This is a genomic window from Marininema mesophilum, from assembly GCF_900106775.1.
GTDB classification, from domain to species: domain Bacteria; phylum Bacillota; class Bacilli; order Thermoactinomycetales; family DSM-45169; genus Marininema; species Marininema mesophilum.
The window spans coordinates 1-165,129 of the sequence record NZ_FNNQ01000008.1; the positions used below are offsets into that span (position 1 = coordinate 1).

The following is a 165,129-nucleotide window of genomic DNA, read 5'->3' on the forward strand; positions in this document are numbered from 1 at the left end:
TTCAATGAAGTCAGTTGGGCAGAACAGGTTCCATAGGTCAGACCTTTTCCTGTGCTGTCATAGGATTCGTTCCATCTGGCTAGAAAGTGATTAAAAGTGAAGCGACTACAACCGATAGATTTATTGATGAGATTGGTTTGTTCCTTCGTTGGACACAAACGAAATTTAAACGCTTTGTGCATTAGCTCACCTCCCCTATACTTAATTATATACGGGGATAGCCGAACTTGCGAGAGGGAAAAAACTCCCCCTCCCTCGTTCGACGCGCCTTATATCCCATAGGCTGAAGCCAGGGGTTTTACGGGCGCTTTCTATTATTTCACATGAGTGGAAGGCGGATCGTCAACATGCGATCAGTGGGGTCGGCATGGGTTTCCATCCGCGACACTTCCACCTTTCCCGGCAGAAGCATCTCATAGACAAAGGCGGATTCCTCCACTGAATCTGTTGACCCTGTCGTTCCACGAACGATTAGAATCTGCCCTTCGACTCGGACATCGATTTCGTGCCGCTCCCGAAGTCCGGGAATCTCGATCATAACGATCAACATCCCATCCTTCTGGTAGAAATCTCCATGTATCCGATTCTGCTCTAACTCTTGAGAGAGTCGTTGCATCTGAAGAAAAATCTCTCCCACCCAATCCTCGGGACCCTTCGCTAACCACGGCCGCAACATCCCGATCCTCCTTTCCTACTAGGAAATTACCCCGTTGAGGGTTCTCCCACTAGTAATGTTTAATAGTAAGGCCCACCACAGGAGCTCCACCACCAGAAGATTGCAAAGAAGATGAAGAGGATGAAGATTACTGCAAGCGCGATCCAGATGCCTGAAAACCATCCTCCTCCAAAGCCACCAAAATTACCTCCACCCTTAGTATGTGCTTTAGTCATCGACTTCCCACCTCCTCCCCTCCCACACAACGGCTCGGTATAGGGTATGTGCGAAGTACTTTTCTGGTATGGATAGATGCCCGGACTTCACAAAAAAGCGCCCGCAAATTTGCGAGCGCGTTGAGTCCAATGATCATCATGCATTGATCACAGTAGACGAAGAAACTCTTTCATAAACCCAGGCAAATCTGGCCAAGCATGACCTGAAACCAAGTTGCCATCCGTATGTAAAGGCTCCTCTATATACCGGGCACCTGTAGCTTCCACTTCGGGACGGCAGTTAGAAAAGGCGGTAAGGGAACGACCCTTTAGAACATCGGGTACTACATTAAAGACTAACGTAGCATGGCAGATGGCACCTACAGGCTTATTTGTCGTAAAGAAATGGCGTACGATATCCGGTAACTTCCCATGCATTCGGATATGCTCGGGTGCCCGCCCTCCAGGAATGATCAGCCCATCGTAATCTGTCGGATTAATCTCATCAAAGGAAATATGGCTATCTAGCCCATAAGCATGTTTTTCTGTAAAGGTATCTATATGAGGCTCAAAATCGTGCACGACTGTTTGTAGTCTCTTCTTAGTTGGTGCAGCAATGACTGCTTCATGTCCCTCTTCTAGCAGTCGATAATAGGGATAAAACACTTCCAATGCCTCAACAGCATCCCCAGTCAGAATCAAAACCTTCGCCATAATTAAACCCTCCCGTACATTTTTTACTCGCAAGATATATATATTTCCTGTAATTGATTCCGTTAAACCTCCGTTGACTCAAAACATTGTGTTAAAATATGCTTATCTCGTATGAAAGGTAGGAATCATCCAGTGTGATCTCCATTCAATTTTCACTACACGCCTTCTCAGATCAATCACTCACATGGGCAGTATAACTTTCCATGACCACAAACCTTCTAAATAAAAATGGAGATTACCTACTTATGAATAGATTCCCACTATCTTTCCGTGCACTATGGTTAGGACAAGGAGTAGCCAACCTTGCCGATTCCTTTTATATTATCGCAATCGTCACGTTGCTATATAATTTGAGCGGTTCTGCAACAATGGCGGCATCCATTCCCCTTTTACGTGTAGGAGCACAGATGACCAGCGGTTTTATCGCTCCGCTACTTCTGCATCGATTTCCTTTACATCGCATCCTTCTCACATCCCAAACAGGTCAGACTTTTCTGCTCATCATCCTCGCCACGATGATCAGTTGGTTGAAAAGCCCACTTCCAGGGTTAGCCCTAGTCTTTGGTACCTCCTTTCTTGATGGCTGGACAACACCTGCACGGAATGCCTTGGTACCAAGACTTCTACCCACTGATTCCCTCATCCGTGGAAACAGTTGGCTCGCTACCACAGATCAAACCATCATGCTCCTCGGCTGGTCTACCGGCGGACTGCTTGTTGCTTACTTGGGAAGTAGTTCTCTCTTATGGATATCCGTCGGGCTTTTTATTATTTCTTGCCTAGCCCTTACGCCGGTGCGAGATCCTGAGCCAAAAAATGATGGACCTGAAAAACGACCTCCACGCTGGCACATTATGAAAGAAGGTTGGTCCACTATTCTTAACAACCCTACCCTCCGTCGCATTACTTTGATGGATGTTATCGAGACTGCGTCGGGCACGATATGGATCGGTGCGATCATCCTTGTATTCGTAAAAGAAATCTTGCACCGCGGAGAAACTTGGTGGGGATGGATTAATGCTAGTTACTACACAGGTACTGTGTTAGGCGGCTTGCTCATCCTGACGCTTTCTCGTCTGTTCGCTCATCGATTGGTTCTAGGAATGATCATCGGATCTGTGTGCAATAGTGTGTTGACCCTTTTATTCGCGCTGTTACCTGTCCCTATCGTATCTTTGGTTCTTAGTATCCTGATGGGACCCTGCTACCAACTACGCGATATCACCCAACGAACCCTTTTTCAGCAGGCTCTCTCATCTGAAACGACTCCAAAAGTCTTCGCTGCCCATGGAACCTTAATGTACGGTGTATTTGGTTTAGCGGTATTTGTCACGGGTGTTGTGGCAGACTCCTTTGGAGTTCGATCTGTTTACCTAGCAACCGCTGGTTTATTGGCTTGCTCAGTAATGATCGGGACTCCTCTGTTGCGTAGCAATAATAGGAGTTCTTCAGAGTCAACATGCCATTCAAGCAGAGGCTAAACAAAAGCAGGCGAACCATCACGGTTCACCTGCTTTTCTTATCATTATAGGAAAAGAACCTTAATCAAACCAACCCTTACTCTTAAACCACATTGTCAAACTCAAAGCAATTAGAATCATCACTCCTAAGACAATAAAATAACCTTCTTTTGTATGCAACTCTGGCATGTTCGTAAAGTTCATTCCGTAAACACCCGCCAAGAAAGTGAGCGGCATAAAAATCACGGTAATAATAGTAAGCGTCTTCATAATTCGATTCATACGAAAAGAGTTAAGGGAGAGATAACTATCCCGAATATCTGCTGTCATCTCCCGATTAGATTCGATCATGTGAGCAAGTTTTACTAAGTGGTCATGGATATCACTAAAATAAAAGCGACGCTCTTCCGTTCTCATAAATTGCTTGGAGTTGATAATCCGATACAAAAGATCTCTCATGGGCATCACACTATGGCGAAGCCGGATCAAATCACTCCGAATAGTAAACACTTCATCAATCAACTTCGGTGTTGAAGCTTCTTGACGACTATCTAGTTCATCTAAACGATCTTCGATCTTATGTACCACCGGGAACAAAGTATCCACGATTTTATCCATAATCATATGGGTGATCACAGTAGGACCATGATTCGATAAGTCCTGCGCCTTAAAGACACGACGCCGGGTCTCCTCTATCTCGTCTGAACGATGAAGATGGAAGCTGACGATAAAGTTCTCACCAACAAACAAATTGACCTCCTTCGGCTTCAAGGTGTCCGTATTCATATCATGAACTATGAGGAAGACATGATCATTATAATAGTCCATCTTTGGACGTTGGAGACGATGAAGACAATCTTCAATGGCTAATGGATGAAATTCAAAAAAATCTGCTAGTAAATTCGCTTCTTCCTCCGTCGGGGTAGCAAAATCTACCCAATACCATTTAATCCGATCCTCTTTTAATTGAGCTAACTCCAAATCAAGGAGTGCTTCTTCGTCACAGGTAACAGCTAGTGTATGAATCATTCAATCCCTCCGGGTTGGAACACAACTCTATCGAAATGCATCCTTGAATTTTTCTAGTGTAGAAGAGGCTTTCTACATAGAAAGCCGACTTTTTAATTGTTCCCGTAAGGCCCGTTTTAAAAACTTCCCTACTGAGGATTTAGGTAGTTCATCCATGAAGATGACTTCATCAGGTAGCCACCATTTTGCCACAGAAGGCCTCAGAAATTCAAGAATAACTTCGGCTGTGATCTCCTCCCGGTAACCTTCCTTTAGAACCACACAAGCCACTGGGCGTTCCTGCCACTTCTCATGGGGCATAGCGACTACAGCTGCTTCATATACCCCTTCATGGGCCATGATCGCATTTTCAAGATCCACTGAACTGATCCACTCTCCACCACTCTTAATCAGATCTTTGGTGCGGTCAGCAATCTTTATCGTTCCCTCTGTATCAATAGTTACAACATCCCCTGTATGAAACCATCCTTCACGGAAGGAATCAGTTGAACGATCCCCTTTATAGTACCCATCAGCAATCCATGGACCGCGGATAAGCAACTCACCCATCTCTTCCCCATCCCAGGCAATCTCTTTACCATCGGGGCCCAGTGCACGTACTTCCAAACCAGGGGAGACAACCCCTTGCTTCGCCTTAATCGCTAATCTCTCCTCTAGCGGCAAATCCTTTTGATAGCTTTTTAAGTGAGAGACGGTCACAATGGGGCTAGTTTCGGTCATTCCATAGGCATGAACCACTGGAATTCCATGCTTCTCTTCAAAGGCACGGATCATGCTAGGTGGGGCAGATGCTCCGCCAAATAACAACATACGTAGACTGGAGAGATCATAGCTCTTCGTCTCCAATTCCTTTAGAAGAGACATCCAGATGGTAGGCACACCACCTGTCACGGTTACCTTCTCAGACTGGATCAGATTGGCGATCACATCCGCTTTCATCATCGGCCCTGGCATCACTTGTTTAGCGCCAAACCAAGTAGCAGCAAAGGGAAGCCCCCATGCGTTCACATGGAACATCGGCACCACAGATAGGCAAGTGTCCCCCTCGGATAGACCGACCGTGTCAGCTAAACCCGAAATCATACTGTGGAGATAGATACTACGCTGGGTATAAAGAACACCCTTAGGCATCCCCGTTGTCGCCGAGGTATAACACATTCCCGCAGGAGAATTTTCGTCGAGATCCTTAGGGTAAACAAACTCAGGATTTCCTTGGGATAATAATTCTTCATAGGAGTATAGCGGAGATAGATTGGTCTCTGGCAATTCAGACTGATCTGTCATTATAATAAAGGCTTCCACCGTAGTTAGCTCGTCACGGATGGCTTCAATAAGTGGCAATAGGTTATCATCAATAAGCAGTATGCGATCTTCCGCATGGTTGATCACATAAGCTAGATGTTCTGGGGAGAGTCGCAGGTTAATTGTATGCAGAACGGCTCCCATCGATGGAATCGCAAAATATGCTTCGAGATGGCGGTAATGGTTCCAGGCCAATGTGCCGACCCGGTCCCCGTTATTGATTCCGAGCTTTTGCAATGCGTTGGAGAGCCGTCGTGCACGAACACCCATCTCAGCATAGGTCTCACGATGCAATCCCGAAGGAGTACATGAGACAATCTCCTTCTTCGGAAACACGCGCTCAGCACGCTCCAACATAGGGGAGATCAATAGTGGCACGTTCATCATAGCGCTTTCCCGCCTTTCAGATTGGTTGTAGGATTCTTCGTCCATTATACTAGATCCAATCTACATTAAAAACGCTTTCAAAAGGATTGAAAAGAGAATTTGTTTCAATGAACCTGTGTTTAGAAGGAGATCACTTGTGATGATCTCGATATACTCCTATTGAGAATCACCCTTTCTCCATCCCCTTTACCCAGTCGTGCTCCCACCCTAAAAGACGCCGGATACAACGGTGGTTCTCTGACATAGTGGAAAAATGATGAGCAAGGGCTTCCTGAACTAACGGCAAAGGGAAAAGATTCCTCTCTACGACGGCAGCCTCCGCATGCCCTAAGAGTGAGCGATAAAAGGTCACATCTTCACTTGTATCCCCACAAGGACAAGGCACCTTCTCCACATGTGATCCGAGTAGATCCACGCTGCTCGCTAATTCCTGGCGCACTTTTTCAGCTAAGTCCAGATCCCAGTACTCGTGATACAATTCTTCGAGCGCATTGAGAGCGTGGAGGTGAGCAAGCCACCCTTCATTAATCGCCACAGAACATCTTCCTTTCTACTTGTTTTTACATCCGATAACTCGGGTTTATTGGTCATATTATTCCGTCAATTAACCGTTCATAAACCCCTTTTTTCTTAATAATAAAAAACTGCAGATCAGCCTATGCATCATTTTAAACCAGGCTATCCACAGTTTTATATCATTTACATTTTTATAGAGTCATTTGACATCATTGCTTCTACGGGAATAGTAGGATCTGGCTGATATTTCTTAAGAGCTTCAACTACTTTGTCCCCTACCTCCTCGGTAGATAGCGCCAAACTTTCCGTAGACGCCATATCCATCGTCCGTGCTCCAGAGGCGATGACATCGTTAACGGCTCCCTCGATGGCCTTTGCCGCCGCATCATCATGGAAAGAGTAGCGGAACATGAGGGCGACGGAGAGGATGGTAGCGATGGGATTGGCTACTCCTTGTCCCGCGATATCGGGAGCGGAACCATGAACAGGCTCATATAGGCCGCGATGCCCTTCACCTAGGCTAGCAGAAGGTAGTAGCCCGATGGATCCTGTAAGAATAGCCGCTTCATCACTAAGAATATCCCCAAACATATTTTCTGTGACGATAACATCAAAGTCCGCGGGTCGACGAATCATCTGCATCGCACAATTATCAACTAAAAGATGATCCAGCTCCACATCGGGATATTCCTTCGCTACTCGTTCCGCAACCTTGCGCCACAGGCGTGAGCTTTCAAGGACATTGGCTTTATCAACCGAGGTAACCTTCCCCCGTCGTACCTGAGCAATCTCAAAGGCACGACGAACAATGCGCTCCACCTCAACCTCAGTGTATACCAGTGTATCTGTCGCCCGTTCACCAGCAGGGGTTTCCTCAGTAAATTTCTCACCAAAGTAGATCCCCCCTGTCAATTCCCTGACAACCAGAAAATCCACCCCTTGCAATACTTCTGCTTTCAAGGTGGAACTCTCTTCTAAACCAGGAAAGAGAGTAGTAGGCCGAAGATTGGCAAAGAGATCGAGTTCCTTTCGCAGTCCGAGAAGCGCTTTTTCTGGGCGCAATTCTGGGGGATTGCGATCCCAGCTAGGTCCACCCACCGCTCCAAGCAATACTGCATCGGCTTGTTTACACAGGGTAAGCGTCTCTTCGGGTAATGGATTTTTCAATCGATCAATCGCTGAACCTCCGATCCAGCCAAAGTCGATTTGAAAGGTGTAGCCGAACCGTTCTCCGGTGGCTTTCATCACTTTGGCACCTTCATCCGTGATCTCTGGACCAATTCCATCCCCAGGTAGAAAAGCTATTCGCTTCGGGGCTGCCATGATTGCCACTCCTTTCGCTCTTCTCATTCACCTACTGCGGGTGCAATCTCCTTTTGTTTCTTCTGCCGGTTCCGCATTGAAAGTAATCGATTAATTCCATGGATATAGGCCCGGGCACTTGCCTCCAATATATCCGTGGAGACGCCTCGTCCCTGTACCGTTATATCAGAATCATCATCATGCAGTTTCACATACACCTCACCCAAGGAGTCCGTGCCATGGGTAACCGATACAATTTTATAATCTGCAAGATTCCAGGATTCATTGGTGATGCGATCAACTGCCTTAAAGATCGCGTCCACGGACCCATTTCCACATGCTGCTTCCTCCACCTTCAGCCCCATTCGGTTATCCATGAGACGTAGGGAAGCAGTCGGAACGGATTGACTCCCATAAGCCACTTGTACGGTCTCAAAGGTAAACACTTCTTCTTCCTCTTCTCCAATTCGCTCTTCGATGAGGGAAACCAGATCCTCATCTTCGATCACCTTTTTCCGATCCGTCAACTCCTTAAATCGGTGGAATAGCTGATTGATCTGTTCGTCATTAAAAGCATAGCCGAATTGTGATAATTTATCGCGGAAAGCATGACGTCCAGAGTGTTTACCCAGTACCAACAAGGTATTCGATTGACCCACTGTTTCTGGATTCATGATCTCATAGGTTGCAGCATTTTTTAGCATGCCATCTTGATGAATCCCTGACTCATGGGCGAAGGCATTGGTTCCTACGACAGCTTTATTCCCAGGAACAAACATCCCCGTCATTTTGGAAATCAATCGACTTGTGCGAGCAATTTCAGACAATTGAAGATCCGTCTCCATTCCATAATAAGAAGCTCGAGTGTACAAAGCCATCGCAACTTCCTCTAGGGCAACATTTCCGGCTCGCTCACCAATCCCGTTGATCGTTCCTTCCACTTGTTCGGCACCTGCTTCAATTGCCGCCAAGCTATTGGCCGTCGCCATGCCCAAATCATCGTGGCAGTGGGCTGACAACTTTACCTTTTCAATCCCTGGAACATGGGTCTTTATATACCGAAATATATTGCCATATTCCTGGGGTGAAAGATAACCGACAGTATCCGGAATGTTGATCACATCCGCTCCCGCGTCAATCGCTCGCTTGACTACCTCACAGAGAAAATCCAGCTCAGTACGCCCACCATCCTCTGCTGAAAATTCCACATGGGAGAAAAACAGTTTCGCATACCGGACAGCATCTTCTGCCTGATTTAGAACTTCCTCCTTCGTCATGTTTAACTTATACTCCCTATGAATAGGGGAAGTCGCTATGAACACATGGACGCCAGGGTTTACTGCTGTCTTCAAGGCCTCCCAGGCCGCATCAATATCACTACGAACTGCTCGGGCAAGGCTGACTACAGTCGGATTCTGTACCGCCTCTCCTACTTTCCGAACTGCCTCACGATCTCCAGGGGAGGAGGCGGCAAATCCTGCTTCAATCACATGGATGCCCAATTTTTCAAGCTGAAGGGCGATCGCCACCTTCTCTTCTACATTTAGGTTTACTCCTGGGGACTGCTCGCCGTCTCGTAATGTCGTATCAAAAAATTGGACATTTCGGCCCATACCGCATCCTCCTTCTAATTCAGTTCAGGCTTTTACGCTGTTCTTTTGGTTGATCCATGCCATGGTTTCTCGTAGTTTAGCACCTGTCGTCTCTAACGAATGCTGGCTTTCCTCTTCACGCATCCGTAAAAACTCATGACCACCACTCTCATTTTCAGCAATCCATTTTTTAGCGAAGCTACCATCTTGGATCTCCTGCAATACTTCTTTCATTGCCGTCCGGGATGCATCGCCTACGACTCGCTTCCCACTTACATAATCGCCGTACTCCGCTGTATTACTAATCGAGTACCGCATTCCTGCAAGACCTTCTTCATACATCAGATCCACGATCAATTTTAGTTCATGGAAGCACTCAAAGTAGGCAATCTCCGGTTGGTAACCTGCTTCGATCAAGGTTTCATAACCGTTTTTCACCAAGGAACTCACTCCACCAGCGAGAACCGCTTGTTCACCAAACAGGTCCGTCTCCGTCTCTTCTTTAAAAGTCGTTTCAATCACACCTGCTCGGGTCGCCCCAATTCCCTCTGCATAAGCTAGGCCTATTTCCGTTGCTGATCCACTAGCATCTTGCTGAACAGCGATCAATGCAGGAACTCCAAAGCCTTCAGCATAAACTCGTCGTACGAGATGACCAGGCCCCTTTGGAGCAATTAATGCCACATCCACATTGCTTGGAGGCTGGATCTGCTCAAAATGGATGTTAAACCCATGGGAGAAAAAGAGCGCGGAACCTGGCTTCAGATGCGGTTCTACTTCTTCCTTGTAGACACGAGGCATGATTTCATCAGGCATCAAGAGGTTGATCAAATCTGCCTGTTTTACGGCTTCAGCCACTTCCAATACCGTGAAGCCATCCTTTTCTGCTTTCTCCCAGGATTTCCCCTTCCGAAGGCCAACCACTACCTGGACTCCGCTATCTCGTAGATTTTGTGCTTGTGCATGACCTTGGCTTCCATAACCGATAATTGCCACGGTTTTTCCTGCTAGATTCTTGCTGTCTGCGTCCTTCGCGTAATATACCTTTGCCATGAATAAAATCCTCCTAAAGTTTAGTAATGAAGGTTTTTGTAAACGCCCTTGCCAGTCTGTTTTTCAGGATTTGCCGCCTCACCCTTACGGTATTAAGGAGATTGCTCGAACCAGGAGTGACCGCACTCTCACGGCTCATACCGCGCATTCCTTCCGATTTAGTTCAGGCTTTACCCTTCTAATTCAGTTCAGGCTTTTACGCTTTTCTTTTGGTTGATCCATGCCATGGTTTCTCGTAGTTTAGCACCTGTTGTCTCTAACGAATGCTGGCTTTCCTCTTCACGCATCCGTAAAAACTCATGACCACCACTCTCATTTTCAGCAATCCATTTTTTAGCGAAGCTACCATCTTGGATCTCCTGCAAGACTTCTTTCATCGCCGTCCGGGATGCATCGCCTACGACTCGCTTCCCACTTACATAATCGCCGTACTCCGCTGTATTACTAATCGAGTACCGCATTCCTGCAAGACCTTCTTCATACATCAGATCCACGATCAATTTTAGTTCATGGAAGCACTCAAAGTAGGCAATCTCCGGTTGGTAACCTGCTTCGATCAAGGTTTCATAACTGTTTTTCACCAAGGAACTCACTCCACCACAGAGTACCGCTTGTTCACCAAACAGGTCCGTCTCCGTCTCTTCTTTAAAAGTCGTTTCAATCACACCTGCTCGGGTCGCCCCAATTCCCTCTGCATAAGCTAGGCCTACTTCCGTTGCCGATCCACTAGCATCTTGTTGAACAGCGATCAATGCAGGAACTCCAAAACCTTCAGCATAAACTCGTCGTACGAGATGACCAGGCCCCTTTGGAGCAATTAATGCCACATCCACATTGCTTGGAGGCTGGATCTGCTCAAAATGGATGTTAAACCCATGGGAGAAAAAGAGCGCGGAACCTGGCTTCAGATGAGGTTCTACTTCTTCCTTATAGACACGAGGCATGATTTCATCAGGCATCAAGAGGTTAATCAAATCTGCCTGTTTTACGGCTTCAGCCACTTCCAATACCGTGAAGCCATCCTTTTCTGCTTTCTCCCAGGATTTCCCCTTCCGAAGGCCAACCACTACCTGGACTCCGCTATCCCGTAGATTTTGTGCTTGTGCATGACCTTGGCTTCCATAACCGATAATTGCCACGGTTTTTCCTGCTAGATTCTTGCTGTCTGCGTCCTTCGCGTAATATACCTTTGCCATGAATAAAATCCTCCTAAATAGTCTGTTTTATACACTAGCATGAGCCATACTTCGTGAGAGTGCGGTTACTCCTGTTCGAGCAATCTCCTTAATACCGTAAGGACGTAGCAATTCAATCAGTACATCGAGCTTGGCTCGCTCACCAGTTGCCTGCACCATCATACTGTTAGGCCCTACATCGACTACCGATGCCCGAAATGGTTCCACCACACCAGATATCTCCATGCGCGTAGTAGGTCCAGCCCCCACTTTAATCAAGAGAAGTTCCCTCTCCACTGCAGGGTGATCGGACAAATCATTTACTTTGATTACATCGACTAATTTGTAGAGTTGTTTTTGCACTTGTTCCATCGCCCATTCATCTCCATGGGTGACGATCACCATACGAGATAAGCCCTCTACTTCGGATTCCCCTACACTAATGCTCTCGATATTGAAATTACGAGGACCGAGAAGTGTAGTTACTCGGGCGAGTACTCGAGGTTGATCATTAACTAATACAGATAGTACATGTCTCACTCTTCTTCATCTCCCATGATCATTTCATCCAGCCCCTTCCCTGGAGCAACCATCGGAAAGACGTTCTCTTCTGGCGCAACCCAGAAATCGACGATTGCTGGTCCTGGATGGGCCAATGCTTCTGCCCAGGCGTGAATGGCTTCTTCCTTCGTTGTCGCCCGCCACGCTTTTACGCCATAGGCTTCTGTCAGTTTTACGAAATCGGGACTTCCTGAGAGGTCTACGTCGCAATATCGCTTCTTATAAAAAACCTCTTGCCATTGTCGTACCATCCCAAGGTTTTGATTATTAATAATGACGACTTTTACTGGAATATTGGCTGAAGACGCGATAGCCAGTTCCTGATTCGTCATTTGGAATCCACCATCACCTATGACACTGATCACTGTTCGCTCTTGTTTACCCAGTTGTGCACCGAGTGCGGCCGGAAAACCAAAGCCCATTGTGCCAAGTCCTCCCGATGTAATAAGAGAACGCGGTTGTGCAAACTGGAAGTACTGGGCTACCCACATCTGATGTTGCCCTACATCCGTCGTAACAATCGCATCCCCACCCGTTGTCTCATATAGATGACGGATAACCCATTGGGGCTTCAAGATCTCTTCGGAATCCTGGTATTGAAGGGGATATGATTTATACCATCCCTGCACTTTATCAATCCAGTCAGCGCAGTCACTTCGCAGCAGATCGTCATTTACAGCCCCCTGTAGTACCTTTTTTACATCTCCCACAATGGGAATAAAGGTATCCACGTTTTTGCCTATCTCTGCTGGATCGATATCGATATGCACGATTTTTGCCTTCGTTGCAAATATATCGGGGCGGCCCATCGTTACTCGATCATCAAAACGAGCACCGATCCCAATGAGTAGATCTGTTTCTAGCAACGCATGGTTCGCAGCATAGGTGCCATGCATCCCTGGCATCCCCAGCCACAGGGGATGCTTTCCTGGAAAGCCTCCCAGACCCATTAAGGTAGTGATTACCGGAATCTGTGCCTGCTCAGCAAATTCCATGAGCTCTTTTTCAGCACCTGATATCACCACACCACCACCTGCGAGGATGACTGGCTTTTTCGCTTCCGCTATCTCTTTTCTAAGCCGAGCCAACTGCAAGGGGTGTGGGTTCGATGTAGGCTGATATCCTCGAATGGATACCGCCTCAGGATAATGGAATTTGTCCTTTGCATTGGCAACATCCTTCGGGATATCGATCAACACAGGGCCCGGTCGTCCTGTACTCGCTATGTGGAATGCTTCCTTCACAATCCGTGGAAGATCGCGTACATCCGTAACCAGGTAACTGTGTTTAACGATCGGCATCGTAATCCCCATAATGTCTGCTTCCTGGAAGGCATCGGTTCCCATCAATTGTTGGGGTACATTCCCTGTAATGCAAACCATCGGGATCGAATCCATCTTTGCTGTGGCAATCCCAGTCACAAGATTAGTTGCACCTGGACCCGATGTAGCAATCACTACCCCTGGGTTCCCTGTCGCTCTCGCATATCCATCTGCGGCATGAATAGCTCCCTGTTCATGCCGAGCCAGCATGTGTCGTAATTCTCCTTGGTACAAGGAATCATAGATAGGAAGCACCGATCCCCCTGGATAGCCAAACAAGATTTCAACCTGCTCCTCTATCAAACATCGAAGTAAAATTTCCGAACCAGTATACATGGTTTCTGGTGACTCGGCACTTTTCGTATGTCCGCCTAGTACCGTTGCTGTTTGGCCCATCCAAATAACCTCCTAAAATCATTGTGCTATATAAAAACCCTTCGCCCATCAACTAAAGACAATCTACTTCTGTCATAAGTTGATTGGGGCGAAGGGTTCGCGGTACCACCCAATATTACCATCGCCTCACGGCGAACGGACTTAGCGGGTGCTCCTTGTAAAGAAGCATCCTGATCGGGTAACGGTGATCATCCGGTCACGTTCTACTCAGGGAACTCCCCTTTCGACGCGCAGCTCCGAGGTGAGTAATGCCTTGGATCCAATATCCCAGTTTCAGCTAATCTGGGACTCTCTGTGATCTGGAAGTCCAAAGGGTATGGCCTCTTCATCGCATTGATTTAATTGATAGAATATTATATATTTTCTGCTTCAAAAAGCATATAAGAAACCCCTGGAGAAAATCCACACCTCTCTAACTTCAATCGAGGTAGGACCTTCCGCAGAGGCTTCTATCCTCACGGTGTACACCATTCGGTGTTGGTATCACTCGGTCGCAGTCCTCGCTAATCTAGCGAGCGGAACCCTAGATACCCTCCCAACTTAACTCGTAGAGACCATTTCATAAAAGCAACTAGTTGAATTATTTAGGTGCTATTATAGGCATGCCGTTCACCCTTTGTCAACCGGTTCATACAAAAACTTTTTTATCAATCGGTTACAGCTCCTCGAGACGCCGAAGAGACGAGACGGCTGTATTTGTTAAGGACTCCACGGGCAACCGGAAGTGGACGTTCTTTCCAATCAGCTCGACGCGCAGCCAATTCTTCCTCAGAGAGAGCAACCGATAGTTCACGTTTAACTGAATCGATGGTTACCATGTCCCCATCGTGTACTAGAGCGATTGGTCCTCCCACTTGTGCCTCAGGGGCAATGTGCCCGATGACAAACCCGTGGGACCCCCCTGAAAAACGACCATCGGTTAAAAGGGCAACCTTTTCCCCTAAGCCTTTACCGACTAGTATCGCTGTAACGGAAAGCATCTCTGGCATACCAGGTCCACCCTTGGGACCTTCATAACGGATGATCACTACATCTCCTTCACGGATCTGATCGGACAAGATCGCCTCTGTCGCCGCCTCCTCTGAATCAAAGACCCGGGCTGGTCCAGTCAATTGACTCACTTTTAAGCCCGACACCTTGGCTACTGCCCCTTCAGGTGCCAAATTTCCTTCCAAGACTACCAAGGGTCCAGTCTCCCGGAAAGGCTCATCAAAGGAACGAATCACTTCTTGCCCTTCCCGAAGCGGTTCTGCCTCAGCAAGGTTTTCTGCCAATGTTTTCCCTGTCACGGTAATACAGTCCCCGTGAAGTAATCCTTGTTCTAGAAGAACCTTCATCACTGCAGGCACTCCGCCAGCTTCATACAAATCCTGCATCACAAATCGACCCGAAGGCTTCAGATCTGCAATATGGGGAACTCGTTGCCGAATCTGCTCAAAGTCATCCATTGTCAATTCGACATCAATCGAGTGGGCCATAGCCAATAAATGGAGGATAGCATTGGAGGAGCCTCCTAGAGCCATCACAACGGTAATCGCATTCTCAAAAGCTTCTTTGGTCATAATATCCCGCGGATAAATTTCTTTACGCAGTAATTCGACAGCAGCAGCTCCTGCCGCCCGACAATCCTCTAATTTATCCTTTGTTTCTGCGGGATTGGAAGAGCTTCCCGGCAGACTCATCCCTAGTGCTTCAATCGCTGAAGACATGGTATTTGCTGTATACATTCCCCCACAGGACCCTGCTCCAGGACAAGCATGACACTCGATATCATGTAACCCTTCACGATCCAAGGCACCTTTGTTGTACTTACCTACCCCTTCAAAAGCATTGACAATATCAATATCTTTTCCATCTAAATTCCCCGGTCGGATCGTCCCACCGTAGACAAAAACCGCGGGTACATCCGTTCGCCCAATAGCTATCATACAACCAGGCATATTTTTGTCGCAGCCACCAATTGCGACATAGGCATCGAGCCTTTCCGCACCGATCACTGTCTCAATGGAATCAGCAATCACTTCCCGGCTAGGTAAGGAGTAGTGCATTCCCTCATGTCCCATAGAAATTCCATCTGAAACGGTAATTGTGTTAAAGATCATCGGTGCGCCTCCTGCTTCAACCGCACCTCGTTTCGCTTCCTCTGCCAATTCGCGTATATGCATGTTACATGGTGTCACTTCTGACCAAGTGCTCGCAACACCAATCATCGGCTTCTTAAAATCTTCGTCCGTAAATCCGGTTGCCCGGAGCATCGCCCGATTGGGGACCCGATTTGCCCCTTCACTAATCACATGGCTTCGAATACGTAGATCTTTCTTATCATTATCAGATGTGCCCATCTCTCTTACCTCCTTAATATCTGTAAAATTTTTCAGTTCATTATAAAGGAATATGTGGAAGATGCAGTCATTTCTCTTACCTCCTTAACATCTGTAATATTTTGCAGATCAGTATAAAGGATTGCGTAGCGGATGTCACGCATATTTAATAACTCCTTTAAACCAATGATTGACATAAATTAACCCTCTTAGTACAATGCTATCATATACAAAAGTTAACCTTATTAACTATTAGAGAGCCGAGAGGTGGGCTACCCTTGTCAAACAGAACACAATTAACCCAAGATACGATTCAAGCATTTCAATTTGTCATCCGCAAACTTCGCCGCGGTATTCAGCAACAATTAGAGGAGAATTGGGGGATTTCTGATTTTATCTTTCTACATCACTTGCTTACTCATGGACCTACCAAAGGATCAGATCTCTCCACCGAACTGAATGTAACCAATAGCCATGTTACTCAACAAGTGAATCGCATGGTAAAGAAAGGATGGATTAGTCGTCACCGCTCCGACGTCGACAAACGCGTAGTAGAGCTTGAAATTACTCCCTCTGGAAAAGAAATTCATGCCGAAATGGAGGAGCGTCGATTTCAGTATTTTAAACAACAATTCCGCTCTTTAACAGATGAAGAATTAAAAACCCTTCTTAATCTTTTCTACAAACTAACGGACGAGTAGGAGATGACTTCTTTTGGAACACCTTGCAAATAAACAAAAGATTACAATAATGTTAGCCAGCATGGCTTCCATGTTATTTGCTTCACTCAATCAAACCATCGTAGGCACAGCACTTCCACACATCGTGAGCCAGTTGGGTGGAATGAAGTATTTTAATTGGGTCTTTACAATTTTCATGCTCACATCTAGCATCACGGCGATTCTTGTCGGAAAACTATCTGATATGTATGGTCGTAAACCTTTTATCCTTGCTGGATTGGGCACTTTTATTATAGGCTCTTTTTTATGCGGAACTTCAACCGATATGTTCCAACTGATCGCGTATCGTGGACTCCAGGGATTTGGTTGTGGGATGATCATCTCCACCTCCTTTGCAGCTATTGGAGATCTATTTCCCCCTCGGGAACGTGGACGGTGGCAGGGAGCAATGACCGCTACCTATGGCTTGGCAAGTGTAATCGGCCCCACTCTAGGTGGGTATATTGTAGATAATTTTAATTGGGAGTGGGTTTTTTGGATTTTTCTCCCGGTTGGTGCTATCGCCTTCTTTTTCATCTGGCGAATGTTCCCACAAGCCACGCAACGAAATCATACATCGATTGATTATGCAGGCTCCGTATTTCTCACAGTTACGATTGTCCCTCTCCTCCTTGCCTTTAGTTGGGCAGGAAGGGATTACGCCTGGTCATCACTCACCATTCTTGCCCTCTTCGCCATTTCCCTTATATCTCTGGCTCTCTTTATCTGGATTGAGAATCGAGCAGAAAATCCTGTATTACCTCTTCATTTATTTAAAATTTCTTCCTTCAACCTAGCTAATATCATCGTATTTTTAATCGGTATGGGTATGTTTGTAGTCATCATGTACATGCCTTTTTATATACAAGGTGTTATGGGAATCTCAGCAGAAAAGACTGGACTTTTCATGATGGCGATCACCCTTTCCATGGTTGTCTCTAGTGTGCTAAGTGGGCAGATAATTAGTAAAACAGGTAAATATAAAAAATTAGGTCTTCTTGGGCTTCTCTTTATGGGAAGCGGAATGTTCCTCCTTTCCACGATGAACCCAGGGACTAGTCATTTAATTCTTGGAGGCTACCTTGCTCTTACCGGCTTCGGACTTGGGTTGTCCTTATCCCTATATAATCTCGTTTCACAGAATTCTGTTCCTCAATCTCACTTAGGAGTTGCTACTTCCGCTAGTCAACTTTTTCGACAAATGGGAGGAACTATCGGGGTATCGATTATGGGTGGGATCATGCTCACCCGAATGCAGAGTCGGATCAGCTCTTCGTTAGCACAGGCACCCGAATCCTTTAGCAAGTTAACTGCCTTAAAAGATCCTGAAATCCTCCTTTCGCCGGATAAACTAGCAACCATCAAGGCTGAACTGCCAGCTAATTTGAATACCTCCTTTACACAACTCCTCCATCATTTACGTGAGGCCATGGGTTTTGCCCTCGATGGAGTTTTCCTGACGGGGTCTGGCATACTGGCATTCGCATTCCTCCTAGCTTGCTTCCTCAAGGAAATTCCGCTCAGAACAAGTAATTAGGAGGTCCCCGCAAACGACTCTAGAAAAAACTACCCGTGGTTCTTATTTCCTCAGCAAAAAGCGATCCGTTAAACAGGGTCGCTTTTTGTTGAGGAAATAATTAATTTTATCTTTGTGTTAAATATCACCAAGAGAGGAAAGGGGGGAGTTAAAGGGTCCTGTGATTGAACGAGCGAAAAAAACTGTAGGATCTATCATTTTTGCTTTACAAAGCTGCGGCTAAATCGACGAAATAACCAAGGAGAGATAGCAAGCAAAAGAGCACCTCCAAGAGAAGCAAAAAAGACCGGGGAAAACAAATCGTGTAAAGAATACCCTAAGTAATTAAAGACAAAGGCTCCAGGAAGAACTCCGATCAGTGTCCCCAGATAATAGTCCCTTGCCCCTGTACGGGAAAATCCCGCTCCATAACTTACAGCATCAAAGGGAAGAATGGGGATCAAACGCAGGAGGAAAATGGTGCGAAATCCCTCATCCACCATCCATTTTTCCCAACGAGCATAACTACCTAACCAGCGGCTGACTGTCTCCTTTCCCAACCATCGTGCAAGAGTAAAAGCCACCATCGCCCCGCCAAGGGAGCCAATCACATCGAGTATAGTTCCCCACCATGGACCAAAGGTAATACCAGAAGCAACGGCTAAGACAACAGCAGGAACTAAAAATAATGGCCGCATAACATGCATCAGTAGATAAAGGATCGGTGCCCAAACACCAAAGGATAAGACAAAATACCGAATCGACTCTGGGCTTAATTGTCTCAGGTCTAAAAAAAGGAAAATACAAGCACCAAGTGCTAGAAGGATTAGCAATAATATTATGGACAAATTTTTCTTGATCACCATTTACCCACACTTCCTCTCAAGCACAGCCTCTTCAGTATTATCCCCTATCCCCACTAAATCCTTCCTTTTCCTTTTAATATCTAAATTGGCACACTATTTTAGTAGTGCTTCAACAACTTGCAAAACCTTCTATTTGCTTAATTCCACAAAAAAACCCCCTACAATCTAGTAGATTGTAGGGGGTTTACTCCTTTATTAAGCGTTTACCTTGCCCTTAGCAAGCTTAGCAAGCTCGGAAAAAGCTTTTTCGTCACGAACAGCTAGGTCAGCTAACATCTTACGGTTGACGTTAACCCCTGCTTGCTTCAAGCCATACATCAGCTTGCTGTAAGACAAGCCGTTCATACGTGCAGCAGCATTGATCCGGGTGATCCACAGTTTGCGGAAGTCCCGTTTTTTCTGGCGACGGTCGCGATATGCAAACATCAACGATTTCATTACTGCTTGTTTTGCCGTTTTAAAGAGCGTATGTTTTGAACCGTAGTAACCGCGGGCGAGCTTTAAAACCTTTTTGCGACGCCGACGAGTAACGGTACCGCCTTTTACACGTGCCATGATAAATTCCCTCCAGACTCAAAACGGTTCGTCCGTGTAGTTACTTATAAGCGATCAGTTGTTTGGTGCGCTTTACATCACCTTTAGCCATTAAGGCACCTTTGCGCAATTTACGTTTACGCTTTGGGCTTTTGCTTTCAAGAATATGATTGGTAAACGCATGGTTGCGTTTGATCTTGCCGGTGCCGGTTTTGTTGAAACGCTTTGCGGCCGCACGGCGCGTCTTCATTTTCGGCATGGGGGTCACTCCTCAGCTGTTGGTGTTTTTCGGTGCCAGTATCATAATCATCTGACGACCTTCCAGCTTGGGCTGGCGCTCCACATCTCCGAGATCCTTCACTTCTTCCGCTACCCGAGTCAGCATCTTCCGACCTAGGTCTTGGTGGGTAATTTCCCGACCACGGAAACGGATGGAAAGCTTTACTTTATCTCCGTTGGAAAGAAACTTTTTCACGTTGCGAAGCTTGGTGTTCACATCGTGATCTTCGATGTTAGAGCTAAAGCGAACTTCTTTAAGTTGAACGGTCTTCTGGTTCTTACGCGCCTCTTTCTCCCGCTTACTCTGCTCATAACGGTATTTGCCGTAATCCATAATCCGACAAACAGGCGGTTTGGCCTGAGGAGCGACGTTCACGAGGTCCAGCTCGGCTTCTTGTGCCATGCTAAGTGCCTCGCGGAGAGGTTTAATACCCAATTGGTTCCCTTCCGCATCGATCAACCGCACCTCTCGGGCACGGATCGCCTCGTTCAGCTGTTGCTGTTCCCTGCTAATAACCTGCCACCTCCGATGGAAAGTTCATTGACGTACCCAGGATTTCTCACCCAAAAACAGATCCCACTGTCAGGGGTGAAGGCTTCGTCCAAGCCTTGAACCTTTCTGGACTGCTCCCTCTGTTCGAGGGAACATCAGCAAAAGTAGGCATACAAAAAAAGGTGTTGGCAGATGCCCACACCACGGCCCAATTCCATCATTCAGGATCCGGGAACCTGCCGACAGCCCTAAGCGTCGATCAGGTGAGAAGCGGGCGCTTCTGCTTGATACCTAAAAAATACTATCACTTTAGTTGGTTCTTGTCAAGAGATGGGAAGGCCTCCCTCTTTGATCTCTTGTTTTATCCTAGATATCACATTTTCCAACGGATAAACCCCCAATTCACCGACTCCCCGTTCACGTAGAGAAACAACCCCTTGTTTCCTCTCTTTTTCCCCGATAATGAGCATATAGGGAACTTGTTGTATTTGAGCCTCACGAATCTTGTATCCTATTTTTTCACTTCGCGCGTCCAACTCAGCGCGGATTCCAGCTATTTTTAAACGATTAACCACTGTGAAGCCTTGATCGTAGTCCTCATCGGCAAGAGTAATCACCATCGCCTGTACAGGAGATAACCAAATAGGAAACCTACCCCCAAAATGCTCGACTAATATACCTAAGAAGCGATCAATAGAACCAAATACAGCGCGGTGAATCACAATGGGCCGATGACGTTGATTATCTTCACCCACATAAGTAAGATCAAATTTCTCCGGCATCTGAAAATCGAGTTGGATGGTTGCACACTGATGACTACGTCCTAACGCATCACGGATATGAAAATCGATTTTCGGACCATAAAATGCCCCATCTCCTTCATTGATTAGAAAATCGATTCCACTTTGTTCTAAAACATCCCTTAACGAAGATTCAGCTTCTCTCCACAACCCACCCTCACCCATTGAGTCGACGGGACGAGTAGAGAGTTCAATAGTCCATTGAAAACCAAAAGTCGAGTACATTCGATCCACTAACTGAATCATTCTCATCACTTCTGCACCCACTTGATCAGACCTGACGAAAATATGAGCATCATCCTGAGTAAAGGTTCTTACCCGAAACAAACCTTGTAATGCACCTGAAAACTCATGACGATGTACTTGCCCAAACTCCGCTAATCGTAACGGTAAATCGCGATAGGAACGCCTTTTTTGCTTATAAATAAGCATGTGACCAGGACAATTCATCGGTTTTAGAGCAAAGGGAGTTTCATCTACATCCGTATAGTACATATTTTCCCGATAATGCTCCCAATGGCCCGATTGTTCCCACAATTTTCGATTCATCATGAGTGGGGTACGCACCTCTTGATAGCCACTCTCCTGGTACATCTTCCGCGCATACTCCTCTAATTCATTCCAGAGAACCATCCCCTTTGACAGGAAGAAGGGCATGCCTGGTGCCTCCTCAGAAAACATAAATAACTCCTGCTCTTTACCAATTTTGCGGTGATCGCGTTCCTTCGCCTCCTCCAAACGCAGTAGGTACTCATCCAATTCTGCTTTCTTCGGCCAGATGGTTCCGTAGATGCGTTGCAGCATCTTATTTTCAGAATTTCCCCGCCAGTAAGCACCTGCAACACTGAGTAACTTATATGCCCTCATCTTTCCCGTAGAAGGAAGGTGTGGTCCTCGGCAAAGGTCGAAAAATTCTCCTTGATGGTAAATCGTGATCAGCTCGTCCTCTGGGAACTCGTTAATGAGTTCCAACTTTAGGTGATCGCCTATTTCTTCATAGATCCGTAGAGCTTCTTCCCGGGAGACAACCTCTTTCCTCACCGGAATATCCTCCCTAACGATCTTCTCCATTTCCTTCTCAACTTTTGGCAAATCCTCTGCCGTGATGGGTTTCGAAAGATCTATATCATAGTAGAATCCATTTTCAATCACAGGTCCAATCCCTAGTTTCACATCAGGATACAAACGCTTTATCGCCTGCGCCATCAGGTGGGCTGCACTATGGCGATAGACAGCAAGGCCCTCTGCATCCTCTAAGGTGAGAATCTTCACCTCAGCCCCGTTTGGTACTTTCTCTGATAAATCCACCGTCTTGCCATCAATCATACCCGCTACCGCTTTTTTGGATAGGCCAAGGCTGATCGACGCCGCTACATCCTTCATCGTTATCTGTTGTTCAATAGCTCGCTCAGTACCATCTGGGAGACGAATCACACTCATCCTGTCCACACTCCTCTTTTATATAAAATAAACACACCCGCCCCGTAAAGGGACGAGTGTGTTACACGTGGTTCCACCCTAATTCGACTGAACCCCAGCAAAACTTAAGTACAGTCCTTGAACACATAACGGTGTGCGACCGGCAGTCGATACTGGTTCAGTAGGATCATCCTACTACACGTTCCCAACTGCGACTCAGAGGGGGTGATGCACCATCCAGTGGGTTGGAAGGTTTACAGCCGGTGACCTTCCTTCTCTGTTAACCATAGATCAAGCATCCTGGCCTCATCATTGTCGTTTCCTAACTTATTTCTTATCCGCAATCACTTGTTGAATATCTGCAATCACTTCATCAATAGGGCGAGCCCCTTGATCACCTACCCCCCGTTTGCGAAGGGCGACAGCTCTTTGTTCCTGCTCCTTTTCACCAATGACGAGCATATAAGGGACTTTTTGCAACTGAGCCTCACGAATCTTGTATCCGATTTTCTCACTACGTGCATCCAACTCTGCACGAATCCCTGCCGCTTTCATCTTCTCTACGACCTCTTGAGCATAATCGTGGAAAGAATCAGCAATCGTCATCACCTTCGCTTGTACAGGAGATAGCCATAACGGCAGGGCTCCCTTGTAATACTCGAGTAAGAAGGCAACAAATCGTTCCATGGTACCCACGATCCCACGGTGGACAACTACTGGGCGATGGCGTTGGCCATCTTCACCGATGTACTCCAATTTAAATTGATTAGGGAGATGGAAATCCAGCTGAACTGTAGAGAGGGTCTCATCTTTCCCTAGCGCGGTCTGTACCTGAACATCGAGCTTCGGACCGTAGAAAGCGGCTTCCCCTTCCGCTTCTACATAGTTGACACCCAGCTCATCCATGGCAGCCTTCAGCATTTGCTGGCTTTTTTCCCACATCTCATCATTATCCACATATTTCTTCTTATCCTTTGGATCACGATAGGATAAGCGATACCAGAAGTCTTTAATTCCAAAGTCCTTATATACTTGCTGAACCAATTGAACCACTTTGATAAACTCATCTTTGATTTGATCTGGACGACAAAAGATATGCGCATCGTTCAAGGTCATCGCCCGCACACGCTGTAGGCCTGAGAGGGCACCTGACATTTCATAGCGATGCATCATTCCTAACTCTGCAATCCGAATCGGCAGGTTCCGATAGCTCTTCAGTTCATTCTTAAACACCATCATATGGTGGGGGCAATTCATCGGACGTAGCACCAACTCATCGTTATCCATCTGCATCGGTGGATACATATCCTCATGGTAGTGCTCCCAGTGACCAGAAATTTTGTACAATTCCACGCTTGCCAGGTGAGGAGTATACACATGCTCATATCCTAAGCGCTCTTCTAAATCGACAATATAACGTTCAATCGTACGACGAACCGTTGCTCCCTTAGGTAGCCAAAGGGGTAACCCTTGTCCCACTTCCTTGGAGAGGGTGAAAATCCCAAGCTCTTTACCCAGTTTACGGTGATCCCGTTCCTTGGCCTCTTCTAATCGATGAAGATGCTCGTCTAACTGAGATTTCTTTGGCCAGATGGTTCCATAGATCCGTTGGAGCATCTGGTTTTCTGAGTTCCCTCGCCAATAGGCACCTGCAACACTAAGTAACTTAAAAGCTTTCATCTTCCCTGTAGAAGCCAAGTGGGGCCCTCGACACAGATCGAAAAATTCACCCTGGTGATAAATCGTGATCAGCTCGCCCGCTGGCAGTTCCCGGATTAACTCCAACTTCAACGGATCTCCTACTTCTTCATAGATCCGCAACGCTTCTTCACGAGAAACAACCTGACGAGTCACAGGAAGATTTTCCTTCACAATCTTTTCCATCTCTTTTTCAATCTTCGGTAGATCCTCTGCCGTGATCGACTCAGGTAAGTCCATATCGTAATAAAAACCATTTTCGATCACAGGCCCAATGCCCAATTTCACATCCGGGTAGAGGCGTTTTACCGCCTGAGCCATCAGATGAGCCGCACTATGACGGTAGACTTCCAGTCCTTCCGCATCATCTAACGTTAGGATTTTCACCTCAGCTTCATTGGGAACTTCCCGAGAGAGATCCACAGGTTTCCCATCGATCATTCCTGCTACTGCTTTTTTAGCTAAGCCACGGCTGATGGACTCTGCTACTCCTAGCACCGATACCTTATCTTCAAAGGATCGTTCGGTACCATCAGGTAAACGTATTACAACACTCATCCTGCGACCACTCCCTTTTAGACAAAATAAAAACACCCGCCCCGTAAAAGGGACGAGTGTGTCACACGTGGTTCCACCCTTATTTAACTATACCAATCACAGGTATGGTATAGTCCTCAAGCACATAACGGCTGCTACCGGCGGCAGATACTCGTTCAGATAACATTCCCTGTCGCGACTCAGAGGGGGTCTTGCTTCATACAGTGGGTTGGAAGGTTTTCAGCCGATGACCTTCCCTCTCTGCTAACCATGATATGAAACACGCTGTCCTCGTCCATGTCATTACTCACACCAAAATGTGTATGTATCATATCACCACCCTCTACCTGAGTCAACCATCTTCTCCAATATTAAAATGCCACTTACAATCCACACACCCCTCACACAATGTAATTCGTCCTGAAAAAATTTGGAGAAGGGTTCTAATAACGTTCTCTTCGGGATTGAGACTATGAAGCACAACCTGCTCGGGTGCCGCTGTTAACAAGGTACTGACGATCATATCCTCCTGGGACAGAGTATCTGCCATCAGCTCATCTACAACCCCATCCATCTCATTGAGGGAGAGTGGTTTACCCTCAACTGTCAGCAAGTGAAATCGCCTTTTCCCTCCACCATGAACCACATGAATAAGTGGTACTTTTGAAGGTTGTGACGCGACAAAATGACGTAACAAATTAATAAACTCCTGATACTCTTGATCCAACAAGTATTCATCAATCGCATGTTCAACCAATTTAATCAATACTTTCTTATACCGTTTCATTCGGAAATGAAAATAACCATCCACCGCCAGAAAATGGGTATGAGTCAAGTAATGAGCAACTTGTTGTGCCATTTTCTCCTTCCGGTGTAGAGAGCCATACTCTTCATCTACCTCATCCTCTGTATCTACTAGGAGGTGAAATGCATAGCTTTCAATCTGTCTCGTCTCCTGCGGATCCCGATAATGAAATTCTTTGGCGATAATTTGCCGTATAAAGGCAGGCTCATCTACAGTAATTAAGTAATCTGCCACAGCCTGACCTAGTTGCTGACGCAAGCTATGCTCACGCTGTCGTCCTAATTGACGATTTAGACAGGTAAAAATCGTTCGATCCCCCTGCCGCTTCTCTTCCAAATCAAACCCGAATCGCTCTAGCTTACTCCGTTGATTTGTCAAAAGCTCACGCATGCATAACACTTCTTGGGATGCAGCATGGCCAGGCACAGATATCTGATAGGCCCCCATCGATCAATCGGCTCCTTTGTCCATTTACGATTAGTATATGGGCGGGGACATATCTGTATACGTCAAGAGGCGAGGTTAGCAAATCATTCGAATCATTCCTTTTCAACTAAAAAACATATAACGAAATGCTCCCACTGGGTCACGAAGAACTTCAACCAGTACTTTGGAGGAGGTTCCCGAAAATAACAAGTAAAGAATAGTCAACGACCCACCATACATAGCGATCTTCCCGGTAAGTTTATCGACGATATCTCCACTTCGGATACTAAAACCGATATTCTTGGTTCCGATTCGCTTTTTCCATGGCCAAAATAAGGGGATTCCCCCAGCTGTGATGCTGTCGGCCAATAGGTGAGACAAGTATCCTGCTACCAAGGGCCATATATAAGTAGGTTCTGCCATATAAGTAATACCAGCTACTAAAAATAAAGAAAGTAACGAGTGTGTAAAACTGCGATGGGGGATAAAAGCGACAGCCATTGCATACACTCCTGCCAGAACAACCCACAAGGCTAATCCTTTAAGAATGCCTAATAATACAATTGCCGCTCCTAAAAGTGCTAATGCAACGGATCTATACTTAATAGAACGAAACAACAGATTGTTAAGCACACTACCATCTTCATCGATATCCGGTAAAATCGAGCCGATAGACGCCACCATCACTGCCGTTACACATGCTCCAACATCTGTCGCTAAGCCGTTTGTCGCTACAGTTACCGCCCCCGCTGCCACCCCTAGAGATAAATGTGTGTTTCCCGTCATAAACTTCCTCCTCTTCCGAAAATACCAACATATGTTTGCTTGTTTTGCGATAAAAAAGGATCGATACAATCACGCATCCACCCCAAGAACCCTTTTGAAAATATTTCTATGCCGGCAGGAAGTGTCTTTATTTATCCTATCATAATCACTTATCAATCGGTCCGTTCTCCTGCAAAGTCCTTTTATCTTTCTAGCTAGACGTATACCATTCCAGATGCTCCTCAAAATCTCCTAAAAATAAGGGGATAGAAGCTATTAGTTCAATCACCAAAATTAAACACACAAAATTATAATTACAAAAAAAAGATCTCCCTACTAGGGAGATCTTTGCTTCCATATGGTACCGAGGGTCGGACTCGAACCGACACGGTGGGAACCCACCCCGGGATTTTAAGTCCCGTGCGTCTGCCATTCCGCCACCCCGGCAAAGGTAAGATGGAGCGGATGATGGGATTCGAACCCACGACCCTCGCCTTGGCAAGGCGATGCTCTACCCCTGAGCCACATCCGCATAACAACAATGGTGGTTCGGGACGGAATCGAACCGCCGACACGAGGATTTTCAGTCCTCTGCTCTACCGACTGAGCTACCGAACCTTTTAACTAATTGGCGACGAAATTGATTATAGCATGGCTTTTATCATGAAAGCAAGAGGGTGTTATTTCTTTTTATGATTTTCTTCATTTTAACCTTGCTCACGCCAGTTAGGGCCTTCTACACAATAATCATCCATACACGGACGAATCCGCTCCATCAATCGCTTCGCTTTCATCCGTTCTGTTCCACCTTTGTCCGAATAGGCAAAATGATCTTCTAGCTCATCTAAGTCCAAATTAGAAGTAATCACTGTCGGCATTTTTTCTGTCATCCGATACTGTAGTAACGCTCCGATAATTTCATCACGGGTCCAGGGGGTCAATGTCTCCGCTCCCAGATCATCAAGAATAAGTACGGTCGCCTTTTTTAAGGCATCCAGTTTTTCCTGGATCATCCCATCACGGATTGATTCTTTAATTTCCCTAAGAAAGTCAGGAACATATACCATCAGAGAATCTACCTGATGGTCCACTAACTTTTGTGCCATCGCCCCAGCGATTCGACTTTTCCCCACACCAAAGGTTCCATATAGATAAAGGCCCCGTTCTGGACGCTTCTGCGCAAACTGTTGACAAAACTTAACCGCTGCAATAATAGCTGGTTTTCGAGCATTATTAGGCGTGATGGAGGAGAAAGTAGCCGACAAGATATCCGTGGGGATATGATGACTCTTGATCAACCGCTTCCGATTCCTTTCCTTCTCCTTCGCTATCAACTTGGGACAAGGTTGCAACCGTAGATCGAGGTAACCACCATACATAGCCAGCTCAGGTTGATGACCCTGCATCAGGTTTGGACAATTCTCTAGTCCAGGACATTGATCACAATGCCCGCGCTCTTCTACCAATTGGTGTAATGCACCAATAGAGCGCCGATATACTTCCTGGGGCACCTCAGGATGCTCCATCCGGAAGGCCTTTACCTCTCGAGCAGTTAAAAGCTCTTGCAGGCGTTGTTCTAGATTGACTCGGCGATTTAGTTTTTCTCGAATCGGAGATACCACCCTATCGATCCGCTCCATTACGCATTCCCCTTCTGCTTATCCCTTTCAGCAAAACTTTGTTCCATTTTTTCAATCTCCGCTTGAATTTGGGCCGCAGCCTCAGGATCTACTTCCCACTCCTCCAGTGGAGATGACCCTTGTTTTTTTTCCTGGGATCGAGCGATTGCCTTCGGCAATTTATCCTCCGCCCCACGTCTGCTCTTCCGTGTAGAGGTTGTCCCTTGGCGGCGTTTATTTTCTCCGCTCTTTCGCTTATTCCACTCCCAGTTAAGCTCCTTGCTCACCATTTCTCGCGCTTCTTCTACTGTGTTTATGTTTTTCCGTTGCCAGTGACCCGCAATTTTTTCCACGAGTGGACGTGGGAGCTTGTAATCATAGGTATAGAGCACATACTCCAACAAAACATTGATCACACCATTGGATAATCCATATTGACTCGTCAGATCCTCTACCAATTCTAAATCGGAACGAGGGATTTGCTTTCCCTTTTGAAAATGGGAGAGTAGTTTGATGGGCGACAACTGACTCAACATGCGGAAATGACGCTCTTCTTCCTTCGTCTGTCCTGAAACTTTCTGCTCCCGTTTCTTAGACTCGACTTGTTTTTTTGAAGAGGGTTCAGTGATTTGCGCCTGTTCCATCGTTGCTGTGAGTTGCCTTCGTCCGACAACAACAGGAGCACTCCCAAATCGCATTCGATATTGACTCCGTACAAAAGAACGAAACCGCGGGATATCAATGCGACCACTTTGGGTTACATAGGGGTTTTGCAAAGCTTTTATCAAATCCCAATCATCCAGTTGATACAAGAAACGAATCTCTCTGAGACAAGCCTCTACAGAAGCAGTCCATGCCCCTTCATCCAAGATATTAGCTAAACGAGACCTCACCATCGACAAGTCATCTTCCTCTCGATTAAAAACAGGGCGACGACCTTCGATACTTCCTTCTTCCTCTGCTGGACTAGGGAAGGGAGTGTCCTGCTCTAACTCTGTAGCCGAGGTAATCTCAGTCGGAGAAAGAGAACCAAACACTTGGCCAAATGATTTGGTCACCTCTACCCCATTCTCTTCCCTATTTTCATGAGAAGAAGCGAGCAATTCATCTCGCAGTAATTGGAAACGTTCCTTTCCAATCCGGTTTAGTAAGGCCACACTTAAGACATCGCTCTGAAAGAAGCGAAGGGGTGTTAATGGTGGGACCAACTCGTACTCTAGTAACCTGCTATCCTTTTGCGAAACACTAAAGGAATTTAGTAAACCCACGCCCTCTAAAAGGTAGCGCGCTTCTAATACTTCTGCCAATGACAAAGAGAGTCCCTTCATCAGGTCGAGATGATTCATCATATGAGAGTTCCCTGCTTGATGGAGGGGCAAATGACAGTACAATGTGGTATACAAACTAGATGCCCGTGCGCCAATAATTGGCTGGTAGAGGCGTGTTAATGCTATCAAATCGGCTATATATAGAGGACGGCAGCTGTGTACACACCAGCCATCCCGTGGCGTACATTCTCTCCATGTCATCGACATCATCATACCCCCACTCCGGTCGAAAAGTTGGATACCCATTGTACCAAGAGTGGCCTTTTGGGACAAACCTCGTATTTTGACCTTAAGAAAGGGCATGCTCCTTTCTACTGATCCGATCACTTGCTAACGGCTTTCAGGACCGATTCAACAGTTCTTCCAATTCCCTTACAAATACATTGATATCTTGAAATTGGCGATAGACCGAAACAAAACGCACATAAGCCACTTCATCCACATCAAGCAATCGTTCCATGACCATACTACCGATCTCTTGTGTTGGTACTTCTGACTCGTTTCGCTCTTGCAGGGAACGTTGTACCTCATCGACCAATCTCTCTAACCGCTCCATCGGAACCGACCGTTTTTCACATGCCCGAATTAATCCGCGCAACAGCTTCTCTCGCTTAAACTCTTCGCGGCTTCCATCCTTTTTAATAACGATCAACGGCTTATCTTCCACCATTTCAAACGTTGTAAATCGCCGTTCACAATCTTCACATTGCCGTCGACGCCGAATCGACTTTCCTTCATGTGCGGGGCGTGAATCCAACACCCGACTTCCGATAGAATAGCAAAACGGGCACTTCATCCTCATTCCTCCTGCATTGTACTTCCTTCCGGGTCCACCTTATCGTCTCCTAAATATAACACATCCCTACTCTCTTTGTACGAATTATGGGAACGTGTACGTAAAAACCAACAACCCGCCATCACTTCGATAGCGAGTCATTGATACATTATCGATCCATTATTTTTTGCGGACTTAAGCTTCATGAAAGTAGGTCTTGGCCAACCGGAGCCATGCAATTACACAGGAATCCGCTCCTTCATGACCTTATCGGCTAAAAAAGGTTCGCCAACTTTCTTCACAAGATCAACCACCCGACAAGAATAACCCCACTCGTTATCATACCAAGCAAGGACCTTAACCTGGCGATCCCCGATCACCATGGTGGATAAAGCATCAACAATCGTAGAATGTGGATTCCCAATAAAATCAGGGGAAACTAATGGTTCTTCGCAAAATTGGATGATTCCTTTCATCTCAGAGGTAGCAGCATTTTGCAATGCAGCATTTACCTCTTCTACAGTTACCTCGGTGTTCAAATCAACTACCAAGTCGACGACAGACACATTGGGTGTAGGTACCCGTAAAGATAGTCCATTTAATTTACCAGCTAACTCAGGAAGGACGTTACCAATGGCGCTAGCCGCACCGGTTTTTGTAGGGATAATGGATTGTGCACACGCACGGGCACGACGTAAATCCTTGTGCGGGTTGTCCAAATTTTTCTGATCGTTTGTATAGGAATGAACCGTCGTCATCAAACCCTGTTCAATGCCAAATTGTTCATGGAGAACTTTGACCAATGGTGCCAGGCAGTTCGTCGTACAGCTGGCGTTAGAGATAATATGATGCTTCTTATGATCGTATGCGCTTTCATTAACGCCCATCACAACCATCACATCTTCATTTTTCCCAGGTGCAGTGATGACTACTTTTTTAGCACCTGCTTGCAAGTGAAGTCCTGCTCCCTTACGATCACGGAACTTCCCTGTTGCTTCGATAACGAGGTCAATATTTAACTCTGCCCAAGGTAATTTTGCTGGATCCCGTTCGGAGACTAATTGGACAATGCGACCGTTTACATGTAAATGACCGTTTTCAACTTTAATTTCATCATCAACGACCCCATGGATCGTGTCATATTTTACAAGGTGTGCTAAGGTTTCAGCGGGGTAGCTAGCGTTGACAGCTACCACTTCGAGATCCTGCTCCCGAATCGCCTTTCTGAATACCATCCGCCCAATACGGCCAAATCCGTTGATTGCGATACGTAGAGACATATGATACCCCTTCCTGATCTTCATATGATCCATACCAGTTCCTCTCTTATTATAATCAGTATGTCACATATTGCAATGTGTTGTGTTGAAATGCCTTACTCTTGACAAGGTTATTCCCACAAATAATACCCAGCGGCACACGCTCCACTGGGTATTATATACAATATGATGAGATAGGACCATATATTTCTATGTAATTTTAATAGTTTTTTGTTTTTCCTCTACTCTGTTCGGGTGTAAGAACCTCTTTTTTTTGTGAGGTTTTCATACAATGCACGATATTTCTCTTTATAGTAGAATACTCGTTGAATATAGTGACGAGTTTCACCAAAGGGAATTCTTTTCAAGTGCTTTCTTGTTCCATCCCATCGCCCTCGCTTTAGCCATTTATTGACATTCCCTGGACCTGCATTATACGCGGCTACAGCGGCAAGCTCATTTCCTTTATACTCCCTTGTCAAGGCGGCGATATACCAGGAACCCATATGAATATTAATCGATGGATCGTGTACATAGTCTCGAAAAGCAGGTGAAAACTTCCCACGCTCTACCACGAAATCCACTGTTTCCTGGGTGAGTTGCATCAACCCTTGGGCTCCTACTCGAGAGCGGGCCTTTGGATCAAAATCGCTCTCTACCCGTATAATGGCCATCACCAAAAATGGGTCTGCCCCAGTTGTCTTTGCACTGTTTATGATGGAGTCTTCATAGCGAATCGGATACATCCAACGATTAATTAAAGGCGTTGCCAACATTAAGAATGCAAGCAAAATAATGATAGCCCCGACCATTTTCCTCTTCGATGGGAGGGAATCGATTACCGGACGGATCCATTTTCGCGCACCCATGTTTCCCATAGGAGATCTACCTGCCTTTCCGTGTCCGCCATCGTTCCTGAATTATCGATGAGTACATCTGCAAACCGTTTCTTCTCTTCAATCGGCATCTGAGCTTGTACCATCTGCATCGCTTTTTCATCACGGATCCCCTCACGTGCCATTAACCGCATTAATTGAAGTGGTTCAGGTACGTAGACAACGACCACCTGATCTACCAAGAAAGTAAGTCCTTCTTCAATTAACAGGGGGATGTCCAACACAGCAATTCCCCCTGGCTTGCTTTCAAATTCATCCCGCAACGATTGCATTCGGTGAAGGATCAGCGGGTGAAGAATTTGATTGAGATCTTTTCGTGCCCCTTCATCATTAAAGATCACGTTACGTAAAGCATGACGATTTAATTCGCCAGAATGAGTAAAGACACTGTCTCCAAAACGCGCTCGCACTTTCACGCTTCCCTCAGTTCCTGGCTCCACCACTTCCCTCGCCACTTGATCTGCATCAATAATCAACCCTCCGCGTTTGGCGATCATCTGTGAAACTGTACTTTTCCCAGTAGCAATCCCACCTGTCAACCCGATAGCCACCTTATATCCCTCCAAGAATAAGATCCGCTTACTCCATAAAACGTATAACACCCATTACAATTAACAAAATACCGGGTATATAAGCTCCCGCAGAGAAGAATGCCCACCCACGAAAGCGAAAACCAATCCTCATTCCCATCGCCAAAAAGAGGACACTCATTAGCGCAATGGTGCCGGCTGCCATCCAAGGCGAGAACCCCAGTAAAGCCGCACCCAGACCTACACCAAAGGCATCCAAAGAGAGGGCCATTCCAAGCCACACGGCCTCCCCTGAACTGATCACCCCTGAATCATCGCGATCTGCCGCGATCGGAGACTTTAATATTTGAATCACGATCCCAAATTTACGTAATTCAAAAGAGAAGACTCGTACAGGTGTCGTCAATTCTTTGTTAGATTGAGATGAGTGACTCTGGCGTACCTGGACTAAAGTATAAAGACCCATAAAAACGAGGATCGTAGCACCTACTCCTGAGGTAATACTCGGAGGAATCCACATTGCCCCTATCCGTCCCAGTTGCATGGAAAGTCCCGCAACACCACCAGAACAACATCCAATTATAAGTATGGATACCCAGTGAATTCTGATCCGCCGCAATCCATAAGTTACGCCTACACCAAAGCTATCTAGACTAACTGCCATCGCTAGCAGTATGTGAAAAAAGACGGCCCCCACCAGCCATCCCTCCATTCGACAGGGAATTGAATACCCTATCTTATTTACGGGCAAATGGTGGTGTGACCGATCTCATTACTTCTATTTTTAATGCTGGCAGGTCGTGCAAAAATGAGTTCCGCGTCCGGTAACCACAATCCGTTGAATCGGTTCACCGCATTGGTGGCAGGCTTCTCCTTTCCTACCGTAAACCTTGATCTGTAACTGAAACATCCCCATCTCGCCATTGCCATCGACATAAGAGCGTACAGAGGAACCCCCCGCTTCTACAGCAGTGGAAAGAACAGAACGGATACTTGTATAAAGACGTTCAACATCATCTGGGGTTAATGACTCCACTAATCGTTCGGGGAGAATCGATGCCCCAAACAAGGCCTCGTCCACATAAATATTACCCAAACCGCTCAAAAATGCCTGATTTAACAACAGTGACTTTATTTTGGTACGACGGCCACTTAGCGAACGTTGAAATCCTGCTAAAGTAAAATCTTCGGAAAGCGGCTCTGGCCCCAGCTTGGCCAATGGAGGTCGCTTTAAGTCCTCACCAAGAGGATAAAGGTGCATCGTGCCAAATTGACGAACATCTTTGTACCGAAGCTCTGTCCCATCTGTAAAGCAAAATCGAACATGGGTATGCTTCTCTATCGGCTCATCCTTCATGGCCAGATGGTAGCGCCCCTCCATACGTAGGTGTGAAACTAATACATGTGTATCCAAGAAAATACGAAGGAACTTCCCTCTCCTTCCTACATCATGGATCGTCTGCCCCTTCAGCATCTCTTGGAAAAGGTCTGGACTTGGTGGTTCTTGAATAATTCGCGGTAAGGTAACTACACCTTCTTCGATGGTCTTCCCTGATATTAACTTTTGCAATGTCTTTTTGACTGTCTCTACCTCAGGTAATTCTGGCAAGCCGCTCTCTCCCTATCCATCCATTATTTCGCATCATACCAAGTCTTACCCGTATCCACATCTACTCTTAGTGGTACGGATAATTCTACGGCCTCTTCCATCACTCGGCACACAACCTCAGATAATGTTTCTAATTCTTCCTCAGGCGCCTCAAAAATCAATTCGTCGTGTACTTGAAGGAGCAATGTAGCCGATAAATCTGCCTCATCGAGGGCGCTTTTCATCGCTACCATCGCCTTTTTGATGATATCTGCTGCTGATCCTTGAATCGGAGTATTCATCGCTGTACGTTCTGCGAAGCTACGGCGATTAAAGTTTGGAGAGTTGATATCAGGGAGATAGCGACGACGTTCCAGCATCGTTGTGACGTACCCATCCTTCTTCGCTTTCTTTACGATATCTTCCATATACTTATGCACACCGGGATAGCTTTCCAAATAACGTTCGATAAACTCGGCTGCTTCTTTACGGGTAATGTTTAAGCTTTGTGACAAGCCATAGTCGCTTATCCCATACACAATCCCGAAGTTAACCGCCTTCGCTTGGCGCCGCATCTGGGATGTAACTTCCTCTTCCTTAACCTTAAAAACATCCATCGCTGTCTTTGTATGAATATCCATATCTGAATGAAAAGCCTCGATCAGATTTTCATCAGCAGAGAGATGGGCAAGCACCCGTAGTTCAATCTGCGAATAGTCCGCAGCTAATAAGAGCCAGTTCTCCCGTGAAGGAATAAACACCTTACGGATTCGTCTGCCTTCTTCCATCCGGATCGGGATATTTTGTAAGTTCGGATCTGTGCTAGAAAGGCGCCCAGTAGCTGCAATCGCCTGCTGAAAACGAGTATGTATCTTCCCATCCTCTTCTGAACGCTCCTTCATCAATCCTTCCACATACGTAGAAATCAACTTAGACACCTGGCGATAGTGAAGAATCTCTTCCACAATCTCATGCTGGGGAGCCAATTTCTCCAAAACATCAGCACTCGTGGAGTATCCGGTTTTTGTTTTTTTCAACACAGGAAGTCCTAATTTATCAAAGAGAATCTCCCCTAACTGCTTTGGGGAATTGATGTTGAACTCGGTTCCAGCCAGATCATAAATCTTGCTAGTTAGCTCCTTAAGTTGGGCAGAAAGTAGCTTCCCAAGTTCCTGCAATCCTTCTTTATCTACTTTTACACCCTGCCACTCCATTTCCGTCAGCACATGACTAACTGGTAGCTCTAGCTCGAAATAGAGTGTGGATAGCCCTGATTCCTCTAATTCCTCTTCTAAGACTGGTTGTAGCCGGGTAAGCGTCTCCGTCTTTCGAGTCAAATGGGCTGCAAGCTCTTCACCTTGTAGTGAACGCCGTTTTGCTCCTTTTCCATACACCTCATCATCTGCTGGAAGAGAAGCATCCAGTTTTCGTTCAACAATATCAGATAGTTCATGAGCTGATTCGGAGGGATTAATGATGTATGAGGCCAGCATCACATCAAACGTAAAACCTGCTGAATCCAATCCATTTCGTTTCAACGCAATTTGGGTCCCTTTAACATCATAGGCACACTTCTTTTTACTAGGGTCCGCTAACCACTCCCGAAACGCTTCCCAGCCTTGTGCCACCTCTATGGGAAGGAAGAGGTGATCGTGATCACTGGAGAGAGCAAGAGCGGATACCTCTGCTCTGTGATAACTAGGGCTACTCATCTCCACATAAAGAGAAAGCTGATCCTCTCGCAATAGTTTCTCCCACTTTGAAGTATCCTTCTCCGTAAGAAGATGATAAGTTAGCTCTTTTACAACTGATAAAACGGAGGATTCTTCGTCTTCTTGACTGATGCGCTTTAAGAGACTCTTAAACTCCAATTTTTTAAATAACGGCGCTACCTTCGCTGGTTCAAAGGGGCGATATATAATGTCCGACAAACTAAAATCAAGAGGAGTCTCACACATAATCGTGGCCAACTCTTTACTCATCAGGGCCTGGGCTTTATTTTCTCCTACACGTTCTTTTAGCTTTTTTCCAGGTAGATCCGCTACATTAGCCAATACTTCTTCTACCGAACCATATTGGTGTAACAATTTTAGGGCAGTCTTCTCCCCTACACCAGGAATACCAGGTATATTATCCGAAGAATCTCCCATGAGGCCTTTAAGATCAATAATCTGCTTAGGTTTAAGACCATATCGTTGATCAATTTCAGCGATATCATATCGCTGGGCATCTGAAACTCCTTTTTTGGTCATCAAAACCGTCACATGTTCCGTGACCAACTGCAGAAGATCCTTATCCCCAGTAACGATCGTCGTCGCTATTTTCTGTTCATCCCCGGCACAAGCCATCGTTCCAATAATATCGTCAGCTTCATAACCATCTAGTTCAAAATGACGAATTTCCAATGTATCCAAGATCTCCTTGATCAATGGAAATTGCTCTGAGAGCTCTCCAGGTGTCTTATCCCGTTTCCCTTTGTAATCACCGTAACTGGTATGGCGAAAGGTAACTCGTCCAGCATCAAAGGCAACCAATACATGTGTCGGCTTCTCTTCCTCCAACACCTTCATTAACATCATCGTGAAACCATAGGCTGCATTGGTGAACGTACCACTCTGATTGGTCAGCAAAGGAAGGGCATAAAAGGCACGAAATGCAATACTATTACCATCTATCAAAACTAATTTATCCATGGAGGCCTCCATCTGTGAGATCGGGCATCGCCCAGCAAACGTCCATTTGTTCATTAAACCACTTATCTATCATTCTATCATGACGGCTATTCTCACTCCAGCCACATCGTCCTGCCAATAGATAGATGGATGAACGGAAGGAATACCTGGAGATCCAGTATTCCTCCCATTCAAAACTATTTCACTTCTTTTGCAGTCATCCCTCGATCTTCTCACTGGAATCTTTCCGTGCAGATGGGGACTTCCCTTGCTTTACTGGTTTTCTCAGCGTTCCAATCGTAGCCAGGACTGCAAGTGTGATCCCAGGCATCATCACATCCATGGCATTCCCTTTCATAAGGATGGAAATGATAGCCCCGATCATGATCGTAGAGAGTAACGCAACACCATGACGTGTATATTTGCGAAATAATAAGGCGATCCCACCGATGACTTCTAGCGAACCGATAACCAAACGGAACCAGTCAGGAAAACCAAATTTATGGAAACCCTCTACAGCCATTTTTACACCAATTAACTTCGATACCCCTGCTTGTAAAAACAACCCCACAACCAACAGAAGTCCTATCCACCCTACTACCTTTAACACCTTATTCACGTTGTCCACTCCTCCTTTTCTTTACCCCTAGCCCCCACCAATGTATGAGGCTCAAAATCAATAAAACACAAAAAATCGAAAAATTTATCAGAAACTCTTGTTCGCGCTACAGTATCCCATCACCTGCTTTTTCGTGTGAATTTTCCGAAAAAATATGATTGCGAACAATACATTTTGTTTATAATCCAATTATGGATGAAATAGGGGGGTGATTTGTCCGCCTGGTCGGAGTTTTTGTCGTCATGCTACTTACAAAGCAGAATGGCATGGTAGAAACGGTGAAAGTCGGGAAGCAGTTCCCTTCTAGCCAGCTATGCTCTTCCTGTGAGTTTAAGCTTGGAATAATCCTGTCAGTAGACGGGAGTTCCCAAGAATCCCCCACCTCTTAGCGTTAGCGTAGGTGGGGGAGGTTCAAGAATAAAAAACAGCTAGGCACAATGTGCATTGTACTCAAGCTGCTTTATGTAGACGTTCCATATTTTTTAGTTCACGAACAGGGGGATATCGAGAATAACCCCTTACATCACTTCATATCCCTGCCCAGTTATTACTTGATTAATCTCCTCTAACGTTAAATCCGTTTCATCAAAAGCAACCTCTACACTCCCCGTCGTCAAATCAACTTGGCCCTCTACTCCAATACGTGCTAATGCTTCTTGGAGTACTTCAATACTCTCTTCTCCCTGTAATCCACTTACAACTAGCTTCGCTTGTCGCACACGATCACCTCATTCATAGAATCCATCGCAATCGACATCGCAACACCGCAAATCCATTATCATTCAAACCTTTCGGACTTCCGAACGCAGGATGACTTCAATCTGCTCCCTCTACTACTCTCGCATTCTACCATATAGGTTATCATGTTTTTTCCACTTCTCCAACTTGAGATTTTCCAGTTTACAGTTGAAGTGTGACAAAAAATTATAGATTACGAATGAAAAACCATGAAAGTGAGCGTTGAACGAGGGAGGGGCAAAAAAAAACGCCCCATCAGGGCGAAATAGCGAAATCATTACATTTTAACGAACATGAATAAAATTACTTACACTGGAGGCAGGAATAACTCGTTTCCCAAAGCCATAAGGAGTTTCCAAATTGTACTCTTCGACTTCTACTGAGGAACCCTTTACTTCGGTAACATAGGCCACATGTCCAATACTACCAGCACCGCCAACCCCTGGATCAAACTGCGCAATCGCACCTACCGCTGGTTTATTGTTGACAGTCATTCCAATGGAACGAGCATTTTCATCCCAATTTTCCGCGTTACCGAAATGACCACCTTGCATGTTATTGTCAAATTTAAGTCCATGCTGATTCATCCGCCAAGCAACAAATGAAGTACATTGTCGGTTATAGAATTGCCAAGGATCTACACCACTCGTACTAGCGTACTTATATGGATAGAGAGAAGCACTCACCATCGTCAGAGAGTCCATCTCTGATTGAAGGGAGTCCGCTTTATTATCTAATTTAGATAGTTTCCCTTTTGTCTTCTCTATCTCTCCCTGAACTTTTTCGTAGATCTTCCGTGCGTTCTCGGCTTTGTCCTTTTGCTTCTCAGCCAGCTCTTTATGTTTTAACTTGAGCGCTTCTTGATCCTTTCGGATTTGATCATATTTATCAAACAACCTTCGGTCACGTGCAAGGATTAAACGAAGGGTTTCAAAGCGATCCAAAAAGGAACTAAAGCTTTTCGCATTCAAAAGAGACTCCAGCGTGCCCATTTCTCCTTGTTGAAACACTAACTTTAAGCGATCTTTAAAGAGTTGTTCGTAATATTTAAGTTCTTCCTCATTCTCTTTTTTCTTCTTCTCTGCTTCATAAATTTTTTTGTTTGTTTTAGAGATCTCTTTCTCTATTTTCTCTACTTTCTCTTTGCTAGGCTTAATTTTTTCCTTCAGTTTCTCTATCTCTTCTTTTACTTGCTCTTTTTTCTTTTTTACTACTTTTAACTCTGATTTTTTTGAATCCACTTTATCACTTGCTGCGTGTGCATGCGTGCTCTCTATTGGCATAAGCCCACCTAACAGGCTAGCCGCAAGGATTCCGACAAGAAAACTTCGTTTCATGAAACCTCTCCTCGTCTCCCAGTCTCTCTGTTTATTTTACAGAAATAACGTTCGACAGCAACCCCCATTTTTTTCGACTGGTAAAGATTACGCACATCGATGGATCTAACTGCTCCCACATCCGTCACAAGCCATACTCTGATCATACAGAAAATCCTTCTCCTAACGAGAAGGATTTTATCCAAAAGAACTAGTTAAGGTCAACCCTTTTACCTGTTTCGATATAAACAATTTCTTCAGCGATGTTGGTTGCATGATCTGCGATTCTTTCCAAATAGCGGGCAACAAAACAAAGCCGCAAGGATACTTCTGTAAACTGCTGCTCGTTAATCATTCGTTCAAGTAGTTCCTTCACAATCCGCTCATACATTTGGTCTACTTCATCATCCTGTCTTGCCATCGCTTTAGCCAGCTCTTCATTTCCATCAATATAGCTATTAATCCCATCATGAACCATTTTCTGTGTTATTCGAGCCATTTTAGGGATATCTTCTAATTTCTTAAAGAGTTTCTGATCACTTTCCACCATCTTCACAGCCGTCTCCGCAATATTGCGTGCTAAATCGGCCATCCGTTCCATATCAGAGGCAATTTTTAAGGCTGCGATTAATTTGCGTAAATCCTTGGCTACTGGTTGCTGAGTTGCGATCAAGGTTGTCACTTTCATATCCAACTCTTCTTCGATCTTATCCACTTCCGAATCATGCAACATCACTTCTCTACCTAGATCAGCATCCAGATTAGCAAGGGCTCTAACCGCTTTGTTAATGGCAACTTCCAACTTTTCTCCCATATTGAGTAGAGTAGACTTCACCTCTAACAGGGATGTGTCAAATGGTCGGATCATGGCATGGTCTCCTTTCATTAACCAAAACGACCCGTGATATAGTCTTCCGTTCGCTGGTCGTGAGGGTTGGAGAAGAGGTGATCTGTCTGGTCTTCTTCTACTAGTTCACCACTCAGAAAGAATGCTGTCCGATCAGAGATTCGAGCAGCCTGTTGCATGTTGTGAGTCACGATAATAATGGTAAACTTTCGCTTCAGCTCTTGGATCAATTCTTCAATCTTAGCCGTCGAGATGGGATCCAGTGCCGATGTGGGTTCATCCATTAAGATAATTTCCGGTTCAACAGCAAGGGTTCTTGCAATACAAAGCCGTTGTTGTTGACCGCCAGAGAGGCCCGTCGCACGATCTTTTAATCGATCTTTCACTTCATCCCAAAGCGCTGCTTGGCGAAGGCTCCGTTCTACAATTTCATCTAAAACTTTACGGTTTTTCTCACCATGAACCCGGGGACCATAAGCCACATTATCGTAAATGCTCTTCGGAAAAGGATTTGGTGCTTGAAACACCATCCCTACTTCCTTACGAAGCATTTCCACATCGATGGATTTATCGTAAATATTCTCATCATGCATGGTGATGGCTCCATTGATACGCACACTAGGAATCATGTCATTCATCCGGTTTAATGCACGTAAGAAAGTAGATTTTCCGCATCCAGATGGACCGATCAAGGCAACGACGGTATTTTCTTCGATCGACATCTGGATCTTATCGAGGGCTTGTTTTTCTCCATAAAAGACATCGAGATTCTCCACCTGAATGACATAACGGGACATCGTAGCCTGACTCATCATCGGTTTCCTCCTTATCTATCTTTCCTTGCAAAACGATTTCGTAGGAATACAGCAAAAGCATTCATCGATAGTAACATCGCCAACAGGATTAATATCCCCGCTGCGGCTAGGTGTTGAAATTCTGCCTGGGGTTGACTCACCCAGTTATAGATTTGAATGGGCATCACTGTGAAAGCATCTAATGCATAGCCCGGCGTAAATGCGATGAAGGATACGGCTCCGATCATAAGAAGTGGAGCAGTCTCACCAATTGCCCGGGAAAGGGCCAGAATAACCCCTGTTAAAATCCCTGGCATGGAATAAGGAAGTACCACTCGGCGAATGGTTTGCCATTGGGTAGCTCCCATAGCAAATGAAGCGAACCTCAAATTATTGGGTACACTGGAAATCGCTTCGCGGGCAGCCACAATCACAATCGGCAAAATTAAAAGGGTCATCGTGAGCGAACCTGCTACAACGGTCTTGCCTAAACCCGCAAGACGTACAAAAAGGGTAAGACCTAAAATACCGAACACAATCGAAGGCACACCCGCCAAATTACTAATGTTGAGCTGAATGAAGCGAGTAAATCGGTTTTTCCGTGCATACTCCTCAAGATAAATCGCTGTTCCTATACCAAGGATAAAGGTTAGGGGAATCGTTAAGCCGATAACCCAGAGCGTTCCCCAGAAAGCCGCTTTGATCCCTGCCTGTTCGGGTAGACGAGAAGCGAAATTATTGAAAAAGTCGGGAGTAACCCAAGCCCAACCTTCCTCCACTACATCCCACAGCAAGGCACCCAGTACAAAAACTCCAACCATCGTACTAAGCAAGAAAATAGCATGGGCACATCGATTCTTCCAACGACGAAAACCAAAATGAGAACTCTCTCTCTTCTCTACAAGAGAGAGATCTGGGGGAGTCGGTTTCCCTCTTTGATGATGGACGATCGCTTTTTCCGCACTCATCAGTACTCCTCCTTAAAGCGACGAGAGATATATTGCGCTAGGAGATTCATCAGCAATGTGAAGATAAAGAGAGTCATCCCGACTGCATAAATCGCGCCATACGCGATGGAACCAAAGCTATGATCTCCAGTAGCAGCTTGCACGATGAAGCTCGTCATCGTCTGGATGGAATCTGTGGGATCTAGGGTCATCCGTGGTGTGGCACCGGCAGCAATCGTCACAATCATCGTCTCTCCAATTGCCCGGGAAAGACCGAGAACAAACGATGCGATAATCCCAGACAAAGCAGCAGGAACAACGACTTTTAGGGCCACTTCTAATTTTGTACAACCCATCGCATAGGCCGCTTCACGAATACTTCGCGGGACAGCACTCATTGCATCTTCGGAAAGAGATGCGATGAGTGGAATAATCATAATCCCAACAACGATACCAGCAGACACCGCGTTGAAGACACCCATGTCAGGCAAAATAGTCCGTAATAACGGGGTGATGAAGGTGAGCGCGAAGAAACCATAGACAATCGTCGGCACCCCTGCCAATACCTCGAGAATCGGCTTTACCACCTTACGCACCTTCGGATTCGCATACTCACTAAGGTAGATCGCACTAGCCAGTCCGATGGGAATCGCAACGAGTGCTGCAATTCCTGTTACCAATAATGTGCCTGCAATCAGTGGCAACACACCGAAGCTTTGTTGTGCCTCATTAAATAACGCAGTCCATTTTGTCCCCGTTATATAGTCGAAGAGAGAGACCTTTGTAAAGAAAGAGATCGTTTCCTTAAGAAGAGTGCCGACGATTCCAAGGGTTGTAAGAACCGAAACCAGTGCACAGGCAAGGAGAAATTTTGGAATCATGCTCTCCCACACTCTCCCTAAAGTACGCTTCCGTCTAAAGCGCCCCAACGTAGCAAGGGAGTGATTTTTCAACGTTCTATGCTCCTTTCGATAAACAAGGGAAAGTGTGGCCCGATCCTTCTCATTGAGAGGGAGGTCCACACTCCCTTTTGGAGTGATCCATGGATTATTTGCCTTCGAGGCGAGCTAATCCCTTTTTATAATCCTTATCTTGAAGAGGAATAAATCCTACATCGGAGACAAGTTGCTTCCCATCTTTTAGATAGAAGGAGAGGAATTCTTTAATCGCTTTATTTTCTGCCATTGTTTTCTTATCAGCGTAAACATAGATCATACGAGAGAGAGGGGCATAGCTACCATCTTTGATGGTTTTAACAGATGGAGCTACAGCTCCGTCACCATTGTCAACCTTTAGGGCATTCAATTTACTTTTATTTTCCTTATAGTAGGAAAAGCCAAAATATCCTAGAGCGTACTCATCTCCCGCTACCCCTTTTACTAGGGTGTTATCGTCTTCGGACTGTGTATAATCCGTACGGCTCTTTCCTTCTTCACCTACAATAGCGCCTGTGAAATAGTCAAAGGTACCATCAGAAGTTCCAGGACCGTAAAGTTTAATCGGTTTATTCGGCCAGCTTGAACGAACATCTTTCCAGGTTTTCACCTTAGAATTGGGTTCCCAGATTTTTTTCAGTTCGTCTTTTGTAATGGATTTTGCGAAATTATTTTTTTTGTTAACCACTACAGAGATCCCATCAAAGGCTACTGGGATTTCCTTTGGCTCAAGCCCTGATTTTTTAGCAGCGGCCTTTTCATCATCTTTAATCAGACGAGAGGCATCGCTCAGGTCTGTTTCTTTTTTACTCCATTTTTGAAACCCAGCACCGGTTCCTGATTCAGCAACGGTGACATTAACACCAGGGTTTTTCTTCATAAACTCTTCTGCTACTGCCTGGCTAATTGGGTATACCGTACTAGAACCATCGATTTTAATGGTACCAGTGAGTCCCTTCCCCTTTTCACTACCACCACCAGCATTCGATGAACAAGCAACAAGTGAAACGGATAGTATAAATGCACCCGCAACAGCCAAACCCTTCTTCCACATAACGTGTAACCCCCTAGAGTCGATGGAATCAATTATTCCTCTTTCATTGTCTACTATAAAGAGTGTCTTTTGTACTAGAGTAAATGGATTGTAAAGGTTTTATTAAGGCATCATTCCATTCCCTAATATCCATAAAAAAAAGAGCCCCTTAACGGGGAAAACGGAGTGTAAATACCGTTTTCTTCCCTACTTGGCTCTCTACATCAATCGTTCCCCGATGGGCTTCTACCAAATGCTTTACAATCGCAAGCCCAAGGCCTGTCCCTCCTGAATCCCGGGATCTCGCCTTATCCACTCGATAAAAACGCTCAAAAATGCGCGGTAGATCCTCGCTCGGAATCCCAACCCCCGTATCCTCCACTTGGAGCCACCAGCTCGTCTCTTCTAAACCGGTCGTAACCGTGATGCTTCCACCAGCAGGAGTATACGCCATCGCATTGGCAACGAGATTAATCACAATTTGTGAAAAACGATCAGGGTCTACGCGAACGACAAATTCTTGTTCTCCTTTGATATGTAATTGTAAATCCTTTTTACGAAGCTCCTCCTCCATAGTTCTCACTGTAGGGCGAATCAAATCATCTACAATCACTTCTGCCACTTGAAGACGTACTTTACGCGATTCTATTTTAGAAAGGTCTAAGAGATCACCGATCAATCGTTCAAGGCGCAAACTTTCGTGATGGATAATCTCTAGGAACTCGCGCCTCATAGCAGGGTCATCTACCGCTCCATCCAGTAATGTTTCAGCAAAACCTCGTAAAGAGGTAACAGGGGTTTTTAATTCATGAGATACATTGGCCACAAACTCTGTACGGAGCTTCTCTAGGTAACGGATGGGTGTAATGTCATGGAGTACAATCACGACTCCCATCCCCACCGTCTCACCACCCCAAATAGGTGTAAGTGAAGCTTCCAAAATTCGTTCTGTTGGAAAATATAAATGAAGCTCATCCCTGACAGACTCTCGTGATTCTTTACAATGGTTAACCAACCCATGTAGCTCATGAAATACAGGGAAATCGGACAAGAATTTATTGATCAAGCTTGTCGACCCAAGATCAAATAACCTCTGCATCGCCTGATTAGCTACCGTGATCTTCTCTTCAGAATCCACCATCAAAAGACCACTCTCCATCGTTTCAATCACACCGGTCAATCGGCGCTCACTCTTTCGGATGGTCTCCAACTGATACCGTAGCCCTGCCGCCATCCGATTGATCGCGGTAGCTAACCGTCCGATCTCATCTTGTTTTTTCACAGGAATACGGCGATGATACTTATTTCGTGCTACATCCACCGCCACCTGGGTAATCTCTTCAATCGGCCGCGTAATCCGCGAAGCTAACCGTGAGCTGACGAAAGCCGCCACTGTATAAGCAAGGACGAGACCGATAATCATTGAGACCCATACTTGGCGAAGAGAATGATTAATGGTGCCCAGATTGACCGTGATCCGAAGAGCCCCTTTTCTCACTCCATCATAGTCGACAGGAACATAAACAGCCAATTGGTTATTGGTGACGACGCGCTCAAAGGAACCCTGTTCCTTTTTCTGTAGGATCCGCTTAACAGCAGGAATTTTTTTTAAGTCTGTATTCTTCTCCTGATGTTGATGGGAGTCACTTAACACATTTCCCTTACCATCCAGCAACGTCACGTGGGCACCCAGAGTTTGGCCATATAGTCTCGTCTGTCTACGAAAATTAGCCTTTCCTGGGGTTGTGCTCTCCCAATCCAAGCTTTTTGCCAACAACTGCCCTTCTTTTCCCATGCGTTCACCCAACGAGTCCGTATAGGCCGCTTTCATCAGGAAAGAAACAAACAACCCTGTAATCAAAACGGAGAGGCCAGTTAGCCATAAAAAAGTGATAAACAGTCGCCCACGCAAAGAATTTCAACCCTCCTTAGGGCCTTCAAATTTGTATCCAATCCCCCGTACCGTTTTAATATAAACAGGATTTCGCGAATCCTCCTCCACCTTTTCCCGTAAGTGGCTGACATGGACATCAACGATACGCGTATCCCCAATATAGTCATAATCCCAAACAGCATTGAGTAATTGGTCCCGAGATAATACCTTCCCTCGATGATTCGCTAAATAGATCAAGAGTTCAAATTCCTTTGGTGTAAGGTCAATCATTCGCTGACGATGGTGCACTTCGTAACCATCAAGATCGATGGTTAGCTCACCTATTTGCAAAAATTGCTTCGATGAATCCTCATCGTTTTGCCGAAGGGCTTCCATCCGACGAAAGATCGCCTTTACTCGTGCGGTCAGTTCTCGCGGACTAAAGGGCTTTGTCATATAGTCATCTGCCCCTAGTTCAAGGCCCAGAACTTTATCAAACTCTTCGGTTTTTGCAGTGAGCATAAGGATCGGCAGATGATGGCTATGTGCTCGTACTTGTTTACAAACTTCAAGACCATCCACTTTAGGGAGCATGAGATCAAGTATTAGAAGATCGGGTTGATCTTCTTTTATTTTGGCAAGAGCAGCCTCTCCGTCAGCTGCTACAAGCACTTGAAAACCTTCTTTTTCCAAGTTGAATTGAACTAGTTTGATGATGGAAGGTTCATCATCGACGACCAATACCTTTTTGCTCATTTTTCCATCCTCCGCTTTCGGTTTTGGAAATCTTATCTATTCATCATGGTACATGGTTTACTCTCCCTTCGTAAAGACCCTAAGAGTGGAAGGAAAACCACCAAATAGCAAAATAAAAAAGGAATATCCATAGCATTCTCCATACAGGACGTTCCTTATCGATTAGATGTTATATATTTTAAATGACAATCCAATCATGATAGCGCTTACATATTCAAGGATGGAAAAGGACTCGGGTTACCCGAGCCCTTTTAGACTGCAATATCAGTTTAATACTTTCATTACGGTGCGAACAGAATCCACAGACTTGTCCAAGGCTGCTTTTTCTTCAGCAGTCAGATCCAATTCGATGATCTGCTCAAGACCGTTGCCACCGAGGACAACAGGTACGCCCAGGTACATATTCTTATAGCCATACTCACCTTCAAGGTAAGCAATAGCAGGCAAGACGCGACGCTTGTCTTTTAAAATCGCTTCTGCCATCTGAACGAGGGATGCTGCTGGTGCATAGTAAGCACTACCATTACCGAGGAGTCCTACGATCTCTCCACCACCCTTACGAGTGCGTTCAACAATGGCTTCTAGGCGATCTTCAGGCAACCATTTGCTAAGGGGAATACCACCAGCGTAGGAGTAGCGAACGAGAGGGATCATGTCGTCGCCATGACCACCTAAAACAAAACCTGTCACATCTTCTACGGACAAGTTAAGCTCTTGTGCCACAAAAGTACGGAACCGTGCGGTGTCCAATACACCCGATTGTCCAATAACCCGATGTTTTGGGAAGCCAGAAGTACGGAACACTTCATAGGTCATCGCATCGACAGGGTTCGTTAAAACAAGAATGATGGTTTCTGGAGAATACTTTACGATTTGCTCTGTAACTGCACGCATCACTTTTGCATTGGTGCTTACGAGATCGTCCCGGCTCATGCCTGGTTTTCGTGCAATCCCTGCGGTGATAATAACAACATCAGAATCAGCGGTATCTGCATAATCCACAGTACCGATAATGTTGGCATCAAAGCCCTCTACAGGAGATGCTTCCAACATATCGAGCGCTTTCCCTTTAGTAGGACCTTCAGCTTGCGGGATATCGACAAGTACAACATCTCCCAATTCTTTTTGGGCCAACATCAGCGCTGTTGTAGCCCCAGTAAAACCACTACCAATGACAGAGATCTTTCTTCTGCGGATAGACATGTTACATTACCTCCCGATTATATCCGTTAAATGATTACAGGTTTTCGATTAGCTTAGTCGCAAACTCAGAACATTTTAGCTCTTGAGCGCCATCCATCAAGCGTGCAAAATCATAGGTGACCGTTTTCTGTCCAATGGTTTTATCCATTGCACGATAAATACGATCAGCCGCTTCTTGCCAGCCAAGATGTTCTAACATCAAAACACCAGAAAGGATTACAGAGCCAGGGTTCACTTTGTCCATACCTGCATATTTTGGAGCGGTACCGTGGGTTGCTTCAAAAATAGCATGACCACTTTCAAAGTTGATGTTCGCACCCGGTGCAATACCAATTCCACCAACCTGAGCAGCAAGTGCATCAGAAATATAGTCTCCGTTTAGGTTAAGTGTAGCGATCACATCGTACTCAGCCGGACGAGTCAGGATCTGCTGTAAGAAGGCATCTGCGATAGAATCCTTGACCAACAGTTTGCCAGCGGCCTCTGCTTCAGACTGAGCTTGGTTGGCTGCATCCACGCCATGTTTATCTTTGACTTCATCGTAATCCCGCCAGGTGAAAACTTGGTCACGGAATTCTTTGTGAGCCAATTCGTAACCCCAGGCTTTGAAAGCACCTTCAGTATATTTCATGATATTACCTTTATGAACGAGGGTCACACTCTTACGACCATGGTTTAGAGCATACTGAATCGCAGCACGGACTAAGCGCTCCGTACCTTCCTTAGAAACCGGTTTAATACCGATACCAGAGGTTTCTGGGAAGCGAATCTTCTTCACACCCATCTCCTCTTGCATAAAACGAATCATTTTTTTAGCTTCTTCGGTTTCAGCTTCCCACTCAATCCCAGCATAGATGTCTTCGGAATTTTCCCGAAAAATCACCATATCCACCTGTTCTGGCCTTTTCACCGGAGAAGGTACCCCATTGAAGTACCGAACAGGACGGACACAGGCAAAGAGATCCAGCTCCTGACGAAGTGCTACGTTAAGGGAGCGAATCCCCCCACCTACGGGTGTAGTCAGAGGGCCCTTGATCGCTACATAGTACTCTTCGATCGCTTTTAAAGTCGCATCAGGAAGCCACTCGCTAAAACGATCATGGGCTTTTTCCCCAGCAAAGATTTCAAACCACTCGATCTTTTTCTTGGAACCGTATGCTTTTTCTACAGCAGCATCAAATACACGTTGAGCGGCAGCCCAGATATCCGATCCAATCCCGTCTCCTTCAATGAAGGGAATGATCGGTTGATCGGGAACTTGAAGTTCGCCATTGTTTAGGGTAATTTTTTCTCCTGATTGAGGCGCTTCATACTGTGCCATGTAATCACTCTCCTGATTGTTGATCCATTTGTGATTCGCTTCTATGTGTTTTCTCTCTGTGGAAAGTCAGCGCTCATCGATTGGAATATACTTTTGGTTGGTTGGGCCAACATAGTCTGCACGCGGTCGGATGAGACGGTTATCCCCATACTGTTCCAAGATGTGAGCAGTCCAACCCGATATCCGGCTGATCGCAAAAATCGGGGTAAATAAGTTGAGAGGAATTCCAAGGTAATAGTAGGTAGACGCAGAGTAGAAGTCCACATTGGGCTTAAGGCCTTTTTCAGCTTGAACGATTTCGTCAATTTTGATGGACATCTCGTACCATTTTGTGTCACCTGTTTGCTCACCCAACTGACGGGACATTTCACGAAGATGCTTGGCGCGTGGATCTCCATCTTTGTACACGCGATGGCCAAAGCCCATGATCTTTTCTTTGTTTGCCAATCTCTGTTCGATCACTTCTGGTGCACGCTCAACACTACCAATTTCCTCCAAGGTACGCATGACTTGCTCGTTCGCACCTCCGTGTAGAGGTCCCTTCAATGCACTGATCGCTGCGGTGACAGCAGAGTACAGGTCTGTCAAGGTTGCGGTCGTTACACGAGCAGCGAAGGTAGATGCATTCAACTCATGGTCTGCATGGAGGATCAACGCTTTGTCAATCGCTTCTACAGCGACGGGGGATGGCTCTTCTCCATGAAGCATATAAACAAAGTTTTGGGCAAAGTCATACTCAGGATGAGGAGCTACTGGCTCCAACCCTTTTCCAATCCGATACAATGCAGCAACAATCGTTGGCATTTTAGCGGTAAGGCTGACTGCTTTTTTGTAGTTACCTTCAACGGTCTTGTCCTCTGGATTGTCATCATATAGTCCAAGTGCAGATACAGCAGTACGTAGCGCTGCCATTGGATGTGCATCCCTTGGATATGCTTTCAACTGAGCCAGAACAGCTTCAGGTACTGGAGCCTCCTGGGATAGTTCTTTTTTGAGTTGAGCCAGCTCTTCCCGATTAGGAAGATGGCCTTTCCAAAGAAGATAAGCTGTCTCCTCGAAGTTCGCCTTCTCTGTCAATTCGTCGATGTTGAACCCTCTATAGGTGAGTACCCCATCAATTATTGAGCTGATCTGGGAAGTTAGAGCAACGATACCCTCCAATCCTTTTGCAACCGACACAACGATCTCTCCTTTACTTCATTAAGGTATGGTATTCCGGGCACAAGGTAATCCCTCCTTGCCTTGTGGGAAGGAAAGATTACAGTTTTTATAAGTATGAAGGCGAAGCGCTTACGAATGCGGGAAAGGTTGCATTCGTAATCTGTACACAGGCGCTCCGCATGAAAGTTGAAGTAAAAGAACCGCTTTCGACGCAATGGTCTGCATCAGCTCGATTACTTAATAACTAACTGCTTTTGGGTGCCCCGTTTCGCCTATACCAGTGTACCACAAAAAAAAACGTTTCGTACACGGAGTAAGTCTATTTCCGCCATTGAATAGTCATACCCTTTTGACACTCCCATGCCTGAAGGCTGGGGGTTCTTGAGAGCTCCCATCTACTGACGGGATCATCTCCAAGCATAGACGGTCTGCCCGACCCCTTCTCGCAAAAAATAAGCCACAAATTACCATATAAAGAATGGAGTCCCTTTCTTAGCTTGAATTAATACGATTCCAGGGATTTAATCTTCAAGCTGAAAGGGCAAAGATCAACATTATAGTGTTATCAGCATCATTTTTATATATTATTTTTTGTATTTATATAAAAATATATTAAATATATAAAATAATATTATTAATAATCAACTTTTAATTGAATACCCGTTTCGTGAAAAACATGATAAACTGAGCACATCTTTAATTGACCTTCTGGTTGTACATATACCTTAAGGGGAATGCTGGAAGAAACTACGTTAAAGGAGGAGCGAGACGTTTGAATCGAGATGTTAGCTGGCCCATCGCTCGCGGTCTCCTTGTTATCGGGAGTATCATCGCAGGCTACTATATTCTATTGTTTGCTATGCCACTTATCTACCCCTTCCTCATCGGCTGGTTGATTGCCATGATAGCTGAACCCATTGTCCGTTGGTTGGAGAGACGCTATCGTGTTCCGCGATGGGCAGGTGTAACTATTACATTGCTTTTACTCATCGCAATATTAATCACCTTATTAACCTTGTTAGTATCTGAAATTGTCGTTTTTCTCATCCGACTATCGGATTGGATTCCTGCCTGGATCAATGATATCAATACGTATATCCTTACCACCTTTTTTAATGGACACTCTGAACTAAGCCGACTGATCGACAATATCCAAAGCTATCTTGAGAAAAATCCTCAGCAACGGTCCGAAATCGTCAACAGCATTCAAGACAATATTGGAATCGTCGCCAACAAAGGTACCCAACTGATCACTGATATCATCGCAGGCATCGGGACCTTTTTAAGTAATCTTCCCTATTTTGCCATGGTATTGGTATTTTGTATACTTGCCGCATTTTTCATCGCCTTTGACTGGCCACGATTAAAACGAAGCTTACTAAGAATCACCCCTGATCATGTTCAACATACAGGTAGTTTGGTAATTACCGATCTGAAACGGGCACTCTTTGGCTTTATACGAGCCCAGCTCACCTTAGTAACCATCACAGGGATTCTTGTATGGGTCGGATTGATGATTATGGGGATCCGTTACGTGATAACCATTGCGATAGTCACTGCAATCGTCGATTTACTTCCCTATCTAGGTGTAGGGTCTGTCTTGATCCCATGGTCCATTGTTCTACTGCTTACAGGTGATATCGAGCTCGGGATCGGATTAGCGATCCTTTACTTAATTATCATCCTTGTGCGCCAAACCATCGAACCTAAATTGGTAGCTACAAATATTGGGCTGAATCCGCTTTTCACCTTGTTCGCGCTCTTTGTCGGTCTTAAACTTTTGGGAGTTATCGGATTGATTGTAGGGCCTACACTGGCGGTTATCCTGATCGCTCTTTATCGCGCTAATGTATTTCGTGATTTATGGTTTTACATACGTCATGGGAGAACCCCCAATACAAAAGGTACCTCACAAATAAAAAGCCCTGATTAAGGGCTTTTTATTATGGGTATCGACGACTGATCCAATTCATATTCCCTTTTTCGATCCACGCGAGCAACTTGCGTTTCGCAGCAATTTTGGCGATCCCACGAGTTAGCGGAATCAATAACAATACACCGAGGATATCCGTCAAAAAGCCAGGTACAAGCAGAAGAAATCCTCCAAGAAGAATACAAATCCCATCTATAATTGCTTCTCCTGGTAACTGACGATTCTCCAATTGCACCTTAGCCAATTGGAGAACAGCTATTCCCTGTTTGCGAGCAAACAAGGCTCCAATTAGACTGGTAGCGACGACAATCCCAACCGTGGGTAGAGGGCCAATCCAGCTTCCCACAGCAACTAACCCCCATATTTCCACGATAGCCACAACCAACACGATAAACATTCCGATGCGAATCATGGATTCACTCTCCCGGATTATTGGTTATTACTCATTTCTTCTTTTAATATTCTAAAAAGGGTAGGATGAACGTCTTGAAGCCGTACGGGTTTCATGCTTCGATCCACCCATAAATGAGTGGTCTCACCATGAGCGACTCGGTTTTCCGACTCAACCTGCAACAATTTATAGGTGAGAACGATCTTCGCTCCCCGCATTTCCTTAATCCTTGTATGCACCAGGATCTGATCATCAAAACGCACAGGCGAGACAAATCGGCAGTGTAAATCCACGACCGGTAATAACAAGCCTTGTTGCTCTAATACACTATAGGAATAACCAACCTTTCGAATGAGCGCACTTCTACCCTCTTCAAACCATATGGGGTAGACACTATGGTGAACAACCCCCATTTGATCAGTCTCCTGATAGCGCACACTGATCTGTGTCTTTACCATGGACTACCTTGCCCTCCAGTGTTTTAATAAGGCTTTTTCCCTAAGTATAACGCACCTATCAACAACCTAGTCTCCAGTCACCGTGTCAATCAGTGTACATTTTTATCACCCTAGCGTAGCCATTTCAAATAGCCGCCTCATTTGCACTATTTTGAAGGTATTGGCTGATACTCCATCTCTGATGGGGCTCGCTGCTCAGAGTTACATAATTCACGCGGAAATTACACATCCTGTGAATAGCCAAACCTTCTTAAAGAAGATACAATAAAGACACTGAAAGATTCGGGAACATAGAAGAAAGGAGTTGTCCCTAATGAAGCGCCGACAACGCCAAAAACGGCGGAAAAAACTACGCTGGTGGATATTCCCTCGTCTGGGTGTCCTATAACACAAACCGTCGGCTTCCGTTGGGTGAGATCGTATTAAAAAAGCGCTGGTTAGTCCAGCGCTTTTTTCTATGGTGCATTACAGTACAGATCTTCCAGAGTAAATATGACCTCGTTCACAGTCGACAGTAACTTGCATATCATCTTCAAAAATGTCCATTGCATTGGTTACCCCGACAATCACAGGTACTCCGATGTTAATGCCCACTACAGCCGTATGGCAGGTAAGTCCCCCTTCTTCCACAATGACCGCGGCTGCGCGCTTAAAGGAATCGATCATATCCCGATCTGTCGATGGAGTGATAAGAATTGCTCCATCTTTCATTTTGCCTCGAATCTCCTCAGCAGATGTCCCCAATACGGCTTTCCCAGTCAATACTTTCCTCCCAATTCCTTGCCCCTTTGCTAGCATATCCCCAATCACGTGCACTTTCATCAGATTGGTTGTGCCTGATTGACTGACCGGCACACCACCCGTGATCACTACAGAGTCCCCATGGTTTACAAACCCTGCTTCAAGAGAGGCGTGAATCGCCGTTTGGAGCATTTCATCCGTAGATGTAACTGCTGTACTTTTGACCGGATGGATTCCCCACACTAAAGCTAGCTTACGCATGACATTTTCGTGAACAGTTACGGCGATAATAGAGGCCTTGGGACGATATTTAGAAACGAGTCGTGCTGTGCGACCACTCTCGGTAGAAGTAATAATGGCAGAAGAGTTCAAAGTGGAGGCTGTATGAACAACAGCTTGGCTAATCGAATCAGGAATGCTAACTTCCTGTGCTTCCATTCGCTCACGGAAGAGATCCTGATATCGAAGCGAACTTTCTGCACGACAAGCGATGTTAGCCATCGTTTCCACAGCTTCAACTGGATACTTCCCATTGGCTGTCTCTCCTGATAGCATGATCGCGTCTGTTCCATCGAAGATGGCGTTAGCTACATCGCTCGCTTCTGCCCGTGTCGGGCGAGGATTGCGTTGCATGGAATCCAGCATTTGTGTAGCGGTAATAACTGGTTTACCACGATCATTACACTGACGAATCAGCTGCTTTTGATGAATCGGCACGTCCTCCGCAGGCACTTCTACACCTAGATCCCCTCTGGCAACCATAAGCCCATCGGAAGCTTCCAGGATAGCATCTAGATTTTTAATTCCTTCCTGATTTTCGATTTTGGAGATGATATGGATATTGGCCATATTCTCTTCCAACAATCTGCGGATCTCCATCACATCTCCAGCCTTACGCACAAAGGATGCAGCGATAAAGTCTACACTTTCTTTAATCCCAAACAAGATGTCTGCCACATCTTTCTCAGTGATACCAGGAAGATTAACAGAGACTCCTGGTACGTTAACCCCTTTACGGCTTTTTAATGGACCTCCGTTTTCAATACGACAGTGAATATTGTTCCCGTCCACTTTTTCTACAGTAAGTCCAATAAGACCATCATCGATCAAAATGGTAGAGCCTGGATGAACATCATTCACTAACCCTGGATAGGAGATGGAAACCCGTGTCGCATCGCCTTCAACAGTGTCTGCAGTCAAGGTGAAACGCTCTCCCGCTACAAGCTCTACTTCATCGACTCCTAGGACACCTGTACGAATCTCTGGTCCCTTTGTATCAAGCAAAATCGCCACATTTTTACCTAACTCTTTCCCTACTGCACGAATACGGTCAATCCGTTCCTTATGCTCCTCATGGGAACCATGGGAAAAATTTAATCGTGCGACATTCATCCCTGCTTCAATCAATTGCCGTAATATCTTAGGATCCTCACTCGTCGGACCAATCGTACACACGATTTTTGTTTTCCTCATCCTTCTAATCACCCTTTCTTATATCGCCAGAATGCTAGCCAAATCATACATAGACATATCGGGCTGATGTTTCATGGAGAAGGCTGTATCAAAGTTAATCGCCGTAATCTCATTGTTACGAATCGCCACCATTTTATCATGTTCCCCCGCTAGTAATAGATCCACAGCATTAGCACCCATTTGGCTTGCCAGTACCCGATCAAATGCAGAGGGTGAGCCTCCACGCTGGATATGTCCAAGAACCGTTACACGGGTTTCTTCACCTGTTTTCTCCTTGATCTTCTTACCGATTTCGAAGGCGTTTCCGGCACCTTCTGCAACGACGATAATGCTATGTTTTTTATCCCGACGATCTCCTCTAGCAAGACGTTCCACTATGTCATCCAATTCATAAGGTGCCTCGGGGACGAGAATCGATTCTGCTCCATCGGCAAGACCCGCCCACAATGCGATATCTCCAGCATCACGACCCATCACTTCAACGATGTAAGTCCGTTCATGGGAAGAAGCTGTATCTCTGATACGGTCAATATTTTGAATGACTGTGTTTACCGCCGTATCAAATCCGATCGTAAAATCCGTCCCTGGGATATCATTATCAATTGTACCTGGAACGCCAATCGTAGGGTAACCAAGGGCGGTCAAATGTTGCGCTCCACGAAAGCTACCATCTCCACCGATTACTACTATCCCCCCAATTCCATGCTGTTGTAAATTGGATACCGCCTTTTCTCGTCCTTCAGGAGTGCGGAACTCTTCACATCGAGCAGAACGGAGAATGGTTCCCCCTCGATGGATGATATCTCCTACCGAACCGAGCTCCATTGTAATAAAATCCCCTTGAATGAGTCCTGTGTAACCTCTTTGTACTCCAATAACATCGAGTCCATGATGATGTCCTTTACGAACAACCGCACGGATTGCCGCATTCATACCTGGAGAATCCCCACCACTCGTTAAAACTGCGATTCTTTCCATTGTTTATTTTCACCTCAAAGATAGTTATACCCAGCTTTTCTATTTACCCATGTCAAAACCTCTTCTTTTAGATACCTTCTTCACTACAAGTCACAGAATAAAGATTTTCCCGCAGGGACATTTTTTGTCCCTGCGGGACAAAAAAGAGAAAACCGAGGGCGATTACCCGTTACCCACGGTTGTAAAAACCCCGATCTTTTCAAATTTGCGATGGCGATCCAATACAAGGTCCTCTTCTTTCATACTGAGCAATGGAGTTAACTCTTCCTGAATCGCTTCCTGAATCGCATGTGCCTGAGTTGTCACATCTTTATGGGCGCCACCCTTTGGCTCAGGAATAATTTTATCCACTACTCCGAGAGAGTAGAGATCCTGCGCTGTGATTTTAAGAGCTTCCGCCGCTTCCTGCGCCTTCGTTGAATCTCGCCACAGAATCGCAGCGGCCCCTTCTGGGGAGATCACCGAGTAGTAGGCGTTCTCCAGCATCAGCAATCGATTACCCACACTGATTGCAAGAGCTCCACCACTTCCTCCCTCCCCTGTCACCACACAAATGATCGGTACACGTAAGCCTGCCATTTCCCTTAGGTTTCTAGCGATGGCTTCCGATTGTCCTCTCTCCTCCGCCTCCACCCCAGGATGAGCCCCCTGGGTATCGACGAAACAGATAATCGGACGATTAAATTTATCCGCTTGTTGCATCAAACGGAGCGCCTTCCGATATCCTTCTGGATGAGGAAGACCGAAGTTGCGGGCGATCTTATCCTTCGTATCCTTCCCACGCTCATGACCAATAACGGTTACAGGTGAACCATTAAATTTCGCTATACCACCAATGATTGCTGGATCGTCTCCATATAAGCGATCCCCATGTAGTTCAATGAAGTCCGTAAAAATATGCTGAATATAGTCTTGCGTCGTGGGCCTAGATACGTGCCGAGCTATCTGCACTTTTTGCCATGTAGTCAGATTACCATAAATCTGCCCTTCCAACCGACGGGCTTTCTCCTCAAGAGTGGCAATCTCTTCAGACAGGTCAATCTCTTTATCCTGAGTAAACTTCCGTAGCTCTGCAATCTTATCGCGCAATTCAACCAGCGGTTTTTCAAAGGCGAGTTGTCCATTATTCATGGCTCTCTCTTCCTCCTGAATGCAAGTCTAGAATCCGAGTGAGCATCTCCCGCATCTCTCCCCGGGAAACCACTTCGTCCAATTGACCATGCTTGAGGAGAAACTCTGCCGTCTGAAAATCCTCTGGCAATTTCTGACGAACCGTCTGTTCAATCACTCGTCTTCCTGCAAATCCGATTAATGCCTGCGGCTCAGCGATATTAATATCACCAAGGGAAGAGAAGCTAGCGGACACACCGCCTGTTGTTGGATTAGTCAACACGGAGACAAAAAGAACTTTTTCCCGGTGCATTCTCTCTAACGCAGCACTGGTCTTTGCCATTTGCATTAGAGAAAGAACACCCTCCTGCATCCGAGCGCCTCCTGAGGCAGAAAACAAGATAAAGGGATATTTTTTCTTCGTCGCTCTTATCGCCGCACGAGCAATTTTTTCCCCAACAACCGATCCCATGCTCCCCATCCGAAAGCGTGAATCCATCACCCCGATGACTGCAGGGTAGCCACCGATGGTCCCCTCACCCGTCATCACAGCTTCATTCATTTGGGTTTTTTCAATATCTAGCTTTACTTTATCCACATAGTTAGGAAAATTAAGGGGATCCATCGAAATCAGATCCGCATCATATTCAAAAAAACGCCCCTCGTCTACGGTCGACTGGATTCGATCTGGTGCAGACATGGAGAAGTGGTACTGACAGCTCTTACACACTTTCAGATTCTTCTCCAGTTCCTTCGTGATGAGGATCGTCCCACACCGGGGACATTTTTGCATAATGCCCTCAGGGATATCCTTTTTAGCATGTTCCGTAGGTATAGTGGCGTATTTCTTCTGTTTCCGGAATAGATCCTTTAACACGAGAAACACCTCATCCGAGCATATAATTGTAGGAATTCCTTATGCAGAGTATCAAATCAGCACGTTCTGCACTTCTTTCCATTCGACTCTGGGGAATTTCATCTTCATCTGTTCACTGAAGCGCATAGGCCTTTTCACCAGGAATCCTGGGATCGCGGATTCGCTCAACCTTCTGCTGGTTAGGAGATAGGCCTACCTAACTATAACCGTCCTCATGCTTCCATCAGGTTATCCTGCACTCCCATGGAAACCACATTTCACCGATCATAGCACAGAATGATTTTAAACTGCAACGAACCTCTTACCAGAATAGATGGGCTTCCCCTCATCATACTTCTTTAAACGATTGAAATCCTGCCTATGACAGATGTCTCTCCAATGCCACAGCCGCAGCATCCGCATCCCTTCTCCGCAAATGATCGACGATCTCCCTGTGCTGTACAACCGCCTGATGTAGCCTTCCTTCACGGGTGAAAGAAGATTGACGGATCGCTTGTCCAAATTGGACAACAGGATACCACACGCGTAGCAGCAACTGGTTTTGGGCTATTTTTATAAGTCGACGATGAAAGCCATAGTCCTCTTCAATCGGGATTTCACCTTTGACAATCTTCTTTTCCATATCCAAACAAAATCCTTCGAGCGCCTCCCAATCTTCTTCTTTCCCTCGAATGGCGGCTTGACGCACTGCGCCCATTTCAAGCAACGTACGCATCTCAGAAAGATGCTGTTTGGTTGGTTCATCCCGCAGGATATAAAACGCCAAAAGATCAATCAGTCGATGAGATTCATAGGGTTGAAGATATGTTCCTTCTCCTCGCCGGGTTGTGATTATCCCCAGAAGTTCTAGTGCACGTAAAGCTTCGCGCACAGTAGAACGTCCTACATTCAAACGGGATACCATCTCCCGTTCAGAAGGCATTTTCTCCCCTGGAGATAACCCATCCTCTTCGATCAACTCATGAATCCGTAAAACAATCGAGTTAAACTTACTACCTGTTGTGATTGGATACGTAACCATAAAATACCTCGTTTCCAGTCACTCAACCCTCTTCGTGAGTCAGTTTCCGTGTCCGTTCAGCGACTTCCTTAGGATCGAGTTGAATACGGGCCTGATTCGTCTTCATCGCAGCCCGTGCGACCTCTGCTGCTACCCGCGGTGCTACTTCCTGATTAAATGGAGCTGGGATCACATAGTTTGCATCTAGCTCATTCTCCCCAATCAGATCCGCAATCGCATAGGCGGCCGCTACCTTCATCTCTTCATTGATACTACTTGCTCGTACATCTAACGCTCCACGGAAAATCCCAGGAAATGCAAGCACGTTATTCACTTGATTAGGAAAATCGGACCGGCCCGTTCCAACTACTTTCGCTCCCGCTTGGTAGGCTTCTAAAGGCATAATCTCAGGGACTGGGTTGGCCATAGCAAAAATGATCGGATCACGATTCATGGAACGTATCATGTTCGGAGTTACTGCACCTGCAACAGAAACGCCAATAAATACATCTGCACCCTTCATCGCTTCTGCCAAATCACCCTGAACACCACTCTGGTTTGTAACCTGGGCAATATGTTCCTTTATGCTGTTCATCCCATTTGCACGGCCTTCATAGATAGTCCCTTTGCTATCACACATAATAATATCCTTCACACCTAGGGAGAGGAGCAACTTAATGATCGCAATCCCTGCAGCACCCGCTCCATTGGCTACCACCTTGATTTCATCCATTCTTTTATTGACGACTTTTAGTGCATTGATTAACCCAGCAAGTGTAACAATAGCGGTCCCATGCTGATCGTCATGAAAAACAGGAATATCAAGCTCTCGTTTTAAACGCTCTTCGATTAAAAAGCATTTCGGAGCAGCGATATCTTCGAGATTCACACCACCAAAGGTAGGTGCAAGTAGCTTTACCGTTTCTACAATTCTGTCCACTTCGTTGGTGTCTACACAAAGGGGGAACGCATCCACACCAGCAAAAGCTTTGAAAAGAACCGCCTTTCCTTCCATCACTGGCATCGCGGCATGGGGGCCGATGTTGCCCAAACCAAGTACCGCAGTCCCATCCGATACGATTGCAACCAGGTTCCCCTTCATGGTATAGTCGTATACTTTGCCTTCATCTGCATGAATATCTTTACAAGGCTCTGCTACACCTGGAGAATAGGCCAAGGACAGATCTTCTGCATTGTTTACAGCAACTTTTGACCTCACCGTCAGTTTACCCTGATTATCGCGGTGCATCTTCAATGCTGCTTCTCGCAAAGTGGACAAGCTATTCACTCCTTCAGTTCCATGACAGCAGTGGTCAGACCAGTTGTCATAGCATGATTATACCAGATGTGAGATCATTGGAAAACTCGCCCTAGGAGTAGGAAGAATTCTCCATCAAATGGTCGGCCACCAGCACATACAGAGGGTGAGACAGGCTTAAGCTTCTCACCGGCTAAAATTGAAATATTGGGATAATAGGAGCATGGAATGATCCATTAATCGATAAATACCAGACCACATATTCCAACAAGACCCGCAAAGGTGATCGCACATAGTACAAGGATGATAAGGACCCACTTCTCTTCTCGTTTACGCTTACTTTCTTCGTCCAAAGACCCTTTATGAACTGCCATCATGCCGTCCCCCCGTGTAATCATATCCAGCCACTTTACTTCGATAGATCTTCCCTACATCATAACGCATGTAGGAGTGGATAGCGATGCATCCACGGATTTACCATCAATTTTTATAAAATTGATGAGAGGATGAAGCATATCCATCATTCTTTCTTAAACATCTCTTCTACTCCATCAACTAATCGTTGATGCCTATCCTGCTCCCTGATTTCGCTCTTCTTTAACCTCTCTCGCAACTGATATAACTGTTCCACTTTTTCTCCCCAGGTTTCATCATACTGGCGAGCAAGATCCTCTCGAATGCGCCTGGCAAGGATCGGGCTTGCCCCTCCAGTAGAAACAGCAAAAGTCAACTTTCCCCTATTCAACGAAACGGGAACATGAAAATTGCCTAGAGAGGAGTCATCAACGACATTCACTAGACAATGAGAACCTGCCGCCTCCGCCACTGCACGATTGGTTGCTTTATTGTCTGTCGCGGCAACAATCACCCATGCTTTATCAAGGTCTCCAGGTTCAAAGGGCTTCCGATGCCAGTGGAGCACCCCCTGATTCACCCTTTCCATTAAAGTTGGAGTAATTTCAGGAGCCACGATGGTCACCTGGGCACCTGCTTCACACAATGTTCTCACTCGGCGAGCCGCTATTTTCCCACCACCAATCACCGTCGCCAAACGACCTCGCAGGTTCACCATCAGTGGAATATGAGCCACCGTACACCCTCCCTCTTCTTCCCTGTTACTCACTCTCATTCCCTATATCATAGCCGAAAACCCGCTCCATTGGCCAACACCAGCCACAACACCAAAAAAACCTCCATTTTTTTAAAACGTAAAGACCCGATTCAATCTAGTAACGAACTTACGTTGCTAGATTGGACCAGGTCTTTACAAGTGACCGATCAATACTCCCCGACGGCATCCTTCGCCTCAGACCACTTTTCAAACCAGTTGAGTTGATCTCGTAGGCGAACAACTTCCCCAATCAAGATTAACGTCGGATTTTTTACTTCCTCGCGGTAAGCATCCTCTACCAGAGTAGCCAGTGTCGTCGTCACAGTGCGTTGTTCTCCCGTTGTTCCCCATTGAACAAGGGCAACGGGGGTACTGGAGGGTTTCCCATGAGTGAGCAGTTTCTCCTGGATGTAAGGGAGGTTTTTCACACCCATATAAATAGCTAGGGTATCGATTCCTTTAGCTAAACTAGCCCACTTCACATCCTCTACCTCACCTTCTTTACGGTGACCCGTAATGAAGGCAAAGGTGGCCGCATGCTCTCGATGAGTAACAGGGATCCCTGCATAGGCAGGAGCCGCGATGCCCGCAGTAATTCCTGGAACGACTTCAAACTCTAGACCGTGTTTCACTAACGCTTGTGCTTCCTCGCCACCGCGACCGAAGACAAAGGGGTCACCTCCTTTAAGCCGGGTAACGGTTTTACCAGAGGCGGCGTGTTTAACAAGAAACTTATTGATCGTCTCTTGCTTCATCGTATGATAGTGGGGGAGTTTGCCACAGTAGATAAGATCTGCCCCTGGGCGAGCGTACTCCAGAAGCTCTTGATTGATCAACCGATCATATAAAATTACATCCGCTTCCCGTATCGCGCGTACCCCTTTCAGAGTGATCAACTCCGGATCTCCTGGACCCGCTCCCACCAGATAAACTTTACCCATCACAGCAACCTCCCAATACGCGCTCCTTTACCCTAGCTAATCAGAGCATCGTTTCTTGACCTTGTATGACGTATCCGCCACCTTTTTGGATACGTCGCTTTTCATACAACGACAAATCTTCTATCTCAGGCATTCTCAGGTAGTGTTTCTCTAGCTCCACATCTACCAGTCGGAATGCTTCATTATCATCCTGTGCGGCAATAATGATATGAATCACTTCACCTTCGATCACTGCTTCAAAACGGTATAGCTGCATCTTCTGTCCTCCTTAGGACACCTGAGGAATCACTTGAGCCAAAATATCATCAAGCACTTCCTGAAGCTGTTCCACTCCAATCCGTTCTACAAAGGCGAAGAAGGATTCTTCACTCTCTTTATTCTCCTTAAAGTAAAGGAGGAAATTGCGAAGCACATCGGGTAGATAATCCCCATCGATTTTCCCTTTTAATTTTTCGTTAAATTTCCCGCCATCCTGGAGGGTTCCGCCTACATAGATTTCAAAGGCTTCCACCATTCCGCTCTTCTCCTTAGACTTCATCTTAATCCCTTGAAGTCCAATATCGGCAATTTGACGCTGCCCACAAGAGTTGGGGCAACCCACCATATGCATCCGTACAGGAACATCCAGTTTGACTTCTTCATCGAGATACTCTGCAATCCGCCGCATTCGCTCTTTCGTCTCGGTCAAGGCAAGATTACAATACTCGATCCCTGTGCATGAAACCGCATAGCCGATAAATTTGGGTGGATTGATGCGAATCCGGTCAAAGATTTTTTCTTTGAGTAGTACTTCCACCTGTTCATCAGGAATATTGGGGATGAGGAGGTTTTGCGAGTTACTGTTGCGGATCTCACCATCGCCAAATTTCTTTGAAATCCGGGCCAATTCAAGTACTTCTGCCGAGGTAAGTCGTCCTACGGGTACATTAAGACCCACATAGTTTAACCCCTCTTGTTTTTGAGCATGGACTCCGTAGAAAAACCCTGCGTTCCAATCTTTTAGTTGGTTTTCCCCACGCTCTGGTAATGGACCCGTATACTCGAGTAGTTTTTCTTTAAACTTCTCAGGTCCCCAATCTGCCATGAGGAATTTCAAACGAGCCCGGGTTCGTTTTTGTCGATATCCATAATCCCGAAAGATGGTGGTGACGGCAATGGCAACCTCCATCACTTGTTCCGGACGTATAAAGACGTCTAACTCCTCTGCCAGAAAGGCCCGTGCGGATAGACCGCCTCCAACTTTCAGATGAAAACCGATCACCTTTTCTCCATCAATCTCTTTTACCGCTGGAACAAAGGCGAGATCATTGATCTCTGCATGCGCTGGGTTATGCACATTGGAACTGATGGATATTTTATATTTCCGCGGTAGATTGGAGAAGTCCTCATTATTTTGAAAGAAGCGGTATACCTCTTCCACAATGGGGCGTGTATCTAAGGTCTCATGGGGGTCTAACCCTGCAAGGGGGTTCCCCATAATGTTGCGTGTGATATCCCCGCAAGCACCCGTGCTAGAAAGACCTACTTTTTCTAATCGTTGAAAGATATCTGGAATCTCTTCAATACGCAACCAGTGGAATTGGACAGCTTGCCGTGTGGTGATATCAAAGACATCGCGTCCGTAATCCCGTGCAATATGCGCAAGAGCAACGGTTTGCTCATAGTTGAGAACACCTGAGGGGACATTGACCCGCATCATAAAGTAGCCATCTTCCTTCGGCTTTTGTAGATAGAGGCCTGCCCACTTAAACATCGGCCAGCGTTCTTTCGGGATGGAATCAAATCCACCCTCTGCATAGCGTGGGATATCCTTTAAAATTTCTAGGCCATCATACTCGAGCTTCTCTTTTTCCGTATCATTTAGCTTTTCTTCATTAACCCATTTCTTAACGTAAGCCATCTTTCTCTCCCCTTCCTATGTGCTACACAACATAGCTGTTATTTAGAGAAGTCCCTCTTCTTCGAGGAGACTGATCACCTTGGCCACCGATTCCTCCACCGTTTCACGATCGGTGTCTATAATTAACTCCGGTGCGAGCGGCTCTTCATAGGGAGAGCTGACTCCAGTAAACTCGGGAATTACTCCTTGGCGTGCTTTTTCATAAAGCCCTTTGGGATCCCGTCGTTCACATTCCTCTAAGGAACAACGAACATGAATCTCGATAAACTCTTTCTCTTCTATAAGGGTACGCACCTTATTACGATCCTCACGAAAAGGAGAGATAAAAGCAGTTAGTGCAAACTGACCACTATCGACAAATAGCTTCGCTACCTCACCGATCCGGCGGATATTTTCGGTACGATCCGCCGCAGAAAAGCCAAGGCCTTGGTTTAGCCCATGCCGGATATTATCCCCATCGAGAACATAGCTCCGTGCATTGCGATCTAGTAAAGCCCGGTCCACAGCGTTAGCCAATGTGGATTTTCCTGAACCGGAGAGACCGGTAAACCAGAGAACCGCGCTACCATGACCATTCTTCTTTCGACGCTCCGCCTTATCTACTGTAACCTGATGCCATACGATATTGGTACTCATCTATTACTCCCCCTCAACCAGTGGTGACTGACGTTTCACTAACTCCACGAATCAGGACATCTGCTACTTCTGCACGACTAAATGTAGCTGGCGGCCTCTCCCCATTACGAAGCATCGCCCTTACCTTCGTACCGGATAGTGCCACATGATGTTCCGAATCGTGAGGGCAGGTTTTTGGGGTAGCCATATTACCACATGCTTCACAATAAAAGGCGTGCTCAAAGAATAGGGGCTGAATGCCGAGTTCTCCTGGCTTAAACTCTGCAAAGATCTTCTGAGCATCATAGGTGCCATAGTAGCTTCCAACACCCGCATGATCTCGTCCAACGATAAAATGGGTGCACCCATAGTTCTTCCGTACGAGAGCGTGGAAAATGGCTTCACGTGGCCCTGCATAGCGCATCGCCGCTGGAAATACAGCAAGAAAAACACGCTCAGTAGGATAATACTTCTCCAACAACACCTCATAACTTTCCATTCTTACATTTGCGGGAATATCATCTGATTTCGTTTCACCTACTAACGGGTTGAGGAAGAGACCATCCACTGTCTCCAAGGCTGTTTTTTGAATGTATTCATGGGCTCGGTGTACTGGATTTCGAGTCTGGAAACCAACGATTGTCTCCCAACCACGATCAGCAAAAGCCTGACGTGTATCCACCGGATCAAGATGATACGTTGCAAAGGGCTTTTCAGGACGTTGAATGAGTACAATATCTCCACCCAGGTAAACCTCTCCTCGCTCAAAGAGTTTCTTCACCCCTGGATGAGCAAGATCTGTTGTACGATAGACCTTCTCTGCTTCCAAATTCTTATCCGGGACATATTTCTCTTCTAAAGAAAGAACTCCGTACACAACCCCTTCTTTGACAAGCTTCACTTCATCCCCAAGCTGGAGAGCCTCCGCCTTCTCCTGTGAGACAGGCAGTGTAATCGGAATGCTCCAAGGCTGCCCCTCTGTAAGACGCATATGCTCGACTACGGAACGGTAGTTCTCTCCTTTGAGAAAACCCGTGAGTGGACTATAGGCCCCAATTCCGATCAATTCCAGATCACTAAGAGCAATCGCATCCAGCTCTACTTCATGGATCAGATCATCTACGGAACGTCCCGGTTCAAAGCGCTGGATTAGTGTACCTCCATGGGGGATACTCATACTCATCAACTCCACTCCTCTTTATTTCTCATCGATTTAGTCGGATTTGTAAGATGAACTTAACCAACTTCGTTCAAATACCGTCCCCATGTTCATGGAAGGATCGCCGCTCCCTTTGAACCGATCTCATCAGACTGATGGAGCCTGCGGTAGCCACTAACACACTCACTAGGACAAGTACTGTATAAAAATCTCCTTGAATAAAGATTTTTACCAAGGCATAAGCGATGACGAGGGAAAATACAGGGGAGACAACCCACACCTTCATCATCTGAGCGATTACATTCTTCTGCCTGTAGGTAAAGCCCTGCTTAGCTGTGCCTATACCAATAATGGCTGAGGATGTAATTTGGGTAAGAGGAACAGGAATGCCCAGCATAGAAGCCCCGATCACAAGCCCTGCCCCTGTACCAGAGATTGCGCTTCCTTCCAACAAGGAAATATCCGTAATTCGCTTTCCATTCGTTTCAAGCGCTCTCCGCCCAAGAAGAAGTGCCCCAAGAGCTACAAACATTCCACCATATAGAATTCCGTCTGATACGGAGAGGACTTTGGCCCCAACAAGTGGCCCCACCGCGTTGGCAACATTATTCATCCCCGCTGAGTAAGCTTCCATAAATCCAGCGAGAACAAGTAGCCAAGCTAATGGCCTTCGAATATGTGGAGCATCTAGAGAAGGAAGGCGGCTCTTCGCCCATTGGATTCCCTTTCCTACTACCAACGCAAGAAGAAATGCGATCCCTGGAATGAGTATCCAAAATAATAGAATCGTACCCATCTTGGACCAGGCTACCGCCTCCCCCTGATAGGCCACTCCAGCACCCACCACTGCCCCAACGGTTACTTCACTTGTGGATAATGGGATGCCTAGAAGGTTCGCGATAAATAAGGATAGACAAGCGGATGAGAGAACAACAAGGGCTATCTTTATCGTCATGATGGAGCCTGGCACTATACCTGAACCAATAGTTTTCACTACTTCTCCACCACCCAGTGCCGCTCCGAGAAACACACCCAAACCACTGATAAGCAAAGCAACTACTGGTTTTCTAACCGCTCCAGCGCCATAGGCAACTCCCATCGAAGCTGCAGCTCCACTCGCCCCGATATTCATGGCAAAAAAGAACGCTACGATTACACCTGCATAGAGTACTGTCATCGTCTTCTCCTGTTAAGGCTGAACATGGAGACCACATTCTGTCTTCTGACTACCCACCCAGCGTCCTGCTCGATGATCTTGTCCTTCCTTGACAGCCAACGTGCATTTATCGCAACCAATACTGGGATATCCCTGATCATGGAGGGCATTATAGGGAAGGTTCTCTCTACGAATGTAAGCCCAGACATCATCCCAGGTCCAATGAATTAAGGGACATACCTTGATTGAACTAAATCGATCATCCTTGTTTACAAACTGAGTAAACTGGCGGCTAGGTGACTGATCCCGCCGAAGACCTGAAAGCCACGCCGTCGCAGACGCCAATGCCCGTTCAAGGGGGATAATTTTACGTAGATTGCAACATTGATTCGGTTGACGTTCCCATAGCGCCTCACCATATTGCTCCGCCTGTTCCGCAACGCTCAGATCTGGCTTCGCCATCTCAATCCGCAGCTCTGGATACCGCTTCTTTACTTGGTTAATCACATCGTAGGTTTCTTTAAAATGAAGACCCGTATCAAGAAAAACAACCTGAGCATCGGGTTTCACCTTGGAAATCAGATCGATCAAAACCATTCCTTCAGCTCCAAAGCTACATGCATAAACCAAATCATCCTCATATTCGCTATAAGCCCACTCCAGGACGCGTAGACTTCCCTTCAATGGATCTCCGATGGGGAATACTGGAAGATCTTTTCCCCAATTTTCGTATGTCAATTGTGCTCCCAAGCGGACCACCTCCAAAAGGATAAAATAAAAAAGCTCCTCCATTATGGATAGAACTTGGCTGAAGGGACTATTCCAATCAACCTTATCTTCCAAAATGGAGCCCATTTCGCTGGAATTGGCACCTTATGCTGATGACAGGTTGCCGGGCTTCATCGGGCCAAGTCCCTCCACCACTCTCGATAAGATTTTAGTCTCATTTTAGTGAGTACCCAACGAGAAGTCAACCCCTTTCCCTAGTTTTAAGATCGGAATTACCATTAATTATTAAACACACCAAAAAAACCGGGGTTTTCCCCGGTCAAAATTTATCAGTTAGCACTCCTCTTCACTAACTAAGCCCCCTCTTCTTTTTTATCTATCAAATCGATCTCTTCTTCACGATAACGTTCCATATCTGGATTCTCGTGGGCAATCCGAGCAGATGCTGCTGCGGCTACCCCAGCGACCAGATCATCCAAGAAAACATGAACATTGCCTGTGCGATTGTTTAAATCACGAAGAATGCCAATCTTTATTTTATCCAGGTACCCAAAGCTGGTCAGGCCAATCGTTCCATACACATTGGTGATAGACAAGGCTAGAATCTCATCCAACCCATACAAAGGCTCATCTATCTCCATCATCAGTTGCAAGGGATTAGGCAGACGCTTCTCCTCTGCCAATACATCAAGAGCGATCCCCGTAATAATCGCGTGCTGTATCTCCCGTTTTTTCAGCACTTGTTCAACACTAGTCAAGCACTGATCCTTTTTTAAATGCTCATTGTAGGGACGTTGCAATTCATAGGCGATTTCAGCGATATCCATAAGCGTAACACCTCGCTGGGCGAGAAGGCGGAGGGTATGATCATATAACAAGGGAATCCACCCACTTTTCGGACAGTCGTGGTTCATTCTATGTCGCCCCCTCTTATCGGGTGCCGGGTGGAGAAACCTCTTTCAAGCGGAATGATTGCATCCCCAATATTTCTTCGACGTGCGCCTTGCACGCAGCGGAGGGGCGGATCCCATACTTTGCAACAGGTAGGGCAAGTACTTTGCCTGTGGATTCATAATAAAGTCGCACCGCCACCGTTCCCTCATAGGAGGCAAGGACCTTGTGTAAAGCCGCCATCGCGGCAGTCCCCTCCTTCTCCCGTGAAATACGAATATAGGCTTCTACCCGGGGAGTGCGGCTCTTTATTGTTCTCTTTTGGGGGGCATGAGTAGCTACTCGTTCCAGATCCTCAATCGTCCCTGGAATCAGCTTCACTCCTTTTTCATGGTGATTCACCCTCCCCGACACCCAAATCGGCCGATCCAATTGCAAAAGGGTTCGATACTGACGCAGGGTAGTAGGAAAGACTACCAATTCTACTTGATGAGAAAAGTCCTCTAGCGTGACAAACGCCATCCCTTCTCCTTTTTTGGTCGTAATCCCCTTTACCTCTCGCACCAGGCCAGCAACCGTCACCTTCGTATCCTCAGGAACATCTTCTAAGTCAGCCAATCGATGATCGGTTGTGTGGGTGATCGTCTCTCCAAAGGCTTCCAATGGATGCCCGGATAAGTAGAGCCCAAGTAAGTCTCTCTCCATCTCCAATTGCTCATGCTGATTAAAAGGTTTGACATGACTGTAATCAAATTTTCCTGTAGCGCTCGTGGCAGGTTCATCAAAGAGTTGGAGCTGGTTCTCTGATGCACGCCGCTGATGCTCTCCACCATGCTCCATCGCTTCGTCCAACATCGCGAGTCCTTTCGCTCGATGTTCAAGCAAATTATCCATCGCGCCACACTGAATCAGCGACTCAATCACTCTCCGATTACAATTACGCAGATCGACTCGGTCACAAAAATCGAAGAGATCTCTAAATTCCCTGTTCCTTCTCTCCTTCAAGATGGAGGTAATCGCATGGGTGCCCACATTTTTAACAGCTCCCAATCCCATGCGAATCCCCTCCCCCTTCACACTAAAAGCTCGATCACTCTCATTGACATCCGGGTGATAGACCGGAAGGCCCATTCGGCGACAATCCTCAATATACTCCGCCATCTTGCTATGATTCCCCATCACGGTCGTCAACAGAGCGGACATAAAATGTTGGGGATAGTTCGCTTTCAGAAAAGCTGTCTGATACACGAGCACCGCATAGGCCGCTGAATGGCTTCGGTTAAACCCATAATCGGCGAATTGGACAATCAGGTCGTATACCTTTTTGCCCGTCTCCACACTAATCCCTTTTGCCGTTGCACCCTGAACAAAAGCTTCCCTTTGTTCGTCCAGAACCCTTCGTTTTTTCTTTGAGACTGCTCGTCTGAGGATATCTGCCTGTCCAAGGGTAAAACCTGCCATAGTACTCGCGATGCGCATAATCTGTTCCTGATAAACGATAATTCCATAGGTATTTTCTAAAATAGGCTTTAGCTTTTCATGTGGATAATCAACCTTCTCCAGGCCATGTTTCGCCCGGATAAATCGAGGAATTTGCGCCATCGGCCCTGGTCGATATAAGGCCAGTACAGCGATCAAATCCTCAAAAACCGTCGGCTTCAGCTCACGCAATACCTTGCGCATGCCGGATGATTCCAGCTGAAAGACACCCATCGTCTCTCCTTTACCCAACATCGCATAGGTAGCTTTATCGTCATAGTCATCACCGCTAAAATTAATGATAACTCCTTCTTTTTCTTTAATCGCCGCAATCGTCCGTTCGATTACTGTTAAATTGCGTAGTCCGAGGAAATCCGCCTTCAATAGACCAATCTCTTCTAAGGCTTCCATCGGATATTGGGTAAGAGAAATGCCCTCGTTTCCTTCTTCCAATGGCACAAAATCGGTCAAATCTCCTTGTGAGATGACCACTCCTGCGGCATGGGTAGAAGCATGTCTCGGAATGCCTTCCACCTTGGCTACGGTCTCCATCAGTCGTGTCAACCGAGGATCTTGCTTACTCCATTGAGCCAATTCCGACTCGGGCTTCATCACTTCCTCTAATCGGATACCGGGTTGAAGCGGAATCATTTTTGCTGCCTTGTCAATATCACTATACGGTAGTCCCATCACTCTTCCCACATCCCGCACAGCCGCACGAGGAGCCATGGTACCAAAGGTAATAATTTGCGCCACACGATGAGCCCCATACTTCTTCGTCACATATTCGATCACTTCATCGCGCCGCTCATAGTTAAAATCGATGTCAATATCAGGCATGTTAATCCGCTCTGGATTGAGAAATCGTTCAAAAAGTAGATAATATCGGATCGGATCAATATCCGTGATTTTTAATACATAGGCGACAAGACTTCCTGCTGCTGATCCCCGTCCAGGACCTACAGCAATCCCCGCTTCCCTAGCAAACCGGACAAAATCCCAAACAATCAAGAAATAATCAGAGAACCCCATCTCCCCAATGACCGACAATTCATATTCAAGCCGCTCTCTCACCTCTTCTGTCAATGTTCCGTAGCGAGACTGAGCCCCTTCCAGACAGAGGCGCCGAAGGTAGCTAGCTGCATGTTCTTCTTCCGGAACAGGAAAAGATGGGAGCAATCTTCCCCCTAGTGGAATTTCTACCTGACAGCGTTCAGCAATACGCCGTGTATTAGCCACTGCCTCAGGCAGATGAGCAAATAGGCGCGCCATTTCCTCTGCGGATTTTAGATAAAACTCCTCGGTGGGAAAACGTAGTCGCTCCTTCTCCTCCAGCTTACTGTTTGTACCGATGCAGAGAAGACAATCCTGCACCTCTGCATCCCGACGCGCTATATAATGAAGGTCATTGGTCGCAATAAGTGGAATTCCCATCCCCTGGGAAAGGCCGATTAATTGTCGATTCACTTGTTGCTGCTCAGGAATTCCATGATCCTGAAGCTCAAAAAAGAAATGGTCAGGGCCAAAGATCTCCTGATATTCCTCAGCCAAGCGATGAGCTTTCCTGGTATCTCCATCGAGAATCGCCTGGGGTATATCCCCTGCAAGACAAGAACTTGTAGCGATTAAGCCTTCACTATAACGACGAAGGGTCTCTTTATCTACCCGCGGTTTATAATGAAACCCTCGTAAATGGGCCTCGGACACCAATTTCATCAGGTTGCGATATCCCTCTGTGGTTTCTGCCAACAACAGAAGATGATGAATTCGACTTTCTCGCTGTGAAAGACGCTCTTCCATACTTGCAGTCAAGTACATCTCACAGCCAATGATGGGCTTGATTCCTTCTTCCTGACAAGCCTTATAAAAAGGAATCACTCCATACATCGCACCATGATCCGTGATGGCTAGACTATCAAACCCGGTCTCCTTTGCCTTCTTCACCAGCTCATGGATTCGTGCAGCACCATCCAAAAGGCTATATTCTGTATGTACATGCAAATGCACAAAGTCGCTCATATAATCACCCTGTATATGGATTCATGGTCCCATTATACCTCATCCATACACAGGCGAACATACGAACCCTTCTTTTCCCATCTACTACCAAAAAAGGCTATGCGCCTGTCCACATAAACCACCTTATCTACTCATAATGATGTAACAACGCACGTTTTCTTCAGCAAAGGGGGGCGCCAGTTTGTCAGCTGGGGATTTTTGGTCCACATCTGTTCTCAATTTTTGTATCGCTCTCGGTGTTGTGCTCGGCGGATCAACAATGGGTGGGGTGGGTGCCTTCTTTACCAATCAACCCCCACTCTACGTCATGGATAATTTGGCAGACCAATTAAAAATTTGGGCACTCGTTGCCGCCCTTGGTGGCACCTTTGACACCATCAAGTCCTTTGAACTTCATATTCTCGGTGGAGAATTAAATCAGGTATTCCAACAGATCTTTTTCATCCTCAGTGCATTTATTGGAGCCCATATCGGTACCACTTTGGTCCGTTGGCTGATCAACGGAGAATGGTGATACTATGTTTAAGGGGAGACATATTCGCCATATCCGGCTCATCGTCGCTTTCGTATTAGGCATCATCATCGGGTGTATCACGATGACCATCTCGTATGGAGCGAAATTAGAAGGCCTCTACGCAGAACGGGAAACACTCTACTATGAATACAATCAGCGAGTGAAGAAAATACAGCTTCTCCAGCAAGACTTAGACAAACGAGCCCAACAAAACGCTCGCCAACAAGAAGGTTCCCAGATCATCAAGCAAATCCAAGTAGAGATTGACTCTCCTGTGAAATTTAATCAAAGCATTGTAAAAACTGAGGTAGAGACAATCCTTAAGCCTTTCCTTAACAAGTCCGTCCGTTGGGTAAGTAGTGACCCAGCTCTGTTAGACACCATGTTAAAAAAGCGGTTGGTCAAACTACCCGACAAAAATACAGTGGAAATCCGCTTAAAGTATCTTGCTTTTTTCGACTCAGAGTTGAAGGTATGGGTGTCCGCTAGGGAAATATCTGACAAAGATGTGTCTATGAGTGGAGAATAATCGCCAAACTTCCCCCGAATGTGTATGATATAGGTAGACCTACATGTGTATGATATAGATAGAAGGGGGGAATCCCATTGATTATCAATCGTAAACAATTGGCGAAGGCAAAAATAGAAAAATTAAAACGAGGATACTCTGCTTATGCAGAGAGCAAGGAAGTTGCTCAATTGATTGAAAAGGAACTTGGGCGTCTTAATCTTCCTGTATTTATTGATCGTACGGCGATTGGCTATTGGTTTATCCCAAAGGGACAAGGAGATTCCCACCGACAAAGCCCCCCCGATCAGATGGAGTCTCCCCGTTGACCCATTTTAAGTTACGCAAGCTTCCGCCTGCGAGCGGAGGCGTTTTTTTGTACATAACAACGAAAAAATAAGGTGGTTTTCCCTATGAAAATCCTCCTCTTGAGCTTAGTTATCTTTATCATCATCACTGCGCTCCGTACCTTCACCCTCAGTATGGCATCCCATCGAACAGAAGGCTTACCCCAAATGAAACTGCGCGCCAAGATGAACATCTGGATGGGAACGATGTTTCTAGCCATTGCCTTGTTACAAGCACTATCCTTGTCTGGAAACTGGATCCGATCCATCCTATTGCTCATCATCGCTGCCCTTGGCCTCTTCAACCTTTTCGCAGGCTGGAGCAATCTGCTTCGCGTTCGTCGATTGGAAGAAGAACAAAAACAGAGCCCAGATACCATAGATCATGAGGATGGGGACAAAAAAAAAGAATAAATATAGCACATCAACCGTACAATAGATGGCTCATTGTACGGTTGATGTGCTTTTATAGCGGACAACCTATAAAAAAATCCTTTTTCCCCATGTTTACACAATAAGAAAATTGCTGAGAGCTTTTAGCAAACCTTTAGGATCTTCCTCAGCAATCAGGTGACCACAAGGCAAAGAGTATCCTTGTACATTGGCGGCTTCTTCATGCCACAAAGCAAGAACATTGAATAATTGACCGACGGTTCCATACTCACCCCATATTACAAGCAATGGGGGCTCTGCCTTATGCCCCTTAAATTCATCATGGATTTTCTTATCGATGGTAACAGAGGCCCGATAGTCATTACAAACAGCATGCACACAAGCCGGGTTTTGATAACATCTCAGGTATTCCGCAAAGGCACCTGGCGTAACTGCTCCTGGAGTCTTACTTTGTTCTTCCAGGTGGGTCAGCAAGTATAAGCTTGGTACAGCACCTATCATACATTCGGGCAATGGCGCAGGCTGGATGTGAAAAAACCACCAGAAGTACCTCGTGGCAAACTCCTGGTTCGTATGATCATACATGAGTGTCGCTGGAGCGATATCGAGGACTACTGCACGTTCGATCACCTGTGGATAGTCCAGCATCATTTGATGTAACACACGGGCACCACGGTCATGACCAACAGCCTGAAAGCGGCTGAAGCCAAGGGAGTACATTACTTCAACTTGATCGATTCCCATTGCTCTCTTTGAGTAATTGATGTGATCAAGACCACCATCAGGTTTACTAGAATCACCATAGCCACGAAGATCTGTCAATACAACAGTGAAGTGTTTTGCGAGTGGTCCCGCAACTTTATGCCAGGCGACATGGGTCTCTGGGGGTCTCTGGATGCCCGTGTAGCAATAAAAGTGGTGGCCCACTACCACCGACAAGCGTGTTGATGGTAGCGCCACTGGTACATATAAATTGTTGTTGGAAACCAGGGAAGAAGTGCATGTTAGCAACCGCCCAAGGACCTGCAGCTTGGTTTGAAGCGTTGACTGCAGTAGCATAGTCTGTTGGAAGTTGGATACAACCCTGGCTATAGTCAGCAGACCCCATTAAGTTTTTCGTTCTTCGCATGCCTGTATCCAGATCAAAAATCAGTGGAGACAGTTTGCCGGAAAAATTTTGCGAATCATCAAAATGGGGCATGTTGTTATCACCTTTCAAAATGATCTGTTAAATATCGCGCTTTATAGTTAATTGACATCTTTTTATGTGATTTTGTTCATTTTAACTTTAGAGAGAAATCGCTTCTCCTTAGAATAGAAAAAGCCCACTACGCTATCTTCTTCCTGAATAGCTTCGATATCCAGGCCGGCTACCGTTTTTTCCTGTTCAAGAAGGCTAGAATGGGATCCAATCGATAAGGAGAAGCTGGTTGAACCACCTTTTGAAAAGGGTCTCCCTTTAGAGAAAGACGCTTATGAATCGTGTTGACAGTGAAGGCTTGTGGAGTAAGGCCCGGTTTGAGTTCATCCCAGGTAAGCGGTGTGGAAACGGGTGCTCCTGGTCGAGCACGGGTACTGTAGGGAGCAATGAGGGACTTTCCCCGCCAGTGTTGGAGGTAATCAAAGTAAACTTTCTCCCCTCGTTTATCCACTTTTCTCTCCAAGGTGATTAGATCCGGACGACGACCGGCCAGGTAATCCGCTAAAAAGTGGCTAATCCGACGTGTTTGTTCAAAGGGGTAGATCGGTTGAATCGGTACATAAACTTGAAGCCCAGTAGCTCCCGATGTTTTAACTACACCATCCAGGTCTAATTCTCGGAGAGCTTCGCGAGTGAGGAGTGCGGTTTCAATGACTCGATCAAAATCCTCAACAGACGGATCAATATCAAATACCAGTTCTGTAGGCATTCCAGGATCATCTGCCCGATCAAATGAAAGGTGGTATTCGAGGCAGGCCAGATTTGCCAGCCACACCAACGTTGGAGCATTCTCCAAGAGAATATAGTTCAATTTTCCCGATGAAGCCGTTGAAATCCAATCCGGTATATGGGAAGGGGCATTTTTTTGATAAAAGCTCTCTCCACCCACACCATGCGGCCAGCGAATCATAGTGAGAAAGCGACGGCGGGCATAGGGGAGAATATAGGGAGCAAGCCGTGTAAGATGAAGGATCCAGTCCCACTTGGTTAACGATATATCCGGAAATAGCACTTTGTCTGGATTAGAAATACGAATTTCTCGTTCTTCTATTTGTACTGTACTAGCTTTGCTAACTTTGCCCATATGTTCTTCTCCTTCCCACTCGTAACTCATACTTCTCCGGATCATCAAGACTAGATCGATGATGAGGATGATAAAAATCCTTCGATCCTTGGAGAGCGAAGGCTTCCTACAGGAGTCCATTCTAAGTATCGAACCTTAACCTGGAGCGATGGAACAATCCAATGAATGTCACGATCAGATGGTGGATTGACCACTGTGGGGCTGGATCGCTCTTGTGATGGGTACCAGTCAGCAAGTATCTGGCGCTCTTCGGCACTCAATCCTGACCCTGCTCGTCCAATATAACGCCAACCATTTTTCCCCTCAGGCAACGCTAATGCCAGAGAATGAACGCCGCCTGTTCCAAGAATAACCCCACTCACGGTTGCTGTAAGCAGACGAAAATGCTTCACCTTCTGCCAGGTGGGATGTTTGCCCCCTGGATGATAAAGACCCTCCCGTTCCTTCATGATGATGCCCTCCCACCCTCTATGACGAGTTTCCTCCCATAGAGCGGATCCATCGTCAAAACTATCCGTTTGTTGAATCCTCTCCTCCTTTACATGGGAGAATAAATCCTGAAGCCGCGCCTGTCGATAAGACAAGTATTGATCGATCAATAAGCGACTCTCCTCATAAAGAAGGTCAAAAATCATAAAATGAACGGGGAGTTGCCGTGCGAGAATTTGTATCCGGTGGGAAGCAGAAACTAAATCCCTTTTTAGTATTTGAAAAAAATCGGACTTCCCCTGATGAAAAACAACTAATTCGCCATCAAGAATCACATTAGTGAAAGGTAATCGAGAGAGGGAAGCTATCATATCGGGGTATCGTTCGGTCCGATCGGCTCCCTTACCATTAATCAACCGAATGTTTCCTTGATCGAGATAGGCAAGCATTCGAACTCCATCCCATTTTGCCTGATAGAGCCAATTCTTTGATTGGAACACCTCATCCCGCAGCATGGGTTTCATCGGTGAAATTCGTTTCAGCATGCAAAAGCCCCTTTTCCTTCATACACCACTTACTCCGCCACCTTTTTCTTCTTGGTGGTACTTGTTTTTTTCCGTCCTGTCTTCTTCTTCGATGTTCCCGATTGATTGAGACTTGCCTTCAGAGCTTCCATGATGTCGACCACTTGTTCTGGTTGCCGTTCGGGTGCTTCGACAATATCCTCCCCTTTAACCTTCTTCTCAATCGCCTCCTCCAAAGCTTCTCGATAGTCATCTTGATACTTTTTGGGTTCAAAGGGAACGGTCAGTTGATCGATTAATTGAATCGCCATTTTTTTCTCTTTCTCAGGTAGTTCCATCTCTAAAGGAACATCAGGGATAAGTCCAGCATCCCGTACTTCATCGGGGTAGAAGATAGTCTCAACCACTAAACTGTTTTGGAAAACGCGTACCACGGCTAATGACTGTTTTGAACGAATGGTCACCTTGGCTATCCCAATCTTTCCACTCTCGTTCATAGCAGCACGCAAAAGGGCATAGCCGCGATCTCCGTGGTCTCCAGGTCCTAAATAGTAGGTTTTATCGAAATAAATAGGATCAATTTCTTCCAAGTTAACGAAGTCAAGAATTTCGATGGATTTCCGATTTTCGGGCATGATTGCCTCGATCTCCTCTTTTTCCATCAATACAAATTGATTATCCGCGTATTCAAATCCTTTAACGATATCTTGCCAAGGAACCTCTTCGTCACAATTGGGACACCTCCGGGCATATTCAATCGGAGTTTTACATTTGCGGTGAAGATTACGAAACGAAATACTCTTCTCCTTCGTTGCAGAAAACATCTTCACTGGAATATTGACTAAACCAAAACTGATGGATCCTTTCCAAACGGTATGCATGGTAAATGAATCTCCCTTCAACGATACTTATTTAGCTAAGTTTATGTTCTATCTCAACGGTCTAGTCACTAAAACCATTCACTAATTGATTTCCAGCCACGGGATAAGTAGTACCTTAGCAGATCTTCAAGAGCTTCCAATTAATGTTTTTTCCTTGCTAAAAAGGCAAGCTCCATTCGCCCTTCACTTGTTTACAGAAAATCCGATGTATTATTCAGTATGTCCGTTGTCAGGAGGGTTGATTAACCAATAGTTGGTTGACCCCACAGCTAAAGCCCCCTTAGATCAACCTGTAAGATACAAAAAAACTCTCCACAGAATTTACTCTGTAGAGAGCCGATGTTACTTCAAATTTTCTTTACTTCGTCCATTGCTTCACTTTTTCTGGATTCTCTTTTACCCACTCGGCGGCTGCCTTTTCCGGTTTCTGACCTTTGTGGATCTTTAGCATCACTTGTTGCATATCTCCCACGGCCCAATGGAATTGGTCGAGGATTTTATGAGCCTTTGGATCCTTCCCTTTTAGGTCTTTACTAGCCATGGTATTGATTTGTTCCGTTCCACCATATACCTTCTTCGGATCCTTAAGGAATTTCAGATCGTACTGCTTAAACATCCAATGAGGAACCCAACCTGTCACAACGATGGGCTTTTTCGCGTTAATCGCTTTTTGTAGCGTTGCTGTCATCGCCGCATCGGAGCCTTCAACTAACTTCATACCTAAATCATAGCTTTTAAGCGCTTTTTCTGTGGCTTGCATTATCCCGGCACCAGAGTCGATCCCGATGATCTCATTATCAAACTGGCTTTTATCCTTCTTTAAATCATCGATAGTGTTTGCTTTTACATACTTAGGCACAGCCAACCCAATGCGAGTGCCTTTCAAATTAGGACCTAGATTATCAATTTGATCTTTGTATTGCTTGTAAAAATCCTTGTGGGTAAGAGGAAGCCAAGCAGCAACCATCGCATCCGCATTTCCTGCAGCGACACCCGACCACATGGGCCCAGCCTCTACTAGTTTCAGTTCCACTTTGTATCCTTCGTTTTCTAATACCTTTTTAATCACATTGGTACTAGCTACTTCCGATTCCCAGTTCACATAGGCAAGGGTGATTTTCTTACCACCACTCCCTGGTACAGCCTGCTTGTATAGGCCAAAGCTGACGAGAACCGCAACAGCTACCAGTGCAGTGATGGGTTTACCCCATCGACCAAGGAAGTTTTGGTTTTGACTAACACGAGTAGCTGATTTTTGCTTGCCCATATTTTGTGTTATACGGTCAAGGATGATGGCAATGATTACAATCGCCACTCCCCCTTCAAACCCTTTCCCTACTTCCAGACGACTGATCGATTGAAGAACAATCGCCCCAAGACCACCTGCTCCAATCATAGAAGAGATGACTACCATGGATAATGAGAGCATAATCGTCTGGTTAACCCCTGCAAGAATCGTCGGGCGAGCCAGAGGAAGCTGTACTTTGATCAGTTTTTGCCTTGGCGAAGAACCAAAAGCATCTGCCGCTTCAATCAAATCCTCTGCTACCTGACGGATCCCAAGGTTAGTAAGCCGGATGGTTGGTGGCATCGAGAAAATGACGGATGCGATAACCCCTGGAACGGAACCCAGAGAGAAGAAGAAAACGGCGGGAATCAGATAGACAAAGGCTGGCATCGTCTGCATAAAGTCCAATATTGGATTTAAAACGTTCTGCACACGCTGACTGCGAGCAGACCAGATTCCCATCGGGATACCGATCACGATAGATATAATCGTGGCTGTCAAGACAAGGGCTATGGTCTCAGCGCTTTCGCTCCAATACCCAAGATTATCAATCAATAACAACCCTAAAAAGGTAAAGAGTGCAATCGAGAGCCGACTGGCTAAAAAGGCCAGGAAGGCAATCACTAAGGCCACCACCAAAGGTGGAGCCGTATCAAATATAGTCTGGAAGAACTGAACCGTTGGTTCAATGATCGCTGTAATCAGTGCGAACAATGGCTTTAAGTTTGTTTGTAGCCATTCAACAGCCATATCGACCCAGTTATTTAAAGGTATCTTAGGAAGATGCATGACCATTCACCCCATTTCCTGCGAGGGCTGCGAAGATAGCTCCTCGAACGACCACTCCACGCAATTTCCCTTGCTCATCTACAACAACAGCGGGTTGCTTAAACTGTTGCTCCGCCATCAGTTGTAATAATTCACTTACTGGCATCTCTTCTGTCGCAGTCACGACATCGGTGATGAGTGCCATCTCGAGTGCTTTGTTCTCTTCCTTAGCTTCTACTGCTTTTTTAGCCTCTTCTGCAGTAAGAATCCCCAGGAATTTACGGTCCCTTCCCACTACCATCAAAGTAGAAGTTCCCTTTTCACGCATTCGCTTTAGAGCCACTCGAGGACCATCTTTACCAAGAACGAGTACTTCTGACCGTTTCATAATCGACCCAGCAGTCAGTACCTTGGTCAAATTAACGTCCTCGACGAATCGTTCCACATAGTCATTGGCAGGTTGGGTTAGTATTTCCTCGGGTGTACCCACTTGTACAATTGACCCATCCTTCATCAGAGCAATCCGATCACCAATGCGGAGCGCTTCGTCCAAGTCGTGGGTGATAAAAACGATGGTCTTATGCATACTCGCCTGCAAATCCAACAGCTCATCCTGCATGTCCTTGCGAATGAGCGGGTCAAGGGCACTAAAGGCTTCATCCATCAATAGAATATCAGGATTATTTGCCATCGCTCGTGCTAGACCGACCCGTTGTTGCATTCCACCAGAAAGTTGATCAGGAAAGCTGTTTGCATAATTCTTTAGACCCACCAACTCCAGAGCATCCAGTGCTTTACTTTCTCTTTCTTCTCGGCTCATACCCTGAACTTCTAAGCCGTATTCAACATTCGCCTGAACTGTTCGATGAGGAAACAACGCAAACCGTTGGAATACCATCCCCATCTTCGTTCTACGTAAACGACGTAACTCCTCAGCATTCATTTTGGCTACGTCTTCGCCATCCACCAATATTGAGCCATCTGTAGGGTTGATCAATCGATTGAACAACCGAACTAACGTTGATTTCCCACTACCAGAAAGACCCATAATGACGAAAACTTCCCCTGACTCAACATGGAAATTAGCAGCATTCACACCGACAGTCATCCCTGTACTCTTGAGAATCTCTTCTTTGCTTTTTCCTTGCCGAACCAATTCCACACCTTTTGTTGGGGTGCGTCCGAAAATTTTCGTGAGGCTTTTCACTTCGATTTTCTTCATTTTCTCCCCCTGCATTCTTTTGTTCTACGAATGAACACCAACATTTACTCTATATTACCCACTTGAAGGAATAAAAAGAGCATGTGAGCTTAAAAATCCCACATGGTGCTTAATGATAGCACATTTACGGTAAAAAGACCAAGGAACAACCTTATTTTCCTATTAGTATACTTTAACTGCTATCGCTCGATGAGCTGAGCAGTAACTAGTGCTTTTGCGACTACATGATCCCCATGAAATACTTCTACGTCCACTTTTCCGGTCTTTCGTCCAATGTCAATTAAATGAGGTACGATAATAACCTCCTGCTCTAGTTGCACAGGTTTCAAAAAGTAGAGCGTTAGATTATCGACTACCATATCGCCGCGATGCTGTCTCCGCAAACGTCGATAACCCGCTTCCGTAAGGAGAGAGGTAAGGACTCCAATCGATAATGTACCTAAAGGATCAGTCATCTGAGGTGTAATCATTCCTTTATAAACCATATCCCCATTACTTTCCCGAACCTCTTCAAATCCTCGGAAGATCAAATCATCAATTGTTTCACCCACCTGGGGTTGCTTTTGCATATATTGGAGGGACTTAATCACATCCTGACGGCTGATCACTCCCAATAGTTGGTGATGTGAACTGACAACTGGTAAGAGTTCAATCCCCTCCCACACCATCTCATGGGCAGCTGCCGCTAAGGAGGTCATCGGTGTAACCGTAATCGGATTTTTCGTCATTACCCCATCAACAGTTACTTCCGAAGAATGACCTACCACATCTTTTGCTGTAATCATCCCGTACAATCTTCCTTCGTCATCCACTACTGGGTATCGACTATGACCTGTCTCTATCACCAATTGATGGAAATTATCGATTGTGTCATGTAAGCAGAGAACATCAGGCAAATGATCTGGTGTCAACACGTCCTCCACCAAGAGAATATCCTTTTTTATTAACCGATCATATATGGCACGGTTAATCATTGCCGCAACTGTAAACGTGTCATAGGTACATGAGATAACGGGAAGTTCCATCTGATCCGCCAGTTGCTTTACTTTATCGGTCGCATCAAATCCACCAGTAATCAACACAGCAGCCCCCCGTTCTAGGGAAATCTGATGTGCATTATCCCGATTACCGACGATGAGGAGATTCCCCGGTTCAACGTAACGAATCATCGCCTCCAGCTTCATTGCACCAATTACAAAGCGGTTGAGGGTTTTATATAACCCTTCTTTTCCACCGAGCACCTGTCCGTCTACAATATTGACGACCTCAGCAAAGGTAAGGCGTTCAATCTCCGAGCGGGTTTTCTTCTCGATCCGTACTGTTCCCACACGTTCGACAGTAGTGACCAGTCCCTGTACCTCTGCATCTTTAATCGCCCGGTAAGCGGTTCCTTCAGAAAAACCGAGCTCCCGGGCAATCTGTCGTACCGAAATTTTGTGGCCGATATCAAGATTCTCTATGTATTCTAAAATCCGTTCATGTTTGGTGGCCACCTAACGTACCCCCTTCTTCCCTTAAGATATCTCTTTTCCGTAATTATACACGAGTATGTGAACGATACCAAAAGAAATAGGAGACAGTAGTTACACTATCTCCTATTCTTTCATTAGTTATCAAGCTAATAGAGCCTATTCATCTGACGTTGTGCAGGTTTGCTAGCCCGCTGTGTATCAAGCCATCGTTTACGACGGGCTTGTTCTGCTTGACGACGCCTTTCACGATCCAATTGTAAAACAGCTCGCCAATTGGCTGCGATGACGATCAAGGCGAAGGCAAGCCATATCATCGTAAATAGAGCATCTGGTTGATCAATGCCTGGTTCTGATAGACGTGGTATGGCGACAACGGTTAATAAGAGAGATGCGATCAATGCGATCCCATGTTTGCTTTTTAACACACAATCCCTCCCCCTTTTCCTTGCTACAGTCTACGGGCCAAGCCGTGTCAACATGCAAAAAAAAGAAGCGGTTCCTTCTCCGCCTCTCATTGGGGGTTTTCATCCTGCTACCATGGTAGTCCTTTGATATTACAGAACCATTACACAATAATTACAAGTTGATTGTCTCTCTCAATTTCTCTCATAACTGGATCGATTCACCGGGCTTCACTACCATCCCGTTTATTTTCTTTCCTTTTAATTGTTGGACAAAATCCTCCGCATTTTGCTCAATCAATGGAAAGGTATTATAATGCATCGGGATCACCCGTTTTGCACCAACCCATTCAGCCGCTAACAATGCATCCTCAGGTCCCATCGTAAAATTATCACCGATTGGTAGTAAAGCTAACTCGATATCATTTTGCAATCCAATCAATTTCATATCTGAAAACAATCCGGTATCCCCTGCATGGTAGATTGTTTTTTCACCCAGGGTGAGAAGTATCCCCGCAGGCATTCCTGTATATACGATCTCTTTTTTCTCCTCATCGATATGAGCAGACCCATGGAATGCTTGGGTTAATTTCACCCGACCAAAATCAAAGGAACAAGCTCCGCCAATATGTAGCGGATGTACATCGACCCCTTGCCAGCTAATCCAGGTGGCCAATTCAAAGGGAGCAATCACCGTTGCCTTATTTCTTTTAGCGATCTCTATAGTATCTCCTAAATGATCCCCATGACCATGGGTAAGAAGAATCCACTTTGCTTCAATCTCTTCTGGCTTTGCCTTCGCCAAGGAATTACCTCTGAGGAAGGGGTCGATAATCAGTTGATGTCCTTCATTATGGAATTCAAAACAGCTTTGACCATGAAAAATGATCTGCATCCTATCCCTCCCATTCATTTTTTCACCTAACCTTATCCTTTTTATCCTTGATCCGAATCATTTAATTCCTCAAAGGGGGCAGCGAGGATACGATTGATATCCTGCATTAGCTGACCCACTCGACCTTCAGCCTCCAGATACTGAGCAAGGTTGGGCTTACCACTTACCTCTGTCACCAGTTTAGTCCACTCTTCTGTCAGCTCTTTACTTGGTTCTGTGCCTTGCATTTGATAGGTAGACATTTCCATTTGCTTTTGACGAAAGCTTTCCATCAGAAGCTTGTCATTAGGATCTTGCTCCACAAGGCGTTTTGCCTCAAGTAAAGCAGTCAATTCCTCTGAATCGGTTAATGCTCGTGCAAGCTCATGCGCTTTATCATATGGATTCATACTAATCCCTCCTATACGTTACCTTTTAACAATATACACCCCATCATAAAAAAAAACCTCCTCAATTTCAATATAGGGACTAGATTCCCTACCCAAGCCCCTTTTATTCACCTGAAAAAACATGCCCACATACCTTATATCAGTCACTTCATGCGAAAGGGGATCGGCATGGGTCATGTACGATTATTTATCCAAATTGTATCTGAGAGAACCTTCCCCCAACGAGCAAACATAATAATGAGCCATTCCCTTGCCAATCGATTAAATCTCCCTAGCCATCCCATCTGGGTCACCTTCGGCTCCTCCTCTGATACCGCATTGATCCACTTTTCGGAGACGAATTCTCCACTCATTCGCATTAGTTCACGATTAGCTTCCCAGCTAAAACTCCATGGCGATATCAAAACATTAAATGCACACTATGACCCTCCCTCACGACGCCTCCAACTTGGCCCTTTCTTCGGTGTCCTGTTAAATCGAGACGTCCAGGGAAGTGAAGACCAACTCTTTGGGGATTTAAGTGGCTTTCTCGAAGAATGTGCTCGGGTTGCTACTAATCGAGGAATTTTCCTCTGCATCTTTCCTCCAGAGGGCATTCGACCTGACCAAGGTTTGACGCAAGGATGGCTTTGGGATAACAAGCGATGGCAGACCTGTGAAGGCCCTCTCCCGGACATCATCTACAATCGAATCACCTCTCGTCGTGTTGAAAAGGAGCCATCGGTTCAACAGAAATTGGAGAAGTTACGAAAGGAACACCAGATTAAGATCTTCAATGAAAGCTTTCTGGATAAACGGCAGGTGCATGAGATTTTATCGAAGGATGAATCCATGAAACGATTTCTCCCTGACACAATCCCCTGGAACACTTCTCATCTACGAGCCATGGTACAACGATATCGCACCGTGTTTCTTAAGCCGATACACGGTAGCCTTGGCCAGGGAATTATTCGAGTCAGTCTCGAAAATAACAAATGGGTCTGTCAATACGCTAAAAAAACTGGCACGGTAACACACATTTTCCCTCGATTTTATGAAGCTATTCAGAAGCTACGACAAAAAACCTCTCGCTCTCGCTATATCATCCAGAAAGGGCTCGATCTGATTACCATCGATGGTCGATCAGTTGACTTTCGTATACTGGCGCAACGAAACTCGTTTGGAAACTGGGCGATCACCTCTTCGGTAGCCAGGCTCGCCAATGATTCTCACATCGTCTCTAATTTAGCTAAAGGAGGTACATTACGCAAAACAGCGGAGGTTCTCAGCGAAGCCAAAGTTATTGGCGTTAAACCTACTATTTTCGAATTACGAGATACAGCCCTGGCCATCGCAAATTCCTTTGAAAAATTGGCCCAGGGTCATTATGCGGAGTTGGGGATCGATCTTGTGCTCGATCAGAGGGGACAGTTATGGTTGATTGAACTTAATTCCAAACCATCAAAAACAATTGACACCCTCCCTAATACAAAGCTTACAGTACGACCCTCCGTCGTACGTTTGATCGACTATGTAACATACTGCACGGGCTGGACTCCCTATATGTCAGCGAGAAAATCCCCTCGTGCTCGTTCCAAGCAAAAGCCCTCTGGGAGGAAAAAATGATGAATGGCACCAACCAATACGGGATGGGCGTCATCGTCTGCCGATTGAATGATCAGACGCCTCCATTTCAAGAAAAAAGCTATTACCGTCAGCTCACCCAGGAGGGAGCTCCCCTCGGCATCCAAGTCATTGTTTTTTGCCCATTGGACGTCGATTGGCAAACACGTAGCGTAAATGGGTGGCGTTACAACCCGGATACTGGGCGATGGAGAACAGACCGATATCCTCTGCCTCCCCTTATATATGATCGATGTTATTACTCTGATAGCCGGCAATATCAGAAGTATAAACCCCAGGTGGTCCGCCTAGCTAATGACCCTACTATCCAATTTCTTGGCCGACCATTAGGTGGAAAACTACCTAATCATGAGATGCTCGTAAAAAACTCTAATTTACTCCCCTACCTACCACAAACACTACGATATACCTCCTTTAATGATATACGCACTTTTCTTCAAGATTATAATTCTGTGCTCATAAAACCAAATGGAGGTAGTCATGGACGTGGTGTTGCCGCCATCTTCCCAAATGGCAGTGAGTATGTAATACGCGGGCGATCACCAAGGAATCAACCCTTTCAGATCCGTCTCCATAAAGAACCTTCTCTCCAAGATTGGGTCAATCGCTTTACCAATGGCGTCCGTTACGTGATCCAGCCTTTCTTGCAACTGGATACGAGAGATAAACGTCCATTTGACCTACGTATTCTCGTTCAAAAGGATGAACATGGGAAATGGGCCACTACAGGTATGGCCGTACGTACAGGGACGGTCGGTAGTCTTACATCCAATTTACATGGAGGAGGAAAAGCAGAACGAGCGATTCCTTTCGTTCAGGAACATTTCCCACACCAAGCAAATCAGATTCTTGCCACCGTGCATTTCTTATCTAAAGAGGTCCCATTGCAAATCGAACGCGAACACGGCCGCCTACTTGAACTCGGGCTGGATGCTGGGATCGATCGAGAAGGTCAGGTTTGGTTACTAGAGACTAATTCAAAACCAGGCCGATCCGTTTTCCTCCTTACTGGTGAAAAAAATGTCCGCATTCAATCCGTACGCCGCCCCATCCTTTATGCTCGCAGTTTAGCCAAAGGTCTGATAGGAGGTTCTATATGAGCTCTATACTTTGTCAAATTCACTCCGTTTCTTTCTCCACTCCTTCCCAGGCCATCATCGTTTCCCGCAATCTTTTGCGTGAATGGAGATGTCGAAAAAAATCGATCAAGATTTCTGTGGGCAATAAATCCCTAACCGTACGGACCATTGAAGGAAAATATGAAGAGCCAACCATTTTGCTCCCACGACTAATCTGTCGTAAATTGTGTATTCCCCGTTTCGGTGAGGTAAGAGCATCCTACACCAACCGTGAGCTTCGACTCGGCCCTGTCCTGGCCATTTTAACCACAGGAGCGACAAACTCTCCCTTTTCTCCCTTTAGTGATCGAACCAGTCTTTTCCGCCAGTTTCTCACCGCAGGCCATGAGAATAAGCCTTTTTTTTACGTATTTACTCCCAATATGGTTAATTGGCGACAAGGCACTGTACAGGGTTGGTTCTATCAGCAGGACGAGATGGGTAACTATCGCTGGTCTCGGCATCTTGCTCCCTTGCCTGATGTCATTTATGAACGCGTTCCCAACAGAACGGCTGAGGCTCTGCCCCATGTAGAGGAATGCCGTGAACGATTACGAAACTTAACCCATTGTAAAATGTTTAATCAAGGCTTTTTTAATAAGTGGTCAGTGCACGAAAAACTATTCACCCATGAACTGGTATCGGAAAATATTCCAGAAACCATACACTACTTAGACGAAGTATCGATTCGCGATATGATTGATCGTCATAAAATGGTCTACCTAAAACCAACAGGTGGAAGCCTAGGAATGGGAATTCTTCGTATTACGCGTGATCCTCAAAATGGATACTACTGCCGTTTCCGCAATGGTGAACGAAATGTGCTCCAACATTATCAATCGCTAGACAATCTCCTCTACAATCATTTCGGCACAGAACTCACATCCCTTCGTCGCTACTTAGTACAACAGGGAATTCGGTTGGTTAAATATAACGGACGTCCTGTCGACTTTCGTGTCCATCTTCATAAAGACAAAACAGGGCAATGGAAGGTAATTGGCATCGGCGCGAAGGTAGCTGGTGCAGGTTGCGTAACCACTCATGGACGCACAGGGGGTTCCATTATCGCAGTTTCTGAACTACTTACTATGTCATTCCCAGGGCGCGAAACTGAAATCGAAGAGAAAATTTCAGAAACCTCGATTCGCATTGCAAACGCAATGGAAAGCACAACACCTGGCCCTCTTGGCGAACTCGGTTTGGATATCGGTGTCGATCACCATCAAAAGGTTTGGCTATTTGAAGTGAACTCTAAGCCTGGACGACACATCTTCAACCACCCCACTCTACACCATGCTGGACATGTATCTGCACGTTGCATCACAGAGTATGGATTGAATTTAGCACAATTCGTATAAGAGAGGAGTGTTACTGATGCCTCAATCTGCTGCAGGTTGGCTAACGATTCAACCCGACACACTCACGATCTCCTTTACTCCCCATCCACGCTTCTCTACTCATCCAATGCCGGAGAGACTACCTGTTTCGATAGGTTCCAATCTTAAAAAGAATGTACGTATTCATCAAAGCAAAAAAAGGCGCACTTCTCCACAGATGCTCCCCACGCGCCTCGTATTGAATAGTAATGGCCAGTGGGAAGCTGGCCCTTTTATTGCTATACTTACCTCCACAAGTACCAATCCTTTTGGAGGCAATCGCTCTAATTTTGCAGATATCATCCATATGGGTAGACGGATTGGTGTGACTGTTTATGTCATGACAGCGGATGGATTTGACCCCAAAGCCTCTACGGTTCAAGGGTGGCTACTAAAAAACACAAACACAGGAAGGCGATGGATCAAATCCATCCTCCCACGTCCACACGTCGTCTATAATCGTATTCCTACACGGAAAGCAGAGCGAAGACAAATTGAGCAATCTACTCTATATGCCCTAGCCTCTTCTCGCGACACTCATCTCTTTAACCCTGGGTTTTTTGACAAATGGAATCTTCATCAATGCATACAAAACTCCCCAGAATTGCGTTCCCTTCTCCCTGAAACCTATCGTTGGGGAGAGATTGATAAGTTTCGCCAATTGCTTTCTAAGCACGACACCTTATACCTTAAACCCGCACACGGTAAGGCTGGAAATGGAATGGCACGCACTCGCGTCAAAGAAAAAGGATATGAAATTGTCTTTCAAACATTGAAAAAACGCCTAGTTTATCAAGCACCTGATTGGAAACTCCTTACCTTGAAACTTCATCAGTTAACTCAGGGTCGCGAATACATCGTACAACAGGGCATTCCTCTAGCTCAGTACCAGGGACGTCCCTTTGATCTGCGTCTCCTCCTCCAACGAAACGAACATGGAGAATGGGCAAAAACAGGACTTGGAGTCCGCGTTGCTGGTTCAGCTGCAATTAGTACTCATGTCCCTATGGGAGGCACAATCGCTGATGCAGAAATTGTGCTATCCAAATTATTTGAAAGCAACTCTCCAGCGATCATTGCTAATATTGAAAAAACAGGGATTGAGATCGCTCGCAGTATCGAAATCCATCAACAGACAACCCTTGGTGAAATGTCGATGGATATAGGAATCGAAAAAAGCGGTCGTCTGTGGTTCTTTGAGGCCAATGCTAAACCGATGAAGTTTGATGAGCCCAACATCCGAGAACTCTCCTTACGGAGACTGTTACAATATTGTATTTTCCTGAGTGGATTTCAACTTCCTTTGCAGAAAGAGGCCAATATATGCTCACTCAGGCGTTAACCCCTGCTCAACTCAGTCGTTTGCGAAATCATCTCATCCGCTTCTCCTATAAGTATGGCGATAAACGTATCACCCATAAGGCACTTCGTTGGTTAAAAAATCTCAATACCTCCCCCTTCCCTAAGGGAACATACCTCGCTATCGCTAGTGAAGAAAAACGATTAACTGGATTTATCCTCTTTGGAAGATACGGATTGGAAGAAGCCTATATCGTTGTACACCCTGATTTCCGTAAGCGTCAAGTAGGAGAAACTTTATTTAAACAAACAATTGATACGCTAGGCCGCGTATATGTCCGTGTTGCTTGTGACAATATTCCTAGCCTCAAACTCTGCTTCGCTCTTGGCCTTAGAGCCTTTAGTTTTACTACTGGCCCCACAGGAAAACCCACTCTTTGTCTAGGTGGAGGAGAATGGAGTGAGAAGGAGTTCCACTCTCACTCCCAAACTCACTCACCCTACAAATAGCAGTACTGTGGGGGTTTGGCAACAACCGCTTCTCAGTTTTTTCGCCGCTCTACCTAGCTCATAGGAGGCGGTTATTTGTTTTTGTTGAGGAGACTCCGGTATTTTTTCTCATAGCTTAGCCTTGAATGATCACACTGAGAATTTTATTTGCTCCTCCTGCGTACTACTCAAAATACGTGATACTTTGCAAAATAAACTAAACAGGCTCCCAGAGCTTGCCTCATACCATCTATTGCGACATCCAACTCAAAACTTTTGCCCAGTTTCCATCTTATTGTCGCGGCAACTGTACTTAATGAATATACCTATAGGTGAGTGTGGCAAAGAAAGGGATGATACGTGTGAGCCGCAAAAAAAAGCCGGGTAACCGCAACCAGAATCGTTCTCTGCGTCTGGAAGACGAATGGGTGCTGGAACAAATTATCCAACAAGAGATGGACAGCATAAAAAAGCAGACATCCTCTCGGTCTCAATCTTCTGTCCATCCAACCTCCCAAACCAAACCCACCCATTCAAAATCAAACACTCCACAGCAACAACCTTCCTCTCCTTCTCAACCACTAAAAGCAAGTGAAACAACTTTGGATAACCCTGAATCAAAAACACTTTCTGCTACAGAAAAGAAAACCCCTACAGAAAAGAAAACTCCAGTAGATTCAGCCACAGCCACTCAACCCACCATCTCCATCTCCCATTCATCTAAAACGCTTCCTTCCAGCAAAGATTTACCGATTCATAAAACTGATCCTGATCCTGACCATCTCAATAATTTAAAGAAAATGAAAAAAACACGTACTCAAAACAGCACCTCTGGACGCACCTTCATTTATACAGATGATCTGGTGGATGGTTCCGTCACCACCGAAAAAATGGCTCAAAACAGTGTCGATTGTAACCATATTCGTCTTGGATCTATCGAAAAAGCGCATTTACAGGATCAAGTCATCGATAGTTCCAAATTAGCTGATGGAGCCGTCCATTCTGCTAAATTAACCCCTCATTCGATAAAAAGCCATCACCTCTCCCCTCAAATTATTACCTCTGAACATCTACAAAGGGAATCGATTCATCTCGATCATATTCAGGAAAACTCCATAATCGGTAATCGTCTTGCTGACAATTCGATTGGGAGCTCAAAAATCCAGGAATCCTCTATCCTTTCAAAACATATCGCGGAAGGTACCATCCAAATCTCTCATTTGGCAGATGAATCGATCACCTCATCAAAATTTAAACCTGGAACCATCACTACGAATCTCCTGGCCAATGAATCGGTAAATACAGCCAAACTGGCGGAGAATGCGGTGGCGGAAAACCATATTCAAAAGGACGCTGTTCAAGGGCACCATCTAGCAGATGGTAGCATCCAGCATTCCAAACTAGCTCCTCAATCCGTCGATAGTAGCAATCTCAAAGATTCCTCTATTAAGGGAACTCATATAGTAAAGGAATCCATTGCTAAAGACCACCTTCAATCTAACATCATTCAGTCCGATCATTTAGCAGATGCTTCTGTTAATCTTGCCAAATTAGCCCCTCAATCCGTCGATGGTAGTGTAATCAAAGCATTCGCAATCAATAGTACACATATAGCAAAGGAAGCGATTAAAGAGTTACATCTCGCCAACGAATCCATCTCTAAATCGAAGATTATCCCCCGGTCCATTGATGCTGAATTGCTTGATGAAAATAGTGTGCAAGCATTCCATCTAACCGATGATTGTATAGCAGAGCATCATATAAAGGAAGGTTCCATTACTTCTAATAAATTGGGTAATCGTGTAGTTTCCGCCGCTAAAATTGAGTCAGAGTCGATCTCGACCGATAAATTAATCAATTATTCTGTAACAAAAGCGAAGTTAGGTGATCTTTCAGTTACTGAAGAGAAAGTGGCCAATGACGCGATTAAAGAGCGTCATCTTGCCAAGGGAGAAATCTCTTCACGGCACATACAAAACACCGCTGTACAATCCGTCCATATTGCCAACGAGTCCATCGGAGAGCAGCACTTACAAGAGAATGCCATCCACTACTCCCATATTGCTAATCACGCAATCCGAGAAAATCACCTTTCAACAGATTCCATTTCCTCTCAACATCTTCAAGATGGTTCCGTTCAAATCTCTCACCTTGCCGATGATTGCATCGGCGAAAAGCATTTAACAAATGAAGTAATTTCTTCTAAACATTTACAAAATAACTCCATTCACCATCATCATATCGCAAAAGAAGCCATTCTTGATCGACACTTATCTAAAAACTCCATATCTAGTAAACATTTGCAAAACGATGCTGTACACACAACCCATATCGCAGGGGAATCAATCAAAGAGCAACATATTTCAAAGCAGGCGATCTCCTCACAACATATTCAAGATAAGTCGATTCAGGCTCCCCATCTTACTGAAAATAGCGTTCAAACTCATCATATCGCTGAGCATTCTATTTGCGATCACCACCTTACTAAGGACGCCGTCTCTTCTCACCATTTACAAGGAAATGCAGTATACGGTATCCATCTCGCCAATGACTCCATAGAAGACCGTCACTTGAATAAAGAAACTGTCAACACCCATCACCTGAAAGACAACATCATCCAAGAGAAACACCTCACGAAAGAAGTGATCGCTCCCCACCATCTCCAACCCGACTCAATCAATGCTGCTCATATCGCTGAGCATTCAATCGACACCCATCACCTGAAAGACAACATCATCCAGGAGAAACACCTCACGAAAAAAGTGATCGCTCCCCACCATCTCCAACCCGACTCAATCAATGCTGCCCATATCGCTGAGCATTCAATCGACACCCATCACCTGAAAGACAACATCATCCAAGAGAAACACCTCACGAAAAAAGTGATCGCTCCCCACCATCTCCAACCCGACTCAATCAATGCTGCTCATATCGCTGAGCATTCAATTTCCGATCACCACCTTACTAGAAACGCCGTCTCTTCTCATCATTTACAACGAGATGCAATATACAGTACCCATCTCACCAATGACTCCATAGAAGATCGTCACTTGATTAAAGAATCCGTCAACACCCATCATCTGAAAGACAACATCATCCAAGAGAAACACCTCACAAAAGAAGTGATCGCTCCCCACCATCTCCAACCCGACTCAATCAATGCTGCTCATATCGCTGAGCATTCAATCGACACTCACCACCTTACTAAAAACGCCGTCTCTTCTCATCATTTACAACCAGACATAGTACACGGTATCCATCTCGCCAATGACTCCATAGAAGATCGTCACTTGATTAAAGAATCCGTCAACACCCATCATCTGAAAAACAACATCATCCAAGAGAAGCACCTCACGAAAGAAGTGATCGCTCCCCACCATCTCCAACCTCATTCAATCAATGCTTCTCATATCGCTGATAACTCCCTAGAACTTCGCCACTTTAGCAATCGAATTATCGGTCCACGTCAAATTTTAGATGACGCAATCCATACTTCTCATATATCAGACGATGTGATTGGAGAACGTCATCTGAGCAAGCGCTCAATCTCCTCAAGGAACCTCCAAGATGCTTGTATTCACTCCATTCATCTTGCAGAGAATACCATTGAAGAGCATCATTTGAGCAAAGAAACTATTACTTCTCGACACATTTCCTTTCAAGCGATCGCCTCCAACCATATAAAAAATTCTTCAATTAATGCCTCCCATATCGCCGACAATGCCATTAGTAAAAATCATCTACAACCTTCCTGTATCAACTCTCATCATTTAGCGCAAGAGTCGGTTAACAATGACCACATCCTTAATGGGACGATCCAACCTGAGAAATTATCCTTCAACATCCCCACCTTTCAAAATGGCACGATCTCTTTCAACCTAAGTCCCGGACAAAAAGAAACGTTTGTAGTAATCAACTATGATAAAAGCTCACTACACAAAGGTGCTATCCCTGTCGCCATGACCAATCAGCCAACTTGTTCGGTCTGCTTTGAAGGTCCAACTGATTCTGGCCTCAAACTCCGGATTCGTCGATGGGCCGAATATGACTCCACTCTTATAGGCTCACTTTTTTGGATCGCTACGACTCCAAATCATCCAATTAATCCATCGGATCTACCCCAACAACAGAACTATTCATCCTCAAAAGAGCAACCCGAGACTTCTTTTGAAGAAATCAAAAAACCCGATATGGCCCGTGTACAGTCTGTTGAAGATGACCACTCCCCCCCACCTTTCACCGAGGAGCAAAAAGAATGGGATCCTGTCGAACCTGCTTGGTGGATGTTCCCTACCCCTGACTCGGAAGAACATTCTTCCCATGAAGAGCCTGAGGCTCCTCCTTCACCAAATACTGAATACCGAGATACTACAGGTGAGAATAAACGTACCAAGGATTGATTTAATCACACATGATCCACCATAAAAGCGATACCTATAGGTATCGCTTTTATGTAATCAATTTCTATAGAAGGTGACTGTTGTATAAAAATTTACTGTGACATTTTTTCCCTTTTTAAGTAAATAGGACTAGCCACTGTGATACAAATCTCAATTATTAACTTGGGAAAATAACCTATTCATACTTAAAAAAGAGTCTATACAGGATATATTAAAGGAGTGAATTTCATGCAACACTTCGTCATTTTCCACCCTTTATAGTCACCCTAGTGCTCTTTTTCACGCTTGCCACTCCAGGAGCTTTCGCAAGTGACAGAGGTCCTACGCTTTCCGATCCTTAAAATGTGTCCTATCTATACCATATAGATATAGGGTACATGTTAATCCCATAATTAAACCAAATTACATACACATAAATGTCTTATTATCTTATTTTATAAGCTTTTTTATATGCTATATTTAAGCAAACCTTGTTACATTCTTCCGCTTCACAACATAAGAAAACGTCCTCCGGCTATGTTAGAGGACGTTTTCTATTCACTGCTAGGATTTGAGCGATTTATTTGATGGTTATCTTGATCTCTTTTTTCCTCTCATTACCAGCATCATCCACTGCTCTGATCCAAACTTTTGTTGTACCTTTACTGAAAGTACCTTTTTTGAAACTATAGGATAAGGGTAGTACACTTTTACCTTTATCATTGTCGGTCACAGGAATCGAGTTCCACGTTTTATACTTGGTCCCTTTTTTCTTCCAAGTTACTTTTATTGGCATAGTCGAGAATCCATATTGGCCCGGTACAGGTCCCAATAACAAATCCTGAATACTCCCCTTTATCTTTGCTGAGGAGAAGGTACTTGCCATCTTTATTGTCGGCGCTGTCCGATCAATAATCGGTGTTTCTTTGTTTTCCGACCTTTCTCCTTTATCGTATTCTCTACCTTGATCCTTAGCAGTCATTTTCATCTCATATATTCCATCGGGGAGAGATTTGCCGTTCTTATCCTTCCCACTCCAAACTTGTTCACTCATTCCACTCTTGGAATTGGATTTACTAAAGATGGTATATTTACGAGCAGGATCCCCATTTTTATCTAATTGGGTCGCATAAAGATTGAGGCTCTCTATTTGCGTAGGCAGGTACCAAGAGAGGACCGCATGATCTTTGATCCCGTCACCATTAGGTGAGAATGGATTTGGGCTTATTGCGAGATAGCCTATTAATGGGTAATCTTTAGGATTAATTAATACGGTAAAGGGAAGCTTTAGCGTCTTTTTACCGTCCTGTAATTGTATTTGACCAGTGTATATTCCACGAGGTAGACTCGTACCTACCTGCAGACCAATATTCAAATCCGTCTTGCTATTTCCTTTCACTGTTAACGATTTCGGTACCTCTACTTTGATGTTACTATTGCCGTTAAAAAGTTGTGCTTTGACCTGATAGGATTTATCCGTTTTTGCTAGATTCTCAACTGCTGCCTTCCGCTGAACCTGAACCGTCCCAGGACCATGATCCAGCTTACCAAAACTCAAATTGGATGGCATGATCAATGTTTGAGTATCTATCGCTTTTGGGATATCAATCCGTCCCGATCCTTGCACATAGGCAGGATACACCTTTCCTTTATCATCATGAAGGGTAGTGGCCGTGTTAGCTAGTGCTGCTTTGATCTCCCGCACATTCCAATCAGGATGGGCTTGTTTAACGAGAGCCGCTGCACCTGCTACATGAGGTGTAGCCATACTTGTACCATAAAGGGTGTCATATTTTCCATTGCGCACGGTACTAGTAATATCCTTACCCGGTGCGATTACATCAGGTTTAATAGCCCAGCTTCCAGTGACAGGACCTTTGGAACTAAAATCAGCCACCCTTTCCTGTTTTGTATTGGATGCTGTTGTAGCAGTTTTTCCAGACTTTCCTTTCGTAGACGCACCCACGGAAATCGCTTCCCGAGAGGTGCCGGGTGACGTCACTGTCCAATTGCCATTCTCCCCGTCATTTCCATTGGCTACCACAGGAATGGTCCCTTTTAATGCGGCTATATCTAGCGCGATAGCCGTGGGATCTTCTGTAGTATTATCGCTATACCCCAAGGAGAGATTGATGACGTCGGCCTTCTCTTTTACAGCCCTTTCAATAGCTGCTAGGATATCTTCTGTGAAGCTAAAACCATTTTTATCAAACACGCGATAAGCCAGAATGGACGCCCCAGGTGCAACGCCTTTCAATTTCCCATTTGCAGAAATGATCCCTGCGACATGAGTACCATGACCCTCTCTGACCTCGTCCTGGGGAGTTTTATCATTTTCTACAAAGTCGTATCCGCCAATCACTTTCCCTTTCAAATCAGGATGGGTGGCATCTACACCTGTATCCACAACAGCCACCCGCATCCCCTTACCGTTAATGGCTGAACCCTTTAGATCTTTTCTCTTCCAAACATCTGGAGCGCCTATCATTGGCACGCTCTCTTTCAAATGCGTTTTATAGCGGGTATTAGGCCAGATGCGTTTAACACCCGCTATCTTTGCCAGCTTACTAACATCTTGACCTTGTAATGTAGCAGAAAACCCAGAAAACACTGTACTATAGATGCGACTCTTATGTATACTGGGGACTTCATTCTTCGCCTCTTTGATGACTTGATCCCGCTGTGAGGTCAATTGTTTAGATAATTGTGAGGTGGCTACGCTCTTGTTCATTGCCGCAACACCTGTTGGAGGAGCCGCCAACTCCACAAGAACCTTGGTCCGTTCACTACCGCGGGTTTTTACTCCCTCCGCAATATTATTCTTTGTCCACTTTTTCGTAATCGCTGCCTTACCAGTGGCTCCCTCCGCTTTAACAATAGGTTTGCCCAAGGAAATCCCCAGTGCTCCGACAACCAAAGCTGAAGATAACAAGATGGCGCTTACTTTTTTCACTACAATTCCCCCAATTCTCTATATATAGAAAAATTCACTATCCACCATTCGTTATTACCCGAAAATGATATTATAATATTTATACATGAAATACAAAATGAAAAATAAGGGAATTGTGTTGCTTATATCTAACTAGTTAAAAAAGAAAGGCTAACTACTCGAAAGTTCCTTCTGCTTCAGCCTATTTGTATGTAAAAATAAAAAAATCCGATTAATATCGGATTGGAAATAAAAATAAGCAGATCTGATCCCGCTACAATGCTCCTCCAAAGCTTATATGCATCACTCATGATGATGATTATGACGAAGAACCCACTTTTTCTAAATCATGCATTATCAAGAATTGATTTTAGCGTGTTAATAATCCCGATTGAATACTCGCCTGCTGCAACTTTAGCATGAGCATTCTTTGCTTCCTCTGTTGCATTCTCAACCAGGTATCCGTGTTTTACTGCTTTTAACATCTCTAAATCGTTTCCACTATCGCCAAATGCAAAAGTATGCTCCGGCTTCACTTTATACTTATTCAACATAAACCGTACAATCTCATCTTTCCCTGTGCCTATTGGGGTAAAATCAACATCAAAACAGTCTTCCGGATCTCCTGCAAGCGGATTACAACGGTTCATATTTACTGCAACACCGTACTGCTTAGCGACTGTTTTAATGGCTAAGAAACTTTCTCCATCGACCAATTCGTTTTGCTCTTGATAATAAAAGTTATGTTTATAACGTGAAATACCCAGTTGAGTTTGGGCGCGTAGATAAACCCGGTATTTTTCCTGTAATAGTTGAATGATCTCATCACTTTTTCGTTTGGAAAAGTTCCCGTTTTCCAGGCGGTAATCCCACTCTACATCTCGTTTTCCAAAATAATCTTCGGTAAAATAAGTGATTTCAGTTCCTAGATCACTGGCAATAAAGTGAGGGAGAAAACGGAAGTTCCCTCTTTCCATCTTATCTAATACGGATTTCATACTACTCCCTGTAACTAAACCAAACATCAGTTCGCCATCATTCGATTTTTTCTCAATATATTTTTCAAGCTCATGAAAGTAATGTTGACGATCACCAATCAGGGAATGAGGATAGTACGTTTCATCAAAATCGCAAAAGACAATGTACTTTGGGCTGGTTACGTTAGAAAATAACTTAAATTCAGTTGTTTTATTTAGTAACACGTAAATTCCCTCCCTCATACATACCTAGATTGATTTAATATTTTACCACATAGACTCGAATAATACCATTAAAATAATACTACAATACTATGCTTTTTTATCCAACCAGAACTATGGATACGTTTTCACTTACAAACATCTTCACCCGTACGCCTGGTGAAAGATTATGGAGTAATTTGATGATACTAGACTGCCATAGGGTCGCTTTTATGCTTGTATGGGCACATGACGGATATATTCCGCATTTTTCACGAACGCAAAATAGTTGTATGATAGCAAATTTTCTATTATAATAAACTAAGCCGGCTGGCTAATTTCACAATAGGAGATGATTTTGGTGAGCGAAGCAATAAAACTTATCGGTCAGATTGTTAATCTCTTCAAAGAAGGGCTTACAGTAGAATCTATTGCTGAAATTCTGCACACTAGCATTAATGTAGTGAAGTGGGCACTTACATTGGCCGGAATACTATAACATTAAAAGCACCCACCTTAAATGTACCTTAAGGTGGGTGCTTTTAATGTTCCACTAAAAGAGCGATACCTATAGGTATCGCTCTTTTGTAAATCCATTTACTTATTTTGAATATCGATTAATTTAGTAAAGCAATATAATCAGTCATAAAAATCGACGATGACATTTTTTCCCGTTGTAGGTAAACAGGACGGGCTTTTTCTCAATTTCCGTTTCGATATGGACCGTTCTCCCCCAAAGCACCTGAACGTGGGGAAGGGTTTTCTCGATATACTTTACATCCAATTCCATTCCCTCAAAGGAGTGTTTTAGATACAATTCACCATTATTGAGATAATCTCCATTCATCACCCAAATGGTTGGATGCCCACCATTTACTCGTGCAGTGATTAACTGCTCTCGAACATTTTCCCATCCTTTATCAGAGACCGTCCACTCATTTCCATTTCTCTGAAAAATATAGAGGTCAAGATCCTCTACTAGTTGCTCTGTTAAATAGTTACGAATAAATGATGTATCTAAGTCCATTTCACGTACCTCAAACATCTTCTCTCTACCTTTGCCTATTTTCCGACCATAGCGCTCTTGCTCTTCTTTCGTAGGATGATCCCAACGCTTTTCTATATCTTCAAACATTTTGAGACCCAGATAATAAGGGTTGATTGACGTTTGAGAAGGCTGTATCACAGAAGCATTCAACTTTGCAAACTCCAGTGTCTCTGCCTCACTTAAATCCATCTCCCGCAAAATTCTAATATGCCAATACGAAGCCCAGCCTTCATTCATGATCTTCGTTTCCATCTGAGGCCAGAAATAAAGCATTTCTTCCCTCATTACGGTCATAATGTCCTGTTGCCAACTCTCTAACACTTGGCTATGATTCATCAAAAAAAGAAGCAAATCCTTTTCCGATTCATCGGGCACTTTCGAACGTGGCTTTTTCACCGCTTTTTCTTCTTTTCCTTGATCTAGGCCCCATAAGTCATCGTAAGGAGACTTATGGGAATGAGAGGTATCTGTTTTCTTTTCTTTTTTGCGTCGTGGTCGTTTCATTAAGCTTGGATCGACATGTTCTTGAATCGCCAACACATTATCAAGGAAATCCTCTACCTGATCTTTTCCATATTCCCTTTCATATTGACGGATCCGCTCGGCACTAGCGGCCATACTCTCTACCATATCGCGAGAGGTATTAGAGAAGCGAACATTATTTTTGAAGAAATCGCAGTGGGCCAATACATGGGCTACGATTAGCTTATTTTGAAGGAGACTATTCCCTTTTAACAAAAATGCATAACATGGATTAGAATTAATGACCAATTCATAAATGCGACTTAAATTCAGATCATATTGTAGTTTCATTTTATGGAATGTTTTACCAAAACTCCAGTGCGAAAATCGCGTCGGCATTCCATAAGCTCCAAAGGTATAAATAATGTCTGCAGGACATATCTCATACCTCATTGGATAAAAATCAAGTCCATATCCCTTGGCAATCTCGGTAATTTCCGCAATGGAGTCGCTCAGTTTTTTAAGTTCATCAGACATTCGTCTTCTCCTCCTCACCCAAGGACGGTTCACTATCAGCATACGCATCAAGGTAAGAAACGTTGTGCAAAAATGGACAAAAGAGAAGGAGTCAAGATTAGGCCCCCTTCCTATTGATCTAGAATCGTCCGACTGCGAGAGGGAGAACTGGATCCGCGAGCTTGTATCACAACGGAAGGTTGGACATTCTTCGGATTTGTTTGCGTAAGATCATCCACCTCTCTATCCACAAAGGAGTGATCTAAACGAAAAACCTTCCCTTGATCATGGATGACAATCCGATTTTTCTCTTCACCTGCTGCTTTTACAAAGCGATGAATCGGTTCATCTACTGGTTCTTGGGATAAAACAAAGGTGTTCCAATGAATCGGCGTCACCATTTTCGCTCCGCTATCCTGTACCATCTGCCAAGCCTGTTCAGGAGTACAGTGAGCTCCCTGGAAAGAAATCGGTAAATAAGCACCAATAGGAATAGCTATCCAATCGATAGGGCCTTCTTTACATAAAGACTTAAACTCCTCTGTCCAAGCCGTATCCCCAGAGAAAACTAAACGACGTCCCCTTTTCTCTAAAATATATCCATTCCAACCATAGTTTGTATTCCAAGGAAAGCGACTTCCCCAATGTCGAACGGGGAAGGCTTTTACTCGAAGTTCGGAAACTGGCTCGCCTTCTTCTTTATTGCCAAGCTCCATCACATCTCCAAAGGGAAGACGACGTAATAATCCCTTCGTATTCTTCGCAGTCACTACACGAACGTGGGGTGCAGCCAGCGCTTTTAATGTCGACATATCAAAGTGGTCCATATGAGCATGAGAGAGGAGGATCAAATCTACATCCTTTACATCCTCAATCGAAAGTGCTGGCGGAGTGTATCGTTTGGGACCAATCTTCACTCCAGGAGCAATCGAAATCCCCACTCTAGAACCAAGCACCGGATCGGTAATGATTTTTGTACCAAAGAAATTGATATACAATGTGGAGTGTCCAATCCACGTTATCGTGACCTCCCCATCATCCCACTCATCTGGTTTGGGGCGTGCATCAATATTACGAAACGCAGGTTTAGGCATCAGTCGACGCAGACGCCCATAACGTACGGTAATCGCTGTCACCATCAACAGGAATACTCCACTAACAATGATTAATAATCCATACAGGATCGCCATCCACTATGCTCCTCTCCATGATTGAACCCGAGGCAATTCGTTTCTTCACTAGGGTATTCAACCTACCTGTCTAAAGAAAGCTCCTAACTAATCTTAGAGGAATATTTCCTATCATCCCCAAATACCCCTCACAAAATCGCTACCGATCATTTACAGACTATAAACCAATTCATGAGGTAAACTCAACGTAGAAATCAAAAAATAAAAGGCAATTTGACCTGTTGTCATCATTTCGCTGTAAATAGCGACGTTTTGGATCCGACAGCGTTTATATACTAGGATAGTCAAGTTACGAAGATCCGTCCTCCGGTCGATATATCGTTGGATAAGCCATAAATCGTTAAGATGAAACCTTCGATTTAATAAGTTCTTCCTAATGGTACGATAAGAATGGACAAGTTTTCCTCACTGATGTGATGATAGATGTGTACCAACAGTCGTTTAGCTGATCATAATAACCCTGCAACCGTGCACGTTGTGCAGTCCACCGATATCACTTGTCCAAGCCAAACTGAAGCCATCCCATCTTCTTATAGAAAGGAATATTAACCATGGACAAAGATTACCGAACAGATCAACGAAAATCAGAGCATCTCGATATCGTTCTTCATAAAAAAGTAACCGGCCATCAGATTACTACTGGCTTAGAGCACTATCGCTTCCGCCATGAAGCCCTACCTGAAATCAATTTTTCCGACATTGATCTGACTACTACATTCCTCAATAAAAAACTTCGAGCCCCCCTCCTAATTAGTTCAATGACTGGTGGAACGAGAGCGGCTCTCTCTATTAACCAAAATCTCGCCATCGCAGCCCAAGAACGAGGATGGGCTATGGGTTTGGGGTCGGTACGTGCTGCCCTAGAACATCACGAAGTAGCTGACTCTTTTCAAGTACGGAGATTCGCTCCTGACATCTTACTTTTCGCTAACTTAGGAGCTGTGCAACTCAACTATGGTTATGGAGTGGATCATTGTCGCCAAATTATCGAATTAACCGAGGCTGATGCTCTAATCCTCCATTTAAACAGCTTGCAAGAAGTCTTCCAACCTGAAGGAGATACGAATTTCCGCAACTTACTTCACCGTATAGAAGATCTTTGCCACTCCCTTGAAGTACCCGTGGGGATAAAGGAAGTCGGTTGGGGGATCCATGGTGAGCTAGCTACTCGCCTGTATAAAGCTGGCGTTGCTTTCATCGATGTAGCTGGAGCTGGAGGCACTTCCTGGAGTCAAGTGGAAAAACACCGCTCCCTAGACGAGGAAGTACGTCAGGCAACGGAGGCATTTACCGAATGGGGAATTCCGACAGCTGACTGTATCGTAGATGTTCGCAGTCAAGCTCCCCATCAGGGGTTAATTGCGAGCGGTGGTATTCATACGGGTGTGGATGGAGCGAAGGCAATCGCCCTTGGAGCGGATCTCGTTGGATATGGACGTACGCTCCTTCACCATGCCTCGACTTCTCCGACTACTATGATATCCCAATTGAAGAGAATCGAATGGGAACTAAAAATAGCGATGTTTGGTATTGGGATTCCCGACATTACCGCTTTACAGGGAACCCACCGCCTAACACTCATCCCATAAGAAAACGTCCTCTGGAAAAGCTAGAGGACGTTTTCTTCTTTTCTAGGCTTTAAGCCCTTTATTTGATTGTTATTTTAATCTCTTTCTTCGTTTCGTTACCGGATATATCCTCAGCTTTGATCCAAACTTTTGTTGTTCCTTTGCTGAACGTACCTTTTTTGAAACTATAGGAGAAGGGTAATAGACTCTGATCTTGGTAGTTTTCCATCACAGGAATCGATTTCCACGTCTTATACTTGGTCCCTTTTTTCTTCCAGGACACTTTCACAGGCTCATCTACATAGACATTATAGAAGGCTAGAGGGTCTAACAACAAATCTTGAATGCTCCCGTTAATCTTTTCCGAGGAGAAGGTGCTTTTCATTTTCAAAGCGGGTGCTTTTGGATCAATAACTGCTGGGGCTCCGTCACTGTATTCTTCACCTTGATGATTGGCAGTCAGTCGAATATTATATACCCCCTCTGGCAGAGGGTTGTCCTTTTCATCCTTCCCACCCCAAGCTTGTTCAATCACACCACTCTTGGTATTGGATTCACTGAAGACGGTGTATTGACGCTCAGGATCCCAATTTTCGTCTAATTTGATCGCATACAGATCGAGACCTTCTACTGGAGCAGGCAAGTACCAAGAAATGGCCACTTTATCTTTGATCCAGTCTTCATTAGGTGAAAAAGCAGTTGGGGTTAATCCAAAGGAGTTTACTAATGGGTAACCTTTAGGATCAATCAATACGGTGAAAGGGAGCTTCAGCGTCTTTTTACCATCCTGTAATTGTATTTGTCCGGTGTATATGCCACGAGGTAGACTCCTATTCACCTTTAGACCAATATCTAACTTCGCCTTGCTGTTGCCTTTCACTTTCAATGATTTCGGTACATGAACCTTTATTTTACTTTTCCCATTAGAAAGCTGTGCCTTCACTTGATAGGTCTTATCCGTTTTTGCTAGATTTTTAACAGTAGCCTTCCGATTAACCTGGACCGTCCCAGAACGATGATCCAGTTTACCAAAGCTCAAATTGGATGGCGTGATCAATGTCTGAGTATCTATCGCTTTTGGAATATCAATCCGTCCAGATCCTTGCATATAGGCAGGATATACCTTCCCTGTACGATCATGAAGGGTGGTAGCCGTGTTCGCTAATGCGGCTTTGATCTCCTGCAAGGTCCAATCAGGATGGGCTTGTTTGATGAGAGCAGCCGCGCCTGCTACATGAGGTGCCGCCATGCTTGTCCCACTATAGGATTCGTATTTTCCCTGGGGTACAGTGCTTGTAATATTCACACCCGGTGCGGTTACATCAGGCTTAATTGCCCAGCTTCCAGCGACAGGACCTTTGGAGCTAAAATCAGCCATCGTTTCCTGTTTTGTGTTGGTTACTGTTGTAGCGGTTTTTCCAGCCTTTACTTTCTTGATAAACCAATCACTCGTCTCCTTTGGAACTTCCGCTGTTGGAGCATAAGAGCCCTTGCTTGGTAAATATTTATCGCCCCCCTCATCCTTATACACAATCAATCCAGTCGCACCCTTATCCTTGGCGATAGTCGATTTTAGCCGAACTTCGCCCCTCCCAAGTTTAGCCACTGCCACTTTACCTTTTACATTTTTCCCTTTATAATCCGACGCATTTCCATTACCTACGTTGACTAATTGAAGCTTACCTGATGGGAATTTAGGTGACCCTTCTACCATTATCATATTCGCCACTTTTCGATCCCCTGCAAACTTTAGATCAGGTTCATCAAGAGCTTTACTGGACGCACCCACGGAAATAGCTTCTCGGGAAGTTGCGGGTGTCCCCACTGACCATTTGCCATCCTCCCCGGAATTGCCATTGGCTACTACAGGGATGGTTCCTTTGGTCGCGGCTACATCCATCGCGATTGCCAAGGGATCTTCTGGTGAATTCGTGGGGCCTCCCAGGGAAAGGTTCATGATGTCGGCTTTCCCTTTTACAGCACCTTCTATCCCCGCTAGGATATCCTCTAAGGTACCGTAACCCCCTTCATCCAACACGCGATAGGCCAAGATCGATGCCCCTGGTGCAACACCTTTCACTTTCCCATTTGCGGCAACTGTCCCTGCAACATGGGTACCATGACCATTTTCATCCTGGGGATCTTTATCATTATTCACATAGTCGTAGCCACCGACCACTTTCCCCTTCAAATCAGGATGGGTGAAGTCTACACCTGTATCCACAACAGCCACTCGGATCCCTTTCCCATCAACAGGTGATCCATTTGCATCTTTCTTCTTCCAAACATCAGGAGCGCCTACCAGAGGCACGCTCTCTTTCAAATTAGCTTTATAGCGGGTGTTGGGCCAGATGCGTTTGATACCCGGTACCTTTGCCAGCTTACTAACATCTTCTCTTTTTAATGTAGCAGCAAAACCAGAAAACACGGTATCATAGTTACGACCCTTACTTATATTGGTTACTCTTTTCTTCACTGCTTTAACGACTTGCTCCCGCTGTGAAGTCAATTGTTTATTTAGTTGTGAGGTGGAAAAGCTCTTGTCCATTGCCGCAACACCTGTTGGCGGTGCCGCTAATTCCACAAGAACCTTCGTTCGTTCACTCCCACGAGTTTTTACTCCCTTGGCAATTTTATTCTTTGTCCACTCTTTAGTGATCGCTGCCTTACCGGTTGCTCCCTTTGCTTTAATAATAGGATTGCCCAGGGTAATACCCATCGCTCCGACTACCAAAGCAGAAGATAACAAGACAGCACTTACTTTTTTCACTCCAACTCCCCCAATTCTTTACGTAAAAGTGTGAATATACGACCTTCACCTACAGTTCGTTATTCACTGACAAAACCCCTCCTCACAATTCTAAAAAAACAATAAAATCCCAAAATTAAATACCCTTCTGTGCTGTTTATGTTATTTTTTGCAAGAAAAAAGAAGACCTATGAGAATTGGTCTTCTTTTTTCTTGGATTAATTCCATTTTGTCTTTGAAAGAAATGACAGACCATCATCCATTAAAATGCCCAGTTTCCCTTACGGAAGATCGGCTCTCTTTCACCACTAGCTGTCTCACCATCAATATCCATGCTCGCTGAACCGATCATAAAATCAACATGGGTCATGCTATCATTAACTTCTGCTTCCCTGAGCTCTTCCTTAGACATCTCTGTACCACCTTCAATACAGGAAGGAAAACCAGCACCAATTGCTAGATGGTTGGAAGCATTTTCATCAAATAAGGTATGAAAAAAGATCAGGTTAGAATTGGATATGGGTGAATCATGGGGGACCAGAGCAATTTCTCCAAGGTAGTGAGCACCCTCATCCAGCCCAATCATTTGATCTAAAGTCTCTTGCCCTGTCTCAGCATGGTAATTGACAACACGTCCATTTTCAAATTCTAAGACGAAGTTTTCGATCAAGTTTCCTTTGTAACTTAATGGCATGGTGCTACGAACAAACCCTTGTGTTCTATTTCTCAGTGGAGTCGTAAATACTTCCTCCGTAGGCAAATTGGGGTTGAAACAATTTCCTTGATTATTTACTGCAGTTCCTCCAGTCCAGATATGTGTATCCGATAATTCTACGGTTAGTTCGGTACCTGGTGCACTATAATGTAGCTTTTTGTACCGTTTTTCATTTAAATAGGCAACTTTTTCATGCAAGTTGGCATTGTGTTCATTCCAGGTCGCTACTGGATCCTCTTGATCCACTCTCGTTGCCTGAAATATCGCATCCCATAGGTCTTCTACCGCTTCTTCTTCACCCTTATTCGGAAATACTTTCTTCGCCCAAGCAGGAGCAGACGCGGCAAGAATGCACCAGCTTATCTGATCAGAAAGAGTGTACTCTCTAAATTTTTTCAAAGCGCTGCCTGCCGCTTTGGCCGCCGCACTAATTCGTTCAGGATTGACTCCCTTCAATAATTCTGGATCCGACGATTCGATATAAAGATAGGCACCCCCCTGTTCAGCAATCTGCTCCATACCCGCCGCTTTCCACATTGGAAATTCTTCAAAGGCTTCATCAGGTGCACCATCGTATTTTAAACGAGTACAGATCTCATCCTGCCATTCTACATATACATGCTTTGCACCCGCTTCATAAGCCTTTTTCACAATCTTTCTCACTAAGTCCGCAACTTGAATCGAGGCGTTAACGACCAGTGTTTGCCCGGGTTGTACGTTAATTCCTACTTTAACGGCCAATTCCGCATATTTTTCAAGTTTTTTTTGAAAAGACATCGTATTCCCTCATTTGCATTAAAATAATATTTCTTTTTCTATCGGTTAGAAGCTCTCCTCTTTCTCCCCTCTGCTATTTTATCACGATTGTGATCTTTTCTTCTCTACCCCAACGGAATCCTGCCTGATTTCACCAAACGACCTCGCCTATCGGCCATAAAAAACGATAAGATTGCCAATGCGCTACGATCACACTCGGTGATGTTCCTGCTCGAATCAACATGCTTCTCTAGGATGAACCTGCGGAAAGCGCTTCTGTCAGTAGAAGATCGTACTCCTCCGAAAATGGACAGAATTCTTCCTTTGTGAGGCATCGGTGTTCAAATTGTCGTCGTGTACCCTCATAGACAAATCCAGTAGCCTGTAGATTCCCTCGCTCCTTCCGTAGAAAATCCACCATCTCAGAACACTCTGTTTCAAACAAGCCTGCTACTTCTCCTTGATCTGGGTGAAAATCTTCTAGGGCCAGAGTCGTCTCCCATAAGAAAAGATGGCAAAATTCTCGGTCCATCCATCCTTCACTCATCTCACTCTCCCATTGAACAATTCCTAAGAAATGAAGCTCCGCTCTTTCCACTAGTACCCCCAACTCTTCACGCAACTCCCTAACTCCATCATAGGGAAGTTCCCCAGCCGCTAAATGTCCCGCCGCAGAAGCATCCATTTTTCCTGGAAAAGCTTCTTTGTTTTTATTTCTCAATTGAAATAGGACCTTACGCTCTCCTTTTACCCCCCTCCTTATTACCCAGCAATGAAAGGTATGATGCCATAAGCCTTGTTTATGTATTTCGGTTCGTGTATTGGTTCCAACCACATTCATATTCTCATCGAGTTCATCCATCCATTCTTCGATCATCGGCTCCCCCTCTTTTTATTTACTTTCTCTATAAAATCCTTCCCTATTGTACCCCCTATCGAATCTCACAGCAAAAGCAGCCCTAAGGCTGCTTTATTATAAGGATTTTTCAATTATTGGCCAATTCACCAAAGCGATCCAGAGGGGTTAATACCCAATCCGCACGCCCAACAACCTCTCTCATACTAATTAATCCTAATTGACGACTATCTTTGCTATTGTTTCTGTTATCTCCCAGGACATATAGATGATCAGGCAATACTTTCACAGGTGGAGCAGCACCAATAATACGTCCAACCAGATAAGGTTCCTTTATTTTTCTACCATTGCGATATACTTTACCTTCTTTTATTTCTACGGTATCACCTGGTAAACCAATCACGCGTTTAATGTATTTTTCTTTCTCTGTGGCCCGAAAGACGATGACATCTCCGTATCTAGGCTTATCGACATTATAAACCCAGGTATTAACTAGGATTCGCTCATCTGTGTTTAATAGCGGAAGCATCGAATGACCATGAACGATGTATGGAGCTAGAATAAACTTACGTACTACCAAAAGAAGTAGGATAATGATCAGCAAAACTGTTGTAACCCCATTTTTTCGTAACCACTTTCCCACCCTGACACCTCTTCTCCACCAGAAGCCTGATTCAACCCAAGCCCCTGCATCTTTTTTTATTTCAGTAAATTAAACATTCTCCTACTTTTTCCCTTCCTCTATCAATTAATTTGCTCTTTTTTTAAGAGACTATCCAGTTTAGGATGTTCTACGAAAGGGTTCGGTAACCAATATAAAAAGCACCTATTTCACTCACACGAAGGAAATAGATGCTTTTATGCCTGTCTTCTTTAATGTTTATTCTTTCTTTCCAACCACCAGAGAATCGGCAGTCCAATCACCATGATTCCAATAGCCATCAAACTATCTCGTGGTTGTGTCAGCAAGGTGCTCACGACCACAAAACTTGACCCCAGGATCGCAAGGACTGGAATCCATGGGTATAGTGGCACGTTATAGGGCCGTTTTATCCCCCTATTACGGCGACGAAGGATAAAGACTGCAAAAAATGCGAGGATATAAAAGATAAAGATCGCGAAAACAGAGATCTGTGCCAGTTTATCTGGATTACTAACCAACATCAATCCAATAGCGATCATTACTTGACAGGCAATCGCCACAACAGGTACACGGGATATAGGATGAACTCGTGAAAGGAATTTGGAGAAGGGGAGTTGACCTCGTTCAGCCATAGCAAAGGGGATCCGTGAAGATCCAAGGATCATCCCGTTTAATGTGGCAAAAATCGAGACAATGATTCCGACTGTAATTAGTTTACCACCAATCTCTCCAAAGAGGATTTCAGCAGCAGAGCCCCCTGCGTTTGCTCCCAATGTTGCTACTTTCTCTGGGGATAATACATCAAATAAAGCGACATTGACCAAGAGATAAACCGCAGTAGCCAATGCAAGACCAGCAAAAATTACCTTCGGAAGCAATTTAGCAGGGTTTTTCATTTCACCTGCAACGGTCCCAACTATAATCCATCCATCATAGGCAAAGAGACAAGCTAAGATTGCGCCTCCCAAATTACCTCCGCCAGAAAAACCGCTCTCTCCACCCAACACAGGAGCTTCTCCCTGCCAGATCCCAAACACGACAATTAACGCGATTGGAATCAATTTAGCCACAGTCAACACCGTTTGTAAGATACCTCCAAAACGAGTACCCAGGCTATTAACTACTGCAAGGAACACAACGGTTCCAATCCCGATCCAAATGTTCCATTGCTCTGACCACTTAAATAAGCCAGCTACCAAAGAGCCCATATATAAACCTAGTGCACCAATAACTGCCGGGCTGTAGATAACTGTTTGCATCCACCCACTGAGATAGCCGACGGTTTTTCCATAGACTTCCTCAAGATAAACATAAAGTCCACCCGTTTTAAAAATTTGCGTACTCACTTCAGCAATGGTTAATCCACCGGCCATGGTAAGAAGACCAGCCAATAACCAAGCCAATAGTGCCATCGAAGAACTACCAGCCTCTTTCAGCACAGCTCCAGGGGCGACAAACACTCCTGAACCGATCACCGTACCTACCACAAGGGCTAAGGCAACTGTAAAGCCGATTTCTTTTTTAAGTTGTTGTTCTGCTGACACTTGCATTGATATGCCCCACCCTAACTACCATTCATTTTTTACACACACCCGAATAGTATACGATATTGCTTAGATCCTTTACCACGATAAATTGTTATCCAATTTATAGAAATGAAATTATTTCTCTACAAAAACTAGGCGTATTCCAAGCAAAGCATACAACATCACTTTCCCACTTTTCACTACCCCACCTGCTCCAGGTCGGTTTGATAATCTTACCCCAACACTCCCAGCAAATAGCGCAAAGCAGGTAAATATCAAGATGGCCTGCACCATAAATACCAGCCCCAAGAAAATCATGTGCAGCGAAGCCTCTGGTCTACCAGGGGTAACAAACTGGGGAAGTAGCGCAAGAAAGAAAAGAGAAACCTTTGGATTGAGTACATTCATCAATATCCCACGCCGAAAAAGGGCACCTGGTTTAAGGGCTGGTGCATCACCAGTTATCAAAGCACCTGCTGGCTCCTTCCATGCTTGCCAAGCAAGATAGAGTAGATAGGCAGCTCCAGCAAATTTGATGACCTGAAAAGCAAAAGCAGAGGAATATAGCACCGCGGATATTCCAAGGGCTGCGGCTAACGTATGAAGGATAACACCTGAACAAAGCCCGAGGGCAATGATCACACCTGCTTTTTTCCCATGGGAGACACTCTGGGCAATGACAAAGAGATTATCGGGTCCTGGCATAACGGTAAGGAGGATAGCCACTCCTAAAAATTGTACGATCGTTTCCCAAGCCATCTTTATTTCATCCTCCTTTACTCCCTTTCTCTAAAAAAAACACCCCTCTCCATCCGGAGAGAAGTGTTCTCCTAGAACTTTCTTCAACCTTCCAACATCAGCAGTTCTGGATCTTCCAAGAGTTGCTTGATTTTTACCAAGAAGGAGACTGCTTCTGCACCATCCACGATCCGGTGATCATAAGAAAGTGCCAAATACATCATGGGGCGACTTTCAATGCTACCATCTTCGAGAGTGATCGGACGCTGTTGAATTTTGTGCATTCCCAAGATCCCTACTTGGGGAGCATTGAGGATCGGGGTAGACAAGAGAGAACCGAAGACACCTCCATTAGTAATCGTAAAGCTTCCCCCCTGCAACTCATCCAGGGTAAGTGTGTTGTTGCGCGCTTTACCTGCGAGGCGCACGATTTCTTTTTCAATTTCACCAAAGGAAAGCTTGTCTGCATCCCGGACAACCGGAACAACCAGCCCTTCCTGAGCAGAAACAGCGATACCGATATCATAGTATTTCTTCAGAAGCATCTCCTGCCCCTGAATTTCTGCGTTCAGGCGTGGGTAAGCTTTCAGGGCAGCCGTTGCCGCCTTAGCAAAGAAGGACATAAAGCCAAGGTTCACTTCATGTTGTTCTTTGAAGGCTTCTTTACGTCGTTTCCGAATCTCCATCACACGGGTGAGGTCCACTTCATTGAAAGTGGTCAACATTGCAGCTTCATGCTGTGCCTGAACCAAACGATTGGCGATGGTCTGCCGACGACGAGTCATCCGTACACGTTCAGCGGGACGACCATTTTCTTCTGTTTTCGGGTCAGTTGCGGCTTTTGGTTGCTCTGCTTTCTTAGCAGGTGCAGCTTCTTTTCCTTCACGGTAGTTATTTACATCTTCTACGGTGATTCGGCCTGAAGGATCAGCAGTACGCACTTCATCTAGATCAATCCCTTTTTCCCGAGCCAATTTCCGTACGGCAGGGGAGGCAATGCGGGAGGAATGAGACTCTTCTTCAGTATCCGAGGAGGTTTCTTCTTTTGGTTCTTTTTTGGAGTCGGACTCCTCTTTTTTCACTTCTTCCTTCTTTTCTTCCTTCGGCTCTTCTTTCTTCTCGGAAGCTTGGCCACCTACATCAAGGATAGCGATGGTTTCACCCACCTCTACGGTGTCACCCTCTTGCTTCACGATCTCTTTTAGAACCCCAGATTCCTCAGCGTTAATCTCCAAATTAACTTTATCCGTCTCCAGCTCGAGGAGAATTTCTCCCTCTTCCACGGAGTCCCCTGCTGCTTTCATCCAGTTGGCGATGGTCCCTTCAGTAATTGATTCCGCCAATTCAGGGACTTTGATCTCCTTCACATCGATTCCCTCCTGAGTCTCGTTACCTTAGATTTTTAATGCTTCCCGCAGAATGCGTCCTTTTTCTGCTTCGTGGATATCGGGCTTACCCTCCGCTGTACTGGAGCGGTCTGGACGACCGATGTAACTTACTTTTGCCCCTCGTGGAGCAGCACCGCGAAGGCGGGATTCCATATACGTCCAAGCCCCCATATTTCGCGGCTCTTCCTGTACCCATACTAGATCCTTCGCTTGGGAGTATTTCTTGAGGATTGCTTTAATCTCTTTCTCAGGGAATGGATAGAGCTGTTCGACACGCAGTACGTGCACATCTTTTGCTCGCCCTTCCTTCTCAGCCATCTCTTCCAGATCAACAGCTACTTTACCGCTAGCTAGGATGAGACGTTTTATATCACTTGCCTTCTCCACCCAGCCCGATTGTTCTAAAACAAATTGGAAGGAACCGTTTTGGAGAGCTTCACCGTTAACAACCGTCCGCTTACTACGCAGCAAACTTTTTGGTGTCATTAGGATTAGCGGACGAGCATCTTCTGTATTCACGATAGCCGCTTGTCGACGAAGGAGGTGGAAATACTGTGCCGCGTTGGTCACATTGGCCACCGTCCAGTTGTTCTCAGCTGCCATCTGGAGGAAACGTTCCAATCGACCACTGGAATGCTCTGGACCTTGACCTTCATATCCATGCGGTAGAAATATGACAAGACTGGACAATTGTCCCCACTTTGCTCGACCTGCAGATACAAATTGATCCATGATTACTTGTCCAGCATTTGCAAAATCACCATACTGCGCTTCCCATATTACCAGCGTTTCCGGGGAGTACACATTATAGCCGTATTCAAATCCGATGACCGCCGCCTCAGTCAATGGACTGTTGTGCACAGCAAAGGAAGCCTTCGCCTGGGGAAGTTGATGCAAGGGACAAAATTTCTTTCCAGATTCGGGATCATGCAACACCCAGTTGCGTTGAGCAAATGTTCCACGTTCGGAATCCTGGCCTGTAAATCGAATCGGGGTTCCATCCGCTAGGATAGAGCCAATCGCTAGGCTCTCAGCCAATGGCCAGTCGATAGCCCCTTCACCATCGAGTGCGCCTTTACGCCGTTGCAACACCTTCTCCAGTTTCGGATGAGAATTAAACTCCTCAGGACGTTTAAGCATTTCCTCGTTGATGTCACGAAGGAGATCGATATCTACCCCGGTCTTCAATTCACCGATCAGCTTCGGCGCTTTTGAAGAAGCCTCTTGGCCATTGCCATTCTTCCGCTTACCCTTGGCGACTTTATAGGCTTCTTGCAGTCGATCCAGGACTTCTTTTTCCGCTGCCTTTACATCCTCCTCTGTCAACACTCCATCAGTGATCAAAGTTTTAGCATAAGAAGTGCGCAGGGTAGGATGATTGTGTACTTTTTTGTACAGCAGTGGTTGAGTAGAAGTTGGATCGTCTATCTCATTGTGACCAAAGCGGCGGTACCCGATTAAGTCAATCAAGAAATCTTTCTGGAACTTGGTACGGTATTCACAAGCGAGTCTGACAGCCGCAAGGCATGCCTCAGGATCATCCGCATTTATGTGGACAATCGGAATCTCATACCCCTTTGCCAAATCACTCGCATACCGTGTGGAACGCGAATCACTACTATCGGTGGTAAATCCGAGTAAGTTATTTGCAATGATATGGATAGAACCACCCGTTTGAAAACCAGGTAGACGATCAAAGTTCAAGGTTTCAGCTACGACACCCTCACCTGGGAATGCAGCGTCACCATGAACCAAAATCGTCAAGGCGCGGCTAACATCCAGTACAGGATAGCCGCGTGCATCCCGTTCTTCCTGCGCTGCCCGCGTGTAACCTTCAACAACTGGATTCACATACTCCAAGTGACTGGGGTTGTTCGCCAATGCCACTTGTGCAGATTCCACTGTACAGTCTGCTCCAAGATGATATTTCACATCACCAGTGTATCCACTGTTAATACCCATCGACCCTTCAGATGGGACAAGATCTTTATTGGGTGCATGATGGAACTCAGAGAAAATCTTTTCGTAGGGCTTACCCAAAATATGAGCCAATACATTTAAGCGACCCCGGTGTGCCATCCCGATGTTAATGGAGCGAACACCCTCATTGACAGAGCAGTGGATAATCTCATCCATCAACGGAACTAGCATATCCAACCCTTCAACAGAGAAGCGCTTCTGCCCAACAAATGTACGATGTAGGAACTTCTCAAACTCATCAACAGCAATCAGTCGCTTCAAAACCTCAGCCTTCTTCGTTGCATTGACCCGTGGGATGAGACCAGACTCTACTCGCTTATATAACCATTCACGCTCAATCGGGTCATGGACATGACTAAATTGGAAAGCGATGGTGCGAGTATACAGATCCCGTAGATGACATACGGCGTCCTGGGCCGTTTTCACACCCTTTGGTGGATCTGTAAGAATAACCTCAGCAGGGATCGTTTCCAAGTCCTCATTCGTTAGCCCAAAAGCCTCAGGTTGTAATAAGCGTTTATCAGGTTCATGGTAGTTCAGGGGATCAAGCTTTGCTCCCATATGACCATGAATTCGAATACTATTAACCAGTTTCTCAGTAGCCACAACCTTTTGCAAATACGAAGCATTTCCCATCACTTCAACGGTTGTAGGTAGTCCTGTCACCGGCTCGCGACCAGCTCCCCCCATACCAGGAGGTGCTCCATAAGTTTTAAACCACTCTTGCATCGGCTTCTCTACAGAAGACGGATCTTCTAAATACTGTTCATAAAGTTCCTGAGCATAACCCAGGTTGGGTCCATGAAATCGTTGCCATGGATTCCCCGTGTCTGCTTCCATTCCGCGCTCCCTCCAGCTGCGACTCGTTTATCGTTTTATTATCCTCATTATTTATCAGAGCCACTCACATCTTACTTCCCATGCGAATGTCTAATTGGAAACCGCCTTCATTATACACATATCCGACGGGGGCGTTGCAACAGTGGAAATCAGGGTATTCACCCCTTCTATCCTTAGATTTGATTGCTTTTATGACTAAAACGCATAAAAAAGCACCCATACGGGCGCTTTTGCACACTTAACCACGAAATTCGGGGAAATTGCTATGTTTGAATACTCTTTTTATTTATAGACATGCCGATTTCCTTGCTTTTAAGTGGGTTACCTCTGTAGTTCATGGCGAATACGCCTACTCAACATTTAAGGAAGAAAGAAATGCGGCTGTATCACGATACCATGGTCTCATGTCACGAATTCCCCAGCCGATGATATCCATGTGGTCATAGGAATTCATATCACCAAGAAAGTTCCACTTTCCAATCTGGGGTTTATCCTTGTAGGGTAGGATCTCATCTGTGGAACCTAATGATGGCCCATCCATCGAATTCGTATTTGCTAATCCATCATTTTTAAACCATTGGCTATTCACGACAATCCCATCAAACTCTTCCTCATGTTTCCCTATATATAAGGATGTTGGGTACAATACAGGGTTCATTAGCACCTCTGGAACTTCATGTCCAGTGATGGGATCTTTATAAGTTTGTTCTGTACCGACAGAAAAATAGTAAACATCCGGTTGCGTCTTCACCCAACTATTTAATTCTCTCGCGCCAGATGGGTTGAGTTCCCATTCACTGGTATCTTTGCTTTTCTTCCAAATACTGCTTTCGCTTACTCTTTTCATATAACTTTCAAAGGACTCACCCGGTTCCCTTTTCAATCCCCATTGATCCATTTTAAAATCATAATCCAATACTTCTCGGTTGCCTGCAGCAGCCGCAAAGGCTCCAATCATTTGTTGTGCATAGGAACCTGTAATCGACCCTACCTTTCGGGTCAACGTAGAACCATCATGGGGGCTTGAGATCGTGAGTACACTGGAAACCCATGACTTGCGCTGACCATTAAACAGCGAGGAAAGACTACTGTCCTTTGTATAAGCCTTTTCACCACCTATGGAAGCGCTTACATTTTTGTCCCCTTGCTCCAACAACTGAACCAATGTTCGCACAGTTTGCCCACCCATGCTATGACCAATGAGATGAACCTTATTTACTTTCCCAGTTTTTTGGTTGATTTCTCCCCATTCTGGATAAAGCCCTGGATAACTTCTTCCATATCGTGCATGCCCATATTTCTCTGCATGAGCAGCTCCATAATCTGCACGCCCTCCTTTAATCTGAGCATACAATTCTACCGCCCGATCCCAGTTACTAGAGAAAGTGCCAATATCCGCTGCATAAACTTGATAGCCTTGCTTTTGTAAATCCTTTTTAATATCAAACAGGCCTCCCCAGTATTGAAATCCATACAATTCATCAAATCCACCAAGTCCATGCACCATGATAATGGGCTCATTATTCTTCTTGGCATCGGTGAGTGGGGTTAAATCCACACTAGGTTGAATTTTCTGCTCTTTTTTAGCCAACTTAGCAGCATCCTGAGGTGGTTTCTTTACAGATGAAGGCTCTGCATGGACAGATCCTATTGAGCAAGCCCCCACCAACACCGATACAAGCCCTGCTAGTAAAAAACGATTCATACCCATGATTGCTAATAACCCCCTTAAAAATAGTTGATCCCCATCACTCATAAGCAGTAAATTAACCCCGTCATAACAACATGATGGCGAGATACATGCTACTATTAACAAATATTCAATATTATTTTAATCCTTCCTTTACAAAAAAAGAAAAAACTTAATACGCCCCCCATCAGAGCAGAAACCTTCGCGGGTACTTCTCCTGCTAAGCGACATTCCAAAAAAAACGACTCCTCCTCGTCTACTCACCCGAGAAAAGCCGCTTTCACATGATTTCTATCAAAAGGAGACCAGTCCCATAGCATCCTTCATTTTTCCCAATGTTTCATGGGTTGCTTCACGGGCTTTTACAGCACCCTGAGCTAAAATATCCTCAATCTCTCCACTTTGCATGAGCTGGTGGTAGCGTTGTTGAATCGGACGTAGGGTTTCAATCACTGCTTCAGCAGTATCCACCTTTAAGTGACCATAGCCCTTTCCTTGATACTCCTTCACCAATATCGGAATCGATCTGCCTGTCACAACACTCATAATCGATAAGAGATTACTAATCCCTGCTTTTTGTTCAGGATCAAAACGAATCTCTGTATCGGAGTCGGTAACCGCCCGCTTAAATTTCTTCAGGATCGATTTTTCATCCTCTAGCAAGGTTACATAGTTAGCCGGAGTCGATGCACTTTTGCTCATTTTTTTCTCAGGATTATCCAGGCCCATGATCCGTGCCCCTGTATCGGGAATGCGCGGTTCTGGAATGGTGAAAATCTCCTTATACTGTCGATTGAAGCGTTCGGCCAAATCGCGTGCTAGCTCTAGGTGTTGTTTTTGATCCTCACCAACAGGCACCTCATCGGTCTTGTAGAGGAGAATATCCACAGCCATCAGCACAGGGTAGGTAAAAAGTCCTGTTGTTACCGACTCTGAATCCTGCCCTTTATCTTTAAACTGGGTCATCCTCCCTAGTTCACCAAACTTCGCGACACACTGCATCAACCAAGCTGCCTCTGCATGGGCGGAGTTATTGGATTGTAAAAAGAGAGTTGCTTTGTTGGGATCTACTCCAGCGGCGATGTAAAGAGCAGCCAATTCAATGCTCTTTCTACGTAGAACCTCAGGATCTCCAGGGATCGTCAAGGCATGAAGATCCACCACACAGAAAAAACATTCGTCCTTCTCTTGATAAGGGATAAAGTGCTTTAAAGCACCAAGATAGTTCCCTATGTGCAAGACCCCTGTCGGTTGCATACCAGAAAATACACGGGCCATTCCCATCAACTCCTCTTTGTAAAATAAAAAACTCCTCCCCAAAATAGGGACGAGTTTTGCTCGCGGTACCACCCAAGTTCACTCCGCATCCACGGAGCACGCTCATATGCTGAATATCGGCCAGCTACCGGTCTTCCCTTGGCCATCCCATAGCCCTTCGGGTCGACAAACTCCGGAGCCCATTCACGTAGGGAGCTGATCGACTCGCACCATCCGCCGATTCTCTGGGCAACTCACCCACGCTACTCTTCTCCTTCATCGTTTATGCCTTTTGCATCATTATTTTTCCTATTGTAACTTTAGGATCTTCTCGATGCAACGCTTTTCTCTATTTTGTCCACAATTTGGGCTGATGAGTCAACTTTATTGGTGCGAGTGGTATAATAAAGGTAAGAAAGCAACTTTATTTTCGTATGAAGGGAGTTCGCAATGATGGGATCCACTATTCCTCTAAAATTTCATTGGCTGATTACAATAGGCACCCTCATCGTCGCCCTCTCATTTATTTTCATTCGCCTTCGTGCATCCAAACGACCCACTGACGCTAAAAAAATACTTATTCCACCACTGGGCATGAGTACAGGCTTTCTGATGTTTGTTTACCCACCTTTTCATATCCCAATTAGCTGGGCGATAATCTCTTTTTGCCTAGGAGCACTTTTTTTCGCTACTCCTTTAATCCGCACCTCACACTTTGAAGTGGTTGATGGGGATGTGTATCTAAAACGATCCAAAACCTTTATTTGGATCCTTTTGGCTCTCTTCACTGTCCGTATGTTGGCCCACGAATATGTACAAAGCTTTATCACAATCCCCCAGACAGCGGGTATTTTCTTTTGTCTTGCCTTTGGCATGCTTCTACCTTGGCGCATCGCCATGTATCTTCAATATCAACGATTACTCCAACAAACCTCAGCCTCCAGTGATAGGTAAAAAAATATAGTGAAACCGAATGATGTTCATTGAGGAGCTACCAAATTATGGTGTAGCTTCTTTTTCTATCTCGATCACATTATATTTTTTATGTGTAATACGCATGCTATCAACGTATTTTCTAGCCTGATCGAGTATTTATCTTTTAAAATCATGACCATTTGGGGTGACCGGATTGTCTAAAAAATGGACTGAAATTACGATTGCTACGATACTATTTCTCACAAGTTTCTTGATCCATGATCATCAATCCAGTCCTGTCCACGCCCAGACACGGGAGAAACATGCACAAAATGTCATCCTCCTTATCCCCGATGGCTTCTCTTCATCCCAGGCAACGAACTACCGATGGTTTAAAGGAAAAGAAACCATTTTTGACGCGATGCTTGTTGGAATGCAACGTACCTACTCCGCTAATTCTAAGGTGACGGATTCCGCTGCTGCAGCAACAGCTATGGCTACTGGTACCAAAACGAATAACGGGTTGATTGGTGTGGATTCGGAGGGTAAGAAGTTAACAACCATCCTTGAAGCTGCCAACCGTTGTGGAAAAAGTACAGGTTTAGTTAGTACCTCTACAATCACCCACGCTACACCTGCCGCCTTTGCCACTCATGTAGGGGCCCGAGCAAAGGAAAGTGATATCGCTCGACAACTGATTCCTAAGGTAGATGTCCTTCTCGGTGGCGGCAAACAGTTTTTTTTGCCCCAGTCAGCAGGGGGGAAACAACCTCAACGTAATCTAATTAAAGAGGCTAAAAATAAAGACTATCAATTCATCGAAACTCGTCATCAACTTCAACATACTCGAGGCAGTAAGCTGTTAGGTCTTTTTTCTAATAGCCACCTCTCACCAGAACTCCACCGTCCAGAGACTAAGGAACCTAGCTTATCGGAAATGACTACCCGAGCAATCCACACTCTCTCCACCAATAAAAAAGGCTTCTTTCTCATGATTGAAGGCTCTCAGATCGACTTTGCGGGACATGCCCATGATTCTACCTGGTCCATGAATGAAATTGCTGCCTTTGAAAAGGCGGCACAAAAAGCCATCCATTTTGCAAAAAAGGATGGCCATACCCTTGTCGTTATCACAGGGGATCATGAAACGGGCGGAATGTCCGTCGGTGGCTATAATCAATACAAAGCTAACATTGAACTTCTCAGGAATATCACCGCTACTGGGGAAACCATGGCCAAAAAACTGACCCCAGCTCGGGATAATGCTCAACAGATCATCAAGGCCTATGCCGGAATCGATATCACCGCTGAAGAAGCGGCCAAAATCCAAGCATCCCCCCACCTTGCCACCACAATCAATGACATCATCAGCAACTATGCACTCATTGGCTGGACCACTCACGTTCACACTGGGCAAGATGTCCCCTTATACGCTTTTGGAGTAGGTTCCTACCTCTTTAATGGCCTGCATGAGAACACCGATCTTCCAAAATTGATGGCCCAAGCCATGGAAATCCCTTTTTCACAGTAGTCCACTCGTTGCGCCCAAGGTTGCTCCTCCATCTATCTCAGATATATCTTCTTTTCAAAATCAAATCTTTAGGGAAATCCATTGACAGTATAAGCGAAAAGCTATACAATTACCTTCCGTTTTTTTGATGAAGGGAGGTTTTTCGATGGATACGATTAAAAAATTGGAAAACGATAAGCTAGCGGAGACGATTAAGGAAATGGAAAGACAACGAGCAACCCTTGACCTAATTCCTCGTTATCACGGCAAGGACATTGTAGAACATGTTTTAGATGAGCAACGTCAACAGCAACGGAAACGATTGGAGAAAGCAGCTCCAGCACCCTACTTTGGACGATTGGATTTTAAGCCAGAGAGCTCCGAAACAACTGCTTCACTCTATATCGGTAAGGCTGGTGTGGAAGGTGCCGATGGTAAAGATCCGTTAGTGATCGATTGGCGGGCCCCTATCGCCAGCCTCTTTTATTCTTTTACAGGGCAATCCAAGACAGCTTCCTATGAAGCCCCTGAAGAGACGGTCACAGGTACCGTAAGGCTCAAAAGGAATATCGCCATTCATGAACAAATCCTGGAACGCATCGTAGATAGCTATGTAGAGGGTGATGAAAAAAGCGGTGGAGGAGCAAGTGATGACTTTCTCCTTTACCGGCTCGAAGAAAGTAAAGACCATCGCCTTCGAGATATCGTATCAACGATTCAATCCGAACAGGATGCGATCATCCGTGCTGAACGTGAAAAGGCATTGGTGATTCAAGGAGTGCCTGGAAGTGGAAAAACTACCGTAGCCCTTCATCGACTCGCCTACCTCCTCTATCACTATCAAGACCGGATGAAGCCCGAGAAAATGGTTGTCTTCGCTCCCAACCGTATGTTTCTTGATTATATATCCGATGTATTACCCGAGCTTGGCGTTGGCGACATTCAACAAACCACCTTTAATGACTGGGCTTTAGAAATCCTTGGTACATCCATCAAACTCCCCGATACAGCAAAGGTTGCCCGGGATCGATTTGAACAAGATCAGCAATCCGAGGATTCTTCGCAAGTCCGATATAAAGAGTCCATAGATTTTCTCCATCAGCTTGAACAGACACTGGATCAATATGAATCCTCTATACTTCCTGCTAAGGATCTATTGGCATGGGAAGGAGCACTATTATCCAAAGAGACCATCCGAGATTGGTATGATCGCGAATACCGCCACTATCCTCTACTTAAACGCCGAGAGAGGGTCCAAAAACGGATAAAACGATGGATAGAAACAGAGCACACCTCCATCCGGGGTATAGATCCGCGTGGAGAATGGAAAAAGCAAGCCAATAAACGATTACAAGCATATATGAAGCTATGGCCTAAACCCACGCCTCTCCGGCTCTATCGCCAACTACTACGTACCTTAACCAATGAAGAACTTCCTCGAAAATGGCAACCGAAGGAAGAGGATTTAGCCCCACTTCTTCTCATCCAACGCCGTCTAACAGGGATCTTCCCTGAGGATCGTTTCGATCACATCGTCATAGACGAAGCCCAAGACTTCTCTTCCTTTCAAACCGCATTATTACAAAAACATTGTCCTCTAGGCTCCTTTACGATCCTTGGTGATCTTCTCCAAAACATCGTACCTGGACGGGGAATTACTCGGTGGGAGGAAATTCTTGATCTTTTTTCGGAGCAACAACAGGGCTACTATCAGTTAGACCGCAGTTACCGATCCACCATGGAGATTATCAACTTTGCCAATGAGATCATCCAGCCCTATCGAGGCAATGTCAAACCCGCTGAACCTGTTTTTCGTAGCGGGTCTCCAGTGGATGTACGCTCCACCTCCAACAAGCTTATCAAGCACACCATGGAGGCTCTTGATGAGTTAAAATCCCTAGATTGTCGTACTATCGCAGTGATCACCCGCACAGAAAACGATGCACGGAACCTCCATCAAGCACTCCTGGATCAAGGAAAGTCCGTCCATCTTCTCACACCTGGAGAAGCTACCTATCAGGGAGGCATATCCATCATCCCCATTTATCTAGTAAAGGGGCTTGAATTTGATGGGGCGATTTTGACCGATGTAGATCAAGATCGCTACCCAGATGATCCATTCCATGCACGCTTGCTATATGTAGGATGCACACGGGCATTGCATCATTTGAAACTTTTTTGTGGTGGGAAGCCTTCGCCTCTGCTTAGAGAGGCAAGGGTAGGCATATGACAGTAAGGCTATCAACCCTCTACTACACATGCTGGTTAGCCATTCCCGGAGGTCTCCGTTAATTAAAAGCACTTCATACTACAGCTTCAATTTCTTCATCATCAGGGTTTTGAGAAGGAAGAACGGATTCTGCATAGCGAACATTTGCAAATGTTCACTTTCATCCCAATCCTGAAGGGCGTAGTAGGTTTTGTAAGATATAAAAAGACTCCCATATTTATCATGGGAGTCTTTTTATATCCCTGCATCCTTATAAAATCATTTTCCATAGTGCCACTTCAACTATTAAAAGAATTAGGGTACCTATACCAACTAGAGTTATTGTACGTAGCAATTGATTTTCATGTTCAGGAATTTTTCCGATGGTGGTAGCTAATACGACTCTGGATGGACAAGCCATGGTTAAATGCGAAGAGCTCGTATTTTGTGCAAATGCAAAGAGGTCAGGGCTCATATGTAGATGTTGGGCTGTTTTCAATTGTAAATTCATAAACATAGCATTAGATCCTGTGTTGCTCCCAGTAAGAAAACCTCCGAGCCCCCCAATAATTGGAGAAATATATATAAATGTTGACCCCATAAAGGTGGCTGCAGTACTTGAAAGTATCTGAGTCATTCCCGCCTTATCCATAATCTGAGACATAACCACAAATACTAATGTAGACAAGAGCACTGGAATTAATTGCTTTACTGTTTTTATGATACATTCTTTAATCATTGATGTTGATACTTTATATATAAATACGACATATATACAGACCAATAATAGATAGAATCCCGGAGCATACAAAAGAGGAAGTGTGAAGTCGTATTTAGGTAATTGCAATACCAATATTTCCTTTAGGTTGTTTTCTAATAGAGGAAACGTGCGAGTTATAAACAAAAGTATAATCAATAGGATGTAAGCGCTCATAGCGCGAATAATAGAGGAACTAGAATCTAACTTTCCTAATATTGTTGCTTTCTTTTGGGTTATGCGAATCAGTAGCAATTCTACGGATAGTGCTATAATGGCTCCAAAAACACCTGCCAATTCTACACTTACATAATAATTAAAAAACCATACGGCAAGTGATAAAGAACTGCTAACTAAAATAACTTCCCAAAAATGTTTACGTAAAGCGTAAAATCCTCCGCTTACTAAGACCATTAAAAACGAAAAATAAAAAAAAGTAGGAACAGAAAGGATTGCGCTACCTGTACCCAATTTACTTAAAGGATACTCAGTTAAGTTAGATCCAATAACAGTTCCCGTTGCCAAAGCCCCCCAAGGAACTGCCGTTAAGCTTAATAAAGAAATTAATACTGCCTTATATTTATCAAAACCTAACGCAATTAATATAGGAGCAATTACAATCATTGCTAAACCAAATCCACTTGCAGATTCAACTAACGGAGAAAATGCAACGGCTATAAGAAGAACTTGTCTAGTGGGATTTTGTGTTGCTTTAGATACAAAAGATTCTATAATTTCAATAGCTCTAGCTTCATTTATTAAATTAAATAATAGAATACCGAAAAATAATACATAAGAAACAATCGAAGTAGTAAGAATCCCTTTTAAATCATCTCTCCAATGGAGAGATGATTTATCTATATTGTATTCCATTTGTAACTTAATAAGAGAGTCTAAGTGATTTTTGAGCACTTGCGAACAACGAAAATAATAGTCTATCTACTTCTCCACCAAGGCCCATGAAGTAGCCCTTTTATTTTCCATGGATAATAAATTGGTTAAGTGAAGAATTTTTATAATAGCTTTCCCTACAATTTGTTCATTGAGCCTTTGGAAAGGGTTTTCTGGCATAATTCCAAGCTGTACATATTTAGGAATTATTAAAGCTGCCGAGTCAGATCGGTTCATATTAAGACAGGCTGCCGTGAAGTCATTACCTCCAAACAGAGCACCATTAACTTGAACAAATTGACCCTTTATTTCTAGAATTTCGTCAGCTAAGTGATAAGCAATACTACTATAATAATTAATAGGTCTATTCCGATGCTTGGGGTGTTCACAAAAAAAGCATGAGTTTCCTCATACTTTTGATTAATGCTCTCTTAATTTATCAAAGGTTATCTTCCTTCACTCAAGAAACAGACTACTTTCCTCCCTTAGCCACTTAAATTTTAGCAGACCGTCTCTTCAATCTCCCAAGCTGGGTTCATTCTTCATCAACCTGCTACTCCGTTTTCTCCTCCTCATTCCACGTTTCCTCTGAGGCGACTATGATACCATGGCGACGAAAGAGAGCGGTTGTGACACCGATACCCTCCTTTTTCTTCCCGGTATGGGTTCCATCATAAATCTTACAGCTACCACAAGAAGGGCTACTCTCCTTTAATAAAGCCTCTGTTGCCCCAATCGAGAGCGCTACTTGGAGAGCTTCTTCAGCACCGGATATAAATTCATCGGTCACATCTTTCCCGTGAATGTCTATCACCTTTGCTTTACCATCTAGAACATCGTCCCCATCTCCGCCAATTATTTCCGCTGGGGGACGCGGAGTGGATAGGCCACCTAGTTGCTCTGGACAGACTGGGATCGCCTTTCCCTCTCTTACTAATCGTTGAATTTCATCCACGCGATTATGCCCTTTTTTATAAGTACAGTGAATCCCTGCAAAGCATCCACTAACGACTTTCATCCCTCTCACCTCCAAACATTTGCTTCCCCATAAGAGTACGGAAATCACTTATTACCCAAAGAAGTCAAGGTGAACTACTCGCCATTAGAAATGGCAGAGCTTCTCGCTTCATTGAATCGACCCATATTGGGGAGGATTCTCGTTCGCAAAATCCTAAAGTAGTTCTTATATAAAAAATATGACCATCTATCATCAAAAGATCGCCATGATTGAAAACATATAGATGGTTTTAACCCTATGAAAAATCAACTTTCCACACGAGTTCTTTCTGACATAGACAAAAGGAGCCGTTCAACAGCTAAAATTTTATCCAAACGTCCAGATTTAATTGCGTCATCGGCATCGATGGAGCGAAAGAGTAGCTCTCGCAATCTATTTTCCGAGTAGGTGCGAGCTTGTTGGAGAGCCAATTTTACTGGATAGGGGTGAACCTTGAGCACCGTAGCGATTTCCCGTTCTACCTTCCCCTCTTCTGCTAATACCTTCACTTGAAGCATCAGGCGGAACTGACGAATAATGAGCGAGAGAATGCGAATCGGCTCTTCGCGGTTATCAACAAGGTCATAAAAAATAGCTAGGGCTTCCCCTATTTTCCGCCTGGAAACTCGATCCACTAATTTAAATACATCTTGCTCCAGGGTACGAGGAACCAATTCATTCACGATCTCCGGTGTAATCGTTCGCTCTTTTCCTACATAGGTAGTTAACTTATCAATCTCCATAGCCAATAAACGCAAATCACCACCCACTTGTTGGATCAAGAGTTCTACCGTTTGGGGATGTACCCTGGCCTCTGCTTGTTGCAGACGAGCGCTTACCCAGGCAAGGAGAGCTTTTGGTGCAAGTGGCTGACAAGCTACTTCGCGCACATGTTTTTTCATTTCCTTAACCACTTTTTTACGAGCATCCAGTTTCTCTGCTGGAACCGTTAAGATCAGCACATTCTCCATCAATGGGTCGGCTACATAACGGAGAAGCTCTTCCGGTTGATGTTCCACCTTTTCCTTCACCCGTATAGCTGTAAGGAACCAGGCATTTTTACCAATGACTACCCGCCGACCCCCAAAAAAGGATGGAGTTTCCGCTTCACGAACCAAGTCCTGAATTGAAACTTCTTCAAGGTCCAATACGGTTCGATTCCATTCGGAACTTTCTCCACAAAGCGCCTGCTTCTCAACCTCAGCGCATCCTTCATCGATCAAAAATGTTTCGGTTCCGTAAAAAAGATAAACGGGGGCGATTTCCCCCGCCTTTAATTCCCGAGCCAGTTTAGAATCCATCTATCTTCTCCTTTCCTCATCGCCAGGGGCTTCTTTTCTCTGTTTTAGAGGGTAGGTTGATGGTTACAATCTCCCCACGTTGGCCCTTATTTCCTTCCGTAGAACGCACCCATAGAGTTAATTGATCCTTCCCTTGCCAATCCATCTTTGCGACACGTTCATTATTGGATAGGGATTTGGATCGATAAACCTCTTTACCTGATTGGTTTAAAATTACTATCTGTTGATTACTTATCGTTGCTTTATAGGTTCCGTTGGATGAGGAAGTTTTATTAGCCGATGAATCCTCACTTGGATTCACCTTCTGTGCATCCCCTTCACTTTGAATTCCTAATCCTCCACTATTTGAACCTTTGGAAGAAGGAGGGTTTGACGGTTGCCCTTGATTGGAATGGTCATTAGGTGCTGGTAGTATCAACGGAAGAAAGAGGATAGCCATGATGCCAGCAGCGATAGCACTTCCTCCAAGCCACCACCAACGTCGCTTCCGTTTCAGAGGCGAGTCTTTTAATTGTATGGGATGACGATGGATAGACTCCTGCTTATCTTGTCTGTTCTCTTTTTGTTCCTCTACCTTATCATCGGCAGCAATCTGCGTCATTACTGCTTCCGTGAGTGAGAAGCTGGGCTTTACATCAGGGAGGTTATTTAATTGGGAAGATAGATCTAGGAGTATTGCTCTTTCTTCTGCACAACGGGGACAAGAGCGCACATGGTTCTCCAACTCCTGCTCTTCACTGGACGTTAAGTCATTGTCCAATTGCCGCTGTATCCACTCCTGATACGCTTCACACCTCATGATAGCACCCCCCCTTCCTTATAATCCGCCAGCCAACCTTTTAACTTTTTCCGCCCACGGAATAAATGCGATTTCACCGTCCCAACAGGCATATCCATCGCCTCAGCTATTTGATCATAGGTATAATCTTGAAGGTAGCGCAGAACGACAGCGGTTCGTTCTGCTTCTTGTAAGCGGCCAATTGCCTCATGAACGTCTGCTACCGTTCCCCCACTTTCAACCGAGTTTTTTATTCCTTCACTCCCACTGGGTTCAATTTCATCCTTATAGGGAAGTGTTTGTTTACGTTTGCGCGAGATGTCGATAGCCGCATGGATAGCGATTCGCTGTGCCCATGTCTCGAATCGGGCTTCTCCTCGAAAACTTGATAGTTTACGATAGATACGTAAGAGTGCCTCTTGAGAAGCATCCAACGCGTCTTGTTCATTTCCCAACATGTAGTAAGCGGTACGGTAGACAGGGCCTTCCACTTCCTTCAGCAATCGGGCTAAGGCCTCTCGGTCACCCTGTCGAGCATCTTCCACCCAATCCGCTTCGACCACGACCATCCCTCCTGTCATATCAGACGATAATCCCATCTGAAAAGTTGCACATTAATTAAAAAAATAATTCCAACTTATCCATAGAAAGGTTCTCTTCTTCCTCTTTGCCTAAATCTATTGTATCATACGAGAAACTGTCGGCTCGGGGGCCCCACTATCAATCCCCCACTCTTACTATACATTTGGAGGGTACCATGACTCAAAAACACGCTATGGTAGCAGGAGCTAGTGGCCTTGTCGGAAGCAACCTCGTTCCTTTGCTGTTGGAATCACCTGCTTATAATAAAGTAACCCTGCTTCTCCGCCGTGAATTGCCTATCCATCATCCAAAACTAGTACAATGCATTGTCAACTTCGACTACTTGGAAGAGGAGGATCTCTCCTTTCCCGCAGAGGATGTCTTTTGTTGCTTAGGAACTACCATCAAAATAGCAAAAACCCAAGAAGCCTTCCGCCGAGTAGATTTAGAGTATCCTCTAGCCATTGCTCGATTGGCCAAACAGCATCAGACTAAGCGATTTCTTATAATCACCGCCGTTGGATCTGATCCCCACTCTCTCTTCTTTTACAATCGAGTCAAGGGTGAATTAGAAGCCTCTTTACGGAGGCTCCATTTTCCTGCTCTTCATATCCTTCACCCCTCCCTCCTTTTGGGAGAAAGGAAAGAGAAACGAGCAGGAGAATTATTTGCTGGTAAATGGATGCCTCGACTATCTCCTATCATGCAGGGCCCTCTTAAAAAATATCGGGCCATTCATAGTAATACCGTTGCCAAAGCAATGTTCACGATTGCCCAGAGCGAGGCCCAGGGAGTAGCGATTTATGAATCCGATGAACTAATGCGGATTGCCTCCACGATTCAAATGAAAGGATGAGCCCTTGATCGAGGGGCTCATCCTTTCAACAATAGGTAGACACAGCTTAAAACATTTTCACTGCAAAACCTTTTTCTCACTGGAAAGTTGATGAAGTGCTACAGCTATATCCGCTGCTAGTCGGGCGTTATTTTTAACCAAAGCGATATTGGTCGATAAGCTTTTTCCTGCTGTTAGATCCTTCACATGACCCAGTAAAAAAGGCGTGACATCCTTACCACTGATCCCCTTGACTTTTGCCTCTTGCAACGCTCGCTGAATGATATCGTCCATCTCTTTCTCATCGAGTGCATTTTCTTCTGGCACTGGTTGAGCTAACACGACACCTCCTGTGAGTCCCATTTCCCACTTCACTTGCAACATCCGAGCGATCTCCATGGGTTCAGTTAAGGAGAGATTCACAGCATAACCGCTTTTACGGGAGTAAAAGGCGGGGAATTCCTCGGTAGCGATTCCTACCACGGGCACTCCCCGGGTTTCCAATACCTCTAGTGTCAAGCCGATGTCCAAGATCGATTTCGCTCCTGCACAAACAACGGCAACATTGGTACGAGCCAACTCTTCTAAATCAGCAGAGATATCGAGGGTATTCTCCCCCTCTCGATGGACTCCACCAATCCCCCCCGTGGCAAAGGTCGAGATCCCCGCCCACTCTGCAATAATCATTGTAGCCGCTACCGTTGTGGCTCCATCCTTACCTGAAGAGATTACATAGGGAAGGTCCCTCCGGCTCACTTTCATCACATCGTTGCTCTTCGCTAAGCGATGAATCTCTTCCTCTTCTAATCCCACACGCACTTTCCCATCCAATATAGCAATCGTCGCCGGTACTGCTCTCCGTGCTCGGATCTCTGCTTCTAATTCAAGCGCCGTCTCCACATTTTCAGGCCAGGGCATCCCGTGGGAAATAATTGTCGACTCCAGCGCAACGAGCGGACGACCTTGCTCCTTCGCTTCCTTCACTTCTCTAGACAGCACGATGATCTCATCATTAAACACGGTACTCTTCCTCCCATCGTTTCAACAGACCATCTGTTGTCATCATCGCCACTACGCTCATCTCCACTTCCAAGGTAGCCTTTGCCAAGGATGCACCTAATTGACACGCTTCTGCTAACCCTGTACCACGACACAACCCTGTGATTACCCCAGTGGCAAAAGCATCCCCGGCTCCTGTTACATCGATCACCTTCGCCTTACCTGCGGGTACCCAACCAACTGTACCCCCTGCCTCTTGAAAAACCGTTCCTTCAGCACCGAGAGTAACGACTGCTTTTGTAACCCCTTGGTCGATCAACCGCTGACAAGCCCGCTCCGCCTCGGCTTTAGAAACTACCTCTTGGTCCACAATTACCCCGATCTCATCCTTATTCCCAATTAATAAATCGACTCCTGAAAGGTCCTTGGGCAATCGTTTCGCCTTCGGAACAGAAACTGGTAAGAGACAGAGCTTCATGGATTCACTCTCGCCCTGACAAATGATCCAGTGGAGCACCTCCCTCGGTAGATTGGTATCGACAACGACCATCTCTGAGGACCGAATCTTAAACCAGCTAGCTTCAATCATAGAGATACTCATTTTCTCGTAAATTTCCATATCTGCTAAAGCCAACAACATTTCTCCTGCTGGGTCAAGCACTGCTGTATAGTTACCTGTACGATACCCTGCCACTTCTCGGCATAGACTAATATCGACTCCGCGTCTACCACAATCCTCTAACATGGCTCTCCCATCATCATCCTCACCCACAATCGTCATCAGGGCAGAGGGAATCTCAAATTGCGAAAGACTCTCCGCTACATTTCGAGCAACCCCGCCAAAGGAGCGACTGACACTGACTGGATTGGAAGTCCTCATCTCAAGAAGTCCATCCATGCGTGCCTTTTGGTCGATGTTTGCTCCACCGATACACACCACCCGTTCCTTATCTGCTAGCACATAGGCCCGGCCTAGAATTAGTCCCTGTTTAACTAGACCTGCAATCATCCCTGCAACCGCAGATCGGGATATACTCAGTTGATCTGCCAGGTCTTGCTGTGAAATAAACGGATTTTGCCGGATTTTATCTAGGATGAACCGCTCCTTGTCCTTCCCTTTCGGATCCACATCTGTGCCACCTCTCTATCTAACAAAAAACTTATGTTTTTAATCTAAACTTTTGTTTATTGCCCGTCAATTAAAAGATCCTTTGACATAGTCGATTCAATGCGCTGACCCTTTGGAGATATTCTCAACACAATCGCACCTTGCTGATCTGTGCGCCAGATATTACTTCCACTCATCTGTAGTCCTTTGATAACTTCTCGTGAGGGATGACCATAACGATTCCCCTCTCCTACAGAGATGACCGCCTCCTTTGGTTCAATTTCCTGAAGCCAATTTGTCCCGGTTGACGTCTTACTTCCATGGTGTGCTACCTTCAGCACATCGATGGGCGGTAGATCCCAGCGCTTCCGGATCGCTTCCTCTCCCCTAGCCTCCACATCTCCTGTAAATAAGATTTTGCTCCCACCTGCATCCAATAGAAAAACCACAGAATCATCGTTTGTGCTCGTCGTTTCTTTTTCATCTCCACTCTGAATACGAGTAGAGTCCGGGTGAAGAAACTGCCAGGTCACACCTGGTGCTAGTGAACGTGGGCCATCGAGAGAAGGTACGTGGAGTGGAATCTTCTTTTTTGCGAACTGCTTCATCAATGCTACTTCCATCCTTGATCCAGGGGGATGGGCATTTCGGATCACCCCTCCCACCGGAAATCGGTCTACCACCGCGGACAACCCTCCGATATGATCCGCATCCCCATGGGTCATGATGATCCAATCGATCTGCCTAATTCCTCGATAGTGGAGATAGGGGACAACCACACTTCTTCCGACATCGTACTCTCTTCGTTGTCGTTGCCACTCCTCCTCAGGAAAGCCCAGATTCCCTCCTCCATCCACAAGAATCACTTTTCCTTCAGAAGTCTCGATCACTGCACAATCCCCTTGACCCACATCAAGAAAGGTAACCGTTATTTCCTCTCCCCTAATTATATGAAAGGAACGATCAACAAATAGGATACTTCCAACAAGAAGCACTAGAGCCATTATTCGATGCCCTCGAATTCGAAGCAATCCTCCAGTCCAACTCCATAGGATATAACTAATCACTGCTCCATAAAAGGCATACCACCACCATGGGGGTGGAGCCAATGATTTTTCAAACCCCTCCCACGTAGCTAACCACTCAATGAAGGTAAGCGTACCAGACACTACCTTTGAGGATAGCCAGGCAGGTACAAAGGCAATCGTCTCATGAAAAAGAGAGAAGAACAAAGCACCATAACCAAGGGGGGTCACAACAGAACCAAGGATCGGCACCACGATTAGATTGGCCCACCAGGAAAGATAGGAAAAGACATGGAAATGAAAAAGAATAAACGGAAAAGAAACCAACTGAGCAATGATGGTAACTGCCACCGTTTGATTGAGTAACGACCAGCGAAAGGGAAGTATTTCAGATAACGGTGCTGTCGCTACCAAAAGAGCAAAGGTAACTCCAAAGGATAGCTGAAATCCCACAGAGAACAAAACATACGGGTCCCACCAAAGAAGGAGCAATGCCGCTAGACCAAGAAAGGAGAGACGATCTGGCCATCGCCTCCACCATAGCGCAACTAAGCCCAAGCCAGCCATCAGACCGGCTCGCACCACAGAGGTTTCCCCTCCAGTGAGCAGAACGAAGATGGGGAGACTACATAGAGTGATAAGAGCTGCCTTTTCTCTTGTCACTCCTATTAAAGAAAGCCCACCATAGACACATCCAACAAATATCGCCACATTGAAGCCTGATACTGCTAGCAAATGAACCAAACCAAGACGAGTAAAATCATCCTCTACCTGGGCAGGCACAGCTTCTCTTACCCCCAACAGCATTCCACTCATCAATCCAGCTGTCTTAGGTGGATACACCTCTTCTATCTGCTTTACCAAGGAAGTCCGCACCTGATCCACATAACGAAACATCCCACTGTGTGGGTCCTCTAGGCGAAGGCTTTGCCACCCTTTTATCTCCCCAACCCAATGAATCCCCTTGCGATAGAGAAATTCCTGATAGTTAAAGGCCCCCGGATTACGCACGGGATCGGGTCGCTTCAATGTTGCGATCACACTTACACCTGTTCCTCGTTCGATCTGTAGAGCTTTCCTCTTCTCCGTAAACGTTCGTAACCATAAGCGGAGGAGAATTCTCTCCCCCTTTAAATCGATCCACTTCTCCTTCGTTTGAATCTGATTTACCGCAAGTTCCATCTGCAATAAATCCCCATCTACCTTTGGTTGCGAATCGACCTTTCCTATGATCCTCCCTTCCGTGACTCCTTTCTCTAACATGGTGCTATTACTTTCATCCACCCAGGCAAAATGAAGCATACCAGCTAGACAAGCACTAACAGCTAAAAGGAGTGCTAAAAACCTCCGCTGATAAAAAACGATCCAACCACATGCCAACCACACAAGAATCGCTACCCAAGCTACCCACCTTATTGACAAGGAGAGCCATTGCTCCATAGCGATCCCCAGAATCCACCCCACCGCTATAACAAAGAAAGGCCGCGTCATATCCACCTCCAACTATCAATTACATATATAGAAATATTATGAAATTCGACGATTATCGACAATATCCCTGCTACAGCCGTATTAATGAACCCTTCTTCGGACACAGGAGGCAGTATAAGAAGCATCAACATACCTGAATGAAGCTAATACAAAAAGCCACCCTTTGCTAATAAGCAAAGGGTGGCTTATATGGATCAACACAACAACTATCGTTTTCTTAATCATCCTCAGGAGGAGGCGGAACTGGGCCTTGGCCATTTCCGGCCTGATCTCCGGTTCCATCCTGATCACTACTTGGTGGGTCTGTCGGTGTTCCCCCTGTTTGCCCTCCACCAGGACCCGTTCCAGGACCACCAGTTCCAGGACCCGGACCACCCGTCGTAGCCGCGGGCGTGCTTGGTGGACGACGTGACGGATTATTGATATTGTTCCCATCATCGTCATCGTCACTATCGTCCTTCTGCTCACTAACTTTATTACACTCAAAGCATTTATACGAGAGTGGCGGTTCTGATTTAAAGCGACTACCTATTGGAGAAAGCTCAGGGTTATTCTTTGTGATCGCATTAAAGATCGCTGCCCAGACAATGCGAGCCCGCTGATCACTAGGCAATCGATAATCATAATCATATCCAACCCAAACACCCAGTGTGATATCTGGTGTATAACCCATGAACCAGATATCCGCGGTACTGTTTGTCGTTCCAGTCTTCCCGGCTAGGTCGTATCCAGAGGTACGCGCCCCGACATAGGTACCGGTCCCTTTACGGACAACATCTCTTAACATATCCGTGGTCCAATAAGCAGCCTGTGGACTAAGGATCTGGATTGGATCTTTTTTATGCTGATAAACGACTTTGCCATTACTATCTTCAATTTTATCGATCATATAAGGCTCATTAAATTTCCCTTGGTTTGCCAGCATCGCATAGCCACTAGCCATCCGTTGTGGCGTAAAACCATAGGTAAAACCGCCAATAGCAGACGCTTCACCATCGTTTTCATTGATTGGGAAATTCATCTTACGAAGGTAATCCAGACCTGCCTGCACTCCCACCGCCCGTAATGCCTTGATCGCTGGAATATTAATCGATTTCATCAAAGCAGATCGTGCAGTCATCGGCCCATCATAGCGATGGGTATAGTTTTGATACACTCCACCACTATGGCTCAGCGGTTCATCGACCAACATCGATTCTGGGGAGAGTACTCCCTTATCGAAAGCAGGACCGAAATCCAAAAGTGGCTTAATCGAAGACCCTGGCTGTTGGGGAGCTGAGTTACCAATCGCATGGTTTTGCTGGTTCTCCTTAAAATTCCGTCCGCCAACAAACCCAAGCGTCGCCCCAGTCTTTGAATCGAGAAGAGTTGCCCCCACTTGTTCCTTGGCGTTCTTGATAAGATTTCCACCTGCCGTCCTATACGTGATAGGAGCAGCGTATAAACTATCATTTTTCGCTGCTTTATTCATCTCTTCATTAGCTTCTTTATTAATGGTGGTATAGATTTTGTAACCACCGGTGAGGATTTCCGTCTTATACCGTTGTAGCGTTTCCCCATATTTCCCTGCTTTGATCAATTTTTTCGGGTCATGCCCATCTGCTTTAAGCAAAATGCTGGCAGCTTCATCTTCTAATGCCATTGTAATATAGGGATACTTAGAATAAGCGTTATCCTCTGCCTTCTTCGCTAGTGACTTCTCAATGTCAAATTGTCTAGCTTTTTCGTATTGCGCTTTCGTAATCTTTTTGTTTTTTAGCATCTTGTAGAGAACCACTCTCATTCGATGCTCACCATTCTTGATATACTTCTTTCCTCGGAAGGGGTTGTACTCATTTGGCCGTTGCACCATACCGGCAATATAGGCTGATTGGGCAAGGTTGAGATCCTTTGCCTTAATGCCAAACATCCCCTGTGCAGCTGCCTGAACACCTAACATATTTCGGTTATTTACACCTTTACCAAAATACACACTGTTGAGATAAGCGCTCATAATTTCTTTTTTAGAAAAGAAGCTATCCAAACGAACCGCGAGTAAAATCTCCTTCGCTTTACGTGCAATCGTTTTATCACGGTTATCCAAAACAGCGTTTTTCACCAATTGCTGGGTGATTGTACTTCCACCAGTCTGTTCAGGAGCATTTTTAATTTTTTGCATTACAGCCCGCAAGAGGGAGCGAGGTACTACCCCATGATGACGAAAAAATTCCTGATCCTCTGTGGATACAAGTGCATTTACTATATAGGGACTTACATTATCCATCGTGACGACTTGCCGATCAGCATCCGCACGCAGACGCCCAATAGGCTTACCATCATCGAAAAAAGCCGAACTAGTCTGGCTCCACTTCGAAATCTTTTCTCTGAGCTCACTTTTGTCCCTCACAGGCTCTTTTTTGACCAGAGATGCGACATACCCTGTCGCCGCTCCCACTGATGCCATCGTTCCTACTGCGAGGAGTGTAACGACAACTAATCCTGCAAATAGAACCCCTCTTAACCATGGACGGGGCCGTTTTTTAGTTTCATTGTTTGTCATTTGTTTTTTCATTTTCTTGAAACGGGGAAATTTTGATTGTTGATCAGCCACCGCTCCAGCCCTCCTTGTGTCTCGAGAAATATTGTATCATAGGTTGGAAAATCTGGTTAGTTCGTTCTTGAAAAAAATACTCTGTGGAACAATCTAAAGTAGACAAGATTTGATTGCTTTCCTTTCCATTTCCGTGTTAGTATAATAGCTGTTTTGGGAAAAATAATCTATAAAAGACGGCACTTCAGTACATCCGATTAATGACAATCTCCCTTTTTGATTAACTAACCAATTATTGGATGATCCTAATCAAGCACTAGAGAATTTCTATTTGAAAGGAGGATATTCATTTGGCCGCTCGATTTACTCGTATTTTAACAATTTTTATTTCATCTGTCCTGATCGGTTTTGCTTTTAATATGTTTCTCCTATCCCACAAGGTTTTGAGTGGTGGCGTTGCTGGTATTGCCATGATCCTCGGGCTTCTCACTTCGGTTAATTCGGGAACATGGATCTTTCTCTTAAATGTTCCTATTTTTATTTTAGGTTGGATGAAGCTCGGAAAACGTTTTGTTGCTGTCAGCCTCTTTTCTGTAGCAGTCACGTCCATCTCCATGGGAATCATCCCCGTAACAAAAATTTCTGCTGATCCGATTCTCTCCTCCATCTTTGGTGGTGTGCTCGCAGGGATAGGAACGGGGCTTATCTTCCGTGCTGGTGGCTCTACTGGGGGTTTTGACGTCGTTAGCATGGTGTTAACCCAAAAGAAAGATCTTCCCTTAGGAAGTTTAATCTTTGGTATGAACGCGATTGTTGTTTTCATTTCTGGATTCATCTTCACTTGGGACCTCGCTTTATACACCATGGCTTCGATCTATGTAACGGGTCGAGTGATTGATGCCATCCATACTCGTCATATTAAACTAACCGTGATGATTATCACCTCAAAGGGGGATGAGTGTAAGGAAAAGCTTCTCTCTAGCCTTGTACGGGGGATTACCATTCTTGAGGGAGAAGGAGCCTACACGAAAGATAAACGACAAGTACTTATCATGGTCATCTCCCGGTACGAATTGACTCATGTTAAAAAAATGGTCGCAGAAATTGACCCTCGCAGTTTTATTAACATCACCCAAACCGTAGAAGTGATGGGATATTTCCGTCGCACCTAAGGATTTAAAAAACCACCTGGATTGAAGTGACCCCGTCAAGTAGACAATAGAAAAAGAACCTTTTTAAGCGGCGATCTTTTCTCGGTATTCCACAGGGGAAAGGTCGCCAAAATTTTTTCTGAAACCGTCTCTCGTTGTAGAAGGTATAGTAGGAATGTTGCATGTGAATGCCTAAGATGTGCTCTTGTAACCTAGCCCGAGCGAGAAACTTGAGCCACTCGTAATAGATGCTTGGATAGTCCTTTTTCCATACGGAGACGGATAGCCTTGGTTTTCGTCTCTGGGGAATACCGATGAAACTTTTTGTCCCTTTTTAGCCATAAGAAAATCCCCCTCCAATAAACAATGATTTTTGTCCATCTTAACAGATGGACTTTTTTCACTGTCTACCTTTAGGGGAAAATATCAGATAGGTGGTTTTTTTAATCCAATCCAAAACTATCCAACTCAAGAATATCTCTGTTCAACTGAGTGCTTAGGTGTCGCAGCCAATTCGTCCCCATAGAGAATCCCCATCTTATCTGTTACATAGACACGACGATGCTGGAACGTATAAGCTTCCTTAATATAAAGACGCGTCACTTTCCCAAAAGAATGAACGAGACGCAATTCATCACCGGGTTCCATCCTATTAAGGATAGGACCAGTCGGAACACCATCCATTATCAATTTGCCATGAAAATCTGCCATATAGATCACCTTCATATTGAACATTTAGAATTGACGCACGAATTTGAATATCCTTTTTATTTATATTCGCCGACTATTCTAGTACTCTTATACCCTTTTCACCACAAAAGTTTGTGAATAATCCTTGAACATTGAACCTCCCCCACCTCCGCAACGCTGATAGGGTGGAGGATTCTTGGTAATTCCCATCTACTTACAGGATATACTCCAAGCTTAGACCGTCGTTCCAACGGAAAAAATCCTTAGTCCTGTCACAGTTGTCCAATTGTACTCAACCCAAAATCAGCAACCGTGACATCCCCTAATAATGGAAATCAAAGTATCCACCTTTCTTAGGTTACCTACTAGGTGTTTCATTCATATAGTGAAACGATGATGATCACGAAACTTAAGGGAGTGACGAGCATGCTGTTCCCTGATGCTGCGCAATTCCGACCCATCCCTTTTCGAGGGTCAGTTCTCTTTGACCATATTAGGGATGTAAACCCCAAAGAGACCGACATCGTAGGTACAAGCCAGTTTCCCGCCGCGTATTATGCCTACGATGGGTCCAATTCTTTTTTCCGACTACGCCTTAATGCAGACCCACGCTTAAAAACAGGATTTTCTCCATTTTCCTGGGGACTCTTATTTGAGACCGATGGAAACCCTGCTACTTATGAATGGGTACTCTCCATAGACGGGGCAAACGAACGATTAGTCCTTATCAAAAACACGGATCCCAAACCGAATACCTGGAATGATCCTGCAGGAGGAACCAACGGCAAAGGAGCACCCAACTTTAGTCTCCCCATTATTAATTATGACCTTGCTCGGGTCACCCCTGCGGACTCCACATTTGATGGTGACCCGGATTTCTTCCTTGATTTTTTTATCCCCTCGGCTACTTTATTTTCCTTCCTTGGCATCACCGCTGCCACCCAGATTCGCATGCTCTTCTTTACAGCAACCAACAATAATAACTTTAATAAGGATTCGCTCCAAACCAATGAAGGGTTTGCCTTTCAAGATGCTTCATCCGATTTACTTACCTTTAATCAAGGGGATGTACGGGCCAAATTAGCCGTAGATAAAACCATTCTCACCGGACCTACTACCATTACAGCTGGACAAATTACCTCTTGGTCTGAAAAAGTCGTCGTAACCAACACAGGAAAAAGCACTGCTAATACTACTTTTGTACAAATTCCACTGAAATTAGAACAACTATCCATTGTCCAGATACAATCTTCTAGCATAGGATCTGCAGTTTTTACCCCTCTTACCAAAAGCATCAGCTGGAATATTGGTAACCTCGATGCAGGCGTCTCCGCCACCCTGATTTTTTCATTTTCAGGGACCATCAAGGTAACGGGCCAACAGTTAATTGATGAAGCTACTGTCACAGGAGTCGATAATTTTACAGGCGCCAACACAACCCAGGTGTCTGACCAAGTTTTTATTACTGTTAATGCCGTTCCTGGCACAGGTAATATATCTGGATTCATTCTCGATAAGGCGACGGGTCTGCCCCTCACAGGAGCCACAGTTACCTTATTAGACGTAGGAAATAACCCGATAGCTTCCACCGTTTCAAATGAGGGGGGAAGCTATGGCTTCACCAATGTGTCACCCGGCTCTTACACCGTAACAGCAACCCTAGCTAATTATGCCCTTGGTAGTAGTAGCGCCCAGGTAACAGCCGATGCTGGGACAACCGTTAATGTACTGGTCCCACCTCTCCCTGCCACAGTAGATGGTACCATCACGGGACAAGGAATTGGCCCATTACTATTAGCAGAAGTCCGTCTTATCGATCCCTTAGGCATCGTGTTAGACACCACGACTACTGGATTAACTGGTTTTTACACGTTTACTGGCATAACCCCCAACGCCTACACTCTCAGTGTCAGCTTTCCTAATTTCCAATCTACTACAAGAGCGATTATTCTCGCCCCTAATGAAACAGAGACACAAGACTTCAACCTCCTTGCTAATCCCGCTAGTGTCTTTGGGACGGTAACCAACCAATCCACTGGGTCCCCCATCGTAGGTGCTCAAGTGACTATTATTGATATTGCTGGAGTTATCATCACAACAACCATAACCGATGGAAGCGGTAACTATACCATCAATAGTTTAAGTCCAGGCGCTTATCGCATCCAAGTGAGTGCAACAGGATTTTCCACCATATTCCTTAGTTTGGTTGTTACTCTTGGCAGTGCCCAACAACGCAATATTTCCCTTCCTCCTAATTCGGGAACTCTTTCAGGAACAATCACTGACAGTATGACTGGAGCGCCACTTGCCAACGCAAGTATAAAAGTGGTAGGGCCAGAAGGCTTCACTGTGGCGGAAACCCTCTCTGCTTTAGATGGAAGTTATTCTGTGACAGGACTTCAACCAGGCGTTTACTCTGTCACCTTTACAGAAGAGGGCTATGCCTCTAAAACCTTTTCTGCAACTATTCATTCGGGGCAAACCACCACCCTTTCTGTGACATTAAGTCAATTAGCAGGAGTTTTCTCTGGTATTGTCCAAGATGATGCAGGCAATCCCATTTCGGGAGCCACAGTACAGGTTTATCTAAACGATGTCCTCGTGGCTTCCTTCATAACAGAAGCAAATGGGAGGTTCTTCATCCCTAATATTTCCCCAGGTAACTATACCGCTGTCGCCTTTGCGGAGGGCTTTTCCCGAGTCTCTGTAGGGATGATTATTCAACCTTTCATGGAAACGATCCAACAACTTATCCTTGCTACCAATCCCGGTACATTAGTCGGCTTAATAACAGATACATCTGGTAATCCTATCCTAGGGGCTGGATTAAATGTGCGGACAGATATAGCAACTGGACCCATCATCGCCCGAGGGTTAACCGATGCAAACGGCCGTTATTCGATCCCTCTACTTCAACCTGGTACCTATGTGGTAACAGCAGTTGCAACTGATTTTCAATCGGTCTTTAGTGGGGTTGCTATCCGTTCGGATCAAGAAACATCGATTAACTTATCCCTCCTCCCCAATCCCGCATCCATTCAAGGAACGGTCCATGATATGAATGGAACACCCATCACTGATTCAGGAAATATCTTGATTCGTGTGTTAGATTCTGGTGGGGCGTTGGTAACTTCTACTTTTAGCGATAGTAATGGACAGTATCTCATTGATAAATTAGCTCCAGGGAACTATGATGTCTTGGTCACAGACGCTGGTTTCCAGATCAGCGGGGGAAGCATCTCCCTCTCCCCTGGAGAAGTAGGAGAGCTCAACTTTTTTCTTCCACCTAATCCAGGGACTATTGTTGGAACAGTCACTTCTTCCTCAGGCACTCCCATTTCCGGAGCAACAATAAGGGTCACGGATAGAAATGGGGTATTCATCTCCAGTACCCTTACGGATGATCAAGGGAGTTTTCTTGTCAACGGTCTATATCCAGGGGATTACAACCTCGATGGTCTTGCTACTGGTTTCCAGAATAGTACCATTGGGGTGGTTATACTTGCTGGGGTAACCTCTTCTACCCCACTTACTCTACAACCTAGCCCCGGTGCTCTTCAGGGAACGGTGACTCCTCAAACCAACGGTGCACTTGTTAAAGTATACACAGAGGATAATATCTTTCTTTTCACTCTAGTAACGGATCCTACTGGAGATTTCTTTATAGATCTTGCTCCAGGAGCCTATATTTTAACAGCGTCCGAGTCAGGATTTATCACTCAGCGCATCGGTGCCGTTGTAAGAGCAAATGAGACGACCACGGTTGAAATCTCCCTTAGTCCTGAACCCTCCAGCGTCCGCGGTCGCATCACCGATCCCGATGGCATACCCGTTAATCAAACTGTCATCCGTGTCATTGATCTCAATGAAACCGTCCTCGGCACTGCCTTTGCAGATAGTAACGGCAACTATACAATCGATGGCCTTCCCTCGGGGATCCGCATTATTCAAGCAAGTTCCCCCACCTTTACAAATACCTTTGATACCATTACGCTATTACCCGGCGAAACACTTTCGGATGTCAATTTAATTCTTCAGCCCAATCCTGGACAAATTAATGGTCATGTAAATGATTCGGAAACAGGATCTTCGATCTCTGGAGCTACCGTTTTTCTGAGAGATACTGAAGGGGCCATTATCGGTACCGTCACCACCAGCGTGTTTGGAAATTACATTTTCCCGGATCTGAGTCCAGGAAACTACGATGTGATTGCCTCCGCTGATCAATACGATTCAAGAATCATCGGTGCTTCTGTATTAAGCAATACAGAAACCAGTGCCAATATCACTCTCACCAAGCTTCTCGGGAGTATATCGGGGCAAATTTTAGGTGGAACAGGCACTCCTATTACCGGGAATAACTTACAGGTTCGTCTCTTTGACAACCATAATCAACTCCTACGCTCCATTGTCGCTCAATCCGATGGGACTTTCCTCTTTGACAATTTACGTCCAGCAAATTACTTGATAAACGTGACTATTCCAGGTTTCGTACAAAATACTGCTTCTGCCATTGTTCCTCCCAACACAACGACAAGTTTAACTATTACGGTAGAGAGGCGACCTGCAACCCTTACCGGCCTAATTATCGAGGCTAGTACAGGGCAACAAATTTCTGGTGCAGAACTCAGTTCATCCAAAGAACTGTCGGAATTCGCTCAGAGTACAGAACAACTTATTTCCGGTGCAGATCTCAATCTCTATACCATCGATAATGTCATCCTAGCAGGAACTCTTAGTGGTAGCGATGGACGCTTTCTTTTTGAGCGCCTTCCTGAAGGTAGTTTTAATCTAACTGCAACCGCTAATGGATTTGGTGAGAGTTCGATCGGAGTTGTTCTTTCTAAAGGAGAAACTACCGAGACAACCATCAATTTACAACCTAATCCAGGTTCTATGTTTGGCTTTGCCACTGCATTAGACTCAGGGGAAGCCATCCCTGGTGCGACAGTACGTCTTTATGATTCAGCAGGTAGCTTTAATTCAGCCACCGTAACCAGCAATCAAGGAGAATATTTGGTTGGGGATTTGGTTCCTGGTACTTATGTCGCCATTGCATCCTCGCCTGGGTTTCAAAATCAACTTGGCGGCGCAATTATTGAAACAAATCAATCGACACGCCTTAGTTTTTCCCTTACCGCTTTGCCAGGAGCAATTGAAGGAACGGTCATCAATGCAGAAACTACTCAGCCCCTGCCTGAAGCCAGTATCAAGGTACGCCCCTTCAATTCATTTGGAGTAAGTACAGATACGACCCTCTCCAGTATCAATGGGCAATATGAATTTACCGAGTTATTACCTACCAACTATGAACTCGTTTATAGTAAGTCTGAATTTAACGATGTAACCAATTCAGGTTCTGTATCGCAAGGGGAAACGGCAATCATCGATGTTGCGCTCAGTCCCCAGCGGTCCGATCTCCTCCCCCCCACACCTCCTACTCCACCTACTCCACCTGAACCACCCTTTCCACCCAATCCCGTCAGCTTGGGTGCCATCGAAGGCACCGTACGTGATCGTGATACCCTAGAACCTCTCACAAGTGCCAAGGTAGTTATTCTCAACTTCAATCAATCGGTGTTATTTACTAGTCAAACCGATGAAAATGGTTTTTTCCGATTTAATCAACTCGGCCTAGGAGAGTATACTGTTTCCGCTAGTAACCCTGGCTATGAAAACAATATAGTGTTCCTTGAATTAACAAGCAGTACAACAGAAACCATTAACCTTCTTCTCTTCACCAACCCAGCGAAAATAGTAGGAACCGTGCGCAATGAACAAAATCAAGCATTTATTGCTGGAGCTACCGTACAAGTACTAGATACGACGGGCATACTGATTAGTGAAACCGTAACAAACGGCCAAGGGAACTATTCGGTCTCGGGAATCGGAACAGAGCGAGTCGCTTCTACTGTATCGGTCTCTAATTTTGGATCCGCTGCAAAGTCAGCAGCACTTAAATCGGGGGAAACAAAGACCGTCGATTTTCTCCTCTCTCCCCTGTTTGGCTCACTACGAGGAACCGTACGAGATGAACGGCTCCTCCCTATTTTCAATGTCCGTGTACAGATTTTCACGAATCCAGTCAATCCACCGGCTGGCTCCGGGCGAGAAGATGAACCTGTATTAATTCGTTCGGCGACCACAAGTGCTGATGGAACATATTTTGTCAGTAATCTTGCCCCTGGTTGCTATATTGGTGAGTACTCCTTCCCCAAAAAAGAGACAGCAATTCGTCGCTTTTGCATTCAAGCAGGAGAGACCACTATTGTCGATGTGATTCTCCACGATGGGGATAACGAGGAAGAGTAATTCTCCTCGATACCGCCTATATCCCTATTTCCGCAAAATTTGAGCTGAATAGCCCCCCTAAAGGAAACGAAAGAACCCTCTGTATGAGGGTTCTTTCGTTTCCTTTAGGATAGCTTCGTTCACCAAACTTTTAGAAAGAACTTAAATTCGGGGCAGTGTGATTCCGCGCTGATTTTGATATTTCCCCTGCTTATTACGATAAGAGACCTCACACACTTCATCACTTTCAAAGAACACCACTTGGCAAAGACCTTCATTGGCATAGATTTTGGCAGGCAAGGGGGTGGTGTTGGAAATCTCCAAGGTGACATGACCTTCCCAACCCGGTTCAAAGGGAGTTACATTGGTAATGATGCCACAGCGAGCATAGGTAGACTTGCCCACACACATAGCCAGAACGTTGTCAGGAATACGAAAGTACTCTACTGATGTAGCTAAAGCGAAGGAGTTGGGCGGTACAATGGCTACTTCTCCTTCAAAATCAAGAAAAGAATCCCCATCGATTGCTTTGGGATCGATCACTGGCATCAGTGCATTATGAAAGATTTTAAACTGGGTACCGACCCGAAGATCATAGCCATAGCTGGACAATCCAAAACTAACTGCTTCCCCTTTGCCTACATTACGATCCACAAAGGGTTCGATCATTCCATGTTCTTCAGCCATTTTACGAATCCATTTATCTGATTTAATCGTCATTCTGTGCGCTCCCTTTTTTCACGTATTCTTCTATCCATTTTACAACAGGTTTGCCCGACAAAAAACCGCCTTCCCCGAATTGGGGTTGGCGGTTGTTGGTAGAACTCGATCATTCACCATTTATTATACTATGGATGCGCGCCATTCTCCTACCGAGTATAGACGGCGCCCTTCAATGGATCGCTCCAAATCATCCAGTAAATCATCCGCATCTTCTAGACCGACCGATAGCCGGAGAAGACCGTCTGTCACACCCCGAGCGACTCGCTCTTCAACGGGCATCGCTGCATGGGACATCTTTGCGGGGTAGGAGAGAATACTCTCGACTGACCCGAGGCTGACGGCGACAATCGGTAGGTGCACTTGGGAAAGGACTCTCCGTACACGTTCGCTACTTCCTAGGTCAAAGGAAAGTACCGCACCATGACCACTTGCTTGGGAAGCTTGGAGGGCATGGCCAGGATGTTCAGCAAGGCCTGTATAAAAAACCCGTTCCACTCCTGAGATTCGTTTTAGCCCTTCGGCAATCTTTGCCGCTGAAGCCGTCGAAGCATCCATCCGTGCCTTTAAGGTTTTTAAGCCTCTCATCGTTAACCATGAATCCTGCACCCCTAGTATGGATCCAAGGGCATTTTGCAAACCACTGAGACGGGTGGCAATCTCCCTATCCTGGGTGACGAGTAAACCGGAAACCACATCACTATGTCCACTAATAAACTTCGTAGCAGAGTGGATCACTAGGTCCGCTCCCAAATCCAAGGGCCGCTGAAAGCAAGGAGTCATAAAGGTATTATCGACCATGGTGATCACGCTATGGTCGCGAGCAATCCTTGCCACTCCTCGTAAGTCGGTTACCTTCAGTGTTGGATTAGAAGGGGTTTCGATATATAGCGCCTTTGTATTAGCTTGGATGGCTTCCTCCACTTTGGTCAGATCGGTGGTATCCACAAAGGTAGCTTCAATACCTAACCGTGGAAGTACTTGCGTTAAAACACGAAAGGTACCGCCGTACAAATCATTGGACACGACCAGGTGATCACCAGCAGAGAAGAGCAAGAAAGCTGTTGAAATGGCAGCCATCCCGGATGCACAGGCAAAGCCCGCTACTCCCCCTTCCAACTCAGCGATGGTTTGTTCCAAGGCCTTCCTGGTGGGATTACCGGAACGGGCGTAGTCAAACTCACCTGGATGGTCAATATCCGTCTGATGAAAAGTGGACGCTTGATAAAGTGGGATGCTTGCTGCACCTGTGATTGGATCAATTTCATTACCATTATGCAAAAGTTTCGTTCCAAATTTCATCGTTTTCACACCCTTTTCCGTAGAGTAGTTGGGAAACATCCCCGTGCCTCATCCAATGCCTGGGAGAGGTCATCAATCAAGTCATCTAAATTTTCGATGCCAACAGAGAGGCGTAAAAGTTTATCACAAACCCCTACTTGTCTGCGGATGTGCTCAGGGATATCTGCATGGGTCTGAGTCCAAGGGTAGGTAAGTAAACTCTCTACTCCTCCTAGACTTTCTGCAAAGGAGATCAGCTTCAGAGAGGATAAAAACGCGGGTACCCATTTTGGATCTTTTACCCGAAAAGAGAGCATCCCGCCATAACCGCTCGCCTGGGATTCTTGTACCTGGCGATCATCAGCTAGAGTCGTTGGATAAAAAACACTCTCAACAGCTGGATGCCCACTGAGGAATTGAGTCAGCACGATGGCATTCTCTTGATGCTTCTCCATCCGTAAAGCAAGAGTTTTCATCCCACGCATCAATAGCCAGGAATCTTGGGGACTAAGAACCGCCCCCATCGAGTTGTGCAAGGTAAAAACGCGCTCAGATAACTCTTCCCCACGGGTGACAATCAGTCCAGCCAAAACATCATTATGTCCACCTAAATACTTCGTACCCGAATGAACAACTAGATCGGCTCCTAATTCCAGGGGACGTTGAAACCAAGGGGTCATAAAGGTACTGTCGACGATAGCGAGCCACCCCTTCTCTTGAGCTAGTAAACAGACCGCACGGATATCCGTCACTCGCATCAAGGGGTTCGTCGGGGATTCAATAAAGACTCCCTGCGTTTCTGGTCGAGAAGCATTCCGAATCGCCTCTAAATCACGTAAGTCCACATAGCTAAAGGTTATGCCATACCGAGTCAGAATCTCTTCAAACAGCCGATAGGTTCCTCCATAGAGATCTAAGGAGACGATCAAATGATCCCCCTGGGAAAAGAGACCCATGATCGTTTGTATAGCGGCCATCCCAGAACTACATGCAAAGCCTCTCTGCCCACCCTCTAGATCGGCGATAGCCTCTTCCAAGGCCTGGCGAGTAGGATTACCTGTACGTGTATAGTCGTACCCTGTGGATTCTCCCAGGGCAGGGTGCGTGTATAGTCGTACCCTGTGGATTCTCCCAGGGCAGGGTGCTCGTAAGCTGTTGCATGGTAGACAGGACAACTAATTGCCCCTGTACTTTTACATCGACTTTTCCCAATCTGCGCTAGTTTCGTATCTTGATGCATGATTTACCCTCCATAGCCTATCCTTATTGGGTGGGATTTTTGATTCTCGTGTAGATGTTGCCTGGTTTCGCTAAGGAAAACAAATCAGCTCGTGCTGGGTATCATCAAAGCACTTCACTTATTAAGATATCTTGTTGATCGACCAGGCAAGAGATAATAAAAACCTCTTCTCTTATTTTAAGAGAAGAGGTTGGTTTGCCAGTCTCTTCTCTTATCTCCCAAAAGCCATCTCGGCTCTTGTAAGAATTGGCACCTTCCGGTTGGTTTACCGGGGTTGCTGGGCTTCATCGGGCTAGTCCCTCCGCCGCTCTTGATAAGAGTGTCACAAAACAAGATATTCACTTTAACCGTTTAAAAACTTGTGTATGATTATATCTTTGGTGAGTCCAACCGTCAAGGACTTATTCGTTAAAAATAAAAATCAGTCACACTCTGGGATGAGAAGACTCGTTCATTTTTATACACTTTACCTCATCTTGATCCGTTTTACGGGGAAACCTATGAAGAGGTTGAAAGCGGTGTTATAGTGGGAATAAACGGCCCGGAGTTATCCTTTATCGACAACGGGTGAACCTTGCAAAAAGGAGTGAACACAATGTCCCAAAACCGTGCTCTCATCGAATTAACTGATCAGCATGGCGCCCGCAATTACCATCCTTTACCGATCGTAATTTCCCAAGCTGAGGGCGTCTGGATCGAAGATGCAGACGGCAAACGCTATATGGATATGCTGAGTGCATATTCTGCCCTTAATCATGGTCATCGTCATCCCAAGCTGATCCAAGCACTCAAGGATCAAGCGGATAAGGTGACTTTGACCTCCCGAGCTTTCCACAATGATCAGCTCGGTATTTTCTATCAAAAGGTAGCTAAGCTGACTGGAAAAGACTTAATACTCCCGATGAATACGGGAGCAGAAGCTGTAGAAACTGCCATTAAGACTGTTCGTCGCTGGGCCTATGATGTGAAAAGGGTTCCAAACGACCAAGCCGAGATCATAGTTTGTGAAGATAATTTCCATGGTCGTACGCTAGCCGCTGTCTCTCTCTCTTCGAGTGACGAATATAAGCGTGGCTTCGGTCCTCTGCTTCCTGGTATTCGTATCATCCCTTACGGGGATGCGCATGCCTTACGTGAAGCAATCACCCCTAATACTGCCGCCTTCATTGTTGAACCGATTCAAGGAGAAGCAGGTGTGATCGTTCCCTCAGAAGGATTTTTACGCGAAGCTGCTAGCATCTGCCGGGAACATCGTGTTCTCTTTGTCGCTGATGAGATCCAGACAGGTTTTGGTCGTACGGGGCAATTCTTCGCCTGTGATTGGGAAGGCGTTAAACCTGATATGTACATAATGGGTAAAGCCCTTGGTGGAGGTGTCCTTCCAATCTCTGCTGTCGCCGCAGATGAAGAAATTCTCGGCGTTTTTGAGCCAGGCTCTCACGGTTCTACCTTTGGTGGAAACCCCCTCGCCTGTGCTGTCTCAATCGCCGCACTGGATGTACTTGAAGAGGAGGATCTGGTTACACGTTCTCGTGAGTTAGGTGCTTGGTTTACCAGCGAATTAAAGAAAATCCAAAACCCCATAGTTAAAGAAGTACGAGGGAAAGGTCTCTTTATTGGTATGGAACTGAAAGAAGCCGCTCGTCCCTATTGTGAGGCCCTAGCGGCTGCAGGTCTTCTCTGTAAAGAAACCCATGAGAATACCATTCGCTTTGCTCCTCCCCTTGTCATTTCCAAAAAGGAATTGGAATGGGCTTTGGATAAAGTACGTACTGTTCTCCAGCCCTAATTTCATAGATTATCGATGTTGTCCTTCATGATATAAACCCACGGTTATAAATAGATAACCGTGGGTTTATGTATCTTATAGACATCACTAATCGAATTTAATTACATAAACGAATCTAAATTTCATAATAATCACAAATATTATTAATCACCACGTATTTCGATTTAGTTTACCTGTTGTTCCAGGAATAGTACGGCCGTTTTTATTGTACTCTCACCTGATCTTTAAATTGTTCCAAGGTCTTCTCCCCGATGCCACTCACTTCGGTCAACTGATCCACTGATGTAAACGGGCCATTTTCCTCTCGATATCTAATAATCGCTTCTGCCTTGGAAGGGCCGATGCCATTTAGGGAATCTAAGTCCTGTACCGTAGCAGTATTCAGGTCTATTGGAGATTCTTTAGCCTCTGCTCCTGATTCCCCTCCCTCGCCTGATCTTGCTGACGTTCCTGCTCCTATTCCTGAAGTGGTTGGGATTTCTTCCCCTTTGCGAGGGATGATGAGGGCCATTCCATCTGTGAGAGGTTGTGCTAAGTTTACGCGAACCATATCCGCCACCGATTTAGGTCCACCAGCTAATTCTACAGCATCCTGTACACGAGCACCTGGATCTAACCGATAAACCCCTGGTTTCTTCACCGCACCCTTTACATCGATAACCAGTTCCGTTGCTTGTTTTGTTCTCTTTGTGTTGGTAGTTGTTTTTTCGGAGCGCTCCTTTGCAGGTTGCGCTTCATAGGACTGCCATCCCTCTTTCTTTCTCTCCTCACCATCCCAGCCATTCATTACTAAAAAACCAATTAACAATAGAAGCAGTGCCCCAGCTACACCTACTAACTTTTTCTCTCGCGAAGACCATTGATTCTCCCACATCATTCATTTTCTCCTCTCAGCATATCTACCGTTAAAAGAGAAACCCTCCCGATCATATTCCTTGCTCATCACCCATAACCATAAATGCAGAAGATAATCCTTCATGAACCGGCAATAAAGGAGGGGATCGTATGACGGTGGGCTTTATCGGCACAGGCAGTATGGGGGGAACCCTGGTTGAGTCCTTCATCCAGTCTGGCCGTCTATTACCCAGTGACATCTTGATAAGTAACCGTACCCGGGCAAAGGCAGAGCACCTCGCTGATAAAAATCCAGGCTTAGGGATTGCAACTAGCAACCGAGAGTTGGTTTCTCAAACCAGTTGTTTCTTTTTATGTGTGAAACCGAAGGAGTTTAGAGCCGTCCTCGATGAGATCAAAGAGGAGGTTCACGAGGATCAGATAGTCGTCTCCATCACAAGTCCCGTGATGATTCGTGATCTAGAAGAATGGCTCCCCTGCAAAATAGCTAAGATTATTCCAAGTATTACCCAGGCTGTCCAAGCAGGAAATTCCTTATTTATCCCCGGTTCCCGCTTAACTGCAAACGATAGAGAACAGTTATGGGACCTTTTTTCCGCCATCAGCCGCCCACTTGTTATCGAAGAGCATCACACTCGGATCGCCTCCGATCTAGCCAGTTGCTCTCCTGCTTTCATCGCCAACCTCCTAGAAAAACTAGCAGATGCTGCCGTAGAAGAGACACAGATTCCTATCGAATCTGCTCGCTCCCTTGTCACCCAGATGGCCCACGGCCTTGGTCGATTGCTCACCGAGGGGGGATTCACCCTAGAAAGTTTGCAACAACGCGTAGCTGTCCCAGGTGGAATCACTCGAGAGGGGCTCGATCTACTGGATGAAGACGTCGGCCCCGTTTTCAATCGGCTCATCCGTCTCACCCATGCGAAATATGAAGATGACGTGGTAAAAGTGCAACAATCTTTGGATCACTAATCCCTCCTCCACATAGTTAATAAACCCTAAATTCCCATAAATAACATGAATACGTAAAAATAGTAACGAATAGTTAATCACCTGTCTAGTAAAAATAGGCCTTCTCACATTGGAGAAGGCCTCTAAAGACCACTGGGTAACTCTACCCAGTGGTTTTTAAACGTAGTTAACGGTTAGAAATGATATGAATACCATCAATAGAGTTGTTATTAACTAAATAATACTATTCTCTGATAACAAGATGAAAAAAGCCGCCTGCCTTAATGGCAAGCGACTGATTCGCCCAATCCATACATAATCAATCACTGAGCAACAATGTTGACCAATTTACCTGGTACAACAACCACTTTACGGATGGTTTTTCCTTCAATGAGTGCTTTGACCTTCTCTTCTGCTAAGATCGTTTCCTCAATCATCGCCTTATCCGCTGTAGCTGGTAACACGGATTTATGGCGTACCTTGCCGTTTATTTGGACAACAATTTCCACTTCGTCGAGGATGAGTGCTTTTTCATCATAGGTAGGCCAAGATTTCTTATGGACGCTACTTTCATGACCGAAGTCATGCCATAACTCCTCCGTGATGTGGGGAACGAAGGGAGCTAGCATCAGGACCATTTTTTCCACGGCTTCCGCTAAGACCCCGCGATCTCCTTCAGCAGGGTAGGCGTTGATTCCATTCACTAATTCCATGATCGCACTGATCGCTGTGTTGAATTGATAACGATCCCCTGCGTCGATGGTTACCTTTTTCACTGTCTGATGGAGTAAACGGTTCAGCCCCTGTGCTACACTATCCTCTAGTTTTACTTCTGGTTTTTCGTGTACGAGTTCTACATGCTGTTGGGCCATCCGCCAAACTCGATTGAGAAAGCGATAGATACCATCTACTCCAGCATCGTTCCAGTCCAATTCTCCATCCGCTGGTGCAGCGAAGAGGACAAACATCCGCGCAGTATCTGCACCATACTTTTCAATGATTTCCATCGGAGAGACTACATTTCCTTTGGATTTGGACATTTTCGAGCCATCTTTTAAGACCATACCCAGAGTGAACAATCGTTTAAAGGGCTCATCTACCTGAATCATTTCTGCATCATGAAGCACCTTTGTGACAAACCGCGAATACAACAGATGGAGAACTGCGTGTTCTACCCCTCCGATGTAATCGTCCACTGCCATCCATTCGTTAGCCTTTTCTGGTGCAAAGGGAAGTTCTTTGTTTTTCGGATCCGTGTAACGGAGGTAGTACCAAGATGAATCGATAAAGGTATCCATCGTATCCGTCTCCCGCCGCGCTTCCTTTCCACAGGAGGGGCAGCTTGTATAACGAAAACTATCCGATGTAGTGAGGGGATTGGACTTCCCATCAAAGGTGACATCCTCAGGTAAGGTAACGGGAAGATCTTCCTTGGGAATCGGCACTACGCCACAGGAATCACAGTACACGATGGGAATCGGGCAACCCCAATACCGCTGACGAGAAACGAGCCAGTCACGCAAACGATAGGTTGTGGTCTTACCTCCACTCCCCACTTCCTCTAAGTGATGGGTAATCGCAGAAATAGCTTCACGTTTACTCATCCCATCGAAGGAACCAGAATTGACCAACGTTCCTTCATCGACATAGGCTTCTTTCATTTCGTCATTTTTGCCGTGCTCTTGACCAGGTGGGAGAATTACAGTACGAATCGGCAAACCATATTTACCAGCAAACAGGAAGTCACGTTCATCATGGGCGGGGACACCCATCACCGCCCCAGTTCCATAATCCATCAACACATAGTTAGCCACCCAGATAGGAATCTCTTTTCCAGTTAAGGGGTGAACCGCTACAGCACCTGTGTCATATCCGATCTTCTCAACATCAGATCCGGTTCGGGAAAGCTCCGTTTCCTTCTTCATTTGCCCAATAAATTGATCGATTGTCTGTTCATTAGGCTTTCCTTCAATTAATCGGGGTACCAGGGGATGTTCTGGAGCCAGAACCATATAACTTACACCGTACAAAGTGTCCGGCCGGGTAGTAAAGACAGGAACTTCTGTAAGACCCAACTCAGGAATGGTAAATGAGATCTGCGCCCCTTCACTCTTCCCAATCCAGTTGCGTTGCATCGCGCGTACTTTCTCAGGCCACTCTGTCAACTCATCTAAGCCTTCAAGCAAGCGATCTGCATAATCGGTAATTTTTAAGTACCATTGTTCAAGGTCTTTTTTAACCACTTCTGAGTCACAGCGCCAGCATAAACCGTTTTCAACCTGTTCATTGGCAAGCACCGTAGCACACTGCGGACACCAGTTAACAGTTCCTTTTTTACGGTAAGCCAATCCCCGTTCGTAAAAGAGCAGGAAGAGCCATTGGGTAAAGTGATAGTACTCTGGAGTACAGGTACCTACATAGCGATCCCAATCATAAGAATTCCCTAGACGGGATTGTTCTTGTCGAATCCGTTCCATATTCTTCAAGGTCCATGCCCTGGGGTTAACACCTCTTTGAATCGCTGCATTCTCTGCTGGCAGGCCAAAGGCATCCGCTCCCATCGGATGAAGCACCCGATATCCGTTCATTCCCTTAAAGCGGGCCAATACATCCCCAATCGCATAGTTACGGACATGACCCATATGAAGGCCTTCACCCGATGGGTAGGGAAACATCTCCAATGCATAAAAGGTTGGCTTATCGGTCTCTTCTGATGTTTGATGGGCTTTATTCTCCGCCCAAACAGATTGCCACTTTGGCTCAATATCAGCAGGTGTATACTTTTTCATTGATTATCCTCCAGTTATTAGTTTCAACATACCTTCACCTTAGAGAGAGAAGACAATATTAAAACCTCCCGCCCCCAGCTTACTTTGCTAGGGACGAGAGGTTGGATCACGTGTGCCAAACTCCCGCGGTACCACCCTGATTGGCATATCAAATGCCCGCTCTTGGAGAATCCGTTATCAAGGATTAATCGTCACAGAGTACTAACCATGTGTTCCTCTGTAAAGCGGTGGGGCGAGTTCCCCTAATCTTCCCGGTCAGTTTTCACCGATTCACTGACTCTCTGGATACAGGATCGTTAGGATACTACTCCCCGCCATTGCCGTTGTTGTTGGATATTTAATTTACATTATATGAAACATCTTAGACATGTGTCAACGATTTTAATCGTTTTTTGTTTCATATTCCTTTTATTGGGCTGACACTTCCGCCGCATCGCCCCACAACCGCTCTAAATCGTAGAAATCCCGCTCATCCTTGTGGAAGACATGAACCACTACGTCACCGATATCGATCAATACCCAGCGGGCTTCACGATAACCTTCCAGCCCTTTCATTGTCACATTTTTTTCTGCCATCCTCTCCTTGACCGCCTCCGCAATCGCCTGCACTTGCTTTTGAGAATTACCGTGGCAGACAACGAAATAGTCGGCAAAAGCAGATAATCCTCGAATGTCCAGGATGGTGACCCGTTGGGCTTTTTTCTCTTCGGCAGCAGCGGCCGCTGATTGTGCGATTTCCACCAGGTTCAAAGAGATTCCTCCTTAGGTTTAGATTGATGGACTTGATCCACCATAAAATTTCGGGCGGACAAGGTTAGTGGATATACGGTCATCCCTCTTTGAATGAGAAACAGAAGGGTGTTATCCAAGGACTTTAGGAGGGCTCGGTCGAGATCAGTCTCGGCCAGTAACCTTACTTCCTCCACACCAGGAAAACGACGAGCTGGTTCCATATAGTCAGCGACAAAAATAACTTTGTCTAATAAAGTCATATGCGGCCGACCTGAGGTATGATAACATATTGCGTCCAAAACTTCCTTGTCCACGACCCCCAAATCCTGCTTAACTATATGAGCACCCACTGGGGCATGCCACAATTCTTTATTGTACTGAAGAAGATCCTGTGTAAAATCATCACCTGTGACGATGACCTCTCTTAATCGCTCTTCGGGCCAGCATTTACAATAATCATGAAGGAGGGCCGCCAATTCCGCTTGCTCTTGATCCGCACCAAATCGCTTTGCTAAGGTCAATGCAGTGGCTATCACCCGCTTAGTATGTTCAAAACGGCTACGGGTCAGTTGCTCTTCTACTGCTTGTACTAGTTTAACTCGGTCCATAAAGTTGATTCTCCTCCATATACAACCGAACGGATTCAGGGATGAGATACCGTACCGAATCCCCTCGTATCAATCGATTGCGCAGATTGGTAGAGGAAATATCCACTTTAACCCCTTTACTCACTAGTGTGAGACGACGTCGTACCTCAGGGGAAAGTTCTTTTTCATCCAACGAGTACCCTGGACGTAATAATCCAATCACCGATACCCTCTCTAGGATCTCCTTTATACGGTGCCACTTAGGCAAATGAAGTACCATATCCGCACCCATGATCAGATAAAATTGATGTTGTGGATACATTTTTCCTAAGAAAATCATTGTATCCACAGTATAAGAGGGACCCTTACGATCTAACTCTATCCGGGATGCACAAAAAGAAGGGTGATCTGCCACTGCTCGCTCTACCATAGCCAACCGATGTGTTGCATCCATATGGGGGCCTTTTTTATGAGGAGGCGTTTTAGCTGGGATAAACCATATTTCGTCGAGCTCCTCAGCAAACCGTGCCTGCTCTGCCATAATCAAATGGCCCATATGAATCGGATCAAAGGTTCCACCGAAAATACCTATTTTCATCGTATCACTCATTAGCCAGTGACCGCTCCAAAGTAGCCACCATTTGTTGTACAGGTGGTTCAGCACCCAACCACCTTCGATAGGCAAGAGCCGCTTGATGGACAAGCATCCCAAGGCCATTATGAACGTGCGCTCCTCGCAACTTTGCCTCATGTAGGAGACGTGTTTCCCTAGGGTGATAGATCAAATCACTTACGGTCAATCCCTGGTGAAGGTAGTCAGGATCGATGGGACATGCCTCCTCATGGGGTGACATCCCGACGGAAGTGGTTTGTATAAGTAAGGACGCTTCCTTTAAGGGAACGGCGATATGTTCCAGCAATACTGCTTCAGCCTGTGTCCATCTCCGCAATCGCGAAGCGAGTTCCTCAGCTTTGATCAAGGTTCGATTGGCAATTGTGATATGGGCAACTCCCGCTTTCGCAAGGGCTGTTCCCACTGCTCGGGCAGCACCACCCGCACCAAGTAGAACGATTCGTCTCTCTCTGAGATCGATCCCCGTTTCACTCTGCAAGGATTGGATATAGCCTTCCCCATCTGTATTGGTTCCAATCAGTCGCCCTTGGTCAATGATCACCGTGTTCACAGCACCAATCTCCGCCGCTTCTTTCTCGACTTCATCCAAAAAATCCATCACAGACACCTTGTGGGGAACCGTCACATTAAACCCTCGAAAGCCAAGGGCTTTTAACCCAGCTACCGCCTGCCCAAGATCCGTAGGGGTGACATCAAAGGGAAGATAGATATATGGTATATGTTGTTTCGCAAACGCATCATTCCATATATGTGGTGATTTTGAGTGACCAATGGGATGACCAATCACCCCTACCTTTCCTACTGTTCCAGTAATACGCATACGACCCCCTGAAATTTTTTCATTTTGTAATGAAACTACCCGATTTACCCCATCCCTAATCTAAGGAATGTCAAATAACAGCGGAACGAAGCTCTACACGGACGTCCTCAGGAGCCCAGACATCCACCTTTGCTTTCTCGCTACCCATACTAACCCAGCCTAAGCCAGAGATTACAATATCTTGTTTCTTGCCTGCTTTGATATGAAAGGTATGTCGCACCATCTTCGGCATCGATTCAGGTTTTTTTGGTGGAGAGAGGAGTTCCCCGCGATGTCGATCCCAAACCTCACTTGCCTTTTCCAGCTTTGTCCGATGAATATAGAGGGCATTAGCAAAATAACAGACAAAGGATTGTCGATTGCCTTCTACAAAGTCAAATCGGGTCAATCCACCAAAAAAGAGCGTCTGGCCTTCACTCAATTGATACACCTTTGGCTTTACTTCCCCATCCGGTGTTATTTGCTTGAGTTCCTTAGGGTCTACCCACTCGCTCATCCGATCCTTACGCACCACCCCTGGCATATCGACGATATGTTTGCCATCACCAAGGGGGATACTGATCGCATCTAAAGTGGTTCCTGGATATGGAGACGTAGTAACAGCTTCTTCCCCACCACCAAATTCCTTCAATAAGCGATTAATCAAGGTGGACTTGCCCGCATTCGCAGTACCAATCACGAATACATCACGACCCTCTCGGTACTTCTCAATCGCTTCTGCAACGGTATCCATCCGTACTGCTTTCACAGCACTCGTCAATACAACATCTACCGGCTTTACACCTAGGTCTTTTGCTGCCCTTTGTACCCATTCCTTCAAACGCTGATGCTTAATCGATTTAGGAAAAAGATCCACTTTATTGCCAAGTATAAGGAGAGGATTATTGCCAATATGACGATGGATTCCTGGAATCCAACTCCCTGAAATATCAAAGAGGTCGATTACCTGAACCACTAATGCCTCTGATTGGGCAATTTGCTCAAGCAGACCCAATGTAGCACTAGGATCCTGCTCTACAGGTGCCAACTCATTGTAATGCCGGATCCGGTAACACCGCCGACAAATCATATGCTCCCGCTTCAAAGCTGAAGCTGGCATATACCCTTGTCCCTCGGGATCCTCTGTTTGCAGTGTGACTCCGCAACCTTCACACCATCGCTCTTGTTCTATCACTTCTGTTCCTCCCAGCCCAACAAACCCTTCTGCTTCATCCAACGGAAAACCACCCGTTCAGCGAGACGGTTTACCTTTGTAAACGTGCCTTCTGATTGAGATACAGGGACCACCAATATCGTATGAAGTCCCAGGGTATTTCCACCAAGAACATCCGTAAACAATTGATCCCCGATCACGACCGTTTGTTCCGGTTGAATTTCCATCTTTCGCATCGCCCGTTTAAAAGCAGGGGAAAGGGGTTTCTTCGCCCGGTGAATATAAGGCACACGTAGGGGCTGTGCAAATTTAGAGACTCGAGTCCGTTTATTGTTTGAAACAATCATCACTTTAAAACCCAACCCCTGCAATTGATCTAACCAACTAACCAATTTCGGAGTGGCATCAGGGCGCGTCGACTCGACCAACGTATTGTCCAGATCAACAATCGCCCCCTTCACACCCCGGCGTTGCAACTCATTAAAATCGATTTCATAAACCGATTGCACAAACTCATCGGGAATGATCCGTTTCAACACAGCTCCACCCACTTAGCGCATACTTTTCGGCCCTAACTATACCACATCATGGAATGGCGTTGCAAAAGACAACATCGCTCTGAAAGGATTTTCTATATTTATTTGATATTTTCGGTAAGCTAGTATAACAGCTTGCTTCGTGGGCGGTTATCTATCTACGAATCGACAATTGTTTGATGGGTTGATATAGCTAATAGCTAACACCCACTTTTCTATTAAAGAGCCCCTTCTCATAGAAAACCCACACTAGCACCTTCATCACTACGTAATTTAGATTAGTAATGATGAAGGTGGGGAATACATTTGACTCAACTACTTTGTATAAGAAGTAAAGAATGCAAGAACGACCTATTATTAAATGATCCGGTAATCTCTCCGTATCTTCCACAAACACTTCCACTAAACCTAGTTAACCTTCAAAAAATGATTCTTCGCTATGAAACTGTCTATGTAAAACCAGACGTCGGAAGTTCAGGGTTCGGCATTTATCGAATTGAGCGACTTCAGCCCAATCAATACCTTCTTCGCAGTCAAACCACGAAGGTTATGCAGGGTACCAGCGCAGAACTAGGACAGGCCACCATGAAAATTGGACGCAAAAAACCATATCTTCTCCAGCAGGGCATACAAAGTTTAACCACCCGTGGACTTCCCTTCGATTTACGCGTTCACATGCAACGTGTTAACGGAGAGTGGGTATATGGTGGGGCGGTTGGAAAATTAGGGAAACGATATGGTGTAGTGACCAATCGATTTCGCGGTGGGCAACCCGTCCCCATCGAAACCCTTCTTGCCCATCATTTAAACCGTAGCCCTATTCAACAAAAATCCCTGATGGAAGAGATCAAACGAGTTGCTTTTCGTATAGCTCGTCTCATGCAAAAGCGCTTTCCTTATCCTAGGGAATATGGGATCGATATTGGGATCGATAATAAACAGCTATGGATTTATGAAGTGAATACGTCCCCAGGAATTACTGTTTTTAGAAAACTATCCGATCACCGGCCGGTGAAACGCATTCTCCTTCATCGCAGACAGGGAAATATTAAGCGACGATAACAATCATTCTTTCCCTGCACTTCAATCTACCGATTCCGCTTAACCCATCCTTCCCCCGTTAACTTTAGTGCGCTTGGTTTTCCTTGACCCTTAACAACCGGGTGTTTAACATACCAACCACGTTCATTGCCTGTTTCATTGGTGTGATAACGAAAGCGGAGATAACGAACATCATTTGGCAATGTAATCCCTTGTCTGCCCCAACCTTCACTATCCCCACTCAGCGATGGGCTTAGGGAGGACCACGTCTGACCATCAACCGATCCCTCGACCACACCATAGTCCGCACCTGGTTCTATCCGATACCATGTGTCAAAAGTGAGCGTGCGATTCTCCCCTAGGGGTAATTCCTCTGACATTAGACTACGGTCCAGTTGATCGCCATAGCCTGCAAACCAGGCTTGCTGCCTACCAGGCACTTTGACAGGTATCCCATCAGCGACAAAACGATTCACTTGTCTCCGAAGTGGATTGATTGATGATGTCGCTCGTGTAGGATGCACCCGGTTGGTCAAAGTGATTGCTATCGTTGCATTGCTGCGGCTAACCACCATCGATGTTCCTGTAAATCCCGTATGACCCATACTTTCTGTACCCGAGAGTCCATCCATGTACCATGGTTGATTTAACTCCCATCCAAGGCCATGATCATGCCCTGAAAAATCCGCATTCTGATTTTGTTCCATCAAGGCAACCGTATTTGGTTGTAAAACCCGTACTCCTCCGTATCTGCCTTTGTTTAATAGCATTTGGGCAAATACAGCTAAGTCATGGGCAGTCGAGAAGAGACCGGCATGACCTGATACTCCATCAAGGGACCAAGCATTTTCATCATGGACCTCTCCCCAAACCATTCCTCGATTTAACACAGGTTGATACTCTGTAGCCGCAATCCGTTCTCGGAGTGATGCAGGAGGATTATAAAGGGTATCCTTCAGTTTAAGTGGACGGGTAATCACTTGTTTAATTACCTCATCGAGACGTTTTCCTGTGAGTTTCTCTACTAAGGCCCCTAGGGTGATCATATTTAAATCACTATAGACATAGGTGCTACCCGGTTTATTTTTTAGTGGGTGTTTCAAAACGATCTGGATTCGCTCTTTCCGGTTACTTCCCATCTTCCATAGGGGGATGCCAGGCTCAAATCCAGAAGTATGGGTCAATAACTGACGAATGGTCACATTCTCTTTCCCATTTTGGGCGAACTCAGGTAGATACCGGGCTACTGGATCATCTAGTTGAAATCGACCCTCTTCATAGAGCTTCATGACCACAGTAGCCGTAAAAATTTTGCTAATCGAGGCGATATCGAAAATCGTATCCTTTTTCATCGCAACCGGTTGTTCTAAGGGTGTTTTTTGATCATCTTTATACTTGGCCGCCTTCCCATAAGCCTTCTCTTTGGCCACAACCCCACTTCGGGCAACTAGTACCACTGCCCCAGGGGTTGTTTCTTTTGCCACCGCATCCTCCATAAAAGGATCGATAGCATCTAGCGAACCTTTAATCATCCCAACTTTTCCTGGATGGCCGTGATGTAATACAGGAGAGTTCGGAGCTGGTTCATCCCATGGGTTCCGTTTGCCTCTCTCTGCCTGAATGAACTCCTCTCCTCCTTTGATATTATCGATGGGCCGTCCGTTGTTCATAGCAGAACCGCTATTTGCTGCCCATCCTCCACTTGGAAACACAAGGCTCAATCCCAAAGTAATCGAAACTACTCTCCTTATAGGAAAACCGTCTCTCACTTTTGTATCTCCCCTTTCCGTACTTCATTGGATCCAGTTGAAATCATCGTTCACTCAATTTCCAATCCAACAATTATATGGAAAGTTAGACTTTATTGGGAAAACATTTCTAAAGACGTTCCAATAACCCAGACCATTGAAAAGATCAAACTTGATAATATATACCATACCAGTTATCAGTATACCTTCTTACAACAAGTACCATACAACGTCCAACGCCTGCCATCTGTACGAATCTTTTAGATTTCCATGCATATAAAATGATGATTGCCCATTACATGGTTAGGGGTATATACCATCCTATGAGGCCACAAAAAAGGGGTTGACTCAGTTTTTAATTATAATTATTATTAATAAATAAATACTATTACTTTACACATACTATAAGGGAGAGTGATCGTCAGCATGAACGAGAAAAAGAATCTGACGACAAACCAAGGAGCCCCAGTAGGGGATAACCAAAATTCCCGTACAGCCGGTCGCCGCGGTCCGACTCTACTGGAAGATTATCATTTGATTGAAAAAATCGCCCACTTTGATCGGGAGCGTGTACCCGAACGTGTCGTGCACGCCCGTGGTGCTGGTGCATACGGAACTTTCCGTGTCACACATCCGATGACGAAGTACACAAAAGCATCCTTTCTACAAAAAGAAGGGCATGAAACCCCGGTCTTCGTCCGCTTCTCCACTGTGATCCATTCTGCTGGTTCCCCAGAGACAGCACGGGATCCACGTGGCTTTGCTGTGAAGTTTTACACAGAGGAAGGAAACTATGACATCGTCGGTAATCACCTACCTGTTTTCTTCATCCGAGATGCTATCAAGTTTCCCGATATGGTTCACTCCTTAAAGCCAGCACCGGATACCAATATCCAGGATCCAGATCGATACTGGGATTTTATGTCCCTCTCTCCTGAATCAACTCATATGATGACCTGGCTATTCTCCGACTATGGTACCCCTGCTAACTATCGTCAGATGGAAGGCTTCGGTGTTCACGCTTTTAAATGGGTCAATGCAGCAGGTCAGGTCATCTATGTCAAATATCACTGGAAACCAATCCAAGGTGTCAAAAACTTCTCTGCCGAAGAAGTCAAAGAGGTGCAAGGAAACGATTTCCAACATGCGACTCGGGATCTTTTTGATCATATCGCCAAGGGTGATTATCCTGAGTGGGATCTTTCTGTTCAGCTACTGCCTATAGAAGATATGGATAACTTTGATTGGGACCCCCTTGATCCTACGAAAGTATGGCCAGAGGATCTTTATCCTCTCAATCCAGTAGGACGGATGACCTTGAACCGCAACCCACAAAACTTCTTTGCGGAAACGGAGCAGTCCGCCTTCACCCCCAGTGCTGTCGTCCCAGGGATTGAGCCATCCGAAGATAAGCTCCTTCAAGGCCGTCTCTTCTCCTACCCTGATACTCAGCGTCACCGCATTGGACCAAACTACCTACAACTACCTGTCAACTGCCCGTACGCCAAGGTGCAAAACCATCAACAGGATGGAAACATGCAAATAAACCGAGAGCAGCCGACGATCAACTATGAACCTTCCCGTCATGAGGAGAATCCCCTAGAGGATCCAGCCTACTTGGAAAGCGAAACCCCTCTCTCTGGTGTAGCCGGTCGCCAAAAAATCTACAAAACCGATAACTTCACCCAAGCTGGGTTGCAATGGAAAAAATTTAATGAGTCCGAACGGGCAAACTTGATTAAGAACATGGCCAATGATCTAGAGCAGGTCAATGAACAAACTCGACTCTTGGCGATTTGCAACTTCTATCGTGCAGACGAAGAATATGGACGCACACTTGCGGATGCCCTGGGTATCGATATCAGCAAATACCTACAACAAGCTTAACCACTTTTGACACTCCCATGGCTGAAGCACCCCAAGGGCACTTCCTTCGGGCGCCATGGGATTTTTGAGTCGTTAGCGTCCGCAATCCGTTTCCGTTTTGGACAACGCTCAAGTTCAGGGGTGTGTCATCACCCCATCCTGTACAGTTAGAATGTACCCATACAGGCGGCGAGCCCAGATATCGCCTTACCTATATTGATCGCTCCATTTAAGTCTGCATGACAGATATAGCCACACTGCTCACATTGGAAACGAAGCCCATTTCGATTAGATTTCTCTCGATGCCCACATTGGCAGGTTTGACTGGTATATTCCGCTTTGACTTCTTCAAAGCGAATACCTACCATCTCTGCTTTGTATCGGATAAATTCTTTCAGTTGATAGAACG

The 165,129-nt window shown here is 45.3% G+C and carries 136 protein-coding genes, 3 tRNA genes, 1 pseudogene, 2 riboswitches and 2 other annotated features; of the genes and pseudogenes, 26 read left to right on the forward strand and 114 right to left on the reverse strand.

The window, feature by feature from the left end; translation table 11 throughout:
- From BLV90_RS08870 to BLV90_RS08880, 4 genes are all read right to left on the reverse strand, one after another.
- A partial coding sequence (locus BLV90_RS08870) for a helix-turn-helix domain-containing protein (RefSeq protein WP_177167880.1) occupies positions 1-182 on the reverse strand: 182 nt, incomplete at its 3' end.
- Positions 183-319: 137 nt separating this feature from the next.
- Positions 320-676, reverse strand: a complete 357-nt coding sequence (locus tag BLV90_RS08875) for an Hsp20/alpha crystallin family protein (protein WP_091739489.1) — start codon at positions 674-676, stop codon at positions 320-322.
- A 59-nt stretch (positions 677-735) separates the two neighbouring features.
- Positions 736-891, reverse strand: coding sequence for a hypothetical protein (locus tag BLV90_RS16230; protein WP_177167969.1), 156 nt, complete (start codon positions 889-891; stop codon positions 736-738).
- A gap of 147 nt (positions 892-1,038) precedes the next feature.
- Entirely contained in the window at positions 1,039-1,587 is a 549-nt protein-coding gene (locus BLV90_RS08880) for a DJ-1/PfpI family protein (RefSeq protein ID WP_218142293.1), read from the reverse strand.
- A 242-nt stretch (positions 1,588-1,829) separates the two neighbouring features.
- On the opposite strand from BLV90_RS08880, the gene BLV90_RS08885 reads away from it, so the two are divergent.
- Positions 1,830-3,065, forward strand: coding sequence for an MFS transporter (locus BLV90_RS08885; RefSeq protein ID WP_177167970.1), 1,236 nt, complete (start codon positions 1,830-1,832; stop codon positions 3,063-3,065).
- Between the two features lie 60 nt (positions 3,066-3,125).
- On the opposite strand, the gene corA is transcribed toward BLV90_RS08885, so the two are convergent.
- From corA to ilvD, 10 genes are all read right to left on the reverse strand, one after another.
- Complete coding sequence (gene corA / locus BLV90_RS08890; protein WP_091739497.1) at positions 3,126-4,073, reverse strand: magnesium/cobalt transporter CorA; 948 nt, start codon at positions 4,071-4,073, stop codon at positions 3,126-3,128.
- A gap of 72 nt (positions 4,074-4,145) precedes the next feature.
- The gene (locus BLV90_RS08895) at positions 4,146-5,762 is read right to left on the reverse strand and encodes a long-chain fatty acid--CoA ligase (RefSeq protein ID WP_091739499.1); all 1,617 of its coding nucleotides are present in this window, start codon (positions 5,760-5,762) and stop codon (positions 4,146-4,148) included.
- 166 nt (positions 5,763-5,928) lie between these two features.
- Positions 5,929-6,297: a hypothetical protein gene (locus tag BLV90_RS08900; RefSeq protein WP_091739502.1), complete on the reverse strand. Its 369-nt coding sequence runs from the start codon at positions 6,295-6,297 to the stop codon at positions 5,929-5,931.
- Positions 6,298-6,461: 164 nt separating this feature from the next.
- Positions 6,462-7,601, reverse strand: a complete 1,140-nt coding sequence (gene leuB / locus BLV90_RS08905; protein WP_091739505.1) for a 3-isopropylmalate dehydrogenase — start codon at positions 7,599-7,601, stop codon at positions 6,462-6,464.
- 23 nt (positions 7,602-7,624) lie between these two features.
- The gene (locus BLV90_RS08910) at positions 7,625-9,193 is read right to left on the reverse strand and encodes a 2-isopropylmalate synthase (RefSeq protein ID WP_091739508.1); all 1,569 of its coding nucleotides are present in this window, start codon (positions 9,191-9,193) and stop codon (positions 7,625-7,627) included.
- Positions 9,194-9,217: 24 nt separating this feature from the next.
- A complete protein-coding gene (gene ilvC, locus BLV90_RS08915) occupies positions 9,218-10,225 on the reverse strand; it encodes a ketol-acid reductoisomerase (protein WP_091739511.1) in 1,008 nt (335 codons plus the stop codon).
- A gap of 188 nt (positions 10,226-10,413) precedes the next feature.
- On the reverse strand, positions 10,414-11,421 hold the full coding sequence (gene ilvC / locus BLV90_RS08920) for a ketol-acid reductoisomerase (protein ID WP_091739514.1): 1,008 nt from the start codon (positions 11,419-11,421) through the stop codon (positions 10,414-10,416).
- Between the two features lie 27 nt (positions 11,422-11,448).
- On the reverse strand, positions 11,449-11,940 hold the full coding sequence (gene ilvN, locus BLV90_RS08925) for an acetolactate synthase small subunit (protein ID WP_091739517.1): 492 nt from the start codon (positions 11,938-11,940) through the stop codon (positions 11,449-11,451).
- Positions 11,937-13,619: a biosynthetic-type acetolactate synthase large subunit gene (ilvB, locus tag BLV90_RS08930; protein WP_245726309.1), complete on the reverse strand. Its 1,683-nt coding sequence runs from the start codon at positions 13,617-13,619 to the stop codon at positions 11,937-11,939. The genes ilvN and ilvB overlap by 4 nt, the downstream gene beginning before the upstream one ends.
- Positions 13,620-14,326: 707 nt before the next feature.
- A complete protein-coding gene (gene ilvD / locus BLV90_RS08935) occupies positions 14,327-16,021 on the reverse strand; it encodes a dihydroxy-acid dehydratase (RefSeq protein ID WP_091739522.1) in 1,695 nt (564 codons plus the stop codon).
- Positions 16,022-16,278: 257 nt separating this feature from the next.
- On the opposite strand from ilvD, the gene BLV90_RS08940 reads away from it, so the two are divergent.
- Positions 16,279-16,701: a MarR family winged helix-turn-helix transcriptional regulator gene (locus BLV90_RS08940; RefSeq protein WP_177167971.1), complete on the forward strand. Its 423-nt coding sequence runs from the start codon at positions 16,279-16,281 to the stop codon at positions 16,699-16,701.
- 13 nt (positions 16,702-16,714) lie between these two features.
- Complete coding sequence (locus tag BLV90_RS08945; RefSeq protein WP_177167972.1) at positions 16,715-18,256, forward strand: MDR family MFS transporter; 1,542 nt, start codon at positions 16,715-16,717, stop codon at positions 18,254-18,256.
- Positions 18,257-18,450: 194 nt separating this feature from the next.
- On the opposite strand, the gene BLV90_RS08950 is transcribed toward BLV90_RS08945, so the two are convergent.
- The 34 genes from BLV90_RS08950 to BLV90_RS09110 form a co-directional block, all read right to left on the reverse strand.
- Complete coding sequence (locus tag BLV90_RS08950; RefSeq protein WP_091739528.1) at positions 18,451-19,101, reverse strand: TVP38/TMEM64 family protein; 651 nt, start codon at positions 19,099-19,101, stop codon at positions 18,451-18,453.
- 195 nt (positions 19,102-19,296) lie between these two features.
- Positions 19,297-19,656: a 50S ribosomal protein L20 gene (gene rplT, locus BLV90_RS08955; RefSeq protein WP_091739531.1), complete on the reverse strand. Its 360-nt coding sequence runs from the start codon at positions 19,654-19,656 to the stop codon at positions 19,297-19,299.
- A gap of 40 nt (positions 19,657-19,696) precedes the next feature.
- Positions 19,697-19,894 (reverse strand): 50S ribosomal protein L35, encoded by a 198-nt coding sequence (gene rpmI, locus BLV90_RS08960; protein ID WP_091739534.1) that lies wholly within the window; start codon positions 19,892-19,894, stop codon positions 19,697-19,699.
- Positions 19,895-19,906: 12 nt separating this feature from the next.
- Positions 19,907-20,428, reverse strand: a complete 522-nt coding sequence (infC, locus tag BLV90_RS08965) for a translation initiation factor IF-3 (protein WP_091739537.1) — start codon at positions 20,426-20,428, stop codon at positions 19,907-19,909.
- A 302-nt stretch (positions 20,429-20,730) separates the two neighbouring features.
- Positions 20,731-22,647 carry a threonine--tRNA ligase gene (gene thrS, locus BLV90_RS08970; RefSeq protein ID WP_091739539.1) on the reverse strand — a complete coding sequence of 639 codons (1,917 nt, stop codon included), beginning with the start codon at positions 22,645-22,647 and terminating at the stop codon, positions 20,731-20,733.
- A gap of 306 nt (positions 22,648-22,953) precedes the next feature.
- Positions 22,954-24,882: a threonine--tRNA ligase gene (thrS, locus tag BLV90_RS08975; RefSeq protein ID WP_091739542.1), complete on the reverse strand. Its 1,929-nt coding sequence runs from the start codon at positions 24,880-24,882 to the stop codon at positions 22,954-22,956.
- A gap of 331 nt (positions 24,883-25,213) precedes the next feature.
- On the reverse strand, positions 25,214-26,113 hold the full coding sequence (ytxC, locus tag BLV90_RS08980; RefSeq protein WP_091739545.1) for a putative sporulation protein YtxC: 900 nt from the start codon (positions 26,111-26,113) through the stop codon (positions 25,214-25,216).
- Between the two features lie 102 nt (positions 26,114-26,215).
- Positions 26,216-26,878: a metal-dependent hydrolase gene (locus BLV90_RS08985; RefSeq protein WP_091739548.1), complete on the reverse strand. Its 663-nt coding sequence runs from the start codon at positions 26,876-26,878 to the stop codon at positions 26,216-26,218.
- A gap of 338 nt (positions 26,879-27,216) precedes the next feature.
- Positions 27,217-27,304: transfer RNA gene (locus BLV90_RS08990), tRNA-Leu, on the reverse strand.
- 10 nt (positions 27,305-27,314) lie between these two features.
- A tRNA-Gly gene (locus tag BLV90_RS08995) sits at positions 27,315-27,389 on the reverse strand.
- Between the two features lie 10 nt (positions 27,390-27,399).
- A tRNA-Phe gene (locus tag BLV90_RS09000) sits at positions 27,400-27,475 on the reverse strand.
- A gap of 89 nt (positions 27,476-27,564) precedes the next feature.
- Positions 27,565-28,497 carry a primosomal protein DnaI gene (gene dnaI, locus BLV90_RS09005; protein ID WP_091739551.1) on the reverse strand — a complete coding sequence of 311 codons (933 nt, stop codon included), beginning with the start codon at positions 28,495-28,497 and terminating at the stop codon, positions 27,565-27,567.
- Positions 28,497-30,011: a replication initiation and membrane attachment family protein gene (locus BLV90_RS09010; protein ID WP_177167973.1), complete on the reverse strand. Its 1,515-nt coding sequence runs from the start codon at positions 30,009-30,011 to the stop codon at positions 28,497-28,499. The genes dnaI and BLV90_RS09010 overlap by 1 nt, the downstream gene beginning before the upstream one ends.
- Before the next feature lie 133 nt (positions 30,012-30,144).
- Entirely contained in the window at positions 30,145-30,600 is a 456-nt protein-coding gene (nrdR, locus tag BLV90_RS09015; RefSeq protein WP_091739557.1) for a transcriptional regulator NrdR, read from the reverse strand.
- A 218-nt stretch (positions 30,601-30,818) separates the two neighbouring features.
- The gene (locus BLV90_RS09020) at positions 30,819-31,859 is read right to left on the reverse strand and encodes a glyceraldehyde-3-phosphate dehydrogenase (protein WP_091739871.1); all 1,041 of its coding nucleotides are present in this window, start codon (positions 31,857-31,859) and stop codon (positions 30,819-30,821) included.
- Positions 31,860-32,080: 221 nt separating this feature from the next.
- Positions 32,081-32,716 carry a lytic transglycosylase domain-containing protein gene (locus BLV90_RS09025; RefSeq protein WP_091739560.1) on the reverse strand — a complete coding sequence of 212 codons (636 nt, stop codon included), beginning with the start codon at positions 32,714-32,716 and terminating at the stop codon, positions 32,081-32,083.
- Positions 32,677-33,285, reverse strand: coding sequence for a dephospho-CoA kinase (gene coaE, locus BLV90_RS09030; RefSeq protein WP_091739566.1), 609 nt, complete (start codon positions 33,283-33,285; stop codon positions 32,677-32,679). Before coaE ends, BLV90_RS09025 begins: the two co-directional genes overlap by 40 nt.
- Positions 33,286-33,313: 28 nt before the next feature.
- Positions 33,314-33,961 (reverse strand): sporulation membrane protein YtaF, encoded by a 648-nt coding sequence (ytaF, locus tag BLV90_RS09035; RefSeq protein WP_245726303.1) that lies wholly within the window; start codon positions 33,959-33,961, stop codon positions 33,314-33,316.
- A gap of 87 nt (positions 33,962-34,048) precedes the next feature.
- On the reverse strand, positions 34,049-34,873 hold the full coding sequence (mutM, locus tag BLV90_RS09040; RefSeq protein WP_091739571.1) for a DNA-formamidopyrimidine glycosylase: 825 nt from the start codon (positions 34,871-34,873) through the stop codon (positions 34,049-34,051).
- A gap of 23 nt (positions 34,874-34,896) precedes the next feature.
- On the reverse strand, positions 34,897-37,545 hold the full coding sequence (gene polA / locus BLV90_RS09045; protein WP_091739574.1) for a DNA polymerase I: 2,649 nt from the start codon (positions 37,543-37,545) through the stop codon (positions 34,897-34,899).
- Positions 37,546-37,741: 196 nt separating this feature from the next.
- On the reverse strand, positions 37,742-38,143 hold the full coding sequence (locus BLV90_RS09050) for a DoxX family protein (RefSeq protein WP_091739576.1): 402 nt from the start codon (positions 38,141-38,143) through the stop codon (positions 37,742-37,744).
- A 518-nt stretch (positions 38,144-38,661) separates the two neighbouring features.
- Positions 38,662-38,862 (reverse strand): heavy-metal-associated domain-containing protein, encoded by a 201-nt coding sequence (locus BLV90_RS09055; RefSeq protein ID WP_091739579.1) that lies wholly within the window; start codon positions 38,860-38,862, stop codon positions 38,662-38,664.
- Between the two features lie 303 nt (positions 38,863-39,165).
- A complete protein-coding gene (locus tag BLV90_RS09060) occupies positions 39,166-40,218 on the reverse strand; it encodes a CHAP domain-containing protein (RefSeq protein WP_091739582.1) in 1,053 nt (350 codons plus the stop codon).
- A complete protein-coding gene (locus tag BLV90_RS16235) occupies positions 40,215-40,364 on the reverse strand; it encodes a hypothetical protein (protein WP_177167974.1) in 150 nt (49 codons plus the stop codon). Before BLV90_RS16235 ends, BLV90_RS09060 begins: the two co-directional genes overlap by 4 nt.
- Before the next feature lie 44 nt (positions 40,365-40,408).
- Positions 40,409-41,065 (reverse strand): phosphate signaling complex protein PhoU, encoded by a 657-nt coding sequence (gene phoU / locus BLV90_RS09065; protein WP_091739585.1) that lies wholly within the window; start codon positions 41,063-41,065, stop codon positions 40,409-40,411.
- Positions 41,066-41,082: 17 nt separating this feature from the next.
- Positions 41,083-41,856 carry a phosphate ABC transporter ATP-binding protein PstB gene (pstB, locus tag BLV90_RS09070; RefSeq protein ID WP_091739874.1) on the reverse strand — a complete coding sequence of 258 codons (774 nt, stop codon included), beginning with the start codon at positions 41,854-41,856 and terminating at the stop codon, positions 41,083-41,085.
- Between the two features lie 14 nt (positions 41,857-41,870).
- Positions 41,871-42,806, reverse strand: coding sequence for a phosphate ABC transporter permease PstA (pstA, locus tag BLV90_RS09075; protein WP_091739588.1), 936 nt, complete (start codon positions 42,804-42,806; stop codon positions 41,871-41,873).
- A complete protein-coding gene (gene pstC / locus BLV90_RS09080; protein ID WP_245726304.1) occupies positions 42,806-43,738 on the reverse strand; it encodes a phosphate ABC transporter permease subunit PstC in 933 nt (310 codons plus the stop codon). The genes pstA and pstC overlap by 1 nt, the downstream gene beginning before the upstream one ends.
- A gap of 94 nt (positions 43,739-43,832) precedes the next feature.
- Positions 43,833-44,774 (reverse strand): PstS family phosphate ABC transporter substrate-binding protein, encoded by a 942-nt coding sequence (locus tag BLV90_RS09085; protein ID WP_091739591.1) that lies wholly within the window; start codon positions 44,772-44,774, stop codon positions 43,833-43,835.
- A gap of 148 nt (positions 44,775-44,922) precedes the next feature.
- Complete coding sequence (pnpS, locus tag BLV90_RS09090) at positions 44,923-46,665, reverse strand: two-component system histidine kinase PnpS (RefSeq protein WP_091739593.1); 1,743 nt, start codon at positions 46,663-46,665, stop codon at positions 44,923-44,925.
- Between the two features lie 6 nt (positions 46,666-46,671).
- Positions 46,672-47,382, reverse strand: coding sequence for a response regulator transcription factor (locus BLV90_RS09095; protein WP_091739596.1), 711 nt, complete (start codon positions 47,380-47,382; stop codon positions 46,672-46,674).
- A gap of 264 nt (positions 47,383-47,646) precedes the next feature.
- Positions 47,647-48,585: a malate dehydrogenase gene (mdh, locus tag BLV90_RS09100; protein WP_091739599.1), complete on the reverse strand. Its 939-nt coding sequence runs from the start codon at positions 48,583-48,585 to the stop codon at positions 47,647-47,649.
- A gap of 34 nt (positions 48,586-48,619) precedes the next feature.
- The gene (gene icd, locus BLV90_RS09105) at positions 48,620-49,906 is read right to left on the reverse strand and encodes an NADP-dependent isocitrate dehydrogenase (RefSeq protein WP_091739602.1); all 1,287 of its coding nucleotides are present in this window, start codon (positions 49,904-49,906) and stop codon (positions 48,620-48,622) included.
- A 66-nt stretch (positions 49,907-49,972) separates the two neighbouring features.
- Positions 49,973-51,085: a citrate synthase gene (locus tag BLV90_RS09110; protein ID WP_091739606.1), complete on the reverse strand. Its 1,113-nt coding sequence runs from the start codon at positions 51,083-51,085 to the stop codon at positions 49,973-49,975.
- A 754-nt stretch (positions 51,086-51,839) separates the two neighbouring features.
- Between BLV90_RS09110 and ytvI the strand changes: the two genes are divergently transcribed.
- Positions 51,840-53,000: a sporulation integral membrane protein YtvI gene (gene ytvI, locus BLV90_RS09115; protein WP_177167975.1), complete on the forward strand. Its 1,161-nt coding sequence runs from the start codon at positions 51,840-51,842 to the stop codon at positions 52,998-53,000.
- 10 nt (positions 53,001-53,010) lie between these two features.
- On the opposite strand, the gene BLV90_RS09120 is transcribed toward ytvI, so the two are convergent.
- The 19 genes from BLV90_RS09120 to BLV90_RS09205 all read right to left on the reverse strand — a co-directional run bounded on the left by BLV90_RS09120 (position 53,011) and on the right by BLV90_RS09205 (position 73,286).
- Positions 53,011-53,412 carry an FxsA family protein gene (locus tag BLV90_RS09120; protein WP_091739613.1) on the reverse strand — a complete coding sequence of 134 codons (402 nt, stop codon included), beginning with the start codon at positions 53,410-53,412 and terminating at the stop codon, positions 53,011-53,013.
- Positions 53,413-53,429: 17 nt separating this feature from the next.
- Complete coding sequence (locus BLV90_RS09125) at positions 53,430-53,849, reverse strand: acyl-CoA thioesterase (protein ID WP_091739616.1); 420 nt, start codon at positions 53,847-53,849, stop codon at positions 53,430-53,432.
- 465 nt (positions 53,850-54,314) lie between these two features.
- On the reverse strand, positions 54,315-56,063 hold the full coding sequence (pyk, locus tag BLV90_RS09130; protein ID WP_091739619.1) for a pyruvate kinase: 1,749 nt from the start codon (positions 56,061-56,063) through the stop codon (positions 54,315-54,317).
- An 18-nt stretch (positions 56,064-56,081) separates the two neighbouring features.
- The gene (pfkA, locus tag BLV90_RS09135; RefSeq protein WP_091739621.1) at positions 56,082-57,041 is read right to left on the reverse strand and encodes a 6-phosphofructokinase; all 960 of its coding nucleotides are present in this window, start codon (positions 57,039-57,041) and stop codon (positions 56,082-56,084) included.
- Positions 57,042-57,203: 162 nt separating this feature from the next.
- Positions 57,204-58,172 carry an acetyl-CoA carboxylase carboxyltransferase subunit alpha gene (locus BLV90_RS09140; RefSeq protein WP_091739626.1) on the reverse strand — a complete coding sequence of 323 codons (969 nt, stop codon included), beginning with the start codon at positions 58,170-58,172 and terminating at the stop codon, positions 57,204-57,206.
- Complete coding sequence (gene accD, locus BLV90_RS09145; RefSeq protein ID WP_091739628.1) at positions 58,165-59,028, reverse strand: acetyl-CoA carboxylase, carboxyltransferase subunit beta; 864 nt, start codon at positions 59,026-59,028, stop codon at positions 58,165-58,167. Before accD ends, BLV90_RS09140 begins: the two co-directional genes overlap by 8 nt.
- 358 nt (positions 59,029-59,386) lie before the next feature.
- A complete protein-coding gene (locus BLV90_RS09150; RefSeq protein ID WP_091739631.1) occupies positions 59,387-60,049 on the reverse strand; it encodes a FadR/GntR family transcriptional regulator in 663 nt (220 codons plus the stop codon).
- A gap of 22 nt (positions 60,050-60,071) precedes the next feature.
- Entirely contained in the window at positions 60,072-61,307 is a 1,236-nt protein-coding gene (ystJ, locus tag BLV90_RS09155; RefSeq protein WP_281242013.1) for an NADP-dependent malic enzyme, read from the reverse strand.
- Positions 61,308-61,522: 215 nt separating this feature from the next.
- On the reverse strand, positions 61,523-61,660 hold the full coding sequence (locus BLV90_RS16240) for a hypothetical protein (RefSeq protein ID WP_177167976.1): 138 nt from the start codon (positions 61,658-61,660) through the stop codon (positions 61,523-61,525).
- A 146-nt stretch (positions 61,661-61,806) separates the two neighbouring features.
- Positions 61,807-62,376, reverse strand: a complete 570-nt coding sequence (locus BLV90_RS09160; protein ID WP_177167977.1) for a precorrin-2 dehydrogenase/sirohydrochlorin ferrochelatase family protein — start codon at positions 62,374-62,376, stop codon at positions 61,807-61,809.
- 188 nt (positions 62,377-62,564) lie between these two features.
- Complete coding sequence (cobA, locus tag BLV90_RS09165; RefSeq protein WP_091739636.1) at positions 62,565-63,338, reverse strand: uroporphyrinogen-III C-methyltransferase; 774 nt, start codon at positions 63,336-63,338, stop codon at positions 62,565-62,567.
- 40 nt (positions 63,339-63,378) lie between these two features.
- Entirely contained in the window at positions 63,379-63,594 is a 216-nt protein-coding gene (locus tag BLV90_RS09170; protein ID WP_091739639.1) for a DUF3906 family protein, read from the reverse strand.
- A 12-nt stretch (positions 63,595-63,606) separates the two neighbouring features.
- Positions 63,607-65,238: a nitrite/sulfite reductase gene (locus BLV90_RS09175; RefSeq protein ID WP_091739642.1), complete on the reverse strand. Its 1,632-nt coding sequence runs from the start codon at positions 65,236-65,238 to the stop codon at positions 63,607-63,609.
- A gap of 42 nt (positions 65,239-65,280) precedes the next feature.
- Entirely contained in the window at positions 65,281-65,874 is a 594-nt protein-coding gene (cysC, locus tag BLV90_RS09180; RefSeq protein WP_091739645.1) for an adenylyl-sulfate kinase, read from the reverse strand.
- Positions 65,875-65,887: 13 nt separating this feature from the next.
- The gene (gene sat / locus BLV90_RS09185) at positions 65,888-67,036 is read right to left on the reverse strand and encodes a sulfate adenylyltransferase (RefSeq protein ID WP_091739648.1); all 1,149 of its coding nucleotides are present in this window, start codon (positions 67,034-67,036) and stop codon (positions 65,888-65,890) included.
- A 67-nt stretch (positions 67,037-67,103) separates the two neighbouring features.
- Positions 67,104-68,189: a sulfate permease gene (locus BLV90_RS09190; protein ID WP_091739651.1), complete on the reverse strand. Its 1,086-nt coding sequence runs from the start codon at positions 68,187-68,189 to the stop codon at positions 67,104-67,106.
- A 12-nt stretch (positions 68,190-68,201) separates the two neighbouring features.
- Positions 68,202-68,960 (reverse strand): phosphoadenylyl-sulfate reductase, encoded by a 759-nt coding sequence (locus BLV90_RS09195; protein WP_091739883.1) that lies wholly within the window; start codon positions 68,958-68,960, stop codon positions 68,202-68,204.
- Positions 68,961-68,997: 37 nt separating this feature from the next.
- Positions 68,998-69,104, reverse strand: a riboswitch (SAM riboswitch).
- Between the two features lie 146 nt (positions 69,105-69,250).
- Positions 69,251-69,811 (reverse strand): phosphatidylglycerophosphatase A family protein, encoded by a 561-nt coding sequence (locus tag BLV90_RS09200; RefSeq protein WP_091739653.1) that lies wholly within the window; start codon positions 69,809-69,811, stop codon positions 69,251-69,253.
- Between the two features lie 16 nt (positions 69,812-69,827).
- A complete protein-coding gene (locus BLV90_RS09205) occupies positions 69,828-73,286 on the reverse strand; it encodes a DNA polymerase III subunit alpha (protein WP_091739656.1) in 3,459 nt (1,152 codons plus the stop codon).
- Between the two features lie 181 nt (positions 73,287-73,467).
- Between BLV90_RS09205 and BLV90_RS09210 the strand changes: the two genes are divergently transcribed.
- The 4 genes from BLV90_RS09210 (at position 73,468) to BLV90_RS09225 (ending at position 75,069) form a co-directional block, all read left to right on the forward strand.
- Positions 73,468-73,800, forward strand: coding sequence for a YtrH family sporulation protein (locus BLV90_RS09210; RefSeq protein WP_091739659.1), 333 nt, complete (start codon positions 73,468-73,470; stop codon positions 73,798-73,800).
- A gap of 4 nt (positions 73,801-73,804) precedes the next feature.
- Positions 73,805-74,329: a hypothetical protein gene (locus BLV90_RS09215; RefSeq protein WP_091739662.1), complete on the forward strand. Its 525-nt coding sequence runs from the start codon at positions 73,805-73,807 to the stop codon at positions 74,327-74,329.
- Between the two features lie 77 nt (positions 74,330-74,406).
- Positions 74,407-74,637, forward strand: a complete 231-nt coding sequence (locus BLV90_RS09220; RefSeq protein WP_091739665.1) for a YtzJ family protein — start codon at positions 74,407-74,409, stop codon at positions 74,635-74,637.
- A gap of 84 nt (positions 74,638-74,721) precedes the next feature.
- Positions 74,722-75,069 (forward strand): YtpI family protein, encoded by a 348-nt coding sequence (locus BLV90_RS09225; protein ID WP_091739668.1) that lies wholly within the window; start codon positions 74,722-74,724, stop codon positions 75,067-75,069.
- Positions 75,070-75,162: 93 nt separating this feature from the next.
- Here BLV90_RS09225 and BLV90_RS09230 read toward each other — a convergent pair whose 3' ends face one another.
- The 10 genes from BLV90_RS09230 to BLV90_RS09275 all read right to left on the reverse strand — a co-directional run bounded on the left by BLV90_RS09230 (position 75,163) and on the right by BLV90_RS09275 (position 85,602).
- Positions 75,163-76,059, reverse strand: coding sequence for an alpha/beta fold hydrolase (locus tag BLV90_RS09230; RefSeq protein WP_218142292.1), 897 nt, complete (start codon positions 76,057-76,059; stop codon positions 75,163-75,165).
- Between the two features lie 359 nt (positions 76,060-76,418).
- The gene (gene ligD / locus BLV90_RS09235) at positions 76,419-77,333 is read right to left on the reverse strand and encodes a non-homologous end-joining DNA ligase (protein ID WP_091739671.1); all 915 of its coding nucleotides are present in this window, start codon (positions 77,331-77,333) and stop codon (positions 76,419-76,421) included.
- Positions 77,334-77,383: 50 nt separating this feature from the next.
- Entirely contained in the window at positions 77,384-78,307 is a 924-nt protein-coding gene (locus tag BLV90_RS09240; RefSeq protein WP_091739673.1) for an ATP-dependent DNA ligase, read from the reverse strand.
- A 29-nt stretch (positions 78,308-78,336) separates the two neighbouring features.
- Positions 78,337-79,167, reverse strand: coding sequence for a non-homologous end joining protein Ku (gene ku / locus BLV90_RS09245; protein ID WP_091739675.1), 831 nt, complete (start codon positions 79,165-79,167; stop codon positions 78,337-78,339).
- 358 nt (positions 79,168-79,525) lie between these two features.
- Entirely contained in the window at positions 79,526-81,244 is a 1,719-nt protein-coding gene (locus tag BLV90_RS09250) for an ABC transporter permease/substrate binding protein (protein WP_091739886.1), read from the reverse strand.
- On the reverse strand, positions 81,231-82,445 hold the full coding sequence (gene proV, locus BLV90_RS09255; protein WP_091739678.1) for a glycine betaine/L-proline ABC transporter ATP-binding protein ProV: 1,215 nt from the start codon (positions 82,443-82,445) through the stop codon (positions 81,231-81,233). Before proV ends, BLV90_RS09250 begins: the two co-directional genes overlap by 14 nt.
- 179 nt (positions 82,446-82,624) lie before the next feature.
- Entirely contained in the window at positions 82,625-83,938 is a 1,314-nt protein-coding gene (locus BLV90_RS09260; RefSeq protein ID WP_091739681.1) for a DRTGG domain-containing protein, read from the reverse strand.
- 125 nt (positions 83,939-84,063) lie between these two features.
- Positions 84,064-84,342, reverse strand: a complete 279-nt coding sequence (locus tag BLV90_RS09265) for a hypothetical protein (protein WP_091739684.1) — start codon at positions 84,340-84,342, stop codon at positions 84,064-84,066.
- Between the two features lie 181 nt (positions 84,343-84,523).
- Complete coding sequence (locus BLV90_RS09270; RefSeq protein ID WP_091739687.1) at positions 84,524-85,213, reverse strand: metal-dependent hydrolase; 690 nt, start codon at positions 85,211-85,213, stop codon at positions 84,524-84,526.
- Between the two features lie 41 nt (positions 85,214-85,254).
- Positions 85,255-85,602 (reverse strand): YlbF/YmcA family competence regulator, encoded by a 348-nt coding sequence (locus tag BLV90_RS09275; protein ID WP_091739889.1) that lies wholly within the window; start codon positions 85,600-85,602, stop codon positions 85,255-85,257.
- Between the two features lie 168 nt (positions 85,603-85,770).
- On the opposite strand from BLV90_RS09275, the gene BLV90_RS09280 reads away from it, so the two are divergent.
- The 6 genes from BLV90_RS09280 (at position 85,771) to BLV90_RS09305 (ending at position 95,907) form a co-directional block, all read left to right on the forward strand.
- Positions 85,771-87,207, forward strand: coding sequence for a YheC/YheD family endospore coat-associated protein (locus BLV90_RS09280; protein ID WP_177167978.1), 1,437 nt, complete (start codon positions 85,771-85,773; stop codon positions 87,205-87,207).
- Entirely contained in the window at positions 87,207-88,325 is a 1,119-nt protein-coding gene (locus BLV90_RS09285; protein ID WP_177167979.1) for a YheC/YheD family endospore coat-associated protein, read from the forward strand. Before BLV90_RS09280 ends, BLV90_RS09285 begins: the two co-directional genes overlap by 1 nt.
- A complete protein-coding gene (locus tag BLV90_RS09290) occupies positions 88,322-89,701 on the forward strand; it encodes a YheC/YheD family endospore coat-associated protein (RefSeq protein WP_091739697.1) in 1,380 nt (459 codons plus the stop codon). The genes BLV90_RS09285 and BLV90_RS09290 overlap by 4 nt, the downstream gene beginning before the upstream one ends.
- Positions 89,702-89,717: 16 nt before the next feature.
- Complete coding sequence (locus tag BLV90_RS09295; RefSeq protein ID WP_091739700.1) at positions 89,718-91,061, forward strand: YheC/YheD family endospore coat-associated protein; 1,344 nt, start codon at positions 89,718-89,720, stop codon at positions 91,059-91,061.
- Positions 91,043-91,528 (forward strand): GNAT family N-acetyltransferase, encoded by a 486-nt coding sequence (locus BLV90_RS09300; RefSeq protein ID WP_091739703.1) that lies wholly within the window; start codon positions 91,043-91,045, stop codon positions 91,526-91,528. The genes BLV90_RS09295 and BLV90_RS09300 overlap by 19 nt, the downstream gene beginning before the upstream one ends.
- Positions 91,529-91,869: 341 nt before the next feature.
- Positions 91,870-95,907, forward strand: a complete 4,038-nt coding sequence (locus tag BLV90_RS09305) for a hypothetical protein (RefSeq protein ID WP_143035026.1) — start codon at positions 91,870-91,872, stop codon at positions 95,905-95,907.
- A 559-nt stretch (positions 95,908-96,466) separates the two neighbouring features.
- Here BLV90_RS09305 and BLV90_RS09310 read toward each other — a convergent pair.
- Together BLV90_RS09310 and BLV90_RS09315 are read right to left on the reverse strand one after the other, a co-directional pair.
- Positions 96,467-98,839 (reverse strand): S8 family serine peptidase, encoded by a 2,373-nt coding sequence (locus BLV90_RS09310; protein ID WP_091739712.1) that lies wholly within the window; start codon positions 98,837-98,839, stop codon positions 96,467-96,469.
- 326 nt (positions 98,840-99,165) lie between these two features.
- Complete coding sequence (locus BLV90_RS09315; protein WP_091739715.1) at positions 99,166-100,020, reverse strand: HAD-IIB family hydrolase; 855 nt, start codon at positions 100,018-100,020, stop codon at positions 99,166-99,168.
- 337 nt (positions 100,021-100,357) lie between these two features.
- Here BLV90_RS09315 and BLV90_RS16245 point away from each other — a divergent pair, with 337 nt between their 5' ends.
- Positions 100,358-100,495, forward strand: a complete 138-nt coding sequence (locus tag BLV90_RS16245) for a hypothetical protein (protein WP_177167980.1) — start codon at positions 100,358-100,360, stop codon at positions 100,493-100,495.
- A gap of 144 nt (positions 100,496-100,639) precedes the next feature.
- Here the strand turns inward: BLV90_RS16245 and BLV90_RS09320 are convergent, their stop codons facing one another.
- Both BLV90_RS09320 and BLV90_RS09325 read right to left on the reverse strand, forming a co-directional pair.
- Complete coding sequence (locus BLV90_RS09320; protein WP_091739717.1) at positions 100,640-102,043, reverse strand: SpoVR family protein; 1,404 nt, start codon at positions 102,041-102,043, stop codon at positions 100,640-100,642.
- A 110-nt stretch (positions 102,044-102,153) separates the two neighbouring features.
- Positions 102,154-103,212, reverse strand: a complete 1,059-nt coding sequence (locus tag BLV90_RS09325) for an MBL fold metallo-hydrolase (RefSeq protein WP_245726305.1) — start codon at positions 103,210-103,212, stop codon at positions 102,154-102,156.
- A 551-nt stretch (positions 103,213-103,763) separates the two neighbouring features.
- On the opposite strand from BLV90_RS09325, the gene fni reads away from it, so the two are divergent.
- The gene (fni, locus tag BLV90_RS09330; protein ID WP_091739725.1) at positions 103,764-104,801 is read left to right on the forward strand and encodes a type 2 isopentenyl-diphosphate Delta-isomerase; all 1,038 of its coding nucleotides are present in this window, start codon (positions 103,764-103,766) and stop codon (positions 104,799-104,801) included.
- A 58-nt stretch (positions 104,802-104,859) separates the two neighbouring features.
- Here fni and BLV90_RS16690 read toward each other — a convergent pair whose 3' ends face one another.
- From BLV90_RS16690 to trpS, 10 genes are all read right to left on the reverse strand, one after another.
- Positions 104,860-107,550: a S8 family serine peptidase gene (locus BLV90_RS16690; protein ID WP_091739730.1), complete on the reverse strand. Its 2,691-nt coding sequence runs from the start codon at positions 107,548-107,550 to the stop codon at positions 104,860-104,862.
- Between the two features lie 241 nt (positions 107,551-107,791).
- A complete protein-coding gene (locus BLV90_RS09340; RefSeq protein ID WP_091739735.1) occupies positions 107,792-109,021 on the reverse strand; it encodes an aminopeptidase in 1,230 nt (409 codons plus the stop codon).
- Between the two features lie 229 nt (positions 109,022-109,250).
- Positions 109,251-109,877 (reverse strand): NUDIX hydrolase, encoded by a 627-nt coding sequence (locus BLV90_RS09345; RefSeq protein ID WP_091739741.1) that lies wholly within the window; start codon positions 109,875-109,877, stop codon positions 109,251-109,253.
- Positions 109,878-109,986: 109 nt separating this feature from the next.
- On the reverse strand, positions 109,987-110,499 hold the full coding sequence (lepB, locus tag BLV90_RS09350) for a signal peptidase I (RefSeq protein ID WP_177167981.1): 513 nt from the start codon (positions 110,497-110,499) through the stop codon (positions 109,987-109,989).
- A 230-nt stretch (positions 110,500-110,729) separates the two neighbouring features.
- Positions 110,730-112,049: an APC family permease gene (locus BLV90_RS09355; protein WP_091739753.1), complete on the reverse strand. Its 1,320-nt coding sequence runs from the start codon at positions 112,047-112,049 to the stop codon at positions 110,730-110,732.
- Positions 112,050-112,160: 111 nt separating this feature from the next.
- Positions 112,161-112,784, reverse strand: coding sequence for a LysE family translocator (locus BLV90_RS09360; protein ID WP_091739759.1), 624 nt, complete (start codon positions 112,782-112,784; stop codon positions 112,161-112,163).
- Between the two features lie 83 nt (positions 112,785-112,867).
- On the reverse strand, positions 112,868-114,130 hold the full coding sequence (odhB, locus tag BLV90_RS09365) for a 2-oxoglutarate dehydrogenase complex dihydrolipoyllysine-residue succinyltransferase (RefSeq protein WP_091739766.1): 1,263 nt from the start codon (positions 114,128-114,130) through the stop codon (positions 112,868-112,870).
- A 27-nt stretch (positions 114,131-114,157) separates the two neighbouring features.
- Positions 114,158-116,971, reverse strand: coding sequence for a 2-oxoglutarate dehydrogenase E1 component (locus tag BLV90_RS09370; RefSeq protein WP_091739771.1), 2,814 nt, complete (start codon positions 116,969-116,971; stop codon positions 114,158-114,160).
- 349 nt (positions 116,972-117,320) lie between these two features.
- Positions 117,321-118,682, reverse strand: a complete 1,362-nt coding sequence (locus BLV90_RS09375; RefSeq protein ID WP_091739776.1) for an esterase/lipase family protein — start codon at positions 118,680-118,682, stop codon at positions 117,321-117,323.
- A 273-nt stretch (positions 118,683-118,955) separates the two neighbouring features.
- The gene (trpS, locus tag BLV90_RS09380) at positions 118,956-119,939 is read right to left on the reverse strand and encodes a tryptophan--tRNA ligase (RefSeq protein ID WP_091739780.1); all 984 of its coding nucleotides are present in this window, start codon (positions 119,937-119,939) and stop codon (positions 118,956-118,958) included.
- 42 nt (positions 119,940-119,981) lie between these two features.
- Positions 119,982-120,207, reverse strand: a binding site (T-box leader).
- Positions 120,208-120,371: 164 nt separating this feature from the next.
- Between trpS and BLV90_RS09385 the strand changes: the two genes are divergently transcribed.
- The 3 genes from BLV90_RS09385 to BLV90_RS09395 all read left to right on the forward strand — a co-directional run bounded on the left by BLV90_RS09385 (position 120,372) and on the right by BLV90_RS09395 (position 124,573).
- A complete protein-coding gene (locus BLV90_RS09385; RefSeq protein ID WP_091739784.1) occupies positions 120,372-120,872 on the forward strand; it encodes a CcdC family protein in 501 nt (166 codons plus the stop codon).
- A 166-nt stretch (positions 120,873-121,038) separates the two neighbouring features.
- Positions 121,039-122,364: an alkaline phosphatase gene (locus tag BLV90_RS09390; protein ID WP_425433873.1), complete on the forward strand. Its 1,326-nt coding sequence runs from the start codon at positions 121,039-121,041 to the stop codon at positions 122,362-122,364.
- Positions 122,365-122,509: 145 nt separating this feature from the next.
- A complete protein-coding gene (locus BLV90_RS09395) occupies positions 122,510-124,573 on the forward strand; it encodes a HelD family protein (RefSeq protein ID WP_245726306.1) in 2,064 nt (687 codons plus the stop codon).
- 250 nt (positions 124,574-124,823) lie between these two features.
- Here BLV90_RS09395 and BLV90_RS09400 read toward each other — a convergent pair whose 3' ends face one another.
- The 5 genes from BLV90_RS09400 to BLV90_RS09425 form a co-directional block, all read right to left on the reverse strand.
- Positions 124,824-126,182: an L-lactate permease gene (locus tag BLV90_RS09400; protein ID WP_143035028.1), complete on the reverse strand. Its 1,359-nt coding sequence runs from the start codon at positions 126,180-126,182 to the stop codon at positions 124,824-124,826.
- A 571-nt stretch (positions 126,183-126,753) separates the two neighbouring features.
- Complete coding sequence (locus BLV90_RS09410) at positions 126,754-127,218, reverse strand: 2-thiouracil desulfurase family protein (RefSeq protein WP_091739799.1); 465 nt, start codon at positions 127,216-127,218, stop codon at positions 126,754-126,756.
- 245 nt (positions 127,219-127,463) lie between these two features.
- Complete coding sequence (holA, locus tag BLV90_RS09415) at positions 127,464-128,498, reverse strand: DNA polymerase III subunit delta (RefSeq protein ID WP_091739803.1); 1,035 nt, start codon at positions 128,496-128,498, stop codon at positions 127,464-127,466.
- Between the two features lie 16 nt (positions 128,499-128,514).
- Positions 128,515-129,297 (reverse strand): anti-sigma factor family protein, encoded by a 783-nt coding sequence (locus BLV90_RS09420; RefSeq protein WP_091739806.1) that lies wholly within the window; start codon positions 129,295-129,297, stop codon positions 128,515-128,517.
- Complete coding sequence (locus tag BLV90_RS09425) at positions 129,294-129,845, reverse strand: RNA polymerase sigma factor (protein WP_091739809.1); 552 nt, start codon at positions 129,843-129,845, stop codon at positions 129,294-129,296. The genes BLV90_RS09420 and BLV90_RS09425 overlap by 4 nt, the downstream gene beginning before the upstream one ends.
- Before the next feature lie 188 nt (positions 129,846-130,033).
- Between BLV90_RS09425 and BLV90_RS09430 the strand changes: the two genes are divergently transcribed.
- Positions 130,034-130,714 (forward strand): oxidoreductase, encoded by a 681-nt coding sequence (locus BLV90_RS09430; protein WP_091739812.1) that lies wholly within the window; start codon positions 130,034-130,036, stop codon positions 130,712-130,714.
- A gap of 57 nt (positions 130,715-130,771) precedes the next feature.
- On the opposite strand, the gene BLV90_RS09435 is transcribed toward BLV90_RS09430, so the two are convergent.
- From BLV90_RS09435 to BLV90_RS09450, 4 genes are all read right to left on the reverse strand, one after another.
- On the reverse strand, positions 130,772-131,713 hold the full coding sequence (locus BLV90_RS09435; protein WP_091739815.1) for a pseudouridine-5'-phosphate glycosidase: 942 nt from the start codon (positions 131,711-131,713) through the stop codon (positions 130,772-130,774).
- Complete coding sequence (locus BLV90_RS09440; RefSeq protein WP_091739818.1) at positions 131,706-132,821, reverse strand: PfkB family carbohydrate kinase; 1,116 nt, start codon at positions 132,819-132,821, stop codon at positions 131,706-131,708. Before BLV90_RS09440 ends, BLV90_RS09435 begins: the two co-directional genes overlap by 8 nt.
- Positions 132,822-132,877: 56 nt before the next feature.
- Positions 132,878-135,316, reverse strand: coding sequence for a DNA internalization-related competence protein ComEC/Rec2 (locus BLV90_RS09445; protein WP_091739821.1), 2,439 nt, complete (start codon positions 135,314-135,316; stop codon positions 132,878-132,880).
- Positions 135,317-135,533: 217 nt separating this feature from the next.
- Positions 135,534-137,906 carry a transglycosylase domain-containing protein gene (locus tag BLV90_RS09450; RefSeq protein ID WP_091739824.1) on the reverse strand — a complete coding sequence of 791 codons (2,373 nt, stop codon included), beginning with the start codon at positions 137,904-137,906 and terminating at the stop codon, positions 135,534-135,536.
- 290 nt (positions 137,907-138,196) lie between these two features.
- Between BLV90_RS09450 and BLV90_RS09455 the strand changes: the two genes are divergently transcribed.
- On the forward strand, positions 138,197-139,018 hold the full coding sequence (locus BLV90_RS09455; RefSeq protein WP_091739827.1) for a YitT family protein: 822 nt from the start codon (positions 138,197-138,199) through the stop codon (positions 139,016-139,018).
- Between the two features lie 447 nt (positions 139,019-139,465).
- Here BLV90_RS09455 and BLV90_RS09460 read toward each other — a convergent pair whose 3' ends face one another.
- Positions 139,466-139,708 carry a hypothetical protein gene (locus BLV90_RS09460; RefSeq protein WP_091739830.1) on the reverse strand — a complete coding sequence of 81 codons (243 nt, stop codon included), beginning with the start codon at positions 139,706-139,708 and terminating at the stop codon, positions 139,466-139,468.
- A gap of 405 nt (positions 139,709-140,113) precedes the next feature.
- Here BLV90_RS09460 and BLV90_RS09465 point away from each other — a divergent pair, with 405 nt between their 5' ends.
- Complete coding sequence (locus BLV90_RS09465; protein WP_177167982.1) at positions 140,114-145,999, forward strand: carboxypeptidase regulatory-like domain-containing protein; 5,886 nt, start codon at positions 140,114-140,116, stop codon at positions 145,997-145,999.
- 141 nt (positions 146,000-146,140) lie between these two features.
- Here BLV90_RS09465 and dcd read toward each other — a convergent pair whose 3' ends face one another.
- From dcd to BLV90_RS09480, 3 genes and pseudogenes are all read right to left on the reverse strand, one after another.
- Positions 146,141-146,698 carry a dCTP deaminase gene (dcd, locus tag BLV90_RS09470; RefSeq protein ID WP_091739837.1) on the reverse strand — a complete coding sequence of 186 codons (558 nt, stop codon included), beginning with the start codon at positions 146,696-146,698 and terminating at the stop codon, positions 146,141-146,143.
- Between the two features lie 123 nt (positions 146,699-146,821).
- The gene (locus tag BLV90_RS09475; RefSeq protein WP_091739894.1) at positions 146,822-148,000 is read right to left on the reverse strand and encodes an aminotransferase class I/II-fold pyridoxal phosphate-dependent enzyme; all 1,179 of its coding nucleotides are present in this window, start codon (positions 147,998-148,000) and stop codon (positions 146,822-146,824) included.
- A 5-nt stretch (positions 148,001-148,005) separates the two neighbouring features.
- Positions 148,006-149,219, reverse strand: a pseudogene (locus BLV90_RS09480) (aminotransferase class I/II-fold pyridoxal phosphate-dependent enzyme).
- Between the two features lie 208 nt (positions 149,220-149,427).
- Positions 149,428-149,539, reverse strand: a riboswitch (SAM riboswitch).
- 266 nt (positions 149,540-149,805) lie between these two features.
- Between BLV90_RS09480 and BLV90_RS09485 the strand changes: the two are divergent.
- Positions 149,806-151,008, forward strand: a complete 1,203-nt coding sequence (locus BLV90_RS09485; RefSeq protein ID WP_281242016.1) for an ornithine--oxo-acid transaminase — start codon at positions 149,806-149,808, stop codon at positions 151,006-151,008.
- Positions 151,009-151,210: 202 nt separating this feature from the next.
- On the opposite strand, the gene BLV90_RS09490 is transcribed toward BLV90_RS09485, so the two are convergent.
- The gene (locus BLV90_RS09490; protein WP_177167983.1) at positions 151,211-151,882 is read right to left on the reverse strand and encodes a helix-hairpin-helix domain-containing protein; all 672 of its coding nucleotides are present in this window, start codon (positions 151,880-151,882) and stop codon (positions 151,211-151,213) included.
- Between the two features lie 131 nt (positions 151,883-152,013).
- On the opposite strand from BLV90_RS09490, the gene comER reads away from it, so the two are divergent.
- Positions 152,014-152,835: a late competence protein ComER gene (gene comER / locus BLV90_RS09495; protein ID WP_091739846.1), complete on the forward strand. Its 822-nt coding sequence runs from the start codon at positions 152,014-152,016 to the stop codon at positions 152,833-152,835.
- A 302-nt stretch (positions 152,836-153,137) separates the two neighbouring features.
- On the opposite strand, the gene leuS is transcribed toward comER, so the two are convergent.
- From leuS to BLV90_RS09530, 7 genes are all read right to left on the reverse strand, one after another.
- The gene (gene leuS, locus BLV90_RS09500; protein WP_091739849.1) at positions 153,138-155,603 is read right to left on the reverse strand and encodes a leucine--tRNA ligase; all 2,466 of its coding nucleotides are present in this window, start codon (positions 155,601-155,603) and stop codon (positions 153,138-153,140) included.
- An 86-nt stretch (positions 155,604-155,689) separates the two neighbouring features.
- Positions 155,690-155,930, reverse strand: a binding site (T-box leader).
- An 81-nt stretch (positions 155,931-156,011) separates the two neighbouring features.
- On the reverse strand, positions 156,012-156,353 hold the full coding sequence (gene rsfS / locus BLV90_RS09505) for a ribosome silencing factor (protein WP_091739851.1): 342 nt from the start codon (positions 156,351-156,353) through the stop codon (positions 156,012-156,014).
- Complete coding sequence (gene yqeK / locus BLV90_RS09510) at positions 156,350-156,943, reverse strand: bis(5'-nucleosyl)-tetraphosphatase (symmetrical) YqeK (protein ID WP_091739854.1); 594 nt, start codon at positions 156,941-156,943, stop codon at positions 156,350-156,352. Before yqeK ends, rsfS begins: the two co-directional genes overlap by 4 nt.
- A complete protein-coding gene (locus BLV90_RS09515; RefSeq protein WP_245726307.1) occupies positions 156,930-157,532 on the reverse strand; it encodes a nicotinate-nucleotide adenylyltransferase in 603 nt (200 codons plus the stop codon). The genes yqeK and BLV90_RS09515 overlap by 14 nt, the downstream gene beginning before the upstream one ends.
- Positions 157,525-158,376, reverse strand: coding sequence for a shikimate dehydrogenase (gene aroE / locus BLV90_RS09520; RefSeq protein WP_091739857.1), 852 nt, complete (start codon positions 158,374-158,376; stop codon positions 157,525-157,527). The genes BLV90_RS09515 and aroE overlap by 8 nt, the downstream gene beginning before the upstream one ends.
- Positions 158,377-158,446: 70 nt before the next feature.
- The gene (yqeH, locus tag BLV90_RS09525; protein WP_342707316.1) at positions 158,447-159,592 is read right to left on the reverse strand and encodes a ribosome biogenesis GTPase YqeH; all 1,146 of its coding nucleotides are present in this window, start codon (positions 159,590-159,592) and stop codon (positions 158,447-158,449) included.
- Positions 159,547-160,065: a YqeG family HAD IIIA-type phosphatase gene (locus BLV90_RS09530; RefSeq protein WP_177167984.1), complete on the reverse strand. Its 519-nt coding sequence runs from the start codon at positions 160,063-160,065 to the stop codon at positions 159,547-159,549. The genes yqeH and BLV90_RS09530 overlap by 46 nt, the downstream gene beginning before the upstream one ends.
- A 306-nt stretch (positions 160,066-160,371) precedes the next feature.
- On the opposite strand from BLV90_RS09530, the gene BLV90_RS09535 reads away from it, so the two are divergent.
- Positions 160,372-161,127: a YheC/YheD family protein gene (locus tag BLV90_RS09535; RefSeq protein ID WP_177167985.1), complete on the forward strand. Its 756-nt coding sequence runs from the start codon at positions 160,372-160,374 to the stop codon at positions 161,125-161,127.
- Positions 161,128-161,153: 26 nt separating this feature from the next.
- On the opposite strand, the gene BLV90_RS09540 is transcribed toward BLV90_RS09535, so the two are convergent.
- On the reverse strand, positions 161,154-162,875 hold the full coding sequence (locus BLV90_RS09540) for a serine hydrolase domain-containing protein (protein WP_245726308.1): 1,722 nt from the start codon (positions 162,873-162,875) through the stop codon (positions 161,154-161,156).
- A 405-nt stretch (positions 162,876-163,280) separates the two neighbouring features.
- Here BLV90_RS09540 and BLV90_RS09545 point away from each other — a divergent pair, with 405 nt between their 5' ends.
- A complete protein-coding gene (locus tag BLV90_RS09545) occupies positions 163,281-164,741 on the forward strand; it encodes a catalase (RefSeq protein ID WP_091739866.1) in 1,461 nt (486 codons plus the stop codon).
- A gap of 146 nt (positions 164,742-164,887) precedes the next feature.
- Here the strand turns inward: BLV90_RS09545 and BLV90_RS09550 are convergent.
- A partial coding sequence (locus tag BLV90_RS09550) for a zinc ribbon domain-containing protein (RefSeq protein ID WP_143035029.1) occupies positions 164,888-165,129 on the reverse strand: 242 nt, incomplete at its 5' end.

Excerpts from the sequence above, each read along its gene's own strand:
- BLV90_RS08875 (WP_091739489.1), bottom strand. The coding sequence starts at position 676 with ATGTTGCGGCCGTGGTTAGCGAAGGGTCCCGAGGATTGGGTGGGAGAG.
- BLV90_RS16230 (WP_177167969.1), bottom strand. The coding sequence starts at position 891 with ATGACTAAAGCACATACTAAGGGTGGAGGTAATTTTGGTGGCTTTGGA.
- BLV90_RS08885 (WP_177167970.1), top strand. The coding sequence starts at position 1,830 with ATGAATAGATTCCCACTATCTTTCCGTGCACTATGGTTAGGACAAGGA.
- corA (WP_091739497.1), bottom strand. The coding sequence starts at position 4,073 with ATGATTCATACACTAGCTGTTACCTGTGACGAAGAAGCACTCCTTGAT.
- BLV90_RS08895 (WP_091739499.1), bottom strand. The coding sequence starts at position 5,762 with ATGATGAACGTGCCACTATTGATCTCCCCTATGTTGGAGCGTGCTGAG.
- leuB (WP_091739505.1), bottom strand. The coding sequence starts at position 7,601 with ATGGCAGCCCCGAAGCGAATAGCTTTTCTACCTGGGGATGGAATTGGT.
- BLV90_RS08910 (WP_091739508.1), bottom strand. The coding sequence starts at position 9,193 with ATGGGCCGAAATGTCCAATTTTTTGATACGACATTACGAGACGGCGAG.
- ilvC (WP_091739511.1), bottom strand. The coding sequence starts at position 10,225 with ATGGCAAAGGTATATTACGCGAAGGACGCAGACAGCAAGAATCTAGCA.
- ilvC (WP_091739514.1), bottom strand. The coding sequence starts at position 11,421 with ATGGCAAAGGTATATTACGCGAAGGACGCAGACAGCAAGAATCTAGCA.
- ilvB (WP_245726309.1), bottom strand. The coding sequence starts at position 13,619 with ATGTATACTGGTTCGGAAATTTTACTTCGATGTTTGATAGAGGAGCAG.
- ilvD (WP_091739522.1), bottom strand. The coding sequence starts at position 16,021 with ATGGGCACATCTGATAATGATAAGAAAGATCTACGTATTCGAAGCCAT.
- BLV90_RS08950 (WP_091739528.1), bottom strand. The coding sequence starts at position 19,101 with ATGGTGATCAAGAAAAATTTGTCCATAATATTATTGCTAATCCTTCTA.
- rplT (WP_091739531.1), bottom strand. The coding sequence starts at position 19,656 with ATGGCACGTGTAAAAGGCGGTACCGTTACTCGTCGGCGTCGCAAAAAG.
- rpmI (WP_091739534.1), bottom strand. The coding sequence starts at position 19,894 with ATGCCGAAAATGAAGACGCGCCGTGCGGCCGCAAAGCGTTTCAACAAA.
- thrS (WP_091739539.1), bottom strand. The coding sequence starts at position 22,647 with ATGAGTGTGATTCGTCTCCCAGATGGTACTGAGCGAGCTATTGAACAA.
- thrS (WP_091739542.1), bottom strand. The coding sequence starts at position 24,882 with ATGAGTGTTGTAATACGTTTACCTGATGGTACCGAACGATCCTTTGAA.
- ytxC (WP_091739545.1), bottom strand. The coding sequence starts at position 26,113 with ATGGGGGCCTATCAGATATCTGTGCCTGGCCATGCTGCATCCCAAGAA.
- BLV90_RS08985 (WP_091739548.1), bottom strand. The coding sequence starts at position 26,878 with ATGACGGGAAACACACATTTATCTCTAGGGGTGGCAGCGGGGGCGGTA.
- dnaI (WP_091739551.1), bottom strand. The coding sequence starts at position 28,497 with ATGGAGCGGATCGATAGGGTGGTATCTCCGATTCGAGAAAAACTAAAT.
- BLV90_RS09010 (WP_177167973.1), bottom strand. The coding sequence starts at position 30,011 with ATGTCGATGACATGGAGAGAATGTACGCCACGGGATGGCTGGTGTGTA.
- nrdR (WP_091739557.1), bottom strand. The coding sequence starts at position 30,600 with ATGAAGTGCCCGTTTTGCTATTCTATCGGAAGTCGGGTGTTGGATTCA.
- BLV90_RS09020 (WP_091739871.1), bottom strand. The coding sequence starts at position 31,859 with ATGTCTCTACGTATCGCAATCAACGGATTTGGCCGTATTGGGCGGATG.
- BLV90_RS09025 (WP_091739560.1), bottom strand. The coding sequence starts at position 32,716 with ATGGGAAACATGGGTGCGCGAAAATGGATCCGTCCGGTAATCGATTCC.
- polA (WP_091739574.1), bottom strand. The coding sequence starts at position 37,545 with ATGGATAAATTAGTTTTGATAGATGGTAATAGTATTGCATTTCGTGCC.
- BLV90_RS09060 (WP_091739582.1), bottom strand. The coding sequence starts at position 40,218 with ATGAAACGAAGTTTTCTTGTCGGAATCCTTGCGGCTAGCCTGTTAGGT.
- BLV90_RS16235 (WP_177167974.1), bottom strand. The coding sequence starts at position 40,364 with ATGATCAGAGTATGGCTTGTGACGGATGTGGGAGCAGTTAGATCCATC.
- phoU (WP_091739585.1), bottom strand. The coding sequence starts at position 41,065 with ATGATCCGACCATTTGACACATCCCTGTTAGAGGTGAAGTCTACTCTA.
- pstB (WP_091739874.1), bottom strand. The coding sequence starts at position 41,856 with ATGAGTCAGGCTACGATGTCCCGTTATGTCATTCAGGTGGAGAATCTC.
- pstA (WP_091739588.1), bottom strand. The coding sequence starts at position 42,806 with ATGAGTGCGGAAAAAGCGATCGTCCATCATCAAAGAGGGAAACCGACT.
- BLV90_RS09085 (WP_091739591.1), bottom strand. The coding sequence starts at position 44,774 with ATGTGGAAGAAGGGTTTGGCTGTTGCGGGTGCATTTATACTATCCGTT.
- BLV90_RS09095 (WP_091739596.1), bottom strand. The coding sequence starts at position 47,382 with ATGAGCAAAAAGGTATTGGTCGTCGATGATGAACCTTCCATCATCAAA.
- mdh (WP_091739599.1), bottom strand. The coding sequence starts at position 48,585 with ATGTCTATCCGCAGAAGAAAGATCTCTGTCATTGGTAGTGGTTTTACT.
- icd (WP_091739602.1), bottom strand. The coding sequence starts at position 49,906 with ATGGCACAGTATGAAGCGCCTCAATCAGGAGAAAAAATTACCCTAAAC.
- BLV90_RS09120 (WP_091739613.1), bottom strand. The coding sequence starts at position 53,412 with ATGATTCGCATCGGAATGTTTATCGTGTTGGTTGTGGCTATCGTGGAA.
- BLV90_RS09125 (WP_091739616.1), bottom strand. The coding sequence starts at position 53,849 with ATGGTAAAGACACAGATCAGTGTGCGCTATCAGGAGACTGATCAAATG.
- pyk (WP_091739619.1), bottom strand. The coding sequence starts at position 56,063 with ATGAGGAAAACAAAAATCGTGTGTACGATTGGTCCGACGAGTGAGGAT.
- pfkA (WP_091739621.1), bottom strand. The coding sequence starts at position 57,041 with ATGGAAAGAATCGCAGTTTTAACGAGTGGTGGGGATTCTCCAGGTATG.
- BLV90_RS09140 (WP_091739626.1), bottom strand. The coding sequence starts at position 58,172 with ATGAATAATGGACAACTCGCCTTTGAAAAACCGCTGGTTGAATTGCGC.
- BLV90_RS09150 (WP_091739631.1), bottom strand. The coding sequence starts at position 60,049 with ATGGTTACGTATCCAATCACAACAGGTAGTAAGTTTAACTCGATTGTT.
- BLV90_RS16240 (WP_177167976.1), bottom strand. The coding sequence starts at position 61,660 with ATGGCAGTTCATAAAGGGTCTTTGGACGAAGAAAGTAAGCGTAAACGA.
- cobA (WP_091739636.1), bottom strand. The coding sequence starts at position 63,338 with ATGGGTAAAGTTTATCTGGTGGGAGCGGGTCCAGGAGATCCGGAGTTG.
- BLV90_RS09170 (WP_091739639.1), bottom strand. The coding sequence starts at position 63,594 with ATGCAGCTATACCGTTTTGAAGCAGTGATCGAAGGTGAAGTGATTCAT.
- BLV90_RS09175 (WP_091739642.1), bottom strand. The coding sequence starts at position 65,238 with ATGGCTTACGTTAAGAAATGGGTTAATGAAGAAAAGCTAAATGATACG.
- cysC (WP_091739645.1), bottom strand. The coding sequence starts at position 65,874 with ATGAGTACCAATATCGTATGGCATCAGGTTACAGTAGATAAGGCGGAG.
- sat (WP_091739648.1), bottom strand. The coding sequence starts at position 67,036 with ATGAGTATGAGTATCCCCCATGGAGGTACACTAATCCAGCGCTTTGAA.
- BLV90_RS09190 (WP_091739651.1), bottom strand. The coding sequence starts at position 68,189 with ATGACAGTACTCTATGCAGGTGTAATCGTAGCGTTCTTTTTTGCCATG.
- BLV90_RS09195 (WP_091739883.1), bottom strand. The coding sequence starts at position 68,960 with ATGGAGGAGCTTTTTTATTTTATCCTTTTGGAGGTGGTCCGCTTGGGA.
- BLV90_RS09200 (WP_091739653.1), bottom strand. The coding sequence starts at position 69,811 with ATGAACCACGACTGTCCGAAAAGTGGGTGGATTCCCTTGTTATATGAT.
- BLV90_RS09205 (WP_091739656.1), bottom strand. The coding sequence starts at position 73,286 with ATGAGCGACTTTGTGCATTTGCATGTACATACAGAATATAGCCTTTTG.
- BLV90_RS09215 (WP_091739662.1), top strand. The coding sequence starts at position 73,805 with ATGTTTAAGGGGAGACATATTCGCCATATCCGGCTCATCGTCGCTTTC.
- BLV90_RS09225 (WP_091739668.1), top strand. The coding sequence starts at position 74,722 with ATGAAAATCCTCCTCTTGAGCTTAGTTATCTTTATCATCATCACTGCG.
- ligD (WP_091739671.1), bottom strand. The coding sequence starts at position 77,333 with ATGGGCAAAGTTAGCAAAGCTAGTACAGTACAAATAGAAGAACGAGAA.
- BLV90_RS09240 (WP_091739673.1), bottom strand. The coding sequence starts at position 78,307 with ATGCTGAAACGAATTTCACCGATGAAACCCATGCTGCGGGATGAGGTG.
- ku (WP_091739675.1), bottom strand. The coding sequence starts at position 79,167 with ATGCATACCGTTTGGAAAGGATCCATCAGTTTTGGTTTAGTCAATATT.
- BLV90_RS09250 (WP_091739886.1), bottom strand. The coding sequence starts at position 81,244 with ATGCATCTTCCTAAGATACCTTTAAATAACTGGGTCGATATGGCTGTT.
- proV (WP_091739678.1), bottom strand. The coding sequence starts at position 82,445 with ATGAAGAAAATCGAAGTGAAAAGCCTCACGAAAATTTTCGGACGCACC.
- BLV90_RS09270 (WP_091739687.1), bottom strand. The coding sequence starts at position 85,213 with ATGCAGATCATTTTTCATGGTCAAAGCTGTTTTGAATTCCATAATGAA.
- BLV90_RS09275 (WP_091739889.1), bottom strand. The coding sequence starts at position 85,602 with ATGAATCCATATGATAAAGCGCATGAGCTTGCACGAGCATTAACCGAT.
- BLV90_RS09280 (WP_177167978.1), top strand. The coding sequence starts at position 85,771 with ATGGGTCATGTACGATTATTTATCCAAATTGTATCTGAGAGAACCTTC.
- BLV90_RS09285 (WP_177167979.1), top strand. The coding sequence starts at position 87,207 with ATGAATGGCACCAACCAATACGGGATGGGCGTCATCGTCTGCCGATTG.
- BLV90_RS09290 (WP_091739697.1), top strand. The coding sequence starts at position 88,322 with ATGAGCTCTATACTTTGTCAAATTCACTCCGTTTCTTTCTCCACTCCT.
- BLV90_RS09295 (WP_091739700.1), top strand. The coding sequence starts at position 89,718 with ATGCCTCAATCTGCTGCAGGTTGGCTAACGATTCAACCCGACACACTC.
- BLV90_RS09300 (WP_091739703.1), top strand. The coding sequence starts at position 91,043 with ATGCTCACTCAGGCGTTAACCCCTGCTCAACTCAGTCGTTTGCGAAAT.
- BLV90_RS09320 (WP_091739717.1), bottom strand. The coding sequence starts at position 102,043 with ATGTCTGATGAACTTAAAAAACTGAGCGACTCCATTGCGGAAATTACC.
- BLV90_RS09325 (WP_245726305.1), bottom strand. The coding sequence starts at position 103,212 with ATGGCGATCCTGTATGGATTATTAATCATTGTTAGTGGAGTATTCCTG.
- fni (WP_091739725.1), top strand. The coding sequence starts at position 103,764 with ATGGACAAAGATTACCGAACAGATCAACGAAAATCAGAGCATCTCGAT.
- BLV90_RS09340 (WP_091739735.1), bottom strand. The coding sequence starts at position 109,021 with ATGTCTTTTCAAAAAAAACTTGAAAAATATGCGGAATTGGCCGTTAAA.
- BLV90_RS09345 (WP_091739741.1), bottom strand. The coding sequence starts at position 109,877 with ATGATCGAAGAATGGATGGATGAACTCGATGAGAATATGAATGTGGTT.
- BLV90_RS09355 (WP_091739753.1), bottom strand. The coding sequence starts at position 112,049 with ATGCAAGTGTCAGCAGAACAACAACTTAAAAAAGAAATCGGCTTTACA.
- BLV90_RS09360 (WP_091739759.1), bottom strand. The coding sequence starts at position 112,784 with ATGGCTTGGGAAACGATCGTACAATTTTTAGGAGTGGCTATCCTCCTT.
- BLV90_RS09370 (WP_091739771.1), bottom strand. The coding sequence starts at position 116,971 with ATGGAAGCAGACACGGGGAATCCATGGCAACGATTTCATGGACCCAAC.
- BLV90_RS09375 (WP_091739776.1), bottom strand. The coding sequence starts at position 118,682 with ATGGGTATGAATCGTTTTTTACTAGCAGGGCTTGTATCGGTGTTGGTG.
- trpS (WP_091739780.1), bottom strand. The coding sequence starts at position 119,939 with ATGGCCCGTGTATTTTCTGGTATGCAACCGACAGGGGTCTTGCACATA.
- BLV90_RS09385 (WP_091739784.1), top strand. The coding sequence starts at position 120,372 with ATGGGATCCACTATTCCTCTAAAATTTCATTGGCTGATTACAATAGGC.
- BLV90_RS09395 (WP_245726306.1), top strand. The coding sequence starts at position 122,510 with ATGGATACGATTAAAAAATTGGAAAACGATAAGCTAGCGGAGACGATT.
- BLV90_RS09400 (WP_143035028.1), bottom strand. The coding sequence starts at position 126,182 with ATGGAATACAATATAGATAAATCATCTCTCCATTGGAGAGATGATTTA.
- BLV90_RS09410 (WP_091739799.1), bottom strand. The coding sequence starts at position 127,218 with ATGAAAGTCGTTAGTGGATGCTTTGCAGGGATTCACTGTACTTATAAA.
- holA (WP_091739803.1), bottom strand. The coding sequence starts at position 128,498 with ATGGATTCTAAACTGGCTCGGGAATTAAAGGCGGGGGAAATCGCCCCC.
- BLV90_RS09420 (WP_091739806.1), bottom strand. The coding sequence starts at position 129,297 with ATGAGGTGTGAAGCGTATCAGGAGTGGATACAGCGGCAATTGGACAAT.
- BLV90_RS09425 (WP_091739809.1), bottom strand. The coding sequence starts at position 129,845 with ATGGTCGTGGTCGAAGCGGATTGGGTGGAAGATGCTCGACAGGGTGAC.
- BLV90_RS09430 (WP_091739812.1), top strand. The coding sequence starts at position 130,034 with ATGACTCAAAAACACGCTATGGTAGCAGGAGCTAGTGGCCTTGTCGGA.
- BLV90_RS09445 (WP_091739821.1), bottom strand. The coding sequence starts at position 135,316 with ATGACGCGGCCTTTCTTTGTTATAGCGGTGGGGTGGATTCTGGGGATC.
- BLV90_RS09460 (WP_091739830.1), bottom strand. The coding sequence starts at position 139,708 with ATGGCAGATTTTCATGGCAAATTGATAATGGATGGTGTTCCGACTGGT.
- BLV90_RS09465 (WP_177167982.1), top strand. The coding sequence starts at position 140,114 with ATGCTGTTCCCTGATGCTGCGCAATTCCGACCCATCCCTTTTCGAGGG.
- dcd (WP_091739837.1), bottom strand. The coding sequence starts at position 146,698 with ATGACGATTAAATCAGATAAATGGATTCGTAAAATGGCTGAAGAACAT.
- BLV90_RS09475 (WP_091739894.1), bottom strand. The coding sequence starts at position 148,000 with ATGAAATTTGGAACGAAACTTTTGCATAATGGTAATGAAATTGATCCA.
- BLV90_RS09490 (WP_177167983.1), bottom strand. The coding sequence starts at position 151,882 with ATGTGGGAGAATCAATGGTCTTCGCGAGAGAAAAAGTTAGTAGGTGTA.
- comER (WP_091739846.1), top strand. The coding sequence starts at position 152,014 with ATGACGGTGGGCTTTATCGGCACAGGCAGTATGGGGGGAACCCTGGTT.
- leuS (WP_091739849.1), bottom strand. The coding sequence starts at position 155,603 with ATGAAAAAGTATACACCTGCTGATATTGAGCCAAAGTGGCAATCTGTT.
- yqeK (WP_091739854.1), bottom strand. The coding sequence starts at position 156,943 with ATGGACCGAGTTAAACTAGTACAAGCAGTAGAAGAGCAACTGACCCGT.
- BLV90_RS09515 (WP_245726307.1), bottom strand. The coding sequence starts at position 157,532 with ATGAGTGATACGATGAAAATAGGTATTTTCGGTGGAACCTTTGATCCG.
- aroE (WP_091739857.1), bottom strand. The coding sequence starts at position 158,376 with ATGCGTATTACTGGAACAGTAGGAAAGGTAGGGGTGATTGGTCATCCC.
- BLV90_RS09545 (WP_091739866.1), top strand. The coding sequence starts at position 163,281 with ATGAACGAGAAAAAGAATCTGACGACAAACCAAGGAGCCCCAGTAGGG.